At 63.6% G+C, this 190,802-nt stretch carries 160 protein-coding genes, 2 pseudogenes and 2 riboswitches; of the genes and pseudogenes, 70 read left to right on the forward strand and 92 right to left on the reverse strand.

What is annotated here, in order from left to right:
* Nucleotides 1–18 precede the first annotated feature (18 nt).
* The 10 genes from CAF92_RS05840 to CAF92_RS05885 all read right to left on the reverse strand — a co-directional run bounded on the left by CAF92_RS05840 (nt 19) and on the right by CAF92_RS05885 (nt 10,952).
* Nucleotides 19–1,206 (reverse strand): ATP phosphoribosyltransferase regulatory subunit, encoded by a 1,188-nt coding sequence (locus CAF92_RS05840; RefSeq protein ID WP_013974431.1) that lies wholly within the window; start codon nt 1,204–1,206, stop codon nt 19–21.
* A 301-nt stretch (nt 1,207–1,507) separates the two neighbouring features.
* A complete protein-coding gene (hflC, locus tag CAF92_RS05845) occupies nt 1,508–2,377 on the reverse strand; it encodes a protease modulator HflC (protein ID WP_063911924.1) in 870 nt (289 codons plus the stop codon).
* On the reverse strand, nt 2,377–3,558 hold the full coding sequence (gene hflK / locus CAF92_RS05850) for an FtsH protease activity modulator HflK (RefSeq protein WP_063911925.1): 1,182 nt from the start codon (nt 3,556–3,558) through the stop codon (nt 2,377–2,379). The genes hflC and hflK overlap by 1 nt, the downstream gene beginning before the upstream one ends.
* A 96-nt stretch (nt 3,559–3,654) precedes the next feature.
* A complete protein-coding gene (hflX, locus tag CAF92_RS05855; protein WP_015272005.1) occupies nt 3,655–4,956 on the reverse strand; it encodes a ribosome rescue GTPase HflX in 1,302 nt (433 codons plus the stop codon).
* A 12-nt stretch (nt 4,957–4,968) separates the two neighbouring features.
* Nucleotides 4,969–5,229 (reverse strand): RNA chaperone Hfq, encoded by a 261-nt coding sequence (hfq, locus tag CAF92_RS05860; RefSeq protein ID WP_003258160.1) that lies wholly within the window; start codon nt 5,227–5,229, stop codon nt 4,969–4,971.
* 94 nt (nt 5,230–5,323) lie between these two features.
* The gene (gene miaA, locus CAF92_RS05865) at nt 5,324–6,295 is read right to left on the reverse strand and encodes a tRNA (adenosine(37)-N6)-dimethylallyltransferase MiaA (protein ID WP_085599721.1); all 972 of its coding nucleotides are present in this window, start codon (nt 6,293–6,295) and stop codon (nt 5,324–5,326) included.
* Nucleotide 6,296: 1 nt separating this feature from the next.
* Nucleotides 6,297–8,192, reverse strand: coding sequence for a DNA mismatch repair endonuclease MutL (mutL, locus tag CAF92_RS05870; RefSeq protein WP_085599723.1), 1,896 nt, complete (start codon nt 8,190–8,192; stop codon nt 6,297–6,299).
* Nucleotides 8,189–9,619, reverse strand: coding sequence for an N-acetylmuramoyl-L-alanine amidase (locus CAF92_RS05875; protein WP_075046528.1), 1,431 nt, complete (start codon nt 9,617–9,619; stop codon nt 8,189–8,191). Before CAF92_RS05875 ends, mutL begins: the two co-directional genes overlap by 4 nt.
* Before the next feature lie 11 nt (nt 9,620–9,630).
* Entirely contained in the window at nt 9,631–10,089 is a 459-nt protein-coding gene (gene tsaE, locus CAF92_RS05880; RefSeq protein WP_153671421.1) for a tRNA (adenosine(37)-N6)-threonylcarbamoyltransferase complex ATPase subunit type 1 TsaE, read from the reverse strand.
* A 2-nt stretch (nt 10,090–10,091) separates the two neighbouring features.
* Entirely contained in the window at nt 10,092–10,952 is an 861-nt protein-coding gene (locus CAF92_RS05885; RefSeq protein WP_085599727.1) for an NAD(P)H-hydrate dehydratase, read from the reverse strand.
* 65 nt (nt 10,953–11,017) lie between these two features.
* On the opposite strand from CAF92_RS05885, the gene queG reads away from it, so the two are divergent.
* Nucleotides 11,018–12,082: a tRNA epoxyqueuosine(34) reductase QueG gene (gene queG / locus CAF92_RS05890; RefSeq protein ID WP_085599729.1), complete on the forward strand. Its 1,065-nt coding sequence runs from the start codon at nt 11,018–11,020 to the stop codon at nt 12,080–12,082.
* Between the two features lie 139 nt (nt 12,083–12,221).
* On the opposite strand, the gene CAF92_RS05895 is transcribed toward queG, so the two are convergent.
* Complete coding sequence (locus CAF92_RS05895; RefSeq protein ID WP_046613337.1) at nt 12,222–12,833, reverse strand: trimeric intracellular cation channel family protein; 612 nt, start codon at nt 12,831–12,833, stop codon at nt 12,222–12,224.
* 100 nt (nt 12,834–12,933) lie between these two features.
* Nucleotides 12,934–13,476 carry an oligoribonuclease gene (orn, locus tag CAF92_RS05900; RefSeq protein WP_085599731.1) on the reverse strand — a complete coding sequence of 181 codons (543 nt, stop codon included), beginning with the start codon at nt 13,474–13,476 and terminating at the stop codon, nt 12,934–12,936.
* 143 nt (nt 13,477–13,619) lie between these two features.
* Between orn and rsgA the strand changes: the two genes are divergently transcribed.
* On the forward strand, nt 13,620–14,651 hold the full coding sequence (rsgA, locus tag CAF92_RS05905) for a small ribosomal subunit biogenesis GTPase RsgA (protein ID WP_085599733.1): 1,032 nt from the start codon (nt 13,620–13,622) through the stop codon (nt 14,649–14,651).
* A 189-nt stretch (nt 14,652–14,840) separates the two neighbouring features.
* Here rsgA and motB read toward each other — a convergent pair whose 3' ends face one another.
* Together motB and motA are read right to left on the reverse strand one after the other, a co-directional pair.
* On the reverse strand, nt 14,841–15,854 hold the full coding sequence (gene motB, locus CAF92_RS05910) for a flagellar motor protein MotB (RefSeq protein WP_046613340.1): 1,014 nt from the start codon (nt 15,852–15,854) through the stop codon (nt 14,841–14,843).
* A gap of 3 nt (nt 15,855–15,857) precedes the next feature.
* A complete protein-coding gene (motA, locus tag CAF92_RS05915; protein WP_015272014.1) occupies nt 15,858–16,709 on the reverse strand; it encodes a flagellar motor stator protein MotA in 852 nt (283 codons plus the stop codon).
* Between the two features lie 130 nt (nt 16,710–16,839).
* On the opposite strand from motA, the gene CAF92_RS05920 reads away from it, so the two are divergent.
* Genes CAF92_RS05920 through asd form a run of 3 tightly spaced genes read left to right on the forward strand, consistent with a single transcriptional unit; the run spans nt 16,840 to nt 20,102 of the window.
* Nucleotides 16,840–18,375: an HDOD domain-containing protein gene (locus tag CAF92_RS05920; protein WP_085599736.1), complete on the forward strand. Its 1,536-nt coding sequence runs from the start codon at nt 16,840–16,842 to the stop codon at nt 18,373–18,375.
* A 44-nt stretch (nt 18,376–18,419) separates the two neighbouring features.
* Nucleotides 18,420–19,229 (forward strand): rhodanese-like domain-containing protein, encoded by an 810-nt coding sequence (locus CAF92_RS05925; RefSeq protein WP_046613344.1) that lies wholly within the window; start codon nt 18,420–18,422, stop codon nt 19,227–19,229.
* A gap of 9 nt (nt 19,230–19,238) precedes the next feature.
* A complete protein-coding gene (asd, locus tag CAF92_RS05930; protein ID WP_046613345.1) occupies nt 19,239–20,102 on the forward strand; it encodes an archaetidylserine decarboxylase in 864 nt (287 codons plus the stop codon).
* A gap of 46 nt (nt 20,103–20,148) precedes the next feature.
* Here asd and serB read toward each other — a convergent pair whose 3' ends face one another.
* Entirely contained in the window at nt 20,149–21,363 is a 1,215-nt protein-coding gene (gene serB / locus CAF92_RS05935; protein WP_085599738.1) for a phosphoserine phosphatase SerB, read from the reverse strand.
* Between the two features lie 135 nt (nt 21,364–21,498).
* Here serB and CAF92_RS05940 point away from each other — a divergent pair, with 135 nt between their 5' ends.
* A complete protein-coding gene (locus tag CAF92_RS05940; protein ID WP_085599740.1) occupies nt 21,499–22,956 on the forward strand; it encodes an AhpA/YtjB family protein in 1,458 nt (485 codons plus the stop codon).
* Between the two features lie 159 nt (nt 22,957–23,115).
* Here the strand turns inward: CAF92_RS05940 and CAF92_RS05945 are convergent, their stop codons facing one another.
* The 9 genes from CAF92_RS05945 to CAF92_RS05985 all read right to left on the reverse strand — a co-directional run bounded on the left by CAF92_RS05945 (nt 23,116) and on the right by CAF92_RS05985 (nt 32,423).
* Nucleotides 23,116–23,826 (reverse strand): membrane integrity-associated transporter subunit PqiC, encoded by a 711-nt coding sequence (locus CAF92_RS05945; protein ID WP_085599741.1) that lies wholly within the window; start codon nt 23,824–23,826, stop codon nt 23,116–23,118.
* A 172-nt stretch (nt 23,827–23,998) separates the two neighbouring features.
* Complete coding sequence (gene parC / locus CAF92_RS05950; RefSeq protein ID WP_085599743.1) at nt 23,999–26,257, reverse strand: DNA topoisomerase IV subunit A; 2,259 nt, start codon at nt 26,255–26,257, stop codon at nt 23,999–24,001.
* A 10-nt stretch (nt 26,258–26,267) separates the two neighbouring features.
* Nucleotides 26,268–26,786 carry a TIGR02281 family clan AA aspartic protease gene (locus CAF92_RS05955; protein ID WP_085599858.1) on the reverse strand — a complete coding sequence of 173 codons (519 nt, stop codon included), beginning with the start codon at nt 26,784–26,786 and terminating at the stop codon, nt 26,268–26,270.
* The gene (locus CAF92_RS05960) at nt 26,783–27,769 is read right to left on the reverse strand and encodes an esterase-like activity of phytase family protein (RefSeq protein ID WP_046613352.1); all 987 of its coding nucleotides are present in this window, start codon (nt 27,767–27,769) and stop codon (nt 26,783–26,785) included. The genes CAF92_RS05955 and CAF92_RS05960 overlap by 4 nt, the downstream gene beginning before the upstream one ends.
* The gene (gene parE, locus CAF92_RS05965) at nt 27,766–29,670 is read right to left on the reverse strand and encodes a DNA topoisomerase IV subunit B (RefSeq protein WP_085599745.1); all 1,905 of its coding nucleotides are present in this window, start codon (nt 29,668–29,670) and stop codon (nt 27,766–27,768) included. The genes CAF92_RS05960 and parE overlap by 4 nt, the downstream gene beginning before the upstream one ends.
* A gap of 35 nt (nt 29,671–29,705) precedes the next feature.
* Nucleotides 29,706–30,314 (reverse strand): YqiA/YcfP family alpha/beta fold hydrolase, encoded by a 609-nt coding sequence (locus CAF92_RS05970; protein WP_003258136.1) that lies wholly within the window; start codon nt 30,312–30,314, stop codon nt 29,706–29,708.
* A gap of 162 nt (nt 30,315–30,476) precedes the next feature.
* Nucleotides 30,477–31,277: a 3',5'-cyclic-AMP phosphodiesterase gene (gene cpdA / locus CAF92_RS05975; protein ID WP_080958393.1), complete on the reverse strand. Its 801-nt coding sequence runs from the start codon at nt 31,275–31,277 to the stop codon at nt 30,477–30,479.
* Nucleotides 31,278–31,362: 85 nt separating this feature from the next.
* Nucleotides 31,363–31,815 (reverse strand): DUF1249 domain-containing protein, encoded by a 453-nt coding sequence (locus CAF92_RS05980; RefSeq protein WP_085599747.1) that lies wholly within the window; start codon nt 31,813–31,815, stop codon nt 31,363–31,365.
* Nucleotides 31,806–32,423 (reverse strand): NUDIX domain-containing protein, encoded by a 618-nt coding sequence (locus tag CAF92_RS05985; RefSeq protein ID WP_015272022.1) that lies wholly within the window; start codon nt 32,421–32,423, stop codon nt 31,806–31,808. Before CAF92_RS05985 ends, CAF92_RS05980 begins: the two co-directional genes overlap by 10 nt.
* Before the next feature lie 185 nt (nt 32,424–32,608).
* Between CAF92_RS05985 and CAF92_RS05990 the strand changes: the two genes are divergently transcribed.
* Nucleotides 32,609–33,355 (forward strand): RsiV family protein, encoded by a 747-nt coding sequence (locus CAF92_RS05990; protein ID WP_046613356.1) that lies wholly within the window; start codon nt 32,609–32,611, stop codon nt 33,353–33,355.
* Here the strand turns inward: CAF92_RS05990 and cytX are convergent.
* Nucleotides 33,324–34,607, reverse strand: a complete 1,284-nt coding sequence (gene cytX / locus CAF92_RS05995) for a putative hydroxymethylpyrimidine transporter CytX (protein WP_085599749.1) — start codon at nt 34,605–34,607, stop codon at nt 33,324–33,326. The genes CAF92_RS05990 and cytX overlap by 32 nt on opposite strands.
* 165 nt (nt 34,608–34,772) lie before the next feature.
* Nucleotides 34,773–36,653 (reverse strand): phosphomethylpyrimidine synthase ThiC, encoded by a 1,881-nt coding sequence (gene thiC, locus CAF92_RS06000; protein ID WP_046613359.1) that lies wholly within the window; start codon nt 36,651–36,653, stop codon nt 34,773–34,775.
* A 154-nt stretch (nt 36,654–36,807) separates the two neighbouring features.
* A riboswitch (TPP riboswitch) is annotated at nt 36,808–36,914 on the reverse strand.
* A gap of 159 nt (nt 36,915–37,073) precedes the next feature.
* Between thiC and CAF92_RS06005 the strand changes: the two genes are divergently transcribed.
* Entirely contained in the window at nt 37,074–38,510 is a 1,437-nt protein-coding gene (locus CAF92_RS06005) for a TolC family outer membrane protein (protein ID WP_046613360.1), read from the forward strand.
* Nucleotides 38,511–38,661: 151 nt separating this feature from the next.
* Here CAF92_RS06005 and waaA read toward each other — a convergent pair whose 3' ends face one another.
* On the reverse strand, nt 38,662–39,933 hold the full coding sequence (gene waaA, locus CAF92_RS06010) for a lipid IV(A) 3-deoxy-D-manno-octulosonic acid transferase (protein ID WP_085599751.1): 1,272 nt from the start codon (nt 39,931–39,933) through the stop codon (nt 38,662–38,664).
* Between the two features lie 11 nt (nt 39,934–39,944).
* Complete coding sequence (locus CAF92_RS06015; protein ID WP_085599752.1) at nt 39,945–40,835, reverse strand: LysR family transcriptional regulator; 891 nt, start codon at nt 40,833–40,835, stop codon at nt 39,945–39,947.
* 87 nt (nt 40,836–40,922) lie between these two features.
* Here CAF92_RS06015 and CAF92_RS06020 point away from each other — a divergent pair, with 87 nt between their 5' ends.
* The 4 genes from CAF92_RS06020 to CAF92_RS06035 all read left to right on the forward strand — a co-directional run bounded on the left by CAF92_RS06020 (nt 40,923) and on the right by CAF92_RS06035 (nt 44,420).
* Nucleotides 40,923–41,255 carry a multidrug efflux SMR transporter gene (locus CAF92_RS06020; RefSeq protein ID WP_008095055.1) on the forward strand — a complete coding sequence of 111 codons (333 nt, stop codon included), beginning with the start codon at nt 40,923–40,925 and terminating at the stop codon, nt 41,253–41,255.
* A gap of 161 nt (nt 41,256–41,416) precedes the next feature.
* Entirely contained in the window at nt 41,417–42,592 is a 1,176-nt protein-coding gene (locus tag CAF92_RS06025) for an FAD-binding oxidoreductase (RefSeq protein ID WP_085599754.1), read from the forward strand.
* Nucleotides 42,589–43,401 carry an aldo/keto reductase gene (locus tag CAF92_RS06030; RefSeq protein ID WP_085599756.1) on the forward strand — a complete coding sequence of 271 codons (813 nt, stop codon included), beginning with the start codon at nt 42,589–42,591 and terminating at the stop codon, nt 43,399–43,401. The genes CAF92_RS06025 and CAF92_RS06030 overlap by 4 nt, the downstream gene beginning before the upstream one ends.
* A 50-nt stretch (nt 43,402–43,451) precedes the next feature.
* On the forward strand, nt 43,452–44,420 hold the full coding sequence (locus CAF92_RS06035; protein ID WP_085599758.1) for a metal ABC transporter ATPase: 969 nt from the start codon (nt 43,452–43,454) through the stop codon (nt 44,418–44,420).
* Between the two features lie 143 nt (nt 44,421–44,563).
* On the opposite strand, the gene hldE is transcribed toward CAF92_RS06035, so the two are convergent.
* The 3 genes from hldE to CAF92_RS06050 all read right to left on the reverse strand — a co-directional run bounded on the left by hldE (nt 44,564) and on the right by CAF92_RS06050 (nt 49,115).
* Nucleotides 44,564–45,985, reverse strand: coding sequence for a bifunctional D-glycero-beta-D-manno-heptose-7-phosphate kinase/D-glycero-beta-D-manno-heptose 1-phosphate adenylyltransferase HldE (gene hldE, locus CAF92_RS06040; protein WP_085599760.1), 1,422 nt, complete (start codon nt 45,983–45,985; stop codon nt 44,564–44,566).
* A gap of 130 nt (nt 45,986–46,115) precedes the next feature.
* Nucleotides 46,116–47,924: a lipid A export permease/ATP-binding protein MsbA gene (gene msbA, locus CAF92_RS06045; protein WP_085599762.1), complete on the reverse strand. Its 1,809-nt coding sequence runs from the start codon at nt 47,922–47,924 to the stop codon at nt 46,116–46,118.
* Nucleotides 47,925–47,939: 15 nt separating this feature from the next.
* Complete coding sequence (locus CAF92_RS06050) at nt 47,940–49,115, reverse strand: O-antigen ligase (protein ID WP_085599764.1); 1,176 nt, start codon at nt 49,113–49,115, stop codon at nt 47,940–47,942.
* Nucleotides 49,116–49,216: 101 nt separating this feature from the next.
* On the opposite strand from CAF92_RS06050, the gene CAF92_RS06055 reads away from it, so the two are divergent.
* Nucleotides 49,217–49,822 carry a toluene tolerance protein gene (locus tag CAF92_RS06055; protein WP_046613370.1) on the forward strand — a complete coding sequence of 202 codons (606 nt, stop codon included), beginning with the start codon at nt 49,217–49,219 and terminating at the stop codon, nt 49,820–49,822.
* 3 nt (nt 49,823–49,825) lie between these two features.
* Here the strand turns inward: CAF92_RS06055 and CAF92_RS06060 are convergent, their stop codons facing one another.
* The 9 genes from CAF92_RS06060 to putP form a co-directional block, all read right to left on the reverse strand.
* On the reverse strand, nt 49,826–50,917 hold the full coding sequence (locus CAF92_RS06060) for a glycosyltransferase (RefSeq protein ID WP_085599766.1): 1,092 nt from the start codon (nt 50,915–50,917) through the stop codon (nt 49,826–49,828).
* A 37-nt stretch (nt 50,918–50,954) separates the two neighbouring features.
* Nucleotides 50,955–51,728, reverse strand: coding sequence for a glycosyltransferase family 2 protein (locus tag CAF92_RS06065; protein WP_085599768.1), 774 nt, complete (start codon nt 51,726–51,728; stop codon nt 50,955–50,957).
* A 65-nt stretch (nt 51,729–51,793) separates the two neighbouring features.
* Nucleotides 51,794–52,750 (reverse strand): glycosyltransferase, encoded by a 957-nt coding sequence (locus CAF92_RS06070; RefSeq protein ID WP_046613374.1) that lies wholly within the window; start codon nt 52,748–52,750, stop codon nt 51,794–51,796.
* Between the two features lie 50 nt (nt 52,751–52,800).
* Nucleotides 52,801–54,204, reverse strand: coding sequence for a PIG-L deacetylase family protein (locus tag CAF92_RS06075; RefSeq protein WP_085599770.1), 1,404 nt, complete (start codon nt 54,202–54,204; stop codon nt 52,801–52,803).
* Complete coding sequence (locus CAF92_RS06080; protein WP_046613377.1) at nt 54,201–55,097, reverse strand: antimicrobial resistance protein Mig-14; 897 nt, start codon at nt 55,095–55,097, stop codon at nt 54,201–54,203. The genes CAF92_RS06075 and CAF92_RS06080 overlap by 4 nt, the downstream gene beginning before the upstream one ends.
* Nucleotides 55,097–56,227, reverse strand: coding sequence for a glycosyltransferase (locus CAF92_RS06085; protein WP_085599773.1), 1,131 nt, complete (start codon nt 56,225–56,227; stop codon nt 55,097–55,099). The genes CAF92_RS06080 and CAF92_RS06085 overlap by 1 nt, the downstream gene beginning before the upstream one ends.
* Complete coding sequence (locus tag CAF92_RS06090) at nt 56,211–57,968, reverse strand: carbamoyltransferase (protein ID WP_013974482.1); 1,758 nt, start codon at nt 57,966–57,968, stop codon at nt 56,211–56,213. Before CAF92_RS06090 ends, CAF92_RS06085 begins: the two co-directional genes overlap by 17 nt.
* A gap of 220 nt (nt 57,969–58,188) precedes the next feature.
* The gene (locus CAF92_RS06095; protein ID WP_085599775.1) at nt 58,189–59,025 is read right to left on the reverse strand and encodes a 23S rRNA (adenine(2030)-N(6))-methyltransferase RlmJ; all 837 of its coding nucleotides are present in this window, start codon (nt 59,023–59,025) and stop codon (nt 58,189–58,191) included.
* 185 nt (nt 59,026–59,210) lie between these two features.
* Entirely contained in the window at nt 59,211–60,689 is a 1,479-nt protein-coding gene (putP, locus tag CAF92_RS06100; RefSeq protein ID WP_085599777.1) for a sodium/proline symporter PutP, read from the reverse strand.
* 74 nt (nt 60,690–60,763) lie between these two features.
* Between putP and CAF92_RS26510 the strand changes: the two genes are divergently transcribed.
* Both CAF92_RS26510 and putA read left to right on the forward strand, forming a co-directional pair.
* Nucleotides 60,764–60,952, forward strand: a complete 189-nt coding sequence (locus tag CAF92_RS26510; protein WP_135001306.1) for a hypothetical protein — start codon at nt 60,764–60,766, stop codon at nt 60,950–60,952.
* Between the two features lie 94 nt (nt 60,953–61,046).
* Complete coding sequence (putA, locus tag CAF92_RS06105; RefSeq protein ID WP_046613384.1) at nt 61,047–65,000, forward strand: trifunctional transcriptional regulator/proline dehydrogenase/L-glutamate gamma-semialdehyde dehydrogenase; 3,954 nt, start codon at nt 61,047–61,049, stop codon at nt 64,998–65,000.
* 269 nt (nt 65,001–65,269) lie between these two features.
* Here putA and CAF92_RS06110 read toward each other — a convergent pair whose 3' ends face one another.
* The gene (locus CAF92_RS06110) at nt 65,270–65,770 is read right to left on the reverse strand and encodes a hypothetical protein (protein ID WP_230386306.1); all 501 of its coding nucleotides are present in this window, start codon (nt 65,768–65,770) and stop codon (nt 65,270–65,272) included.
* 105 nt (nt 65,771–65,875) lie between these two features.
* Nucleotides 65,876–66,439 (reverse strand): hypothetical protein, encoded by a 564-nt coding sequence (locus tag CAF92_RS06115; protein ID WP_085599779.1) that lies wholly within the window; start codon nt 66,437–66,439, stop codon nt 65,876–65,878.
* Nucleotides 66,440–66,809: 370 nt separating this feature from the next.
* Here CAF92_RS06115 and CAF92_RS06120 point away from each other — a divergent pair, with 370 nt between their 5' ends.
* From CAF92_RS06120 to yccS, 7 genes are all read left to right on the forward strand, one after another.
* Entirely contained in the window at nt 66,810–68,612 is a 1,803-nt protein-coding gene (locus CAF92_RS06120; RefSeq protein ID WP_085599781.1) for an acyl-CoA dehydrogenase, read from the forward strand.
* 32 nt (nt 68,613–68,644) lie between these two features.
* The gene (locus tag CAF92_RS06125; protein WP_085599783.1) at nt 68,645–70,087 is read left to right on the forward strand and encodes a TldD/PmbA family protein; all 1,443 of its coding nucleotides are present in this window, start codon (nt 68,645–68,647) and stop codon (nt 70,085–70,087) included.
* Nucleotides 70,087–71,406, forward strand: a complete 1,320-nt coding sequence (locus CAF92_RS06130; RefSeq protein ID WP_085599785.1) for a TldD/PmbA family protein — start codon at nt 70,087–70,089, stop codon at nt 71,404–71,406. The genes CAF92_RS06125 and CAF92_RS06130 overlap by 1 nt, the downstream gene beginning before the upstream one ends.
* Before the next feature lie 127 nt (nt 71,407–71,533).
* Nucleotides 71,534–72,961, forward strand: a complete 1,428-nt coding sequence (gene mdtD / locus CAF92_RS06135; protein WP_046613392.1) for a multidrug transporter subunit MdtD — start codon at nt 71,534–71,536, stop codon at nt 72,959–72,961.
* Between the two features lie 112 nt (nt 72,962–73,073).
* Entirely contained in the window at nt 73,074–74,411 is a 1,338-nt protein-coding gene (dbpA, locus tag CAF92_RS06140; RefSeq protein WP_230385130.1) for an ATP-dependent RNA helicase DbpA, read from the forward strand.
* A 146-nt stretch (nt 74,412–74,557) separates the two neighbouring features.
* Nucleotides 74,558–75,739: an NAD(P)/FAD-dependent oxidoreductase gene (locus CAF92_RS06145; RefSeq protein WP_085599787.1), complete on the forward strand. Its 1,182-nt coding sequence runs from the start codon at nt 74,558–74,560 to the stop codon at nt 75,737–75,739.
* Nucleotides 75,740–75,823: 84 nt separating this feature from the next.
* Nucleotides 75,824–78,007: a YccS family putative transporter gene (yccS, locus tag CAF92_RS06150; protein ID WP_046613397.1), complete on the forward strand. Its 2,184-nt coding sequence runs from the start codon at nt 75,824–75,826 to the stop codon at nt 78,005–78,007.
* 130 nt (nt 78,008–78,137) lie between these two features.
* On the opposite strand, the gene CAF92_RS06155 is transcribed toward yccS, so the two are convergent.
* Entirely contained in the window at nt 78,138–78,875 is a 738-nt protein-coding gene (locus CAF92_RS06155; RefSeq protein ID WP_046613399.1) for an ABC transporter substrate-binding protein, read from the reverse strand.
* Between the two features lie 155 nt (nt 78,876–79,030).
* Here CAF92_RS06155 and CAF92_RS06160 point away from each other — a divergent pair, with 155 nt between their 5' ends.
* Nucleotides 79,031–79,483 (forward strand): GNAT family N-acetyltransferase, encoded by a 453-nt coding sequence (locus tag CAF92_RS06160; RefSeq protein ID WP_085599789.1) that lies wholly within the window; start codon nt 79,031–79,033, stop codon nt 79,481–79,483.
* Nucleotides 79,484–79,506: 23 nt separating this feature from the next.
* Here CAF92_RS06160 and CAF92_RS06165 read toward each other — a convergent pair whose 3' ends face one another.
* From CAF92_RS06165 to tkt, 9 genes are all read right to left on the reverse strand, one after another.
* On the reverse strand, nt 79,507–79,803 hold the full coding sequence (locus CAF92_RS06165; protein ID WP_046613403.1) for a helix-turn-helix domain-containing protein: 297 nt from the start codon (nt 79,801–79,803) through the stop codon (nt 79,507–79,509).
* Between the two features lie 12 nt (nt 79,804–79,815).
* Nucleotides 79,816–80,316, reverse strand: a complete 501-nt coding sequence (locus CAF92_RS06170) for a M48 family metallopeptidase (protein ID WP_085599791.1) — start codon at nt 80,314–80,316, stop codon at nt 79,816–79,818.
* A gap of 39 nt (nt 80,317–80,355) precedes the next feature.
* Nucleotides 80,356–82,488: a bifunctional diguanylate cyclase/phosphodiesterase gene (locus CAF92_RS06175; protein WP_046613406.1), complete on the reverse strand. Its 2,133-nt coding sequence runs from the start codon at nt 82,486–82,488 to the stop codon at nt 80,356–80,358.
* A 216-nt stretch (nt 82,489–82,704) separates the two neighbouring features.
* A complete protein-coding gene (gene fba / locus CAF92_RS06180; RefSeq protein ID WP_016501943.1) occupies nt 82,705–83,769 on the reverse strand; it encodes a class II fructose-bisphosphate aldolase in 1,065 nt (354 codons plus the stop codon).
* A 100-nt stretch (nt 83,770–83,869) separates the two neighbouring features.
* Nucleotides 83,870–84,199: an MliC family protein gene (locus CAF92_RS06185; protein WP_013974499.1), complete on the reverse strand. Its 330-nt coding sequence runs from the start codon at nt 84,197–84,199 to the stop codon at nt 83,870–83,872.
* A gap of 63 nt (nt 84,200–84,262) precedes the next feature.
* A complete protein-coding gene (locus CAF92_RS06190) occupies nt 84,263–84,514 on the reverse strand; it encodes a hypothetical protein (RefSeq protein WP_046613408.1) in 252 nt (83 codons plus the stop codon).
* Nucleotides 84,514–85,677 carry a phosphoglycerate kinase gene (locus CAF92_RS06195; protein WP_085599793.1) on the reverse strand — a complete coding sequence of 388 codons (1,164 nt, stop codon included), beginning with the start codon at nt 85,675–85,677 and terminating at the stop codon, nt 84,514–84,516. Before CAF92_RS06195 ends, CAF92_RS06190 begins: the two co-directional genes overlap by 1 nt.
* 12 nt (nt 85,678–85,689) lie before the next feature.
* Entirely contained in the window at nt 85,690–86,751 is a 1,062-nt protein-coding gene (gene epd / locus CAF92_RS06200; protein WP_013974502.1) for an erythrose-4-phosphate dehydrogenase, read from the reverse strand.
* 150 nt (nt 86,752–86,901) lie between these two features.
* Entirely contained in the window at nt 86,902–88,899 is a 1,998-nt protein-coding gene (tkt, locus tag CAF92_RS06205; RefSeq protein WP_085599795.1) for a transketolase, read from the reverse strand.
* Between the two features lie 344 nt (nt 88,900–89,243).
* Between tkt and CAF92_RS06210 the strand changes: the two genes are divergently transcribed.
* The 4 genes from CAF92_RS06210 (at nt 89,244) to CAF92_RS06225 (ending at nt 93,817) form a co-directional block, all read left to right on the forward strand.
* Nucleotides 89,244–90,236, forward strand: a complete 993-nt coding sequence (locus tag CAF92_RS06210; protein WP_046613411.1) for a metalloregulator ArsR/SmtB family transcription factor — start codon at nt 89,244–89,246, stop codon at nt 90,234–90,236.
* Nucleotides 90,237–90,254: 18 nt separating this feature from the next.
* Nucleotides 90,255–91,445 carry a methionine adenosyltransferase gene (metK, locus tag CAF92_RS06215; protein ID WP_015272060.1) on the forward strand — a complete coding sequence of 397 codons (1,191 nt, stop codon included), beginning with the start codon at nt 90,255–90,257 and terminating at the stop codon, nt 91,443–91,445.
* A 146-nt stretch (nt 91,446–91,591) separates the two neighbouring features.
* Complete coding sequence (gene ligB, locus CAF92_RS06220) at nt 91,592–93,292, forward strand: NAD-dependent DNA ligase LigB (RefSeq protein WP_085599797.1); 1,701 nt, start codon at nt 91,592–91,594, stop codon at nt 93,290–93,292.
* A gap of 132 nt (nt 93,293–93,424) precedes the next feature.
* Nucleotides 93,425–93,817: a DUF1090 domain-containing protein gene (locus CAF92_RS06225; RefSeq protein ID WP_085599799.1), complete on the forward strand. Its 393-nt coding sequence runs from the start codon at nt 93,425–93,427 to the stop codon at nt 93,815–93,817.
* A gap of 73 nt (nt 93,818–93,890) precedes the next feature.
* Here CAF92_RS06225 and CAF92_RS06230 read toward each other — a convergent pair whose 3' ends face one another.
* Nucleotides 93,891–94,337, reverse strand: coding sequence for a cytochrome c (locus CAF92_RS06230; RefSeq protein WP_085599801.1), 447 nt, complete (start codon nt 94,335–94,337; stop codon nt 93,891–93,893).
* 118 nt (nt 94,338–94,455) lie between these two features.
* On the opposite strand from CAF92_RS06230, the gene CAF92_RS06235 reads away from it, so the two are divergent.
* Complete coding sequence (locus tag CAF92_RS06235) at nt 94,456–95,607, forward strand: murein transglycosylase A (RefSeq protein ID WP_046613416.1); 1,152 nt, start codon at nt 94,456–94,458, stop codon at nt 95,605–95,607.
* A gap of 50 nt (nt 95,608–95,657) precedes the next feature.
* Here CAF92_RS06235 and CAF92_RS06240 read toward each other — a convergent pair whose 3' ends face one another.
* Both CAF92_RS06240 and CAF92_RS06245 read right to left on the reverse strand, forming a co-directional pair.
* Nucleotides 95,658–96,044 carry an MAPEG family protein gene (locus tag CAF92_RS06240; protein WP_025340889.1) on the reverse strand — a complete coding sequence of 129 codons (387 nt, stop codon included), beginning with the start codon at nt 96,042–96,044 and terminating at the stop codon, nt 95,658–95,660.
* 28 nt (nt 96,045–96,072) lie between these two features.
* Nucleotides 96,073–96,906 (reverse strand): EamA family transporter, encoded by an 834-nt coding sequence (locus CAF92_RS06245; protein WP_046613419.1) that lies wholly within the window; start codon nt 96,904–96,906, stop codon nt 96,073–96,075.
* Between the two features lie 190 nt (nt 96,907–97,096).
* Between CAF92_RS06245 and CAF92_RS06250 the strand changes: the two genes are divergently transcribed.
* On the forward strand, nt 97,097–98,332 hold the full coding sequence (locus tag CAF92_RS06250) for a sodium:proton antiporter (protein WP_046613421.1): 1,236 nt from the start codon (nt 97,097–97,099) through the stop codon (nt 98,330–98,332).
* A 122-nt stretch (nt 98,333–98,454) separates the two neighbouring features.
* On the opposite strand, the gene CAF92_RS06255 is transcribed toward CAF92_RS06250, so the two are convergent.
* Entirely contained in the window at nt 98,455–98,856 is a 402-nt protein-coding gene (locus CAF92_RS06255; RefSeq protein WP_009399312.1) for an acyl-CoA thioesterase, read from the reverse strand.
* Between the two features lie 178 nt (nt 98,857–99,034).
* Nucleotides 99,035–99,131: riboswitch (S-adenosyl-L-homocysteine riboswitch) on the forward strand.
* A 20-nt stretch (nt 99,132–99,151) separates the two neighbouring features.
* Here CAF92_RS06255 and ahcY point away from each other — a divergent pair.
* The 5 genes from ahcY to CAF92_RS06280 all read left to right on the forward strand — a co-directional run bounded on the left by ahcY (nt 99,152) and on the right by CAF92_RS06280 (nt 105,797).
* Entirely contained in the window at nt 99,152–100,561 is a 1,410-nt protein-coding gene (gene ahcY / locus CAF92_RS06260) for an adenosylhomocysteinase (protein WP_046613422.1), read from the forward strand.
* A 166-nt stretch (nt 100,562–100,727) separates the two neighbouring features.
* On the forward strand, nt 100,728–101,573 hold the full coding sequence (metF, locus tag CAF92_RS06265; protein WP_025340893.1) for a methylenetetrahydrofolate reductase [NAD(P)H]: 846 nt from the start codon (nt 100,728–100,730) through the stop codon (nt 101,571–101,573).
* A gap of 92 nt (nt 101,574–101,665) precedes the next feature.
* A complete protein-coding gene (locus CAF92_RS06270; protein ID WP_046613423.1) occupies nt 101,666–102,742 on the forward strand; it encodes a hypothetical protein in 1,077 nt (358 codons plus the stop codon).
* A gap of 164 nt (nt 102,743–102,906) precedes the next feature.
* Nucleotides 102,907–103,695, forward strand: coding sequence for an ABC transporter substrate-binding protein (locus CAF92_RS06275; protein ID WP_046613424.1), 789 nt, complete (start codon nt 102,907–102,909; stop codon nt 103,693–103,695).
* A 218-nt stretch (nt 103,696–103,913) separates the two neighbouring features.
* The gene (locus CAF92_RS06280; RefSeq protein ID WP_178081765.1) at nt 103,914–105,797 is read left to right on the forward strand and encodes a DEAD/DEAH box helicase; all 1,884 of its coding nucleotides are present in this window, start codon (nt 103,914–103,916) and stop codon (nt 105,795–105,797) included.
* A 158-nt stretch (nt 105,798–105,955) separates the two neighbouring features.
* Here CAF92_RS06280 and CAF92_RS06285 read toward each other — a convergent pair whose 3' ends face one another.
* The 3 genes from CAF92_RS06285 to CAF92_RS06295 all read right to left on the reverse strand — a co-directional run bounded on the left by CAF92_RS06285 (nt 105,956) and on the right by CAF92_RS06295 (nt 109,232).
* Entirely contained in the window at nt 105,956–106,534 is a 579-nt protein-coding gene (locus CAF92_RS06285) for a YceI family protein (protein WP_046613427.1), read from the reverse strand.
* A gap of 34 nt (nt 106,535–106,568) precedes the next feature.
* Nucleotides 106,569–107,120, reverse strand: coding sequence for a cytochrome b (locus tag CAF92_RS06290; protein WP_046613428.1), 552 nt, complete (start codon nt 107,118–107,120; stop codon nt 106,569–106,571).
* A gap of 249 nt (nt 107,121–107,369) precedes the next feature.
* Nucleotides 107,370–109,232 carry a flavin monoamine oxidase family protein gene (locus CAF92_RS06295; protein WP_085599803.1) on the reverse strand — a complete coding sequence of 621 codons (1,863 nt, stop codon included), beginning with the start codon at nt 109,230–109,232 and terminating at the stop codon, nt 107,370–107,372.
* Nucleotides 109,233–109,497: 265 nt separating this feature from the next.
* Here CAF92_RS06295 and CAF92_RS06300 point away from each other — a divergent pair, with 265 nt between their 5' ends.
* Nucleotides 109,498–110,904 carry an adenosylmethionine--8-amino-7-oxononanoate transaminase gene (locus CAF92_RS06300; protein ID WP_085599805.1) on the forward strand — a complete coding sequence of 469 codons (1,407 nt, stop codon included), beginning with the start codon at nt 109,498–109,500 and terminating at the stop codon, nt 110,902–110,904.
* Nucleotides 110,905–111,034: 130 nt separating this feature from the next.
* Nucleotides 111,035–111,754, forward strand: coding sequence for a 16S rRNA (uracil(1498)-N(3))-methyltransferase (locus CAF92_RS06305; protein ID WP_085599807.1), 720 nt, complete (start codon nt 111,035–111,037; stop codon nt 111,752–111,754).
* On the opposite strand, the gene CAF92_RS06310 is transcribed toward CAF92_RS06305, so the two are convergent.
* From CAF92_RS06310 to CAF92_RS06340, 7 genes are all read right to left on the reverse strand, one after another.
* Nucleotides 111,755–112,372: a hemolysin III family protein gene (locus tag CAF92_RS06310; protein WP_013974522.1), complete on the reverse strand. Its 618-nt coding sequence runs from the start codon at nt 112,370–112,372 to the stop codon at nt 111,755–111,757.
* Between the two features lie 96 nt (nt 112,373–112,468).
* A complete protein-coding gene (locus CAF92_RS06315; protein ID WP_046613432.1) occupies nt 112,469–112,942 on the reverse strand; it encodes a chemotaxis protein CheW in 474 nt (157 codons plus the stop codon).
* Nucleotides 112,935–117,887, reverse strand: a complete 4,953-nt coding sequence (locus tag CAF92_RS06320) for an Hpt domain-containing protein (protein WP_085599809.1) — start codon at nt 117,885–117,887, stop codon at nt 112,935–112,937. Before CAF92_RS06320 ends, CAF92_RS06315 begins: the two co-directional genes overlap by 8 nt.
* Before the next feature lie 35 nt (nt 117,888–117,922).
* Nucleotides 117,923–119,977, reverse strand: coding sequence for a methyl-accepting chemotaxis protein (locus CAF92_RS06325; RefSeq protein ID WP_046613435.1), 2,055 nt, complete (start codon nt 119,975–119,977; stop codon nt 117,923–117,925).
* Between the two features lie 11 nt (nt 119,978–119,988).
* A complete protein-coding gene (locus tag CAF92_RS06330) occupies nt 119,989–120,543 on the reverse strand; it encodes a chemotaxis protein CheW (RefSeq protein ID WP_003257767.1) in 555 nt (184 codons plus the stop codon).
* Entirely contained in the window at nt 120,540–120,905 is a 366-nt protein-coding gene (pilH, locus tag CAF92_RS06335; RefSeq protein WP_085599811.1) for a twitching motility response regulator PilH, read from the reverse strand. The genes CAF92_RS06330 and pilH overlap by 4 nt, the downstream gene beginning before the upstream one ends.
* Before the next feature lie 47 nt (nt 120,906–120,952).
* Nucleotides 120,953–121,354 carry a PleD family two-component system response regulator gene (locus CAF92_RS06340; RefSeq protein WP_003257770.1) on the reverse strand — a complete coding sequence of 134 codons (402 nt, stop codon included), beginning with the start codon at nt 121,352–121,354 and terminating at the stop codon, nt 120,953–120,955.
* Nucleotides 121,355–121,651: 297 nt separating this feature from the next.
* Between CAF92_RS06340 and gshB the strand changes: the two genes are divergently transcribed.
* The 14 genes from gshB (at nt 121,652) to CAF92_RS06415 (ending at nt 135,718) form a co-directional block, all read left to right on the forward strand.
* Nucleotides 121,652–122,605, forward strand: coding sequence for a glutathione synthase (gene gshB, locus CAF92_RS06345; protein ID WP_046613437.1), 954 nt, complete (start codon nt 121,652–121,654; stop codon nt 122,603–122,605).
* 91 nt (nt 122,606–122,696) lie between these two features.
* Nucleotides 122,697–123,602, forward strand: a complete 906-nt coding sequence (locus CAF92_RS06350; RefSeq protein WP_085599813.1) for an energy transducer TonB — start codon at nt 122,697–122,699, stop codon at nt 123,600–123,602.
* A 178-nt stretch (nt 123,603–123,780) separates the two neighbouring features.
* Nucleotides 123,781–124,350, forward strand: coding sequence for a YqgE/AlgH family protein (locus CAF92_RS06355; protein ID WP_015272081.1), 570 nt, complete (start codon nt 123,781–123,783; stop codon nt 124,348–124,350).
* The gene (ruvX, locus tag CAF92_RS06360) at nt 124,350–124,787 is read left to right on the forward strand and encodes a Holliday junction resolvase RuvX (protein WP_013974530.1); all 438 of its coding nucleotides are present in this window, start codon (nt 124,350–124,352) and stop codon (nt 124,785–124,787) included. The genes CAF92_RS06355 and ruvX overlap by 1 nt, the downstream gene beginning before the upstream one ends.
* Before the next feature lie 49 nt (nt 124,788–124,836).
* Complete coding sequence (gene pyrR / locus CAF92_RS06365) at nt 124,837–125,355, forward strand: bifunctional pyr operon transcriptional regulator/uracil phosphoribosyltransferase PyrR (RefSeq protein WP_025340908.1); 519 nt, start codon at nt 124,837–124,839, stop codon at nt 125,353–125,355.
* 12 nt (nt 125,356–125,367) lie between these two features.
* Nucleotides 125,368–126,372, forward strand: coding sequence for an aspartate carbamoyltransferase catalytic subunit (locus CAF92_RS06370; protein ID WP_046613439.1), 1,005 nt, complete (start codon nt 125,368–125,370; stop codon nt 126,370–126,372).
* Nucleotides 126,369–127,640 (forward strand): dihydroorotase, encoded by a 1,272-nt coding sequence (locus CAF92_RS06375; protein ID WP_046613441.1) that lies wholly within the window; start codon nt 126,369–126,371, stop codon nt 127,638–127,640. Before CAF92_RS06370 ends, CAF92_RS06375 begins: the two co-directional genes overlap by 4 nt.
* Nucleotides 127,641–127,885: 245 nt before the next feature.
* Entirely contained in the window at nt 127,886–128,416 is a 531-nt protein-coding gene (gene hslV / locus CAF92_RS06380) for an ATP-dependent protease subunit HslV (RefSeq protein ID WP_003249309.1), read from the forward strand.
* 76 nt (nt 128,417–128,492) lie between these two features.
* Nucleotides 128,493–129,836, forward strand: coding sequence for an ATP-dependent protease ATPase subunit HslU (hslU, locus tag CAF92_RS06385; RefSeq protein ID WP_085599815.1), 1,344 nt, complete (start codon nt 128,493–128,495; stop codon nt 129,834–129,836).
* A 163-nt stretch (nt 129,837–129,999) separates the two neighbouring features.
* Entirely contained in the window at nt 130,000–130,377 is a 378-nt protein-coding gene (locus tag CAF92_RS06390) for a gamma-butyrobetaine hydroxylase-like domain-containing protein (RefSeq protein WP_003249306.1), read from the forward strand.
* Nucleotides 130,378–130,646: 269 nt separating this feature from the next.
* A complete protein-coding gene (phaC, locus tag CAF92_RS06395) occupies nt 130,647–132,326 on the forward strand; it encodes a class II poly(R)-hydroxyalkanoic acid synthase (RefSeq protein WP_046613445.1) in 1,680 nt (559 codons plus the stop codon).
* A gap of 61 nt (nt 132,327–132,387) precedes the next feature.
* Nucleotides 132,388–133,239: a poly(3-hydroxyalkanoate) depolymerase gene (gene phaZ / locus CAF92_RS06400; RefSeq protein WP_046613446.1), complete on the forward strand. Its 852-nt coding sequence runs from the start codon at nt 132,388–132,390 to the stop codon at nt 133,237–133,239.
* 168 nt (nt 133,240–133,407) lie between these two features.
* On the forward strand, nt 133,408–135,090 hold the full coding sequence (gene phaC / locus CAF92_RS06410) for a class II poly(R)-hydroxyalkanoic acid synthase (protein WP_085599817.1): 1,683 nt from the start codon (nt 133,408–133,410) through the stop codon (nt 135,088–135,090).
* Nucleotides 135,091–135,103: 13 nt separating this feature from the next.
* Nucleotides 135,104–135,718 carry a TetR/AcrR family transcriptional regulator gene (locus tag CAF92_RS06415; protein WP_025340913.1) on the forward strand — a complete coding sequence of 205 codons (615 nt, stop codon included), beginning with the start codon at nt 135,104–135,106 and terminating at the stop codon, nt 135,716–135,718.
* Between the two features lie 112 nt (nt 135,719–135,830).
* Here the strand turns inward: CAF92_RS06415 and CAF92_RS06420 are convergent, their stop codons facing one another.
* From CAF92_RS06420 to CAF92_RS06430, 3 genes are all read right to left on the reverse strand, one after another.
* Nucleotides 135,831–136,628 carry a phasin family protein gene (locus tag CAF92_RS06420; RefSeq protein ID WP_085599819.1) on the reverse strand — a complete coding sequence of 266 codons (798 nt, stop codon included), beginning with the start codon at nt 136,626–136,628 and terminating at the stop codon, nt 135,831–135,833.
* Nucleotides 136,629–136,638: 10 nt separating this feature from the next.
* Entirely contained in the window at nt 136,639–137,058 is a 420-nt protein-coding gene (locus tag CAF92_RS06425) for a phasin family protein (RefSeq protein WP_085599821.1), read from the reverse strand.
* 122 nt (nt 137,059–137,180) lie between these two features.
* Nucleotides 137,181–137,456 (reverse strand): polyhydroxyalkanoic acid system family protein, encoded by a 276-nt coding sequence (locus tag CAF92_RS06430; protein ID WP_015272091.1) that lies wholly within the window; start codon nt 137,454–137,456, stop codon nt 137,181–137,183.
* A 124-nt stretch (nt 137,457–137,580) separates the two neighbouring features.
* Between CAF92_RS06430 and ubiE the strand changes: the two genes are divergently transcribed.
* The 12 genes and pseudogenes from ubiE to CAF92_RS27795 all read left to right on the forward strand — a co-directional run bounded on the left by ubiE (nt 137,581) and on the right by CAF92_RS27795 (nt 147,913).
* Nucleotides 137,581–138,351 (forward strand): bifunctional demethylmenaquinone methyltransferase/2-methoxy-6-polyprenyl-1,4-benzoquinol methylase UbiE, encoded by a 771-nt coding sequence (gene ubiE, locus CAF92_RS06435; RefSeq protein WP_046613452.1) that lies wholly within the window; start codon nt 137,581–137,583, stop codon nt 138,349–138,351.
* Nucleotides 138,351–138,974, forward strand: a complete 624-nt coding sequence (locus CAF92_RS06440) for an SCP2 domain-containing protein (RefSeq protein WP_085599823.1) — start codon at nt 138,351–138,353, stop codon at nt 138,972–138,974. The genes ubiE and CAF92_RS06440 overlap by 1 nt, the downstream gene beginning before the upstream one ends.
* Complete coding sequence (ubiB, locus tag CAF92_RS06445) at nt 138,971–140,590, forward strand: ubiquinone biosynthesis regulatory protein kinase UbiB (RefSeq protein ID WP_046613454.1); 1,620 nt, start codon at nt 138,971–138,973, stop codon at nt 140,588–140,590. Before CAF92_RS06440 ends, ubiB begins: the two co-directional genes overlap by 4 nt.
* A gap of 72 nt (nt 140,591–140,662) precedes the next feature.
* Entirely contained in the window at nt 140,663–141,055 is a 393-nt protein-coding gene (hisI, locus tag CAF92_RS06450; RefSeq protein ID WP_013974544.1) for a phosphoribosyl-AMP cyclohydrolase, read from the forward strand.
* A gap of 1 nt (nt 141,056) precedes the next feature.
* On the forward strand, nt 141,057–141,392 hold the full coding sequence (locus tag CAF92_RS06455; protein WP_046613456.1) for a phosphoribosyl-ATP diphosphatase: 336 nt from the start codon (nt 141,057–141,059) through the stop codon (nt 141,390–141,392).
* 154 nt (nt 141,393–141,546) lie between these two features.
* A complete protein-coding gene (locus CAF92_RS06465; RefSeq protein WP_003259853.1) occupies nt 141,547–141,819 on the forward strand; it encodes a twin-arginine translocase TatA/TatE family subunit in 273 nt (90 codons plus the stop codon).
* Nucleotides 141,820–141,822: 3 nt separating this feature from the next.
* Nucleotides 141,823–142,200 (forward strand): Sec-independent protein translocase protein TatB, encoded by a 378-nt coding sequence (gene tatB, locus CAF92_RS06470; protein WP_025340918.1) that lies wholly within the window; start codon nt 141,823–141,825, stop codon nt 142,198–142,200.
* Nucleotides 142,197–142,985, forward strand: coding sequence for a twin-arginine translocase subunit TatC (gene tatC / locus CAF92_RS06475; RefSeq protein WP_013974546.1), 789 nt, complete (start codon nt 142,197–142,199; stop codon nt 142,983–142,985). Before tatB ends, tatC begins: the two co-directional genes overlap by 4 nt.
* Nucleotides 142,982–143,689: a 16S rRNA (uracil(1498)-N(3))-methyltransferase gene (locus tag CAF92_RS06480; RefSeq protein WP_085599825.1), complete on the forward strand. Its 708-nt coding sequence runs from the start codon at nt 142,982–142,984 to the stop codon at nt 143,687–143,689. Before tatC ends, CAF92_RS06480 begins: the two co-directional genes overlap by 4 nt.
* A gap of 100 nt (nt 143,690–143,789) precedes the next feature.
* A complete protein-coding gene (locus tag CAF92_RS06485; protein WP_085599827.1) occupies nt 143,790–145,706 on the forward strand; it encodes a methyl-accepting chemotaxis protein in 1,917 nt (638 codons plus the stop codon).
* Between the two features lie 263 nt (nt 145,707–145,969).
* Nucleotides 145,970–147,010: pseudogene (locus CAF92_RS27790) on the forward strand (methyl-accepting chemotaxis protein); the annotation flags it as partial.
* 198 nt (nt 147,011–147,208) lie between these two features.
* Nucleotides 147,209–147,913, forward strand: coding sequence for a methyl-accepting chemotaxis protein (locus CAF92_RS27795; protein ID WP_371916236.1), 705 nt, complete (start codon nt 147,209–147,211; stop codon nt 147,911–147,913).
* Nucleotides 147,914–148,046: 133 nt separating this feature from the next.
* On the opposite strand, the gene CAF92_RS06495 is transcribed toward CAF92_RS27795, so the two are convergent.
* The 7 genes from CAF92_RS06495 to pip form a co-directional block, all read right to left on the reverse strand.
* Nucleotides 148,047–148,781 carry an amino acid ABC transporter ATP-binding protein gene (locus tag CAF92_RS06495; protein WP_013974550.1) on the reverse strand — a complete coding sequence of 245 codons (735 nt, stop codon included), beginning with the start codon at nt 148,779–148,781 and terminating at the stop codon, nt 148,047–148,049.
* Nucleotides 148,774–149,736, reverse strand: coding sequence for an amino acid ABC transporter permease (locus CAF92_RS06500; RefSeq protein ID WP_025340922.1), 963 nt, complete (start codon nt 149,734–149,736; stop codon nt 148,774–148,776). Before CAF92_RS06500 ends, CAF92_RS06495 begins: the two co-directional genes overlap by 8 nt.
* A 78-nt stretch (nt 149,737–149,814) precedes the next feature.
* Nucleotides 149,815–150,612 carry a transporter substrate-binding domain-containing protein gene (locus tag CAF92_RS06505; protein ID WP_024087841.1) on the reverse strand — a complete coding sequence of 266 codons (798 nt, stop codon included), beginning with the start codon at nt 150,610–150,612 and terminating at the stop codon, nt 149,815–149,817.
* 253 nt (nt 150,613–150,865) lie between these two features.
* Complete coding sequence (gene mdoH / locus CAF92_RS06510; protein WP_025340923.1) at nt 150,866–153,439, reverse strand: glucans biosynthesis glucosyltransferase MdoH; 2,574 nt, start codon at nt 153,437–153,439, stop codon at nt 150,866–150,868.
* Nucleotides 153,432–155,153, reverse strand: coding sequence for a glucan biosynthesis protein G (locus CAF92_RS06515; protein WP_218191744.1), 1,722 nt, complete (start codon nt 155,151–155,153; stop codon nt 153,432–153,434). Before CAF92_RS06515 ends, mdoH begins: the two co-directional genes overlap by 8 nt.
* 263 nt (nt 155,154–155,416) lie before the next feature.
* Nucleotides 155,417–155,854, reverse strand: coding sequence for a D-aminoacyl-tRNA deacylase (gene dtd / locus CAF92_RS06520; RefSeq protein ID WP_085599831.1), 438 nt, complete (start codon nt 155,852–155,854; stop codon nt 155,417–155,419).
* Nucleotides 155,851–156,822 carry a prolyl aminopeptidase gene (pip, locus tag CAF92_RS06525; RefSeq protein WP_013974556.1) on the reverse strand — a complete coding sequence of 324 codons (972 nt, stop codon included), beginning with the start codon at nt 156,820–156,822 and terminating at the stop codon, nt 155,851–155,853. Before pip ends, dtd begins: the two co-directional genes overlap by 4 nt.
* A gap of 171 nt (nt 156,823–156,993) precedes the next feature.
* On the opposite strand from pip, the gene CAF92_RS06530 reads away from it, so the two are divergent.
* Entirely contained in the window at nt 156,994–162,519 is a 5,526-nt protein-coding gene (locus CAF92_RS06530; protein WP_256573688.1) for a dermonecrotic toxin domain-containing protein, read from the forward strand.
* Between the two features lie 59 nt (nt 162,520–162,578).
* Here the strand turns inward: CAF92_RS06530 and hutG are convergent, their stop codons facing one another.
* From hutG to hutC, 7 genes are all read right to left on the reverse strand, one after another.
* A complete protein-coding gene (gene hutG, locus CAF92_RS06535) occupies nt 162,579–163,382 on the reverse strand; it encodes an N-formylglutamate deformylase (protein WP_085599835.1) in 804 nt (267 codons plus the stop codon).
* A 10-nt stretch (nt 163,383–163,392) separates the two neighbouring features.
* Complete coding sequence (gene hutI / locus CAF92_RS06540; protein ID WP_085599837.1) at nt 163,393–164,598, reverse strand: imidazolonepropionase; 1,206 nt, start codon at nt 164,596–164,598, stop codon at nt 163,393–163,395.
* A 16-nt stretch (nt 164,599–164,614) separates the two neighbouring features.
* A complete protein-coding gene (locus CAF92_RS06545) occupies nt 164,615–166,018 on the reverse strand; it encodes an amino acid permease (RefSeq protein ID WP_085599840.1) in 1,404 nt (467 codons plus the stop codon).
* A 156-nt stretch (nt 166,019–166,174) separates the two neighbouring features.
* Entirely contained in the window at nt 166,175–167,707 is a 1,533-nt protein-coding gene (gene hutH / locus CAF92_RS06550; RefSeq protein ID WP_046613472.1) for a histidine ammonia-lyase, read from the reverse strand.
* Between the two features lie 106 nt (nt 167,708–167,813).
* Nucleotides 167,814–169,487, reverse strand: a complete 1,674-nt coding sequence (hutU, locus tag CAF92_RS06555; protein ID WP_085599842.1) for a urocanate hydratase — start codon at nt 169,485–169,487, stop codon at nt 167,814–167,816.
* A gap of 243 nt (nt 169,488–169,730) precedes the next feature.
* Nucleotides 169,731–170,303 carry a HutD family protein gene (locus CAF92_RS06560; protein ID WP_046613474.1) on the reverse strand — a complete coding sequence of 191 codons (573 nt, stop codon included), beginning with the start codon at nt 170,301–170,303 and terminating at the stop codon, nt 169,731–169,733.
* The gene (hutC, locus tag CAF92_RS06565; protein ID WP_153671434.1) at nt 170,300–171,010 is read right to left on the reverse strand and encodes a histidine utilization repressor; all 711 of its coding nucleotides are present in this window, start codon (nt 171,008–171,010) and stop codon (nt 170,300–170,302) included. The genes CAF92_RS06560 and hutC overlap by 4 nt, the downstream gene beginning before the upstream one ends.
* 145 nt (nt 171,011–171,155) lie before the next feature.
* On the opposite strand from hutC, the gene CAF92_RS06570 reads away from it, so the two are divergent.
* Nucleotides 171,156–172,520 (forward strand): formimidoylglutamate deiminase, encoded by a 1,365-nt coding sequence (locus CAF92_RS06570; protein WP_085599844.1) that lies wholly within the window; start codon nt 171,156–171,158, stop codon nt 172,518–172,520.
* 33 nt (nt 172,521–172,553) lie between these two features.
* Here the strand turns inward: CAF92_RS06570 and CAF92_RS06575 are convergent, their stop codons facing one another.
* The 5 genes from CAF92_RS06575 to CAF92_RS06595 form a co-directional block, all read right to left on the reverse strand.
* On the reverse strand, nt 172,554–173,126 hold the full coding sequence (locus tag CAF92_RS06575) for a lipocalin family protein (RefSeq protein ID WP_046613480.1): 573 nt from the start codon (nt 173,124–173,126) through the stop codon (nt 172,554–172,556).
* On the reverse strand, nt 173,123–173,377 hold the full coding sequence (gene bamE / locus CAF92_RS06580) for an outer membrane protein assembly factor BamE (protein ID WP_085599846.1): 255 nt from the start codon (nt 173,375–173,377) through the stop codon (nt 173,123–173,125). Before bamE ends, CAF92_RS06575 begins: the two co-directional genes overlap by 4 nt.
* A 296-nt stretch (nt 173,378–173,673) precedes the next feature.
* On the reverse strand, nt 173,674–174,270 hold the full coding sequence (locus CAF92_RS06585; protein WP_046613482.1) for a DUF924 family protein: 597 nt from the start codon (nt 174,268–174,270) through the stop codon (nt 173,674–173,676).
* Nucleotides 174,271–174,273: 3 nt separating this feature from the next.
* The gene (locus CAF92_RS06590; RefSeq protein WP_085599848.1) at nt 174,274–175,284 is read right to left on the reverse strand and encodes a class 1 fructose-bisphosphatase; all 1,011 of its coding nucleotides are present in this window, start codon (nt 175,282–175,284) and stop codon (nt 174,274–174,276) included.
* Nucleotides 175,285–175,533: 249 nt separating this feature from the next.
* Entirely contained in the window at nt 175,534–177,984 is a 2,451-nt protein-coding gene (locus CAF92_RS06595; protein ID WP_046613484.1) for a glycogen/starch/alpha-glucan phosphorylase, read from the reverse strand.
* A 185-nt stretch (nt 177,985–178,169) separates the two neighbouring features.
* Here CAF92_RS06595 and CAF92_RS06600 point away from each other — a divergent pair, with 185 nt between their 5' ends.
* Nucleotides 178,170–178,574: a YkgJ family cysteine cluster protein gene (locus CAF92_RS06600; protein ID WP_046613485.1), complete on the forward strand. Its 405-nt coding sequence runs from the start codon at nt 178,170–178,172 to the stop codon at nt 178,572–178,574.
* 12 nt (nt 178,575–178,586) lie between these two features.
* Here CAF92_RS06600 and CAF92_RS06605 read toward each other — a convergent pair.
* From CAF92_RS06605 to thiI, 3 genes and pseudogenes are all read right to left on the reverse strand, one after another.
* Nucleotides 178,587–180,014: pseudogene (locus CAF92_RS06605) on the reverse strand (PhoPQ-activated pathogenicity-related family protein).
* Between the two features lie 178 nt (nt 180,015–180,192).
* A complete protein-coding gene (typA, locus tag CAF92_RS06610; protein WP_013974573.1) occupies nt 180,193–182,013 on the reverse strand; it encodes a translational GTPase TypA in 1,821 nt (606 codons plus the stop codon).
* 127 nt (nt 182,014–182,140) lie between these two features.
* Entirely contained in the window at nt 182,141–183,595 is a 1,455-nt protein-coding gene (gene thiI, locus CAF92_RS06615) for a tRNA uracil 4-sulfurtransferase ThiI (protein ID WP_085599850.1), read from the reverse strand.
* A gap of 491 nt (nt 183,596–184,086) precedes the next feature.
* Between thiI and glnA the strand changes: the two genes are divergently transcribed.
* From glnA to ntrC, 4 genes are all read left to right on the forward strand, one after another.
* Nucleotides 184,087–185,493 (forward strand): type I glutamate--ammonia ligase, encoded by a 1,407-nt coding sequence (gene glnA, locus CAF92_RS06620; RefSeq protein ID WP_015272115.1) that lies wholly within the window; start codon nt 184,087–184,089, stop codon nt 185,491–185,493.
* A gap of 173 nt (nt 185,494–185,666) precedes the next feature.
* Nucleotides 185,667–186,587 carry a gamma subclass chorismate mutase AroQ gene (gene aroQ, locus CAF92_RS27600; RefSeq protein WP_143516072.1) on the forward strand — a complete coding sequence of 307 codons (921 nt, stop codon included), beginning with the start codon at nt 185,667–185,669 and terminating at the stop codon, nt 186,585–186,587.
* 265 nt (nt 186,588–186,852) lie between these two features.
* On the forward strand, nt 186,853–187,938 hold the full coding sequence (gene glnL, locus CAF92_RS06630; RefSeq protein ID WP_085599852.1) for a nitrogen regulation protein NR(II): 1,086 nt from the start codon (nt 186,853–186,855) through the stop codon (nt 187,936–187,938).
* Nucleotides 187,935–189,371 (forward strand): nitrogen regulation protein NR(I), encoded by a 1,437-nt coding sequence (gene ntrC / locus CAF92_RS06635; RefSeq protein WP_046613491.1) that lies wholly within the window; start codon nt 187,935–187,937, stop codon nt 189,369–189,371. Before glnL ends, ntrC begins: the two co-directional genes overlap by 4 nt.
* A 356-nt stretch (nt 189,372–189,727) precedes the next feature.
* Here the strand turns inward: ntrC and CAF92_RS06640 are convergent, their stop codons facing one another.
* Entirely contained in the window at nt 189,728–190,165 is a 438-nt protein-coding gene (locus CAF92_RS06640) for a hypothetical protein (RefSeq protein ID WP_046613493.1), read from the reverse strand.
* Between CAF92_RS06640 and trmL the strand changes: the two genes are divergently transcribed.
* The gene (trmL, locus tag CAF92_RS06645; protein ID WP_046613495.1) at nt 190,164–190,625 is read left to right on the forward strand and encodes a tRNA (uridine(34)/cytosine(34)/5-carboxymethylaminomethyluridine(34)-2'-O)-methyltransferase TrmL; all 462 of its coding nucleotides are present in this window, start codon (nt 190,164–190,166) and stop codon (nt 190,623–190,625) included. The genes CAF92_RS06640 and trmL overlap by 2 nt on opposite strands.
* The last annotated feature ends 177 nt before the right edge of the window (nt 190,626–190,802 follow it).

The following is a 190,802-nucleotide window of genomic DNA, read 5'->3' on the forward strand; positions in this document are numbered from 1 at the left end:
TACTGCCGGCGCAGAAACTCACTGGGCCAGCGGCAGAACCTGCCAGCGCCCGTCTTGCTGAATCAATTGCCGATCACAATCCGCCTCGAGAGCAGCACTCAACGGCTGGCCAGGCAGGGCCTGGACCACACGCTGGCCCTCGTTGCGCAACTGGCAGACTTGCTGCCAGAGGGCCGCGTCGCCACTGTCCGGCATCCAGATGCCGCCAGTTGGCAATACGACCTCCGCTCGCCCCAGTGTGACCAGGGTCTTCAAATCCGTGGAGAAACCAGTGGCCGGGCGTGCCCGGCCAAAGTCGGCGCCGATGTCGTCATAGCGCCCGCCCTGGGCGATCGATTGACCTTCGCCCGGCACGAACACGGCGAACACCACGCCAGTGTGATAGTGGTAACCGCGCAGCTCGCCGAGGTCGAAGTACAGCGGCAGGTCCGGGAAGCGCGACGCCAGGCGATCGGCGATCGCCAGCAGGTCGTCCAGCGCCGCCAGCACACTGGCCGGGGCACGGCCCAGGCGCACGCGGGCTTCGGCCAGCACTTCGCGGCCACCGCACAGCTCGACCAGCGCGCGCAGCATGTTGCCCAGGTCCTTCGGCAGGTCGGCGGTCAGCACCTGAACTTCATCCACGGCCTTGCGCTGCAGGGCGTCGAACAGCTGTTGCTCGACCGCGCCGGACAGGCCGGCAGCACGAGCCAGGCCGCGGTAGATACCGACGTGGCCCAGGTCCATGTGCACATCTGGCACATCGGTAAGTTGAAGCGTGGCGAGCATCAGGCTGATGACTTCGACATCGCTGGTGGGGCTGGCATCGCCATACAGCTCGGCACCCAGCTGGATCGGGCTGCGCGAGGTGGACAGGGCACGCGGCTGGGCGTGCAGCACGCTGCCGGCATAGCACAGGCGGCTCGGGCCTTCACGACGCAGGGTGTGGGCATCGATGCGCGCCACCTGCGGGGTGAAGTCGGCGCGGAAGCCCATCAGGCGGCCCGACTGCGGGTCCACTACCTTGAAGGTGCGCTGATCCAGGTCCTGGCCGGCGCCGGTGAGCAGCGACTCCAGGTACTCGATATGCGGGGTGACGACCAGTTCGTAGCCCCAACTCTGGAACAGGTCCAACACCTGGCGGCGCGCGATTTCGATGCGCGCAGCCTCAGGTGGCAGTACTTCCTCGATGCCATCTGGCAGCAGCCAGCGGTCTACCGTTGCCATTACGCCATTTCCCCTCTGGTCCGGGCGGCTTGCCAGCAGGCGAGCCGTCAGTAAAGCCGGTATCGCGCACAGCAGCGGGCAGCACTGATCCCAGCGCAGCCACCGTACCCGACACCCTCGAATTGCCTTGCGACCTGACCAAACCGTCAACTGGCGGTTTGCCAATCAACCATGCAGACGCAAAAAAGCCGGGAAATTTCCCGGCTGCCTCATCATACACCCCTTTTCATTCAGGATGCACCCCGCCTGGTGTTTTAGCTGCCAGGCGGGGCGCCGCTGCATGAGAATCAGGGCTTGAGCATCACGGCCTGCTCTTGTCCAGGAAGCGGAAGAACTCGTTCTTCGGGTCCAGGACCAGCACGTCGCTCTTGCTCGAGAAGCTCTCGCGGTACGCCTGCAGGCTACGGTAGAACGCGTAGAAATCAGGGTCCTGAGTGTAGGCCTTGGCGTAGATGGCGGCCGCCTGGGCGTCGCCGTCACCGCGGGTTTCCTCTGCTTCGCGATAGGCCTCAGCCAGCAATACGCGGCGCTGACGGTCAGCATCGGCACGGATACCTTCAGCCAGCTCGTTACCCTTGGCGCGGTGCTCGCGGGCTTCACGCTCACGCTCGGTGCTCATGCGGTCAAACACGCTGCGGTTGACTTCCTTCGGCAAGTCGATGGCCTTGACGCGCACATCGACCACCTCGATACCCAGCTCTTTGGCGGCCATGCGGTTCAGCGAAGCAGTGATGTCAGCCATCAGCGCGTCACGTTCACCGGAAACCACTTCGTGCAGGGTACGTTTACCGAACTGGTCACGCAGGCCACTTTCCAGACGACGCGACAGACGCTCGTCGGCGATCTGCTTCATGCCGGACGTGGCGGTGTAGAAGCGTTCGGCGTCCTTGACGCGCCACTTGGCGTAAGCGTCGACCATCACCGCTTTCTTCTCCAGGGTCAGGAACCGCTGGGTCGGGGCGTCGAGGGTCATCAGGCGGGCGTCGAACTTGCGCACCTGGTTCACGTACGGAATCTTCACGTGCATGCCCGGCTGTACATCCGCCTGGACTACCTTACCGAAGCGCAGCAATACCGCACGCTCGGTCTGGGACACGATGTAGAAGCTGTTCCAGGCCACGATGGCCAGGACAACGGCGGCGATCAGGGCGATCAGCGATCTGTTGCTCATCAGCGGCTCTCCCTAGTGCGCAGCGGCTGCTGTTGCTGTTGCAGGTCCTGCGCCGCACGGGCGGCCGCATCGTTGACCGATGGCGACACGCCAGTGGTCGGCGCGGACGGGTTGCGGCTGCCTTCGACCATCTTGTCCAGCGGCAGGTAGAGCAGGTTGTTCTGCCCGTCCTTGGTTGCCACCATGACCTTGCTCGAATTGCTGTAGACCTCTTGCATGGTTTCCAGGTACAGGCGCTGACGGGTCACGTCAGGTGCCTTGCGGTACTCGGCGACCAGCTTGGTGAAGCGGTCGGCTTCACCCTTGGCACGGGCGATGACTTCGTCGCGGTAACCGTTGGCGTCCTCGATGATGCGCTGGGCCTGACCACGGGCTTCCGGCACCACGCCATTGGCGTAGGACTCGGCCTGGTTGCGGGCACGCTGCTCATCTTCGCGGGCACGGATCACGTCGTCGAAGGCTTCCTGCACTTCACGCGGGGCTGCCGCGCTCTGGACGTTGACCTGGGTAACAGTGATACCGGTACGGTAGGTGTCGAGGAAGCGCTGCAGGCGTTCGCGGATATCCACGGCCATCTGCTCGCGGCCTTCGGTGAGCACCTGGTCCATCGAGGTGGAACCCACAACGTGGCGCAGGGCACTCTCGGTCGCGTGCTGCAGGCTGACCTCAGGCTGGTCGACGTTGAGCACGAAGTCCTGCAGGTTGCTGATCTTGTACTGGACGGTCAGCGGCACCTCGACGATGTTCTCGTCTTCGGTCAGCATCTGGCCCTGCTTGGTGTAGGCACGCTCGCGCGTGACGTTCTCCATGTACTTGCGATCAATTGGCGGGAAGTAGATGTTCAGGCCGGGACCGACCGTCTCATAGTACTTGCCGAAGCGCAGCACCACGGCCTGCTCCTGCTCGTCGACCACGTACACGGCGCTGTACAGCCAGATTGCAGCCAGCACCGCCAGGCCGATGCCCAGCAGGCCCAGGCCACCGCCCTTGCCGACATTGCGGTCACCGCCGCCACGTTTCTTGCCGCTGCCGAACATGCCGTTCAGGCTGTCCTGCAATTTGCGGAAGGCCTCGTCCAGGTCCGGTGGACCTTTCTTGTCACCACCGCCGCCACCGCCATTACGGCGACCGCCCCAGGGATCCTGATTGTTCGAGTTGCCACCCGGCTCGTTCCAAGCCATAGCGCTCTCCATCTGATAAAGCAAAGACGCGCCCACGGCGCGCCGTCCAATGCTACAGAATGCCTGTCACTGCTGCCCGGCGACCTCGACGAGCATTTATTGCAAAGTGTGTTGCTCGACAAACACTTGCGGCTCCATGCCTTCGCGGCTGACCAGGCGATTCAGTTCGACCATGGGCAGTCGCACGCTCAGCAGGCTGCGCCCTTCTTCATCATGCTCTTCACTCTGCACGGCACCCAGGGCAAAGAATTGCGCGCGCAAGCGGGCAAAACGCTGCTCCAGACACAGGGTACCGACAAACAGATCATCCCCCAGCAACTCGGCAATCGCCTGGCCGACCAGCTCCAGGCCACGCCCATCGCGTGCCGATACCCAGACCCGTTCCGGCTTGCCATCGGCATTGCGCTGGATCTGCGGCTCGACATCTTCGAGCAAGTCGAGTTTGTTATACACCTCGAGGATCGGCAACCCTTCGGCACCAATCTCGCCCAACACCGCCAGCACCTGCTCGATCTGCTCCATGCGCTCCGGCTCATGGGCGTCGATCACATGCAGCAACAAGTCGGAGTTGCTCGACTCTTCGAGCGTAGCCCGAAATGCCTCGACCAGCTTGTGTGGCAGGTGGCGAATGAAGCCCACGGTATCGGCAAGCACGATCGGCCCCAGGTCGTTCAGCTCGAGCCGGCGCAGGGTCGGGTCGAGAGTGGCGAACAGCTGGTCGGCGGCATACACTTCGGATTCGGTCAGGGCGTTGAACAGCGTGGACTTGCCGGCGTTTGTATAACCAACCAGCGATACCGACGGGATGTCCGCACGCTTGCGCCCGCGGCGTGCCTGCTCGCGCTGGCTGCGCACCTTCTCCAGGCGTGACTTGATCTGGCGAATGCGCACCCGCAACAGGCGGCGGTCGGTTTCCAGCTGGGTTTCACCCGGGCCACGAAGGCCGATACCACCCTTCTGTCGCTCAAGGTGGGTCCAGCCGCGTACCAGCCGCGTGCTCATGTGCTCGAGCTGGGCCAGTTCGACCTGCAGCTTGCCTTCATGGGTACGCGCCCGTTGGGCGAAGATATCGAGGATCAGCCCGGTACGGTCGAGCACACGACACTCGAACACACGCTCGAGGTTGCGCTCCTGACTGGGCGTGAGGGTGTGATTGAAAATCACCAGGTCTACCTGTTCGGCATGGACCAGGTCGTGCAACTCTTCGACCTTGCCACTGCCAATCAGGTATTTGGCGGAAGGCTGATGCCTTGCCACCGTGACCAGCGAGACGATGTCGGCACCGGCCGACAATGCCAGCTCCTGAAACTCCTGCGGGTCTTCGCGCGCCTCAGGGTTCTGACCTTCCAAGTGAACGAGCAACGCCCGCTCACCACCACCGTGGCGCTCAAAGAACAATGCAGGCTCCTATCAGGCGTTGCCTGGCTCGCTGTCGCCGTGTTCGGAATCGGACGGGCTTGGCAGACGAACCGGACGGGCAGGAACCACGGTCGAGATGGCGTGCTTGTAGACCATCTGGCTGACGGTGTTCTTCAGCAGTACCACGAACTGGTCGAAGGACTCGATCGAACCCTGCAGTTTGATGCCGTTGACCAGGTAGATGGATACCGGGACCTTTTCTTTTCTCAAGGTGTTCAAGTAAGGGTCTTGTAGCGAATGCCCTTTTGACATATGCCGCACTCCTGTAAGGATAAATAATAGAAAATCAAGAAAATCGATAAATTAGGCCGCCCCTTCGCAAGAATAGACGGCAATCAGCAGGGACTCAGCTCAATATGGAGATGGCCCCAAGGTATTTCAAGGTGCGGGACAGATTGTCGCAGGCCAGGCTGTCAAGCCAGTGTACTTCAGGCCAGCCACGCAACCAGGTGAACTGCCGCTTGGCCAGTTGCCTGGTGGCAATGATACCGCGTTCACGCATCTCATTCTCAGTCAGCTTGCCGTCCAGGTAATCCCAGACCTGCCGATACCCCACTGCCCGTATAGACGGCAGCCCGGCGTGCAAGTCACTTCTGGCTCGCAGCGATCGGACCTCATCGACGAAGCCCTGTTCCAGCATCTGTGAAAATCGTAACGCAATTCGCTGATGCAAAATGTGACGATCTGTAGGAGCAATCGCCAAACTCGCGACAGTATAGGGCAAATGTCCGCCAGCGCCTGCGTCTGCGCCGCGACTTTCCGCGAATTGACGTTGTCGATGTGCCGTCATGCTCTCGCCGCTCACCCGGTACACCTCCAACGCCCGGATCAACCGCTGTGGGTCGTTGGGATGGATACGCGCCGCCGACTCAGGGTCAACCTCGGCCAACTGGCGGTGCAACTCGGCCAGGCCCAGCGCTTCGGCCTGGGCTTCCAGCTCGGCACGCACCGCGGCATCGGCCGCCGGCATGTCGGCCAGGCCATCGATCAACGCCTTGTAATAGAGCATGGTGCCGCCCACCAGCAACGGGACCTTGCCGCGCGCGGTGATCTCGGCCATGGCCTCCAGGGCATCAGCACGGAACTGCGCAGCCGAATAGCTCTCGGCCGGGTCGCGAATGTCGATCAGCCGGTGCGGGTGAGCGGCGAGGATTTCTTTCGACGGCTTGGCCGAACCGATGTCCATGCCGCGATAGACCAGCGCCGAATCGACGCTGATCAGCTCGCACGGCAGTACTTTGGTCAGCTCGATGGCCAGGTCGGTCTTGCCGGCCGCCGTCGGGCCCATCAGGAATATTGCAGGGGGCTTGCCGCTCATTTCATCGACCGCGCAGGAAGAGTTTGTCCAGGTCGTCCAGGCCCATCTGGGTCCAGGTGGGGCGACCATGGTTGCACTGGCCGCTGCGCTCGGTGTTTTCCATGTCACGCAGCAGGGCGTTCATCTCGGGGACCGCCAGACGCCGGTTGGCGCGCACGGCGCCGTGGCAGGCCATGGTGCCGAGCAGCTCGTTGAGGTGCGCCTGGATACGGTCGCTGGTGCCGTATTCCATAAGGTCGGCGAGTACATCCTGCACCAGGCGGTTGGCCTCGGCCTGCTTGAGCAAAGCCGGGATCTGGCGGATGGCCAGGGTCTCGGGGCCCAGGCGCTGCAGTTCGAAGCCCAACCGCTGGAACCACTGCGCGTGCTCTTCGGCGCAGTCCGCTTCACGCTGGCTCAGGGCCAGGGTCTCGGGAACCAGCAGCGGCTGCCCGCTGAGGCCTTCGCTGGCCATGGCCACCTTCAGGCGCTCGTACATGATGCGCTCGTGTGCGGCATGCATGTCTACCAGCACCAGGCCGATGGCGTTCTCGGCCAGGATATAGATGCCCTTGAGCTGCGCCAGCGCGTAACCCAGCGGGGGAATGTCACCCTGGCTTTCGGGCAACGCCGTCGGCGCCGCGCCTTCATCCAGCGGTTTGTAAAACTCGCGATACACCGCCTGCGCCTCGGCGGCTGGCAACGGCTGCGAGGGGCGCGGGGTGTACTGGTACTGGTAACCCGCGCCACTGCCACCACTGGAAAACGACTGCTGCGGGGCTCGCGGCTGCTCGAGCACCGGTGAGGCCAGGCGCATTTCGCCCTGGGGGCCGAACTCACCGGCCTGCTGGCCCGTGGGGCGGACCACTTCGGGCACGGCAGCAGGCGCCGCCAACTGGTCTTCCGGGCGAACATCGGCCAGCGCGCGATGCAGGGTGCCATACAGGAAGTCGTGCACCGAGCGCCCCTCGCGGAAACGCACTTCGTGCTTGGTCGGGTGCACATTGACGTCGACGCCGTTGGGCTCCAGCTCCAGGAACAGCACGAAAGTCGGGTGCCGACCATTGAACAGCACGTCGCGGTAGGCCTGGCGCACGGCGTGGGCGACCAGCTTGTCGCGCACCGCACGGCCGTTGACGAAGAAATACTGCAGGTCTGCCTGGCTGCGCGAGAAGGTCGGCAAGCCGACCCAGCCCCACAGGCGCAGGCCATTGCGTTCCACGTCGATCGGCAGCGCCTGCTCCATGAAGCCCGGGCCGCATATGGCGCCCACCCGCCGCGCTCGGGCGGTCTCATCGTGGGCCTCGTGCAGGCTGAGGATGCTCTTGCCGTTGTGGCGCAGGTGGAAGCCGACATCGAAGCGCGCCAGCGCCAGGCGCCGTATCACTTCCTGCAGGTGATCGAATTCGGTTTTCTCGGCCTTGAGGAACTTGCGCCGGGCCGGGGTATTGAAGAACAGGTCGCGCACTTCCACCGAAGTACCCACCGGGTGCGCCGCCGGCTGCACCCGCGGGGTCATGTCGCGGCCTTCGGTTTCCACCTGCCAGGCCTCGGAAGCGCTGGCGGTCCGCGAGGTCAGGGTCAGGCGCGCCACCGAGCTGATCGAGGCCAGGGCCTCACCACGGAAGCCCAGGCTCAATACCCCTTCCAGGTCTTCCAGCTCGCGGATTTTGCTGGTGGCGTGACGGGCCAGGGCCAGCGGCAGGTCGTCGGCGGAAATGCCGCTGCCATCGTCACGCACCCGCAGCAGCTTTACGCCGCCCTGCTCCACTTCCACGTCGATACGCCGGGCGCCGGAGTCCAGGCTGTTCTCCAGCAACTCCTTGGCGACAGATGCCGGCCGCTCGACAACCTCGCCCGCGGCAATCTGGTTGGCCAGCCGCGGGCTGAGCAGCTGGATGCGCGAACCGCCACTCATTGCGAGGCCAACGTGGTAGCGGGGATATCGAGGCGCTGGCCGACCTTCAGCTCATCGGTCTTGAGGCTGTTGGTGCTGCGCAGGCTGGTCACGCTGACCTGGTAGCGCACGGCAAGCATCGCCAGGGTCTCGCCAGGGCGCACCGTGTGCTCACGCGGGCCAGCGGCGATCTTGCCGGTGTCGCGCAGCCAGGCGATGTAGGTGCCAGGCGGCGGATTCTGCTGGAAGTACTGGCGCACACCAGTGTGGATCGAACGGGCCAGGGCCTGCTGATGGCTTGCGGTGGCCAGCTTGGCGGCTTCGTTGTTGTTCGAGATGAACCCGGTTTCAACGAGGATCGACGGAATATCCGGCGACTTCAGCACCATGAAGCCGGCCTGTTCCACCCGCTGCTTGTGCAGCGAGGTGATGCGCCCCATGTTGCCCAGCACCTTCTGCCCGACATTGAGGCTGGAGCTGAGCGTGGCGGTCATCGACAGGTCCAGCAGCACGCCGGCCAGCATGCGGTCCTTGTCGTCGAGGCTGACGTTACCGGCACCACCGATCAGGTCGGAACGGTTTTCCGTGTCAGCCAGCCAGCGCGCTGTCTCGGAGGTAGCGCCGCGGTCGGACAGGGCGAACACCGAGGCACCAAAGGCAGCACGGGACGGCGCGGCGTCGGCGTGGATAGAGATGAACAGGTCGGCGCCCTTCTTGCGGGCGATTTCCGTACGTTTGCGCAGCGGGATGAAGTAGTCGCCGGTACGTGTCAGCTCGGCCCGGAAACCTTTTTCGCTGTTGATCTGGCGCTGCAGTTCCTTGGCGATCTGCAGCACGATGTCTTTTTCATGTTGGCCACGCGAGCCGGACGCACCCGGGTCTTCGCCGCCGTGACCGGCGTCGATGGCAACCACGATGTCACGCTTGCCGTTGGGAACCGGCGGCAGCTTGATGGCAGGCTGGGCCGGGGTCACCGGCACTGCTGGCGTGGTTGCGGGCGTTGGTGCCGGAGTCGGGGCCGGAGCCGGCGCGCTGGCAGCGATGGCGTCAGCTTCCTGGTCGTAGAGGTCGACCACCAGTCGGTTACCGTACTGGGCGTTGGGCGCCAGGGTGAAGCTTTTTGGGGTGACCGACTTTTTCAGGTCGACCACCACGCGCAGGTCGGTCGGGGTGCGCTGAGCCGAACGCACGCTGCTGATCGGCGTATTGGAGGTAGCCACGTTCAGTGGCGCGGCCAAGGTCGCACCATTGATGTCGATAACCAGACGATCAGGTGCGCTCAGGGTGAATACGCTGTGCTGCACGGGACCAGACAGGTCGAAGACCAGCCGCGTGTTGTCCGGCGCGCGCCACAGGCGCATGCTCTTGACTTGAGTGACGGCCAGAGCGTCAACGGTCACCGTTGTCAGCAGCAGCCCAACGATGGCGACCAGTGCGCGTATGCGCATACCTACCCCACTTACTGTTTATAGTGTTCGGCCAGTGCCACGCACCAAGCCTCGCCGCGAGCCCCCTGCGGCGAAAGGATCAGCGAGCGTCCGCCCGCTTGGGGGCTTATGGTAATGGTCAGGTCGGGCTTTGGCAAAACGCCCGCACCCTTTTGTGGCCACTCGAACAGGCACAGCGGGTCGCCCTCGAAATAGTCACGAATGCCCATGAACTCCAGCTCTTCCGGATCGACCAGGCGATACAGGTCGAAATGGAACGCCCGCACCTCACCGATCTCGTAAGGCTCGACCACGGTGAAGGTCGGGCTTTTCACTGCACCAGTATGGCCCAGACCACGAATCAGGCCACGCGACAGCGTGGTTTTGCCCGCGCCCAGGTCACCTTCCAGAAAAATCACGCCGTGACCGCCGGTCACCTCGGCCAGTTGTGCGCCAAATTTGACCGTGGCCGCTTCATCGGCCAGAAACAGGTTTAAGCCAGACACGCAGAATGCTCCTCCAACAACTCACGAATGACCGGCGCCAGATCACTGGCCGCCAGGCCTCTACCTTTTACGCCCAGACGCTCGCCGGCACAGGCGTGCAGCCATACCCCCAGCCCTGCGGCATGCCAGGCATCCAGGCCTTGGGCCAGCAGAGCCGCCAGCACGCCGGTCAGCACATCGCCAAGGCCAGCACCGGCCATGGCCGGGTGGCCGCGTTCGCACAGCAGCAGCTGCCCGGCCGGGTCGGCTACCAGAGTGCCGGCCCCCTTGAGCACGCAGACGCTGTTGTAACGGCGCGCCAGCTTGCGTGCGGCGCCCGCGCGGTCGGCCTGCACAGCCTCGGTGGAAATGCCCAGCAGCCGCGCCGCCTCCCCGGGGTGCGGGGTAAGGATGCTGCCACTGGGCAGGGCCAGCGGGGTGCGCGCCAGCAAATTCAGGGCATCGGCGTCCCACACCTGTGGGCGCACGGCATTGGCCACCGCCGACAGCAGGCTGCGGCCCCAGGCTGCCTGGCCCAGGCCAGGGCCGACCACCAGCACCGAAGCGCGCTCCAGAACACCCATCAGCTGGTTGGCCGAAGTGGCGCCCAGGCACATTACCTCGGGCAGGCGCGCCAGGCTGGCAGTCACGTGTTCAGGCCGGGTCGCCACGCTGACCAGCCCCGCGCCACAGCGCAGGGCGGCCTCGGCACTGAGCAGCACGGCGCCGCCGGTACCGAGGTCACCACCGACCACCAGTACATGGCCGAAGTCGCCTTTATGGGCATGTGCATGCCGTGCCGGCAGGTGCGCGACAGTCACGCTGCTGAGCGATTGAGGGGTATGGCTGGGGTGTTTGGTCTGCGGCATGGGGTCAAAGGCTCCAATGTCTGGCAGAATTATACGCACCTGAGCCCGTATTGCCTTGCCCATCCATGTCCGCCTGTACGCCTGACCTCGCCCAACTGGCCCAATCAATCAAGATTTGGGGCCAAGAACTCGGTTTTGCCCATGTCGGCATCGCCGGGGTCGACCTTGGCGAACACGAACACCACCTACAACGCTGGCTCGACGCCGGCTACCAAGGCGAGATGGATTATCTGGGTGCTCACGGCAGCAAGCGCGCGCACCCAGAGCAACTGATCCCCGGCACGGTACGTGTGGTATCGCTGCGCATGGATTACCTGCCCGGCGACACGCAGATGGCCCAGCGCCTGGCTCAGCCGGAAAAAGCCTACGTGTCGCGCTACGCCCTGGGCCGGGATTACCACAAGCTGGTGCGCAAGCGCGTGCAGTTTTTGGCCGATCGCATTCAGGAAGCCATCGGCCCGTTCGGCTACCGCGCCTTCGTCGACAGCGCTCCGGTGCTGGAAAAGGCCCTGGCCGAGCAGGCCGGGCTGGGCTGGATCGGCAAGAACACCCTGCTGCTCAACCGCAAGGCGGGCAGCTACTTCTTCCTCGCCGAGCTGTTCGTCGACCTGCCGCTGCCGGTTGATGAAGCCACCACCAGCGAACACTGCGGGCGCTGCCAGGCATGCCTGGACATCTGCCCGACCCAGGCCTTCGTCGGGCCGTATGTGCTGGATGCACGGCGCTGCATCTCCTACCTGACCATCGAACTGCGGGGGCCGATCCCAGTAGAGTTGCGCTCGAAGATGGGCAACCGGGTGTTCGGTTGCGATGACTGCCAGATCGTCTGCCCGTGGAACCGCTTTGCCAGGCACAGCCAGGAACAGGACTTCCAGCCACGGCACGGGCTGGAGAATGCCGAGCTGGCGGAGATGTTCCTGTGGGATGAAAGGACCTTCCTGCGCAAGACCGAAGGCGGGCCATTGCGCCGGGCCGGTTATGAGCGCTGGTTGCGCAACCTGGCGGTGGGGCTTGGCAATGCGCCTTCGACGATCCCGGTGATCGAGGCGCTGAAGGCGCGGCGCGAGGATGCCTCGGAGCTGGTGAGGGAGCATGTGGAGTGGGCGCTGGCGCAGCACGGCGCTCGATAGCGACCCAGCCCCAGAGCTTGCGCCACCCTTGTGGGAGCGGGCGTGCCCGCGAATCAGACAACGCGGTGGATGGCACCGGCTCTGCCGGTGTTCGCGGGCTCGCCCGCTCCCACAGGGGCCATGTTGTGCCGGAACTGCGTTACTGCTGGTCGTTGTAGTGGAACTTGGGCATTTCCCAATGGAACCGAATCGCCAGCAACCGCACAAGGAACCCGCCAAACAAGGTCAGCAGCATCGCCTGTTCCGCCGGCACCTTGAAATGCACGCAGCCCAGGTAGAACCAAGCCGCCGCGAATGAGACGCTGGCGTACAGCTCGCGGCGGAACACCAGGGGAATGTCGTTGCAGAAGATATCCCGCAAGATCCCGCCGAATACCCCGGTGATCACCCCACTGATCGACGCCACCAGCATGCCCTGCCCCATCTCCAGTGCGGTCATGCAACCAATCAGGGTAAAGGCCACCAGCCCCAGGGCGTCGAGCACCAGGAACAGCGAGCGCAGGCGGCGCATCATCGGCGCGATGAAAATGGTCAGCAGTGCTGCACAACTGGTCAGCACCAGGTACTCAGGGTGCTTCACCCAGGTCAGCGGGTAATGCCCGAGCAGCACGTCACGCACCGAGCCGCCACCCAGGGCGGTGACGCAGGCAATCAGCACCACGCCGAACCAGTCCATGCCGCGGCGGCCGGCAGACAACGCGCCGGTCATGGCTTCGGCGGTGATGGCAATGAGGTAGAGCATCAACAACATGGTGCGGGGTCCGTGCGGGCGTGCGAGGAAGGCGCGCAGTCTAACCAGTTGCCCATGGCACCAAAAGAGGGCGCAGATACAATATCTGCGCCTTTTCGGCTCACACCTTGATGAAGTGCTCGCGATAATGGCGCAGTTCGGCGATGGATTCGCGGATGTCGTCCAGCGCCAGGTGGGTGTTGCCCTTCTTGAAGCTGTCACGCACATCAGGCGCCCAGCGCGCAGCCAGCTCCTTCAGGGTCGAGACATCCAGGTTGCGGTAGTGGAAGTAGTTCTCCAGGTCGCGCATGTGCCGGTACAGGAAACGGCGGTCCTGGCAGATACTGTTGCCACAGATCGGCGACTTGCCTTTCGGCACCCACTGCTCGAGGAAAGCAATGGTCTGCGCCTCGGCTTCGGCCATGTCGACCTTGCTCTCGCGTACGCGCTGGGTCAGGCCCGAAGCGCCATGGGTGCGAGTGTTCCACTCGTCCATTCGCGCCAGCACTTCGTCACTGTGGTGGATGGCGATCACCGGCCCTTCGGCCAGGGTGTTCAGTTCGCTGTCGGTGACGATGGTGGCCATCTCGATGATGACGTCGCGGTCCGGATCCAGGCCGGTCATTTCCAGGTCGATCCAGATCAGGTTCTGTGGGTTTTGCATGCGGGGGCTCCTCGTATAGGCCGTCATATTAGCGTAGTGGTCAAGGCACGCCCATTCACGGCGCGAAGGTAAGCCAAATGGTCCGGCGCCTGGCGTGCTAAACTGCCTGCCGTTTTCAACCTGCCCCCACGCACGGAACCTTCATGGCCAAACGCCAGCTCAATCGCCGCCAGAACTGGCGCATCGAAAAAATCCAGAACGAGCGCGCCGCGCGTGCGGCCAAACGCGAACAACACGTGTTACAGGAACTGGAGGGTGGCGACCTGGGGCCGGAACAACTGGGCCTGGTGATTGCGCACTTCGGTGTGCAGGTAGAAGTGGAAGCCCAGGACGGTGAAGCCGCAGGCCAGGTGTTCCGCTGCCACTTGCGCGCCAACCTGCCGGCGCTGGTTACCGGCGACCGCGTGGTATGGCGTGCGGGCAATCAGGGCATTGGCGTGATTGTCGCGCAGATGCCGCGCAGCACCGAGCTGTGCCGGCCGAACAACCACGGTCAGCTGAAGCCGGTGGCGGCCAACGTCGACCTGATCGTGATCGTCTTCGCCCCCGCGCCCGAACCGCACCCCAACCTGATCGACCGTTACCTGGTGGCGGCGGAACACGCCGGCATTCGCCCGCTGCTGCTGCTGAACAAGGCCGACCTGATCAACGACGAGAACGGCCCGGGCCTGCATGCACTGCTGGAGGTTTACCGCGAGCTGGGCTATCCGCTGCTGGAAGTTTCGGCGCACCACGGTGACGGCATGCAGCGCCTGCAGCAGATGCTCGACGGCCACATCAGCGTGTTCGTCGGCCAGTCGGGGGTGGGCAAGTCGTCGCTGGTCAACAGCCTGCTGCCGGACGCTGGCACCCGTGTCGGCGACCTGTCGGAATGGTCTGGCCAGGGCACCCACACCACCACCACCGCGCGGTTGTACCACTTCCCCAATGGTGGCGACCTGATCGACTCGCCGGGCATCCGCGAGTTCGGCCTGGGTCACGTCAGCCGCAGTGATGTGGAGGATGGTTTCATCGAATTCCGCGACCTGTTCGGCACCTGCCGCTTCCGCGACTGCAAGCATGATCGCGAACCGGGCTGCGCGCTGCTCAAGGCGCTGGACGAAGGGCGTATCAAGCAGCAACGGATGAACAGCTACCGCTCGATCATTGCCAGTTTGCCGGAAGCCGCTTACTGACCGCTTGCGCCACAGGTTCTGCGCCGGCTTCAGCTACGGCGCGATCCTGTGGGAGCGGCCTTGCGTCGCGAAAGGGGCGCGCAGCGGCCCCAGATATCAGCATTAATGCAAACATTGCCGGGGCCGCGTTGCGGCCCTTTCGCGACGCAAGGCCGCTCCCACAAGGGACCGCGCAAGACGAAAAAGGGTTTACTGGTCCTTGGCCTCATCCATCTTCAGCGTCCCCTCTTCGAAGATGTTCAGCTTCTGGCGCAGTTCACGCGGCTGCATGGGGGCCTGCCCGGCTCCCCCTGGCGCCGCCGGTGCCGCAGCGGCCGGCGGCGCAGGCTCAGCAGCCGGTGCTTCCGGCGCGCCCTGCTCGCCTTCGATATTGCGCTGGGCCTTCTTGGTCAGCACGATGATGTCGATGCGGCGGTTGACCGGGTTGAACGGGTCCTTGCGATCGAACAGCGACGACGAGGCATAACCCACCACCCGCGCCACCTGGCCATCCGGGTAGCCGCCGGCCACCAGTGCACGGCGCGCGGCGTTGGCGCGGTTGGCCGACAGTTCCCAGTTGCCGAACTCGCCACTGCCGGCATAAGGCTTGGCGTCGGTGTGGCCACTGATGCTGATCTTGTTCGGCACCGCCTTGATGGTGTCGGCCATGGCCAGCAGGATGTCCTCGAAGTACGGCTGCAGGCGCGCACTGCCAATGTCGAACATCGGCCGGTTCTCGGCGTCCATGATCTGGATGCGCAGGCCGTCCTGGGTGATCTCGAACAGGATCTGGTCCTTGAACTTCTGCAGCTGCGGGTTCTCTTCCACCTTGTTCTGCAGTTCCTGCAGCAGCAACTCCAGGCGCTCACGCTCGACCTGCTCGGCCATGGTCTCTACCTGGTCCTTGTCCAGCTGGATGCTGGTATCAGGCGTCGGTTCCGACTTGGCTTCGGGGTTGATGGTCTTCTCCGGAGCCAGCTGAGGCGAGCCCCCCAGGTCGATGACGTAGGGCGTTCCGCTTTCCGAGAAACCGATCGGGTCCTTGAAGTAGCCGGCAATGGCAATCTTCTGTTCCGGGGTGGCTGTGGACAACAGCCACAGCACCAGGAAGAACGCCATCATCGCCGTGGCGAAGTCGGCGAAGGCGATTTTCCAGGCGCCGCCGTGGTGGCCGCCGCCAAAGCGCTTGACGCGCTTGACGATGATGGGCTGATTGTTCTCCATGACTCAGCGACCGCGAACCGCTTGTTCCAGTTCGGCGAAGCTTGGGCGGTGCTTGGGGTACAGCACCTTGCGCCCGAACTCGACCGCCAGCGAAGGCGGCATGCCCGAGGCCGAGGCCACCAGCGAAGCCTTGATCGATTCGTAGAGGTTCAGCTCTTCCTTGGCATCGTGCTCCAGGCACTTGGCCAATGGGCCGAAGAAGCCGTAGGCCGCCAGAATACCGAAGAAGGTACCCACCAGTGCCGCACCCACATGAAGGCCGATGGAGGCCTGGTCACCATCGCCGAGCGAGGCCATGGTCACCACGATCCCCAGTACGGCCGCAACGATACCGAAGCCGGGCATGCCGTCGGCGATGCCGGTCACCGCATGGGACGGGTGCTCCAGTTCTTCCTTCATGCTCAGCAGTTCCATGTCGAACAGGCCTTCGAGTTCGTGCGGGGCCATGTTGCCGGTGGACATGATGCGCAGGTAGTCGCAGACGAACGCGGTCATGCGCTCATCGGCCAGCACCGTCGGGTACTTGGCGAAGATCGGGCTGGCGGCGGCATCCTCGATGTCGGCCTCGATGGCCATCATGCCTTCGCGCCGGCTCTTGTTGAGGATTTCGTACACCAGGCCCAGCACTTCCAGGTAGAAGGCATGAGTGAAGCGCGAGCCGAACATCTTCATCGACTTCTTGATGACGTGCATGGTCATGTGGCCGGGGTTGGCCTGCAGGAATGCACCAAAGGCCGCACCGCCGATGATCAGTACTTCGAACGGCTGGATCAGCGCCGCGATCTTGCCGTGGGAAAGCACGTATCCGCCGAGCACGCTCGCGAATACGACGATGATGCCGATAATTTTAGCCATAGGTTCAAAGCACTTGCTGTCGTGGTCAGGGGAAGAGACGGGAGCTTTAAAACTCTTCTTCTACTTATCGGCAGAACTGCGCCAGACTATAGCCACTCAATGCGAAAAGCCAGTTCGGACTGATGTCAAAATGCCAATTGAAACCAAGGTGCCCGCTCAGGCTCCACGTACGCTAGAGGCCTGGGTAAAGCTGCTCGAGAGTGTTCGCATCCCCGTGCCGAAGCACAGCTACGACCGGGTCATGGCCGCCATCCACGATAACCGCCGCTCGCTGCGGGATATTGCCGAACTGATGCAGGATAGCCCGGCACTGGTGCTGTCGGTGATGCGCGAAGCCAATCATCCCACCAATGCCAGCCTGGCAGAGCCCGCCGAAAGCCTGGAAGTCGCCCTCAACCGCCTGGGCCTCGAGCGTAGCGAACAGCTGCTCAAACGCCTGCCAGCGGTGCCCGTAGAAGAAATCCCACCGGTACTGTGCCAGTTTCAGCTGATCAGCCAGCACGCCTCGCAGCAGGCCAGCGGCCTGTTCGCCAGCCGTCTGGCACGGCTGTGGCAGGAAATCCACTGGGGCAGCCTGTTGTTCCTGTCGCCACTCTGGCCGCTGGCGTTGGCCTACCCCAAGCTGCTCGATACCTGGGAGCTGCGGGTTATCCACAAGGGTGAAGACGCCGCCCATGTCGAGGAAGAACTGTTTGGCGTGCGCATCATGGAACTGTGCCAGACCATGGCGGAGTACTGGCGCCTGCCACAATGGGTGACCCAGGGTTACCGCCTGCTGCTGGAAGAGCGCGAACAACTGGCCCAGGTGCTCAGTATTGCCCGCGACCCGGACCTGCTAAGCCAGCAACACCGCCTGGACGCCGAGCCAGGCCTGCGCCGCTGGTTCAACCAGCCGGCCAACACCGTGCTGCTGGCCAACAACCTGGCCCTGGCGGCACAAGTGGGCTGGGATAACCCGCACCTGTTGCGCTGGCAGCTGTTGACCGCCCTGTACCTGCAGACCTCGCTGGACGACGTGCAACAGCAAGTGCACCAGCAGGCTGCGGCCAGCGCCCGCCGCCACGCCCAGCATGCCCTGTTCCACCCGGCCGAAGCGCTGATCTGGCCCTGGCACCAGCGCCGCCCGCACCCCGACATGCTGGCTCCGCCAGCGCCCACCAGCGACGAATTGGCGCGCTGGCGCAAGCTGTGCCAGGACCTTCTGGCCCAGCCCAGCCCGTTCACCAACAGCGTGCACCTGGCCACCCATGTTATCGAGGCCCTTCTGGTCTCTGGCATGCAGAGGATCCTGCTGCTGAGCCTGGACAAGGCAAACGACCAGCTGCGCGTGCAGCAGATGGCCGGCCTGCCCAAGGAAGCCGGGGCGCTGGTACTGCCGGTGGCGCAGAACAAACTGCTGCAAAAGCTGCTGGCAAAGGCCGGTCAATTACGTATTACCCCGGAAAACCACAGCCAGTTCTCGGCCCTGCTGCCGGCCCCGCTGCGCGCCTTGTTCCGCAGCGAGCACGTGCTGCTGCGCTCGCTGGCGGTGGCGGACCAGGTACTGATGCTGATGGTGGCTGACCAGGGCTGCCGGCCGCTGGCCGATGTCAGCGTTCAAGCCTTCGGCAAGACCGCACAGTGCACTGAACGGGCGCTGTCGGTGTTTGCCAACCGCAAGGCCTGAGCCTTGCGCTACAATCGCCCCTCTTTCCACACTGGAGACCGTGGATGACTGACTTTTCAGGCCTGCCCCTGGTGATCGAAGCCGCGGACCTGCTACCGCGCCTGGATTCGCCACAGCTGATCCTGGTCGACCTGAGCAGCGCCAACCGCTATGTCAGCGGGCATATTCCCGGCGCACGCTTTGTCGAAGGCAAGCGTACCCAGCTCGGCCAGCCCCCCGCACCCGGCCTGCTGCCGGCCCTGGGTGAGCTGGAAAAACTGTTCAGCGAACTCGGCCACCGCGACGATGCCGTGTATGTGGTGTATGACGATGAGGGCGGCGGCTGGGCCGGGCGCTTCATCTGGCTGCTCGACGTGATCGGCCACAAGCGTTACCACTACCTCAATGGCGGCATCCAGGCCTGGCCCGCCGACAAGCTCTCCACAGAAGTGCCCGCCAGCGGCAACACGCCGGTGCACCTGCGCATCGACAGTTCGCCAACCGCCACCCGCGAGTACCTGCAAAGCCGCCTGGGCGCCGACGATCTGGTCATCTGGGACGCCCGTGGACCGCAGGAATTCAGCGGTGAGAAAGTACTGGCAGCCAAGGGCGGCCACATCCCCGGCGCGATCAACTTCGAATGGACCGCCGGCATGGATCTCAACGACCACCTGCGCATCCGCAAGGACATCGCCGAAGTTCTGCAGAAGCTGGGTATCACCCCCGACAAGGAGGTGATCACCCACTGCCAGACCCACCGCCGCTCCGGTTTCACCTACCTGGTGGCCAAGGCCCTAGGCTACCCGCGCGTCAAGGCCTACGCCGGCTCGTGGAGCGAATGGGGCAACCACCCGGACACGCCTGTAGAAGTCTAAGGAACCTGAATGAAATCCCGTTTGTTCATCATCAGCCAATACCTGCTGCCGCACCACCTGCTGTCGCGGCTGGCCGGCTGCATCGCCGAGTGCCGCGTGCGCTGGTTCAAGAACGCCTTCACCGCCTGGTTCGCCAAGCGTTATCAGGTCAACATGAGCGAAGCGCTGGTCGAGGACCTGAGCGCCTACGAGCACTTCAATGCCTTCTTCACCCGCGCCCTGAAGCCGGGTGCCCGCCCACTGGACGAGACCCCGGGCGCCATCCTGTGCCCCGCCGACGGTGCCGTCAGCCAGCTTGGCCCGATCGAGCACGGCCGCATCTTCCAGGCCAAGGGCCACGGTTTCAGCGCGCAGGAGCTGCTGGGCGGTGACCCGGCCATGGCCGCGCCGTTCATGGGCGGCGAGTTCGCCACCATCTACCTGTCGCCCAAGGATTACCACCGCGTGCACATGCCGCTGGCCGGTACCCTGCGGGAAATGGTCTACGTGCCGGGCCGCCTGTTCTCGGTCAACCAGACCACCGCAGAGAACGTCCCCGAACTGTTTGCCCGCAACGAGCGCGTGGTTTGCCTGTTCGACACAGAGCGCGGGCCGATGGCCGTGGTGCTGGTTGGCGCGATGATCGTCGCTTCGATCGAAACCGTGTGGGCCGGGCTGGTAACGCCACCCAAGCGTGAACTGAAGACCTTCCGTTACGACGAAGCCAGCCGCACACCGATCCACCTGGAGAAAGGCGCCGAACTGGGCCGCTTCAAGCTGGGCTCGACCGCCATCGTGCTGTTCGGGCCGGAGCAGGTGAAGTGGGCGGAGAACCTGGGTGCCGGTTCTGCGGTGCGCATGGGGCAGCAGTTGGCGGTGCCTGTACAGGCTTGATTGCCTGATGGAACATGGGGCCGCTTTGCGGCCCCGGGTTCTCGAATCAGCCGCGCGCGTCGCGGTCCCGCAGGCCCAGCAGATACAACACACCATCCAGCCCCAGGGTAGAAATCGCCTGCTTGGCCGACTGGCGCACCAGCGGCTTGGCACGGAATGCCACGCCCAGGCCGGCCAGCGACAACATCGGCAGGTCGTTGGCACCGTCACCCACAGCAATGGTCTGCTCCAGCTGCAAGCCTTCTTCGCTGGCCAACTTCTGCAGCAGGTCGGCCTTGCGCTGGGCATCCACGATCGGCTCCACAGCCACGCCGGTAACCTTGCCATCAACCACTTCCAGCTCATTGGCGAAGACATAGTCGATGCCCAGGCGCGCCTGCACCTGGCGGGCAAAGTAAGTGAAGCCACCGGACAGGATCGCCGTCTTGTAGCCCAGGCGCTTGAGCTCGGCAAACAGGTTCTCGGCGCCCTCGGTCAGGCGCAGCGACGCACCGATCTCGTCCAGCACGCTTACATCCAGGCCCTTGAGCAGGGCCATGCGCTCCTTGAAGCTGGCGCGGAAGTCCAGCTCGCCGCGCATGGCACGTTCGGTGATCGCGGCCACCTGCTCACCTACGCCAGCGGCCTTGGCCAGTTCGTCGATGACTTCGGCTTCGATCAGCGTCGAGTCCATGTCGAACACCGCCAGGCGGCGGTTGCGGCGGAACAGGTCGTCCTTCTGGAAGGCGATGTCGATGCTCAGCTCTTCAGCCAAGGCGAAGAAGTCGGCACGCAGCGCCTGGGCATCGCTCGGCACGCCGCGCACGGAAATCTCGATGGCCGCCTTGCCCTTGTCGGTATCGGCATCCAGCGCCACACGGGCCGACAGGCGCTCGATGCGCTCGATGGTCAGGCCGTACTGACTGATCACCGCACTCACCCGCTGCAGTTGCTCGGGGGTGATCTTGCGGCTGAGCAAGGTGACGATGTGGCGCGCCTCGCCGTGGCCATCGGCCCAGTGCTGGTAGTCCGCCTCGGAAATCGGTGTGTAGCGGGCCTGCAGGTTCAGTTCATGGGCCTTGGCCTGCACGCTCTGCAGCAGGGAGGTGGCCACTTCGTTGTCCGGGATATCGACCAGGATGCCGAACGACAAGGTACCGTGCATGACCGCCAGGCCAATGTCGAGGATGCTCACACCGCCCTGCAGCAGGACGCCGGTGATAGCCGCTGTGAGACCGGGACGATCCTCACCGGTGATGTTGATCAGGACGATTTCGCGCACAACCTGGCTCCGACTTCGATGAAAAATGCGCATTCTACCGATTTTCCGTGACCATCGGGCGCCAACGATACTTTGCCGACAAAACCCGGCTCGCTATACTGCCCCACACTTTCATGCCATTAAGAGCCGAGCTCAGTGAACCGGCCCACGCCCGTCAAAGCAGACAACTTCTTCCTGATGATCTATCGCGCCCTGAGTCAACGTCGCGTGCCACTGGCACTGCGCATCGCCTGCACCAACATTTTCCTGGTGGCGCTGGCGTTGGTGATCTACGCCTGCGTGATGGGCCTGCAGTTCAAGCAGGCCATGCACGAGCAGGCCGATGCCCTGGGCCAGAGCCTGACCACCCAGACCGCCACCTCGGCGACCGAGCTGCTGGTGGCCAACGACATCCTCAGCCTCAACGTGCTGCTCGGCAACCTGGTGAAAAACCCGCTGGTGGCCCATGCGGCGATCTACAGCGTGGACAACCGTATCCTCGCCGAGGCCGGCCAGCGCCCGCGCAACAGCCTGCTGGGCGAGGCCGAAGGCCTGTACCAGACCAAGATCACCTTCCAGGACGTGACCGCCGGGCAACTGCGCATCAGCCTGGACATGAGCCAGTTCCAGCAGCCGATGCTGATCAGCCTGCAGAGCATGGGCATCCTTGCCGCCATCCTGCTGGTGCTGGCACTGACCCTGAGCCTGCGCCAGGGCCGCTTCATCACCCTGCCGCTGCTGCAACTGCGGGTGTGGCTGCGCGACCCGCAACCCTATACCCCGGCCACCGACCGCCAGGACGAGATCGGCGACATCGCCCGCCAGCTGCACGCGCGCCTGGCCCCGCCGCCGCCACCTGAGCCGGAGCCTGAAGAAGACGACGACGAGCAATTCGACGACCTGCACGACGCCATCCCGGCAGCCAAGGCTACACCGCGCGCCAAGCTTGCCGCTCAGGCAGACGAGGATGACGACGAAGCCTTCGCCGGGCTGCTGGACGACGAAAGCGCGCCCAAGGCCGCCGTGGTCGAATCCGACGAGCCGCAGTACAGCGCAGTGCTCGCCGTGCAGCTGGGTTCGCAGGAGCAGCTGCGTCGCCTGCCGCGCACGCGCCTGACCGAACTGACCGAGCGCTACCGCGATTGCCTGGAGCACGCCGCCTCGCTCTACGACGGCGAAACTCACACACTCAACGACGGCAGCACCTTGGTGCTGTTCCACAGCCGCGACTGCGGCGAGGACTACCTGACCAACGCCATCTGCTGCGGCGAGTTGTTGCGCGCGCTGGGCCATGCCCTGCAGATCGAGGTGGCGGACAGCGGCATTACCCTGCAGTTGCAACTGGGCCTGGCCCTGGGCAACGACCTGCAAGGGCTGGAGCTGGTAGACCTGCTGATGGCCGAAAAGGCCCAGGACGCGTTGGCGCTGTCGCAGCACAGCCGCAACCTGTTGCTGGTGGAGCGGCAGATCAGCGATGACACCCTGATTCGCCAGCGCGCCCGCATTCGCCCGATTGCCAGCCCCGAAGGCGCCTGCTGCGTGGAGCGCCTGATGGAACCCTACCCGTCGATGCTGGAGCGGCAGTTGGCGCGGATGCACGAACGCCGGGCCTGATACCGGGCTGGCCTCATCGCAGGTCAACCCGCTCCCACAGGGCCTGCACCAACCTGTGGGAGCGGGTTTACCCGCGAAGAGGCCAGCACAGACAGTACAAAAACAGCAGATACGAAAAAGCCCGCATCATTGCGGGCTTTTTCGTATCTGGCAGTTCGATCAGAACCGATAAACTTCCATATCGGTACGAATCGGTGCCGCCATCGGGATCTTGGATTTCTCCGGCGCCTTCTTCACCTGCACCGGCGCAGCCGGCTTTTTTGGCGACTCTTCGGCGATCGCTGGCTGGTTGGCCAACGGCTTGACCGCAGTGCTCAGCTGCTCGGCCAGCTTCTGCAGCAATTGGCCCTGGGCCTGCACCTGCGACGCCTCGCTGCCCGCATGTGGCTGCTCGAGATGAACGATGCGGTTGTCACGCACATGGCCACGGCGATCCAGCAGACGCCATTGAGCATCCAGAATGGCCGGCTGGTCCTTTCCCGAGTCCAGGCGAGTGATCGACAGCAGTACTTGTACATCCGGGTTGAAACCGGCCGCTGCCGGGGCCAGCACCACGCGCTGGCTGTCCAGGCGCCAGGCGAGCTGGCGTACCAGGAGCTGGTCGATATCCGACGAAAGGCTGCCGGCCCAACGACCGTCGGTCGCCGAACTCAGGCTGCCATCGGCCTGACGCTGCAGAAATGTCTCACGTTGCAGGTAATCGGCAACCGATACCGGGCCGAGCACCACGGCCATGCCCGCGCTCTGCGAAGGCTGGCCAGGATCACCACTGTCGAGCTGGTACAGGGCAACCGGCTTGTGCATGGTGCACCCGCCAAGGCCCAGCAGGCCAGTCATCAACAGCGCAAATGGAAGGCGCAGAAATTTCATCATCCCATCCAGGCGGTCGCCAAAAGGCCAACCGCAGTGATACACATAGATTCAAACGGGCACACGGCCACGCCGGCACCGCAAGGGCCATATCATCCGCGAAATAACCGTCCGACTCCAGCATTTCTGCCCGGAACGACGCTGAAATTGCCGTTCCAGACATTAAAACCGTTTATGTCGGCACTTCCACCTGCAATCCATCGACCCGCTGGAACCCCCGTGGCAGCTTGCTGCCGCGCCGTCCGCGCTCGCCCTTGTAATGCTCCAGGTCATCCGCTTTCAGAGATAGGGTACGCTTGCCGGCTTGCAATACAAGTGTCGCACCATCGGCAATCACGGCCAGATCGGTAACAAATTCTTCACGGCTGGCTACCCGGTCGCCCGGCACCCCGATGATCTTGTTGCCCTTGCCCTTGCCCAACTGAGGCAGGTCGCTGACCTTGAACACCAGCAGACGGCCTTCGGTGGTCACCGCCGCCAGCCAGTCCTGCTCGCGGTTGGCCACCGGGCGCGGGGTCATGACCTTGGCACCGTTGGGCAGGCTGAGCAGGCCCTTGCCGGCCTTGTTCTTGGCCTGCAGGTCTTCACCTTTGACCACGAAGCCATAACCGGCGTCCGAGGCCACCACGTACAGCGCATCGTCGTCCGGCAACAGCACGCACTCGAAGGTGGCCCCCGGTGGTGGCGTCAGGCGGCCGGTCAGCGGTTCGCCCTGGCCGCGCGCCGATGGCAGGCTGTGAGCGGCCAGCGAGTAGCTGCGGCCAGTGGAGTCGATGAGCACGGCAAACTGGTTGGAGCGCCCGGCGGCGGCGGCCTTGAAGCCATCGCCGGCCTTGTACGACAGGCCGGTGGCATCGATGTCGTGGCCCTTGGCGCAGCGCACCCAGCCCTTTTCCGACAGCACCACGGTAACCGGCTCAGTCGGCATCAGCTCGTTTTCCGACAGCGCCTTGGCCTCGGCACGCTCGACGATAGGCGAGCGGCGGTCGTCGCCATAGGTTTCGGCATCCTTGATCAGCTCGCTACGTACCAGTTTGCGCAGCTTGGCATCGCTGCCCAGCAGGGCGAGCAGCTTGGCCTGCTCTTTCAGCAATTCATCCTGCTCGCCGCGGATCTTCATCTCTTCCAGGCGCGCCAGCTGCCGCAGGCGGGTCTCGAGAATGTAGTCGGCCTGGATTTCGGTCAGGTCGAATCGGGCGATCAGGGCCTGCTTTGGCTGGTCCTCGGTACGGATGATATGGATCACTTCATCCAGGTTGAGGAACGCGGTGAGCAAACCTTCCAACAGGTGCAGGCGCTTCTCCACCTTGTCCAGGCGGTGCTGCAGGCGGCGGCGGACGGTAGCGGTACGGAACTCCAGCCACTCCAGCAGCAGCCCGCGCAAGTTCTTCAGTTGTGGCCGGCCGTCCAGGCCGATGATGTTGACGTTGACCCGATAGCTGCTTTCCAGGTCAGTGGTGGCGAACAAGTGCTGCATCAGTTCATCGGCATCCACGCGGTTGGAGCGCGGGATGATGACGATGCGGCACGGGTTCTCGTGGTCCGACTCGTCACGCAGGTCGGCAACCATCGGCAGCTTCTTGGCCTGCATCTGCGCAGCGATCTGCTCCAGCACCTTGGCCCCGGAGACCTGGTGCGGCAGCGCGGTGACGACGATGTCGCCATCCTCGACGCGGTATACGGCGCGCATGCGGATGGAGCCGCGCCCGCTTTCGTACATCTTGAGGATTTCTGCCCGCGGAGTGACGATCTCGGCCTCGGTCGGGTAGTCCGGTCCCTGGATGTGCTCGCACAGCTGCTCGATGGTGGCCTTGGGCTCGTCGAGCAGACGCACACAGGCCGTGGCCACTTCACGCAGGTTGTGCGGCGGCACGTCGGTGGCCATGCCCACGGCGATACCAGTAGTGCCGTTGAGCAGAATGTTGGGCAGGCGCGCCGGCAGCACGGCCGGCTCCTGAAGGGTGCCGTCGAAGTTTGGCACCCAGTCCACAGTACCCTGGCCGACTTCGCTGAGCAGCACTTCGGCGTAGCGCGAAAGGCGGGCTTCGGTATAACGCATGGCGGCGAAGGACTTCGGATCGTCCGGCGCACCCCAGTTGCCCTGGCCGTCGACCAGGGTATAGCGGTAGCTGAACGGCTGCGCCATCAGCACCATGGCCTCGTAGCAGGCCGAGTCGCCGTGGGGGTGGAACTTGCCGAGCACGTCACCGACGGTACGCGCGGACTTCTTGTGCTTGGCATCGGCATCGAGCCCCAACTCGCTCATGGCGTAGACGATGCGTCGCTGCACCGGCTTCAGGCCATCGCCGATGTGCGGCAAAGCGCGGTCCATGATCACGTACATGGAGTAGTTGAGGTAGGCCTGTTCGGTGAAGTCAGCCAGCGAGCGGCGTTCAACGCCGTCCAGGCTGAGTTCCAGTGAGTCGCTCATGCGGGCCTCGTCATTTCAGGTTCTGGCGCAGCAGCATGGTGCCGCCGCGCTGGGAAAATTCAAGTTGTTTCAGGGCACTCATGCCCAGCAATACGGTTTGCCCGTCCAGGCCCGGCACCACGATGGCGCGCACGTCGCGCAGGCGGATATCCCCCAGCTGCAGGCTGGCCAGGCGCGTGCGGTAGCCTTCTGTACGGCCGTTGGCGGTACTGAGCTGCACCGGGCTGCCGCGCTCCAGGCCAAGCTCGCGGCCCAACGCCTCGGGGATGGCCACGTCGGTGGCACCGGTGTCGAGCATGAAATGCGCCATCTGGCCGTTGATCGCGCCATCCACCACGAAGTGGCCCTGGCCGTTGCCCAACAGGCGTACCTCGATGAAGCCTTCGCCATGCGACGACTGCACCTGGGCATTGGGGTTGCGCTGGCTGTCTTCCCACTGGCCAAAGAAACGCGTGGTGAGGAACAGTGCCGCCGCCCAGGCGACGATCATCAATACCTTGCCCGCCCGCTTGCCCGGTGCCTGGCTCATGGCTTGGCGCTCCATCCGCCTTCCGGCGCATCGAAGCGCCAGACGATCGGGCGTGCCTCGCCATCGGCGCGGGTGCCGTTGTTGTTGTCGACACCGATCCAGGCGCCCTTGGCATCGATCACCAGTGCCTCGGCCAGGCCGAACGGCTGTTGATAGCGGCGCGACTCGACCAGGGCATCGGCAGCGAACGACCAGCAGCGCTCGACCTTGCCACTGTCGGTATCCCGACGGCAGACCCGGTAGGCGTTACGTTCGAGGGTGAACAGCTTGCCTTCGAACCAGGCCAGGTCGGCGAAATCGCGCGACAGTGCCTGGGCATTGGGCATCTGCGCCGGCTGCATTTCGACGCCAGCCTCGCTCAACAGCACGCAGCTGCGGCCGCAGGTCCACACCGATTGCTGGCGCTCGATGGCCACCAGGCCCCGCCGCTCGCGCTCGGCGGCCAGCCACAGGCGGTCGCCCGCCGGGTTGATCGCCAGGCCTTCGAACAAGGCGTTGAAGTTCAGCAGCATGCCGCTGGCACGGGCCTGGCGAACCATGGCCGGGTCGATCTTCAACCAGTTTGCCTCGCCTTCCAGCGGCAGTTGCAGCACTGCGGCATGCGCCTCGCTGACCAGGTACAGGTTACCCGCCTGGTCACAGCTGATGCCTTCGAAATCCAGCTCGCCACCACGGATATATGACGCCGCCCAGTTACGCGACTTCAGGCCCCACGGCAGGCCACTTTCCGGCACTGCTGGCGGGGTGAAGGTGAGCGGCTGCGCGCGCCAGGTCGGGCTTTGCTGGTCGAAGCGGTAGATACGGTCGTCGTCGCGGTCGGACACGCCCCACAGCCCGCCCCGGCATTCCACCAGGCCAGACAGGTTGCCACCGCGCATGCCTTCGATCGGGTGCTCGGCGCTCAGCTTCAGCTCTGGCCAGTTGCCCGCCAGGCTCGGCAGGGAAACCAGCGCCAGGCAGGCAGCCAGAAGCCGCCGAATCAAACCATGACCTCGGCCAGGTTGCCTTTGGTTTCCAGCCAGCTCTTGCGGTCGCCCGCGCGCTTCTTGGCCAGCAGCTTGTCCATCAGCTCGCAGGTGGCCTGCACGTCGTCCAGGGTCAGCTGCACCAGGCGCCGGGTGTTCGGGTCCATGGTAGTCTCGCGCAGCTGTGGCGGGTTCATTTCACCCAGGCCCTTGAAGCGGGTGACCTGAGGTTTGCCGCGCTTCTTCTCGGCCACCAGGCGATCGAGGATACCGTCACGCTCGGCCTCGTCGAGGGCGTAGTAGATTTCCTTGCCCAGGTCGATGCGGTACAGCGGCGGCATGGCCACATATACATGCCCGGCCTCGACCAGCGCACGGAAGTGCTGGACGAACAGTGCGCACAGCAGCGTGGCGATGTGCAGGCCGTCGGAGTCGGCGTCGGCGAGGATGCAGATCTTGCCGTAGCGCAGCTGCGCAAGGTCGGTGGCCCCCGGGTCGACGCCAATGGCCACGGCGATGTTGTGCACTTCCTGGCTGGCCAGAACTTCGCCACCGTCCACTTCCCAGGTGTTGAGGATCTTGCCACGCAGCGGCAGGATCGCCTGGAATTCCTTGTCGCGTGCCTGTTTGGCCGAGCCACCGGCGGAGTCACCCTCGACCAGGAACAGTTCGGCTCGCATCGGATCCTGCCCGGCGCAATCGGCCAGTTTGCCGGGGAGTGCCGGGCCTTGGGTGATGCGTTTGCGCTCGACCTTCTTGCTGGCCTTCAGGCGGCGCCCGGCGTTGCTGATGGCCAGCTCCGCCAGCTGCATGCCCAGCTCGGGGTGGGCGTTGAGCCACAGGCTGAAGGCGTCCTTGACCACGCCGGAAACGAAGGCAGCCGCCTCACGCGACGACAGGCGCTCCTTGGTCTGCCCGGAGAACTGCGGGTCCTGCATCTTCATCGACAGCACGAAGGTGATGCGCTCCCAGACGTCTTCCGGCGCCAGCTTCACGCCGCGCGGCAGCAGGTTGCGGAACTCGCAGAATTCGCGCATGGCATCCAGCAGCCCCTGGCGCAGGCCGTTGACGTGGGTGCCGCCCTGGGCGGTAGGGATCAGGTTGACGTAGCTTTCCTGGATGCTGTCGCCGCCTTCTGGCAGCCACAGCAAGGCCCAGTCCACCGCCTCCTTGTTACCGGCCAGGCTGCCGCAGAACGGCTCGCCGGGCAGGCGCTGGAACTCGTTGACCGAATCGACCAGGTAGGAGCGCAGGCCGTCCTCGTAATGCCATTCGACCTTCTCGCCGGTGGCCTTGTCCTCGAAGCTGACCAGCAGGCCCGGGCACAGCACGGCCTTGGCCTTGAGCACGTGCTTGAGGCGGTTGATGGAGAACTTCGGCGAATCGAAGTACTTGGGGTCGGGGCTGAAGTACACGCTGGTACCGGTGTTGCGCTTGCCGACCGAGCCGACCACTTCCAGTTCGCTGGCCTTGAAGCCATCGGCGAAGGTCATCTGGTATTCGTTGCCGTCACGTTTGACACGCACGCGCACCTGGGTCGACAGGGCGTTGACCACCGAGATGCCCACGCCGTGAAGGCCGCCGGAGAACTGGTAGTTCTTGTTGGAGAACTTGCCGCCTGCGTGCAGCTTGGTGAGGATCAGCTCTACCCCGGACACACCCTCTTCCGGGTGGATGTCCACCGGCATGCCGCGACCATCGTCGCTGACTTCCAGCGAGTGGTCGGCATGGAGGATGACCTGCACCGAACGGGCATGACCGGCCAGGGCTTCGTCGACACTGTTGTCGATGACTTCCTGGGCCAGATGGTTGGGGCGGCTGGTATCGGTGTACATGCCCGGCCGCTTGCGGACCGGGTCAAGGCCCGAGAGGACTTCGATGGCGTCTGCGTTATAGGCGCTAGCGCTGGGAGTGGCCATAGGGTCTCGTCGTCAGTCTGGTGAATGCAAAAAAGTCAAAATACAGAAAAATCGAGCGCTGCGTACTGCCCACGGGCAATGCCGGCGAAGGCCAGCAGAGCCGGCAGACGCTCGGCGAAGCCCTGGAAGCTGTGGTCGCCACCGGCCTGGATGCGCAGGGCGCAAGCACGGTAATAGCGCTCGGCGTGGCGATAGTCCAGGGTTTCATCGGCGGTCTGCAGCCACACTTGATAGCGGCTGGCGTCCACCGGGGCTGGTACTTCCAGCTCGGCCAGGGCCTGCACGTGATCGTGGGTCAGCTCCCAGGCCTCACCGGTGTAGTGATTGTGCTGGGTGCCCAGGTAGCCGTCGAAATGCTTGTGCGGTGTTACCGCCGGGTTCACCAGCAGGGCCTTGAGGCCGTGGCGCTCGGCCAGATAGGTGGCATAGTAGCCGCCGAGCGAACTGCCCACCAGCAATGGCGCGCCCAGTTCGGCGATGGCGGCTTCGAGCTGGGCGATGGCCTGCCGTGGGTGGTGGTGCAAAGCGGGCACCCGCAGTTGGGCCGACAGGCCCAGTTGCTGCATCACGGCCTCGAGCTGGCGCGCCTTGGTGGAAAGCGGCGAGCTGTTGAAGCCGTGGATATAGAGGATGGAACCCGACATGCTGCCCCCGGAATCTTTGGCTTCGCGCCCGGTGATATGGGCGCAGGGACGCGCAGTGTAGCGCGTTCGCCGGGTTTTGACGCAGTGTCACGGGTTTCGCAACAATTTCTTCACCGAAGTCGCAACCACAGTTCCCTGTAGGAGCGCGTCTGCAGCCGCAGCTCAATACCCCGGGCTATCGAAGTCGAGCTTCACTTCGAAATCCAGTGCCCGCTCCACCCCGGTCTCCAACCGCCCGTCGGCATGCAGGCGCAACCAGCGGTAGCCCGGCTGCTCCTCGCTCACCTGGAAATCCTCGCTGCGCGCAGCGAACTGGATACAGGTCGACGGCGTAGCCAGCAGGCGCAGGCCGTCGCGCACTTCATCCCATTCCTGATGCACATGCCCCCACAGCAGCGCCCGCACCTGTGGATAACCCTCGACGATATCGAACAGCGCCTGGGCATTGCGCAAGCCGATCGGCGCAATCCAGGCACAGCCGATATCCACCGGCTGATGGTGGAAGCACACCAGGCAATGCCGTTCACCCGCCTCTCGCAAGGCCGCTTCCAGCACTGCCAGCTGGTCATCCTCCAGCAGCCCGTGCGTTGCCCCGGGGACGGCCGTATTGAGCATGACGATGCGCCACGCACCGATATCGGTCACAGCCTGTACCAGCTCCGGCGCCACTTGCGCCATGACTCGGGCCTCGTCATGGTTGCCAGGCAACCAGCGGGTGGGCACGGCAAACGGCGCGGTCAGCTCACGGAACGCTTCATAGGATGCCACACTGGCGTCCTGGGACAGGTCGCCAGTGCACAGCAGCAGGTCGACAAGCGGCTGCTCCCGCCGCACCTGTGCCACTACATGGCGCAGGCTGTCACGGGTATTGAGGCCCAGCATGCTGCCGGCCGGGTCGGCGAACAGATGGGCATCGGTCAGTTGCACCACATGCACGAGGCGCGATTGGTCTGTCTGAGGCAACGGCCGTCTCCTGGAACGGATTCAGCGCGAATTATGGCTGCACAACGGGTGCGAGCAAACACCCACGAACGACCTGCGTCACACTTCAGCGAACGCTCGCCAGTTCGTGACCACAAGCCAGGCAGTGGCTCAGCCATTCACCGAGGAACAAGTTGAGCTGGGCCTTTTCGTCCGGCTGGTGCATGGCCTCGTTCGGATACGGGTAGATGCTGCGCAGGCGCCGGGTGTGTTCGGCACTGACCACTTCGGCCATGCGCGCATCGTGGTACACCTGCACTTCCAGGTGCGGCACCGGCAACCAAGGCAGGCTGTGCTCCTGGCGCACGTGCAGGGTGGTGGTGTACGGGCAGGCCAGCACCACGTCGAGTACCAGCACACCGAGCATCTGATCGCCCTGGGTCATGCCGATGCAGCGCGAGCTTTGGGTGGTGCGCATGTCTGGCAACAGGCGCATCAGCCGGGCGTAGTTGGCCTCGCAGGCTGCCTGCAGCCCGACCAGGTCGACCCGATAACGCTCGCGCAGCAGGTTCACTTCCACATACCTCGTACTTCATCACGGTTCAGCGCCAGCCATTGCAGGCCGATGATGGTCGCCGCGTTGCAGATGCGCCCGTCGCGCACCGCCTGCATGGCATCCTCGAACGACCACACGCGCACGCGAATGTCTTCGCCCTCTTCTTCCAGGCCATGCAGGCCGCCCGCCCCTTCGCTGCTGCAGCGTCCGAGAAACAGATGAACGTATTCGTCACTGCCGCCGGGCGACGGGAAGTAACGGGTCATCGGCCACAGGGCGCTGAAAGCCAGGCCGGCCTCTTCTTCGGCTTCGCGATGGGCGACTTCCTCGGGTTGCTCGTCCTTGTCGATAAGCCCGGCCACCATCTCGATCAGCCAAGGGTTGTCGACCTTGTCCAGCGCCCCCACACGGAACTGCTCGATCAGCACCACTTCATCGCGCAACGGGTCGTACGGCAGCACGCACACCGCATCATGGCGCACGAACAGTTCGCGGCTGATCTCGCGGCCCATGCCCCCGGCAAACAATTCGTGGCGCAGGCGTAGCTTGTCGAGCTTGTAAAAGCCCTGGAAGCAGTTGGCCCGCTCGATGATTTCGAAGCCCTTGGGCACTGAGTTCAACGCGTCTGACATGGAAATCCTCATTACCTCGAATACCGCATCGCGCCATCCTACTCTGCACGCCTGCCGGTTTCATCCCTTTCCGGCAACCGTTCGCGCACTCGGGACAGCGCGCCTTGTCTCTGTTAGCTTAGTGGCGAACTGAAGGCCGCGCAGACGGTCAAAGGCCGACTTTTCCCTGTTCTGCAAGGATCCTCATGACACTTGTCAAACTGACGTCCGTGGCTGTGCTGGCCCTGGCCCTGGGTGCCTGCCAAAGCCTGTTCACGCCCAACTACCGGGCGCCGCTCGAGGTCAAGCGTGATGCCTGGGAGCATGTCAAACCCGGCTGCAGTGAAAGCGACTGCCCGCTGGTGAACATCGACATGATCCACTTCCCGGCGTTGCCCAAGCTTGATGGCATCGTCGAGAAACGCCTGCTGCAACTGACCGAAGACAACCAGCGCGGCAACGCACCGGCCACACTGCAAGCCTACGAGCAGCAGTACCTGGCCAGTGCCGATAAGCGCAACAGCAGCTACCTGCAGGCCAAGGTACGCGAGCAGCATGACGGACTGGTGATCATCGAACTGTCCAGCTACCTGGACAGCGGCGGCGCCCACGGCATGCCCGGGCGTGGTTTCATCAACTATTCGCGCAAGCTGGACAAGGTGCTGACCCTGCAGGACATGCTGGTGCCTGGCCAGGAAGACACCTTCTGGAAAACCGTCGAGGAATCACACCGCGCCTGGCTGATCAGCGTAGGCATGGACAAGGACGCCGAGTTCATCAAGACCTGGCCGTTCAAGCAGTCGCCGCACATCGCCCTGACGTACGGCGCGGTGGTGGTCAAGTACGAGGTCTACTCCATCGCGCCCTATTCCATGGGCCACGTGGAGTTGAAGATCCCGTACCCACGCCTGAATGGCGTGCTCAAGCCCGAGCTGTTTCCCGGCCGCGGCTGAAGCTCAACAGCCCGTGCAGTAGCCCTGCCAGCAGCAATGCCGGCAGGGTCGCACCCAGGTCGGGCGCTTGCGCGGCGATCAGATGGTACGCGGCAACGCCCACCGCCCAGGCCAGCAGTGCCTGCCAATGCAAGCCATGCACCTGTACTGGCAAGCGGCGGCGACGGATCACGTAATGGTCCATCAATACCACACCGAACAGCGGTGCAAACACCGAGCCGATCAGCAGCAGGAAATTCTCGTACTGTGCCAGTGGCGCCAGCAGGGCGATCAGCGTGCACAGCACGCCAATGGCCAGCGCCAGGTGCTCGACCTTCAGGCGCACCAGCACACCGGTGGAAACGGCCGCCGAATGAATGTCGGCAAAAGCCTTTTCCGACTCGTCCAGCAGAATCAGCAGCAGTGGAATGCCCATGCCGGCGCCCGCCAAGGCCAGCAGCAGGGCGTTGGCTTCGCCACTGCCGGCGAAGGCCAAGGTGTAGCCCACACCCAGGCTCATCAGCCAGGTGTTGCCGATGAAGTAGCCCACCACCGTACCGCCGAATACATGTTTGCCGTTACGGGCAAAACGCGAATAGTCGGCGATCAGCGGCAACCAGGACAGCGGCATGGCGATGGCGATATCGAAGCCCACGGCCAGCGACATCGAACCGTCACCGGCACGGTTCCACAGTACGGCCAGGTCGGCCTTGGCGAACAGGTTCCAGGTCAGCCACAGGCAAGCGCCCAGCAGCAGCCAGATGCCCCAGGTGCGCAGCACCTTGCGCACGAACGCCAGCGGCCCACCGACCGCGAGCAAGGTGGCCAGGGCGCCGAAGCACAGGGTCCAGAGCACAGGGCTGTTCCAGGCGCTGGCTTCGCCGAACACCCGCGCGCCCAAAAGGCTGGCGGCATCGCGCATCACGATGATCTCGAACGAGCCCCAGCCCACCAGTTGCAGCAGGTTGAGCAGCGCCGGCAAGCGCGCGCCATGGCCCCCCAGGCTCAGCTTGAGCGTGCCCATGGCCGACAGGCCGGTATCGCTGCCAATGACACCGGCAGCCCCCAGCAACAGCACACCCACACCGGTGCCCAGAGCGATGGCCAGCACTGCGCCGGCAAGGCCCAGGCCAGGGGCGAGCATGGCGCCGACCTGCAGCACCATCAGGCCGATGCCGAGGGAGAACCATAGCGAGAACAGGTCGCGGGCGCCGAAGATACGCTGGGCGATTGGGACCGGGTGGTCGGGGGAGAATTGGCTGGGTGATGTCATGGTTGGCGCTCGCCGGCAATGTTGTTGGTGTTCCTGGCGAGGACTGCGTCCTCGTATCGCGACACAAGGCCGCTCCCACAAAAACCGCGCTGGCCTCAAGCCTTGCGCAGTCCCTGTGGGAGCGGCCTTGCGTCGCGAAAGGGCCGCAAAGCGGCCCCAGCGGTCTTAGACTTTGTGATACAGCTGGCTCCCTTCCTGGCGGAACCGCTCGGCCTGTTCGCGCATGCCTTGCTCGACCGTCACATCCACGGTTTCGATCTTGGCAGCGTATTCACGCACTTCCTGGGTAATCTTCATCGAGCAGAACTTCGGCCCGCACATCGAGCAGAAGTGCGCAACCTTGGCCGATTCCTTCGGCAGGGTCTCGTCGTGGTAGGCACGGGCAGTGTCCGGATCCAGGCCGAGGTTGAACTGGTCTTCCCAACGGAACTCGAAGCGTGCCTTGGACAAGGCGTTGTCACGAATCTGCGCACCAGGGTGGCCCTTGGCAAGGTCGGCGGCATGAGCGGCGATCTTGTAGGTGATGATGCCGGTCTTCACGTCATCCTTGTTCGGCAGGCCCAGGTGCTCCTTGGGCGTGACGTAGCAGAGCATGGCGCAACCGAACCAGCCGATCATCGCCGCACCAATGCCCGAGGTGATGTGGTCGTAGCCAGGAGCGATATCGGTGGTCAGCGGGCCGAGGGTGTAGAACGGCGCCTCGTCGCAGCACTCCAGCTGCTTGTCCATGTTTTCCTTGATCAGCTGCATCGGCACGTGGCCCGGGCCTTCGATCATGCACTGAACATCGTGCTTCCAGGCGATCTTGGTCAGCTCGCCGAGGGTTTCCAGCTCACCGAACTGCGCGGCATCGTTGGCGTCGGCAATCGAGCCGGGACGCAGGCCGTCGCCCAGCGAGAAGCTGACGTCGTAGGCCTTCATGATTTCGCAGATTTCGTCGAAGTGGGTGTACAGGAAGTTTTCCTTGTGGTGCGCCAGGCACCACTTGGCCATGATCGAGCCACCACGGCTGACGATACCGGTGACGCGCTTGGCAGTCAGCGGTACATAACGCAGCAGCACACCAGCGTGGATGGTGAAGTAGTCCACGCCCTGCTCGGCCTGCTCGATCAGGGTGTCGCGGAACAGCTCCCAGGTCAGGTCTTCGGCCACGCCGTTGACCTTTTCCAGGGCCTGGTAGATCGGCACAGTACCAATCGGCACCGGCGAGTTGCGGATGATCCACTCACGGGTTTCGTGAATGTGCTTGCCGGTGGACAGGTCCATGACCGTGTCCGAACCCCAGCGGATGCCCCAGGTCAGCTTGGCCACTTCTTCCTCGATAGAGGAACCCAGGGCGCTGTTGCCGATGTTGCCGTTGATCTTCACCAGGAAGTTGCGGCCGATGATCATCGGTTCCAATTCCGGGTGGTTGATGTTGGCCGGGATGATCGCGCGACCACGGGCGATTTCCTGGCGAACGAACTCGGGGGTGATTTCTTTCGGGATGTTGGCCCCAAAGCTGTGACCGGCGTGCTGCTCGTCGAGCAGGCCGGCGGCGCGCGCCTCTTGCAGCTTCATGTTTTCGCGAATGGCCACGTATTCCATCTCGGCGGTGATGATGCCCTGACGGGCATAGTGCATCTGCGAGACGTTGGCGCCGGCCTTGGCACGGCGCGGGTTGCGCACGTGGGCGAAACGCAGCTTGGCCAGTTCGGCATCGTTCAGGCGCTGCTGGCCGAAGTGCGAGCTCAGGCCGGCCAGGCGCTCGGTGTCACCGCGTGCTTCGATCCACGCCGAACGCACATCGGCCAGGCCCTTGCGCACATCGATGACAACGTTGGGGTCGGTGTACGGGCCGGAAGTGTCGTAGACCAGCACCGGGGCATTGGACTCGCCACCGAAATCGGTCGGGGTGTCGTCCAGGCTGATTTCACGCATGGGCACGCGGATGTCCGGGCGCGAGCCTTCGACATACACCTTGCGCGAACGCGGGAACGGTTGCACGGACTGCTGATCGACTTGTGCCGATTCGCTGAGGTTGATCGCTTTTTCTTGTTTGGTCATCACAGGCTCTCCAGACGGCTTCCTAGCAGTGGAATGTCGGGGTGAACCTGAAAGGCGCGGACGCACCCTTGATGGGTGCAGTGCCGGATATGAGGGTGCCTGAAGCTGCATGCAGCTGTGACATTCCCGGACCTGGCACAAGAGGCTCCCCGGGAAGGCGAGCAATCTTGTTCCCTACGCAGGCGCTAACCTGATCAGGTTCAACGGGATCCGCAACTTTGCGATCTCAGCCTTTGCTTCAAGGCACCCCGACAAGAACATGCGCAGTCTAGACTGGAGTGGTCGGCAAAGCCAAGCGGGTAAATACGCGGATGATGAAAGGCACTCGAGCGATTGTTGCCGGGGGCGCATGGCACTACACTGGCCCGTCGATCGATACTCAACAGTTCAGTAATTAAATTTCGTACAAGGATTGCCTCTATGCTGCGCAAACTCTCACTGGCGATAGCCGTGTCTTGTGCGTCCAACGGAGTGGTCTGGGCAGCGGACGTGCCCCAAACAGTCAAGACCGACCTGGTCAGCGTCTACCAGGAAGCGGTCGACAATAACGCTGACCTGGCTGCAGCCCGCGCCGATTACGGCGCCCGCCGTGAAGTGGTACCACAGGCTCGCGCCGGGTTGCTGCCTAACCTTTCGGCCGGTGCCGAAATGCTGAACACCCGCACCAAGCTGGACGAACCATCGGCCACCAGCAACCGCAGCGGCAATACCTGGAGTGCGACCCTGGCGCAACCTATCTTCCGCGCTGACCGCTGGTTCCAGTTGCAGGCGGCCGAGGCGGTCAACGAACAGGCGGCGCTGGAGCTGTCGGCGACCGAGCAGAACCTGATCCTGCAAACCGCGCAGAATTACTTCGCCGTGCTCCGTGCCCAGGACAACCTGGCCGCGACCAAGGCCGAGGAAGCTGCCTTCAAGCGCCAGCTGGACCAGTCCAACGAACGATTCGACGTCGGCCTCTCCGACAAGACCGACGTGCTGCAATCCCAGGCCAGCTACGACACGGCGCGGGCCAACCGGATCATTGCCGAGCGCCAGGTACAGGATGCCTTCGAGGCCCTGGTAACCCTGACCAACCGGGAATACACGTCGATTCAAGGCGTGGTCCATACCTTGCCGGTGCAGGTCCCTACACCCAACGACGCCAAGGCCTGGGTCGAAACCGCCGGGCGCCAGAACCTCAACCTGCTGGCCACCAACCACGCGGTCGTCGCTGCCGAGGAAACCCTGCGCCAGCGCAAGGCCGGCCATGCGCCGACCCTGGACGCGGTTGCCAAGTATCAGAAGGGTGACAACGACAACTTCGGTTTCACCAACCCCGCACCGGCCCCCGTTTCGCGCTATAGCGGCGACGTCGAGCAGACCAGCATCGGCCTGCAGTTGAACATCCCGATCTACAGCGGCGGCCTGACCAGTTCGCAGGTGCGCGAGGCCTACCAGCGCCTGAGCCAGAGCGAACAGCAGCGTGAAAGCCTGCGCCGCCAGGTGGTGGAAAACACCCGCAACCTGCACCGCGCGGTAAACACCGACGTGGAACAGGTGCAGGCGCGCAAGCAGTCGATCATCTCCAACCAGAGCGCGCTGGAAGCCACCGAGATCGGCTACCAGGTGGGTACCCGCAATATCGTCGACGTGCTTGACGCCCAACGTCAGCTGTACACCTCGGTGCGCGACTACAACAACAGCCGCTATGACTACATCCTCGACAACCTGAGCCTGAAGCAGGCGGCCGGCACCTTGAGCCCGCAGGACCTGCAGGACCTCAAGCGGTACCTGAAGCCGGACTACAACCCGGACAAGGACTTCCTGCCGCCGGACCTGGCGGCTGCAGCGGCAAAGAACTTCGAGCGTCGCCCCTGATATAGGGGTGGATTTTCCGCAGGGTGGGTTTCTTTTGATGGCCTCATCGCCGGCAAGCCAGCTCCCACAGGTTCTCCACTGGCCTTAAGCCTTGTGCAGTACTGTGGGAGCCGGCTTGCCGGCGATGAGGCCAGAAAACCCAACACAGAACTCAGCGGATAAGTGCACCCAGGCCATCGAGCAAGCGCTGCAAAGCTCCTTGGTTGGCCCGCATCACCGCCCTGCCCGCTTCGCCAATGCGCTGTGCATCCTGCGGCAATTCGACCAACCGCCGCACCGCTTCGGCCAGCCCGTCGGCATCGTCCACCTGCTGCAGCGCCCCTGCCTCGCGCAGCATCGCGCTGATTTCGAGGAAGTTGAACACATGCGGCCCCATCAGCACCGGCAAGGCCAGCGCCGCGGGTTCAAGCGGGTTGTGCCCGCCGGTCGCCACCAGGCTGCCGCCGACGAAGGCAATGTCGGCCAGGGCATAGAGGAACAGCAGTTCGCCCATGGTATCGCCGAGCAAGACGCGAGTCTGTGCATCGACCGGCGTGCCGGCAGAGCGGCGCACGGTGGTGAACTGTTCGCTGCACAGCGTATGCACCGCAGCGAATCGCTCGGGGTGGCGCGGCACCAGAATCAGCAGGGCATCACCATGCACCTGCAACAATTGCCGATGTGCCTGCAGGATCAACGCATCTTCACCTTCGTGGGTGCTGGCGGCGATCCACACCGGGCGCTGTGCAGCCCCCCACTGTTCACGCAATGTCCTGGCACGCGGCAACAGTTGATCATCGATCTTCAGGTCGAACTTGATCGAACCGGTGACCTGCACGCACTCCGGACGCGCGCCCAGGTCACGAAAACGCTGAGCCTCGGTTTCGGTCTGCACGGCAATCAGACTCATCTCGGCCAGCATCGGCCGGGTCAGCCTGGCAAAACGCCCATAGCCACGAGCCGAGCGCTCAGACAAGCGTGCGTTGGCCAGCGCTACCGGAATGCCACGCTTCGCACACTGGTGGATGTGGTTGGGCCACAGCTCGGTTTCCATGATGATGCCCAGCTTCGGCTGCACATGGTCGAGAAAGCGCCCTGCCGCCCAGGGCAGGTCGTAGGGCAGGTAGCAATGCTGCACGCGCGGTTCGTCGGCGAACATGGCGCGAATGCGCTCGGAGCCGGTCGGGGTCATGCAGGTAAGCGTAATCGGCAATTCCGGGTAGGCCTTGAGCAAGGCACGCACCATCGGCGCCGCCGCAATGCTCTCGCCCACCGATACCGCGTGCACCCAGATGCCGCCGCGGCGCATGGCCGGCAGGCTGAAGCCAAAGCGCTCGCCAATGCGTTGACCATAGGCCGGTGCCTTGCGCGCGCGTAGATACAGGCGCAGCGCAACCAGCGGCAGGCCCAGGTGAAACAACAAGGTATAGAGAGTTCTGTTCATGGCCGCGGAGTTTACCCGATCGCGCGCAGGTGCACCGCAAAGCGCTCGGCCAGCCACTGCGCGGCAGGCCCCAGTGGCTCGTCGCGGCGCCAGGCCAGCTCCACCACCAAGGCCGGTGGCTGCCACTCGCTGTCCAGTTCGACCATGTGCGCCTGATAGGTCGGGTACTGCACCACGTGTCGCGGCAGCCAGGCCCAGCCCAGGCCGCGCATCAGCAGTTCGGCCATGGCATAGAAGCTGTCGGCGCGCCATACCTGCGGGCTGATCGCTTCGCCGCCTGGGTAGCCGCTTTGCTGCGGGGCAATCAGCAATTGACGGTGGCGCGCCAGCTGCTGCCGGGTAACCCGGCCTTCGCCGGCGAGCGGGTGGCCGATCGCGCACACGGTGACCATTTCCACACTGCCCAGGGCGCGCCGCTCCAGCGAGGCCGGGATGCTCTCGTGGTGGAAGAACAGGCCAAGATCGGCGCGCCGTTCCACCAGTTTGCGCGCGACGTCGCCCTGGGCACCGCTGGCCAGCTGCACCTCCAGGAATGGGTAGCGGCTGGCCAGCTCGTCGAGGCTGTCGATGACCGGCTGGTAGGGCATGGCTTCGTCCTGGGCGACCCGCAACAAAGCCTCCTGACCGCGCATCAGCGCCAACGCACGGCCATCCAGGCGTTCGCACTGGCGCAACAGTTCGCGGGCATCTTCCAGCAGAGCGCTGCCGTTCTCGGTCAGCTTGGGTTGCCGGCCACTGCTGCGCTCGAACAAGGTGACCCCCAGGTCGGTTTCGAGCAGGGCGATCGCGCTGCTGATCGCCGACTGGGCCTTGCGCTGCTCGCGGGCCACGGCAGAGAACGAGCGCAGTTCTGCAACGCGCAGGAAGATACGCAACTGTTCAAGGTTCCACTGCTCGGCCATCGACCTATCTCCAATAGTGATAGGTAATGACTTTACCCCATCCAGGTTACGTCTAGAATGCCCGACCAGTTACCGGAGGATCCCGCCATGAATGCCTACACCTACCTCGCCATCGCCATCTGCGCAGAAGTCATTGCTACCGCCTCCATGAAAGCAGTGAAAGGCTTGAGCACCCCCTTGCCGTTGCTGCTGATGGTGGTTGGCTATGGCATTGCTTTCTGGATGCTGACCCTGGTGGTGCGCAGTATTCCGGTGGGGATCGCCTATGCCATCTGGTCGGGGCTGGGTATTGTGCTGATCAGTGTGGCGGCGCTGGTGATCTATGGGCAGAAGCTGGACGTTCCGGCGATGCTGGGCATGGCCATGATTGTGGGTGGAGTGGTGGTGATTCAGCTGTTTTCAAAAACGGCTGGGCATTGAGACAGCCTGTACGGGCCTCATCGACGGCAAGCCAGCTCCCACAGAGCTGATACAGGCCGCAGGGTCAATGCCATCCCTGTGGGAGCTGGCTTGCCGGCGATAGGGCCATCACAGGTATACCCTGTATACTTGCCAGCTGTCCCAGTCTTCGAGGTACCGCCATGCCATCCGCCATTTCCACTGACGTGCTGATCGTCGGCGCCGGGGTCGCAGGCCTCTGGCTCAATGCCCGCCTGCGCCGCCTGGGCTACTCGACAGTACTGGTGGAACGCGCCAGCCTTGGCGGCGAGCAGACCATCAAATCCCAGGGCATCATCCATGGCGGCACCAAGTACGCCCTGCACGGCGCCATCACCGGTGCCTCGGAAGCCATCGCCGACATGCCGCGACGCTGGCGCGAAGCGCTGAGCGGCAGCGGCGAACTGGACCTGACCAGCACCCGCCTGCTGTCCGACGCCCACTACCTGTGGTCGCCAGGCACCCTGGCCGGCAACCTCACCAGCTTCTTCGCCAGCAAGGCCGTGCGCGGCCGGGTCGACCAGGTCAAGGGCGAGCAACTGCCACCCGCGCTGCAGGACCGCGCCTTCAAGGGCAAGGTCTATCGCCTGGCCGAACTTGTCATCGACGTACCCAGCCTGCTGGCCAACCTGGCCGAACTGGCAGGCGACAGCCTGCTGGCCGGTGAGCGCATCGAGCCACTGCGCGAGGGCGACGACCTGGTCGGCCTGCGCGTCGACGAGCGCGACATTCGCGCCCAGCGCATCGTGCTCAGCGCCGGCGCAGGCACCGAGGAACTGCTGCACGCCCTGGGCCTGAACCAGCCAGCCATGCAGACACGCCCGCTGCATATGGTGATGGCCAAGGGTGCCAACCTGAAACCGCTTTACGCCCATTGCCTGGGTGGCGGCCCAAAGCCACGGGTGACGGTTACCACCCACCCGGCCGCCGATGGCCAGTGGGTCTGGTACCTGGGCGGCGACCTCGCCGAAGCCGATGGCGTTGCCCGTGAGCCGGCTGCGCAAATCGCCGCGGCACAGAAAGAGATCGCCAGCCTGCTGCCATGGGTCGACCAGAGCCAGGTGCGCTGGGCCACCCTGCGGGTCAACCGTGCGGAACCGGCGCAATCGGGCCTGGTCCGCCCGGATAACGCCTTCCTCGCCGACCAGCAACGCCTGCTGGTCGGCTGGCCGACCAAGCTGGCCCTGGCACCGGACTTCAGCGACCGGGTCATCAGCCACCTGGAGCGCGACGGTATCCGCCCACAGGCGCAAGCCGACCTGGCCGACCTGCCACGCCCACCGCTGGGCGTACCGGCCTGGGAGCAACTGCTGCCATGAGCCTACCAACCCTGCACGACTTCCATCGCCCCTTGGGCAGCACCGGCCTCAAGGTTTCGCCGCTGGGCCTGGGCACGGTCAAGCTGGGGCGCGACCAGGGCGTGAAGTACCCCACCGGCTTCACCATCCCCGGCGATGACGAAGCCCGCCTGCTGCTGGCCCAGGCCCGCGAGCTGGGTATCAACCTGATCGACACCGCCCCGGCCTACGGCCGCAGCGAAGAGCGCTTGGGCCCGCTGCTGCGCGGCCAGCGCGATGAATGGGTGATCGTCAGCAAGGTTGGCGAAGAATTCGACAATGGCCAATCGCACTTCGATTTCAGCGCCGCCCACACCCGCCGTTCGGTAGAGCGCAGCCTGCAGCGCCTGGAAACCGACCGCATCGAGCTGGTGCTGGTGCATTCCGACGGCAACGACCTGGCCATCCTCGAACAGCAGGAGGTCTACCAGACCCTTGACGAGCTCAAGCAGGAGGGCAAGATCCTCGGCTTCGGCCTTTCCGGCAAGACCGTCGCCGGCGGCCTGAAGGCGCTGGAGCAAGGCGATTGCGCCATGGTCACCTACAACCTCAACGAACAGGCAGAACGCCCAGTGCTGGACTACGCTGCCGAACACGGCAAGGCCATCCTGGTGAAGAAGGCCCTGGCCAGCGGGCATATCTGTCTGGCCCCGGGCGTTGACCCGGTGCAGGCCAGCTTCGAGCTGCTGTTCGCCCACCCGGGCGTCAGCAGTGCTATCGTCGGCACCATCAATCCGTTGCACCTGGCCCACAACGTGGCCACCGTCGCCCGTATTCTGGGCCAGCATTGAGTTGCCCCAGGCCCACGGGCCCGGACTGACCCGACGCAAGGAGGAGCCTCGTGGCGCGAACGCTGATCCGCAAGAACCCGAGTAACTTCAAGACATTGCCGCTGCATGTCGAGGCCACGCCCGAAGGGCTGATCTACCAGAGCATCGGCATGCCGCTGAACTTCGCCCAGATCCAACAACGGCGCAAGGCCATCCAGCTGCCCGACGTGCAGCGCTTCGTGGTCGAACTGGCCAACCTGGGCGTGTCGGTGCGGCTGACCCTGCATTGGCAGAACCGCGATTACTGGGTGCTGGTACGTCAGCGCCGGCAAGACCGTGGTGATGTAGTACTGAAACTGATTTCCGGCTATGTGCCGGCGCAGGAGCTGAACCTGCCGTTGCACACGGCCGTGCAGGAAGTGGCCGAGGAATGCCTGTTGGAAACTCCGGAAGGCTGGCTGGGCGGGCGCTTCAACGACACCTGGTTGCCGGTGCCCTACGCTGCCGCCCTGCACTACCGCGAAACGCCGCACTTCGTGCTGGCCCCGGAGTCCGGTGCCGCCCGCCCGGTTCACTGCGGCAAGCTGATGCTGCTGGAACGACCACGGGCGTATGTGCACTTGCCAACCGCCTCATTGCAACTGATCTATGACATGCGTTTGCAGGTACCTCGGGACGCCAAGAAGCTCAGCCTGTTCCACGTTGATGAGCGGCTGGAGGGCGACCAACTGGTGGCGCGACTCAACCGCAAACGGCCAGACCTTTACCTGATGCCGTTGGAGGAAGGCCAGCCGCTGGCTGAGCTGTATACCCTGAAGAAGGATGAACTGGTGCCGGCGAGCACGCGCGGGCTCTACCTGGCCGAAAGTTTTGCACGGCAAGAGGGCTGGGTGGTCACGGACGAGCGGGTGCGCTGGAAGGATTGGGTGAAGCAGCAGGGGTTGGTGGAGAGCAAGCCGGTGCGGGCGTCACATCTGCAGCGGTTTGGAGACAAGGCGCGGGAACTGCTGGAGCGGGCGCGTACTTCACTACACAAGTAAGATTCCGAGGCCTGCGCCGCCCCTGCAGGAGCAGCCTTGTGCTGCGAAGAGGCCGGTAGAGCCAAAGAAACACTTTTGCCCTACCGGCCTCTTCGCAGCACAAGGCTGCTCCTACAGGTAATGAGGCAGCCTCAGAGGGTCGATCAGTTCTTGCGAATCTTCTCGACGATCGCCGTGGTCGAGCTGTTCTCGACCAGCCCAAGCACCTTCACGGTCCCGCCATAGGCCTTGACGATATCGGCACCCACCACCTGGTCGATGCCATAGTCACCGCCCTTTACCAGCACGTCCGGCTTGACCTGGCTCAGCAGGTTCTCCGGCGTGCCCTCGGGGAAGCTGATGACCCAGTCCACCGCCCCCAGCCCGGCCAGCACGGCCATGCGCCGGTCGACGCTGTTGATCGGACGGCCCGGGCCTTTCAGGCGGCTGACCGAGGCATCATCGTTGACCGCGACGATCAGGCGATCACCCTGGGCCCGCGCCTGCTCCAGGTAGGTGACATGCCCGGCATGCAGGATGTCGAAGCAGCCGTTGGTGAAGACAATCTTCTCTTTGTGCGCCCGCGCGTCGTCGATGGCCAGCAGCAGTTGCTCCAACCCCAGCACGCCGCGCTCGGAACCTTCCTCACGCTGGATCGCCCGGCGCAGCTCAGGGGCGCTGATCGCGGCCGTACCCAGCTTGCCGACCACGATACCCGCCGCCAGGTTGGCCAAGGCCACCGCGTGGGGCAGGTCCTCGCCGGCAGCGATGGCCGCGGCAAGGGTGGAGATGACGGTATCACCGGCACCGGTCACATCGAACACTTCACGCGCCCGCGCCGGCAGGTGCAGCGCCGGCTGGCCGCCGCGCAGCAGGGTCATGCCGTGCTCGCCACGGGTCACCAGCAAGGCACCCAGGTCCAGGTCCTGCAGCAGCTGCAGGCCCTTGGTGACCAGCTCGGTCTCATCGGCGCAACGGCCGACAATGGTCTCGAATTCGCTGAGGTTGGGAGTGATCAGGCTCGCGCCACGGTAGATGGAAAAGTCCTTGCCCTTGGGGTCGGCCAGCACCGGAATACCCTTGGCCCGCGCCGCCTGGATCAGGCTCTGGTGGTTTTTCAGTGCGCCCTTGCCGTAGTCGGACAGGACCAGCACCTTGACGCCCTCGAGCAGGCTGTCGACTTCCGCACCCAGCGACAGCGGGTCGGTGGCGAACGGTTCCTCGAAATCGATGCGCAGCAACTGCTGGTGACGACTCATGACCCGCAGCTTGACGATGGTCGGCTGGTGCGCGATGCGCTGGAACACCGAGCGCACGCCTGCAGCCTGCAGGCTGTTGGCCAGGCTGTCGGCGGCCTCGTCCTGGCCGGTAACGCCAATCAGCGAAGCCGGTGCGCCCAGGGCGGCGATGTTCAAGGCAACGTTGGCCGCGCCGCCGGGGCGATCCTCGATCTGATCGACCTTGACCACCGGGACTGGCGCTTCAGGCGAGATACGCGAAGTACCGCCATGCCAGTAGCGGTCGAGCATGACATCGCCGACCACCAGTACCGGGGCTTGATCGAAACGCGGCATGGACAACTTCATGGGCAACCCATATGGAAATAATGAACAGGGGCAGGATATTAGCACAGGGTAGACGACGGCTTTATGGCCAGATCACCCCAGGAAAATTCCCGTGACAATCGGGGCCGCAATGGCCCCGATCAACGAGGGTTCAGGTGATATCGGCCTTGGCCGGCTCATCCAGCCCCATGGCATGCAGGCGGGCATAATGGCCATTGGCCGCAAGCAGCTCGGCATGGGTGCCGCGCTCGACAAGGCGCCCTTGGTCCATGACCAAGATCTGGTCGGCCTTTTCGATGGTCGACAGGCGGTGGGCGATCACCAGCGTTGTACGGCCCTGCATCACATGGTCCAGGGCAGCCTGGATATGCCGCTCGGACTCGGTATCCAGCGCCGAGGTGGCCTCGTCGAGGATCAGCAGAGGCGCGTTCTTCAGCAGTGCCCGGGCGATGGCCAGGCGCTGGCGCTGGCCGCCGGAGAGCAGCACGCCGTTTTCACCCACTTCGGTATCGAAGCCTTTTGGCAGCCGGTCGATGAACTCCTTGGCGTAGGCATCAGCCGCAGCGGCTTCTATGTCGGCGCGGGGGGCGCCGGCCAGGTCGCCATAGGCGATGTTGTTGGCCACGGTATCGTTGAACAGGGTGACATGCTGGGTCACCTGCGAAACATGGCGGCGCAGGTTGCGCAGGCGATAGTTCTCTATCTCCACGCCATCGAGCAGGATCTGCCCCTGGTCGTGGTGATAGAAGCGCGGGATAAGCGCTGCCAGAGTCGACTTGCCGCTGCCAGAGCGGCCGACCAGTGCAATCATCTGCCCTGGCTCGGCGACGAAGCTGATATCGCTCAGCACTTCACGCTCGGTACCTGGGTAGGTGAAGCTCAGGTTGCGCACTTCCAGGCGCCCTTCCACCCGCTCCTTCTCGACGGTACCGCTGTCCACTTCAGGTGCTTCGTCCAGTTGCTCGAAGATGCTCTCGGCACCGGCCAGGCCCTTCTGGATGGTCGAGCTGACTTCCGAAAGCTGACGAATCGGCTTTGGCAACAGGCCGGCGGCCGTAATGTAAGCCACCAGATCACCGGCAGTGGAATCACCGCGCAGGAACAGCACCAGGAACATCAGCGCGGCCATGGCGGTGTAGATCACCAGTTGCAGCATCGGCGTGTACAGCGAGCCGGTCTTGGTCATTTGCAGCTGCTTGTCGGTGTTGCTCTGGCTGGCCTTGCCGAAACGCTGCTCTTCGTAGGCCTCACCGCCAAAGCTGCGCACCACGCGGTAGCCCTGGATAGTTTCCGAGGCAACGTGGGTGACGTCGCCCATGGCCACCTGGATCTTCTTGCTCTGCTTGCGGAATTTCTTGCTGGCGACGCTGACCATCACTGCGATCACTGGCAGGATGGCGACCATCACCAGCGTCAGGTGCCAGTTCATCCACAGCAGGTAGCCGAACAGGAAAACCACGGTCAGGCCTTCTCGGATCACCACCTTGATCGCATCGGTGGCGGCACCGGTGACCATGGTCACGTTGAAGGTGATGCGCGAAATCAGGTGCCCGGAGTTGTGGTTGTCGAAGTAGCGGTTAGGCAGCACCAGCAGCTTGTTGAAGAGTTCCACACGCAGGTCGTGCACCAGGCACAGGGAAACCTTGGCCAGGAAATAGTTGCCGAGGAACGAACCCAGGCCCTGCCACGCGGCGATCAGGATGATCAGCAGCGGTACAGCCTGCAGCAGTTGCAGGTCGCGCAGGTAGGGGACGTTGGGGAACAACACTGCTTCAGGGTTGCTCAGCCCATCAACGAAATACTTCAGAATCCCGGCCAGCATCGGCTGGGTCGAAGCAAAGATCACGAAACCGATGATGCTCAGCAGGAAAATGCCGACATAGGGTTTCACATAGCTCAGCAGCCGGAAGTAGATCTTCAGGCTGGAGGTGTGTTCCGCCGGTCGCGGTGTTTCGGCCATTATCAAGCTCGCTGTTCAGGTTGAACCGGAAATTTTACCACAGGCATCATTTTCGGCACTCCCCCATGGCAGCAACATGGCCAGGCCCACTGGCAGCCAGCTGATGAACCATTCGGCACGTGGCGTACCGGTGAGGCTGGCGGCATCGAACTGCATGGCCAGGGTGGAGTACACCCAGAAACCGAGCAGGATCTTGCCGAACAACGTGCCACGTGCGCGGACGATTTCGCCGAAGGTGTACAGCCACACCATGACCCACAGCAGCATCCCGGGCAGGCCCATCTCCACTGCGATGTGAGTGAACATGTTGTGGGTGTGGTCGAAGTGCTTGCCCACTGCACTCACGTCGTAGGCAGCACCCAAACCAAGGCCGGTCCAGGGATGTGCGGCGATCATGTCGACTACGGCATGGAATATTTCCGGTCGGTAGGACGAGCCGCGCTTGGCGATCAGGTCGTAAACAAAATAGAAGGCCAGACAGGTGGCGATGGCCGCCAGCACGGCAAACACCCGGCTGTGGCGGTCACGGAACCACAACGGGGCCAGGATCACGGTGAGCACCAGGGCCAGGATTGCCCCACGGCTCTGGCTGAGCATGGCAAACAACCCCAAGCACACCAGCGCCACCAGCCACAACAACTGCAGGGCACGTTGCCGCGGCGGCTCGTAAAGCAGGAAAAGCACGGCTGCACCGATGACATAGGCACCCAGGATCGGGTGCGATATTTCGCCGATGCCCTCCAGGCGGGCCAGCAAAGGCATGCCCAGCACGCCGTAGAAATGGATGACCGAAACCATCGCGGCAACGGCCAGCAAGGCACTTCCGGCCAGCAGCAGCTGACGTATGCGGACCTGGCCAAGCTGGCCCAGCAGCGGGAACGCCAGCAGGAACACCAGGATGTAGAGCAGGCGCTTGGCCTCGCGCCCCGGGTTTTCCGCGGCCGACCAGACAAGACTGAGCCCGCTCCACGCCAGCAGCAACAACACACTCCCCCACAAGGCCGGCTGACGCCGCCAGGCCTGCACTATTACTTGCCTTGCGGACCACGCCATTACCAGCGTCGGCAACCACAGGAACAGTACCAGACCTTGTTGATAGACCTTGTTGCTCGGTGCCAGGGCGATAGCTGCCAGAAACCAGACCAGGCCAAACCCCAACCAGGCTCGCGCCCAGTTTTTTTGATACAACATCCTTTCCCCCGATGAATCAAAGACACCATCCAATGGTGCTACAACATTATTTTCGGCATTATTGCCGGTCATTCCGTTCGCCCGACGACAAGGCTCTATTCATGCAATGCTCCCGGCTCCCCCAGGTCGACTTCGATCAGCTGACAAAAGGCGCACAGGTGCTTGAGGCAGATAGCCATGGCGCCAAAGTCTACCTGCTCGCGGATGGTAATTTCCTCAAGGTTTTTCGTAGGAAGCGGCTGATTTCATCTGCACTGCTGCGCCCGTACTCACAGCGCTTCGTCGACAACGCCGCACGCCTTGCACAATTGGGCATCCCCACCCTGGAGGTTATCAGCCAGCACAAGCTCGACCTGCCAGGGCGTACCGCCGTGCTGTACCGCCCGCTGCCAGGGCGCACCTTGTTGCAGATGTCGCGCGATGAAGGTTTCAGCTGGGGGGCCTACCTGCCGCGCCTGATCGAACTGATCCGCCAACTGCATCGCAGCGGCGTGTACTTCCGCTCGTTGCACCTGGGTAATGTGGTGGTCACCCCCGACCAGCAGCTGGGCCTGATCGACGTGGCCGACATGCGCTTCCTGCGCCCGCCGCTGTCGGCGCGCATGATTCGGCGCAATGTGCAGCATATGGTGCGCTACATCGAGCGGGAGAACCTGGGCGACCGCTTCCCCCTTGCCGCCTTCGAGGCAGCCCTGCTGGCGCGCTGAGCGTCAACTGCGCAGCAGGCTCTGCGAGCCGCTGCAGAATGCCTGCCAGGCTTGCTCCGGGGCCAGCGCCTGGCGTTGCCGGGCGGCTACCGCCGGGGCACTGAGCGCCGCACATCGCTCGATAGCCTCGGCCCAGGCATTTTCATTGGCAATGGGTAGGTAGCCACCGGTGTCCTGCAACTGCTCGCGGAACACCTGCAGGTCGCTGCACACCACCGGCACGTCGGCCATGACCGCCTCCTGCACCACCAGCCCCAGGCCTTCGGAGCGCGAAGGCACCAATAGCCAGTCGAATGCCCGGTACAACTGCTGCAGGTCGTCGCGGTGACCGCTCAGGTGAACACGCCCGGCCAAGCCCAGCGCGTCGATACGAGCCTGCAGCACCGCACGCAGAGGCCCTTCGCCAATGATTGCCAATTGCAGGCCCGACTGGCGCGCACTGGCCTTGGCGAACGCCTCGATCAGCATCTCGAAACCTTTGCTCTCCACCAGTCGCCCGACCGCGCCCAGCATGACCCCGGCCACCTGTTGCAACTGCAGGGCCTGCCTGGCCGCATCCCGGCTCAACAACGGCTCGGCGAACGCCAGCGGGTCAAGGGCCATGCGCAAGGTCTGCACCGGCCTGCCAAGATCGTGTTCGAGTGATGTGGCAAGCGTCTGCGAAACGGCGGCGATGCTCAGCCGCTCGGCCGGGAACATACGCAGCAGGCGAACGTCACTGGCACTCAGGCGCGTCTTGCCGTGAAACAGCACCTTGGCACGCAACTGCGGAACCTGCTGCAACAACGGCAACACCAGCCGCGCCACACCGACACCATCGAGCAGCACGACTTCAGCCTGGGCCTCGTTCAACGCCTTGCGCAAGCGCATGCGCAACCATGGGCGCAACAGGCGCCAGAAGTGCCGCCCTTTCAGCGCCCGTGACGGCATATGCCACTCCCGGGTCGAGCCAAGCCCACAGCAGAGGCCGCTACCCAGCAGCAACCAGTTACTGATCCGGGCATCGGCACCCGCGTGCGACAGTACCTGCCGATGTACCTTGTGGATGGACATGTACGGCGTTCCACCCGCCCACATCATATTGACTATGTTCATGGGCCCTCTCCCGCTCATGTCAGGTGGGACAGCGACTTCATTGAACAAAAATGGTGATTCCCATGCCGATCACGGCACCCGCCACCAGCGTCAATGCCAACTTTATCCGATCACGTCTACGACGTTTGGCCTTGCGCTCCACTTCGATGGGCAAGGTCACGTGATTACCAAATCCAGTGTGCAATACTGCATCACCCTCCAAGGTGACCGCTGTCAGGTTTAACTCAGCATAGCGTCGGGAAAGTGCCTTTTCTCCAGCATAGGCGGCAAATGGTGCGCAACGCTGGTAATCGCTCAAACGACGCAGCCCCGGGTTGAGCGAGAACGCCTGCCACTCGGCCTTGTCGGACAGCAGCGGGTAGCAAGGCACCCCGGCGATCACCTGGCGATCACCCAGACGGATGTAAGGGCTGTGGATGGCCAGGTCATGGGCATGACTGCGCAGCCACACCTGCAACAGGTCGGGGCTGACCTCCAGTATGGCCCGGGAGTCTTCGACGAAGCCCTGGCGATAGAAGTGCCAGTCGTCCTCGCAGTGAAAGATGTAGGGCGTCTTGACGTGGCTGTAGGCCAGGTCGATAGACGGAAGCTGGCCCAGTTTTGGCCGGTTGACGAACACCTTGCAGTGGGGTTTCCAGTGCTCAGGCACAGCGGCATGCACGGCATCGTCACCGGAGTCTTCGGTGATGAACACTTCGCGAATGGGCGCGGTATTGTAGCGATCGAAACTCTCAAGGGTATCTTTGAGCAGATCAAACCGCCCACAACTGGTCACGACGAGCGTGACGTCACTCTCATTTGAAAAGCGCACCGGACTCCCTCCGCATTGCGACTATCGACTTCAACGCCCTTTCCTCAGGCGCGAAAGTTCTTATGTTAGATGCCCAGCCTCAGGCGCAGCCGCTGCCATGCAGACAACGGCGGATGGGGCCTGAGCGCCGGGCGCATGTGGTCGACGATGCTACGTCCAACTGCGCCGAAACTGAAACGGGAAACCGCCAGGTGGCGGCCATTTTCTGCAATCTGCCGCGCCAGTTCAGGGTCCGCACGCAAAAGGCGGAGCTTCTCCTGAAGGGTCGGGATGCAGTCATAGAACACCACGTTGTGCATGTCCTGCAGGCCCAGCGCGCGGTTCTCTTCCTCGCCCTGGTCATACGCCAACAGCACACAGCCACAGGCCATGGCTTCGAAATTCTTGATCATGTATTCGCCCATGCCAACGTCGGCACTGACGAAGAAGCGGATCCGGTTGAGCGTATTGCAGTAGTCTTCACCCGACTTGGTCCGGGTGACCACCAGGTTCTCGACGCGGCCCAGCTCGTCCAGCAATGCCTTGCGGCCGCTGTAGGCCACGCTGTTGGTACTGCCGACGAAGGCCAGTTCGATATCGCGCTCACGCCCCTGGTCGGCCAGCAACTGCTCGTCGTAACCCTTGGGCACGAACACGGCGTCGAAACCTTCCTGGCGCAGGCGCTCGCTGACCATATAGCCGGAGCTGATCACCCGCGCCCAGGGCAACTTGCGGTAATGGGCGCTGAACTTGCCGGTGTACTTGCACGGGATGTAGTTCTGGTAGGCATCATGCTCGAGGATGACCAGGTTCGGCACGGTACGGATGAACGCCGCCTGACGGATTTCCTGCTTGAAACGCAGGAAGAAGACAATGCGGTCATAGCGCTCGACCTGCACTTCACGCTTGAAATAGCGGCGCAGGTTGCGCTGGTCTTCGCTGGTCAGCCAGCGCAGGTCGCACTCGCAGTTGGCCGCGACGCCATCGTACAGGCGATCAAGAATCGCCCGCTGTTCCTTCTGCACCAGAAATAGGACTTTCATTGGGTTCCTTGGGCGCTCTGCGCCATCGCGGTCAACCATGGGGGGCGCGGCTACAACTCACGCCGCCAGAACAGTTCATGTCGGCGCACGGCCTTGCGGAAGAATTCGTTCTCGCCGTAAGGCGACGGCCGCCGCCCGGCCAGCCAGCGCTGCAACAAGCGACGCAGCCGGCGCTTGAACGGCGCCGGTGGCTGCAGGTCGTGCATCATGCCCAGGGCCATGGCCTTGTCGCGCTGGGTTGCCACGTCCAGTACCAGACTGCAAGGTGCCCACGCCTGAGCGGCGCTCAGCTGCGGTGGCAAGGCCACGCCATCACCACTGTCGCCCATCGGCCAGCGGTCGTTGTCGTGCAGGTGATTGGCGTAGCACAGCAGGGTTTGCGGCTGCCAGGCCAGGCCTTGCAAGGCTTCCAGCACCGCTGCCTGGGCACATATATGGTCGGGGTGCGGGTCGAGCTGCGGGTGCGGCATAACCAGCACCTCTGGCCTGGCCATTTCCAGCAAGGCCCGCAGATCGGCCAGCAGGTTGCGCCAGGTCGGCGCGCCATCGCCGTCGGCCGGCAGCGGGAATGGGTTGAACCGGCGGAAGACGCGAATGTCGGCGAGGTCGGCCTCGCGAGAAGCGGCCGGCTGGTCGGGCGCAGCCTGCATGGCAGGCAGTTGCAGGCAGAAGTAGCCCAGCTGCACGCAACGCGATTCCGCCACACCGGCCCAGCGTGGCACGGCGATACTGTCCCAGGCCCGCAGGCGGCCCTTAAGGCGTGCGGCTTCGGCCTTTGCCAGTCCCATCTTCTGATAGTGTTCGGCCTCGATCTCACCTGCGGTCAGCGTCACTACCCAGGTTTCGTCGGCCTGGCTGTAGAGCCCGTAAGCGGCCAGTTCGGCGTCATCGGCATGCGGCGCGATCACCATCACTCGACGCCGTTGCAGCTCGACCGCCGGGGTTATCCACAAGCGCGGCCGGCCCAACAGCCCACAATGCCGGCCACGCAGGCGCAACGCGCCTGCCTCCAGAGGTGCGGCGAGGCCGGTCAGATTGAGGAAGCGCACGCCATCGACGCCGCGCTCGAAGGTTTGCCGGTCGGCCTGCTCGCCAGCCACCAGCTCGACCTGCGGGTCGAGGAAGCGCCCCAGCCAGCTGCTTTTTACCCGCAGCTCGAGGATCAGGGTGTCGTTGCCCTGCAGCGTGCATTCAGCCTTGAGCAGGCCGCCGCTCAGGGTGGCAGGAACCTCCAGGGTCTGCTCACCGAATTCGTACGCGTAGTCCTCGCCTGGCGCATAGAACAAGTGGTCGGCAAACCAGGCTTCATGGGCCGCCCACAGCAGCGGCAACAGCAGAAGTGGCAACCACCACCAGCTGAACACCCCTACGGTCACCAGCGCGGCCAGGCCCACCAGCAGGCCCAGGCGCTTGTTGCGCCGGTGGCGCTTGAGCAACTGCTGCTTGCGACTCACGCCTGATACACCGGCACGGGGTTGCACCAGCGGTCCTTGTACTCGCGGTCGGCACGGCCGAACGAGAACCGCAGCGGCTTGTTGCGCGCACGGGCGTCCTCCCAGGCGGCCTGGGTATTGAGGAAGCTCAGCACGCTGCCGGGGCTGAAGGCCTTGGTTTCAGGGTCGACACCGCCATTGATGTACTCGACGCTGATCCATTCCGGCGCTTCGACACGGTATACCAGCTGGATGGCAATCGGCTTGCCGTCCAACAGCAGCACCGAGCCGATCAGCAGCTCGCGCAGGCGCTCCAACACCTCGGCCATGCGCTCGGCGCCGGTGGCAGGGAAGCCCCAGCGGCGACGGAACAGGTCGCAGTACATGCTGGCGATTTCCTGCGCGCTGAAGTCGCTGATCGGGCGTACCACACCGCCCGCCTCTTCCAGCAGGCGCAGTTCGCGGCGCTGGTTGTAGCGGAACTTCTTCGACAGGTCTTCGTGGGCGCGGGCCATGGCCAGCTGTTCCTTCTGTGCCTTGAGGCCACTGAAGCGGCCTTGGTTCAGTTCGGACAGGTAGCGCGCGGCATGGCGCAACGGCGCAGCGGCATCGGCGGCCGCCGGCAGGATGATTTCGGCGTTGCCCAGGTCGAACAGAGCCTTTTTCCCGGCACGCTTGAGCACATCCTTGGACAGCGCAAGGTGGCGCCCCCAGGTGGGGATGGCGGCCTTCAGCTCGCCGGCCTGGTGCCAGCCCAGATAACGCACCGGGATCTGTGCCAGGTCCGCCAACTGCTCGACCACCAAAGGATGAGTGGCGACACTGCCACCAAAGCGGGCCCATGCCTCGGCGTAGGCCTTGGCGTCGATAACTTGCCAACCGCGCTCACGGAAGGCCTGGATACAGTTGAGCATCAGGCCTGCCCCACCAGCACACGGACTTGCGGCAGCTGCCAGAAGGCCTCGCGCACCGCCTGGTCGGAAAAGCGTTCACGCAGGCGCTGCAGCATGTGCTCGGCACAGGCCTGGCGCTGCTGCCCATCGAGCATAGCCATGTGCTTCAGGCCCTGAGCCAGTTGCCCGGCATCACCCAGCGGAAACAGTACGCCAACACCCTCGACCACTTCACGGGCACCGCCACAGGCCGTGGCCAGTACCGGTACACCTGCCACCATGGCTTCGAGCAGGACCATGCCGAAGGGCTCATGGTCGGAGCTCAGCGCGAATACGTCGAACGCCTGGAAGTAACGGCGCGCATCCGGCACCTGGCCAAGGAAGTCCACTTGCCCGGCAATACCCAGCTCGGCAGCCTGGGCCTTGAGCCTGGTTTCCAGGCGCCCCTTGCCGAGAATCGCCAGGCGAGCGCCGGCTGGCAGCCCCGGTAGGGCTTCGGCAAAGCCACGCAGCAGGGTGGCCTGGTCTTTGTCCGGGTGCAGGCGCCCTACGTTACCGACAATCCACGCCTGCGCATCCAGACCCAAGGCCTGACGGGCCTCGGCGCGTGGCACCAGGGCCGCTTGCAGGGCGTCAATGTCGATGCGGTTGTACAGGGTCTGGATACGCTCTGCCGGCCACTGCGGCAAGCAGCGGCGCATGTCGTCACGCACTGCGTCCGACACGCCCAGCAAGCTCAGGCGCTTGCTGAACAGGTTGGCGAAGATGCGTCGCCCCTTGCGCTCGTAGTCACCGAAAGCGTGGTGCACGCCGATCACCGGCAAGCCGGTGCCCAGCAACGCCACATAGATCGGCTTGAAGCGATGGGCAATGCAGAAGGCGAAATTGCGCTCGGCCGCGATCCGCCGCAATGCGCGGATGGCGCCGAGTTTCAGGCCGCGCACGGCCTTGGAGCTGAACTCCAGGAACAGCACCTCGTCCGACGCACAGCCAGCCGCTACCTGCGGGTCGGCAGCGCCGGTGAGGAACACCGTGGTGACCTGGTAGCCACGCCCATGGAACAGGCTGGCGTATTGACGGGCGCAGTCCAGGAACGGCCCGTCATAGCCATGGCAGAACTGCAGAATACGCGGCTCAGAGCGGCTGGTCATACGGGGCCGCGCCGTCCTTCACAACCAGGATGTCTTCCATGATCAGGTACTGCAGGTCCGAGCCGAAGAACATGTTCAAGGCGTCGGTCGGCGAGCAGATCATCGGTTCACCACGGCGGTTCAACGAGGTGTTCAGCGACACGCCGTTGCCGGTCAGGTCTTCCAGCGCCTTCATCATGTCGTAGTAGCGCGGGTTGTACTCGCGCTTGAGCACCTGGGCACGCGAAGTGCCATCCTCGTGGACCACTTCCGGCACGCGGGTCTTCCACTCTTCAGCCACTTCGAAGGTAAAGGTCATGAATGGCGCCGGGTGGTCGACCTTGATCATTTGCGGGGCGACGGTGTCGAGCATCGACGGGCAGAAAGGTCTCCAGCGTTCGCGGAACTTGATCTGCTCGTTGATGCGGTCGGCTACGCCCGGCACGCTCGGGCAACCGATGATCGAACGGCCGCCCAGGGCACGAGGGCCGAACTCCATGCGGCCCTGGAACCAGGCCACCGGATTGCCGTCGACCATGATTTTGGCGATGCGCTGCGGCATGTCGTCGAGTTTTCGCCACTTCGGCGCGTTCGGGTGACGGGCACAGGCGGCAATCACATCTTCGTTGGAGTACGAAGGGCCGAGGTAGACGTGTTCCATCTTCTCGACCGGCACGCCACGGGCGTGGGAAACGTAGGCGGCAGCACCCACGGCGGTACCGGCGTCACCGGAGGCCGGCTGCACGAACAGCTCTTTCAGGTCTGGGCGGGCGATGATCTTCTGGTTGAGCTTGACGTTCAGCGCGCAACCGCCGGCAAAAGCCAGCTTGCCGGTTTCACGCAGGACGTCACCCAGGTAGTGATCGATCATCTGCAGAGCGATCTTCTCGAACAGCGCCTGCATGCTGGCCGCGTAATGGATGTACGGCTCGTCGGCGATGTCGCCTTCACGCTTGGGGCCCAGCCATTCGATCAGCTTCGGCGAGAAGTAGAAGCCCTTGCCCTTCTCTTTATAGCGGCGCAGGCCGATGACGTTGGCGTATTCGGTGTTGATCACCAGCTCGCCGTTTTCGAAGCTGGCCAGGCGCGAGAAGTCGTACTTGCTCGCGTCGCCATACGGCGCCATGCCCATGACCTTGAACTCGCCATCGAGCATCTCGAAGCCGAGGAATTCGGTGATTGCGCCGTACAGACCGCCCAGCGAGTCCGGGTCGAAGAATTCCTTGATCTTGTGGATCTTGCCGTTTTCGCCGTAGCCAAAGAAGGTGGTGGCGTATTCGCCCTTGCCGTCAATGCCGAGGATTGCGGTTTTTTCCTTGAAGCCCGAGCAGTGGTAGGCACTGGAGGCGTGGGCCAGGTGGTGCTCGACCGGTTCGATCTTGACCTTTTTCGGGTCGAAGCCCAATTGCTCCAGGCACCAGACGATCTTCTTGCGGTAGCGCTTGTAGCGACGATTGCCCATCAGGATCGCGTCGAGGGCGCGGTCCGGGGCGTACCAGTAGCGCTTGGCATAGTGCCAGCGCGCCTTGCCGAACAGGCTGATCGGGGCGAACGGGATGGCTACCACGTCGACGTCGGATGGCTTGATGCCTGCCTGTTCCAGGCAGAACTTCGCCGACTCGTAGGGCATGCGGTTCTTCGCATGCTTGTCACGCACGAAGCGCTCTTCTTCGGCGGCGGCAATCAGTTTGCCGTCAATGTACAAGGCCGCGGAAGGGTCATGGCTAAGGGCGCCGGACAGGCCAAGAATCGTCAATGCCAAGGGATTAGCCTCTTCATTCGGTAGAAATGCGCCAGCGGCCTCTTGGGCGGGTGGCGGCTAAAGGGCGGGATTATAACGCAAACATGTGCGCAACGCGGCAACCTGTACTGGCCTCATCGCCGGCAAGCCAGCTCCCACAGGTACACCGCCGACCTTGAGGCCCGCGCTGTACCTGTGGGAGCTGGCTTGCCGGCGATGGGGCCGGTACAGGCAAGCAATATTATTCAGCGATCAGCCAGTCCATGCGGAAGCTGCCGGCGGTTTGCGCCAGCTCCTTGGCCAGCCATGGCAGCAGCTCATTGAGCTCTTCTTCCAGCCCCCAGGGCGGATTGGCGATGGCCAGACCTGAGCCGTTGAGCCCCTGCGGGCTGTCCTGGTGGTGCACATACAACTCGACCCGCAGCAGTTTCGGTGCGCCGGTGCTGGTCAGGTCCTGGTAGAAGCGGGCCAGCGAGCGCTGGTCCTTGATCGGGTACCAGATGGCCGCGACGGTCTGGCGCATGCGGCCGATCGCCTCTTTCATGGCGGTAGTGCAGCGCTTGAGTTCGTCAGCCTGTTCGAACGGTGGGTCGATCAGCATGATCGCGCGCTTCTCCTGCACCGGCAGCAAGGCCCGCGGCACGTGCCAGCCTTCGCCCAGGTGCACGACCACGCGCGGGTCTTTCTTCATGTTTTCCTTGAGAAGCGGCCCGTCTTCGGGATGCTTCTCGTTGAGCAGGGCACGGTCCTGCTGGCGCATCAGACGGCGGGCCAGCTCGGGCGAACCGGGGTAGTAGCGCAGCTCGCCATCGGCATTCAGGCGCTTGATGATGCGCAGATAGTCGCCAGCCATGGCCGGCAGGTCATCGCGATTCCACAGGCGGGCGACACCTTCCAGGTACTCGCCGGTGCGGGTTGCCTGGTCGCCCTGCAGGTCGTAAAGGCCGAGCCCTGCATGGGTATCGATGTAGGCGAACGGCTGCTCCTTGCGCGACATCAGGGCGATGAGGCGGGTCAGCACGATATGTTTGAGGACGTCGGCGTGGTTGCCGGCGTGGAAGGCGTGACGATAGTTCATGGCAACTCCTGCGGGGGTGGCAAGTTTACCTTGCCTTGCAGGCGGAGTCAGGCCTGGCTGCTGATCGGCGGTGACCTCTTCGCGGGTAAACCCGCTCCCACAGGTACCTCACAGAATTTGAGTTCTGTGCAATCCCTGTGGGAGCGGGTTCACCCGCGAAGCAGGCGCCGCCGACTCAACGGGTATTACTTGTCAGCGTGATACGCCGCATCAGCAGTCTCGAAGCGCTTGACCATTGCCTGCGACGGGCTGCCCAGCTTGCTCACCACGATGATGGCGATGCTGGCGAACAGGAAGCCCGGGATGATTTCGTACAACCCAAGGGTGTCGAAGTTCTTCCACAGGATCACGGTCAGTGCGCCAACCACGATACCGGCCAGTGCGCCGTTACGGGTCATGCCTTTCCACAGTACCGAAATCAGCACCACCGGACCGAAAGCAGCACCGAAGCCGGCCCAGGCGTAAGCTACCAGGCCCAGCACGCGGTTTTCCGGGTTGGAGGCCATGGCGATGGCGATCAGGGCGACGGCCAGCACCATCAGGCGGCCGACCCACACCAGCTCGACCTGCGAAGCGCTCTTGCGCAGGAACGCCTTGTAGAAGTCTTCGGTCAGGGCGCTGGAGCACACCAGCAGCTGGCAGCTCAGGGTACTCATTACCGCCGCCAGGATGGCCGAAAGCAGCACACCGGCAACCCATGGGTTGAACAGGATCTTGGCCAGCTCGATGAACACCCGCTCGTGGTTCTCGCTGACCGGGCCTGCCAGGTCAGGATGCGCCGAGAAGTAGGCGATACCGAAGAAGCCCACGGCGCAGGTACCGACCAGGCAAAGGATCATCCAGGTCATGGAGATACGACGAGCGTTGGCGATCGACTTCACCGAGTCGGCAGCCATGAAACGCGCCAGGATGTGCGGCTGACCGAAGTAGCCCAGCCCCCAGCCCATCAGCGAGATGATGCCGATGAAGGTGGCGCCCTTGAACATGTCGAAGTGGGCCGGGTTGACCGCATCGATGGCAGCGAAGGTGGTATCGAAGCCGCCAGTGGAGATCAGCACGATCACCGGAGTGAGGATCAGCGCAAAGATCATCAGCGAAGCCTGCACGGTATCGGTCCAGCTCACCGCCAGGAAACCACCGATGAAGGTGTAGGCGATGGTCGCAGCAGCACCGGCCCACAGGGCCGTTTCGTACGACATGCCGAAGGTGCTCTCGAACAGACGGGCACCGGCAACGATGCCGGAGGCGCAGTAGATGGTGAAGAACACCAGGATCACGATGGCCGAGATGATCCGCAGCAGGCCGCTGTTGTCTTCGAAGCGGCTGGAGAAGTAGTCCGGCAGGGTCAGCGCATCGCCGTTGTGCTCGGTCTGCACGCGCAGACGACCAGCAACGAACAACCAGTTCAGGTAGGCGCCGACGGTCAGGCCGATGGCAATCCAGGCTTCGGACAAGCCGGAGAAGTAGATGGCGCCTGGCAGGCCCATCAGCAGCCAGCCACTCATGTCGGAAGCACCAGCGGAAAGCGCGGTGACCACGCTACCCAGGCTGCGGCCGCCGAGGATGTAGTCGGAAAGGTTATTGGTGGAGCGATAGGCGGCGAAGCCGATCAGCACCATTGCGGCGATATAGACCACGAAAGTGATCGTTAGAGGATTGCCCATGCGTGTGCCCTGGCGTTTGTTTTTATGTCATGCACAACCGCAGCCATGGCGGTTGCACCCAGGCCGCGAATCGTATGCAACAACGCAAAGTGGGTGCAACCATTTTTCATTTGCAAGTTGCACCTCTTCGTGCAATTTCCGACAAATCTGATTTTTTGCTCCTTTTTGGAGCAAAAAGCCCGCTTTCAAGAATAAAACGCACCGAAGCGGCCCCTTTCAAGGCTGTGGAAATGGTTGCCGGACGAGTTGCACCTTTTCCGTGAAAAATTCGGGTTGCACCTGGTTGCACCCGAATTGTCCTACAGCTACTCTTGGCGTCAGCTTAGGCCACAACCGTGGCAATAACGAGGATAAGAAATGGCGACGACCACCCTTGGGGTCAAACTCGATGACCCGACCCGTGAGCGACTCAAGGCAGCTGCGCAGTCGATTGACCGCACCCCGCACTGGTTGATCAAACAAGCGATCTTCAACTACCTGGAGAAGCTCGAGGGTGGTGCCACCCTGACCGAACTCAACGGCCATGCCAGCAACGTGGCCGACGACGCCGGCGAGATCCAACCCGACCACGGCCACCAGTGCTTCCTCGAGTTCGCCGAGAGCATCCTGCCGCAGTCGGTACTGCGCTCGGCGATCACCGCCGCCTACCGCCGCCCCGAACAGGAAGTGGTACCGATGCTGCTGGAGCAGGCGCGCCTGAGCGCCCCGCTGGCCGAAGCGACCAACAAGATGGCCGCCGGCATCGCCGAGAAACTGCGTAACCAGAAGAGCGCTGGCGGTCGTGCCGGCATCGTCCAGGGCCTGCTGCAGGAATTTTCGCTGTCGTCCCAGGAAGGCGTGGCGTTGATGTGCCTGGCCGAAGCCTTGCTGCGCATCCCCGACAAGGGCACCCGTGACGCACTGATCCGCGACAAGATCAGCACCGGCAACTGGCAACCACACCTGGGCAACAGCCCGTCGCTGTTCGTCAACGCCGCCACCTGGGGCCTGCTGCTGACCGGCAAGCTGGTGTCCACCCACAACGAATCCGGCCTCACCTCCTCCCTCACCCGCATCATCGGCAAGAGCGGCGAGCCGATGATCCGCAAAGGCGTCGACATGGCCATGCGCCTGATGGGCGAGCAGTTCGTCACCGGCGAAACCATCGCTGAAGCCTTGGCCAACGCCAGCCGCTTCGAGTCCAAGGGTTTCCGCTATTCCTACGACATGCTCGGCGAAGCCGCACTGACCGAGCACGACGCACAGAAGTACCTGGCGTCCTACGAGCAGGCCATCCACTCGATCGGCAAGGCCTCCCATGGCCGCGGCATCTATGAAGGCCCGGGCATCTCGATCAAGCTGTCTGCGTTGCACCCGCGCTACAGCCGCGCCCAGTACGAGCGCGTGATGGAAGAGCTGTACCCGCGCCTGCTGTCGCTGACCCTGCTGGCCAAGCAGTACGACATCGGCCTGAACATCGACGCCGAAGAAGCCGACCGCCTGGAGCTGTCGCTCGACCTGCTCGAGCGCCTGTGCTTCGAGCCTTCGCTGGCCGGCTGGAATGGCATCGGCTTCGTTATCCAGGCCTACCAGAAGCGCTGCCCGTATGTGATCGACTATGTCATCGACCTGGCCAAGCGCAGCCGCCACCGTCTGATGATCCGCCTGGTGAAAGGCGCCTACTGGGACAGCGAAATCAAGCGCGCCCAGGTTGAAGGCCTGGAAGGTTACCCGGTCTACACCCGCAAGGTTTACACCGACGTGTCCTATGTCGCCTGCGCCCGCAAGCTGCTGGCCGTGCCAGAGGCCATCTATCCGCAGTTCGCCACTCACAACGCCCACACCCTGTCGGCCATCTACCACATTGCCGGCCAGAACTATTACCCGGGCCAGTACGAGTTCCAGTGCTTGCACGGCATGGGCGAGCCGCTGTACGAGCAGGTGGTCGGCAAGATTTCCGAAGGCAAGCTGAACCGTCCGTGCCGCGTCTACGCACCGGTCGGTACCCACGAAACGCTGCTGGCCTATCTGGTGCGTCGCCTGCTGGAAAACGGCGCCAACACTTCCTTCGTCAACCGCATCGCCGACCACTCGATCTCCATCCAGGAACTGGTCGCCGACCCGGTCGCCAGTATCGAGCGCATGGGCACCCAGGAAGGCAGCATCGGCCTGCCGCACCCGCGCATCCCGCTGCCTCGTGAACTGTATGGCAGCGAGCGGGCCAACTCGGCCGGCATCGACATGGCCAACGAACACCGCCTGGCGTCGCTGTCCTGCGCCATGCTGGCGACCGCCCACAACGACTGGAAAGCCACGCCGCTGCTGGCTTGCGCTGCCAGCGAAGGCACAGCCGCACCGGTGCTGAACCCGGCGGACCACCGCGACGTGGTCGGCCATGTTCAGGAAGCCACTGTCGCCGACGTCGACAACGCCATCCAGTGCGCACTGAATGCCGCACCGATCTGGCAGGCCACCCCGCCAGCCGAGCGTGCTGCCATTCTGGAGCGCACTGCTGACCTGATGGAGGCCGAAATCCAGCCGCTGATGGGCCTGCTCATCCGCGAAGCCGGCAAGACCTTCGCCAACGCCATCGCCGAAGTGCGTGAAGCCGTGGATTTCCTGCGCTACTACGCGGTGCAGGCACGCAATGACTTCAGCAACGACGCCCACCGCCCGCTGGGCCCTGTGGTCTGCATCAGCCCGTGGAACTTCCCGCTGGCGATCTTCACCGGCCAGGTAGCCGCAGCGCTCGCCGCCGGCAACCCGGTACTGGCCAAGCCGGCCGAGCAAACCCCGCTGATCGCCGCCCAGGCCGTGCGCCTGCTGCTGGAAGCCGGCATCCCTGAAGGCGTGCTGCAACTGCTGCCAGGCCGCGGTGAAACCGTCGGTGCCGGCCTGGTAGGTGACGAGCGCGTCAAGGGCGTGATGTTCACCGGCTCCACCGAAGTGGCCCGCCTGCTGCAGCGCAACGTAGCCGGCCGCCTGGACAACCAGGGTCGCCCGATCCCGCTGATCGCCGAAACCGGTGGCCAGAACGCGATGATCGTCGACTCCTCGGCACTGACCGAGCAGGTGGTGATCGATGTGGTGTCCTCGGCCTTCGACAGCGCCGGCCAGCGTTGCTCGGCATTGCGCGTGCTGTGCCTGCAGGAAGACTCCGCCGACCGCGTGATCGAAATGCTCAAGGGCGCCATGGCCGAAAGCCGCCTGGGCTGCCCGGACCGCCTGGCCGTGGACATTGGCCCTGTGATCGACGCCGAAGCCAAGGCCGGCATCGAGAAGCACATCCAGGGCATGCGCGAGAAAGGTCGCTCGGTCTACCAGGTGGCCATTGCCGATGCTGCCGAGCTCAAGCGCGGCACCTTCGTCATGCCGACCCTGATCGAACTGGAAAGCTTCGACGAGCTCAAGCGTGAAATCTTCGGCCCGGTGCTGCACGTGGTGCGCTACAACCGTCGCAACCTGGATCAGCTGATCGAGCAGATCAACAACTCCGGCTACGGCCTGACCCTCGGCGTGCACACCCGCATCGACGAGACCATCGCCAAGGTGGTGGAAACCGCCAACGCCGGCAACATGTACGTCAACCGCAACATCGTCGGTGCAGTGGTGGGCGTGCAGCCGTTCGGTGGTGAAGGCCTGTCCGGCACCGGCCCGAAAGCCGGTGGCCCGCTGTACCTGTACCGCCTGCTGTCGACCCGCCCGGCTGACGCGATTGGTCGCCACTTCCAGCAGCAGGACGGCGAAGGCAAGCCTGACCGCGCCCTGCACGAACAGCTGATCAAGCCGCTGCACGGGCTGAAGGCCTGGGCCGAGAGCAATCAACTGGCCGACCTGGCCGCGCTTTGCAGCCAGTTCGCAAGCCAGTCGCAGAGCGGCATAGCCCGCTTGCTGCCAGGCCCGACCGGCGAGCGTAACAGCTACACCATCCTGCCACGCGAGCACGTGCTGTGCCTGGCCGACAACGAAGCCGACCTGTTGGCGCAATTTGCCGCAGTGCTGGCCGTTGGCAGCTCGGCGCTATGGGCCGACAGCGAGCCGGGCAAGGCACTGCGCGCCCGCCTGCCGCGAGAGCTGCAGGCCAAGGTCAAGCTGGTGGCGGACTGGAACAAGGATGAAGTGGCATTCGACGCCGTGATCCACCATGGCGACTCGGATCAGCTGCGCGGCGTGTGCCAGCAGGTGGCCAAGCGTGCCGGGGCGATCGTGGGCGTGCACGGGCTGTCCAGCGGCGACCACCAGATTGCGCTGGAGCGCCTGGTGATCGAGCGGGCGGTAAGTGTGAACACTGCTGCTGCCGGTGGTAATGCCAGCTTGATGACCATTGGCTGAGGCTGAGGGTTGTTGAAGAAAAGGGAGAGCTTCGGCTCTCCTTTTTTATGGGCGTGTTCGCCACAAAATAATCTGCGCCTGTGCGATCGAGCGCCGCCCGCGCGGCGCTTCGCGGGGCAAGCCCGCGCCCTCATTTACTGTGCAAATCTTGAAGAATGTAACGGTCCTGTGGGAGCGGGTTCACCCGCGAAAGGGCCCGTTCAGGCGATATATCAATGAAGCCTTGTAGAGGGCATCTGCCCCAGCATTGGGTTGTCTGCAGGCAGGGTTCATTTTTTGCGGTGTTGCGGCAATCGTTCGAAATCAGGAAAGAGAGCCAAGGCCCTGCACCGATGCCCGCGCTTTCGCCAGAGCCACAATAGGCACCAGCCTTTCGCAGCCTCCGAAGTCAGCATCAGCCCAGTCCACACCCAGTTACTGATACTGGAAGCCAGCATCGGCAACAACAGGATTGTGGATATCGAAGGAACGATAAAAAAGATTCGAAAGGGGATCTGCACCATCGCCAAGTAGACAGCCAACCGGCAACGCATAAAAAACAACGCGCAGGTCGCTATCAACGAAAGCTGCAGAACCAGGCCTAGCCAGACGACTAGCTCCAGCCCTCCTCCCCAGATCTGCATGTTGCTCAATGCGTCCTCGAAATCCGTCCAGAAAGGTATGGCACCTCGCTCCATACTGCGGAGGACATGAAAGCAGATATAGAACGCGTCCATGCCTCCCCAAAACAGAAAAGCGATCGCATGCCAGCTCAAATTCGAGTTCTTCAATATGCTCCCTCTCCGAACCGCGCCGGCATACCGCGCTTTTTAGAAGCGGCCTTGCGCCGCGAAAGGGCCGCAAAGCGGCCACGGTAAATTCTGCGGCGACGCTGCTCAAACCATGGGAGATAGTATGATCAAAGCAAACAGCTGCGCTGTTGTAATTGCGGCAACCAGCAGCATCCACAACCAATTGGACAGCGTGAACCGGCTGTTGGCCACCCCCGCCTCATCCCACGAGCTGAAATTGACGCCTTTCTGCATGGGCATCAGGATGAACAACCAAGCTGCTTGAATGACTACGCCCGCAAAATAAGCCGCCCACGACTGATCATCCAGAATCACACTGGCAGCCACCGAGGCAGCACACATACCGTAATAGCCCAGCGTGAGCCCCATAATGGACCAAGGGTAGGTTCTGCCTGACTCGCGAATATGATCATTCACCCTTCTCAATAATGGGTAGATGAAGAACACTGCAAAAGCGCTTCGCCAGAATGGGCTGACCTTTTCTCCTGTTCTCGCTCCATGCAGCTTCCAGCTCTGATAAAAGCAATACAGCCAGTAAAAACCCAGGGTGAAGAAGGTCATTACGCCAAACTTCACGGGCGAAACTACGAAGAAGGGAAGTTGCTTGTCTTCGGAACCAGTCAAGTCGTTTTTGTGGACATCACTCATCAGAAAAGCCTCATTACGAATACCAAAGCGCACATTCAAGGCCAAATGGCATTCGATCCGCAGTAGTCCAGTTCCGCTCTGACTTGTGGGAAACGTCTCTACATTTTCCTGCGCCTGTTCCGGCCTTTTTCACGGGTAAAACCGCCCCTACAGGTGCAGCGTTGATGGCTGGAGCTGCGCAGTACTTGTGGGAGCGGGTTTACCCGCGAAAGGGCCCGAACAGGCAAAACAACAACTGCCCCTACGCGTGAGCTGTGCGACCAACCACCAGCATCCCGGCGTTCTCAACCCATATCACCCAAACCTATTAACCTCCCCCACCTAACTCTATCCGCCTAGACTCGCAGCATCCCGCCTCAGGACCGCGACCATGCCCGAGACCCTGCTCAGCCCCCGCAACCTCGCCTTCGAGCTCTACGAAGTCCTCGACGCCGAGGCCCTCGCCCAACGCCCACGCTTCGCCGACCACAGCCGCGAAACCTTCGATGCGGCGCTATCAACTGCCCGTACCATTGCCGAGAAGTTCTTCGCCCCGCACAACCGCAAGGCCGACGAAAACGAGCCGCGCTACGTGGACGGCCGCGCCGAACTGATCCCCGAAGTGAAACCCGCCGTCGACGCTTTTCTCGAAGCCGGCTTCCTCAACGCCAACCGCGACTTCGAATTCGGCGGCATGCAGCTGCCAAGCCTGGTTTCGCAGGCCTGCTTCGCCCATTTTCAGGCGGCCAACGCCGGCACCACGGCCTACCCGTTCCTGACCATGGGCGCGGCCAACCTGATCGAGAGCTTCGGCAGCGATGAACAGAAACGCCTGTATCTGCAGCCGATGATCGAAGGCCGCTACTTCGGCACCATGGCCCTGACCGAACCCCACGCTGGCTCGTCACTGGCCGATATCCGCACCCGCGCCGAACCTGCCGGTGACGGCAGCTACCGGCTCAAGGGCAACAAGATTTTCATTTCCGGCGGCGATCACGAGTTGTCGGAAAACATCGTGCACATGGTGCTGGCCAAGCTGCCGGATGCGCCGCCCGGCGTGAAGGGCATCTCGCTGTTCATCGTGCCCAAGTACCTGGTCAGCGAAAATGGCAGCCGTGGCCCGCGCAACGATGTGCTGCTGGCCGGGCTCTTTCACAAGATGGGCTGGCGCGGTACCACCTCCACCGCGCTGAACTTCGGCGACAACGGCCGGTGCGTCGGCTACCTGGTCGGCCAGCCGCACCAGGGCCTGGCCTGCATGTTCCAGATGATGAACGAGGCACGCATCGGTGTCGGCATGGGCGCAGTGATGCTCGGTTACGCCGGCTACCTGTATTCGCTGGAGTACGCCCGCCAACGCCCGCAGGGTCGGTTGCCGGACAACAAAGACCCGCACAGCCCGGCGGTGCCGATCATCGAGCACAGCGATGTGAAACGCATGCTGCTGGCACAGAAGGCCTACGTGGAGGGCGCTTTCGACCTGGGCCTGTATGCCGCACGCCTGTTCGACGACACCCAGACTGCCAGCGACGACAGCGCCCGTAAGCAGGCGCAGGAGCTGCTCGACCTGCTGACCCCGATCGTCAAATCCTGGCCCTCGACGTTCTGCCTCAAGGCCAATGAACTGGCGATCCAGATCCTCGGCGGCCACGGCTACACCCGCGAATACCCGGTCGAACAGTATTACCGCGACAACCGCCTGAACCCGATCCATGAAGGCACCGAGGGCATCCAGTCGCTCGACCTGCTGGGCCGCAAGCTGGCGCAGAACAATGGCGCCGGCCTCAAGCAGTTGATCCGGTCGATCGTCGCGACCGGCGAGCGCGCCAGCCACCACCCGAACCTCGACCCGCTGCGCCAGCCGCTGGAGCAACTGGTCAACCGCCTGCAAAGTGTGACCCTGGCCTTGCTGGGTGACCTGGCACAGGGCAAAGTCGCCGGCGCCCTCGCCAACTCGGCCCTGTACCTCAAGGCCTTCGGCCACTGCGTGATCGGGTGGCGCTGGCTGGAACAGGCGATTCATGCCGAACTCGGCCTGCTCAAGGGCAACCCCGCCGACCGTGACTTCTACCTCGGCAAGCTACAGGCCGCGCGTTATTTCCTGACTTGGGAAGTACCTGGCTGCCATAATGAGCTGGCATTGCTCGAGGCGCGCGACGACACTTGCCTCACCATGCAGGACGAGTGGTTCTAAGGGGGAGCCACCGTGTACACGGAGGCTTCCACATGTTCGATGCCAGCGCCCTGCTGCGCCAGCGCTTTGCCGCGCTGCGCAGTACGGCCGAGTTGTTTTCCCTGCGCCATGTGAAACAGTCGCACCAGGCGCTGTCGGTTCGCCGCAACGTCGCGGTACCACCCTTCTTCAGCCAGGACGAGGGCGCCATGCTCACCGTGCGGGTGAATGGCGTGGAAGCCTATGCGGCCACCGCCGACCTGTCCCAGGCAGGCCTGCAGCGTGCGCTGGAGCAGGCCGAGGCGCTGGCCCGGCAAATCCTTCGGTACAACCTGCTGGACCTGCGCGAGCAACCGGTGACCAGCGCACGCCACGACCACATTTCGCCCAACTTCGACCAGCCCGTGCCCAACCTCGCCGACTGCCTCGGCCTGCTCGCTGCCGAATCGGCCAGCGTGCCCAAGGACAGCCGCCTGGTGGACTGGCAGGCCAGCCTGGGCCTCAGCCTGGTCGAGCAGACCTACCTGAACTCGGCCGGCGCCGAGTTGCGCCACGCCCAGCGCTTCCTGTTCCCAGGCCTGGGCGTGACCGCCAGCGACGGCCAGGATAGCCAGAGCCGCAGCCTGGGCCGCGACAACTTCGGCCAGCAGGGCGGCTTCGAGATCATCGAGCGCTGCGGCCTGGTCGGCGCGGCCCGCCGGGTGGCCGACGAAGCGCTACAGCTGCTGCTGGCACCGAACACCCCCAGCGGCCCGCGCGACCTGCTGTTGATGCCGGACCAGATGATGCTGCAGATCCACGAATCCATCGGCCACCCGTTGGAGATGGATCGCATCCTCGGCGACGAGCGCAACTACGCCGGCACCAGCTTCGTCAAAGCCAGCGACTTCGGCCACCTCCAATACGGCTCCAGCCTGCTGAACGTGACCTTCGACCCGACCATCGGCGAAGAGCTGGCCAGCTACAGCCATGACGACGACGGCACCCCGGCCAGCAAGCAGTTCCTGATCCGAAACGGCCTGCTGCTACGCCCGCTGGGTAGCGCGCTGTCGCAGTTCCGCTCCGGCCTGGATGGCGTGGCCAACAGCCGCGCCTGCGGCTGGAACCGTGCGCCGATCGACCGCATGGCCAACCTCAACATCGAGCCGGGCGACCAGAGCCTGGATCAGCTGGTGAAGGGCATCGAACATGGCATCCTGATGCGTACCAACCGCTCCTGGTCCATCGACGATGCACGCAACAAGTTCCAGTTCGGCTGTGAATGGGGGCAGTTGATCGAAAACGGCGAGCTCAAGGGCATCGTCAAGAACCCCAACTACCGCGGCATCTCCGCGCAGTTCTGGCGCAACCTGGCGGCGGTCGGCGACAGCAGTACCTTCCAGGTGCTGGGCACGCCCAACTGCGGCAAGGGCGAACCCAACCAGGTGGTGCGGGTCGGCCACGCCTCGCCGGCCTGCGTGTTCCGCCAGATCGACGTATTCGGAGGAGACGCCTGATGAAGCACGCTTTCGAAACCCTGGTCGGGGATGTGCGCAAAGCCCTGCAGACGGGCGAACAATTCACCCTCGGCTACAGCGCCGAACAGTCGCAATTCGTGCGCTTCAACCATGCCAAGGTACGTCAGGCCGGCGAGGTGACCCAGGCCAGCGCGCAACTGAAGCTGATCCACGATGGCCGACAGGCAGAGCAACAGGTGACCTTGAGCGGTGACACGCAACTGGATAGCCAGCGCCTGATCGCTGCCCTGGCGCAACTGCGCCAGACCTTGCCGCTGCTGGCTGTCGACCCCTATCTGCGCCTGGACGAAAATACCTGGAACAGCCACAGCCAGCAGGAGCAGGCGCTGCCCGAACTGAGCGACGTGCTGACCCTGCTCGAGCGTGAAGCCGGCGACCTGGACCTTGTCGGCATCTACGCCGCCGGCCCCATCTGCCGAGGCTTCGCCAGCTCGTTCGGGGCCTTCGGCTGGCATCAGGCCAACAGCTTCAACTTTGACTGGAGCCTGTTCCACCAGAACGGCGAGGCGGTGAAGGCCAACTATGCCGGGCAGGCCTGGAACGCTGACGACTTCACCGCACGCCTGCGCCAGGCGCGGGAGCAGCTGGGTTTCCTTGGCCGCCCGGCCGTCACGTTGAAACCTGGCAGCTACCGCGCCTACCTGGCCCCGGCGGCCATGGACGAAATAGCCGGCATGCTGTGCTGGGGTGGTTTTTCCGCACAGGCCCTGGCCACTGGCAACAGCGCCCTGCAGCGCCTGTACAACGGCGATGCGCGGCTGAGCCCGCTGGTAAGTTTCACCGAGCAGGTCAGCGGCTCGCTGAGCCCGGCGTTTTCCGATGAAGGCTCACCGCGCCTGGATGTGCCGTTGATCCAGCAAGGTGAGGCCGTGCAACGATTGATCAGCGCGCGCAGCGCGGCCGAGTTCGAGCTGCTGGCCAATGGCGCCGATAGTTACGAGTCGCCGTGTGCGCTGAGCCTGGCAGCAGGTAGCCTGCCGAGCGAGCAGATTCTGGAGCGGCTCGGTACCGGGCTGTACATCAGCAACCTGTGGTACCTGAACTATTCCGACTTGCCGGCGGCACGCATGACCGGGCTGACCCGCTTCGCCACCTTCTGGGTGGAGAACGGGCAGATCCAGGGCCCGGTGAGCACCATGCGCTTCGATGACAGCCTGTACAGCTTGCTCGGCAGCCAGCTGGAAGACCTGACAAGCGAGCGCGAGATGATCCTGTCGACCAGTACCTATGGACAGCGCAGTACCGGATCGAGTCATTTGCCAGGTGCACTGGTCAAAAGCCTGACTCTGACATTGTGACTGGACTTGCCGGCGCTTTCGCGGCTAAAGCCGCTCCCACAGGAACTCCACTGCCCTTGAATGTGTTGATATTCCTGTGGGAGCGGGTTCACCCGCGAAAAGCCCGGCACTGACAAACGAGGAAGTCATGCCCGAACGCACCCCGCTGGACCCTGTCACCGCCCGCTGGATCCCTTGGGTGGTGGCCATCGCCTTCTTCATGCAGTCCCTGGACGGCACCATCCTCAACACCGCGCTACCGGCCATGGCCCGCTCACTGGCCGAAGACCCGCTGCGCATGCAGGGCGTGATCATCGCCTACATGCTCACCGTGGCCCTGCTGATCCCCGCCTCAGGCTGGATCGCTGACCGCTTCGGCACCAAGCGCATCTTCTTCAGCGCCATTCTGCTGTTCAGCTTCGGCTCGCTGCTGTGCGCCGCCGCCAACAGCCTCGGTTTCCTGATCTTTGCCCGTGTCGTGCAAGGGCTGGGCGGTGCGCTGATGCTGCCGGTCGGGCGGCTGGTGGTCCTGCGTGCCTACCCGCGCACCGAGCTGGTGCGCATAATGAGTTTCATCACCATCCCCGGCTTGCTCGGGCCGCTACTGGGCCCTACGGTTGGCGGCTGGTTGGTGGAAATACTGAGCTGGCACTGGATCTTCCTGCTCAACCTGCCGGTCGGCCTGATCGGCTGCTACGCCGTGTGGAAGTTCATCCCCGACCTGCGCGGCGCCGAGCGCACCACGTTCGACGGCCCCGGGTTCCTGCTTTTTGGCGCAGCGATGGTATTGATCACCATCGCCATGGAAGGCCTGGGCGAACTGCACCTGCCGCACCTGCGGGTGATGTTGCTGCTGTTCGCCGGCATGGCCTGCCTGGCGGCCTACTGGCTGCGCGCCGGGCGCGACCCGGAGCCGCTGTTCTCGCCCAGCCTGTTCCGCGTGCGCACCTTCGCCATCGGCATCCTCGGCAACCTGTTCGCCCGTCTGGGCAGCGGCGCCCTGCCGTTCCTGGTGCCGTTGCTGCTGCAGGTGGCGCTGGGCTACTCGCCGGCCCAGGCCGGCATGAGCATGATCCCGCTGGCGGCGGCGGCGATGCTGGCCAAGTCCATTGCCCGGCCACTGATCGAACGTTTCGGCTACCGCATCATCCTCACCGGCAACACCCTGCTGCTGGGCCTGCTGCTGGCCAGCCTGGGGCTGGTGGACGAACAGACACCCTATTGGCTGTTGCTGGTGCAACTCGGTCTTCTGGGTGCAGTGAACTCCATGCAATTCACCGCGATGAACACCGTTACGCTCATCGACCTCGACGACGCCAGTGCCAGCAGCGGCAACAGCCTGCTGTCGGTGGTCGCGCAGTTGGCCCTGAGCCTCGGCGTGGCATGTGCGGGTGCCTTGCTCGGCGGCTTCACCGCGGCGGGCAGCGCCGAGGGTGTGGAAACCACCTTGGGCGCGTTCCAGCTGACATTCGTCACCATCGGCGTGATGGCCATGCTGGCGGCAGCGATCTTCCTGCAGCTGTCGCCGACGGACGGAAGGCGTGCCCGTCGTCCGGAACAACACATGGAGTCGTAGGGCGAATGGCCACGAGGCTGGTAGACTGTGCGGCATTTTTCGCTTCGCACCGCAGGCCCGCCTCGTGACCACCGAACCCACCGCCTTTGCCACCTTGCCGCTGTCCACTGCCATGCTGGCCAACCTGGACGCCCTCGGCTATGCCTCGATGACACCAATCCAGGCCCAGAGCCTGCCGGTCATTCTCAAGGGCCAGGACCTGATCGCCCAGGCCAAGACCGGCAGCGGCAAGACCGCCGCCTTCGGCATCGGCCTGCTCAACCCGATCAACCCGCGCTACTTCGGCTGCCAGGCGCTGGTGTTGTGCCCCACCCGCGAACTCGCCGACCAGGTGGCCAAGGAGCTGCGCCGCCTGGCCCGCGCCGAGGACAACATCAAGATCCTGACCCTGTGCGGCGGCGTTTCGCTGGGCCCGCAGATCGCTTCGCTGGAGCACGGCGCGCACATCATCGTCGGTACCCCAGGGCGCATCCAGCAGCACCTGGACAAGGGCACCCTGGTGCTCGACGGGCTGAACACCCTGGTGCTGGACGAAGCCGACCGCATGCTCGACATGGGCTTCTTCGATGCCATCGCCAGCATCATCGGCAAGACCCCGTCACGCCGCCAGACCCTGCTGTTCTCGGCCACCTACCCGGCGGGCATCAAGCAACTGGCCGCTGATTTCATGCGCAACCCGCAGCAGGTCAAGGTCGAGAGCCTTCACGCCGACAACCAGATCGAGCAGCGCTTCATCGAGATCGACCCGCAACAACGCCTCGAGGCCGTCACCCGCGTGCTCGGCCACTACCGCCCGCAGTCCTGCGTGGCATTCTGCTTCACCAAGCAGCAGTGCGAGGATGTGGTCGCCCACCTGGCCGCCAAGGGCATCGTGGCCCAGGCCCTGCATGGCGACCTGGAGCAGCGCGACCGCGACCAGGTGCTGACCATGTTCGCCAACCGCAGCACCTCGGTGCTGGTGGCTACCGACGTGGCCGCACGCGGCCTGGACATCGATGGCCTGGACATGGTCATCAACGTCGAACTGGCGCGTGACGCGGAAATCCATGTGCACCGTGTGGGCCGCACCGGTCGTGCCGGCGAAAAAGGCATCGCGGTCAGCCTGGTGGCACCGGCCGAAGGCCACCGCGCCCAGGCCATCGAAGACCTGCAGAAGAGCCCGCTGCGCTGGGACCAGCTGGACAGCCTGAAGCACAAAGGCGGCGAGCCGCTGCTGCCGCTGATGAGCACCTTGTGCATCGCCGCCGGGCGCAAGGACAAGCTGCGCCCGGGTGACATCCTCGGGGCGCTGACCGGTGATGCAGGCATCCCCGGCAAGCAGGTGGGCAAGATTGCGATCTTCGATTTCCAGGCGTTCGTCGCCGTGGAGCGACCGCTGGCCAAGCAGGCCATGCAGCGCTTGAACAGCGGCAAGATCAAGGGGCGCTCCCTGAAAGTCCGCATCGTCTGATGATTTTTGGGGCTGCTCTGCAGCCCATCGCCGGCAAGCCAGCTCCCACAGGCTTACCACAGGCCCCAGGCTTGTGTTGTACCTGTGGGAGCTGGCTTGCCGGCGATGGGCCGCTCAGCGGTTCAAGCTAACAATGAGGTAACACCGTGCACTCTACCGACGTGATCATCCTCGGCGCCGGCGCCGCCGGCCTGATGTGCGCACAGCTCAGCGCCCGCCGTGGCCGCCGGGTACTGGTGCTCGACCACGCCAACAAACCGGGCAAGAAAATCCTCATGTCCGGCGGCGGCCGCTGCAACTTCACCAACATGTATACCGAGCCAGGCAACTTCCTCTCGCAGAATGCACACTTCTGCAAATCGGCGCTGGCCCGCTATACCCAGTGGGACTTCATAGAGCTGGTGTGCAAGCACGGCGTGGCCTACCACGAGAAGAAGCTCGGCCAGCTGTTCTGCGACAACAAGGCCAACGACATCCTCGACATGCTGCTGGCCGAATGCGACGAGGCCGGCGCCGAGATCCGCATGCACACCAGCATCGAGCAGATCGAGAAGACCGAAAGCGGCTACCTGCTGCAGACCAGCGGCGGCCAGTTCGCCTGCCAGTCGCTGGTGATCGCCACCGGCGGCCTTTCGATCCCGACCCTGGGTGCCTCCGGCTTCGGCTACCAGGTGGCCCGCCAGTTCGGCCACACGCTGCTGCCGACCCGCGCAGGGCTGGTGCCGTTCACCATCACCGAGCCCCAGCTTAAGGCACTGTGCACCGAGCTTTCGGGCACTTCGCTGGATTGCACCGCCAGCTGCAACGGCACCAGCTTCCGCGAGAACCTGCTGTTTACCCATCGCGGCCTCAGCGGCCCGGCGATTTTGCAGATATCGTCGTTCTGGGAAGCCGGTGACACGGTCGAGATCAACCTGCTGCCCGACCGTGATGCACTGACCTGGCTGCAACAGATGCAAGCCGAACGCGCCAACGCCGAGCTGAAGACCGTACTGGGCGAGGTGTTTACCCGCAAGCTGGCCAACCTGCTGGCCGAGCAGTGGTTCGAGTCCCGGCCCATGAAGCAGTACACCCCGGCGGAACTGGCACAGATCGCCGAGAAGCTGGCGAGCTGGCAGGTGGTGCCGGCCGGCACCGAGGGTTATCGCACAGCCGAAGTGACCCTGGGCGGCGTGGATACCCGCGAGGTGTCGTCCAAGACCATGGAATCGCTGAAGAGCCCCGGGCTGTATTTCATTGGTGAGGTGTTGGATGTGACTGGCCACCTGGGCGGTTTCAACTTCCAGTGGGCCTGGGCCTCCGCCAACGCCGCGGCGCAGTTCGTGTAGAGTAGAATCCATTCAGCAGCACGGAACGCTTCTTGCTGGCCGTGCTGCAATGCATTCCATTTGCTCACTGCCTAGCAGGCCATCATGTCATCGAGCTCGTTCCGTCAGTCACTGCGTCGCCTGTGGGGTCAAGACAAGTTCAGCTACAGCATCCGGGTCACCATCGCCCTCACCGGCAGCCTGGCCCTGTGCTGGTACCAGAACGAAATGGCCCTGCTGATTCCGCTGTTCCTCGGCATCATCGCCAGTGCCCTGGCCGAAACCGATGACAGCTGGCAGGGCCGCCTCAGCGCGCTGGCCGTCACCCTGGTGTGTTTTGCCATCGCCGCACTGGCGGTCGAACTGCTGTTCCCCTACCCGTGGGTATTCGCCATTGCCCTGGCCTTGGCGGCCTTCGGCCTTACCATGCTCGGTGCCTTGGGCGAACGCTATGGCGCCATCGCTTCAGCGACCCTGATCACTGCGGTGTACACCATGATCGGCGTGGACCAGCGCGGCGGCCAGGTCACCGACTTCTGGCACGAACCACTGCTGCTGGTGGCGGGTGCAGCCTGGTACGGGCTGCTGTCGGTGCTGTGGCAGGCGCTGTTTTCCAACCAGCCGGTGCAGCAGAGCCTGGCCAAGCTGTTCTTCGAGCTGGGCAGCTACCTCAAGCTCAAGGCCAGCCTGTTCGAACCCATCCGCACCCTCGACGTCGAAGCCCGGCGCCTGGAGCTGGCCCAGCAGAACGGCAAGGTAGTGGCGGCGCTCAACGCGGCCAAGGAAATCATCCTGCACCGGGTGGGCAACAGCCAGCCGAACTCCAAGGTCAGCCGCTACCTCAAGCTGTACTTCCTGGCCCAGGACATCCATGAACGGGTCAGTGCTTCGCACTATCCCTACAACGCCCTGACCGAGGCCTTTTTCCACAGCGACGTGATGTTCCGTTGCCAACGCCTGCTGCGCAAGCAAGGCTCGTCCTGCCAGGAACTGGCCCGCTCGATCCGCCTGCGCCAGCCATTCGTGCTGGCCAGCGGTTATCCCGAAGCCCTCGAAGACCTCAACGCCTCGCTGGAACACCTGCGCACGCAGAACAACCCGGCCTGGCGTGGCCTGTTGCGCTCGCTGCGCGCGCTGGCGGCCAACCTGGCGACGCTCGACCGCCTGCTCAGCGCCGCCAGCAACCCGGACAGCCTGGCCGACACCAGCGACAGCAGCCTCCTCGACCGCTCGCCACGCTCACTGAAGGACGTGTGGACCCGCCTGCGCACCCAACTGACTCCGACCTCGCTGCTGTTCCGCCATGCCCTGCGCCTACCCCTGGCGTTGTCGATCGGCTATGGCATGGTGCACCTGATCCACCCCACCCAGGGCTACTGGATCATCCTCACCACGCTGTTCGTGTGCCAGCCCAACTACGGCGCGACCCGGCGCAAGCTGGTGCAGCGGATAGCCGGCACCGCCGTCGGCCTGACAGTGGGCTGGGCATTGTTCGACCTGTTCCCCAACCCGATCATCCAGTCGTTGTTCGCAGTAGTCGCCGGGGTGGTGTTCTTCGTCAACCGCACCACCCGTTACACCTTGGCCACGGCCGCGATCACCCTGATGGTGCTGTTCTGCTTCAACCAGATCGGCGATGGCTATGGCCTGTTCCTGCCGCGCCTGTTCGATACCTTGGTCGGCAGCCTGATCGCCATTCTCGCGGTGTTCCTGTTCCTCCCCGACTGGCAGGGGCGGCGGCTGAACAAGGCGCTGGCCAATACGCTGGCCTGCGCCAGCGTGTACCTGCGGCAGATCATGCAGCAATATGCCCACGGCAAGCGCGATGACCTGGCCTACCGCCTGGCCCGGCGCAACGCCCACAACGCCGACGCGGCGCTGTCCACCACCCTGGCCAACATGCTGATGGAACCGGGGCATTTCCGGAAGGAGGCCGACGTCGGCTTCCGCTTCCTGGTGCTGTCGCATACCTTGCTCAGCTACCTCTCGGGGCTGGGCGCGCACCGCGACACGGCCTTGCCGGCGGAGGTGCAGGAGCAGTTGATCGAAGGTGCCGGGCAAAGCCTGGCCAGCAGCCTGGACGAGATTGCCAACGGCCTGGCCGCGCGGCTGCCGGTGGCGATTCACAGTGATGCCGAAGAAGCGCTGGCCAATGCCCTGGAGCAGATGCCGGAAGAGCTGGACGAGCACCAACGGCTGGTGCAGACGCAGTTGGCGTTGATCTGCCGGCAGTTGGGGCCGCTGCGGACCCTGGCCGCGCATTTGATCAAGGAAGGTGCACCGGCCTGAGTTGTATATCGCCTGTGCGGGCCACTTCGCGGGTAAACCCGCTCCCACAGGTATTACACAGGTCTTGAAACTGGTGGGGCTCCTGTGGGAGCGGGTTTACCCGCGAAGAGACCGGCACAGGCGATATAGATCAGAAACCATGCTGGCGCATGAGCCGCGCATAGCTGCCATCCGCCTTCATCGCCGCAATCGCCTGCTCGAAGCGCTCGACGATCCGCTCGTGCTCCGGGTTTTTCAGGCTGACCAGGATATGCAGGGTATTCTCCCCCAACGGTGGCTCCACCAGCATCACCCCATCGCGTACCTCCGGCAGTTCGCGCTGCAAGTTGTAACGGGCCACGTACTCGTCTTCCACCGCCAGGTCCACCCGCCCCGCCGCCAGCATGCGTACCGCAGAAGGAAAGTTGCGCACCGCCACCTTGTGCAGGCGGGTGTCGCGGTCGAACTCGGGGGAATAGGCGTAATCACGCACCACAGCGATACTGTACGGGTACAAGTCTGACTGGCGCTTGTAGCGAAACGCCTCGCCCTTGCGCTGCAGCAGGCGAATACGGTTGACCAGGTAGGCTTTGGAAAACTGCCCGATGCTGGCGCGCGAGTCGTTGTACCAGGCGTTGATCAACACGTCGTAACGCCCCTCGCTCACCCCCAGCAGAGCCCGCGCCCACGGTGCCTCTTCGACCCCGCTGGGGTAGCCGGCGCGGGCCAGTGCCGTGGTGACGAGGCTGGTCGCCAGGCCACCGCCCGGCATGTTGGCATCGGTGAACGGCGGCCAGCTGTCGGCCACCAGGCGCAGCTTTTCGCGACCCAGGGCGGGTGTTGCAAGCATTATCGCCAGCAATCCCAGAACACAAAACAGTGGCCGCATGCTCACGTCCTTTTGCAGTGGAGGGCACACACTGGCGATGAGATTACACAAAGCCGTTGCCGAGGGCAGCGGCCAATAGTGTCATTTAGCCTCTATTTTGGCCGTGACACATACATCATGCGATGATCGACGGCCCACCCAAGGAGTTCGCGCCAATGTCCATCGACTGGCTCTGCAAGCACCACACCGATCTTAGCAAGGACCAGCTCTACGCCATTCTGCAATTACGCACTGAAGTGTTCGTGGTCGAGCAACGCTGCGCCTATCAGGAAGTCGATGGCCAGGACCTGACCGGCGATACCCTGCACCTGATGGGCTGGCTGGATGACAAGCTGGTGGCCTACCTGCGCCTGCTCGACCCGCAATCCCAGGGCGGGGACGTGGTGATCGGGCGGGTGGTGACTGCACCTGCGGCACGTGAGCTGAAGCTGGGGCATACCTTGCTGCTCAAGGGGTTGGAGGCAGCGGAGCATTGCTGGCCGGGTGTGCCGGTCTATCTGTCGGCGCAGGCGCATTTGCAGGCGTTCTATGCCCGGCATGGGTTCGAGGCAGTGGGCGAAGAATATCTTGAGGACGACATTCCGCATATCGGGATGCGCAAGGGTTGAAATCGCCGGGGGGCTTCGCCCCCTCAGGGATACCCCAGCACTTCGCGAAGCTGCCGCAGGTGCTGGATGATCCACTGCTTGTCGATCGCCCCCCAGTCATGAATGCGGTAATGCCCGGCGTGGTTGCGCGCGCCTTCCTGCTGTTCGAACTCGCAGACGATATCCAGGTCGGCCAGCGCCGCAATGGTGTCCTGGGCGGTGCGCCGGGGCATGCCGGTGGCCTCCATCAGGGCCGGCACGCTGGTCGCGGTCTGGCTGTCGATCAGCCAGGCCACGTACAGGCGGCGGTAGAAGCTGCTCTTGGTCTTGCTCACTTCCATGCTGCGTGGTCCTTAACAGTTGCCCGGCAGCTCCCGATAGGTCAGGTAGACGCGCAGGTCGAATTCCAGTTGGTGATAGTCCGGCTCCATGTGCTGGCAGAGCTGGTAGAACGCCTTGTTGTGGTCGCGCTCGCGCAGGTGTGCCAGTTCATGCACCACGATCATGCGCAAGAATTGCGGCGCGGCCTCCTTGAACAGCGAGGCAATGCGGATTTCCTTCTTCGCCTTGAGCTTGCCGCCCTGCACCCTCGATATCGCCGTATTCAGGCCCAGGGCCCGATGGGTCAGGTCGAGACGATTGTCGAACAGAACCTTGTCCAGGCTCGGCGCGCTGCGCAGGTATTGCTGGCGCAAATCCTGGGCATAGCCGTACAACGCCTTGTCGCTCTGCACGTCATGGCGGTCGGGGTAGCGGCGCTGCAGGTACTCGCCGAGACGGTCGCTGTCGATCATCTGCCGCACCTGCTGCTGCAGGTGCGGTGGGTAGGCTTGCAGGTATCGTAATACGGTCATGGGGCTGCATTCGGTGTAACGAAAGCCGATTCTAGCCAATCATGGCCCCGGCCAGGAGAAAATTGCCGGGAAGCTGCTGGCATCCGTGGCGGTCATCGGGTATGCCACCAGGAACCCCTGCACGTACTCACAGCCATTGGCCTTGAGCCAGGCCGCCTGGGCCGGGGTTTCCACCCCCTCGGCGATCACCGTGATGCTGTAGTCGGCGCACAGGCCGATGACGCTGCGCACCAGCGCGGCATCCTCCGCCGAGTCGGGCAGGCGCGCCACCAGGTGGCGGTCGAGCTTGAGGGTATCGATCGGCAGGTCGCGCAACATGCGCAACGAACAGTCGCCGGCACCAAAGTCATCCAGCGCCACCCGCACCCCCAGCTCGCGCAAACGATGTATCTGCTTCACCGCCGCATCGATGTTGTACATCAGCGAGGTTTCCGCCACCTCTACTTCCAGCTGCGCCGGGTCCAGCTGGTAAAGCTGGATGACCCGGTGCAGTTCGTCGACCAGGCTGGGCATGGCGAACTGCGCGCGGCTCAGGCTGATACCGAGCACCAGGTCCGCCGGGAAACGCTGGCACCAGGCCTGGCGCTGAGCCGCGCCCTGGCGGTAGATCCAGCTGGCCAGGCGGTTGATCAGGCGCGCCTCTTCCAGCAACGGGATGAACAGCCCCGGCGGAACGTCGCCGACACTGGGATGCTGCCAACGCAGCAAGGCCTCGAAGCCACGCAGGCGGCCATCGTTGAAGCCAACCTGCGGCTGGTAAACCAGAGTGAAGTCTTGTTGCTCCACGGCCGCGCGTACACTGTCCTCGAGCATCAGCCGCGAACGCGCCCGGCCATTGAGCTCCTGATCGTAGAAGCGATACTGCTGGCGCCCGGCTTGCTTGGCCGCGTACATAGCCGCATCGGCCGCACGCAAGAGGCCTTCGACATTGGCGCCGCAATCCGGATAGGTGGCGATGCCGATGCTCACACCAAGGCTCACATCCAGCCCTTCCACCTGGTGGCTGATGGAAATGCGCTCCAGCAACCGCTCGGCATAGCGCCCGGCCTGCTCCGGGTAAGGCAGGCTGTCGAACAGCGCGGTGAACTCGTCGCCGCCCATGCGCGCCAACAACGCTTCACTGCCCAGGCAATCCTTGAGCTGTTCGGCCACCCAGTGCAGCACCCGGTCGCCAGCGTCGTGGCCGAGCGAGTCGTTGATGCGCTTGAAGCCATCCAGGTCCATGTACATCAGTGCCTGCGCCTTGTCCGAGCGCTCGTTGCGCAGCAGTGCACCTTCGGCGGCCTGATAGAACCCGCGGCGGTTGAGCAAGCCGGTAAGCGGGTCGGTGACGGCCTGGTATTCCAGCTGCTGGTGCAGGTTGCGCACCACCGACATGTCCAGCACGGTAACCACCATGGCTTGCTGTTCTGTCGGCAGCGGTGCACAAGACAACGCGACCGGCACCAGCTCGCCGCCAAGGGTGCGCAACTGGGCATCGTGCACGCGGAAGATGCGCCGCCCAAGGTAGGCCTGGTAGAACTCCGATTCGCTCCACAGGCTGGCACTGGCCAGTTGCACCAGGTCGAGCAGTTGGGCGCCCTGCAACTGCTGCACCGGAGCTGACAACAAACGGGAAATGGCCGGGTTGGCAAAGCTGATGATGCCCTGGGCATCCACTACCAGAATCCCCTCGGCAGCGTTCTCCAGGATCGACGCGTTGAACGCCCTGGCCGCTTCCAGCTCACGGGTCAGGCGCTGCAGCATGCGTCGGTTGCGCTGCTGGTCAAGCAGAGCCTGGACCTTGGGCTTGAGAATCTGCGGGTCGAACGGTTTGAACATGTAGTCCACGGCGCCGCTGGCGTAGCCCTTGAGCACGGCCGCTTCGGACTGTTCATTGGCGGTGAGGAAGATGATCGGGGTCAGCCGGGTACGCTGGCTGCCGCGCATCAGCCGGGCGACTTCGAAGCCGTCCATCTCCGGCATCTGTACATCCAGCAGGACCAGGTCGACATCATGCTCGAGCAACGCGCTCAGGGCTTCCATCCCCGAGCTTGCCGTCAGCACCTGCCAATCCTGGCGGGCCAGCAATGCCCGCATGCTGATGAGGTTTTCGGGGTAATCGTCTACCACCAGAAGAACCGAGCAGCCATCCAGTGGCTGAGGTTGGGGGTGAGGGTGAGCGCCATCCATGCTGCTTCTCTATTATGTGACCGACTTCAAGATACGGTTGGATCCACTAGTACTCTAGACCTGAGCGGATAACACGCAATGCAATCAGAACGCTATCAGTGCCTCAACTATACGGTAGCCGACTAACGGTCGCTTTGCCGGCACAGGCATGAGGTTCTAACACCCAAAAATGAAAAAACCCGCATCGCTGCGGGCTTTTTCATTAATACCAGAAGATTAGTTGACCTTGGCGGCCAGCTCACCTTTCAGGTAGCGCTGGTACATGCCTTCCAGGGAGATCGGCTTGATCTTCGAGGCATTGCCAGCGGTGCCGAAGGCTTCGTAACGGGCGATGCACACGTCACGCATGGCCTTGACGGTTTCACCGAAGAACTTGCGAGGGTCGAACTCGCTCGGATTCTGCGCCATCAGGCGGCGCATGGCACCGGTGGAAGCCAGACGCAGGTCGGTATCGATGTTGACCTTGCGCACGCCATGCTTGATACCTTCGACGATTTCCTCGACCGGTACACCGTAGGTTTCCTTGATGTCGCCGCCGTACTGGTTGATGATTGCCAGCCACTCTTGCGGTACCGAGGACGAACCGTGCATCACCAGGTGGGTGTTCGGGATGCGCTTGTGGATTTCCTTGATGCGGTCGATGGCCAGCACGTCACCGGTTGGTGGCTTGGTGAACTTGTAGGCACCGTGGCTGGTACCGATGGCGATCGCCAGGGCGTCGACCTGGGTCTTCTTGACGAAGTCGGCAGCCTCTTCCGGGTCGGTCAGCATCTGGCTGTGGTCCAGCACGCCTTCGGCGCCAATGCCGTCTTCTTCACCGGCCATGCCGGTTTCCAGCGAACCCAGGCAGCCCAGCTCGCCTTCTACCGAAACGCCGCAGGCGTGTGCCATGGCAACGGTCTGCTGGGTAACGCGGACGTTGTACTCGTAATCGGTCGGGGTCTTGCCGTCTTCACCCAGCGAGCCGTCCATCATCACCGAGCTGAAGCCCAGCTGGATAGAGCGTTGGCAGACGTCAGGGCTGGTGCCGTGGTCCTGGTGCATGCACACCGGGATATGCGGGAATTCTTCGATGGCCGCCAGGATCAGGTGACGCAGGAACGGGGCACCGGCGTATTTGCGAGCACCGGCCGAGGCCTGCACGATCACCGGGGAGTCGGTCTTGTCGGCCGCTTCCATGATGGCGCGCATCTGCTCGAGGTTGTTGACGTTGAAAGCTGGTACGCCGTAACCGAACTCGGCGGCGTGGTCCAGCATCTGGCGCATGCTAATGAGTGCCATTGTGTATCTCTCTCCCGACAAGCGTCGTTTGTTTCGTGCAAGCCTGCCGCAGGGGCGGTTGCTGTTCAAGTAGTGTGGGCCACCCTCGCGGCCCGGCCAGTCACGGTGCCTTGCAGCCCCGCCCAATCAGATCGTTGGTTGCCACCCAGTACACCAGGCCTTCTTCGCCCTTGGTGTGGAAGGCCAGCATGCCATCGCTGTACAGCGCACCCGAAGCACCCGGCTCGGCCTTGAGCCGGTAGACCTGGTCGCCGCCACCAAGGCGCACATCGACCTGGTCGCGCTGCGCATCGGCGAAGCGCCACAGCACCTCCGCCTGGGTGTCGCAGACCCAACGGGTCCAGTCGTCTGCCGGGGCGGGTTGCGCCGGCTTCAGCAGCGAGCATCCTGCCAGTGTCGCCAGGGCCGTCACGGCCAAAAGCGCTTTCATTACATATCCTCTAGATGACCACGCAGCGGTCGCTTGGTTGCCCGCCCCGACGAAATGCCGGACTCAAGGACAACCCGGTGCCTTGCGCTGGTGGTCTTCGTCGTACTTTTCCAGGCCTTCCGGGCCCACGCGCTTGCTGATGACCGGCACGGTCTCGGCCTGCCACTCGGACTGGTAGCAACCGCCCTTGGGCGGCTGCGCCGTGTCGGCATCCGAGGCCGGGCCGCCAGCGCATGCGCTCAGCAGGCCAGCCAGCATCATCACAGGCAATTGCTTGACCATCAGGCCGCTCCCTTTGCCAAGCGCCGCCGTCATCAGGCCTTGGCCCGCTCTTCCAGGATTGCCACGGCCGGCAGGACCTTGCCCTCGACGAACTCGAGGAAGGCGCCACCACCGGTAGAAATGTAGGAGATATCGGCGCCAACGCCATATTTGTCGATGGCTGCCAGGGTGTCACCGCCACCGGCGATGGAGAACGCGGCGCTGTCAGCGATGGCCTTGGCCAGCACTTTGGTGCCGTTGCCGAACTGGTCGAACTCGAATACGCCGACCGGGCCGTTCCACAGGATGGTCTTCGACGACTTCAGCAACTCGGCGAATTGGGCTGCGGTTTTCGGGCCGATGTCCAGGATCATGTCGTCAGCGGCAACGTCGGCAATGGCCTTTACGGTGGCTTCGGCGCTCTCGGCGAACTCCTTGGCAACCACCACGTCGACCGGCAGAGGCACACTGACCTTGGCGGCGATGGCCTTGGCTGTTTCGATCAGGTCAGGCTCGTACAGCGACTTGCCCACCGGGTGGCCGGCTGCGGCCAGGAAGGTATTGGCGATACCGCCACCAACGATCAGCTGGTCGCAGACCGAGCTCAGGCTGTTCAGCACGTCCAGCTTGGTGGAGACCTTGGAGCCGGCAACGATGGCTGCCATCGGCTTGGCCGGGGCCTTCAGGGCCTTGCCCAGGGCGTCCAGCTCGGCTGCCAGCAGCGGGCCGGCAGCAGCGACCTTGGCGAACTTGGCAACGCCATGGGTCGAACCTTCTGCACGGTGGGCAGTACCGAAAGCGTCCATGACGAACACGTCGCACAGGGCTGCGTACTTCTGCGCCAGCTCGTCGGCGTTTTTCTTTTCGCCCTTGTTGAAGCGCACGTTCTCGAACAGCATCAGGTCACCAGCCTTGACCTCGACACCATCCAGGTAGTCGGCGACCAGCGGAACATCGCGGCCCAGGGCCTTGCTCAGGTAGTCGGCGACCGGCTTGAGGCTGTTCTCGGCAGAGAACTCACCCTCTGTCGGGCGGCCCAGGTGCGAGCAGACCATTACCGCCGCGCCCTTCTCCAGGGCCAGCTTGATGGTCGGCAGCGCTGCCAGGATACGCGCGTCGCTAGCTACCACACCGTCCTTCACAGGCACGTTGAGGTCTTCGCGGATCAGTACGCGCTTACCTTGCAGGTCGAGGTCGGTCATCTTCAACACGGTCATGAATGCAGTCCTTCAGGGCTGTTTGTTGCGGGTTGGGTGGACGACGTGCAGATAGTGTTCGGCAACGTCGAGCATACGGTTGGCGAACCCCCATTCGTTGTCGAACCAGGCCAGCAGGTTCACCAGGCGGGGGCCGGAAACACGGGTCTGACTGGCATCGACGATCGCCGAGTGCGGGTCATGGTTGAAATCACAGCTGGCGTGGGGCAACTCGGTGTAGGCCAGCAAGCCTTTCAGCGGGCCTTCCAGCGCCGCCTCGCGCAGCACCCGGTTGACTTCGGCCGCGCTGGTATCGCGGGCGGTCTGCAGGGTGATGTCCAGGCACGAGACGTTGACGGTCGGTACGCGTACCGCTTTGGCCTGGATTCGCCCGGCAAGTTCCGGAAGCAGGCGCTCGATGCCACGCGCCAGACCAGTGGACACCGGGATCACCGACTGGAAGGCCGAACGCGTGCGTCGCAGGTCTTCGTGGTGGTAGGCGTCGATCACCGGCTGGTCGTTCATCGCCGAGTGGATAGTGGTGATCTGCACATACTCGATGCCGAATGCCTGGTCCAGTACACGCAACAGCGGCACGCCGCAGTTGGTGGTACACGAGGCGTTGGACACCAGGCGCTCGTTACCGGTCAGGCAGGCCTGGTTCACGCCATAGACCACCGTGGCATCGACGTCGGCCTCGCTGGCCATCGGCTGTGAGAACAGCACCCGCGGCGCGCCGGCATCGAGGAAGCGCTGGCCATCGGCGCGGGTGTGGTAGGCGCCGGAGCATTCCAGCACCAGGTCGATGTCCAGGGCGGCCCAGTCGATGCCTTCCGGGGTGGCACTGCGCATCACCTTCACGCAGTCACCATTGATATGCAGACAGTCACCATCGACCTTCACCTCACCGGGGAAACGCCCATGGGTGGAGTCGAAGCGTGTCAGGTATTCCAGGCTGGCCTGGTCGGCCAGGTCGTTCAGCGCGACGATCTCGAAACCGGCCTTTGCCCCCCGCTCGAACAGCGCGCGCAGGACACAGCGGCCGATACGGCCATAACCGTTGAGTGCAACTTTGTAGGGACGCAGGTGGGGCATAGGTAGCTCTTGAACTCCGGCAGTTGAACGGGGCCGCTGCGCAGCCCATTCGCGGCACAAGGCCGCTCCTACAGGGGACGGCGTACGCAATACCCTGTAGGAGCGGCCTTGTGCCGCGAACGAGGGCCAAGGGCCCTCGCCTTCCTTGTATCAGTCTTCCAGCAGCTCTTCAGCAGTACCGAGGATGTTCTCCAGGGTGAAGCCGAACTCTTCGAACAGTGCCGAAGCCGGCGCCGACTCACCGTAGGTGGTCATGCCGATGATACGACCTTCCAGGCCGACGTACTTGTACCAGAAGTCGGCGTGAGCGGCTTCGATGGCAATGCGCGCCCCCACTTCCAGTGGCAGCACGGACTGCTTGTAGGCAGCGTCCTGGGCATCGAACACGCTGGTGCACGGCATGGAAACCACACGCACCTTGCGGCCTTGTTCGGTCAGCTTGGCGTGCGCCTGAACAGCAAGGCCCACTTCGGAACCGGTGGCGATCAGGATCAGCTCAGGCTCGCCGGCGCAATCCTTGAGCACGTAGCCGCCACGGCTGATGTCGGCGATCTGCTGGGCGTTGCGGTCCTGGTGCTGCAGGTTCTGGCGCGAGAAGATCAGAGCCGAAGGGCCGTCCTTGCGCTCCAGGGCGTTTTTCCAGGACACGGCGGATTCCACCGCATCGGCTGGGCGCCAGGTGTCCAGGTTCGGCGTGCTGCGCAGGCTGGTCAGCTGCTCGATCGGCTGGTGAGTCGGGCCGTCTTCGCCCAGGCCGATGGAATCGTGGGTGTAGACGTGGATCACGCGCTGCTTCATAAGCGCCGACATGCGCACGGCGTTGCGGGCGTATTCCATGAACATCAGGAAGGTCGCGCCGTAAGGCACCAGGCCACCGTGCAGGGCAACGCCGTTCATGATGGCGGTCATGCCGAACTCGCGCACGCCGTAGAACACGTAGTTGCCGCTGGCGTCGTTGGCTTCGACACCCTTGCAGCCCTTCCACAGGGTCAGGTTGGAACCGGCCAGGTCAGCCGAACCGCCGAGGAACTCCGGCAGCAGTGGGCCGAATGCGTTCAGGGCGTTCTGGCTGGCCTTGCGGCTGGCGATGGTTTCACCCTTGGCGGCCACTTCGTTGATGTAGGCCTGGGCTTTCTCGCTGAAATCGGCAGGCAGGTCACCGGCGGCGCGGCGCTTGAACTCGGCAGCCAGCTCCGGGTAGGCCTTGGCGTAGGCGTCGAAGCGCTGGTTCCAGTCGGCTTCGGCCTTGGCACCGGCAGCCTTGGCGTCCCACTCGGCGTAGATCTCGGCCGGGATTTCGAACGGGCCGTGGTTCCAGTTCAGTTCCTTGCGGGCCAGGGCGATTTCGTCGTTGCCCAGCGGTGCGCCGTGGCAGTCTTCCTTGCCCTGCTTGTTAGGCGAGCCGAAACCGATGATGGTCTTGCAGCAGATCAGGGTCGGGCGATCGCTCTTGCGAGCGGTCTCGATGGCGGTCTTGATCTCGTCGGCGTCATGGCCGTCGACGTTGCGGATCACCTGCCAGTTGTACGCTTCGAAACGCGCCGGGGTGTTGTCGGTGAACCAGCCGTGCACTTCGCCGTCGATGGAAATGCCGTTGTCGTCGTAGAAGGCGATCAGCTTGTTCAGGCCCAGGGTGCCGGCCAGCGAGGCGACTTCGTGGGAGATACCTTCCATCATGCAGCCGTCGCCGAGGAACACGTAGGTGTTGTGGTCGACGACGGTGTGGCCGTCACGGTTGAACTGGGCGGCGAGCACTTTTTCGGCCAGGGCGAAGCCCACGGCGTTGGCGATACCCTGGCCGAGCGGGCCGGTGGTGGTCTCGACGCCCGGGGTGTAGCCGTATTCCGGGTGGCCCGGGGTGCGGCTGTGCAGCTGGCGGAAGCCTTTGATGTCATCGATGGTGACGTCGTAGCCGGTCAGGTGCAGCAGCGAGTAGATCAGCATCGAACCGTGGCCGTTGGACAGCACGAAGCGGTCACGGTCGGCAAAGTTCGGGTTGCTCGGGTTGTGCTTCAGATAGTCGCGCCAAAGCACTTCGGCGATATCCGCCATGCCCATGGGGGCACCTGGGTGGCCGCTGTTGGCCTTTTGCACGGCATCCATGCTGAGGGCACGAATGGCGTTGGCACGTTCACGACGGCTGGGCATCGCTGATCTCCTGGGGGGCTTGAATAGGTGGTGTCACGAAAAAGGCGGCCATTTTCGCCCACTGGGGGGGCTTGGGGCAATGACGTATGGTCGCAGTCGGGGGATTTTCCTCTGATTGGCACTGATTTCGGGTAAAAATCCGGGGAACGGTGCTGGCTTCTTCGCGGGCTCGCCCGCTCCCACAGGTTCGGCACAGTTCCCAAGCCCCGTGATGAATCTGTGGGAGCGGGCGAGCCCGCGAAGAGGCCAGCAATGGCAGCCTCGCCCTCCGCCCATCAGCCAATATCAAAACTTTTTGATATTGCCCTTGCTAGGGCAACGATGCCTGTCTAGACTGCCGCACCATGAACCTCCGTGCGCAATCGATCCCCGAGCAACGCGAAGCATTGGCTGCCTTGTGCAAAGCCAGTGGCGACGAGTTGCGCCTGAACGTATTGCGCGCCCTGGCCAACGACTCGTTCGGCGTGCTGGAGCTGGCGCAGATCTTCGACGTGGGCCAGTCGGGCATGAGCCACCACCTGAAGGTGCTGGCCCAGGCCGAGCTGGTGGCGACCCGCCGCGAGGGCAATGCCATCTTCTACCGCCGCGCCCTGCCCGACAGCCTGCGCCTGGGCGGTCGGCTGCACGCGGCGCTGCTCGAAGAGGTGGATGACCTGGCCCTGCCGCCCGACGTGCAGGCGCGCATCGCCCAGGTGCAGCAACGCCGCGCAGCCACAAGCCAGGACTTCTTCCTGCGCGTGGAAGAAAAATTCCGCGCACAGCAGGACCTGATCGCTGGCCTGCCGCAGTACCGCGAAAGCCTGCTGGCACTGCTCGACAAACTGAATTTCGACCCGGCCGCCAGCGCCCTGGAGGTCGGCCCCGGTGACGGTGGCTTCCTGCCCGACCTGGCCCGGCGCTTCGCCCAGGTCACCGCCCTGGACAACAGCCCGACCATGCTCGAGCTGGCGCGCCAGGTGTGCCAGCGCGAAGGGCTCGACAACGTGAACCTGCAGTTGGCCGATGCACTGGGTGCAACGGATGTGGCCGCCGACTGCGTTGTGCTGAACATGGTGCTGCACCATTTCAGCGACCCGGCCCTGGCCTTGCGCCAGCTGGCCAAACGGGTGAAGGCAGGCGGCAGCCTGCTGGTAACCGAACTGTGCAGCCATGACCAGGGGTGGGCGCGCGAAGCATGCGGCGACCTGTGGCTTGGCTTCGAACAGGACGACCTGGCCCGTTGGGCCAATGACGCCGGGCTGGCCCCCGGGGACAGCCTGTACGTGGGCTTGCGTAACGGTTTCCAGATCCAGGTCCGCCATTTCCAGCGGACGGCTGGCGACATACACCATCGGTAAATTTCAGGAACCTTCGAGATGAGCGAATACTCCCTTTTCACCTCCGAGTCCGTGTCCGAAGGGCATCCGGACAAGATCGCCGACCAGATTTCGGACGCCGTCCTTGATGCCATCATCGCCCAGGACAAATACGCCCGCGTAGCCTGCGAAACCCTGGTCAAGACCGGTGTCGCCATCATCGCCGGCGAAGTCACCACTTCCGCCTGGGTCGACCTGGAAGAGCTGGTACGCAAGGTCATCATCGACATCGGCTACAACAGCTCCGACGTCGGTTTCGACGGCGCCACCTGCGCCGTGATGAACATCATCGGCAAGCAGTCGGTGGACATCGCCCAAGGCGTAGACCGCTCCCGTCCGGAAGACCAGGGCGCCGGTGACCAGGGCCTGATGTTCGGCTACGCCAGCAACGAAACCGACGTGCTGATGCCAGCACCGATCTGCTTCTCGCACCGTCTGGTCGAGCGCCAGGCCGAAGCGCGCAAATCGAAACTGCTGCCATGGCTGCGCCCGGACGCCAAGTCGCAGGTAACCTGCCGTTACGAAAATGGCAAGGTGGTCGGCATCGACGCCGTGGTGCTGTCGACCCAGCACAACCCTGAGGTTTCGCAGAAAGACCTGCAGGAAGCCGTGATGGAGCTGATCGTCAAGCACACCCTGCCTGCCGAACTGCTGCACAAGGGCACCCAGTATCACATCAACCCGACCGGCAACTTCATCATCGGCGGCCCGGTGGGTGACTGCGGCCTGACCGGGCGCAAGATCATCGTCGACTCCTACGGCGGCATGGCCCGCCATGGTGGTGGCGCGTTCTCTGGCAAGGACCCGTCCAAGGTCGACCGTTCCGCCGCCTACGCCGGCCGCTACGTGGCCAAGAACATCGTCGCCGCCGGCCTGGCCGAGCGTTGCGAGATCCAGGTGTCGTACGCCATCGGCGTGGCCCAGCCGACCTCCATCTCGATCAACACCTTCGGTACCGGCAAGGTCTCCGACGACAAGATCATCCAGCTGGTGCGCGAGTGCTTCGACCTGCGCCCTTACGCCATCACCACCATGCTCGACCTGCTGCACCCGATGTACCAGGAAACCGCTGCCTACGGCCACTTCGGCCGTACCCCGCAGCAGAAGACGGTCGGCGACGACACCTTCACCACCTTCACCTGGGAACGCACCGACCGCGCCCAGTCGCTGCGTGACGCTGCCGGTCTGTAAGTTTTCCTGCAGCGGAAACTGAAAGCCCCTGCCGAGCGATCGGCAGGGGCTTTTTTGTGACATATGGGCTGACAAACGCTGCATGGCGACCCGCACGCTACCTGCCTAGGCTGAGGGCTCCCACCCGCCATGCAAGGATGCTGGCCATGCCGCTCATGCTGCTTTTCGCCCTGCTGTTGACGTTGAATGCTCCCCTGGCCCGTGCTGCCACATGCCCCTCCTGGAAACCGCAACAAGTCGAGACTGAAGTGAGCCGACTGCGCGCCACGCTTGCTCGCTGGGACGACCACTACCATCGCCAGGGCGTTGCGCTCGTACCCGATGAGCTCTATGACCAGAGCCGCCAGCGCCTGGCGCACCTGCAGCAGTGCTTTGGCATTGCCGCTACTCCGTCCCCGCTTGCCAGTGCTCGCGGTCCAATCCCGCATCCGGTCCCGCATACCGGTGTCGACAAGCTGGCCGACCGCCTGGCTGTAGAACGTTGGCTGGCCGGCAAGGCCGATGTCTGGGTGCAGCCAAAGGTCGATGGCGTAGCGGTTTCCCTCATCTACCGACAAGGCCGGCTGGTGCAGTTGATCAGCAGGGGGGACGGCGTGCAGGGGCACGACTGGAGCCGCCACATCCCTCTGCTCGACGCAATCAACCGGAAGTTGCCCCAGGACATCGACCTGCAACTTCAGGGCGAACTGTACCTGCGCCGGGACGCACATGTGCAAGCCCAGGCAGGCAGCGCCAACGCCCGAGGGACGGTAGCGGGGCTGCTGGCTCGCAAGCAGCTGAGTCGTGAACAGGGCGAGCGCATCGGCCTGTTCGTGTGGGACTGGCCGCAGGGCCCTGAGCAGCAGGCCGAACGCCTCGCGCAGTTGACGGAACTGGGTTTCGCGCACAGCCAGGATTACAGCGTCGCCATAGAAACAGCGGACGATGCCGCGCACTGGCGTGACTACTGGTACCGCTCACCCCTGCCCTTCGCCACCGATGGCGTGGTGTTGCGCCAAGGCGTACGGCCCTCGGCCGAGCGCTGGCAGGCCAAGGCACCCTACTGGATCGCGGCGTGGAAGCACCCTTACACGCAGGCCCTGGCCGAAGTGCGCGAAGTACGCTTCCGCGTTGGCCGCACTGGTAGGGTCACGCCAGTCTTGCACGTGCTGCCGGTCACCCTGGATGACCGGAGAATCACCCAGGTCAGCCTGGGCTCACTGGCACGCTGGCTCAAGCTCGACATCCGCCCCGGTGACCAGGTGGCCGTCAGCCTTGCCGGGCTGACCATTCCACGTCTGGAGCAAGTGGTGCACCGCACCGCCGAGCGCCAACCGGTGACCGCACCAGCGCCTGGTCAACACCATGCACACAGTTGCTGGCAGGCCAGCGAAGGCTGCGAGGAACAGTTCATTGCCCGCCTCACTTGGCTCAGCGGCAAGCAGGGGCTGGCACTGCCGCGCACCGGGCCTGGCACCTGGCGCCGACTGGTGGCTGCCGGGCTGGTGACTTCGATGACCGACTGGCTGCACCTGGATGCCAACCGCCTGGGCCAGGTTGCAGGTATCAGTGACGCAACGGCTTCGCAGTTGCTGAGCAGTTTCGACCAAGCCCGCTCACGGCCCTTCGCTCAATGGCTGCGCGGACTGGGCGCCCCCACACCCACCGGCATGCAGGTGACAGGCGGCTGGCGGGAGCTTGCTGCCCGCACGAATCTCGAATGGCAAACCATGCCCGGCATCGGCGAAAAGCGCGGGCAACAGCTTGCAGTTTTTTTTGCGACCACCGAGGTTCAAGCCATTGCTACGCAGCTGGCCAAGGCAGGGATCGACGGTTTCCCCATCGACCGGCAAAGCGTTGAGCAATGATTATTTACCAATTTACCTGTAGGAAAATCCCGAGATTAAGCCGGAAAACCCCAGCAAGGGTTTCTAAATGGGCAAAACCAAGGCAGGATTTCCCCCAACTTTTGCTGCCCCGCCCCGTCAAGGAGGCTTTTCATGAAACGTATTTCGTCCCTTTTCCTGTTTGCGACACTGGGCCTGGCCGCTGGCGCCGCACAAGCCGCCCAGCCGGATGCCGGCCTGACCGGTTGCGCCGCCAAACGCAGCGCCATCGAGAACCAGTTGAAGATTGCCCGCGAACACGGCAACACCGCCCAGGCCGCAGGGCTTGAAGAGGCCCTGCGAGGGGTCGACAACTGCACCGATGCCGGCCTGCGCAAAGAACGTGAGCAGAAGGTGCTCGACGCCCGTCACGAAGTGGCGCAGCGGGAAAGGGACCTGAAGAAAGCCGAAAAGAAGGGCGATTCGGAGAAGATCAACAAGCGCAAGGACAAGCTGGCCGAGTCGCGCAAGGAACTGCAGGAAGCGGTGGATGATCTGGATCGCTGACAGAGATCCGAATACTGCGTCGCCTTTACTGGCCTCATCGCCGGCAAGCCGGCGATGAGGCCGCAACAGGCCATCAATGATTACGAAACTCGGTATGACAGGCCTTGCAAGCCGCTTCGACCTTGCCCATCGGCGCCTTCAACTGCGCAGCGTCCAACGGCTGGCCATGGGTGACATCGACCAGTTCGCCAGTGACGCCTTCCAGCTGCCGGGCCAGGTCATGAAAGCGTGCCTGACGCTCCCAAACCTCGGCACGCGCACTACTGTCGCCACCATCGCGCACCTGTGGGAAGTGCTGCCAAGGCTGGTGCGAAAGGTTGTCCAGCTTCAGCGCACCGTCGGCGAACTTCACCCCGTCGAACGGCAAACGCCCGCGCAACATGCCGCCAAGGTCTTCGCTGGTCTTGAGCATGTCCTTGAAGATCACCTTGCGCTTGCCCAGCGGGGAGTTCGGATCAACCCGGTCACAACCACCCAAGGCCAGCACTGCCAGCAGAACAACGGTCAATCGCTTCAACATCTCGGTCTCTTCGGCCAATGCAAATGGGCGGCCAGTATCGCTGCCAAGTGGCCAAAGACCAATAGCCACAAAAAACCAGGGGTGAATATCCGTGTTCACTCATGACAGGAACGTACTCATGAAATCTGCCCTGCGCCACCTGGCCTGGACACTCCCGGCGCTGGCCCTGCTGGCCGGCTGCAACGGCGGCGAAAGCGCCAAACCCGAACCCCATGCCATCGCCACCTACGCCAATGCCACCTGGCAGGACCTGCCCACCGTCAGCGACAGCGACCTGGTGGCGGGCTTCCAGGCCTGGCGCAACGGCTGTGAAAAGCTCAAGCGCGACACCGTCTGGGCCGGTACCTGCGAAGCAGCCGCCAGCGTGCCCGACGATGCCTTGCAGGTGCGCGCCTTCCTGCAACAGAACCTGCAGGTATACGGCCTGCGTTCGGCCGAAAACAATGCCAACGGCCTGATCACCGGTTACTACGAACCGGTCTACCCTGGCAGCCTGAGCCAGTCGGCAACCAACCATGTGCCGGTCTATGGCATCCCCGACGACATGATCGTGGTCGACCTGGCCAGCGTGTACCCAGAACTCAAGGGCAAGCGCCTGCGCGGCCGCCTCGATGGCCGGGTGCTCAAGCCTTACGACACCGCCGAGGTGATCAACCGCGACGGCGCCAAGGCGCCGGTACTGGCCTGGCTGACCGACCCGATGGACCTGCAGTTCCTGCAGATCCAGGGTTCCGGCCGGGTACAACTGGAAGATGGCCGCCAGCTGCGCCTGGGTTACGCCGACCAGAACGGCCACCCCTATCGGCCGATCGGGCGCTGGCTGGTGGAACAGGGTCAGTTGAAGAAGGAAGAAGTGAGCATGGGGGCCATTCACGCCTGGGCCCAGGCCAACCCGCAGCGGGTACCGGAACTGCTCGCCAGCAACCCCAGCTACGTGTTCTTCAGCACCCGCCCGGACAGCAACGAAGGGCCGCGGGGTTCGCTGAACGTGCCGCTGACGGCTGGCTACAGCGTGGCCATCGACCGCAAGGTGATTCCGCTGGGCAGCTTGCTATGGCTGTCCACCACTCGCCCGGACGGTACGCCGGTGGTACGCCCGGTGGGTGCTCAGGATACTGGCGGGGCAATTACGGGCGAGGTGCGCGCGGACCTGTTCTGGGGCACTGGGCCGGAAGCAGGGGAACTGGCCGGAAACATGAAGCAGCAAGGGCAGATCTGGATGCTGTGGCCCAAGGGCAAGCCGCTGCCTGAGGTGCCAAAAGTGCCTTGATCGGTGCTTGGATTCTTCGCGGGTGACCCCGCGAAGAAGGCGACGCGGTCTCAGATGGAAACCACGAAGAACGCCACGATCATGGCCATCCCGGCAAACCACACCAGCGATCGCAGCATGGCCCAGTCGGCCAGGTAACAGATGATGTAGAGCAGCCGGCTGGTGATGTACATCACCCCCAGTACATCCTGGGTCACCTGCTCGGCATTGCCGACGATATCCGCCACCAGCACCGCCGCGGCAAATGCCGGGAAGGCTTCGAAACTGTTCTGCTGGGCAGCATGTGCGCGCCGCGGGAGCCCGGACAGGGTATCCAGGAACGCGCGCGGGTCGTGGTTGTCGCGCAGGCGGAAGCGGCCACTACCAACTTTGGCTATCAACGCACACAGAGGCGGCAAGAACAGCGCGATCAGGATGCACCACAGGGCAACAGTCATGGACAGGACTCCTTGTTCAGTCTTCGGGTCAAAGCTTCATTACCAGCATGCCGGCCAATACCAGCCCGCAAGCTAGGAGTCTCGGCCCGCCAAAAGGTTCTTTCAGGTAGCGCATACCCAGCAGCACCACCAGGATCACGCTCAACTCCCGCAACGCCGCCGCTTCGGCCACCGACCCAAGGTGCATGGCCCACAGCACCAGCGCGTAACTGAGCAATACACACAGCCCCACCGCAAGCCCCAGGCGCCACTGCAGGCGCCAGAACAACACGAACGGCGCACGCCGCGCCACGCTGGCCAGCAACGGGAAGGGCCAGGCACTGAGCAAGGTCAGCCACACCAGGTAATCCCAGGGCTTGCCCCACAAGCGCACCGCCTGGCCGTCGAACCAGGTGTAGCAACCAATGCACAGGCCGATCAGGGCAACCACCGGCAGCATCGACCAAGGTAGCCGGTCACCCCCACCGCCCTGCCACAACAGGCAGGCCATGCCACAGGGGATCAACAGGATGCCGATTATCTGCTGCTGGCTCAGCGATTCACCGGCAAAGGTCAGGGTCAGCCCCAGCACAACCAGCGGCGACAGCCCGCGCATCAGAGGATAGACCAGCCCCAGATCGCCCACGCGGTAGGCCTGGATCAGCAGAAAGCGGTACAGCTGCTCGGCCAGCGCCGAAGCCAGCAGCCAAGGCCAGACGTTGGCCGGCGGCACCTCGACAAAGGCCACCGCAAGGACCGCGAAGGCCAACGCCACCGTATCCATGCTGGCGATTACCAGCAGGCGCTCGCCGCTGAATTTGATCAGGGTGTTCCAGGTCGCGTGCAGCAGGGCGGCGATCAGTACCAGGGAAGTTGCCAACACGCCTTCTTATCCTTGTGGCTATTTATGGCTGGGACTATATAGCGTTCGCGGGCCGCTGTGCGGCCCCTTACATGGGAACGATTCAAACGACTCTGGTCAAACCTTGTGTCCCGAACCCCGCGCCAGGTCATCAAAGAACTGCCCGAGTAATTCGGGTTACGACTTGGAAGCCACTGTTACAGGATTCGGGATGCTTGAACTAGTTGCCGCGTTTATCTGCCTTACCACCCTTCTCACCTATGTAAATTACCGTTTTATCGGCCTGCCCCCTGCCATCGGCGTGATGGTCACGGCGCTGCTGTTTTCACTGATACTGCAGGGCTTGAGCCTTATCGGCTTTCCTGGTCTGGAAGCGCGCGTCGAAGGGTTGATGAACCAGATCGACTTCAACGACCTGCTGATGCACTGGATGCTGGCGTTCCTGCTGTTCGCCGGCGCCTTGCACGTCAACCTCTCCGACCTGCGCAACTACCGCTGGCCCATCGGCCTGCTGGCCACCGTCGGCGTGCTGATTGCCACCGTGGTCATCGGTTACCTGTCGCACTGGGTGTTCGCCCTTTTCGGCTGGCAGGTGCCGCTGATCTACTGCCTGTTGTTCGGTGCGCTGATCTCGCCCACCGACCCGATTGCCGTGCTTGGTGCGCTACGTACCGCCAATGCCTCCAAACCGCTTAAAACCACCATCGTCGGCGAGTCGCTATTCAACGACGGCACTGCGGTGGTGGTGTTCACCGTGCTGCTGGGCATCATCCAGCTGGGGGAAACACCGAGCATGACCGACACGGCGATCCTGTTCGCCCGCGAGGCCATCGGCGGTGTGGTGTTCGGCGGCCTGATCGGCTACGCCACCTACCGCATGATCAAGAGCGTCGAGCAGTACCAGGTGGAAGTGATGCTGACCCTGGCATTGGTCATCGGCGGTTCGGCGATGTGCTACGAACTGCACGTTTCGGCGCCGATCGCCATGGTGGTGGCCGGGCTGATCATCGGTAACCTGGGGCGCAACCTGGCGATGAACGACATGACCCGTCGCTACATGGACGGTTTCTGGGAACTGATCGACGACATGCTCAACGCCCTGCTGTTCGCGCTGATCGGCCTGGAACTGTTGCTGCTGCCATTCAACTGGATGCACCTGGCGGCCGGTAGCGTGCTGGCGCTGGCGGTGCTGCTGTCGCGGCTGCTGACCGTGGCCCCGGCGATAGTGCTGCTGCGGCGCTGGCGCCCGGTGCCCAAGGGCACGGTACGTGTGCTGACCTGGGGTGGCCTGCGCGGTGGGGTGTCGGTTGCCCTGGCACTGTCGCTGCCACTGGGCGAGGAGCGTGACCTGCTGCTGTCGATCACCTACATCGTGGTGCTGTCGTCGATCCTGGTGCAGGGGTTGAGCATCGGGCGAGTGGTACGCAAGGTCAGCGCTCAGCCGTGAGCAATTGTGCCGGCCTGTTTGCGGGTAAACCCGCTCCCACAGAATCTCCGCTACCTTTCGGGCAGTGAAAACCTTGTGGGAGCGGGTTTACCCGCGAAGAGGCCAGCACCTACAACCGGGATCTATTCGACTGCACTGTCCGGGAACTGGTCCTGGATGTACTTGATCTCGGTCCGCCCATGTGGTGCCGGCAACCCGTCCTCGCCAAGGTTGACGAAGACCATCTTGTCGACCGTGAGAATGGCCTTGCGAGTGATCTTGTTGCGCACTTCGCACTTGAGGGTGATCGAGGTACGGCCGAACTCGGTGGCGGTGATGCCCAGTTCGATGATGTCGCCCTGACGCGAGGCACTGACGAAGTTGATTTCCGATATGTACTTGGTCACCACGCGCTGGTTGCCCAGCTGGACGATGGCGTAGATCGCCGCCTCCTCGTCGATCCAGCGCAGCAGGCTGCCACCGAACAAAGTGCCGTTTGGGTTGAGGTCTTCGGGTTTAACCCACTTGCGGGTATGAAAGTTCATCTGTACTCCTGACCTGCTTGGCTAACGTGCAGCAATGATGGCAGAGCTGCCGCTGCCGCTCCATTGAACATCGACTATCGTCGCGATTAATCGACAGAAAACCTTGGGCAAGCCGACGGGCACGGCTATAATCTCCGCCGCTTCACATGGCCGCCCACAGCGGCGCCATGCCCGCCACCCGTCCGAGGGGCGCTGCAGCAGGCTAGGCCTGTCAGGCTCGGATGGGGCGTTGCTCGCTCTCGCGAGCGCTTAACGCACAACGGCGCCCATTCGCACACTACGAATGGAGGCTCTCATGAGCGCTGCAAACATGCCTGCTGGTTTTACCGATTACAAAGTCGCCGACATCTCCCTGGCCGCCTGGGGTCGTCGCGAAACCATCATCGCCGAATCGGAAATGCCTGCACTGATGGGCCTGCGTCGCAAGTACCTGGCCGAGCAACCGCTCAAGGGTGCGAAGATCCTGGGCTGCATTCACATGACCATCCAGACCGCCGTGCTGATCGAAACCCTGGTTGCCCTGGGTGCCGAAGTGCGCTGGTCGTCCTGCAACATCTTCTCCACCCAGGACCAGGCCGCCGCGTCCATCGCCGCCGCCGGTATCCCGGTGTTCGCCTGGAAAGGTGAAACCGAGCAAGAGTACGAGTGGTGCCTGGAGCAGACCATCCTCAAGGATGGCAAGCCATGGGACGCCAACATGGTCCTCGACGACGGTGGCGACCTGACCGAGCTGCTGCACAAGAAGTACCCGCAAGTACTGGAGCGCGTGCACGGCGTGACCGAAGAGACCACCACCGGCGTGCACCGCCTGCTGGACATGCTGGCCAAGGGCGAGCTGAAAGTCCCGGCGATCAACGTCAACGACTCGGTTACCAAGAGCAAGAACGACAACAAGTACGGCTGCCGTCACAGCCTGAACGACGCCATCAAGCGTGGTACCGACCACCTGCTGTCGGGCAAGCAGGCCCTGGTGATCGGCTACGGTGACGTGGGCAAGGGCTCGGCCCAGTCCCTGCGCCAGGAAGGCATGATCGTCAAGGTCACCGAAGTCGACCCGATCTGCGCCATGCAGGCCTGCATGGACGGCTTCGAAGTGGTTTCGCCATTCATCGACGGTATCAACAACGGCACCGAAGCCAGCATCGACAAGGCCCTGCTGGGCAAGATCGACCTGATCGTGACCACCACCGGCAACGTCAATGTCTGCGACGCCAACATGCTCAAGGCGCTGAAGAAGCGCGCCGTGGTATGCAACATCGGCCACTTCGACAACGAAATCGATACCGCCTTCATGCGCAAGAACTGGGCCTGGGAAGAGGTCAAGCCGCAGGTGCACAAGATCCACCGCACCGGCGCCGGCAGCTTCGACCCGCAGAACGATGACTACCTGATCCTGCTGGCCGAAGGCCGCCTGGTCAACCTGGGCAACGCCACTGGCCACCCAAGCCGCATCATGGACGGTTCGTTCGCCAACCAGGTACTGGCGCAGATCTTCCTGTTCGAGCAGAAGTTCGCTGACCTGCCGGCCGAGAAGAAAGCCGAGCGCCTGACCGTTGAAGTACTGCCGAAGAAGCTCGATGAAGAAGTGGCCCTGGAAATGGTCCGCGGCTTCGGCGGCGTGGTCACCCAGCTGACCAAGCAGCAGGCTGACTACATCGGTGTCACCGTCGAAGGCCCGTTCAAGCCGCACGCCTACCGCTACTAAGCGGCCAGCTTGAAGCTTCAAGCGGCAATCAAAGGCAGACCATGCCATTGCCGCTTGCAGCTCGAGCATCAAGGATCTTGAACGATGCCCAAGCCAGGCCGGCCATGACCGATCTGGCTTTTACTTGCAGCCTGCCGCTTGAAGCTTGCTGCCAGAGGAACGCCCGATGTCCCAGGAACGCCGTTACAGTTTCGAGTTCTTCCCGACCAAGACCGATGCCGGCCACGAAAAGCTGATGGGCGTCGCCCGCCAGCTGGCCGCCTACAACCCGGACTTCTTCTCCTGCACCTACGGTGCCGGTGGCTCTACCCGCGACCGCACGCTGAACACCGTGCTGCAGCTGGAAAGCGAAGTGAAGGTACCTGCCGCGCCGCACCTGTCGTGCGTAGGCGATACCAAGGCCGAACTGCGCGCCCTGCTGGCCGAATACAAGGCTGCAGGCATCAAGCGCATCGTCGCCTTGCGTGGAGACCTGCCATCGGGCATGGGCATGGCCAGTGGCGAACTGCGCTACGCCAGTGACCTGGTCGAATTCATCCGCCAGGAAACCGCGGATCACTTCCACCTGGAAGTGGCCGCCTATCCGGAGATGCACCCCCAGGCCCGCAATTTCGAGGCTGACCTGGCCAACTTCGTGCACAAGGTCAAGGCCGGTGCCGACAGTGCCATCACCCAGTATTTCTTCAACGCCGACAGCTACTTCTACTTCGTCGAGCGCGCACAGAAGCTGGGTGTGGACATCCCGGTGGTACCCGGCATCATGCCGATAACCAACTACAGCAAGCTGGCGCGCTTCTCCGACGCCTGCGGCGCCGAGATCCCGCGCTGGATCCGCAAGCAGCTGGAAGCCTATGCCGACGATACTGCCAGCATCCAGGCATTCGGCGAAGAAGTGATCACCCGCATGTGCGAACAGCTGCTGCAAGGCGGCGCTCCAGGGCTGCACTTCTATACCTTGAACCAGGCCGAGCCGAGCCTTGCGATCTGGAACAATCTGAAGCTGCCACGCTGAAATTTTTTGCAAAACCTGTTTAAGATTTGATTAAGGCTTTGGTCATAGACTAAAGCCTTATTCATTTTCCGGTTACACAGGTCTTGCCTGCCATGCAGCCCCACCAGCCATCGCGTCCCCAGCTCGTCTACCTGGCTTTTGGCCCGGCAACCTACCATCAGGAAGCCTGTTTCAGCATCATCAGCGCCCTCGCCCACCTGGGCACGGCAGCAGACGAAGCCATGGACATCCAGGTCTACACCGACAACCCGCAGCCCTATACCGGCCTGCCTGTCACCGTACACCTGCTGGACGAAGCCACGCGCCAGGCATGGAACGCCCCTCACGGTTATCACTTTCGCAGCAAGCATGTGCTGTTGCGCCAGGTGCTGCAGCAACACCCGCTGGCAGTGCTGATCGACACCGACACCTTCTTCCGCAAGTCGCCGCTGGAGCTGTTCGCCCGGGTGGCCCCAGGCCGCCTGCTGTGCAATGCCATCGGTGCGCGCTATGGCAGCAACCAGAAGTGCCTGCTGTACAAGAACCTGCTGGCCATCCTTGAATCCCGCGGTCTGGCCGATTGCCAGATGCCACTGGTCAATTCCGGGGTGATCGGCCTCACCGCCGAAGACGCCGGCGCCCTGGACCGCTCCATCGCCATGATGGACGAGTTCCACCCCTTGGCTCGCGAAGCCTATACCCTCGAGGAGTTCTGCCTGGCGGTGGCGGCCTACCGCACGCTGGAGTTGGCCGAGTGCACAGATGTCATCCACCACTACTGGAGCCGCAAGGCGCAGTTCCGCGCCAAGATCCAGGCCTGGCTGCGCAAGCACGGCCATGACCCACTGAGCCACGCGGCGCTGGCCGACGTGTCCCTGGTCAATGACCAGCTGCCACGGCCACCAGCCCTGCAACGCCTGGGTTACAAGGCGCTGAGCATGACCCTGCCCAGCCACGAGCGCCAGTTCGCCCGCGAGCTGCTGTATGGCTGCTACCCCTACCCTAATGAATTCGACCGCGCCTGCGCGCCGGCCTGGTGGGACAAGGCCCTGGAAAACCTCAACGCCCGCCATGGCCATATGGGGCCCGAGCAACTGCGCCAGTGCCTGCGCCACCCGGGGTTGCGCCTGTCATTGGGCGAACGGCGCAAGGATATCGAAGCGCATCTGCTGAGGTCATCCCACACTTGAGTGACCCTGTGTCGGCCTCTTCGCGGGTAAACCCGCTCCCACAGGATCTGCTGGCTTGCAGGCTGGTGCTGTACTTGTGGGAGCGGGTTCACCCGCGAAGAGGCCAGCACAGGAGAACATCATCCTCACTGGCCTTGAACAGGCCGAGCGCGTAATCTCCGGCCATGCCACACGTCGCCCGCCTGTTCTGGATCCTGTTGCTTGCCTGCCTGAGCCCGCTGGCCCTGGGCGAGCGCCTGCGCCTGGTGACCGACGACTGGGCACCCTATGCATACCAGCACGACGGCGAGCCGCACGGCATCGACTACGAAGTCACCACACGGGTGTTCGAACGCCTTGGCGTCGAGGTGGAGTGGGAATTTCTGCCGTGGAAGCGCTGCCTGGCAATGATCGAGCAGGGCCAGGCCGACGGCATCATGGACATCTTCCAGACCGAGTCGCGCCAGCCATACCTGGTGTACGCCCCCGAGCCCATGTCGGAGGTAGAGTTCGTCCTGTTCGAGGCCAGTGCACGCCCCCATGCCGTCAAGGCGCTGGAAGACCTTGCCGGCCTCACAGTCGGTACCTCACCCGGCTACGTCTATGGTGCCGCGTTCAATGAGGCCGTACATTTCACGCGCGAAGCCGCGCCTACCCATGAAGCCAACTTCGGCAAGCTGGTGCTAGGCCGCATCGACCTGGCAATCACCGACCGCAGGGTCGGCCATTACCTGCTGCGGCATCTGGGCCTGCAACAGCAGGTCAAGGAGCTGCCACTGGTGATCAGCCGCCAGGCGCAGTACCTGGGGCTCGCGCGCAAGCCGGGGCGGGAGGCACTGGCCCAAGCCTTCGCCGCGGAACTGCGTCGCTTCAAGCAGGAACCGGCCTATGCAGCAATCAGCAACCGCTACACAGGCGACATCGGAAACATTCTCAACGCCGTTGAGCAGCAGGAAAGCAGCACAGCGCGATAGCTCTGTTATACTCGGGCCTTCCCGCCCGGCTCACGCCCGGACGCTCGGCCTCGCAACAGGCATCCCGATCGGCATCGACGCGCCTTCGCGTTACCCTCCGCTACCCGGATGTGCAGTGAAAGCCCAGCTGGACCGGACGCGATCGCATCCCACCGATGCCCGTCGCGCCAGGCAGAACATCCCAAACGGGCCCAGCCCACACGAGAACAGGATTGCCCATGTCCTTTGCTTCCCTCGGTCTCTCCGAGGCTCTTGTCCGCGCTATCGAGGCTGCGGGCTACACCCAGCCGACCCCCGTGCAACAGCGGGCGATTCCCGCCGTGTTGCAAGGCCGCGACCTGATGGTCGCCGCACAGACAGGTACTGGTAAAACCGGCGGTTTCGCCCTGCCGATCCTCGAGCGCCTGTTCCCGGCCGGCCACCCCGACAAGTCGCAGCGCCATGGCCCGCGCCAACCTCGCGTGCTGGTCCTGACCCCGACCCGCGAACTGGCAGCCCAGGTGCATGACAGCTTCAAGGTCTATGCCCGTGACCTGCCACTGGTCAGCGCCTGCATTTTCGGCGGCGTCGGCATGAACCCGCAGATCCAGGCCATTGCCAAGGGTGTGGACGTGCTGGTCGCCTGCCCGGGTCGCCTGCTCGACCTGGCAGGCCAAGGCAAGGTTGACCTGGCCCACGTGGAAATCCTGGTGCTGGACGAAGCCGACCGCATGCTCGACATGGGCTTCATCCATGACGTCAAGAAGGTCCTAGCCCGCCTGCCGGCCAAGCGCCAGAACCTGTTGTTCTCGGCCACCTTCTCCAAAGACATTACCGACCTCGCCGACAAGCTCCTGCACAACCCGGAGCGTATCGAGGTCACCCCGCCGAACACTACCGTCGAGCGTATCGAGCAGCGCGTATACCGCCTGCCCGCCAGCCACAAGCGCGCGCTGCTGGCACACCTGATCACCCAGGGTGCCTGGGAACAGGTACTGGTGTTCACTCGCACCAAGCACGGCGCCAACCGCCTGGCCGAGTACCTGGAAAAGCACGGCCTGACCGCCGCCGCGATCCACGGCAACAAGAGCCAGAACGCCCGCACCAAGGCCCTGGCCGACTTCAAGGCCAACAGCGTGCGCGTACTGGTCGCCACCGACATCGCCGCCCGAGGCCTGGACATCGACCAATTGCCGCACGTGGTCAACTTCGAGCTGCCGAACGTCGAGGAAGACTACGTCCACCGTATCGGCCGTACCGGCCGTGCCGGGCGTTCGGGCGAGGCCATTTCCATGGTCGCGCCGGATGAAGAGAAGCTGCTCAAGAGCATCGAACGGGTGACCAAGCAGAAGATCCCGGACGGCGACCTGATGGGCTTCGACGCCAGCCAGATAGAAGCCGAAAAGCCTGAAGTACGCGAACGCCAGCAGAACAACGGCCGTGGTGGCCGCAACCAGCAGGCCCGCGGCGAAGGCGGCAAAGACGCCAACGGCGGCCGCAAGGACAAGGGCAAGGATAAAGGCAAGGCCAAGCAACAGGCTGCTGACAAGCCGGCCGACAAGGAAAAGAGCGGCGACAAGCAGCAGCAACGCAAGCCGCGTGACAAGAAGCCACGCCAGCAGCAACAGCAGGCCAGCAACAGCAGCGTGCCGAAAGTGCCTGTCGACCGTGATCCGGAAGAGTTCCTGGACGACGAAATCGACAACTTCGGCAACCGTGCCGACTACGTCAGCCCGTATCAGGGCAAGAACCAGGGCCGCAATCGCCGCCCGGGTGGCAGTGCCGGCCAAGGTCAGGGCCAGGGTAATGGCCAGCGCAGCAATGCCGGTGGCCAGGGTCGCACCAGCGGCCAGCCGCGCAGCGGCGGGGGCGGCGAGAAACGTCCGGCCCGCGGCAACAACGGTGGCGGTGCCCGTCGTGATGGCGGTGGCCGTGGCCGCCCGGCCCGTGACGATGCCGCCCGGCAAGAACCGGCCGTGCGCAACCCGCGTCAGCCGGAAAAACAGCCGGTGATCATCCGCAAGGAATCGAAGCTCGACCGATACCCGACGCCGGAGCAACTGGATGACCTGCCAAGCCGTCCGCGCGGTGAGCGCCCGGCGCTGCTGACCCGCAAGGGCTGACAAAAAGCATGAGGGGGCCGCTTCGCGGCCCTTTCGCGACACAAGGCCGCTCCTAAAGGCTTTGCGCAGTTTTCACTTGCAGCGCAATACCTGTAGGAGCGGCCTTGTGTCGCGAAAGGGCTGCGAAGCAGCCCCCTCGGTCTTTCAGCTAAGCCGAATTACTTCTGCTTCACGCCTTCAACACTGATATCCAGGTCCAGGGTCTGCGAAGTAGCGCCCGGGCCCTTGATGCCGAAGTCGTTCAGGTTCAGCGTGGTGGTAGCGTTGAAACCAGCGCGCTCGCCGCCCCATGGGTCCTTGCCTTCACCGTTGAAGGTGGCCTTGAAGGTGACCGGCTTGGTCACACCGTGCATGGTCAGGTCGCCAGTCACATCAGCAGTCTTCTCGCCAGTCGGCTTGACGCTGGTGGAAACGAACTTGGCTTCGGGGTACTTCTTCACGTCGAGGAAGTCGGCGCTGGCAATGTGCTTGTCACGCTCGGCGTGGTTCGACCACAGGCTGGCGGTTTTCAGGTCGACGTTGATCTTGCTGGCTTCAGGCTTGGCGCTGTCCCAGGTGAAGTTGCCGTCGAAGTCCTTGAAGGTACCGTGAATGAAGCTGTAGCCCAGGTGGCTGATCTTCCAGTCAACGAACGCGTGCTGGCCTTCCTTGTCGATCTTGTACTCGGCAGCCATGGCCTGGCCGGCGGAGAACAGAGCGGTACCGAGCGCCAGGGCGGCAAAAGTCTTTTTCAACATCCTTACTTCCTTCCTATGCAATTGAGGTTGAGAGTCAAGCTTTGCGGCCCAGCATGCGGGTCAGGGTCGCGTCACGGTCGATGAAATGGTGCTTTAGCGCTGCCAGGCCATGCAGCACGGCAAAAATCACCAAGCCCCAGGCCAGCCAGAGATGAATCACGCCAGCCAGGTCTGCCTGGTCGGGCAGGTCGCTGACCAGTGCCGGCACTTCGAACAGGCCGAAGACCGGAATGCCGACACCGTCGGCGGTAGAAATCAGGTAACCGGCGATCATTACCGCGAACAACCCCAAGTACAGGGCCAGGTGGCCCAACTTGGCTGCCAGGCGGGTGAGTGCGCCATGGTTGGCCAGTGCAGGTGGTGGCGGGCTGATGAAGCGCCAGACCACCCGCAGCAGCATCACCGCCAGCAGCAGCAGGCCGATGCTCTTGTGCAGGTCCGGGCCGGCCTTGCGCCAAGGGCTGTAATAGTCGAGGCCGACCATCCACAGGCCCAGGCCGAACAGGCCGAAGACAGCCAGAGCCACGCCCCAGTGCAGGACAATGCTGACCACGCCGTAGCGAGAAGGTGAATTGCGCAGTTGCATGTTGACGTGTTTCCCCGTGAAAGCTGTGCACAGACTAACGCGTAACGTATCGAAGAAAAGCGGAAAAAATTGCTTTGGATTATCGAGAAATCCGATATTTATTGTGTGGGTTTCCCATTAAGGAAACATTAACGATAGTTGGGTAATCGGCGGTTGCCAGTGCCGACCCTTCGCAGCACAAGGCTGCTCCTACAGGACAGCGCAGTACTTGTAGGAGCAGCCTGGTGCTGCGAAGAGGCTGGCAATAAATCAACCCGCTTTGGCCTGGGTATTGGCTACAGCTTTCCTGGCAGGCTCGGACTTGGCAGTTGCCTTCTTGGTCTCGGCAGGCTTGTGGGCCGGTTTGTGCGCCGGTGCATGCTTGCCAGGTGCAGCCTTGGTAGCAGCAGGCTTGGCCGCCGCTTCCTTGACCACAGGTGCTGGTGCAACCGGGGCCGGTGCTTGCGGCGCAGGCACAGGTGCCGGCGCCACTTCCTCGGCCTTGGCAATCGGCTCGGCCTTTATCTCAGGCTTGTCGGCCCCGCCGAACAGGCGCTTGAAGAAGCCCGGCTTGTCCTGCTTGGCCTCATCGACCGCCTTCGGCTCAGCTTTGGCCGGGGCCTTTTCAACCTTGTCGCCCTTGCTGGAAGAGCCGCCAAACAGGTTGGAGAAGAACCCACCCTTGCTCTCCTTGGCCGCCACGGCGCCTGCAGCTGCTGCCGCCGCCACCGGCGCCGCCTTGGCCGGGTCGAACGACCTGCCGGCCAGCAGGTCCTGCACCTGGTTGGCCGCGCGCTGGCCGCTGCGCAGCGCGCCCTCCAGAGTGCCTGGGTAGAGGGCGTCAGTATGCTCACCAGCAAAGGTGATGCGCTGCACCGGGCGCTCCCACAGGCGCCAGTACTTGCTGATCTGGCCCGGGCCATAGGCCAGGTAGGCGCCGCCGGTACCGGCGTCGGTGCTGTAGCGCTTGACCTCGTAGCCTGTGAACGAGCCACGGGCCTGTGGGTAGAACGCATGCAGGCGGATCAGCACCTGGTCGACCATCTGCTTGTCGCCGAACGCCTGAAGCAGGCGAGCGTTGTCACCCGACAGGTTGATCACCACGTTGGCGCCACCCTTGAGCGCAGGTTCGATCCACAGCATGCCCAAGCCAGCGTTACTGAAGATTTCGCCCGACATCCGCGCGCGGCTTTCCCACACCGGCTTCTTGAACTTGAGCATCAGCTGGTCACGCCAGCCATAGTTGGTGCCCTTCAATGCCGCCAGGTGCTGGCTGTCCAGGCCCGGGGTCATCTGGATCTTGGCCAGGGCACGCAGGGGCACGGCCATGACCAGGTAATCGGCCTGGTAGCCGACACTGCCGACCTTGACCGTGACGCCGTCCTTGTCCTGGACGATGGAGGTCACCGGCGAACTGGTCTTGATGGTCTTCAGTTGCTTGACGAAAGCCTGGGCCAGCACCGGGCTGCCGCCGGGCAGGCGAGCGGCACGCAGGTCACGGTCGCTGACGCCGCGATACACGCGGTTCTGCTGAGCGAAGTACAACAGCGACAGGCGCGATGGCTCATCGTAGCGGGTACGGATCTGCTGGTTCACCAACTGACGGGCGGTGGCCGGCAGTTGCAGCTTGTCCAGCCAGGTGGAAACGTTGATCTGGTCGAGGGCGAACAGCGTGCTGTTGGCTTGCGGGTTCAGCGGGTCATCAATCGAACGGGCCAGGTCATCGAGGGTTTTCTCGTAACGTTTGAGCGCATCGGCAGTAGCCGGCTGCTTGGTTGCCAGGTCGGTGGCGCTGAAGTACTCGCCGTCGATCAGGTAACCGGGGGTACGTACGAACTCCGGTGCCGGCAGTGTTTCAAGTTTGAAACGGTCAAGGTACTGGTTGAGCACCGGCTGCGCCTTGGCGTTGCCGATCCACTCGCTGGTGGCCAGGCCCGAGCGCCCGCCCATGCCCGGTTTGGCTTCCAGCAGCGTAACCTGCCAGCCTTTGTTCTGCAGCTCATAAGCGGCGGTCAGGCCCGCCAGGCCGCCACCCACGACGATCGCCGAAGGTGTCTTGTCCTTTGCCAGCGCGGCGCCGCTGGACACACCAATCAATACCAACGCGCACAGGCGCACCCAAGCAGCAGCCATGTCGGCGAACTCCGAGTCAGGGGGTTACAGAAACGGGGAGAGGCAGGAATGCCCCGGGAGAGATGCGTTAAGAATACGTCAGGTCTGCGGACCCTGCCAGCGCAGTGACATCAAGTCCTTTTGGCCACTGACAATTTTGCCTGCGACGATTCGGCACGGTAGCAAGCGAAGCTGGCAACCCGGTGAACAGCAGCGGTTGTCCTGCCCTGCGGCATTGCTTAGGCTTACGCGGTCGAACCAAGCCGCAAAGCCAGGAGAAGTGCCCATGGGCCTCAATGATCAGTGGATGCAACGCGACCTCAAGGTCCTGTGGCACCCCTGCACCCAGATGAAAGACCACGAGCAGCTGCCGCTGATCCCGATCAGGCGCGGCGAAGGCGTGTGGCTGGAAGACTTCGAAGGCAAGCGCTACCTGGATGCGGTGAGCAGTTGGTGGGTCAACGTGTTTGGCCATGCCAACCCGCGAATCAACCAGCGCATCAAGGACCAGGTCGACCAGCTGGAGCACGTGATCCTGGCCGGCTTCAGCCACCAACCGGTGATCGAGCTGTCCGAGCGCCTTGTAGCCATGACTCCGGCTGGCCTCGACCGGGTGTTCTATGCCGACAACGGTTCGTCATGTATCGAAGTGGCGCTGAAGATGAGCTTCCACTACTGGCAGAACGTCGGCAAACCGGGCAAGAAGCGCTTCGTCACCCTGACCAACAGCTACCACGGCGAAACCATCGCCGCCATGTCGGTCGGTGATGTGCCGCTGTTCACCGAAACCTACAAGGCGTTGCTGCTCGACACCCTCAAGGTGCCCAGCCCCGACTGCTACCTGCGCCCCGAGGGCACGAGCTGGGAAGAGCACTCGCGCACCATGTTCCAGGCCATGGAACAGACCCTGGCCGAGCACCACGCCTCGATCAGCGCGGTGATCGTCGAACCGCTGATCCAGGGTGCCGGCGGCATGCGCATGTACCACCCGGTGTACCTCAAGCTGCTGCGCGAGGCCTGCGACCGCTACGACGTGCACCTGATCCACGACGAAATCGCCGTGGGCTTCGGCCGCACAGGCACCATGTTCGCCTGTGAACAGGCCAGCATCCGCCCGGACTTCCTGTGCCTGTCCAAGGCCCTGACCGGTGGTTACCTGCCACTGGCTGCCTGCCTGACCACCGACAAGGTGTATCAGGCGTTCTACGACGACTACCCGACCCTGCGCGCATTCCTCCACTCGCACAGCTACACCGGCAACCCGCTGGCCTGCGCCGCAGCGCTGGCGACCCTGGACATCTTCGAGCAGGACAACGTGATCGAGGCCAACAAGGCCCTGGCCACCCGCATGGCCAGCGCCACCGCGCACCTGGCCGACCACGAGCATGTGGCCGAGATTCGTCAGACCGGCATGGCTCTGGCCATCGAAATGGTCCAGGACAAGGCCGGCAAGGTCGCCTACCCGTGGCAGGAGCGCCGTGGCCTTAAAGTGTTCGAGCATGCCCTGACGCGTGGCGCCCTGCTGCGCCCGCTGGGCAGCGTGGTGTACTTCCTGCCGCCCTATGTGATTACGCCGGAGCAAATCGACTTCCTGGCAGAAGTGGCCAGCGAAGGCATCGACATTGCCACCCGCGACAGCGTCAGCGTGGCCGTACCAGCCAACTTCCACCCCGACTTCCGCGACCCGGGCTAGGTCCTACAGCCTGCCGCCTAACCCTGTGGGAGCGGGTTCACCCGCGAATGCGATAGTGGACTCACCGCCGCATTCGCGGGTAAACCCGCTCCCACAGGGTCACATGTCCCCTTTTCGTCCGAGCTGAACCATGAGACTGTCCCGCTTTTTCATCGACGCCCCCCTGAGCCTTGGCGAGCACGACCTGCCCGAAGCCCAGGCCCACTACATCGGCCGCGTATTGCGCATGGCACCCGGCGACCCCGTGCAGTTGTTCGACGGCAGTGGCCAGGAATACCGCGGCCAGTTGCTCGAAGTGGGCAAGAAAGCCGTGCGCGTCAGCCTCGACCAGGCCCTCGCTGGCCAAGCCGATTCACCACTGCACGTGCACCTCGGCCAAGGCCTGTCCCGTGGCGAGCGCATGGACTGGGCAGTCCAGAAAGCCACCGAACTGGGCGCCAACGAAATCACCCCGATCGTGAGCGAACGCTGCGAAGTGCGGCTGAAGGACGAGCGCGCCGACAAGCGCCTGGCCCACTGGCGCCAGGTGGCGATCAGCGCCTGTGAACAATGCGGCCGCTCGACCTTGCCGGTCATCCACCCGCCAGTGACCCTGGCTGAATGGCTGAACACCGCCAAGGCCGACCTGAAACTGGTCCTGCACCCGGTGGCCGAACCGCTCACCAGCCACGCCAAGCCTGCTACCCTGGCCTTCCTCATCGGCCCCGAGGGCGGCCTGAGCGAGGCGGAGGTCGACCAGGCCAAGGCTGCCGGCTTCCATGCAGCACGCCTGGGCCCACGCGTGCTGCGCACCGAAACCGCACCGGTGGTGGCATTGTCGGTGGCGCAGCAACTGTGGGGCGACTTTTAACTAACGCACGTAGAACGACACCGCCACGAAGTGCATGAGGCTGCCGGCGATCACGAACAGATGCCAGATGCCATGCCAGTGGCGGAAGCGGCTGTCGAAGGCGAAGAAGATGATGCCGACGGTATAGAACACCCCGCCGGCGGCCAACCAGGCAAAGCCTGCGCTGCCGAGCGAGTGCAGCAATGGCTTGACCGCCACCAGCACGATCCAGCCCATCACCGCATAGATGATGATCGACAGGATGCGCGCCTCGGATCGCGGCTTGATCTCCTGCAGCATGCCGATCACCGCCAGCCCCCAGACCACCCCGAACAGGCTCCAGCCCCAGGGGCCGCGCAGGCTGACCAGGCAGAATGGCGTGTAGCTGCCGGCGATCAGCAGGTAGATCGACAGGTGATCGAGCTTGCGCATGATCACCTTCGCCCGCCCGCGAGTGCTGTGGTACAGGGTAGAAATGCTGTACAGCAACAACAATGTGCTGCCGTAGATGGAGAAACTGACGATCTTCCACGGGTCGCCCTGCAGGCCCGCGACCACGATCAGCCAGATGGCACCGATACAGGCCAGGACGGCACCGACCAGGTGGGTCCAGGCGTTGAAGCGTTCACCGTAGTACATGCAAACACAGACCTCCTGAGGTGGGCTGGGTTCCTGCGTCGCTCTGTTCCGGCCTCTTCGCGGGTGAACCCGCGAAGAGGCCCTATGGCTTACATCCTACCCAAAGTCAGGTTGCAGTTCCGCGTCACGCACCAGCCGTTCCAGCCCGACCAGGTCCGGCACCCGCGCCACTTGCTCGCCCACCTGCACTGCCGCCAGCTCCAGCCGGCCCAGCGCCACGTCCACGTAGTTCAGTTGGCTGTCGAGCTTGCACGAGCGCGGTATGTCTTGCAGCAACAACGCCAGGTAGCGCAGGCCGGTATCACCCAGGGCATTGAGCACCACCACGCGGGCCCGCTCGCCGCAGGGTGTCTCGCCACCGCACGCGGCTTCGAAGCCGATCAGCGGCAGGCGCTGCTGGCGCCAGTCGATCCAGCCCAGGTGCCAGGCCGGCTCGCCGCGTTGACACACTAGGTTGCGCTGGCCACTCAGTTCGGCCACCGCCACGTTGGGCAACACCAAGGTACGGTCGCCCAACGGCAGCAATAGCCCGGTCAGGCTGCTGCGCTGGCCGGCGATCAGTTCAAGCATGGGTCTGGCTCCAGTGGGCAATGCTCTGCAACAGGACCGACTCCTGATAAGGCTTGCCCAGGTATTCGTTGACGCCGATGGCCATCGCTCGGTCGCGGTGCTTCTGCCCGGTGCGCGAGGTGATCATGATGATCGGCAAGTCTTTCAGCCGCTCGTCACGGCGGATGCGTGTGGCCACCTCGAAGCCGTCCATGCGCGGCATCTCGATGTCCAGCAGCAGCACATCGGGGCGGTGCTCTTCCAACAGGGCCATGGCATCAACCCCGTCCTTGGCCGTCAGCACGCTCATGCCGTGCCGTTCCAGCAGGCGGCTGGTGACCTTGCGCACGGTCACCGAATCGTCCACCACCATTACCAGCAACGCCCGCCGTGGCGCCGGGCCGAACACTTGGCGCCGGGCCGCACCATCGCCCGGCAGGCGCGCCAGGCGCCGCTGCTGGCCACGCAACTGGCCCAGCAGGTCGAGAATCAATACCACCCGGCCATCGCCCAGCAGCGTCGCCCCCGACAACCCGGCAACCGCGGCAAACTGCGGCCCCAGGCTCTTCACCACGATCTCGCGGCTGGGCGACAGGCTGTCGGCCTGGATGGCGAACGATTGCTCCTGGGAATGCACCAGCAACACCGGCAGCGGCACGCTCTGCCCGAGCAATGCCGGGCGTGGCATGCCCTGCAGCAGTTCACCCAGGTAGCGCAGCTCGTATTCGTGGCCGGCGTACACATAACGCGGGGCATCCAGCTGGTAGCACGCCGCCAGTTCGGCCGGCGGCACGCGGACGATGCCCTCGATGGTGTTCAGCGGAATGGCGTACTGCTCTTCGCCCAGATGCACCATCAGCGCACGGTTGACCGACACGGTGAACGGCAGGCGGATCAGGAAGCGCGCGCCCTTGCCCTGGGCCGACTCGATACTCATCGAGCCGCCCAGTTGCTTGACCTCCTCATGTACCACGTCCATGCCCAGGCCACGCCCGGAGATCTGGGTGATCTTCTCGGCAGTGGAAAAGCCCGGGCGCAAGATGAACTGGAGGATTTCGTGATCGCTCAGTTGCGCCTGCGGGTCCAGCAGGCCGCGTTTGATGGCCTTGCGGCGCACCGCTTCCAGTGGCACGCCGGCACCGTCGTCGGTCATTTCGATTACGATGTCCGCGCCTTCGTGCAGCAGATTCAGGTGAATGGTGCCCTGCTCCGGCTTGCCGGCGGCCAGGCGCATTTCGCGGCTTTCCAGGCCATGGTCGACGGCGTTGCGCAGCATGTGCTCCAGCGGCGCCACCATACGTTCGAGCACGCTGCGGTCCAGTTCGCCCTCGGCATTGCCGACCACCAGCTCCACCTGCTTGCCCAGCTCGCTGGCCACCTGCCGTACCACACGCTGCAAGCGCGGCACCAGGCGCTCGAAGGGCACCATCAGGGTGGCGGTCAGGCCTTCCTGCAACTGGCTGTTCACCCGCGCCTGCTGCTGCAGCAGGCTGTAGGCCTCCTGGGCGCGCTGTGCCAGGGTTTCCTTGAGGTCCAGCAAATCCGAGGCGGACTCGAACAGGGCCCGCGACAGCTGCTGCAGTTGCGAGTGGCGGTCCATTTCCAGCGGGTCGAAGTCGTCATACGCATCACCTTCGAACTGCTGCCGGCTGGATATCCGCCCTTGGGTCTCGATGTCCAGGCGCAGCAACTGGTCGCGCATGCGCTCGAGGGTGGTTTCCATCTCGTTGAGGGTGAACTGCGCATCGTTGACCTGCTGCTCGATGCGCCCACGGATGATCGAGTGCTCACCGGCCAGGTTGCCCAGGTCGTCGAGCAGCTCGGCATCGACCTTGACCATGTCGCCCGGCGCCCGCTCCGGTGCCACCGCCGGCGCCTCACTGGTCGCGGCCTCGACCGCCCCCTGGCCGGCGGCGCTATCGGCCAGGGCCGAGAAGCTGAAGTTGCGGATGTAGTCGATCAGCGCGGTGGCGGCATGCAACGGCTGCCCCAGGCGCACGGCATCGAGCATGTGCGCCAGGCGGTCATGGCAGTTCTGCAGCAAGGCGAACAATGGTGCGCTAGGCGGCATACGGCCAGCGGCCAGCAGCTCGTAGAGAAACTCCAGCTCGTGGGCCAGGTCGCCGATCGGCGCAATTTCGACCATGCGCGCCACACCCTTGAGGGTGTGCAGGTCGCGCATCAGGTTGTCCACCTCCACACTGTTGCGCGGGTCGGCCTGCCAACGCGCCAGTGCTGCGGCGGCACTCTCGACGATGTCCGAGCTTTCTTCGAGGAAGACTTCCAGCAGCTCTTCGCCTGGGCTTTCCGGCTCTTCGATCAGCGGCTCGGCCACAGCAGGCAGCAAAGGGTGGTGCGCCGGCCCCAGGCCAAGGGTATCGGCCAGGTCCATGTCCGGGTGCAGCGGCGTGACCGTGTCGATGCCCACCAGGCCGGTAGCCTCCGGAGCCAGGGCCTGGCCCAGCAGGTGGCGCAGGCTGTCGACCAGCTCCGGCCTTGGTGGGATGTCCTGCCCGGCCGCCACTTCGTCGAGCATGTCCAGCAGGGCCTCATGGGCCCGTTGCACGTGGGCGAAGAAACGCGCATCGGCGGGCAGGCTGCCCTCCTCCACGGCGCCGTACAGGTCGAGCAAGGCCTCGCACACGTCATCCATCTGCCACAGGTCGGCCGAGTGTGCTGCGTGGCCCAAGGTGGTCAGTTCGTCGAGCAGCGTGTCCAGCGCATCGCGCTGGCCGGGCTGTTCCTGCCAGCGCGACAGCAACGATTCGGCATCCAGCAGGATATCCATGGCCTGGGCCAGGAAACTGGCAATCAACTGCGGATCGCGCTTGCTGCGCCGCTGATGCTGCGAGTCGTCATGCAAGCTGGCCAAGTGCGCGTCCACCGCCTGGCCAACCTGCTCGATCAGCTCCGCGGCACCAGGGATGGCCGCCAGCGGCGTACTATCGAGTTGCGCCAGGCCCAGGTGGAACAGCGAGCGAGCAGCTTCCAGCCATTCGATCTCGGCCATTTGCAGAGGCAGTTGGTGGCCTTTGTATTCACGTGCCAGGCGATCGAAGGCGGTGGCCAGTTCAGCGACCGGCATCACCCCGGCCATGGCGGCACTGCCCTTGAGCGTATGCAGGGCGCGCTGCAGGCCATCGCTGACCTGCGTATCGTGGCCGTCGGCGCCCTGCAGGAAAGCATCCAGGCTGGCCAGGTGGCCCTGCGCCTCGCTACGGAAAATGTCGAGCAATTGCGGGTCGAGACCATCGATGTCGGCTGCCACCGGGGCATCGTTTTCGGCCAGAGCATGCAGGTGCCCGGCCAGCTCCTCGATTTCCGTCAGTTGCGGTAACTGGCCTGCGGCAAAGTCGGCGAGCAGGTCCGGCAGGTAGACGAATACCTGCTGCAGGGCCACAACGCCTTCAGGGCCGAGCACGCTGCGGCCCTCGAGTACCCGGTTCAGCAGGTGTTCGGCGCCCCAGGCCAGTTCGGCCACCGCCTCGGCATGCACCATGCGGCCGCTGCCCTTGAGCGTATGCAAGGCACGGCGCACTTCTCCCAATGCCTCGCGCTGCTGGTTGTCGGCACGCCAGCGCAGCCAGTGGCGCTCGATTTCCGGCAGCAGCTCACCGGCCTCGTCGAGGAACACTTCACGCAACTCGTCATCGATGCCATCAGCGCTGCCATCGCGGCCCGCGGTGGCCTCGACCAGCGCGCAGTGCACCCCCAGCGCCGCAAGGCTGGCGCGCGCCATGTCGATGAAGGGCTGGCCATCCGCCAATGGGTCCGCCACCCGCCATTGCAGGTAGCATTCGGCGGCGCTCAGGGCCTCGGCCAGGTGCGTCAGCTCATCGGCTGGCGGCTCCATCTCCAGGTGCTGCAGCCAGCGCTGCACATAGCTGGCGCAACCGGCGAACAGCTCGGCCACGGCTGGTAGCATCAACATCGCCAGCGCACCGCGAATCTGCTGCAACAGCCCTGGCAAGGGTTGCAGGCGTTGCCGCGGCCAGCCGGACTCCAGGCAATCGCCGATCAGATCCTTGGCCTGCTGCAGTACGTTCAGCGACTCGTTCAACACCAGTTGGCGGATCTCGGCCAGGTCCGAGCCCGGCAGGCCGCCCTGGCCGTTTTCCTCCAGCGGGCCGACCATGCCGTTGAGCGTAGCCTCCACGTACAGCAAGGCCCCTGCTACATCCATCAACACCGCGTCGTCCACGGCCCGCTCGCCCTGGGCCAGGGCCTGCAGCGCCAGCACCTGGTCGATGATCACCCGGCGTGGCTGCTGGAAGCCCAGCACTGCCAGGGTGTCGGCCACGTGGCGCAGGGGCGCCAGCAGTGCATCGAGCTGCTCGCTGTTCTGGCGGTCGCCACGCACGAACTGGTCCAGCCGCTCCTTGATGCGCATCAGGTCGTCGCACAGCGCGGTCACCACCGAGCGCAGGGCATCGCGGCCAGGCCCTGCCTGCAGCTGCTCGCGCCAGTTGCCCAGCGACAGGTCGAGGTTGGCCAGGTCGTCGGCACCGGCAAAGCGTTGGGCGGCGCCGCTGATCAGGCTGGCCTGGGCCAATGGCTCCTCGCCACGGCAGGCACGCAGTTGGTTGAGCAGCGGCAGCATCACCAGAGGCAGGTCGTGGCGGGCGCCGCGCAGGCGCTCCAGGTACGACGGCAATTGCTCCAGGCCGCGGAACAACGCGCCCAGGCAATCACCGCGGGGGCTGACCTGGCCATCGGCCAGGGCCTTGGCGAACAGTTCCAGTTCTTCGGCCAGGCGCGTGGCGCCGCGCAGTTCGAGCATGCGCAGGCAGCCGTGCACCTGGTGCAGGTTGTCGACCACGAATGCCAGCATCGACAGGTCGCCAGGCTCGCCGGCAAAGCGCTCCAGCGCCTGGCGCGCCTGGCCCAGGCAGTCGAGGATGGCGGCCTTGGTCCAGGCCAGCGCCACCGTGTCGTGGCGCTCGGGGCTTACTGGTGCTACAGCCATGGGCACTCCTCGGCGCGGCTCTTCAGCAGGACCATTCACTTGGGCTCTGCTGGTGGCGGCAGGGTGAATCCGGACACCGAACGGCGCATCTCGCTGGCCATGCGTGCCAGGTGGCGGATGCTGTCGGCGGTGGCGCCGGAACCGGCGGAGGTCTGCGCGGTAATCTGCTGGATGACCGCCATGGTGTGGGATATCTGCCCGGCAGACGAAGTCTGCAGCTGGGCGGCATCGGAGATGCTGTGGATAAGATCGGCGAGGTTCTGCGATACGCCTTCGATCTCGGCCAGCGCCACCCCGGCATCCTGGGCCAGGCGGGCACCGCGCACCACTTCGGCGGTGGTCTGCTCCATGGAAATGACCGCCTCGTTGGTGTCGGCCTGGATGGTGCGCACCAGCGCCTCGATCTGCCGGGTGGCCGACGACGAGCGCTCGGCCAGGCGCTGCACTTCGTCGGCAACCACGGCGAACCCACGGCCAGCCTCGCCGGCCAACGAGGCCTGAATCGCCGCGTTGAGCGCGAGAATGTTGGTTTGGTCGGCAATGTCGTCAATCAGGCTGACGATATCGCCGATTTCCTGGGAAGACTCACCGAGGCGCTTGATGCGTTTGGCGGTGTCCTGGATCTGCTCGCGAATGTTGTCCATGCCGTTGATGGTGTTGTGCACCACCTCGTTGCCCTTGTTGGCGATCGCCACCGAGCGTTCGGCCACCTTGGCCGACTCGTAGGCGTGTGCCGAAACCCGGTCTATCGACTCGACCATGTCGCCTACCGCCTCGGATGCCTCGCTGATCTGCTCGGCCTGGTGTTCGGAGGCCTTGGCCAGCTGGCGTGCAGTGTTCTGTGTGTCCTGCACGGCGGCAGCGACCTGCACGGCGCTGTGGTTGATGGTGGCGACCAGGTCGCGCAGTTGGTCCACGGAATAGTTGATCGAATCGGCAATGGCGCCGGTGAAGTCTTCGGTCACCGATACGGTCACGGTCAGGTCGCCGTCAGCCAGCTCTTCGATTTCGTCGAGCAGGCGCATGATCGCCTGCTGGTTGCGTTCGTTCTTTTCCGCTGTCTCACGCAGCTGGCGGTTGGTGGTGCGCACCATCACCAGGCCGATGAGGATGATCGAAGCCAGCGCCAGCAGGCCCAGCACATAGCCGCCGACAGTGTCGAGGGTGCGCCCGCCGGCCAAGTTTTCGAAACCGTTGGCCAGGTGCGAGGCCTCGTCGAGCAGGGTTTGCGACAGGCTGAAGATGTTGCCGGCAGCCTCGCGCACCCGGAACAGTTCCGGCGAGGTTTCGAGGATTTCATCCACCGAGCCGGCAACGAACTGGAACAGCTCGGCAATTTCGGCCAGGCGCGCACGAGCGTCGGCGTCTTCGACACGGGTCACCTGGATCGCCGCGTTGCCACTGAGCATGCCCTCGAGCACCTGGCCGAAGCGCCCGGCATCGCGGCCGAAGGCGTCGGCCGCCTGGGCCGCGGCGTCGTCACCGGCCAGCACGGTGTTGACCGAGCCGAGAATGCGTTCGGCCAGCAGCAGCTGACGCTGGGCTACCGCCACCTGGCTGGCCGGGGCGCCGCTCTGCAGCAGGATTTCGACCACTTTCTCGTATTCCACCTGCAACTGCGGCACGGTCTCGGCCAGGGTCGCCGCCACCTGGTGCAGCGACAGCACCGTCTGCTCGCTGGCCAGGATGGTGTCGGTGTTCTTGCGCAGGTTTTCCCAGTCGCGGCGTACCGCCTCCATCTCGTCACGCACCGTGGGCGGCGCGGGTGGCAGGCCGGTGGACTTGTCACCTTCACGCAGGTAGCCCCAGCGCCGCTCGAAATCGTTGCGCGCGTCCGACAGCAGTTTGAAGGCCAGGGCCTTGCCGGTGGCGGCTTCCGTGGCGTTCTTGGCGATGCGCTGCGACAGCACCCGCAGTTCGCCGGCGTGGCCGATGTACTGCTTGTCGTAGTTGGACTGGGTATTCAGGTAGGCAAAGTTGGCGAACAGCAGGATGATCGACAGGATCAGGATCAGGAACAACAAGGTGATCTGCGCGATGCTGCGGGTACGCGGGGTCACGGTGGTGACGGGGGTGACAGGCTTGTTCACGTTCGCAGGTCCTATAACGCCACATCGAGAAAGCCCGGCGCCTGGGCCAGGGCGAAGGGGCTGAAGATCGCCCAGTTGCGTTCACGCGGGAAGTGCCCCTGCACGAAAGGTGCAGCGGCGCGGATCAGCGGCTGTGGTGGCGACAGCTGCAGGCTGTCGAGGGCAAAGTGCTGCAGGCCCAGCACCTCGTCCACCAGCAGGCCGACGAACAGGTCCTCGTGGTCCAGCACCAGCACCCGCCGCTGCTTGCCCGGGGCGGCGTGGCCCAGGCCGAAGAAGCTGCTCAGGTCCATCACCGGCAACAGCCGGCCGCGCAGGTTGGCTACCCCGCACACCCACGGCTGCACGCCGGGCACGCGGCTGCTGCGCGGTTCGCGCAGCACCTCGGCAACCTCGCCCATGGGCGCGACGAACCATTGCCCGGCAATACGAAAGCCGATGCCGCTCCACTGTTGCAGGCGGTTGTCCTGCGGCGGCTGGTCGGCGACCAGCAGGCGGCAGCGCCGGTCAATGTCCAGCAACAACTCGAAGGCGGTCAGCGACGCGCCCTGCGGGCGGGTGGTCAAGCCCCGAGCACTTCTTTGAGCTTGGCGATCAACGCGTCCTCTTCCACCGGTTTGGTCAGGAAGTCACGAGCGCCCTGGCGCGTGGCCCAGATACGGTCGGTTTCCTGGTCCTTGGTGGTGACCACGATCACCGGGATGGCGCTGGTTTCCGGGTCCTTGCTGAGCTGGCGGGTGGCCTGGAAGCCGTTCATGCCGGGCATGACGATGTCCATCAGCACTGCGTCGGGCCTTTCCTGCCTGGCCAGGGCCACGCCATCGGCACCGTTGTTGGCCTTGAGCACCTGGTAGCCGTGCTTTTCCAGCCATTCGGTCAATCGGTACATCTCTGTCGGCGAGTCGTCGACAATCAGAACTCGGGCCATACTGGTTCCCCATCAGGAAAGAAAGACCGTGCCATGGCGGGGCTCGGTCAGGGTGCGTGTTGTTGGGCTGCGGCAAAACCGGGCACGTGGGCGCGGATCGCGTCGAGCAGTTCTTCCTTGCTGAACGGTTTGGTCAGGAACTGGTCGGAGCCGACCACCCGGCCGCGGGCCTTGTCGAACAGGCCGTCACGTGACGACAGCAGAATGACCGGGGTGTCCTTGAAGGCACTGTTGTGCTTGATTACCGCGCAGGTCTGGTAGCCGTCCAGGCGCGGCATCAACACATCGACGAAGATGATGCTGGGCTGGTGGTCGACGATCTTGGCCAGGGCATCGAAGCCATCACTGGCGGTGATCACCTCGCAGCCCGCTTCACCGAGCAACATCTGCGCGGTGCGGCGGATCGTGCGCGAATCGTCGATCACCATCACCTTCAGGGGTTGTTCCATCACTTGGGCTACCGTCGCTGCTTATGCCGAATTCCTGGGGCCGCTTCGCGCCCCTATCGCGACACAAGGCCGCTCCTACAAGGGACCGCAATCTCCTGTAGGAGCGGCCTTGCGTCGCGATAGGGCTGCGCAGCAGCCGCAAAGGCCTGTTGTATAGCGCTATGACTGGCATTTTTAGCACACTCCGGGTGGCCGTTCCATCTGCGGAGCCCCTTGACCGGCGGCGCTCACGGCGCCACCCTGAGCCACTTTTCTTTCGATCCATCGCGGCCACGCGCCGCCAAGAGGAACCACCCCATGAGCGTTCGCCTCGGCATTGTCATGGACCCCATCGCGTCCATCTCCTACAAGAAGGACAGCTCGCTGGCCATGTTGCTGGCCGCACAGGCGCGCGGCTGGAGCCTGTTCTACATGGAACAGCGCGACATGTACCTGGGCGCCGGCCAGGCGCGTGCGCAGATGCGCCCGCTGAAAGTGTTCGCCGACCCGGCCCGCTGGTTCGAGCTGGGCGATGAGCAGGACAGCGCGCTGGCCGAGCTGGACGTGATCCTGATGCGCAAGGACCCGCCCTTCGACATGGAATTCGTCTACAGCACCTACCTGCTGGAGCAGGCCGAGCGCGAAGGCGTGCTGGTGGTCAACCGCCCGCAGAGCCTGCGCGACTGCAACGAAAAACTGTTCGCCACCCAGTTCCCGCAGTGCATGGCGCCGACTCTGGTCAGCCGCCGTGTCGACATCCTGCGCGAGTTCGCCAACAGCCGCGGTGACGTGATCCTCAAGCCGCTGGACGGCATGGGCGGCGCCTCGGTGTTCCGCCACCGCAAGGACGACCCGAACCTGTCGGTGATTCTGGAAACCCTGACCCAGCACGGCAACCAGCAGATCATGGCGCAGGAATACCTGCCGCAGATCGTCGACGGCGACAAGCGCATCCTGATGATCGACGGCGAGCCGGTGGACTACTGCCTGGCGCGTATCCCGGCCAGCGGCGAGACCCGTGGCAACCTGGCCGCCGGCGGCCGTGGCGAGGCACGCCCGCTGACCGACCGCGACCGCTGGATCGCCGCCCAGGTCGGCCCGACCCTGCGCGAGAAGGGCCTGATGTTCGTGGGCCTGGACGTGATCGGCGACTACCTCACCGAAATCAATGTCACCAGCCCCACCTGCATCCGCGAGATCGATGCCGCCTACAACACCGATATCGGCGGGAAATTGATGGATGCCATTGATCGCCAGCTGAAGGCGCGCTGACCGCCGACGCACGGCAACAACCCAGAGTGGGGTATGATGCGGGTCCTTTTGGCCTGGCCTGCTACCCCGCCCTGCGGTTGCTGGAAACCTGATGACGCTGCCCGCTGACATCCCCGCCGACCTGCTTCCCCCCCGTGTTCGCCCGGTGGACCGGCTCGGCTTTACCCTGTTCCTGGCCGCCCTGGTGCACCTGGCGCTGATCCTTGGCGTCGGCTTCAGCGTGGTCAAGCCTGCCGAAATCCGCCACACCATGGACATCACCCTGGCCACCTTCAAGAGCGAGAAACCGCCGGAGAAGGCCGATTTCCAGGCCCAGGCCAACCAGCAGGGCAGCGGCACCCTAGACAAGAAAGCGGTGCCCAAGACCACCGAACTGGCACCGTTCCAGGACAGCAAGATCAACAAGATCACCCCGCCACCCGCCGCGAAGCCCGAGGTGGTACCGCCCCCTGTCCCGCAGAAGTCGGCGGTAGTGACCACGGCGCCCAAGCCACAGAAGGTCGAGCCCAAGCCCAGGGAAAGCAAGCCGCAGCCCAAGCCGGCAGCACCGGCACCGGACTTCGACAGCTCGCAGTTGTCCAGCCAGATCGCCAGCCTGGAGGCGGAGCTGTCCAACGAACAACAGATGTACGCCAAGCGCCCACGCATCCACCGGCTCAATGCTGCATCGACCATGCGCGACAAGGGTGCCTGGTACAAGGAAGAGTGGCGCAAGAAGGTCGAGCGGGTGGGCAACCTGAACTACCCCGACGAAGCGCGCCGGCAACAAATCTACGGCAACCTGCGCATGATGGTGTCGATCAACCGCGATGGCTCGCTGTACGAGGTGCTGGTGCTGGAGTCGTCCGGGCAACCGGTACTGGACCAGGCGGCGCAGCGCATCGTGCGGCTGGCGGCGCCGTTTGCGCCGTTTACCGGGGACCTGGCCGAGTTTGACCGGCTGGAGATCATCCGCACGTGGCGCTTTGCCCGTGGGGACCGTCTGTCCAGTAACTGAATCAGGGCCGCTTTGCGCCCCATCGCCGGCAAGCCAGCTCCCACAGGGATAGCACATGGCTTGAGATCGATGCGATCGGTGTGGGAGCTGGCTTGGCGGCGATGGGCTGCACAGCAGCCTCAAAACAGCCATGCCGAGCACCTTGTCAGCCTCGCCACCTGGCGCCACACTATCCCCCATGAAAACCCTCACGCCGAGCTACCTCAAGCATCAGTTCCTGATCGCCATGCCGCACATGGCCGATCCGAACTTCGCCCAGACCCTCACGTACATTGTCGAGCACAATGCCCATGGCGCCATGGGTCTGGTGGTCAACCGGCCGCAGGAGCTGAACCTGGCCGACATCCTCGAGCAGCTGCGCCCGGACGAAATGCCACCGGCCAGCACCTTGCAGGTGCCGATCTACCAAGGTGGCCCGGTACAGACCGACCGCGGCTTCGTGCTGCACAGCAGCGAATGCAGTTTCCAGGCCACCGTGGCGCTGGAGGGGCTGTCGCTGACCACTTCGCAGGATATATTGCTTGCCATCGCCGCCGGCGTAGGTCCGAAACAGAGCCTGATCACCCTGGGCTATGCCGGCTGGGAAGCGGGCCAACTGGAAGCGGAGCTTGCCGACAACGCCTGGCTCAACTGCCCGTTCGACCCGGAAATCATCTTCGGCCTGACCAGTGACCTGCGCCTGGAAGCCGCCGCCGCCAGCCTGGGGATCAACCTGAACCTGCTGACCAGCCAGGCGGGCCATGCCTGATGGCCGAACTGCACCCTGAACTGCGTCTGCTGCTGGGCTTCGACTACGGCAGCAAACAGATCGGCGTAGCCGTCGGCCAGGTGGTCACCGGCCAGGCCCGCGAGCTTTGCACCCTGAAGGCACAGAACGGCGTGCCGGACTGGGCCCAGGTGGAAAAGCTGATTGCCGAATGGAAGCCCGACGCAATCGTCGTTGGCCTGCCGCTGAACATGGACGGCACCCCCAGCGAAATGAGCGCCCGCGCAGAAAAGTTCGCCCGCCGCCTGAACGGCCGCTTCAACCTGCCCGTGCACACCCACGACGAACGCCTGACCACCTTCGAGGCCAAGGGCGAGCGCATGGCCCGTGGCGGCCAGCGCGGCAGCTACCGCGACAACCCGGTCGATGCCATCGCGGCCGCCCTGTTGCTGCAAGGCTGGCTGGAGGCCAATACCTGATCATCTTTGCCGCCGGGCCCGCCCGGCGCACCCTTCCGAGGAGCCTGCAATGAGCCTACCCGATCCAGCCGAACTGATTCGGCAGATGGCCGTCGACCTTCGCGCCCACCTGGCCCGCCGGGCAATTACCGAACCGCGCTACATCGGCATCCGCACCGGCGGCGTCTGGGTTGCCCAGGCCCTGCAGGAAGCCATGGGCGACACCAGCCCCATGGGCACTCTGGATGTGTCGTTCTATCGCGACGACTTCAGCCAGAACGGCCTGCACCCGCAAGTGCGCCCGTCCGAGCTGCCGTTCGAGGTCGAGGGCCAGCACCTGGTGCTGGTGGATGACGTGCTGATGAGCGGCCGCACGGTGCGCGCCGCGCTCAACGAACTGTTCGATTATGGCCGCCCGGCCAGCGTCACCCTGGTCTGCCTGCTGGACCTGGATGCCGGCGAACTGCCAATCCGCCCGAATGTACTCGGCGCCACCCTGTCGCTGGCCGCCCATGAACGGGTAAAATTGACCGGACCCGCACCGCTCGCCCTCGAGCGCCAGGACCTCGCCTCCGCTTCCGCCCTTTAAGAGTCCCCCGCGATGACGCCAATCGACGCCAAGCGCCCGCTGCAGCTCAATGATCAGGGCCAGCTGCGCCACTTCCTCTCGCTCGACGGTTTGCCCCGCGAACTGCTCACCGAGATCCTCGACACTGCCGACTCCTTCCTGGAAGTCGGTGCCCGGGCCGTGAAGAAAGTCCCGTTGCTGCGCGGCAAGACCGTGTGCAACGTGTTCTTCGAGAACTCCACACGTACCCGTACCACCTTCGAACTGGCGGCCCAGCGCCTGTCGGCCGACGTGATCAGCCTGAACGTGTCGACCTCCTCGACCAGCAAGGGCGAAACCTTGTTCGACACCCTGCGCAACCTCGAAGCCATGGCCGCCGACATGTTCGTGGTGCGCCACTCCGATTCCGGGGCCGCGCACTTCATCGCCGAGCACGTGTGCCCGGAAGTTGCCGTGATCAATGGCGGCGACGGCCGGCATGCGCACCCGACCCAGGGCATGCTCGACATGCTCACCATCCGCCGCCACAAGGGCAGTTTCGAGAACCTGTCGGTGGCCATCGTCGGCGACATCCTGCACTCGCGCGTGGCTCGCTCCGACATGCTGGCGCTCAAAGCCCTGGGCTGCCCGGACATTCGCGTGGTCGGCCCGAAAACCCTGATCCCGATCGGTATCGAGCAGTATGGTGTGAAGGTATACACCGACCTTGCCGAAGGCCTGAAGGACGTCGATGTGGTGATCATGCTGCGCCTGCAGCGTGAGCGCATGGCCGGTGGCCTGCTGCCCAGCGAAGGCGAGTTCTACCGCCTGTTCGGCCTGACCACCGCGCGCCTGGCCGGCGCCAAGCCCGACGCCATCGTCATGCACCCGGGCCCGATCAACCGTGGCGTGGAAATCGAGTCGGCGGTGGCCGACGGCAAGCACTCGGTGATCCTCAACCAGGTCACCTACGGTATCGCCGTGCGCATGGCCGTGCTGTCCATGGCCATGAGCGGGCAGAACGCGCAACGTCAATTCGACCAGGAGAACGCCCAGTGACCATCAGTATTCTCGGCGCCCGGGTCATCGACCCCAACAGCGGCCTGGACCAGGTCACCGACCTGCACCTGGACGGCGGCCGCGTTGCCGCCATCGGCGCCGCACCGGCCGGGTTCAGCGCCAGCCGCACGATCCAGGCTGACGGCCTGGTCGCCGCGCCCGGCCTGGTCGACCTTGGCGTGTCCCTGCGCGAGCCGGGCTACAGCCGCAAAGGCAACATCGCCAGTGAAACCCGCGCCGCCGTCGCCGGCGGTGTCACCAGCCTGTGCTGCCCACCGCAGACCAAGCCGGTGCTGGACACCTCGGCCGTGGCCGAACTGATCCTCGACCGCGCCCGCGAGGCCGCCAACAGCAAGGTCTACCCGATCGGCGCCTTGACCAAGGGCCTGGAAGGCGAGCAACTGGCCGAGCTGGTGGCCCTGCGCGACACCGGCTGCGTGGCCTTCGGCAATGGCCTGAAGGAAATCCCCAACAACCGTACCCTGGCCCGCGCCCTGGAATACGCCGCCACCTTCGACCTGACCGTGGTGTTCCACTCCCAGGACCGCGACCTGGCCCACGGTGGCCTGGCCCACGAAGGTGCCATGGCCAGCTTCCTCGGCCTGCCGGGCATCCCGGAAACCGCCGAGACCGTGGCTCTGGCGCGCAACCTGCTGCTGGTGGAACAGACCGGCGTGCGGGCGCACTTCACCCAGATCACCAGCGCCCGCGGCGCGCGGCTGATCGCCCAGGCACAGGCCCTGGGCCTGCCGGTGACCGCCGATGTGGCGCTGTATCAGCTGATTCTCACCGACGAATCGCTGCGCGAGTTCTCCAGCCTCTACCACGTGCAGCCGCCGCTGCGCACCGCCGCCGACCGCGACGGCCTGCGCGAGGCGGTGAAGTCGGGGGTGATCCAGGCGATTTCCAGCCACCACCAGCCGCACGAGCGCGACGCCAAGCTGGCCCCGTTTGGCGCCACCGAGCCGGGCATCAGCAGCGTCGAGCTGCTGTTGCCATTGGCCATGACCCTGGTGCAGGACGGCCTGCTCGACCTGCCAACCTTGCTGGCCCGCCTGAGCAGCGGCCCGGCGGCGGCCCTGCGCCTGCCGGCCGGCGAGCTGAAAGTGGGTGGCGCGGCCGACCTGGTGCTGTTCGACCCGCAAGCCTCGACCGTGGCCGGCGAGCAGTGGTTCTCGCGCGGCGAGAACTGCCCGTTCATCGGCCACTGCCTGCCGGGTGCGGTGCGTTATACCTTGGTCGATGGGCATGTCTGCCACGAGGCCTGAGTAACCCCTGTGGGAGCGGCCTTGTATCGCGATAGGGCCGCAAAGCGGCCCCAGCAATCTATGCATGATGCCGAGAACCTGGGGCCGCTGCGCGGCCCTTTCGCGACGCAAGGCCGCTCCCACATTGACCGCGTACAACCTTGAGCCTGCACCGACCATTCATCCCCCACGGTTGAAATCCTTCCCCCCACCCCCATATGAGTCTGCATCAGGCACTTTCGCCCCGCTGCGTGGAGACTCTCCCCTTGACCACCATCGTTTCTGTCCGCCGTAACGGCAAAGTCGTCATGGGCGGCGACGGCCAGGTATCCCTCGGCAACACCGTGATGAAAGGCAACGCCAAGAAGGTGCGCCGCCTGTACCACGGCCAGGTCATCGCGGGCTTCGCCGGCGCCACCGCCGATGCGTTCACCCTGTTCGAGCGCTTCGAAGGCCAGCTCGAGAAACATCAGGGCCATCTGGTCCGCGCCGCCGTGGAACTGGCCAAGGAATGGCGTACCGACCGTTCCCTGAGCCGCCTGGAAGCCATGCTGGCCGTGGCCAACAAGGACGCCTCTCTGATCATCACCGGCAACGGCGATGTGGTCGAGCCCGAAGACGGCCTGATCGCCATGGGTTCCGGCGGCGCCTACGCCCAGGCCGCAGCCCGCGCCCTGCTGAACAAGACCGACCTCTCGGCCCGTGAAATCGCCGAGACCGCCCTGAACATCGCTGGCGATATCTGCGTGTTCACCAACCACAACCTGACCATCGAGGAGCAGGACCTGGCCGACTGATCAGCTGTTCTGGCGCCTCATCCCGGTGATGGGGTTTTTCCACGCTGATTCATTCCGCCCGAGGACCATTTTCATCATGTCCATGACCCCCCGCGAGATCGTCCACGAACTCAACCGCCACATCATCGGCCAGGACGACGCCAAGCGCGCCGTGGCCATCGCCCTGCGCAACCGTTGGCGGCGCATGCAGCTCCCCGCCGAGCTGCGCACAGAAGTGACCCCGAAAAACATCCTGATGATCGGCCCCACCGGCGTCGGCAAGACCGAGATCGCCCGCCGCCTGGCCAAGCTGGCCAACGCGCCGTTCCTCAAGGTCGAAGCCACCAAGTTCACCGAAGTGGGCTACGTGGGCCGCGACGTCGAGTCGATCATCCGCGACCTGGCCGATGCCGCGCTGAAGATGCTGCGTGAGCAAGAGATCATCCGCGTGCGCCACCGCGCCGAGGACGCCGCCGAAGACCGCATCCTCGACGCCCTGCTGCCGCAGGCGCGGGTCAGCAGCTTCGCCGAGGAAGCCGCGCAGACCAGCACCGACTCCAACACCCGCCAGCTGTTCCGCAAGCGCTTGCGCGAAGGCCAGCTGGACGACAAGGAAATCGAGATCGAAGTGGCCGATGCCGTGGGCGTCGAAATTGCCGCGCCGCCCGGCATGGAAGAAATGACCAACCAGCTGCAGAGCCTGTTCGCCAACATGGGCAAAGGCAAGCGCAAGGCGCGCAAGCTGAAGGTTAAAGAAGCGCTGAAGATGGTTCGCGATGAAGAAGCGAGCCGCCTGGTCAACGAGGAAGAGCTCAAGGCCAAGGCCCTGGAAGCGGTCGAACAGCACGGCATCGTGTTCATCGACGAAATCGACAAGGTTGCCAAACGCGGTAACGTTGGCGGCGCCGACGTGTCCCGTGAAGGCGTGCAGCGCGATTTGCTGCCGCTGATCGAAGGCTGCACCGTCAACACCAAGCTGGGCATGGTCAAGACCGACCACATCCTGTTCATTGCCTCGGGTGCGTTCCATCTGAGCAAGCCGAGCGACCTGGTGCCCGAATTGCAAGGCCGCCTGCCGATCCGTGTGGAGCTCAAGGCACTGACTCCGGAAGACTTCGAGCGCATCCTGCAGGAGCCGCACGCGTCGCTGACCGAACAGTACCAGGCCCTGCTCAAGACCGAAGGCCTGAACATCGAGTTCCTCGCCGACGGCATCAAGCGCCTGGCCGAAATTGCCTACCAGGTCAACGAGAAGACCGAGAACATCGGTGCCCGCCGCCTGCACACCCTGCTCGAGCGTTTGCTCGAAGAGGTGTCGTTCAGCGCTGGCGACCTGGCCAGCACTCATGACGAAGCGCCGATCCAGATCGACGCAGCGTATGTGAACAGCCACCTGGGTGAGCTGGCGCAGAACGAAGACCTGTCGCGTTACATCCTGTAAAAACGGCGTCGACTGCTTCGCGGGCACGCCCGCTCCCACAGGATCACCACAGACCCAAAGCATGTGGTGATCCTGTGGGAGCGGGCGTGCCCGCGAAGAGGCCCTTGAATCCCTCCATCATAAGCTGGAAGCTTGCTCCATCAGCTCCCGAGAGATTCCGCCCATGGCCCGCCTGCCCACCGCCATCAACCTGCACAAAGCCTCGAAAACCCTCAGCCTCACCTACGCCCCCGGCGAGGTCTACCACTTGCCCGCCGAATTCCTGCGCGTGCACTCTCCCTCCGCCGAGGTCCAGGGCCACGGCAACCCCATCCTGCAGTTCGGCAAGATCAACGTTGGCCTCAGCGGCCTGGAGCCTGCCGGCCAATATGCACTGAAACTGACCTTCGACGATGGCCATGACAGCGGCCTGTTCACCTGGGAATACCTCGAGCAGCTGTGTCTGCGCCAGGAACAGCTGTGGGCCGAGTACCTCGACGAACTGCACAAGGCTGGGAAGTCCCGCGACCCCGCCGAGTCGGTGGTCAAACTCATGCTCTAGCGCAAGGCCTGCGGGATTTAGAGCGCATTTTCTAAAATCATCTGTTTGAATGCCTTACAGACAGCCCAGTGACGGGCTGTCTTGCGCATTACATGAAAGTCGGGTAACCAATGGGGGGTGGCAAGTTCCCTGCATCGAATTGCAGGTAGTCAGCACCCTCGCAGCACCGCTGTTCCTTATCACTGGTCACCCGAGTAGCAGTACCGGGCTCAGAACTGTGCACCCGTCACAGCAACCGGTACTCGTCTCAGGACAACGGAGCGTCGTAGATGAGTAACAAGAACAATGATGAGCTGCAGCGGCAGGCCTCGGAAAACACCCTGGGGCTGAACCCGGTCATCGGTATCCGTCGCAAGGACCTGTTGAGCTCGGCACGCACCGTGCTGCGCCAGGCCGTGCGCCAACCGCTGCACAGCGCCAAGCATGTGGCCCACTTTGGCCTGGAGCTGAAGAACGTGCTGCTGGGCAAGTCCAGCCTTGCCCCGGAAAGCGACGACCGTCGCTTCAATGACCCGGCCTGGAGCAACAACCCGCTTTACCGCCGCTACCTGCAAACCTACCTGGCCTGGCGCAAGGAGCTGCAGGACTGGATCGGCAGCAGCGACCTGTCGCCCCAGGACATCAGCCGCGGCCAGTTCGTCATCAACCTGATGACCGAAGCCATGGCCCCGACCAACACCCTGTCCAACCCGGCAGCGGTCAAACGTTTCTTCGAAACCGGCGGCAAGAGCCTGCTCGATGGCCTGTCCAACCTGGCCAAGGACCTGGTCAACAACGGTGGCATGCCCAGCCAGGTGAACATGGACGCGTTCGAAGTGGGCAAGAACCTGGGCACCAGCGAAGGTGCCGTGGTGTACCGCAACGACGTGCTGGAGCTGATCCAGTACAGCCCCATCACCGAGCAGGTGCATGCCCGACCTCTACTGGTGGTGCCACCGCAGATCAACAAGTTCTACGTATTCGACCTGAGCCCGGAAAAGAGCCTGGCGCGCTACTGCCTGCGCTCGCAGCAGCAGACCTTCATCATCAGCTGGCGCAACCCGACCAAGGCCCAGCGCGAATGGGGCCTGTCCACCTACATCGATGCCCTCAAGGAAGCGGTCGATGCGGTGCTGGCTATTACCGGCAGCAAGGACCTGAACATGCTCGGTGCCTGCTCCGGCGGCATCACCTGCACGGCATTGGTCGGCCACTATGCCGCCCTTGGCGAGAACAAGGTCAATGCCCTGACCCTGCTGGTCAGCGTGCTGGACACCACCCTGGACAACCAGGTCGCCCTGTTCGTCGACGAGCAGACCCTGGAGGCCGCCAAGCGCCACTCCTACCAGGCCGGGGTGCTCGAAGGCAGCGAGATGGCCAAGGTGTTCGCCTGGATGCGCCCCAACGACCTGATCTGGAACTACTGGGTCAACAACTACCTGCTCGGCAACGAACCGCCGGTGTTCGACATCCTGTTCTGGAACAACGACACCACGCGCCTGCCGGCCGCCTTCCACGGCGACCTGATCGAGATGTTCAAGAGCAACCCGCTGACCCGCCCGGACGCCCTGGAAGTGTGCGGCACCCCGATCGACCTGAAGAAAGTGCCGTGCGACATCTTCAGCGTGGCCGGCACCGCAGACCACATCACCCCTTGGCAGTCCTGCTATCGCTCGGCGCACCTGTTCGGCGGCAAGATCGAATTCGTACTGTCCAACAGTGGCCATATCCAGAGCATCCTCAACCCGCCGGGCAACCCCAAGGCGCGCTTCATGACCGGCGCCGATCGCCCGGGTGACCCAGTGGCCTGGCAGGAGAACGCCACCAAGCATGCCGACTCCTGGTGGCTGCACTGGCAGAGCTGGCTGGCCGAGCGCGCCGGCGAGCTGAAGAAGGCGCCGACCCGCCTGGGCAACCGTGCCTATGCCGCAGGCGAAGCCGCCCCAGGCACCTACGTTCACGAACGTTGAGCTGCAGCGCCGTTGCCCCCTGCGGGGCTACGGTGTTCATTTCACCCCATGAGTCACGCGCATGCCGCAACCCTACATCTTCAGGACCGTCGAGCTGGACAATCAGTCCATCCGCACCGCCGTCCGCCCGGGCAAACCGCATCTGACGCCGTTGCTGATCTTCAACGGCATCGGCGCCAACCTGGAGCTGGTGTTCCCGTTCATCGAAGCACTGGACCCGGACCTGGAAGTCATTGCCTTCGATGTGCCCGGGGTCGGCGGCTCGTCCACGCCCCGCCACCCGTATCGCTTCCCCGGTTTGGCCAAACTGACGGCGCGCATGCTCGACTACCTCGACTACGGCCAGGTCAATGTCATCGGCGTGTCATGGGGCGGCGCCCTGGCCCAGCAGTTTGCCCACGATTACCCCGAGCGCTGCAAGAAGCTGGTACTGGCCGCCACTGCGGCCGGTGCGGTGATGGTGCCGGGCAAGCCCAAGGTGTTGTGGATGATGGCCAGCCCGCGGCGTTACGTGCAGCCGTCGCATGTTATCCGCATTGCGCCGATGATCTATGGCGGCGGCTTCCGGCGCGACCCGGAGCTGGCCATGCACCATGCTGCCAAGGTGCGCTCCGGCGGCAAAATGGGCTACTACTGGCAACTGTTCGCCGGGCTTGGCTGGACCAGCATCCACTGGCTGCACAAGATCCAGCAGCCTACCCTGGTGCTGGCTGGCGACGACGACCCGCTGATCCCGCTGATCAACATGCGCCTGCTGGCCTGGCGAATTCCCAATGCCCAGCTACACATTATCGACGACGGCCATCTGTTCCTGATCACCCGGGCCGAGGCCGTCGCGCCGATCATCATGAAGTTCCTTCAGCAAGAACGACAGCGCGCCGTCATGCATCCTCGCCCGGCTTCGGGTGTGTGAGGGCGATTTGGGGGCCTGTGGGAGCGGGTTCACCCGCGAAGAATCCAACTCGGTGTATGGCACCGGCTTCGCCGGTGTGCGCGGGTGAACCCGCTCCCACAGATACCCTGCTAAATCAGTAAGTATGTTTAGTCATGAGGCACCAGGTCAGGACGAGGGAGTGTTGCCATGAAAGACAAACCGGCCAAAGGAACGACAACGCTTCCCGCCACCAGCATGAACGTGCAGAACGCCATCCTCGGCCTGCGCGGTCGTGACCTGATTTCCACGCTGCGCAATGTCAGCCGCCAGAGCCTGCGCCACCCGCTGCACACCGCACATCACCTGTTGGCACTGGGGGGCCAACTGGGCCGGGTGATACTGGGGGACACACCGTTTCAGCCGAACCCGCGCGATCCGCGCTTCAACGACCCGACATGGAGCCAGAACCCGCTCTACCGGCGCGGCCTGCAGGCCTACCTGGCGTGGCAGAAACAAACTCGCCTGTGGATCGAGGAAAGTCACCTGGACGATGATGACCGGGCCCGTGCGCACTTTCTGTTCAACCTGATCAACGATGCCTTGGCTCCGAGCAACTCGCTGCTCAACCCGTTGGCAGTCAAGGAACTGTTCAACAGCGGTGGCCAAAGCCTGGTACGCGGCATGGCCCATCTGCTCGATGACCTGCGCCACAACAACGGCCTGCCACGCCAGGTCGACGAGCGCGCCTTCGAAGTGGGCGTCAACCTGGCCGCGACCGCCGGCGCCGTGGTGTTTCGCAACGAGCTGCTGGAGCTGATCCAGTACAAGCCGATGAGCGAAAAGCAGTACGCCCGGCCACTGCTGGTGGTGCCGCCACAGATCAACAAGTTCTACATCTTCGACCTCAGCGCGACCAACAGCTTTGTCCAGTACATGCTCAAGAGTGGCCTGCAGGTTTTCATGGTCAGCTGGCGCAACCCCGACCCGCGCCACCGCGAATGGGGCCTGTCCAGCTACGTGCAGGCCTTGGAAGAAGCGCTCAACGCCTGCCGGAGCATCAGTGGCAACCGCGACCCCAACCTGATGGGGGCCTGCGCCGGCGGCCTGACCATGGCCGCGCTGCAGGGCCACCTGCAAGCCAAGCACCAGCTGCGCCGGGTGCGCAGCGCCACCTACCTGGTCAGCCTGCTGGACAGCAAGTTCGAAAGCCCCGCCAGCCTGTTCGCCGACGAGCAGACCATCGAAGCCGCCAAGCGCCGCTCCTACCAGCGCGGCGTGCTGGATGGCGCCGAGGTGGCACGGATCTTCGCCTGGATGCGGCCCAACGACCTGATATGGAACTACTGGGTAAACAACTACCTGCTCGGCAAGACACCACCAGCCTTCGACATCCTGTACTGGAACGCCGACAGCACGCGCCTGCCCGCCGCGCTGCATGGCGACCTGCTGGACTTCTTCAAGCTCAACCCGCTGACCCACCCCGCCGGCCTGGAAGTGTGCGGCACCCCCATCGACCTGCAGAAGGTCGAACTGGACAGCTTCACCGTGGCCGGCAGCAACGACCACATCACCCCATGGGACGCCGTGTACCGCTCGGCCTTGCTGCTGGGCGGTGACCGGCGCTTCGTGCTGGCCAACAGCGGGCACATCCAGAGCATCATCAACCCGCCCGGCAACCCCAAGGCCTACTACCTGGCCAACCCCAAGCTGTCCAGCGACCCGCGTGCCTGGTTCCACGACGCCAAGCGCAGCGAAGGTAGCTGGTGGCCGTTGTGGCTGGAGTGGATCACACCGCGCTCCGGTCCCCTCAAGGCACCGCGCAGTGAACTGGGCAATGCCACCTACCCACCACTGGGCCCTGCGCCGGGCACCTACGTGCTGACCCGATGAGCATGCCGACTGGATGAAGACTCGCGACCGAATCCTCGAATGTGCCCTGCAGTTGTTCAACCAGCAGGGCGAACCGAACGTATCCACCCTGGAAATTGCCAACGAACTGGGTATCAGCCCCGGCAACCTCTACTACCACTTCCACGGCAAGGAGCCGTTGGTGCTGGGGCTGTTCGAGCGCTTCGAAGAAGCGCTGATGCCCTTGCTCGACCCGCCGCTGGAGGTACGCCTGGACGCCGAGGATTACTGGCTGTTCCTGCACCTGATCGTCGAACGCATGGCGCAGTACCGCTTCCTGTTCCAGGACCTGTCGAACCTGACTGGGCGCCTGCCCAAGCTGGCCCGCGGCATGCGTAGCCTGATCAACGCGCTCAAGCGCACGCTGGCGGCATTGCTGGCCAGCCTCAAGGGCCAGGGGCTGGTGGAGAGCGAGACCCAGGCGCTGGGGCAACTGGTGGAGCAGATCACTTTGACACTGATGTTCTCGCTGGATTATCAGCGGGTACTGGGGCGCGAGGGGGATGTGGGGATTGTGGTGTACCAGGTGATGATGCTGGTGGCGCCGCATTTGCAGGCTCAGGCGCGGGGGGCAGCGGAGCAGTTGGCGGTGCGCTACCTGGAGGGTTAAGCCTGACAGGAATGTATTGCAGCAGCCGACGCATTCGCGGGTGAACCCGCTCCCACAGGTACGGTGCAGTACCTGTGGGAGCGGGTTTACCCGCGAAGAAGGCGACGCGGTATCAGATCAGGGTACCGGTGCCTGTCTGTGCCGAAGGTGGGTTGCTGGCCGGAGCCGCGGTTGGTGCAGGAGCTGCGCTAGCGACCGGAGCGGCGCTGGCCGCTGGGGCTGCCGGCTTGGCGGCTGCCGGTTTCGCCGGTGCTTTCTTCACCGCAGGTTTCTTGGCTGCCGCAGGCTTGGCTGCCGCAGGCTTGGCCGCTGCCGGTTTCGCCGCTGGTTTGGCTGCTACAGGTTTGGCAGCCGCCTTGGTGGCAGGTTTTGCCGCAGCAGTTTTGGCTGCCGGCTTGGCTGCCGCGGTTTTTGCCGCAGGCTTGGCCGCTGCCGTCTTGGCCAGTGGCTTGGCCGCCTTGCTCGCAGCCGGTTTGGCCGCAGCGCGCGACGAAATCGGCGTAACCGAGGCACCGGTGAGTTTCTCGATCTGCTTGGTCAGGCTATCCACCTGCTGGTGCAGGGCCTTGATCTCGTTGCGGCTCGGCACGCCAAGGCGCGAGATGGCGCTGTTCAGGCGCTTGTCGAAGGCCTCTTCGAGTTCGCTCCACTTGCCCAGCGCACGGTCCTTCACGCCCGACACACGCGAAGTGGTCGACGACTTGGCAGTTTCAGCGACATCTTCGGCGGTCTTCTTCGCCTGCTTCTCGGCCTTCTCGCCATCCTTCACCAGCGAGTCGAACAGCTTCGGGCCGTCCTGGTCGATCTTCGAATAGATACCAAGCCCAGCCAGCCAGATCTTGCGGGAGTACTTCTCGATCCCGCCGACCCAGGAGCTGCCTTCTTTCTCTGAATTCTTCTTGCCAGCCATCCTGCTCTCCTTATGGTTTGTGCGCGACGCGCTCGAGCAGCTCGTGCAGCTGTTCAAGCTTGATGGACAACGCCTCAACGTCATGTTTAGACGGAATGCCAAGGCGATTCAAGGCGCGACCTACCCGCGCGTCGAAAGCTTTTTCGATCTTGTCCAGTTGAACTTCGACCTTGCCGCGTACGCGACTGACTTCCTGGGTGGCTTCGTCGATCTGGTTGTTGGCAGCATCGAGCTCCTTGTCGATGCGCTTCTTGCCACGCTTCTCGACGCCTTCGCCGGCCTTGACCAGCTCATTGAAGTAGTCGGAGCCTTCATGGCCCACACGCGCATAGGCGCCGATGCCCGCCAGCCAGATCTTGCGCGCGTAGCCGCGCACCTCGCCCAGCGTGCCCGGGGCGTCGTCCTTTTTCTTCACAGTCACTTTGGCCATGCTCTGTACCTCATGCTCATGAGTGGAGGAGGAACCGCCCATGGAGGTTGGGCTTGAGCACAAGGTAGAGAGGGAAATTAGAATCTTCACCCTAAGGTGAAGGAGCATGGCCCGGGAAGGGCTCAGGCCAGGGCTTTGTCCAGCGCCCGCTCGATCTCGCCCTTGATGGTGCCGCTCATCATCGAAAGCATCATGCCCAGCTTCAATTCGACACGGATGCGGTCATCGAAGATGTGCACGCTGCCGTTGGCACCGCTGCGCGCCACGTCGACCCGGTCACCGTTCCAGGTGGCCTTGAGGTCGTACTCGCGGGTCAGTTTGTCGACCAGCGCTTCAGCCTTGGCACGGGCGGCATCGCGGCCGAGGGAATGTTTGCGTTCGACGCTGATCTGGGTCATGCGGGTGTTCCTGAAGATGAAGACATAATGAGCATTATGCCCGCCCCCGCCCACTGGCACACCCCGCCAAGACAAATCCGCCCGTTCGCCCTAGAATGGCGGTAATTTTTTCCGGTGAAGCGATATGAACGACCAGCGCAAAGGCGACCACGCCGAACCCACCACCCATTTCGGTTACCAGGACGTCCCTGAAAGCCAGAAGGCGAAGAAAGTCGCCGAGGTGTTCCACTCGGTAGCGGCCAAGTATGACCTGATGAACGACGTGCTTTCCGGCGGCATGCACCGCCTGTGGAAGCGCTTCACCATCGAGCTGTCGGGTGTACGCGCCGGCAATCGTGTACTGGACATCGCCGGCGGTACCGGCGACCTGGCCGCCAAGTTTTCGCGGCTGGTCGGCCCGACCGGCCAGGTAGTGCTGGCCGACATCAACGAATCAATGCTCAAGGTGGGCCGTGACCGCCTGCTCGACCGTGGCGTGGCCGGCAACATCGAGTTCGTCCAGGCCGACGCCGAGAAGCTGCCATTCCCGGACAACCACTTCGACTGCGTGACCATTGCCTTCGGCCTGCGCAACGTCACCCACAAGGACGAAGCCATCCGCTCGATGCTGCGCGTGCTCAAGCCGGGCGGTCGCCTGCTGGTGCTGGAGTTCTCCAAGCCTACCAACAAGCTGATGTCCAAGGCCTACGACGCTTACTCGTTCGCCTTCATGCCGCTGGCCGGCAAGCTGATCACGAACGACTCGGAGAGCTACCGTTACCTCGCCGAGTCGATCCGCATGCACCCCGATCAGGAAACCCTGAAGGCCATGATGGTCGATGCCGGTTTCGACCGCGTCACCTATCACAACATGACTAGTGGCATCGTTGCCGTGCACCGGGGAATCAAACCCTGATGCTGCTGGCCGGGCTGTTCGCCAGCGTCGAACATGGCCTGAACCGCGTCCTGCGCATGGACAGCACGGCACTGCCGCGGCTGGCCGCGCTCGAGGGCAAGGTCATCGAGATCGACTGCCGCCAACCGGCCCTGCAGGTGTTCATCCTGCCCGATGAAGAGGGCCTGATGCTCGCCGCCCACTGGCAAGGCGAGGTCGACTGCAGCCTGCGCGCCCCGGCCGGCAGCCTGGCGCAACTGGCCCTGGCCAGGGACAAGACTGCCGTGCTGCACAGCCCGCAAGTGGAACTGCATGGCGACAGCGCCGTGCTGCTCGACCTGTTCGGTGTGCTGCAGGACCTGGAGCTGGACTGGGAGCACGAGCTGCAACGCTGGCTCGGCCCGGTCGCCACGGCGCTGCTGGCCGGCCACATCCGCCTGCGCGCACGCTGGACCCGTCAGGGCCTGGCGCGCTTCAGCCAGAACCTTTCCGAGTACCTGGCCGAAGAGTCCCGCACTCTGGTCGGCAAGCGCGAAGCCGAAGCCGCCTTCAGCGAGCTCGATGCCCTGAAGCTCGATACAGAACGACTCGAGGCGCGTCTCAAGCGCCTTTCCCGAACCCTTGATACCAGCGATAACGCATGAAGCTGCTCGCCGTCCGCCGTCTATTTCGCATCCAGCGTGTGGTGATCCGCTACCGTCTCGATGACCTGCTGTTCGACCTGCCGCTGCCCTGGTGGCTGATGAGCCTGCGCCTGCTGATGCCGTGGCGCTGGTTGCCGCGCAAGCCGTCCGAGCTCAGCCGTGGCGCGCGCCTGCGCCTGGCCCTGCAGGACCTGGGGCCGATCTTCATCAAGTTCGGCCAATTGTTGTCCACCCGCCGAGACCTGCTGCCCAACGACATTGCCGATGAGCTGATGCTGCTGCAGGACCGCGTGCCGCCGTTCGACCCCAAGCAGGCCGTGGCGCTGATCGAGGCACAGCTAGGCGCCCCGGTAACGCAACTGTTCAGCCGCTTCGACGTCGAGCCGCTGGCATCGGCCTCGGTGGCCCAGGTGCACGCTGCGCGCCTGAAAAGTGGCGAGGAAGTGGTGGTCAAGGTGGTACGCCCGGGCCTGAAGCCGGTGATCGCCCAGGACCTGGCATGGTTGTTCCTGATCGCCAAGGCTGCCGAGCGCGCTTCGGCTGATGCCCGCCGCCTGCACCCTGTGGAAATCGTCGGCGACTACGAAAAAACAATCTACGACGAGCTCGACCTGCTGCGCGAAGCGGCCAACGCCAGCCAGCTGCGGCGCAACTTCGAAGGCTCCGAGCTGATGTACGTGCCCCAGGTGTACTGGGACCTGTGCCGTCCCAAGGTGCTGGTGATGGAGCGCATCTATGGCGTGCCGGTGACCGACATGGCCACCTTGGCCGACCAGCGCACCGACATGAAGCTGCTGGCCGAACGAGGCGTGGAGGTGTTCTTCACCCAGGTGTTCCGCGACAGCTTCTTCCATGCCGACATGCACCCCGGCAACATCTTCGTCAGCACGGTCAAACCATGGAGCCCGCAGTACATCGCCATCGACTGCGGCATCGTCGGCAGCCTGACCGACGAGGACCAGGACTACCTGGCGCGCAACCTGATCGCCTTCTTCAAGCGTGACTACCGCCGCGTCGCCCAGTTGCACATCGACTCGGGCTGGGTGCCGGCGCACACCAAGGTCAACGAGTTCGAAGCGGCGATCCGCACCGTATGCGAGCCGATCTTCGAAAAACCGTTAAAGGATATTTCCTTTGGCCAGGTGCTGATGCGCCTGTTCCAGACCGCCCGGCGCTTCAACATGGAAGTGCAGCCGCAGCTGGTCCTGCTGCAGAAGACCCTGCTCAACATCGAAGGCCTGGGCCGTCAGCTGTACCCGGAGCTGGACCTGTGGAGCACCGCCAAGCCATTCCTCGAGCGCTGGATGCGCGACCGCATGAGCCCCAAGGCCGTGCTCGGCAACATCCACAGCCAGGTCGAGCAACTGCCGCACCTGGCAGACATGGCCCGCGACCTGCTCGAGCGCCTGTCGCAACCGCACCTGCACGATCCGCAACTGCCGGAGCGGCGCCGCCAGGGCGACCGTTGGGCGCTGCGCCTGCTCGGCGCCGGCCTGCTCGGCGGTGGTGCGGTACTGGCCGCTGGTGCCGCCGCAGATGCCAGCCTGGCCGCCCCTGCCGCCTGGCCGGCCTGGCTGATGCTGGCCGCCGGCCTTTACCTGATCGTGCGCCAATAGCCAGCCGCGCCCATGGCTGGCACACTAGCGCAAAGGGCCCGGCACAGGAGCGGGCCCGCTTTGGAGTCGACGATGAAAGACTGGCTGGACGAGATCAAGTGGAACAGCGAGGGCCTGGTACCGGCGATCGCCCAGGACCACAAGACCGGACGCGTGCTGATGATGGCCTGGATGAACCGCGAATCGCTGGCCCTGACCGCCGCCGAGCAACGCGCCATCTACTGGTCGCGTTCGCGTGGCAAGCTGTGGCGCAAGGGTGAGGAGTCCGGGCATGTGCAGAAGCTGCATGAAATGCGCCTGGACTGCGATGCCGATGTGATCATTCTGATGGTCGAGCAACTGGGCCATATCGCCTGCCATACCGGCCGGGAAAGCTGCTTCTACCGCGTCTTCGAAGACGGCCAGTGGAAAACCGTCGACCCGGTCCTGAAAGACCCGGATGCCATCTACAGCGCAGGACACTGACATGAGCGACACCCTCAACCGCCTTGCCGAAGTGCTTGAAGAACGCAAGCAAGCGGCGCCCGACAGCTCCTACGTGGCCAGCCTGTACCACAAGGGCCTGAACAAGATCCTCGAAAAGCTCGGCGAAGAGTCGGTCGAGACGATCATTGCCGCCAAGGACGCGGCGGTCAGCAAGGATTACAGCGATGTCATCTACGAAACCGCCGACCTGTGGTTTCATAGCCTGGTAATGCTCAGCGCGCTGGGCCAGCATCCACAGGCCGTGCTAGATGAGCTGGAACGCCGTTTCGGGCTTTCCGGGCATGATGAGAAGGCGGCACGAACGCCTTCTGCCTGACGTATTTTGGGGCGCCTGTGGGAGCGGGCGTGCCCGCGAAGAATGCGACGCGGTGCATGGCACCGGCTACGCCGGTGTTCGCGGGCATGCCCGCTCCCACAGGGGCCGTGTTGCCGGATCGATTTGCTGTACACACATTTTTCAGGAGTACGAAATGGGTATCTTTGACTGGAAACACTGGATCGTCCTGCTGGTGGTCGTGGTCCTGGTGTTCGGCACCAAGAAGCTGAAGAATTTCGGCAGTGACCTGGGCGAGTCGATCAAAGGCTTCCGCAAGGCCATGAGCGATGAAGAGAACAAGCCGGCCGAGCAGACCCCGCCGCCTGCCCAACCCGTTCCACCAGTGCAGAATACTGCCCAGCAGAACCAGGGCCACACCATCGAAGGCCAGGCCCAGCCGGTCCAAGAGCCGCAGCGGAAAGACTGACCTATGTTCGGCATCAGTTTCAGCGAGCTGCTGCTCGTCGGCCTGGTCGCCCTGCTGGTGCTCGGCCCCGAGCGCCTGCCCGGTGCCGCGCGCACGGCAGGCCTGTGGATCGGCCGGCTCAAACGCAGCTTCAACAGCATCAAGATGGAAGTGGAACGCGAAATCGGCGCCGACGAAATCCGCCGCCAGCTGCATAACGAACACATCCTGCAGATGGAAGAGGAGGCCAAGCGCATCCTCAACCCGATGACGCCACCGGCGCAGCCACCTGTTACCACCGCAACCGTTCAGCCGCCCGCCGGGCTCGAAGCCAGGCCGGTCGAGACCGCTGCCACCCCGGCCACGCCTTCTGAACCGCCTCAACCGCCGCGAGCCCCATGAGCGAAAATCCGGAACACGACCAGCCAATGCCGCTGGTTTCGCACCTGACCGAACTGCGCACCCGCCTGCTGCGTTGCGTTGCCGTCATTTTCCTGATCTTTGCCGGGCTGTTCTCCTTTGCCCAGCAGATCTACACCCTGGTCTCCGCGCCGCTGCGCGAGCACTTGCCGGCCAATGCCACGATGATTGCCACCGATGTGGCCTCTCCGTTCCTCACGCCGTTCAAGCTAACCATGATCGTCTCGCTGTTCCTGGCGATCCCGTTCATCCTGCAGCAGATCTGGGGCTTCATCGCACCCGGGCTGTACCGGCATGAAAAGCGCATTGCCATTCCGCTGCTGGTTTCCAGCATCTTCCTGTTCTACGCCGGCATGGCCTTCGCCTATTTCCTGGTGTTCCCGCTGATCTTCGGCTTCTTCGCCAGCGCCACACCGGAAGGCGTGTCGATGATGACCGACATCGCCAGCTACCTCGACTTCGTGATGACACTGTTCTTCGCCTTTGGCGTGGCCTTCGAAATCCCGGTAGCGGTGGTGCTGCTGGTATGGATCGGCGTGGTCGACGTCAAGTACCTGAAGAAGATTCGCCCCTACGTGATCATCGGCTGCTTCGTGGTCGGCATGGTCCTTACCCCACCGGACATCTTCTCTCAGACCCTGCTGGCCGTACCCATGTGGCTGCTGTTCGAGATCGGCGTGCTGTGCGGCAGTCTGATCCGCAAGCGCAGCGCCCACGACGAAACCGCCAACGACCACAACGACCAGCCACCAGCGACCCAACCGTGAACCTGTTGCTCCTTGAAGAGGCCGACTTCGTGTCGGCCGAACGCGTCGTTCTCGCAGACCGGCGTTTCACCCACATGCAGGACATCCACCGTGTAGCGGTGGGCGACAACCTGCGCGTGGGCCGTATCAACGGCCTGATGGGAAAGGCCACGGTGCTACGCCTGGAAAGGCACGAAGCCGAACTTGAAGTCGTCTTTGACCAGCAGCCACCGGCCAAGCTGCCGCTGACACTGGTGCTGGCCGTACCTCGGCCGAAAATGCTGCGCCGGCTGTTCCAGACCGTATCTACCCTTGGCGTGCCGCGGCTGATTTTGCTGAACAGCTACAAGGTCGAGAAAAGCTTCTGGCAAACACCCTTCCTGCACCCGGACAGCATTCGCGAGAACCTCATCCTGGGCCTGGAACAAGCCCGCGACACTGTGCTGCCCGAAGTGATCATCGAGAAGCGCTTCAAGCCGTTCGTCGAAGACCGTCTGCCGGCCATCGCCGCAGGCACCCTGGGCCTGGTCGGGCACCCCGGCCCCTACGCCGCCTGCCCGCGTGCAGTGGAGCAGCCAGTGACCTTGGCCATTGGCCCGGAGGGCGGCTGGATCCCCTACGAGGTGGACCTGCTGGGCAAGGCCGGCCTGGCTCCGGTCCAGCTGGGCGACCGCATCCTGCGGGTAGAAACCGCGGTGACAGCGTTGCTTTCACGGATTTTCTGACACACAAGTCAACTTTCACCCATAAAGTTTCCCTTCCCCAGGCCGATTGTCTTGGCAACACAACAATTAATCGTGCTGCCAAGGCGCCGGGGAGTCGTACATGTATCAATGGTTCGCCCAATCATTGGGCAATGTGAGCGTCAATCGCAAACTGGGGCTGGGCTTCGGCCTGGTGCTGCTGTTGACACTGGCCATCACCCTGGCCGGCTGGCACGGCATGGACAGCATCATCAACCGTGGCGACAAGCTGGGGAACATCTCGGTCATCCAGCAGTACACCCAGGAGCTGCGCATCGCCCGTCAGCATTACCAGCGCCAGCCTGACGAAGCCTCGGTGGCAGAGCTGGAAAAGGCCCTGGGCAACCTCGACCGCCAGGTACAGTTCATGCTCGGGCAGATCGAGCAGCCCGCTGACAGTCAACGCCTTGAGCAGCAGCGCGAGGCCGTGCGCGGCTATCAGCAGGCATTCAACGAGCTGAAACAGGCCGGCCAACGCCGCGAGGCCAGCCGCGCCGTGCTTGGCGACACTGCCGACAAGGCCGCGGAGCTGATTGCCCGGGTGCAACGCGGCCTGCTGCAGGGTGGCGATATCAGCCAGTACCAGCACGCAGTGGAAGTCAGCGCCCTGTTGCAGCAGGCGCGCTTCCAGGTACGCGGCTATACCTACAGCGGCAACGCCGACTACCAGCAAACGGCGCTGAAGGCCATCGACCAGGCCTTGGCCGAGCTGCGCGCGCTGCCGGCCAAAGTACCAGCGGAGCACGCTGCCAGCCTGGACGATGCCACCACCGCCCTGGCAGGCTACCGCGACGCGGTCACCCAGTTCGGCAATGCCCAGGTCGCCAGTGAGCAGGCCCTGCAGAGCATGGTCGAACACGGCACGGTACTGCTGCAGACCAGCCAGGCGATGACCACCTCGCAAACCGCTGTGCGTGACGCCGGGGCTACCCAGGCCAAGACCCTGCTCGCCGTGGCGACCGTCCTGGCGCTGGCCCTAGGCCTGCTGGCGGCCTGGGTCATCACCCGGCAGATCATCATTCCGCTGCGCCAGACCTTGCACGCCGCCGAACGCGTGGCCAGTGGCGACCTGACCCTGAACCTGCAGGTACAACGCCGCGACGAACTGGGCCAATTGCAAGCCAGCATGCATCGCATGACCCAGGGCCTGCGCGAGCTGATCAGCGGCATCGGTGATGGTGTCACGCAGATCGCCAGCGCTGCCGAGGAGCTGTCGGCGGTGACCGAGCAGACCAGTGCCGGGGTCAACAACCAGAAGGTCGAGACTGATCAGGTGGCGACCGCCATGAACCAGATGACTGCCACGGTGCATGAGGTGGCGCGCAATGCCGAACAGGCCTCGGAAGCTGCGTTGATGGCCGACCAGCAAGCCCGTGAAGGCGATCGTGTGGTCGGCGAGGCGGTAGCGCAGATCGAGCGCCTTGCCGGCGAAGTGGTCAACTCCAGCGAAGCGATGAACCAGCTCAAGGCCGAAAGCGACAAGATTGGCAGCGTGCTTGATGTGATCAAGTCGGTGGCCCAGCAGACCAACCTGCTGGCCCTCAACGCCGCGATCGAAGCGGCCCGTGCCGGCGAAGCCGGGCGTGGCTTTGCCGTGGTGGCCGATGAAGTGCGCAGCCTGGCGCAGCGCACCCAGCAATCGACCGAAGAGATCGAAGAACTGATTGCCGGGCTTCAGAGCGGCACCCAGCGCGTGGCCAGCGTGATGGACAGCAGCCGCCAGTTGACCGACAGCAGTGTCGAACTGACCCGCCGTGCCGGCAGCTCGCTGGAGACCATCACCCGGACCGTATCGTCGATCCAGGCCATGAACCAGCAGATTGCCACGGCAGCTGAAGAACAGACGGCCGTGGCAGAAGAGATCAACCGCAGCGTGATGAACGTGCGGGATATTTCTGACCAGACCTCGGCGGCCAGTGAAGAGACGGCCAGCTCCAGCATGGAGCTGGCGCGGTTGGGTACCCACCTGCAAGGGTTGGTGGGGCGGTTCAGGCTGTGATCTGAAGCATGAGCCATCTGTGCCGGCCTCTTCGCGGGCTTGCCCGCTCCCACAGGCACTGCATGGCCCTTGAAGCCTGTGCGATCCCTGTGGGAGCGGGCGAGCCCGCGAAGAGGCCGGTACAAGCAATAAATCCCACCTAATGAAGTGAAATTTCCTACCTGATTATCAGGTCAAGTCCTACAGCTCCGCTGCCGATTGGCAAAGGTGTGATGCCAGCAATGCGCCTGCATCCCCCGCCCCCAATCGCACGGAGATCCCTCATGCTCGGCTACCTCAACCGAAAGCTCGGCAACATCAGTGTCGCAGCCAAGCTCACTCTCGGCTTCGCCGTAGTCCTGCTGCTTACCCTGGCCACCACTGTCAGTGGCTGGCGTGCACTGGACGACGCCATTGTGCGCTCGCAGCAACTCAGCGAAATCGGCCTGATCAACGATCTGACCAAAGACCTGCGCGCAGAGCGCATCACTTACCGTGTGCTCAACGACGACGCCAGCAGAACGCGCATAGCCAACATTCTCGACCAGCTCGACAGCATGCTGACCACCTTGCAGCAACGCAGCAGCGTGGATGAATCTCGGCAGATGCTGACGGAAAAGCTGGTATTGCTGCAGCGCCTGCGCGACGACTTCAGCGAGCTGGAAAACACTGTCAACAAGCGCATCGCCCTGCGCCAGGCCATGCTGGCACAGGAGCAGAAGCTCAGTGAAGTAATCGATGATCTCCAGACCCAGGCCCTGCTGAAAATGCCTGCTGACAGCCAGCAAGGCGGTGTGCTGGGGCTGATGGACACGCTCAGCCGTCATATCGATGGTGCCAACCAGCAGAGCCTCGTTCCGGCCTATACCTTCTCCCCCGTGGAAAGCTTTGCCAAGGTCGGCGAGGCTTCGCTGGATGCCGCTGACAACAGCCTTGCGCAATTGCTCAAAGGCCTTGCTCCACTCGGCTTGCCCCGTACGCTCACCCAGCAGCCCGGGGAGCAGTTGGCCAGGTATCGCGCCAGCCTGGATGAATATCGCCGGACCGCAGTGCGTGTTGAACAGCTGCAAAACAACATGGAGAACATGGGCAACGAGCTGCGCGCGGTCAGCCTGGAACTTGGCAAACGCAAGATCGAGCAGCGCGACAGGGAAGCCCTCGAAGCACGCTCGCTACTGGCCACAGTAGCCCTGCTGGCGTTAGTCGTAGGTGTGGTGGCCGGCTGGTTGATCACTTTGCAGATCACCCAGCCTTTGCGCCAAACCTTGGCCGTGGCCGGGCGCATCGCCATGGGCGACCTGAGCCAGATCGAACCGGTACAACGCCGCGACGAGATGGGCCAGTTGCAAACCAGCATGCGCGAAATGACCTTGAGCCTGCGCGAGCTGATCGGTGGCATCGACCAGGGCGTCGGTCAGCTGTCACAGGCCGCCACACAGTTGGCGGCCAGCAGCGAAGACACCAAGTTGCGCATCAACCAGCAGCGCGAGGAAACCGACCAGGTGGCCACGGCCATGAACCAGATGAGCGCCACCGTGCAGGAAGTGGCACAGAACGCTGAACAGGCCTCGCTGGCAGCGACCAACGCCGACCAGCAAGCGCAGGTCGGCGACCAGGTAGTGGCCGAAGCTATCGGCCGTATCGAACAACTGGCCGGCCAGATGGACCATTGCCTGGCAGCCATGCAGCACCTGGCAGGCGAAAGCCAGCGTATCAGCGGCATCCTCGATGTGATCAAGTCGGTGTCCGAGCAAACCAACCTGCTGGCCCTGAACGCGGCGATCGAAGCGGCACGGGCGGGTGAAGCAGGACGTGGTTTTGCCGTGGTGGCCGACGAAGTACGCGGCTTGGCCCAGCGCACATCGACGGCGACCGAAGAGATTGGCCAGCTTATCGACAGCCTGCACAGCGGCACCGACGAAGTGACCCGCTTGCTGGACAACAGCAAGAACCTGACCGAACAGAGCGTGGAGCTGAGCCGCAAGGCGGGGCAGGCCCTGAGCCAGATAACTGATACCGTGTCGAACATCCAGGGCATGAACCAGCAGATTGCAACGGCCAGCGAAGAGCAGAGCGTGGTCGCCGAGCAGATCAACCGTAGTGTGCTGAATGTGCGGGATGTGTCGGATCAGACCAGTGCGGCCAGTGAGCAGACGGCGGCTTCGAGTGGGGAACTGGAGCAGCTGGGGCAGCAGTTGCGAGGGATGGTGGGGCGATTCAGCATTTGAGTTTGCGGGGGGCTGCTTTGCAGCCCATTCGCCGGCAAGCCAACGCCCACAGGGACCGCACAGTTCTCAGTACCTGTGGTAATCCTGTGGGAGCCGGCTTGCCGGCGATTGGGGCGCAAAGCGCCCCCTGCGGTTAAAGCACCTGGCGTAGGAACGCCTGCGCGCGCGGGTCTTTCGGCGAGGCGAAGAACGCAGCCGGCGCCGAATCTTCCAGCAGCTTGCCATGATCGAAGAACAGCACCCGGTCCGCCACTTCACGGGCAAAGCCCATTTCGTGTGTGACGCAGACCATGGTCATGCCTTCCTGGGCCAGGGTCTTCATCACATCCAGCACCTCGCCGACCATTTCCGGGTCGAGCGCCGAGGTCGGTTCGTCGAACAGCATCACTTTCGGGTCCATGGCCAGGGCTCGGGCGATCGCCACCCGCTGCTGCTGGCCACCGGACAGGCGCGACGGGTATTCGTTGGCTTTCTGCGCAATGCCCACCTTCTCCAGCAGCGCCCGGGCCTTGGCTTCGCGGTCGGCCTTGTTGCGCTTGCGCACCACCTTCTGTGCCAGGCACAGGTTCTCCAGCACGGTCATGTGCGGGAACAGGTTGAAGTGCTGGAACACCATGCCGACTTCGCGGCGATAGGCGTTGATGTCGGTTTTCGGATCGGCCAGTTGCAGGCCGTCGATGGCCACATGGCCTTCGTCGAAATGCTCCAGGCCGTTGAGGCAGCGCAGGAAGGTCGACTTGCCCGAGCCCGACGGGCCGAGTACCACCACCACTTCGCCCTTGGCGACCTGGGTGGTGACGTTATCCACGGCCCGTACCACGTGGCCACGGGTGTCGAAGACTTTCAGCAGGTCACGGACTTCAATCACTTTGCGCAAGCCTCCGCTCGAGCCGGCTGGCCAGGTGCGACAGCGGCAGGTTGATCAGCAGGTACAGGCCTGCCACGCAGAACCAGATCTCGAAGGTCGAGAACGAGGTGGTGATGGCCTCGCGGCCGCTCTTGGTCAGTTCGGTAATGGCGATCACCGAGACCAGCGAGGTGTCCTTGACCAGGCTGATGAACTGGCCGGCCAAAGGCGGCAGCACACGCTTGAAGGCCTGCGGCAGGATCACGTGGCGCATCGACTGGCCCGCGTTCAGGCCCAGCGAGCGGGCCGCTTCGTTCTGGCCCTTGGCGATGGACTGCACGCCGGCACGAACGATTTCGGCCACGTAGGCACCGGTGAACAGCGCCAGTGCAGCCACCCCGGCAAACTCGCGGGACAGGTTGAGCACGGTACCGATGAAGAAGTAGAAGATGAAGATCTGTACCAGCAGCGGTGTACCGCGCACCAGTTCGACATACACGGTCGACAGGTCACGCAGCGTAGGGTTGCTGGACAGGCGGCAGAGGCCGGCGAACAGGCCGATCAACAGGCCCAGGGCACCGGATACCACCGAAATCCAAAGCGTGGTCCACAGGCCCCAGGCCAGCGGGCCGGCCGCCCAGTGACGGGTGACGCCAATCTGGTCGCCTTCGGAAACATCGTCGCCGCGGGCCAGCTGCAGGCTGTCCTTGGCAACATCGAGCACCTGCTCGGCGCCGCTCTCGTCTTTGAGCGTGACACGGGCATTGTCGCCAGAGATGACGATGTCCTGCACGGTGCCGTAACCGGCGGCGCGCTGTGCTTCCTCGGCCTTGTAGGCGAAGTACTGCGGTACGCGGTTCCAGCGCCACTCGTAGGAAATCATCGAGGTGGCCATGTACAGGCTGAACGCCAGGCCCACCAGGACCAGGGCAGTCAAACCGTGCCAGGGCCACTGGGCTTTCTTGTGTTTGATCACGTGGGGTACTTCCGTAAATGCGAACGCGCAGGGTTTGCCTGCGCGTCGGGGTCATAAAGCCGGCTTGTGGCCTGGGCCTTATTCCATTTCCTTCAGCCAGTCCTTGTTCTTGAACCACTTGTCGTGAATACGATCGTAGGTCCCGTCATGCTTGATCTGGTGCAGGAAGTTGTTGATGAAGTTGATGCTGTCGTAGTCGCCTTTCTTCAGGCCGAAGGCCAGCGGCTCGTAGGTGAAGGGTTCTTCGAGGAACAGCAGCTTGCCGGCACCGGCCTTGTCCACTGCCACCACGTTGTACGGCGCGTCGTAGACGAAGGCGTCAGCCTTGCCGTTGACCACGTCCATCACCGCTTCCTGCTCGTTGTCGTAGCCGTGGTATTTGGCCTTGGCGATCAGCTTCTTGGAAACCATTTCGCCGGTGGTGCCGAGCTTGGAGGTGATGCGGTACTTCTCGTTGTTCAGGTCCTTGTACGACTTGATCTCGCCCGCCAGTTCCTTGCGGATCAGCAGGGTCTGGCCAACCACGATGAAGGGTTCGCTGAAGTTCAGGCGCAGGTTGCGTTCCTGGGTCAGGGTCATGCCGCTGCCGATCATGTCGAACTTGTCGGTCAGCAGGGCCGGGATGATGCCGTCATAGGCCGTGGATACCGGCTCGAACTTGACGCCCATGGACTTGGCCATGGCTTTGAGGATATCGACTTCGAAGCCGATGATCTCGCCACGCTTGTTGGTCATCTGGAAAGGCATGTAGGTCGGATCCATGCCCACCCGCAGGGTGCCGCGCTTGACCGCGTCATCGATCGCGCCCGCCTGGGCCGCCGTCACGGCGACCAGGGCGGTGACACCGACCAGCAGTCGCGAAAGGTATTTCTTGATCATCACCAAGTCCCCTAGCAAGAAAAGTAGCGAATCTTATTGTTGGCATGGCCGTGGCGGCCGATGCGTCATATCGGAGAGGGATGCTAACGCATGGCGGCTCGGGGACCTAGAGCCGGGGGGGACTTTGTTGGCCAAAATCGGTGGGAGCCCTGAAAAGCTTCGCGGGCACGCCCGCTCCCGAAGGTACAGCGCAAGCCTCAAAGGCTGTGAAGTACCCTGTGGGAGCGGGCGTGCCCGCGAATAGGCCCGATCAGGCGCCGACGAGTGCCGGTTGGCCTTCATTCTCCGGATGCAGCGGCAACAGCGGCGAATGCGGGTCGTTCTTGATCGATGCACGCCACACGTTGATCCACGCCGCATTGTGCTCGGCCCAGACCTGCTCGTGCAGGCGGGTCAGCGCCACCGGGTCGCTGAGCAGGGCCAGGCGGGTATTGAGGTCCAGCCCTTGCGGCCCGACCTCCATCGCCTTGGCCACGCGCTCGACGCGCAATGCCTCGATAGGCGCCGCCTGACCATGACGGGCAGTGGCCATGGCGCATGCCAGGGCGTTCTGCCGCGGGTCGACCACAGCCCGCACGAAGCCGTCATGCAGGGCATGCCAGCGGTTTTCGTGGGTGTACTGGTCGGTGGCCAGCAGCTCCTGCGGAGTGGCGTATTCCTCGGGGATGAGGAACAGCTTCTCGTCCTTGGCCGCCAGGCCCAGGCGGGTGCGGCTGGAGATCACCGAAACCGGAATCGACAGCACCAGCGAACCAACGATTGGCGCCAGCCACCACAGGAAGCTTGGGTTAAGCCAGGCCACCAGCGCCGCCCAGGCAATGCCCAACAGGGTCTGCGGGCCGTGGCGGCGCACCGCTTCGCTCCACGGAGTGGAGTCGTCGTCACGCTGCGGCGAGTTCCAGGTCGCGGCCCAGCCGAGGAACGCGGCCAGCACGAAGCGGGTGTGGAAGATCATGCGCACCGGTGCCAGCAGCATGGAGAAAAGCATCTCCATCAGCATCGACAGGGTGACCTTGATGCGCCCGCCAAACTCGGTCGCGCCCTTGGCCCAGATCAGGATGACGCTGAGCAGCTTGGGCAGGAACAGCAGCACGATGGTGGTGGAGAACAGCGCCACGGCCTTCTCCGGATGCCACTGCGGCCACAGCGGGTAGAGCTGGTACGGCTCGATGAAGTACTGCGGCTCCATCAGCGTGTTGGTCGCCAGCAGCGCGGTCGACAGCACCAGGAACAGGAACCACAGCGGTGCCGACAGGTACGACATCACCCCGGTGAGGAACACCGCACGGTGCACCGGGTGCATGCCCTTGACCAGGAACAGGCGGAAGTTCATCAGGTTGCCGTGGCACCAGCGGCGGTCGCGCTTGAGCTCGTCGAGCAGGTTCGGCGGCAGTTCTTCGTAGCTGCCCGGCAGGTCATAGGCAATCCACACGCCCCAGCCGGCACGGCGCATCAGCGCGGCTTCGACGAAGTCGTGGGAGAGGATTGCACCAGCGAACGCACCCTTGCCCGGCAACGGCGCCAGGGCGCAGTGCTCGATGAACGGCTTCATGCGGATGATCGCGTTGTGGCCCCAGTAGTGCGACTCGCCCAGCTGCCAGAAGTGCAGGCCGGCGGTGAACAGCGGGCCATACACGCGGGTGGCGAACTGCTGCAGGCGCGCATACAGGGTATCCATGCCCGAAGCCTTCGGCCCGGTCTGGATGATGCCGGCGTCCGGGTTGGCCTCCATCAGGCGCACCAGGCTGCTCAGGCACTCGCCGCTCATGACGCTGTCGGCGTCGAGTACGACCATGTATTTGTATTCGCCGCCCCAACGACGGCAGAAGTCGTCGAGGTTGCCGCTCTTGCGCTTCACCCGGCGCCGACGGCGGCGGTAGAAGATGCGGCCGAAGCCTTTGGTTTCGCGGCACACGTCCAGCCAGGCCTGTTGCTCGGCCACGGCGATGTCGGTGTCGTTGGTGTCGCTGAGCACGAAGAAGTCGAAACGGTCGAGGTTGCCGCTGGCGGCCACCGATTCGAACGTTGCGCGCAGGCCGGCGAACACACGTGGCACGTCTTCGTTGCAGATCGGCATCACCAACGCGGTACGCGCCTCGGGCGCGATCGGCTCGTTGCCTGCACTGCTACCCGAAATCTTGTACTTGTCACGCCCGGTGAGCAGCTCGAGGAAGCCCATCAGCGCGGTCCAGAAGCCCGCCGATACCCAGCAGAACAGGATGCCGAAGAGAACCAGGATGGACGTCTGCAAGGCATACGGCCAAACCTGTACCACGGTGTCCCACAGCGGCTGGTTGACGACTTCGTCAAAGTCTACGAACGACCAGCCTTGGTACGGCAGGATGCCCTTCATGTACCAGCCGGCAACGATGGTCTGGCCGATCATCAGCGCCAGCAGGATGTAACGGCGGATCGAGCCGACCGTGCGCCAGCGGGCTGGCGGCAGCTCGCGCTTGGGCGGCTGCGGGGCGTTGGTGCGACCGGTCATGCGCCGCCACATGCGAATCAGCACGTTGGTGCGCCATGGCTCGGGCACGACCTTGGTGCGCTTGATCGGCGGTGCGATCTTCAGGCACAGGCGGCCACTGCCGTCGACGCCAAGCATTTCGGCGTCTTCCAGCTCGGCGGCGCTGCCTACGGTCAGGCGCGGGCCCACCGAGGCCTGCACGGCCTCGGCAGAGCTGGCGGCCGGGTTGGCCGCCAGGCGTTGGTGCAGCTCACTGAAGGACGTGCAGCTGGCGAGTTCCGCACGCTGCTCGTCGCTCAGTGGTAGGTGGGCCAGGTACTCGCGAAGCGATTCCGGCCTTGCGCTTGAGTTACTCATCGGCAGGCAACTGATAGCTCCAGGTCTCGGTCAGCACCTTCTCGGTGGTGGCCGGGGTCCCGTTGGTGGGCGCCGCATCGGCGGCAGGTTGTTCGGCCTTGGCGGCTTTCTCGGCCTTGGCTTGCTTGGCTGCAGCCTTGTCCTGCTTGGCGTCCTTGGCAGGCTTGGCGGCTTCGACCGGCACGTCACGCACCAGCGCGGCACGCATTTCGGTCGATTTGTTGGCTTCCTTGACCTTCAAACGAAGGGTCAGGCGCCAGCCCTTGGTCTCAGGGTTATAGCGCAGGTTGTTCTCGACCACCTCGGCATTGTCGCCCACGCTGATCTGGCTGCGCACGGCGGTATCTTCCGGCAGGGCGGCCAGCGTCGGGCCGGCGAAGTCGACCAGGAAGGCCACGCTGCCGTCTGGCTGGCGGATCAGGTTGGACTGCTTGACGTCGCCGGTGGAACGCAGGGTCTGCTTGACCCAGCCCAGCTCTGGAGCCTGGAACTTCGGCTCGTCGATGGTCCAGTGCAGGCGGTAGGCGTACTCGAATGGCTTGCCTGGCTCAGGCAGCTTTTCCGGGCTCCAGAAGGCCACGATGTTGTCGTTGGTCTCGTCGGCAGTCGGGATTTCGACCAGGTCGACGGTACCCTTGCCCCAGTCACCCTTCGGCTCGATCCAGGCGCTCGGGCGCTTCTGGTAGTTGTCGTCGAGGTCTTCATAGTCGCTGAAGGCACGCTGGCGCTGCATCAGGCCGAAACCACGCGGGTTCTCGACACTGAAGTTGCTCACGGCCAGATGTTTCGGGTTGTTCAGCGGGCGCCACAGCCACTCGCCATTGCCGGCATGGATCGACAGGCCTTCGGAGTCGTGCAGGGCCGGGCGGTAGTTGAGGACCTTGGACGGCTGGTTGGGGCCGAACAGGTACATGCTGGTCAGCGGGGCAATGCCCAGGCGGCTGACATGGTCACGCAGGAACACGCGGGACTGCACGTCGACCACCGTGTCGTTACCTGGGCGCAGGATCAGCTTGTAGGCACCGGTGGAGCGTGGCGAGTCCAGCAGGGCGTAGATGACCAGGTGCTTGTCGGCCGGCTTGGGCTTCTCGACCCAGAACTCGGTGAAGCGCGGGAATTCCTCGCCCGACGGCAGTGCGGTGTCGATGGCCAGGCCACGGGCCGACAGGCCGTACACGTGGCCCTTGCCGACCACGCGGAAATAGCTGGCGCCAAGCAAGGTCATGATCTCGTCCTGCTTGTCGGCCTTGTTGATCGGGTACAACACACGGAAGCCGGCGTAACCGAGGTTCTTGGTGGTTTCCGGGTCGTGTGGCACGTCACCGAACTCGAAACGGCTCGGGTCGTACTTGATTTCCTCGACCTTGGTGGCGGTGACCTGGTTGATCTTCACCGGGGTGTCGAAGTGCATGCCCTGGTGATAGAACGACAGCTTGAATGGGGTCTTGTCCTTGGCCCACTCGGCCTTTTCCTGCAGGAAATGAATCTTCTGGTAGTCCGCGAACTTCATGTCGCGGAATACGGCCGGCAGGTTGCTTTTCGGTGCTTCGTACTTCTGGCCGGCCAGATCCTTTGCCTTGGCTGCAACATCGTCAAGATTGAATGCCCACAGCTGGCCCGCGCTCATCAGGCCGACCACTGCCACACTGGCCATCAGGGCCTTGCGCAGCCCGGTACCGGGGATTCTTGATGCTTTTTGGGGACTAACAATCACGAGCAACCCTCGCCGAAAACAGATCATGAAACCAACGGCCAGCGACAAATGCCGGGTTGGCGAGCACTGTTCGGACCCCGTGAGGGCGTAATGATTCCCCAAACGGATCCAGACAGTACTCGAGTCAGAGTGAAACGAACCTGCGAACGCAGGTCCATGCAGCGCGCGATTATCCAGCAGGTCGCGTGACAACGCATCAGGCTGGAACAACTATTTATCGTACAAAACCCCTTGTTTTCCTGTGAACAAGGGGTTTTTTACACTCACATTTGTAACATAAATGTTACGGGGCCATCATTGACCAGGTGCACCTGCATGTCTGCCCCGAAACGGCCGCTTGCCACATTGGCGTGCCGGGCCTTCGCCTGCTGCAAAAGATAGTCGAACAACTCGGCGCCGAGGGCTGGTGGCGCTGCTGTCGAAAAGCTCGGGCGCATGCCGTTGCGGGTGTCCGCCGCCAGGGTGAACTGCGACACCAGCAACAAACCTCCCCCGACATCCTTGAGCGACAGGTTCATCTTGCCCTGCTCGTCGCTGAACACCCGGTAGTTCAACAGCTTGTGCAACAGTTTGTCGGCCTGCTCACGGGTATCTTCAGGCTCGACGGCCACCAGTACCAGCAACCCCTGGTCGATTGCACCCACTACCTCCCCCGCCACCTCCACCCGTGCGCCACGCACACGCTGCAACAGGCCCCTCATGCTTCTTCCAGGGGCAGGTCGAGCAGGCGCCGGGCCATCTGGTCGGCGGCACGCACCAGGGCATCGGTGATGCCCGGCTCGGAAGCGGCGTGGCCAGCGTCACGGATCACCTTCAGCTCGCTGTTCGGCCAGGCCTGGTGCAACGCCCAAGCGTTGTCTAGCGGGCAGATCACATCATAGCGGCCATGCACGATCACCGCCGGCAGGTGGGCGATCTTTGGCAGATCGCGGATCAGCTGGTCCGGCTCGAGGAAGGCATTGTTCATGAAATAGTGGCATTCGATACGGGCGATCGACAGCGCGCGCTGCGGCTCGGAGAAACGGTCGACCACCAGCGGGTTGGGGCGAAGGGTGGCGGTACGGCCTTCCCAGGTGGACCAGGCCTTGGCCGCGTGCATCTGGGCGATCTGGTCGTTGCCGGTAAGGCGCTTGTGGAATGCCGTGACCAGGTCACCACGCTCCTCTGGCGGGATTGGCGCAATGTAGTCCTGCCAGTAATCGGGGAACAGCCGGCTGGCGCCTTCCTGGTAGAACCACTGGATCTCCTGAGGCCTGCACAGGAAGATGCCGCGCAGGATCAGGCCATGCACCCGCTCGGGGTGGGTCTGGGCGTAGGCCAGGGCCAGGGTGGAGCCCCACGAACCGCCGAACAGCACCCACTTGTCGATGCCAAGGTGCTCGCGGATGCGCTCGAGGTCCTCGACCAGGTGCCAGGTGGTGTTGTTCTCCAGGCTTGCGTGCGGCGTGGAGCGGCCACAGCCGCGCTGGTCGAAAGTGATTATGCGGTACAGGGTCGGGTCGAAGTAGCAGCGGCTCTGGGCGTCGCAACCGGCGCCCGGGCCGCCGTGGATGAACACCACCGGCAGACCTTCTGGCGAGCCGCTTTCGTCGACATACAGCACATGCGGCGCTTCCACGGCCAGATCGTGCCGGGCGTAGGGTTTGATCTGCGGGTACAGGGTCTGCATTGCGCACTCCGTGTGAGGATTATTCGGCCGTGGGCCATCATAAACCTGAATTGCGCTTTGAGCACTGCCCGCGCTGATGCCACCGCACGGCAAGGGGCACATATATCTACCTCCAGCAACTCAGGCAGGCCCGCGATAGTCCCTCGCCCCAAATCAAGCAAGGGCCTCGCCATGCCAACTGCAGTCACTGCCGTGCCTAGTGCTCATTACGCCACCATCGAGCGCAGAATCCCCACCTGGCTCAAGCACGCTCCACCAGAAACCCACCGTGCGATGCGCAACTGGCATCAGCCCCCTGCCTGGCTGGCGATGGCCCTCCAGCAACAACCGGAAGTCGCCAAGGCATGGCAGGTAGAACACGCACGCCACCGCGAGCACCAGGTACAGGTGCACAAGCTTTTCGAACAGCTTCCCACCCTGGAAACTTACGCCACCAAGGCACTCACCGAAGCCATAAAGCAGCGATTCAGGCTTGACCTGGATGTGCGCAACACCTACCTCGTCGATGCCCGCCTGATCGAAACGACCAACACCGTCGACAGCCGCCAGGCCGTCGACCGGGCTACACGCTCGCTGCTGCAGTGCGCCTTGCACAACTTCGACCGTGACGCCACCGCCGAACATGGCATGGACGCGCCCGCCTCCCTGCTCAAGCGGTCGGTCATCGTCGATCACCGCCGCTTCATGGGCACCGTGCCGATCATCAATACACTGGATATCGCCGCCGAAGACTTCGCCGACTTGTGTCGCACGCTGGATATCGGCGGCAAGTACCATGAACAGGTACATGCCATCTATTACCCGGCGGCCACGCTTTCACTCGGCGCCGAGAAAGCTGCACTGGCCGTTTATGAAACCCTGGGGCGTGCCGAGGTCTCGGCATTCCGGCAATCCCTGCATTTCGCCCGCCTCAAGGGTGATATCAGCGAAGCACTCTATTGTGCCGCTCTTGCAACACCACTTGACCAGGTGCCATCGCCCTCTTCGCCGGTGACGTTCAGCTTGCTCGACCTGTGGGAAGCCGAGCTGACCGGCGTTGTGCTCATTACCCTGCAAACTGAAGGGCATCAGGCCGTGGCGCTGTACATTCCTGAAGACAGCACGACGCCCCTCAAGGAGTTCGCCAGCCAGCAAGCCGTGCACGACGAATTGCGCGACAGGCTACAGACCGATATCGGCTATCTGGACAGGCACCTCGCCGACCGCGACAAGGCGTCTATAACCACCCGCCTGAAAGACCGGCTCATGCCCCTCGCCTGGAGTGCCCGCGGCTTGCATGAACGTGTAATTGACCCGCATGCCACCCTGTACCCGGTCATGAGGCCTTTCAGCCACGCCTTCCAAGGCGTGATGGCTTTCCAGAAGGCCCAGCGTCATGAGAAGGATGTGCTGTTCCACGCCACTCCGACCGAAATCGTCGACCGGCGCACCACGCAAGCCCACCGGGAATTGGTTGCCGGCCGCGTGCTTACGGCCTTGAACATCGCCGGCTTCTTCGTGCCAGGGCTTGGCGAGGCAATGCTTGCCGTTTGCCTGGCCCAGCTGGCCCATGAGGTGTATGAAGGGATCGACGCCTGGAAAAACGACGAGCGTGACACTGCCTATGGCTATCTGGTCGATGTGATCGAAAACGTGGCCGCCATGGCCGCCCTCGCCGCAGCAGCCAGGGCATTGGGGGGCTCACGGGGCAGCGAAAGCGGCACGGCGCCGGAAGGGCCGGACACAGAAGAGAGAGCGGGCGCGGAGCCAGAGATAGCCCGTATTCCTGTAGAAACGCCTTCATTCATCGAAGAACTGGAAAGCGTGGAAACAGCCGATGGTCAGATACGGTTGTGGAAACCCGACCTGACGCCCTACCAGAGCTCCGAAATGCTGCCCCATGACCTGGTACCGGACGAACTGGGCCTACGGCATCACCAAGGGAAACGCTGGCTGGTACTGCAGGGCAATCAGTACATCGTCAGCCAAGCGCCAACGACAGGTGAATATCGTGTGCAACACCCTGCAAGTCCTCGCCGTTACCAGCCGCCAATGCGGCACAACGGTGCCGGAGCATGGTTGCACGTTACGGATAAGCCACTGAGCTGGTCGGGCATGACACTCCTGCGCCGCATCGGCCACTTGAGTGCGCACTTCGATGAGCCGACGCTGCAGCAGATTGTCACCATCAGTGGCGTACACGAAGACGAGCTGCGCCGAACCTTGGCCGAAAGCCGGCGGCTGCCCGCCTTGCTGGAAGACACCCTGCAACGCTTCAAGCTGGACGAAACAATCCGCCAGCTAGCAGACGAGAGCACTCGGCCAGCTGAGTTTTACAGGGCCTACGCCGGCCTTTCGCGCAACCTGGCACCGGGCGCCGAGGCGATCCAGAGAGCGTATCCGAAATTGCCGCCAGCAGTCGCCGATGAGCTGGCGCGCGAGGCCAGTGCCAACGAACTGAAGATGCTCGACAACGGCAAGGTACCAATACGCCTTGCCGAAGAAGTGCGCATCTACCAGCAACAAATTCGCCTTGCCCGCGCCCGCGAAGGGCTGTACCTGTCCAGCGTGCCGAACTGGGATAGCGACCTGTTGATCATGCATACGCTAGAACGCTTGCCAGGCTGGCCTGCGCAGACCAGGCTCCGGCTGCTCCAGCGCATGTTCTGGCCGACCCAGGATCATGCCATAGGCACGCCTGACACCTACCCAGTCAAGACCATCACCCATGCCCAAGCAGGGTACATCGTCCACGACCAGAGTCTGCCCAGTGCGGTGGTCAAGGTGCATCCAAGCCTTTTCGCTGCATTGTACGAGGCACTACCAGCGGCCATGGCAAGCATGGACGTCACCGATCAGCAAGCGCTGCAGCGCCTTGTACAGGAGAGCCCGTTGCCGCCCCGCCCGGCCTTGAGGATGCTACTGGGCATGCAGCCCGTACGCCCTGGCTACCGTTCTCCCATGCGCCTGGCCGATGGCCGCCTGGGCTACCCGCTCAGTGGCGGCGGCGCGGCCACCCATGGCATCACCCGCCAGCGCCTGCTGGAAGCTATCGAAGCCACAGGGCTCGCCGCACGTACCGGCCGCTCAGCGGATCAGATTCTGCTGGCACTTGCCAGCCGCGGCCGTACGCAACTGCAGATACTCGAACATTTGCAGACACTGCTGGAGCAGCGCCAGGAGCTGCAAAGCAGCCTTGACGATTGGAGCGAAGCCATTTCGCCGGCAACCGACCAGGCAGCACACGACTACGACAGCCTGCGTGACTCGATCATGCAACATTGGTACGACACTGCTCTGGACGAGAGCAGCGGGCCCACCACCGAACTGCGTATTGCCCGCGTCCCCCTTGCCGACGTGCCGCTCACCTTGCCCGCCTTTTTCAATTCACGCGTGCGCAGCCTGAGCCTGATCGACCTGCCGTCTGGGTCCTTGGCGGGTTGGGCGCAGAACGAGCGCCTGCTGCAACGCCTGCTCAGGCAGATGCCACAGATCGAGTCGCTGGAAATCAGCCGTTCGTTTGACCCCAGGGCAACGCCCTCGCCCTTCCTGTTCAGCGTGCCCACCATCACCGAGTGCCTGCCAGGGTTGCAACGACTGGTGCTCACCAACCAGAACATGACGCTCTCCGAAAGCGACCTGAACCTGCTGTCTGGGCTTCGCCAATTGAGACACCTCGACCTGAGTGGTAACCGGCTGGCGCAGAGCAACAGGCCAAGCTTCCATGAATTGACCCTGGATTACCTGGGCCTGGACCAGATGCAACTGGCCCAATGGCCGATCGGGATTGGCAGCGACGCCCTGGCGCGCATTGCCCATCTGTCATTGCGCCACAACAATCTCAGGTCGTTGCCCTCGTTCCTGCTTCATGAAGCAGACATGCTGACCACCCCACCGGTGATCTCGCTGGAAGGCAACAGCATCAATGAAACCCACCTGCAGCGCTTGTTGCTTAATGACCGCGTCGACACCTCGGGTATCACCACTGACCAGCCAGCAGCACTTTCCGAACAGCTCACACGCATTCGCGATGAGCGACGGCAGATGCGCGATGCGATCGATGGCTGGGCCCAGGCATCCAGCTCGAGCAACCCATTGACCCAGGCCGCGCTGGCGGACAGGCAACGCATCGCGTCGGCGATCGGTCAATTCTGGGAACAACAGGAGCAGGGCCAGTCATACCTGCGCCTGCAACTCGAGGATGTGGCCATCGAGCATTTCCCCAGGCGGCTTCCAGCGTTCTTTGGCGCCCGGGTGCGTGCACTAAGCCTGACGCGGTTGCGGGGCAGCGCCTCGCAGCTCGATGAACTACTCAGCCGGTTCCCCAACATCAGCCGGTTGACCATCGATGAACACCAGGCCGCCATGCCCTCGCTGGCATCTGCCCTGGTTCGCCTTCCCCGACTTACCTACCTGGAGTTTCGCAACATGGGGCTGGAGGTCGACCAGGCCATGATGGACATTTTCGCAGGGCTGCGAAACCTGACCTCGCTGGACCTGTCGGGCAACCGTGTAGGCAACATCGACCGGGTACCCGCATCATTGGCCAACAACCTGCAGTCACTCGCATTGACCAACATGAACCTGCAAGCCTGGCCCATCTGGTGTGACAGCTTGCTGCCACTGGAACTTCTGGACCTGAGCTCGAACAACATCACCCAGTTGCCCGAGCACATCCTGTCGAACCTGAACAATCCCATGCCGATCTCGTCGATCGCCTTGTTCGACAACCCGCTGCCTCTTGAAACCATCCTGCGGGTACGCACCTTCTCGGACAGTCAGCACAGCTATTCCTTTGCCCTGGATATCCCCGACGACCTGATGTTCGCCGATTCTTCAAGCGAAGGATCTCTCGACCATCCTCACTTCCCACTGCTGGGAGATGATACGCCCAGGCTGGAGGACTGGATGCTGGGTAGCGAAGCACAGAATGCCGCATTGCAGGACTGCTGGGAGCGGCTCGAAGGCAGTGATCTGTTGCGTCTGGCGGGCCGTTTGCACAATGCCGCCCCATACGTTGACCCGAATACGCGAGCCACCTTCTGCGAACGGGTGCGCATCATGCTGGTGGTGGCTGCAAGCAACGAAACCGAACGCCCGATCATGGAGAGCATCGCCGCTGCGGCATTGCCAGACCCGGTAACCGGCGCGCGGACCTGCCACGATGGAGCGCTGCAGGAGTTCAATAATATTGAACTGTATCTGATGAGCCAACGCCTGTTGATCGACGCCGGTGACTCCCTGCAAGCACTGCGTCGTCGCCTGTTGCAACTTTTCCGGATCGAACAGCTGGAGCTGCTGGCCAACCAACGGACTGGCACGGGTGACCGGGTCTCGGTACGCCTGGCCTACCGCCGGGAACTGGCCAGGGAACTGGACCTGCCGATTGCCGACAGCATGCGTTTTCGAGGTGCTGCGAACCTGGCGCGCGATGAGCTATCCAGCGTGCTGGAGAAGGTCCGGAAAAGTGAACTGAGCGATGCACTGGTCGAATACATGCTGGCGAATATGGATTGGACCACGCGCCTGCGAGCCGAATTTGCCGACCGCTTCGCCGAAATAGAAGCACGTTTTCGCCTGCGGGTGCTTGAGCTGGCAAACAAGGACCACTCGCTTCAGGACGAGTTGAACTTGCAGCAAGGCCTGCAAGATGACAAGGATCAGGAAGAGAGGGAGCTACTGCGCGAACTCACCATCAAGCAGATCAACAACAACTGACCCAAAGTAACTGGCGACGCGCATGACCTGCATCGCGTCGCCTTTCTTACTGGCGAACTTCACCGCCCGTAATGCGCCTTGCCCCAGTCCAGCACTGCCTGCAGAAGCTGCTTCAACACCTCCTGTGTCGGCCGTGCCAGGTCCTCGCGGTAACCGAACGGCTCGGCTTCCTCCATATAGGTGCTTTGCGCCAGTTCCAGCTGCACCGCATGAATGTGGTTGGCCGGATCGCCGTAATGCCGGGTGATGTGCCCGCCCTTGAAGCGGCCATTGAGCACATGGCTGTAGCCCTGGGCCTGGGCGCACACCTCTTTCAGCCGCTCGGCCAGAGCCGGGTCGCAGCTGGCGCCGTTGAAGGTACCCAGGTTGAAGTCCGGCAGCTTGCCGTCGAACAGGTGCGGGATCAGCGAACGGATCGAATGGGCGTCCCACAGCAGGGCGTAGCCGTATTGCTCGCGCAGCCGCGCCAGCTCGCGACGAATCGTGTCGTGGTAGGGGCGCCAGATCTGCTCCAGATACTGCTTGCGCTCCTCGCCTGTCGGCACCAGCCCGTCCTTGAACAATGGCTCGCCATCGAACAGCGTGGCTGGGTACAGGCCAGTGGTGGCACCGGCGTACAGCGGCTTGTCGTCATCCGGGCGGTTCAGGTCGATGACGAAGCGCGAATACTCCGCGGCCACGACACTGGCGCCCATCTCACGGGCAAAGTCATACAGCCGTGGAATATGCCAGTCGGTGTCCGGCAGGCTGCGCGCCTGGTCCACCAGACCGTCTCGTACAGCCGGCGAAACTTTCAGGCCGGCATGGGGCATGCTGATCAGCAGCGGCAGGCGCCCCTGGTGAAAACTCAGTACCTTGTCCATCGTGCCTCACTCAGTTGGAAATCTCGTGGCCCTTGCGCACCACGCGCTTGGGCAGGTCGCCGCCCAGCCAATAGGCCAGGTCGGCGGGGCGTTCGATCTGCCAGGCGACGAAGTCGGCGACCTTGCCCACTTCCAGCGAGCCGTGGCTGTCACCCAGGCCCAGCGCCGTGGCGGCGTGCACGGTGACACCGGCCAGGGCTTCCTCTGGGGTCATGCGGAAGCAGGTGCAGCCCATGTTCAGCATCAACCGCAGCGACAACCCTGGCGAGGTACCGGGGTTAAGGTCGCTGGCCAGGGCAATCTTCACGCCGTGGTGGCGCAAGGCGTCCATCGGTGGCAGCTGGGTTTCGCGCAGGAAGTAGAACGCGCCCGGCAGCAGCACGGCGACCGTGCCGGCTTTTGCCATGGCCATGGCGTCTTCCTCGGTCATGAATTCCAGATGGTCGGCCGACAGCGCGTGGTAGCGCGCCGCCAGGCTGGAACCGTGCAGCGACGACAACTGTTCGGCGTGCAGCTTGACCGGCAAGCCCAGCTCGCGCGCCTTGATGAACAGCCGCTCGACCTGGGTCGGGGAGAACGCCAGGTGTTCACAGAAGGCATCCACTGCGTCCACCAGGCCTTCGGCGGCCAGGGCCGGCAGCATTTCGTCGCAGATGTGCGCGATGTAGTCGTCAGCCCGGCCCACATATTCCGGCGGCAAGGCATGGGCTGCCAGGCAGGTGGCGCGCACCGCCAGCGGCAACTCGTCGGCCAGGCGCCGGGCCACGCGCAGCATCTTGCGCTCGTTGGCAAGGTCCAGGCCATAGCCGGACTTGATCTCCATGGTGGTCACGCCATCGCGCATCAGCGCCTGGACCCGCTGGCGGGCACTGGCGAACAGCTCGTCCTCGCTGGCAGCGCGGGTGGCCCGCACGGTGCTGGCGATGCCGCCGCCCTGTGCGGCGATTTCGGCATAGCTAACGCCCTGCAGGCGCTGCTCGAACTCGCCGCTGCGGTTGCCACCGAACACCGCGTGGGTGTGGCAGTCGATCAGCCCCGGGGTGACCCAGGCGCCGCCAAGGTCAACCGTACGCTCGGCCTCGACCGCCGCCAGCTCGACACGTGGGCCGATCCACTCGATCAGCCCGGCGTTGGTGACGATGGCCGCGTCCTCGATGGCCGAATAACGACCCCCGACCATGGTTGCTACATGGCAGTGCTGCCAGACGGTTCTCATACATTGACTCCTGTACTTAGCGGTGCAGCTCGGCCGGTTCCGCTACCGGTTCGCCTTGCCCTGCGCGCGGCTTGCACCACAGCAGGTAGGACGCCACCAGGAACACCACCCAGACCACGCCGACGAGCAATGCCGCCTGGGTATCCGGGAAGTAACCGAGCACGCCAAAGATGAACACCATGAACGCAATGGCCATGGCCGGGCCGTAAGGCCAGAACGGTACCGGGAACTGCAGCTGGGCCACTTGTTCACTGCTCATGCTGCGGCGCATGGCCACTTGAGTGAGCAGGATCATCAGCCACACCCACACGGTGGCGAAGGTGGCGATCGAAGCGATCAGCAGGAACACATTTTCCGGGATCAGGTAGTTGAGCAGCACGCCGATCAGCAATGCAGCCCCCATCACCACCACGGTCATCCACGGCACGCCGTGCTTCGACAGCTTGCTGAAACCGCGCGGTGCATGGCCTTGCTGGGCCAGGCCGTACATCATGCGGCCGGCGCCGAAGATGTCGCTGTTGATGGCCGAGATCGCTGCGGAAATCACCACGATGTTCAGCACGGCGGCGGCAGAGCCGATGCCCAGGTTACTGAAGATCTGCACGAACGGGCTGCCCTGGCTGCCGATCTGCGGCCATGGGAACAGGCACATCAGCACGAACAGGGTGAGCACGTAGAACAGCAGGATGCGCAGGGGCACGGCGTTGATCGCCTTGGGGATGACCCGTTGCGGGTCCTTGGCCTCACCAGCGGTGACGCCGATGATCTCGATGCCACCGAACGCGAACATCACCACTGCAAAGGAGGCAATCAGGCCACCCACGCCATTGGGCATGAAGCCGCCGTGCTCGAACAGGTTGCTGACACCCACGGCCTGCCCGGTGCCTACCTGACTGAAGCCGAAGGCCATGATGCCGAGGCCGGCCAGGATCATCGCCACGATGGCGCCGACCTTGAGCAGCGACAGCCAGAATTCCATTTCGCCAAAGACCTTGACGTTGCACAGGTTGAGGCCGCCGATCAGGAAGACGATGCCCAGCACCCAGATCCAGCGGGCCACTTCCGGGAACCAGAAGCCCATGTAGATACCGAAGGCGGTGACATCGGCGATGGCGACGATGACCATCTCGAAGGCGTAGGTCCAGCCGAGGATGAAGCCGGCCATGGGGCCGAGGTAGGTGCTTGCATAGTGGCCGAACGAGCCGGCGACCGGGTTGTGCACGGCCATTTCGCCGAGGGCGCGCATGACCATGAATACGGCGGCGCCGCCGATCAGGTAGGCCAGCAACACGGCCGGGCCGGCCATCTGGATGGCCGAGGCGGAACCGTAGAACAGCCCGGTGCCGATGGCGGAGCCGAGGGCCATGAAACGGATGTGGCGGGCACTTAGCCCGCGTTTTAGACCTTGAGCTTGTTGCATGTCACGTCCTTGAATTGTTTTTGTGGTCGTGAGATCGAGGGGACTGCCTTGCAGCCCAATCGCCGGCAAGCCAGCCCCCACAGAGATGGTGTGTCGCATCTCCATCTGTGGGAGCCGGCTTGCCGGCGATGGGCCGCACAGCGGCCCCTGGGGGCATTACAGGCTTGGCAGCACACCAGCCGGCAGCAGGCCGGTCAGGCGACCCTTGGCCAACAGTTCCACGGCCTTTTCGATGTCGGGCGCGAAGAAACGGTCACGGTCGTAGTGCGGCACTTCGCTGCGCAGCGCCTGGCGCGCCTGCTCCAGCTTGGCCGAGGTCTTCAGGCCCTTGCGCAGGTCCAGACCCTGGCAGGCGCCCAGCCATTCGATGGCCAGCACGCCACGGGTGTTTTCGGCCATTTCCCACAGACGCTTGCCGGCAGCCGGGGCCATCGACACGTGGTCTTCCTGGTTGGCCGAGGTCGGCAGGCTGTCGACACTATGCGGGTGCGACAGGGCCTTGTTCTCGCTGGCCAGGGCAGCAGCGGTGACCTGGGCGATCATGAAGCCGGAGTTGACCCCGCCGTTTTCCACCAGGAACGGCGGCAGCTGGGACATGTGCTTGTCCATCATCAGCGAGATACGGCGCTCGCTGAGCGAACCGATTTCGGCAATCGCCAGCGCGATGTTGTCGGCGGCCATGGCCACCGGCTCGGCGTGGAAGTTACCGCCGGAAATCACATCACCTTCGGCAGCGAACACCAGTGGGTTGTCCGACACCGCGTTGGCTTCGATGCCCAGTACCTCGGCGGCCTGGCGCAACTGGGTCAGGCAGGCGCCCATGACCTGCGGCTGGCAGCGCAGCGAGTACGGGTCCTGGACCTTGTCGCAGTTCTTGTGCGACAGCGACACTTCGCTGGAGTCACCCAGCAGGTCACGGAAGCAGGCAGCAGTGTCGATCTGGCCACGCTGGCCGCGCACTTCGTGGATACGCGCATCAAACGGCGAGCGCGAGCCCAGTGCGGCTTCGACGCTCAGGCCGCCGCAGGCGATGGCGGCGGCGTACAGGTCTTCGCCCTGGAACAGGCCACGCAGCGCATAGGCGGTGGACGCCTGGGTGCCGTTGAGCAGGGCCAGGCCCTCCTTGGCGGCCAAGGTCAGCGGCTCGAGGCCGGCCACGGCCAGGGCTTCGGTGGCTGACAGCCACTGGCCTTTGTAGCGGGCCTTGCCTTCACCCAGCAGCACCAGCGACATGTGCGCCAGCGGGGCGAGGTCACCGGAAGCGCCCACCGAACCCTTCAGCGGGATGTGCGGGTAGACTTCGGCGTTGACCAGGGCGATCAGCGCGTCGATGACTTTGCGACGGATACCGGAGAAGCCACGGCTGAGGCTGTTGATCTTCAGCACCATGATCAGCCGCACCAGGTCGTCATCCAGCGGCGCGCCGACACCGGCGGCGTGGGACAGCACCAGCGAGCGCTGCAGGTTTTCCAGGTCATGGCTGGCGATGCGGGTCGAGGCCAGCAGGCCGAAACCGGTGTTGATGCCGTACGCGGTACGGTCTTCGGCAATGATCTGCTCGACGCAGGCAACGCTGGCGTCAATGGCCGGCGCGGCGCTGGCGTCCAGCTGCAGGCGCACGGGCGCGGCGTGAATGGCGCGCAGCTGGGCCAGGGTCAGGGTGCCGGGCTTGAGGGTCAATTCGGTCACTTCACTACTCCAATCGCGTGGAGCCGCAGGCCCATGTTTTGGTGCCTGCGTGCCCCTTCTTGTTGTTCAGTATCACCCTTGTGGGGTGCGATCCAAAGCGTGGCGATCAGCCAGTGATCATCGGCAGGTCCAGGCCCTGTTCCTTGGCGCAGTCGATGGCGATGTCGTAACCGGCATCGGCATGACGCATTACACCGGTCCCTGGGTCGTTGGTCAGCACGCGCGCGATACGCGCGGCGGCTTCATCGGTACCGTCGCAAACGATGACCATGCCCGAGTGCTGGGAGAAGCCCATGCCCACGCCACCACCGTGGTGCAGCGAAACCCAGGTAGCACCGCCGGCGGTGTTCAGCAGGGCGTTGAGCAGCGGCCAGTCGGAGACAGCGTCGGAACCGTCGCGCATGGCTTCGGTTTCACGGTTGGGGCTGGACACCGAACCGGAGTCCAGGTGGTCACGACCGATCACGATCGGTGCCGACAGCTCGCCGCTGCGTACCATTTCGTTGAACGCCAGGCCCAGCTTGGCGCGCAGGCCCAGACCAACCCAGCAGATACGTGCCGGCAGGCCCTGGAAGCTGATGCGCTCGCGGGCCATGTCCAGCCAGCGGTGCAGGTGGGCATCGTCGGGGATCAGTTCCTTGACCTTGGCGTCGGTCTTGTAGATGTCTTCGGCATCCCCTGACAGCGCCGCCCAGCGGAACGGGCCGATGCCACGGCAGAACAGCGGGCGGATGTAGGCCGGCACGAAGCCCGGGAAGTCGAAGGCATTGGCCACGCCTTCTTCCTTGGCCATCTGGCGAATGTTGTTGCCGTAGTCGAAGGTCGGGATACCCTGCTTCTGGAAGTCGAGCATGGCTTGAACATGTACGGCCATCGACTGCTTGGCGGCCTTGACCACGGCAGCCGGTTCGGTCTGCGCACGGTCGCGGTATTGTTCCCAGGTCCATCCGGCCGGCAGGTAGCCGTTCAGTGGGTCGTGGGCGCTGGTCTGGTCGGTGACCATGTCCGGGCGCACGCCACGCTTGACCAGCTCCGGCAGGATTTCGGCAGCGTTGCCGTGCAGGGCGATGGAGATGGCCTTGCCTTCGGCGGTGTACTTGGCGATGCGTGCCAAGGCGTCGTCGAGGTCAGTGGCCTGCTCGTCGACGTAACGGGTTTCCAGGCGGAAGTCGATGCGGCTCTGCTGGCATTCGATGTTCAGCGAGCAGGCGCCGGCCAGGGTGGCGGCCAGTGGCTGCGCGCCACCCATGCCGCCCAGGCCGGCGGTCAGTACCCACTTGCCTTTCAGGCTGCCACCGTAATGCTGGCGACCGGCTTCGACGAATGTTTCGTAGGTGCCCTGGACGATGCCCTGGCTGCCGATGTAGATCCAGCTGCCGGCAGTCATCTGGCCGTACATGGCCAGGCCCTTGGCGTCCAGTTCGTTGAAGTGTTCCCAGTTGGCCCAGTGCGGCACCAGGTTGGAGTTGGCGATCAGTACGCGCGGGGCGTTGCTGTGGGTCTTGAACACGCCGACCGGCTTGCCCGACTGCACCAGCAGGGTTTCGTCGTCTTCCAGGCGGGTCAGGGTCTCGACGATCTTGTCGTAGCAGGCCCAGTTGCGCGCGGCGCGGCCGATACCGCCATACACCACCAGTTCTTTCGGGTTTTCCGCGACCTGTGGATCGAGGTTGTTCATCAGCATGCGCAGTGGTGCTTCGGTCAGCCAGCTTTTGGCGGTCAGCTTGTTGCCACGTGGGGCACGGATTTCAACGTCACGGTATTTGTTGTTGTCGGTCACGGGAAAGGTCCTCTGCGGTCGTCCGCGGGCAGGTATGTCGTGGTAGATATACAAACACACCTTTACTTGTATGTACAAGCATGGACAACCAAAATAGTTGGACCTTTCCGCTGAGCGGTGCGGAAAACCAAGGGGCCGCTGCGCGACCCATTCGCAGCACAAGGCTGCTCCTGCAAGGGTTTGCGTTCCCCTGCAGGAGCAGCCTTGTGCTACGAATGGGCTGCGCAGCAGCCCCCGGCTATCTCAACGTGAAACGAGTTCGATCAGGCAGAACCGCCCCTGCACATCCAACCCCAACAACTGGTCATTGCCTTCCAAGCGCAGGCAGTCATACAACCCCAAGCGCTGCGTCTCACCCCCGGCGATGCCAACCTCGACCTGGCTGCTGGCAGCGAACAGCAACAGCGTCGACGCCGAGCTGTACAAGCGGCTGGTGCCATCGAACCACTGCAACCGCGCCCGGTAGCGCTGCGGTGCATAGATCAGGTTGAAATCGCGGATCGCCCCGCCCAGCAGCTTGCAGCTAACCTGGCTCTCTCCACTGAAGGCGAAGGCATCGAACGGCAGCAATGGCCTGCTGGCCTGGCCGTCGACCAGCAGGCGCATGCCGTCACCCTGCAGCACGGTGATGATCCGCTGGTAGCCGGCGAAGGTCGAAAACCCGCCCGACTCCTCGATATCGGCAATCGACAGGCGCCAGCCAAAGCCTTCCAGGCCTTCGCCACTGTCGCGGGTGATCTCTTCGGTGAAACCGCCACCGTTCTTCCACGGCATGCGCGGGTAGCCCTGCGCACGCAACAACTGCAGCTGGCTCATTTACTGAAACGTCCTTCCAGGCGATGACGGGAACCGGGGTGGATCAGCCGCGCGGCGGTCACCGGCTGGCGGCCGGACCAGGTGCGACGGCGGATCAGCAGGCAGGGCTCGCCCCGCTCGATCTGCAACAGGCGGCATTCTTCCGGCTCGGCCAGGATTGCCTCGACCACGTGCTCACCCTCGGTCAGCGGCGCCACCTGCGACAGGTAGGCGTAAGGCGTCTGCCGGGTGAAGTCCTGCTTGAGGTAGTCGGGGGCAATCGCCGCATTGACGTAGCGGTCCTCGATCTGCACCGGCACGCCGTTCTCGAAATGCACGATCAGCGAGTGGAACACCCGCTGGCCTTCGCGCATGTCCAGGGCCAGGGCCCGCTCGGAACCGGCCGCTTCCTCGGTGAGGGTGATTACCTGGCAGCTATGCTGGTGGCCACGCGCGGCAATTTCGTCGGCGATGTTGTTGACCTCGAACAGCGCCGAACGCCCCTTGGGCTCGGCAACGAAGGTACCGACCCCTTGCATGCGCACCAGCAGGCCTTCGGCGGTAAGTTCGCGCAGGGCGCGGTTGATGGTCATGCGGCTGAAGCCCAGCTGGCTGACCAATTCGCTCTCCGAGGGTACCCGGTGATGCGGTGGCCAGCTGCCGTTGTCGATCTGCTGGATGATCATCTGTTTGACCCGGGCGTACAGCGGAGCCGGGCCCTCGCCCATCTGGGCAACCAGCGCGGAGACAGGAGGTGTCGGCACGGCGTTGGATCCTTGTGCAAATGGAATGAGCGGTAGCTTGCCGCAGTTTACCCGGCAGGCAAACGCCTGTATATGTATATACAAGTTAACAATAACAGGATTTTCACCAATGTCCGCCTACTTCGCCGAACGCGCCCTGCTGCCTACGGGTTGGGCCAGCCATGTCCGCATCGAGGTTACCAGTGATGGCCAGCTGGCCCGCATCGAACCAGGTGCCTCGGGCGAGGGCGCCGAGCGGCTGGCCGGCCCGCTGCTGCCCGGCATGCCCAACCTGCACTCGCATGCCTTCCAGCGCGCAATGGCAGGGCTGGCGGAAGTCGCCGGCAACCCCAACGACAGTTTCTGGACCTGGCGCGACCTGATGTATCGCCTGGTCGGCCAGATCAGCCCGGAGCAGCTACAGGTCATCGCCCGCCAGCTGTACATCGAGATGCTCAAGGCCGGCTACACCTCGGTCGCCGAGTTCCACTACGTGCACCATGACCAGGCCGGCAAGGCCTACGCCGACCCGACCGAACTGTCCCGCCGCATCAGCGCAGCTGCTGCCGACAGCGGCATTGGCCTGACCTTGCTACCGGTACTGTACAGCCACGCAGGCTTCGGTGGCCAAGCCCCGAACGACGGGCAACGGCGCTTTATCAACTCCACCGAACAATACCTGCAACTGCAAGCGCAGCTGGCCCCACTGCTGGCCGCACAACCTGCGCAGCAACTGGGTTTGTGCTTCCATTCGCTGCGCGCCGTGACGCCCGGGCAGATCGCAGAAGTGCTGGCAGCCAGCGACAAGCAGTGCCCGGTGCATATCCATATCGCCGAGCAGCAGAAGGAAGTCGACGACTGCCTGGCCTGGAGCGGCCTGCGCCCGCTGCAGTGGCTGTACGAGCACGTGGACGTGGACCCACGCTGGTGCCTGGTGCATGCAACCCATGCCGAGCCGGATGAAGTCACCGCCATGGCCCGCAGCGGCGCGGTTGCGGGGCTGTGCCTGACCACCGAGGCCAACCTTGGCGACGGGATTTTCCCGGCAGTGGACTACCTGGCGCAGGGTGGGCGCATGGGCATTGGTTCAGACAGCCATGTGTCGCTGAGCGTGGTGGAGGAGCTGCGCTGGCTGGAATATGGCCAGCGGCTGCGCGACCAGCGGCGTAACCGCCTGTATCGCGGCGACCAGCCGATGGTCGGGCGCACGCTGTATGACGCTGCACTGGCGGGCGGCGCGCAGGCGCTGGGGCAGTCGGTCGGGGAACTGACCGTGGGCAAACGTGCCGACTGGCTGGTGCTCGATGGACAGGACCCTTACATCGCCATTGCCGATGGGGATGCGATTCTCAACCGCTGGCTGTTTGCCGGGGGCGATCGCCAGGTGCGGGATGTGATGGTGAATGGGCAGTGGGTGGTGCGCCAGGGGCGCCATGCACAGGAAGAGCAAAGCCGATTGGCGTTTGCCAAAGTACTGCGGCAGCTTTTGGGCTGAGTGTATTGGGGCTGCTTTGCAGCCCCCAGAAACTCAGTGCCTCTTGACGATCTGCTGGTCCGACGCACGCCAGATCAGCCGACTGGTGTCGTACCCCTGCTGCCGGGCCTTGGACATCAAGTTCTCGCGCTCCCAGGCCGGTAGCGTCGGCGTGCGCGACAGGATCCACAAGTGCTTGCGGTCCGGGCTGCCGACCACCGCTGTGCGGTAGCGCTCATCCACATAAAGAATCCAGTACTCGCCCCTCGCCACCCCTGGCACCAGCTTGGTGAACCAATTGTCGAACTCGACCCACAACTTGTCGGTGTGCCCCGGCTCCTGGATGTTCGCATGTCCTTCGGCGCGCAGCCATTCGTCACCCATGGTGCGGCAGCGGTTGAGGACGCCGAGGCTACCATCGAGCCTGAGATTGTAGTGCGCTTCGGACTGCTCGCAGCCGGTCTGGTAGCGCATCGGTAGGCGTGCCAGCTCGTACCACTTGCCCTGATAGCGCTTGAGGTCGATGTTGCCCGCAGTTTTCGGTGCCAGCGGGTCGTGCACAGAGCCGGCACAGCCACCCAGCAGCAACGCCAGGCATACCCCCATCAGCAGATACAGGTGCCTCATTTGAGACCCTGCCCTGAATACATGAGCACCTTGTCAGCCGCGTACTGCACACTGATGAAGCTCTTCTCGTCCCCCCAGGTGCAACTGCTCATCCCCAGCGCGCCAGAGCACTCGGTCGGCGTGCCAAGCAGCTGCTCGACCTCGACCTTGTTCATACCGGCCTTGATCTTGGAATAATTTTCCTGATTGATCTTGCTGCAGGCAGTCAGGACGACGCACAGCGACAACAGGGCGAGGGAACGCAACGACATGAAGGACACTCCTGGAGAGGGGATACAGGCGAGTGGCCTGCAGTGACCTTCGACGGTAAAAACCCTCCCAGGTTCCCTGGTCACCCTCCTCTCCCCCTACGCCATTGGTCGGATGGCCACTACTGTGCGATTAATCACAAAGAATTATCCTGCTCAAACAAAAAAGGCCGCCCCTACACACTGTAGGAGCAGCCTTGTGCTGCGGAAGGGCCGGTAAGGCCAACAGGGATGCAAGGGCAGCAGGGGCCTCTTCGCAGCACAAGGCTGCGCCTACAAAGATCCCGCCAGCCCTGGAATCAGAACCTGGACCCAGGCTCCAGCAAAAAGTCCATCTCTTCGCTGGTACTCGGCCGCTCCAGCACCAGGTTGCGGTGCGGGAAGCGCCCGAAACGGGCTATTACCCGCTGGTGCTGCTCGGCGTAGTCGAGGAAGCCTTCGAACAACCTGCGGTTGGCTTCGGGCTGCTCGTCCAGCAGCACCTGGTAGCGCTCGACGCACAGGTTCTGCCAGTCCAGCACCTCGGCATGCTCCAGCACCAGCAGCACGAACACTCGCTGGATCGGCAGCAACTGGTAATCCCAGTTTTTCTGCAAACCCTGCATCGCCACCACCTGGGCACGCCGGTCGCCCTCGAAGGCGCGCGGCGTGTCGCGGTAGATCATGCGTGGCAGCTGGTCCAGCAGGATCAGCAGGCCCAACCAGCCCTGCGGGCTTTGCTGCCACTCGTCGAGCCCACCCGCCAGGGCGTGCTCGACCAGCTCGCCAAACAGCGCATGGGCCTCGGCATCATGATGCTTGCCGAACCACAGCGTGCTCTTCTCGTCAGCCACGGCCTGGGGACTGGTGCCCCAACCGAACCACCACTCCAGCAACGGCTGCCAAGGTGCGAGCATGACTTACTCCTTGTGGTAGGCGGTGACGCGCTCGACCTCTTCCTTCGAGCCGAGGATTACCGACACACGCTGGTGCAGGCTTTCTGGCTGAATGTCGAGGATGCGATCGTAACCGTTGGTGGAGGCGCCACCGGCCTGTTCGATGATGAAGGACATCGGGTTGGCTTCGTACATCAGGCGCAACTTGCCCGGTTTGCTCGGCTCGCGGGCGTCACGTGGGTACATGAACAGGCCGCCACGGGTCAGGATGCGATGTACGTCGGCCACCATCGAGGCGATCCAGCGCATGTTGTAGTTCTTCTTCAACGGGCCGGTCTCGCCTGCCAGCAGTTCGCCCACGTAGCGCTGAACCGGGGCTTCCCAGTGGCGCTGGTTGGACATGTTGATGGCGAACTCTGCGGTGCTTTCCGGCACACGGATGTTTTCGTGAGTAAGGACGAAGCTGCCCAGTTCGCGGTCGAGGGTGAAGCCCTTGACGCCGTTGCCCAGGGTCAGGATCAGCATGGTCTGCGGGCCGTAGATGGCGTAACCGGCGGCGACCTGCTGGGTGCCTGGCTGCAGGAAGGCATTTTCGTTCAGGGTTTCGTTCTGGCTCAGGTATTCGTTAGGGCAACGCAGTACCGAGAAGATGGTGCCGACCGAAACGTTCACGTCGATGTTGGACGAGCCGTCCAACGGGTCGAAGACCAGCAGGTAGGCGCCTTTCGGGTACCGGCCCGGGATCTGGTAGGCGTTGTCCATTTCTTCGGAGGCCATGCCGGCCAGGTGGCCGCCCCACTCGTTGGCTTCCAGCAGGATATCGTTGGAAATCACGTCCAGTTTCTTCTGGACTTCGCCCTGCACGTTTTCAGTGCCCATGCTGCCCAGCACGCCACCAAGGGCACCTTTGGACACGTGATGGCTGATTTCCTTGCACGCACGCGCCACCACTTCGATCAGGAAGCGCAGATCGGCAGGGGTATTGTTGCTGCGGGTCTGCTCAATCAGATAGCGACTCAGGGTAACGCGGGACATGTATGGCTCCGAAAGGATTGGGGGATGAAAACCCCCGCAGTTTACAGGGAGAGTTGCGGGCTAGCGAGCAAAGAGACTCGACTTCAGCCCCTGAAGTTCAGCAAGCACCAAGCCGATGGTCGGTTGGGGCTGCTGTGCAGCCCATCGCCGGCAAGCCAGCTCCCACAGGGACTGCACATGGCTCGAGGTCGACGCGGTCGAGGTAGGAGCTGGCTTGCCGGCGATGGGCCGCACAGCGGCCCCTTTTCCTCAATCCAGCGCCTTCCAGATCTCGCTGGCATACTCCCGAATGGTCCGGTCCGACGAGAACCAGCCCATCCGCGCGGTATTCAGCACCGCCATGCGCCACCATTCCTGCGGCGTGTGCCACAGCTCCTCTACCCTTCGCTGCGCATCCCAGTAGGCATCGAAATCGGCACACACCAGGAAGCGGTCATGAGCCACCAGCCCGTCGATCAGCGCGCTGTAGCGCGACGGGTCGTCCGACGAAAACACCCCGCTGCGAATGGCCTGCAGCACGTCGTTCAGGCGACTGGACGCAGCAATCGCCGCACTGGCGCCAAAGTCCCCGTCACGCCGCCTGGCCTCCACCTGCTGCGCGGTGAGGCCGAAGATGAACATGTTTTCGGTACCCACCTGCTCGCTCATCTCGACATTGGCACCATCCAGGGTGCCGATGGTCAGCGCGCCATTCAGGCCGAACTTCATGTTGCTGGTGCCGGAAGCTTCGTAACCGGCGGTGGAAATCTGCTCGGAAAGGTCCGCCGCCGGGATGATGCTCTCGGCCAGGCTGACATTGTAGTTGGGCAGGAACACCACTTTCAGCAGGCCGCGCACGGTCGGGTCGTTGTTCACCACCCGGGCGATGTCGTTGGCCAGCTTGATGATCAGCTTGGCCTGGTGATAGCTGGCCGCAGCCTTGCCGGCGAAGATTTTCACCCGCGGCACCCAGTCGGTACCGGGGTCGTTGCGCATGGCCTGGTACAGCGCCACGGTGTGCAGCAGGTTGAGCAACTGGCGCTTGTATTCGTGAATGCGCTTGACCTGCACATCGAACAGCGCTTCGGGGTTCACCGTAACGCCAAGGCGGTCCTGGATGATGCTGGCGAGGGCACGCTTGCTGTGCAGGCGCTGCGCGGCGAACTGCTTGCGGAAGCCGCTCTTGTCGGCAAACGGCACCAGATTGGCCAGGCGCCCTTCCGGGTCGTCCAGCAGTTCAGGGCCCAGCGCCTCGACCAGCATGGCGGTCAGCTGCGGGTTGGACTGGTACAGCCAGCGGCGGAAGGTAATGCCATTGGTCTTGTTGTTGATCCGTTGCGGGTAGAGCTTGTGCAGCTCGGCGAACACCGTGCTCTTCATCAGCTTGCTGTGCAGCGCCGACACACCGTTGACGCTGTGCGAACCAAGGAACGCCAGGTTGCCCATGCGCACCCGACGACCGTTGTCTTCTTCGATCAGCGACACGGCCCGCAACACGTCGAAGTCGTGCAGGCCTTTCGCCCTCAGCGCGTCGATGTGGTAGGCGTTGATCAGGTAGATGATCTGCATGTGCCGCGGCAGCATGCGTTCCATCAGCGCCACCGGCCAGGTTTCCAGGGCTTCGGGCAGCAAGGTGTGGTTAGTGTAGGCCAAGGTGCCGACGGTCAGCTCCCAGGCGGTATCCCAGGGGATTTCATGCTGGTCGACCAGCAGGCGCATCAGCTCGGCCACGGCGATCGACGGGTGGGTGTCGTTGAGCTGGATGGCCGCCGCGTCCGGCAGGTTGAGCAAGTTCTCGTGCATGTTCAGGTGGCGGCGCAGCAGGTCCTGCAACGAAGCCGAGACGAAGAAGTACTCCTGGCGCAGGCGCAGTTCCTGGCCCGCCTCGGTGCTGTCAGCCGGGTACAGCACCCGCGAGATGCTTTCAGCCCGTGCCACCTCGGCCACCGCCCCCAGGTGGTCACCGGCATTGAAACGTTCCAGGTGCAGCTCTTCCAGCGCCCGCGCACGCCACAGGCGCAGGGTATTGACGCTGGCCCCGCGCCAACCGACCACCGGAGTGTCGTAGGCCACCGCCCGCACGGTCTCGCCCGGCCACCACACCTGGCGCTGCTGGCCGTGGGTGTCGTGCACCGTTTCGACGCTGCCGCCAAAGCTGATGGGGTAGATCACCTCGGCGCGCTCGAACTCCCAGGGGTTGCCGAAGTCCAGCCAGTTCTCGGTCTGCTCCTGCTGCCAGCCATCGACCATGGCCTGGCGGAAAAGCCCGTGCTCGTAGCGGATGCCATAGCCGTGAGCGGCAATGCCCAAGGTCGACATGCTCTCCATGAAGCACGCCGCCAGGCGGCCAAGGCCGCCGTTGCCCAGCGCGGCATCGGGCTCGAGCAGGCGGATGCGCTCCAGGTCCACGTCCAGCCCTTCCAGTGCGTCACGGGCAATGTCGAGCAGCCCCAGGTTGCTCAGGCTGTCGTACAGCAAGCGGCCGATGAGGAATTCGAGGGAAAGGTAATAGACCCGCTTCTGGCTGCGGCGATAAGCCTGGCGGGTGTGGTCCATCCAGTGATCGACCATGTGATCGCGCGCGGCCAGGGCGATGGCTTCGAACCAGTCGTGGTCGAAGGCGTGCTCCGGGTCCTTGCCGACCGCGTAGGTCAGCTTGTCCAGTACAGCGGCGCGAAATTCGGCCACCTCGGCGTCACGAGCTTTGGGTTCCTGGGACATGCGGCATCCTCGGGCAAGTTGACGAAAACGGAGGGAGACTGTTGAGCCTAGACCCTTCGACAGGGAGTGACAGTTACCGTTCGCAGTTTTCATGCCCACTCTGCGATTCCGGCAAAAGGTTGTTCATAAATTGAACAATTCCGGTATGATCGCGCGCCCCAAGACCGTGATACACCACCATAACGATGAAAACGACCCTGATCGCCGCAGCCGAAGTCGACCGCCTGGAGACCTGGCAGCGCTACACCAGCAACATGTGCCATGGCTGCCATTCGACCTGCTGCACCCTGCCGGTGGAGGTGAAGATCAAGGATCTGATCCGTATCGGCGTGGTCGACGAGTTCGAGAAAGACGAACCGCCGAAGAACATCGCCAAACGCCTGCAGAAGGACGGCATCATCGAACGCTTCAACCAGAAGTCGGGAATCTTCACCCTGACCCGGATGAGCAATGATGACTGCCTGTACCTGGATCGTAAAAGCCGGCTGTGCACCATTTATGACAAGCGGCCGGATACCTGCCGCAACCACCCCAAGGTCGGGCCGCGGCCAGGTTACTGTGCTTACAAGCCAAAGGTGGCCTCGCGCTAGACCAGCCTTCCACTACCCACCAGCGGGGAAGCTCTTGCACGCACCGCCATGATCCATCGGCGGATGCTCAGGATAAGTCTGCGGCAGCACGCTGACCGGGCTGGTGGCGATGAAGCCGTCAGCAAATTTCGCTTCGATGAACTGCGCCTGCCAGCCTACAGCCGGCGCGGTGTGCCGCAGTGTGAAGCTCTGCATGGGAGCGAGCGTCTCGGACTGGTAGCGCACACCGCAGGCATAGCGGAAGTCGCGGTCATGGCTGTTGCTCGCCGTCCACAGCTTCACCGCCACGGGCGGCTCAGAGAAGCCGACGCTCATCTGCCCGGCATGCCCGCTCGCCGATACCTGCACGCTTGGCAAAGGTGTGCCATCGCGCAAGCGCGTCAGCGCAGGCACCAAGGTGCTGACAACCGCCTGACGCACTCCACCATGGTCCGAATTGGGTAGCACCCTGAGGCTGGTCTGGCCTGGCAAGCGCTGCTGATAGTCAGTGACCGGGTCAGGGGCGAAGAAATCGTCACCGCTGGCGGACACCAGGTACTTGGGAATGGCCAGACGCTGCCCTTTTTCGTTCAGGTACTGCATCGGGTCCATCATCGCCATCAGCCGCTCGAATGCCGGCTGTCCCAGCTGTTGCAGGACACCGGCCTGCTGGTAGGAACCCAGTGCCAAGGGCCAGTGACCACCATAACGCTTGCGCAATCCGGCCAGCATGTACGAAGTATCCGCGACGTCGATCACACTGGGCACGATGGCCATTACCCGCTCATCGGCCAATGCCGTGAGCCATGCGCTCCAGCCGCGTTTGGAGGCGCCAGTGATAATGAAGCGATCAACAGTGAGCCCTTGCTTTTCCAGCTATTGCTCGGCCAGATCCATCGCCCGGCTTGCCGCCGCGGCCATCGGCACGTGCAGTGGCAATTCCGGCGCGGCGCCGCGTAGCGCATGCGCCCAGGTATGGGCCACGGCGTCATCCTCACGCAAGGGCTTCTCGTTATCGTTGAAGGTCACGTACTGATTGGGCACATCGCTGATCATGACCACGGCCATCCGTGCCTTGAGGGCGACTTCGCGTAATGCCTCGCGGGTATAGTCAGGAGTTTGCGCCGGCCCGAACCGCACACCGTTGTTCACAACCAGCAAGGCTTTGCCGGGCACGGCGTTGTGTGGGATATGCAGCTCGACATCATGCTCCCAGCGGTGCGGCTCAACCACCGGGGCTGGCTCCCACACCTGGGAGACCATCTGCAATCGACGGAACCCATAGCCAGGCTCGGAGGCTTGCTCTAGCAATACGGCTTCCAAGGGTGCCTGACGCACCTTGCCAATATGACACTGGACGGCATCTTGCGGACGCGGGTTGGCACAGTCCTGCACGGCACAAGCCTGCACGCCAGCCATCAGGCAAGGGATGGCCAACGCTAAACGATAATTCATGTGCATGCTTCCTGCTTCAAGAAAGCACTTCACGCTAGGCCTCACAACAAGCGCGCACAAGTCGCAAAAGGCCGTGAAAGATGCAACCTACATCCGCTTGAGATATCCCCTACAAAACCCGACAAACAAAAACGCCCCCGACCTTTCGACCGGGGGCGTTCTCGTTTCAGCTCAAGCTAGACGATCAAGCCTTGGCTTTCTTGGCAGCGCGGGTACGCTCGCCTTCGTCCAGGATCTTCTTGCGCAGGCGGATCGACTTCGGAGTCACTTCGCACAGCTCGTCGTCCTGGATGAATTCCAGGGCCTGTTCCAGGGTGTGGCGAACCGGCGGTACCAGGGCGATGACTTCGTCTTTGCCCGAAGCACGCATGTTGTCGAGCTTCTTGCCCTTGGTCGGGTTCACGCCCAGGTCGTTGTCACGGCTGTTCAGACCGATGATCTGACCGTTGTAGATGTCCTGGCCGTGCTCGATGAACAGCTTGCCGCGAGCCTGCAGGGTTTCCAGCGAGTAGGTCAGCGCCTTGCCGGTCTCGATCGAAACCAGTACACCGTTCAGGCGGCCGGACATCTGGCCGGCTTTCATGGTGTCGTAGCGATCGAAGATCGAGGTCAGGATGCCGGCACCGTTGGTCAGGGTCAGGAACTGGTTACGGAAACCGATCAGGCCACGAGCAGGCACGTTGTACTCCAGACGTACACGGCCCTTGCCATCCGGCGCCATGTTGGTCAGGTCGCCCTTACGCAGGCCCATTTCTTCCATGACCTTGCCCTGAGATTCTTCAGGGATGTCGATGGTGACGTTCTCGAACGGCTCCTGCTTCACGCCGTTGACTTCACGAATGATCACTTCAGGGCGGCCTACAGCCATCTCGAAGCCTTCACGACGCATGGTTTCGATCAGAACCGACAGGTGCAGCTCACCACGGCCGGAAACCTTGAACTTGTCAGCCGAGTCGCCTTCTTCAACGCGCAGTGCAACGTTGTACAGCAGCTCTTTGTCCAGACGTTCCTTGATGTTGCGGCTGGTGACGAACTTGCCTTCCTTGCCGCAGAACGGCGAGTCGTTGACCTGGAAGGTCATCGAAACGGTCGGCTCGTCAACGGTCAGTGGCTTCATCGCCTCGACGTGGTTCATGTCGCACAGGGTGTCGGAGATGAACAGCTCGTCGAAACCGCTGATGCAGACGATGTCGCCAGCCTGGGCTTCTTCAACGTCGACGCGGTGCAGGCCGTGGTGGCCCATCAGCTTGAGGATACGGCCGTTACGCTTCTTGCCTTCGGTGTCGATGGCAACAACCGGGGTATTCGGCTTGATACGGCCACGGGCGATACGGCCAACGCCGATAACACCGAGGAAGCTGTTGTAGTCCAGAGCGGAGATCTGCATCTGGAACGGGCCATCGACGTCAACGTTCGGCGCCGGTACGTTGTCGACGATCGACTGGTACAGCGGGGTCATGTCTTCGGCCATGTCGGTGTGGTCCAGACCGGCGATGCCGTTCAGGGCCGAAGCGTAGACAACCTGGAAGTCCAACTGATCATCGGTGGCACCGAGGTTGTCGAACAGGTCGAAGATCTGGTCCAGAACCCAGTCAGGACGCGCGCCAGGGCGGTCAACCTTGTTGATCACGACGATTGGCTTCAGGCCAGCTTCGAAAGCCTTCTTGGTCACGAAGCGGGTTTGCGGCATCGGGCCGTCCTGGGCATCGACCAGCAGCAGCACGGAGTCGACCATCGACATTACACGCTCAACCTCGCCACCGAAGTCGGCGTGACCGGGGGTGTCGACGATGTTGATGTGGTAGCCGTTCCAGTTGATGGCGGTGTTTTTCGCCAGGATGGTAATGCCGCGCTCTTTTTCCTGGTCGTTGGAGTCCATCACGCGCTCGTCGTTGAGCTCGTTACGCTCCAGGGTGCCGGACTGGCGCAGGAGTTTGTCTACCAGGGTGGTTTTACCATGGTCAACGTGGGCGATGATGGCGATGTTACGCAGATTTTCGATCACAACTGTATCTCGATCAGAGGATTCGGTTGCCGCCAGTGTAGGCGGCGAATATGTACGGTTTGAGGCTCAGCGGGCCCGATGGTCGGGAGGGCGATGGCGGATGCTGCCGCCATACAGCCCTGGCGTCTTATGCCGGACGATAAACACGCACATTGGCATGTCCCTCACTGAGCAGGTGGTGTGCGTGCAGACGGCTCATCACACCTTTGTCGCAATACAGCAAGTACTGGCGGTTGGCATCCAAATGCTTGAACTTGCTGTTGATGGCATAGAACGGCATGGCCTGGACTTCGATACCGTCGAGCACCAGAGGTTCGTCTTCCTGGGCATCGGGGTGACGAATGTCGATGACGATCTGGCCGGGCAGCGCCTCGGTCACTTCCTCGATTTCGATGTCTTTGCCCAGTTCATCGATCACATGGTCGATGGATATCAGCCGGGCGCGTTCCAGTGCGCGCTCCAGCACGGCCATGTCGAACTGCTTCTCTTCATGCTCCATGCGGTGGCGCTTGGCGTGGGTGGTCGGGTTTACCGAGATCACGCCGCAGTATTCTGGCATGTGCTTGGCGAAGTCGGCAGTGCCGATCGCGTAGGCCTGATCGATGATGTCCTGCTTGTGGCTGGCCAGCAGCGGGCGCAGCACCAGCTTGTCGGTGGCCGAGTCGATGATCGACAGGTTCGGCAGGGTCTGGCTGGACACTTGGGAAATCGCCTCGCCGGTGACCAGAGCGTCGATCTCCAGGCGGTCGGCCATGTGCGCGGCACCGCGCAGCATCATGCGCTTCAGGGTCACACCCATGTAGCTGTTGTCGACCTTGTTGAGGATCTCGCCGACCACTTCCTCGAACGGCACGCTGATGAACAGCACGCGCTGGCTGCTGCCGAACTTCTTCCACAAGTAGTGGGCTACTTCCATAACGCCCAGCTCGTGGGCACGGCCGCCGAGGTTGAAGAAACAGAAGTGGGTCATCAGGCCACGGCGCATCATCTGGTAGGCCGCCACGGTCGAGTCGAAACCGCCGGACATCAGCACCAGGGTCTGCTCCAGGGCGCCCAGCGGGTAGCCGCCGATGCCTTGGTGCTGGTTGTGGATCACGTACAGACGCTGGTCGCGGATTTCGATGCGCACCAGCACTTCCGGGTTCTTCAGCTCGATGCCGGCGGCGCCGCACTGCTGGCGCAGCTGGCTGCCGACGTAACGGTCGACGTCCATCGAGGTGAAGTCGTGGTGGCCGCCGCGCTTGCAGCGCACGGCGAAATGCTTGCCGGCCAGCAGGTGGCCGAAGTGCTGCTTGCACTTGGCGACGATGTCATCGAAGTCGCCGAGCGGGTATTCCTCTACCTGCAGGAAGTGGGTGATACCGGGGGTGCAGGTCAGGCGCTCGATCATTTCGCGCTGGACTTTCTCGTCTTCGACGCGGGTGACCACTTCGAGATTGTCCCAGACACCATCGACCACGAGCTCAGGGTCGAGGTCCTTGAGCACGTTGCGGATGTTCTTGCCGAGCTGGCGGATGAAGCGCTTGCGCACCGGCCGGCTCTTGATGGTGATTTCTGGGAAGACTTTGACGATAAGTTTCATTGGTTAACAGCGCGCGCAGGGCCTGCCGAAAATGAGGGGCGCGAATTATAGCGGAAATTGCTCAGGATTTGACCAACTTTTGATCAGAAGCTTTCAGATAAATGCAGGGAGCGGGTTTTGCCCTGCCTGCTCCGGCCCTTTCGCGGGCTCGCCCGCTCCCACAGGGACCGCACACATTTCCAAGGTTGTGCTATCCCCTGTGGAAGCGGGCGAGCCCGCGATGAGGCCCTCAAAGAAAGCACACAACTCAAGCAGTGCACACTATTGGTGCGCCTCTACCAAAATTCGCATCTTAAGAGTGCATTCTTACCCGCCAATCCTACGCCAAATGCCCGCAAACGCCCCCTTTTATCCCGCCCTCGCCATTTTCGGGCACTGGCATGCAATTTGCTCCCTTGTGAGGCAGGTAAGCTTGGCCGACTATCCGCGCCCGGCAACACCCTTTTTCCAGGGCAGCGGCCCACCGCGCTCTAGACCATCCGGAGGACAACATGTCGAAGTCGGTTCAACTCATCAAAGATCATGACGTCAAGTGGATTGATCTGCGTTTCACGGACACCAAAGGCACTCAGCACCACGTGACCATGCCGGCGCGTGATGCACTGGAAGACGACTTCTTCGAAGTCGGCAAGATGTTCGACGGTTCCTCCATCGCTGGCTGGAAAGGCATCGAAGCTTCCGACATGATCCTGATGCCGGTCGACGAGACTGCCGTACTGGACCCGTTCACCGAAGAGCCGACCCTGATCATCACCTGCGACATCGTCGACCCTTCGAGCATGCAGGGCTACGATCGCGACCCTCGCGCCATCGCCAAGCGCGCCGAAGAGTACCTGAAGAGCACCGGCATCGGTGACACCGTATTCGCAGGCCCGGAGCCAGAGTTCTTCATCTTCGACGAAGTGAAGTTCCAGTCGGATATTTCCGGTTCGATGTTCAAGATCTTCTCCGAGCAAGGCTCGTGGATGACCGGCGCTGACGTGGAAGGCGGCAACAAAGGCCACCGTCCAGGCGTGAAAGGCGGCTACTTCCCGGTTCCGCCGTTCGACCACGACCACGAAATCCGTACCGCCATGTGCAACGCCCTGGAAGAAATGGGCCAGACCGTCGAAGTTCACCACCACGAAGTGGCGACTGCCGGCCAGAACGAAATCGGCGTCAAGTTCAACACGCTGGTGAAGAAGGCTGACGAAGTACAGGCGCTGAAGTACGTCGTGCACAACGTTGCCGACGCCTACGGCCGCACCGCCACCTTCATGCCGAAGCCACTGTACGGCGACAACGGCTCGGGCATGCACGTGCACATGTCGATCTGGAAAGACGGCAAGAACACCTTCTCGGGTGAAGGCTATGCCGGCCTGTCCGACACCGCCCTGTACTTCATCGGCGGTATCATCAAGCACGGTAAGGCCCTGAACGGCTTCACCAACCCATCGACCAACTCCTACAAGCGTCTGGTTCCAGGCTTCGAAGCCCCGGTAATGCTGGCCTACTCGGCTCGCAACCGTTCCGCCTCGATCCGTATTCCTTACGTCGGCAGCCCGAAAGCCCGCCGTATCGAAGCTCGCTTCCCGGACCCATCGGCCAACCCGTACCTGGCCTTCGCCGCCCTGCTGATGGCCGGCCTGGACGGTATCCAGAACAAGATCCACCCAGGCGATGCTGCCGACAAGAACCTGTACGACCTGCCGCCTGAAGAGGCCAAGGACATCCCGCAGGTTTGCGGCAGCCTGAAAGAAGCTCTTGAAGAGCTGGACAAGGGCCGTGCGTTCCTGACCAAGGGCGGCGTGTTCTCCGACGACTTCATCGATGCCTTCATCGAGCTGAAGAGCGAAGAAGAAATCAAGGTCCGCACCTTCGTTCACCCGCTGGAATACGAGCTGTACTACAGCTGCTGATCTGATCGGTGCCTCGCGCCGATGACATGATCACGAACGGCCTCCTTCGGGAGGCCGTTTTCGTTTCCGTGGCTGCGTCCTCGATTTCATACAGAACCGGCAGATGCCGCTGACATTTCGCCGCCCCCTCAGCACGCAGGGTAGGCGTCCCTTCAGTCAACGGACATCACGCCATGCGCAAACTTCTACCCATGATGATTACCGTATCCGTCCTCCTCATCGGCTGTGGTAGCAATGCCACCGCGCCAGGCCAGGCAACGTCGCAGGTGCTTCACCGCGCCACCGGCAGTTGGGACGGTACCGCCTATGGCAATTACCCCGAAGGGCGACCAGTGCTGTCGCTGGTGAAAGTCAGCATTCCCGCCCACACCACACTTGGCTGGCACTGTCACCAGGCGCTTAATCTAGGTTATCTGACCGAGGGCAGACTTGAGGTGGAAACCCGCGACGGCAAGCGCACAAGCCTGGTTGCAGGCCAGACGCTGGCCGAACTTCAAGGGGAAGTGCACCGCGGGCACACCACTGGGCAGCCCGCCACTGTCATGGTGTTCCACGCTAGCAATGAAGATCTGCCGTTTTCAACGCCAGAAGCCGAATGCCTACCGCTTGACGCGACAAGCGAAAACGCCTTTGACACCCTGATCGATGCTATCGAGAAGCGCCTGGCCACTGCCGAGTCTATTGCCTTGTACAAGTGGGACAATGGCAAGGCTGTGCAGGACACCGAGAGGGAGCAGCAAGTCCAGGCCAGGGTTCGCAACAGCGCATGGCGCCATCAGCTACCAGCCGAGCGAGCTACGCGCTTTTTCGCAGACCAGATCGAAGCACACAAAATGATGCAATACGCCCTGCTTGAGCGCTGGCAGCGTCGAGGCGCCGCACCGGATGCACATCGTCGCGATCTGACAAGCGAGCTACGACCCGAACTGGACAGATTGCAAGCCGAACTGCTGCACTCCCTCGCTGCCTTCGACAAAGAACGAAGGGCGGACTGTGCTCGGCAGCTGGCAACCAAGCTCCGCAAACGGCCTCAACCCGTTGCCCTCAAGCAGGCGATGATTCGTGCCTCGAGCAAACTGTGCGATAAAACCTGAAACCACCTATGCTCCATATTGGTGCATTTCAGGAGCTGACGCCCCCGAATGCACCCCAAAAGCGATCACATGAACCGTTTAATCAGTTCATTCTGGTGCGGTTTTTCCCGTTTCCAGGGCTTTATCGGCAAATTCCGCTTCTTTTCGGAGCCTTGGTTTGTTTTTTGCATTTTTTGCCAAAAGACTGGAATCAGCGGATCCACCGCGCGCCCGACCATGGCCGCGCCCATGCCCGACACGCGCCAAAAGAGGTCGACGACGCCCTATGACCATCAGCGATGCCCAGCACCGTCTGCTTCTGGACAACCTGACCACCGCCACGCTGCTGCTCAACGCCGAGCTGCGCCTGGAGTACATGAACCCGGCCGCGGAAATGCTTCTGGCAGTGAGTGGCCAGCGCAGCCATGGGCAGTTCATCAGCGAACTGTTCACCGAGTCGACCGAGGCGCTCAGCTCGCTGCGCCAGGCGGTCGAGCAGGCGCACCCGTTCACCAAGCGCGAAGCGCAACTCACCTCGCTGACAGGGCAGACCATCACCGTAGACTACGCGGTAACGCCGATTCTGCACCAGGGCCAGACCCTGCTGCTGCTAGAGGTACACCCGCGTGACCGGCTGCTGCGCATCACCAAGGAAGAGGCCCAGCTGAGCAAGCAGGAAACAACAAAGATGCTGGTGCGCGGCCTGGCCCACGAAATCAAGAACCCCCTCGGCGGCATCCGCGGCGCAGCCCAGCTGCTGGCCCGCGAGCTGCCTGAAGCAGGCCTGCGCGACTACACCAACGTGATCATCGAGGAAGCCGACCGCCTGCGTAACCTGGTCGACCGCATGCTCGGCTCGAACAAGTTGCCGTCGCTGGCCATGACCAACATCCACGAAGTGCTTGAGCGGGTCTGCAGCCTGGTAGAGGCCGAAAGCCAGGGTTGCATCACTTTGGTGCGCGATTATGACCCCAGCCTGCCTGATGTACTGGTCGACCGCGAGCAGATGATCCAGGCCGTACTCAACATCGTGCGCAATGCCATGCAGGCGATCAGCTCCCAGAACGAACTGCGCCTGGGCCGCATCACCCTGCGCAGCCGTGCCCTGCGCCAGTTCACCATCGGCCATGTGCGCCATCGCCTGGTGGCGCGGGTGGAGATCATCGACAACGGCCCGGGCATCCCGCCGGAACTGCAGGACACGCTCTTCTATCCCATGGTCAGCGGTCGCCCGGACGGTACCGGGCTGGGCCTGGCCATTACCCAGAACATCATCAGCCAGCACCAGGGCCTGATCGAGTGTGAAAGCCATGCAGGCCACACCGCATTCTCGATCTACCTGCCCCTGGAACAAGGAGCCACCGCCTCATGAGCCGAAGTGAAACCGTATGGATCGTCGACGATGATCGCTCCATCCGCTGGGTCCTGGAAAAAGCCCTGCAACAGGAAGGCATGACCACCCAGAGCTTCGATAGCGCCGATGGTGTGATGGGCCGCCTGGCACGTCAGCAACCGGACGTGATCATTTCCGACATCCGCATGCCGGGCACCAGCGGCCTCGACCTGCTGGCACAGATCCGTGAGCAGCACCCACGCCTGCCGGTCATCATCATGACCGCCCACTCCGACCTGGACAGCGCCGTTGCGTCGTACCAGGGCGGTGCCTTCGAGTACCTGCCCAAACCATTCGATGTGGACGAGGCGGTCTCGCTGGTCAAGCGCGCCAACCAACACGCCCAGGAGCAACAAGGGCTGGATGTGCCGCAGAGCCTGGCGCGCACGCCGGAAATCATCGGTGAAGCACCGGCAATGCAGGAGGTGTTCCGCGCCATCGGCCGCCTCAGCCACTCCAACATCACCGTGCTGATCAACGGTGAGTCCGGTACCGGCAAGGAGCTGGTGGCCCACGCCCTGCACCGCCACAGCCCGCGCGCGGCCTCACCATTCATTGCCCTGAACATGGCAGCCATCCCCAAGGACCTGATGGAGTCCGAGCTGTTCGGTCATGAAAAGGGCGCTTTCACCGGCGCCGCCAACCTGCGCCGGGGCCGCTTCGAGCAGGCCGACGGCGGCACCCTGTTCCTCGACGAAATCGGCGACATGCCTGCCGACACCCAGACCCGCCTGCTGCGGGTATTGGCCGATGGCGAGTTCTATCGCGTGGGCGGCCACGTACCGGTCAAGGTCGACGTGCGCATCATCGCCGCCACCCACCAGAACCTGGAGTCGCTGGTACAGGCCGGCAAGTTCCGCGAGGACCTGTTCCACCGCCTGAACGTGATTCGCATCCACATTCCACGGCTGGCCGACCGCCGCGAGGATATCCCCGCCCTCGCCCGCCACTTCCTCGCCCGCGCCGCCCAGGAACTGGCGGTCGAACCGAAGATCCTCAAGCCGGAAACCGAGGAGTTCATCCGCAACCTGCCATGGCCCGGCAACGTGCGACAGATGGAGAACACTTGCCGCTGGATAACCGTGATGGCTTCCAGCCGCGAAGTGCTGATCGGCGACCTGCCGCCAGAGCTGCTGAACCTGCCACAGGACGCCGCACCCGTAACCAACTGGGAGCAGGCCCTGCGCCAGTGGGCCGACCAGGCGCTGGCACGTGGGCAAACCAGCCTGCTGGACAGCGCAGTGCCGAGCTTCGAGCGGATCATGATCGAGACGGCGCTCAAGCACACCGCTGGCCGTCGGCGCGATGCGGCACTGTTGCTGGGTTGGGGGCGCAATACCCTGACCCGCAAGATCAAGGAGCTGGGGATGAATGTGGCGGGTGGCGATGATGAGGAAGGTGATGACCACTGAGTTCCGGTAAACCCATTGATCCTCGGGGCCGCTTTGCGGCCCCGAACATTTCAGCCCTTCGATGCACCGATCCTGTGCCCGATGCACCTCACTAAGGCACAAACCCCCTCAAAAAACGGCCAATTCACCCTGAAACCCAATATTCATGGGCGTTTAAAAATTGGCACGCCACCTGCAATGGACAGTACATACCCAGTTTCGGGGGCCCTGGTACAGGCAGGCCGGGTGAACCCCTCTTTTATTCGCAACATCGCCAGTTTTGGGGACCTCGGTACAGGCAGGCCGGGCCATCCCCCCTTTATACGCAGTACCCCTTTCGGGGACCCTGGTACAGGCAGGCCGGGAAATCCCCTCTTTTATTCGTGCAGTTTCACCTGCAAACGCCAGCGCCCAGCGTCCTCTGCACCGGCCCACTCGCCGTGCAGAGGGCGCGCGGCCACCACCGTCAACAACAGACCTTCCTTGCTATTCTGCACCCGCCAGCTCACAGGCTTGCCCTGCAGGCTCAGTTGCCCTTGCCGGGCCGTGCCCTGGGCCTGGAACAACAGTGCTACCGTACCGTCCACATTCTCACCATGCAGCTGGGGCTCTTCGTTGAACCACAGCTCCAGGCCATCCTGCACTACCTCCACCTGCTGCAGCTCGCGCTCTTCGGGCGTGGTCAGGCGGCCGATCATCAGCCCCACCATCAAGCCGACGATCGCCAGCGACAGCATCACCCGCGGGAACGCCTTCGAACGCACGTCCGGTTCAGGGGTAGAATGCTCGTCATCTTCACGCTTGGAGCCGTGCATGTTTCACGTCATCCTTTTTCAACCAGAAATTCCGCCGAATACCGGCAATATCATTCGCCTGTGCGCCAACAGCGGCTGCGACCTGCACCTGATCGAGCCCATCAGCTTCGAACTGGATGACAAGCGCCTGCGGCGCGCGGGGTTGGACTACCACGAGTATGCCACGCTCAAGCGCCACGAGAGCCTGGCCGGATGCCTGGAAAGCCTGGGCAATCCACGGCTGTTTGCCTTCACCACCAAGGGCTCGCATCCCTTCCACGAAGTGGCCTACCAGCCGGGTGATGCCTTCCTGTTCGGGCCAGAAAGCCGTGGCTTGCCGACCGAAGTACTGGACAGCCTGCCGGCCGAACAACGTCTGCGCCTGCCAATGCGGCCGGGGTGCCGTAGCCTGAACCTGTCCAATACCGTGGCTGTAACGGTGTATGAGGCGTGGCGGCAGAATGGGTTTTCCGGCAGTTGATACGCTGCCTGTTCCCGCCCTATCGCCGGCAAGCCAGCTTGTGTCTTGAGAGGGGATTAGAATCTGAAGTGAGAGCGGTGAATGGCAAGCTGAATGCCAGAGGTGCCTTGAGCACGTGTGGGAGCACAAGCTGCCATTCACCGTTCCACTTTGGCGAGAGCCCGAACAGTTGGATGA

This window comes from Pseudomonas sp. B10(2017) (genome assembly GCF_002113295.1).
GTDB lineage: Bacteria > Pseudomonadota > Gammaproteobacteria > Pseudomonadales > Pseudomonadaceae > Aquipseudomonas > Aquipseudomonas pudica.

What these genes read in the sequence shown, in the direction of transcription:
- dbpA (WP_230385130.1), top strand. Translation starts at nt 73,074, where the DNA reads ATGCTGGCCAACCTGGACGCCCTCGGCTATGCCTCGATGACACCAATC.
- CAF92_RS06315 (WP_046613432.1), bottom strand. Translation starts at nt 112,942, where the DNA reads ATGCTTGAACTGATCGCCGGCCAGCGCAGCAGCCTGACCGGGCTATTG.
- CAF92_RS06430 (WP_015272091.1), bottom strand. Translation starts at nt 137,456, where the DNA reads ATGACCCAGATCAGCGTCGAACGCAAACATTCCCTCGGCCGCGATGCC.
- CAF92_RS06485 (WP_085599827.1), top strand. Translation starts at nt 143,790, where the DNA reads ATGTATCAATGGTTCGCCCAATCATTGGGCAATGTGAGCGTCAATCGC.
- tatB (WP_025340918.1), top strand. Translation starts at nt 141,823, where the DNA reads ATGTTCGGCATCAGTTTCAGCGAGCTGCTGCTCGTCGGCCTGGTCGCC.
- epd (WP_013974502.1), bottom strand. Translation starts at nt 86,751, where the DNA reads ATGCCCCACCTGCGTCCCTACAAAGTTGCACTCAACGGTTATGGCCGT.
- CAF92_RS06545 (WP_085599840.1), bottom strand. Translation starts at nt 166,018, where the DNA reads ATGCAACAAGCTCAAGGTCTAAAACGCGGGCTAAGTGCCCGCCACATC.
- pyrR (WP_025340908.1), top strand. Translation starts at nt 124,837, where the DNA reads ATGAGCCTACCCGATCCAGCCGAACTGATTCGGCAGATGGCCGTCGAC.
- CAF92_RS05945 (WP_085599741.1), bottom strand. Translation starts at nt 23,826, where the DNA reads ATGAAATTTCTGCGCCTTCCATTTGCGCTGTTGATGACTGGCCTGCTG.
- mdtD (WP_046613392.1), top strand. Translation starts at nt 71,534, where the DNA reads ATGCCCGAACGCACCCCGCTGGACCCTGTCACCGCCCGCTGGATCCCT.
- CAF92_RS06095 (WP_085599775.1), bottom strand. Translation starts at nt 59,025, where the DNA reads ATGAACTATCGTCACGCCTTCCACGCCGGCAACCACGCCGACGTCCTC.
- CAF92_RS06590 (WP_085599848.1), bottom strand. Translation starts at nt 175,284, where the DNA reads ATGTCCCGCGTTACCCTGAGTCGCTATCTGATTGAGCAGACCCGCAGC.
- CAF92_RS06195 (WP_085599793.1), bottom strand. Translation starts at nt 85,677, where the DNA reads ATGACCGTGTTGAAGATGACCGACCTCGACCTGCAAGGTAAGCGCGTA.
- fba (WP_016501943.1), bottom strand. Translation starts at nt 83,769, where the DNA reads ATGGCACTCATTAGCATGCGCCAGATGCTGGACCACGCCGCCGAGTTC.
- CAF92_RS05970 (WP_003258136.1), bottom strand. Translation starts at nt 30,314, where the DNA reads ATGTCGGGTTCCATCCTCTATATCCACGGCTTCAACAGCTCGCCGCTT.
- CAF92_RS06270 (WP_046613423.1), top strand. Translation starts at nt 101,666, where the DNA reads ATGCAGCCCCACCAGCCATCGCGTCCCCAGCTCGTCTACCTGGCTTTT.
- CAF92_RS06020 (WP_008095055.1), top strand. Translation starts at nt 40,923, where the DNA reads ATGAATGCCTACACCTACCTCGCCATCGCCATCTGCGCAGAAGTCATT.
- dtd (WP_085599831.1), bottom strand. Translation starts at nt 155,854, where the DNA reads ATGAGGGGCCTGTTGCAGCGTGTGCGTGGCGCACGGGTGGAGGTGGCG.
- hflK (WP_063911925.1), bottom strand. Translation starts at nt 3,558, where the DNA reads ATGGCTTGGAACGAGCCGGGTGGCAACTCGAACAATCAGGATCCCTGG.
- thiI (WP_085599850.1), bottom strand. Translation starts at nt 183,595, where the DNA reads ATGAAACTTATCGTCAAAGTCTTCCCAGAAATCACCATCAAGAGCCGG.
- waaA (WP_085599751.1), bottom strand. Translation starts at nt 39,933, where the DNA reads ATGAACAGAACTCTCTATACCTTGTTGTTTCACCTGGGCCTGCCGCTG.
- CAF92_RS06240 (WP_025340889.1), bottom strand. Translation starts at nt 96,044, where the DNA reads ATGACTGTTGCCCTGTGGTGCATCCTGATCGCGCTGTTCTTGCCGCCT.
- CAF92_RS05990 (WP_046613356.1), top strand. Translation starts at nt 32,609, where the DNA reads ATGACACTTGTCAAACTGACGTCCGTGGCTGTGCTGGCCCTGGCCCTG.
- parE (WP_085599745.1), bottom strand. Translation starts at nt 29,670, where the DNA reads ATGGCCACTCCCAGCGCTAGCGCCTATAACGCAGACGCCATCGAAGTC.
- CAF92_RS06290 (WP_046613428.1), bottom strand. Translation starts at nt 107,120, where the DNA reads ATGCAACTGCGCAATTCACCTTCTCGCTACGGCGTGGTCAGCATTGTC.
- thiC (WP_046613359.1), bottom strand. Translation starts at nt 36,653, where the DNA reads ATGACCAAACAAGAAAAAGCGATCAACCTCAGCGAATCGGCACAAGTC.
- bamE (WP_085599846.1), bottom strand. Translation starts at nt 173,377, where the DNA reads ATGTCGTTGCGTTCCCTCGCCCTGTTGTCGCTGTGCGTCGTCCTGACT.
- CAF92_RS06235 (WP_046613416.1), top strand. Translation starts at nt 94,456, where the DNA reads ATGAAATCTGCCCTGCGCCACCTGGCCTGGACACTCCCGGCGCTGGCC.
- CAF92_RS06030 (WP_085599756.1), top strand. Translation starts at nt 42,589, where the DNA reads ATGAGCCTACCAACCCTGCACGACTTCCATCGCCCCTTGGGCAGCACC.
- CAF92_RS06600 (WP_046613485.1), top strand. Translation starts at nt 178,170, where the DNA reads ATGAAAACGACCCTGATCGCCGCAGCCGAAGTCGACCGCCTGGAGACC.
- CAF92_RS06285 (WP_046613427.1), bottom strand. Translation starts at nt 106,534, where the DNA reads ATGTTGAAAAAGACTTTTGCCGCCCTGGCGCTCGGTACCGCTCTGTTC.
- CAF92_RS06185 (WP_013974499.1), bottom strand. Translation starts at nt 84,199, where the DNA reads ATGAAAGCGCTTTTGGCCGTGACGGCCCTGGCGACACTGGCAGGATGC.
- glnA (WP_015272115.1), top strand. Translation starts at nt 184,087, where the DNA reads ATGTCGAAGTCGGTTCAACTCATCAAAGATCATGACGTCAAGTGGATT.
- CAF92_RS05920 (WP_085599736.1), top strand. Translation starts at nt 16,840, where the DNA reads ATGCCAATTGAAACCAAGGTGCCCGCTCAGGCTCCACGTACGCTAGAG.
- metF (WP_025340893.1), top strand. Translation starts at nt 100,728, where the DNA reads ATGTCCCAGGAACGCCGTTACAGTTTCGAGTTCTTCCCGACCAAGACC.
- CAF92_RS06085 (WP_085599773.1), bottom strand. Translation starts at nt 56,227, where the DNA reads ATGACCAGCCGCTCTGAGCCGCGTATTCTGCAGTTCTGCCATGGCTAT.
- CAF92_RS06160 (WP_085599789.1), top strand. Translation starts at nt 79,031, where the DNA reads ATGTCCATCGACTGGCTCTGCAAGCACCACACCGATCTTAGCAAGGAC.
- CAF92_RS06440 (WP_085599823.1), top strand. Translation starts at nt 138,351, where the DNA reads ATGCTGCTGGCCGGGCTGTTCGCCAGCGTCGAACATGGCCTGAACCGC.
- putP (WP_085599777.1), bottom strand. Translation starts at nt 60,689, where the DNA reads ATGGGCAATCCTCTAACGATCACTTTCGTGGTCTATATCGCCGCAATG.
- CAF92_RS06060 (WP_085599766.1), bottom strand. Translation starts at nt 50,917, where the DNA reads ATGAACATAGTCAATATGATGTGGGCGGGTGGAACGCCGTACATGTCC.
- CAF92_RS06025 (WP_085599754.1), top strand. Translation starts at nt 41,417, where the DNA reads ATGCCATCCGCCATTTCCACTGACGTGCTGATCGTCGGCGCCGGGGTC.
- CAF92_RS06070 (WP_046613374.1), bottom strand. Translation starts at nt 52,750, where the DNA reads ATGAAAGTCCTATTTCTGGTGCAGAAGGAACAGCGGGCGATTCTTGAT.
- CAF92_RS26510 (WP_135001306.1), top strand. Translation starts at nt 60,764, where the DNA reads ATGCAACAACGCAAAGTGGGTGCAACCATTTTTCATTTGCAAGTTGCA.
- miaA (WP_085599721.1), bottom strand. Translation starts at nt 6,295, where the DNA reads ATGAGCGGCAAGCCCCCTGCAATATTCCTGATGGGCCCGACGGCGGCC.
- CAF92_RS06585 (WP_046613482.1), bottom strand. Translation starts at nt 174,270, where the DNA reads ATGCTCGCACCTTGGCAGCCGTTGCTGGAGTGGTGGTTCGGTTGGGGC.
- CAF92_RS06320 (WP_085599809.1), bottom strand. Translation starts at nt 117,887, where the DNA reads ATGGCTGTAGCACCAGTAAGCCCCGAGCGCCACGACACGGTGGCGCTG.
- CAF92_RS05840 (WP_013974431.1), bottom strand. Translation starts at nt 1,206, where the DNA reads ATGGCAACGGTAGACCGCTGGCTGCTGCCAGATGGCATCGAGGAAGTA.
- ubiB (WP_046613454.1), top strand. Translation starts at nt 138,971, where the DNA reads ATGAAGCTGCTCGCCGTCCGCCGTCTATTTCGCATCCAGCGTGTGGTG.
- CAF92_RS06050 (WP_085599764.1), bottom strand. Translation starts at nt 49,115, where the DNA reads ATGTTGTATCAAAAAAACTGGGCGCGAGCCTGGTTGGGGTTTGGCCTG.
- CAF92_RS06425 (WP_085599821.1), bottom strand. Translation starts at nt 137,058, where the DNA reads ATGGCCAAAGTGACTGTGAAGAAAAAGGACGACGCCCCGGGCACGCTG.
- queG (WP_085599729.1), top strand. Translation starts at nt 11,018, where the DNA reads ATGTCCGCCTGTACGCCTGACCTCGCCCAACTGGCCCAATCAATCAAG.
- ubiE (WP_046613452.1), top strand. Translation starts at nt 137,581, where the DNA reads ATGAACGACCAGCGCAAAGGCGACCACGCCGAACCCACCACCCATTTC.
- CAF92_RS06640 (WP_046613493.1), bottom strand. Translation starts at nt 190,165, where the DNA reads ATGCACGGCTCCAAGCGTGAAGATGACGAGCATTCTACCCCTGAACCG.
- CAF92_RS06175 (WP_046613406.1), bottom strand. Translation starts at nt 82,488, where the DNA reads ATGGATGGCGCTCACCCTCACCCCCAACCTCAGCCACTGGATGGCTGC.
- CAF92_RS06390 (WP_003249306.1), top strand. Translation starts at nt 130,000, where the DNA reads ATGGCCCGCCTGCCCACCGCCATCAACCTGCACAAAGCCTCGAAAACC.
- CAF92_RS06415 (WP_025340913.1), top strand. Translation starts at nt 135,104, where the DNA reads ATGAAGACTCGCGACCGAATCCTCGAATGTGCCCTGCAGTTGTTCAAC.
- CAF92_RS05985 (WP_015272022.1), bottom strand. Translation starts at nt 32,423, where the DNA reads ATGTCAGACGCGTTGAACTCAGTGCCCAAGGGCTTCGAAATCATCGAG.
- orn (WP_085599731.1), bottom strand. Translation starts at nt 13,476, where the DNA reads ATGCAAAACCCACAGAACCTGATCTGGATCGACCTGGAAATGACCGGC.
- CAF92_RS06280 (WP_178081765.1), top strand. Translation starts at nt 103,914, where the DNA reads ATGTCCTTTGCTTCCCTCGGTCTCTCCGAGGCTCTTGTCCGCGCTATC.
- trmL (WP_046613495.1), top strand. Translation starts at nt 190,164, where the DNA reads ATGTTTCACGTCATCCTTTTTCAACCAGAAATTCCGCCGAATACCGGC.
- CAF92_RS05895 (WP_046613337.1), bottom strand. Translation starts at nt 12,833, where the DNA reads ATGTTGTTGATGCTCTACCTCATTGCCATCACCGCCGAAGCCATGACC.
- CAF92_RS05925 (WP_046613344.1), top strand. Translation starts at nt 18,420, where the DNA reads ATGACTGACTTTTCAGGCCTGCCCCTGGTGATCGAAGCCGCGGACCTG.
- mutL (WP_085599723.1), bottom strand. Translation starts at nt 8,192, where the DNA reads ATGAGTGGCGGTTCGCGCATCCAGCTGCTCAGCCCGCGGCTGGCCAAC.
- CAF92_RS06370 (WP_046613439.1), top strand. Translation starts at nt 125,368, where the DNA reads ATGACGCCAATCGACGCCAAGCGCCCGCTGCAGCTCAATGATCAGGGC.
- CAF92_RS05885 (WP_085599727.1), bottom strand. Translation starts at nt 10,952, where the DNA reads ATGCCGCAGACCAAACACCCCAGCCATACCCCTCAATCGCTCAGCAGC.
- CAF92_RS06305 (WP_085599807.1), top strand. Translation starts at nt 111,035, where the DNA reads ATGAGACTGTCCCGCTTTTTCATCGACGCCCCCCTGAGCCTTGGCGAG.
- CAF92_RS06115 (WP_085599779.1), bottom strand. Translation starts at nt 66,439, where the DNA reads ATGAGTGATGTCCACAAAAACGACTTGACTGGTTCCGAAGACAAGCAA.
- motB (WP_046613340.1), bottom strand. Translation starts at nt 15,854, where the DNA reads ATGGAGAACAATCAGCCCATCATCGTCAAGCGCGTCAAGCGCTTTGGC.
- CAF92_RS06165 (WP_046613403.1), bottom strand. Translation starts at nt 79,803, where the DNA reads ATGGAAGTGAGCAAGACCAAGAGCAGCTTCTACCGCCGCCTGTACGTG.
- CAF92_RS06350 (WP_085599813.1), top strand. Translation starts at nt 122,697, where the DNA reads ATGACGCTGCCCGCTGACATCCCCGCCGACCTGCTTCCCCCCCGTGTT.
- ntrC (WP_046613491.1), top strand. Translation starts at nt 187,935, where the DNA reads ATGAGCCGAAGTGAAACCGTATGGATCGTCGACGATGATCGCTCCATC.
- CAF92_RS06340 (WP_003257770.1), bottom strand. Translation starts at nt 121,354, where the DNA reads ATGGAACAACCCCTGAAGGTGATGGTGATCGACGATTCGCGCACGATC.
- CAF92_RS06465 (WP_003259853.1), top strand. Translation starts at nt 141,547, where the DNA reads ATGGGTATCTTTGACTGGAAACACTGGATCGTCCTGCTGGTGGTCGTG.
- CAF92_RS06530 (WP_256573688.1), top strand. Translation starts at nt 156,994, where the DNA reads ATGCCAACTGCAGTCACTGCCGTGCCTAGTGCTCATTACGCCACCATC.
- CAF92_RS05955 (WP_085599858.1), bottom strand. Translation starts at nt 26,786, where the DNA reads ATGAGCCAGGCACCGGGCAAGCGGGCGGGCAAGGTATTGATGATCGTC.
- CAF92_RS06170 (WP_085599791.1), bottom strand. Translation starts at nt 80,316, where the DNA reads ATGACCGTATTACGATACCTGCAAGCCTACCCACCGCACCTGCAGCAG.
- gshB (WP_046613437.1), top strand. Translation starts at nt 121,652, where the DNA reads ATGAGCGTTCGCCTCGGCATTGTCATGGACCCCATCGCGTCCATCTCC.
- CAF92_RS06420 (WP_085599819.1), bottom strand. Translation starts at nt 136,628, where the DNA reads ATGGCTGGCAAGAAGAATTCAGAGAAAGAAGGCAGCTCCTGGGTCGGC.
- CAF92_RS06055 (WP_046613370.1), top strand. Translation starts at nt 49,217, where the DNA reads ATGCAATGCTCCCGGCTCCCCCAGGTCGACTTCGATCAGCTGACAAAA.
- rsgA (WP_085599733.1), top strand. Translation starts at nt 13,620, where the DNA reads ATGGCCAAACGCCAGCTCAATCGCCGCCAGAACTGGCGCATCGAAAAA.
- CAF92_RS27795 (WP_371916236.1), top strand. Translation starts at nt 147,209, where the DNA reads ATGAGCGCCACCGTGCAGGAAGTGGCACAGAACGCTGAACAGGCCTCG.
- hutG (WP_085599835.1), bottom strand. Translation starts at nt 163,382, where the DNA reads ATGGACAAGGTACTGAGTTTTCACCAGGGGCGCCTGCCGCTGCTGATC.
- glnL (WP_085599852.1), top strand. Translation starts at nt 186,853, where the DNA reads ATGACCATCAGCGATGCCCAGCACCGTCTGCTTCTGGACAACCTGACC.
- putA (WP_046613384.1), top strand. Translation starts at nt 61,047, where the DNA reads ATGGCGACGACCACCCTTGGGGTCAAACTCGATGACCCGACCCGTGAG.
- parC (WP_085599743.1), bottom strand. Translation starts at nt 26,257, where the DNA reads ATGAGCGACTCACTGGAACTCAGCCTGGACGGCGTTGAACGCCGCTCG.
- CAF92_RS06300 (WP_085599805.1), top strand. Translation starts at nt 109,498, where the DNA reads ATGGGCCTCAATGATCAGTGGATGCAACGCGACCTCAAGGTCCTGTGG.
- metK (WP_015272060.1), top strand. Translation starts at nt 90,255, where the DNA reads ATGAGCGAATACTCCCTTTTCACCTCCGAGTCCGTGTCCGAAGGGCAT.
- ruvX (WP_013974530.1), top strand. Translation starts at nt 124,350, where the DNA reads ATGGCCGAACTGCACCCTGAACTGCGTCTGCTGCTGGGCTTCGACTAC.
- CAF92_RS06575 (WP_046613480.1), bottom strand. Translation starts at nt 173,126, where the DNA reads ATGAGGCACCTGTATCTGCTGATGGGGGTATGCCTGGCGTTGCTGCTG.
- motA (WP_015272014.1), bottom strand. Translation starts at nt 16,709, where the DNA reads ATGGCTAAAATTATCGGCATCATCGTCGTATTCGCGAGCGTGCTCGGC.
- aroQ (WP_143516072.1), top strand. Translation starts at nt 185,667, where the DNA reads ATGCGCAAACTTCTACCCATGATGATTACCGTATCCGTCCTCCTCATC.
- CAF92_RS06595 (WP_046613484.1), bottom strand. Translation starts at nt 177,984, where the DNA reads ATGTCCCAGGAACCCAAAGCTCGTGACGCCGAGGTGGCCGAATTTCGC.
- CAF92_RS06015 (WP_085599752.1), bottom strand. Translation starts at nt 40,835, where the DNA reads ATGGCCGAGCAGTGGAACCTTGAACAGTTGCGTATCTTCCTGCGCGTT.
- CAF92_RS06355 (WP_015272081.1), top strand. Translation starts at nt 123,781, where the DNA reads ATGAAAACCCTCACGCCGAGCTACCTCAAGCATCAGTTCCTGATCGCC.
- yccS (WP_046613397.1), top strand. Translation starts at nt 75,824, where the DNA reads ATGTCATCGAGCTCGTTCCGTCAGTCACTGCGTCGCCTGTGGGGTCAA.
- phaC (WP_085599817.1), top strand. Translation starts at nt 133,408, where the DNA reads ATGAAAGACAAACCGGCCAAAGGAACGACAACGCTTCCCGCCACCAGC.
- CAF92_RS06560 (WP_046613474.1), bottom strand. Translation starts at nt 170,303, where the DNA reads ATGAGCCAGCTGCAGTTGTTGCGTGCGCAGGGCTACCCGCGCATGCCG.
- CAF92_RS06295 (WP_085599803.1), bottom strand. Translation starts at nt 109,232, where the DNA reads ATGGCTGCTGCTTGGGTGCGCCTGTGCGCGTTGGTATTGATTGGTGTG.
- CAF92_RS06570 (WP_085599844.1), top strand. Translation starts at nt 171,156, where the DNA reads ATGTCCGCCTACTTCGCCGAACGCGCCCTGCTGCCTACGGGTTGGGCC.
- CAF92_RS06125 (WP_085599783.1), top strand. Translation starts at nt 68,645, where the DNA reads ATGTTCGATGCCAGCGCCCTGCTGCGCCAGCGCTTTGCCGCGCTGCGC.
- asd (WP_046613345.1), top strand. Translation starts at nt 19,239, where the DNA reads ATGAAATCCCGTTTGTTCATCATCAGCCAATACCTGCTGCCGCACCAC.
- pilH (WP_085599811.1), bottom strand. Translation starts at nt 120,905, where the DNA reads ATGGCCCGAGTTCTGATTGTCGACGACTCGCCGACAGAGATGTACCGA.
- CAF92_RS06230 (WP_085599801.1), bottom strand. Translation starts at nt 94,337, where the DNA reads ATGTTGAAGCGATTGACCGTTGTTCTGCTGGCAGTGCTGGCCTTGGGT.
- hisI (WP_013974544.1), top strand. Translation starts at nt 140,663, where the DNA reads ATGAAAGACTGGCTGGACGAGATCAAGTGGAACAGCGAGGGCCTGGTA.
- hflC (WP_063911924.1), bottom strand. Translation starts at nt 2,377, where the DNA reads ATGAGCAACAGATCGCTGATCGCCCTGATCGCCGCCGTTGTCCTGGCC.
- hfq (WP_003258160.1), bottom strand. Translation starts at nt 5,229, where the DNA reads ATGTCAAAAGGGCATTCGCTACAAGACCCTTACTTGAACACCTTGAGA.
- msbA (WP_085599762.1), bottom strand. Translation starts at nt 47,924, where the DNA reads ATGGCCGAAACACCGCGACCGGCGGAACACACCTCCAGCCTGAAGATC.
- CAF92_RS06080 (WP_046613377.1), bottom strand. Translation starts at nt 55,097, where the DNA reads ATGCTCAACTGTATCCAGGCCTTCCGTGAGCGCGGTTGGCAAGTTATC.
- CAF92_RS06275 (WP_046613424.1), top strand. Translation starts at nt 102,907, where the DNA reads ATGCCACACGTCGCCCGCCTGTTCTGGATCCTGTTGCTTGCCTGCCTG.
- phaZ (WP_046613446.1), top strand. Translation starts at nt 132,388, where the DNA reads ATGCCGCAACCCTACATCTTCAGGACCGTCGAGCTGGACAATCAGTCC.
- CAF92_RS05875 (WP_075046528.1), bottom strand. Translation starts at nt 9,619, where the DNA reads ATGCGCATACGCGCACTGGTCGCCATCGTTGGGCTGCTGCTGACAACG.
- CAF92_RS06210 (WP_046613411.1), top strand. Translation starts at nt 89,244, where the DNA reads ATGAACCTCCGTGCGCAATCGATCCCCGAGCAACGCGAAGCATTGGCT.
- CAF92_RS06455 (WP_046613456.1), top strand. Translation starts at nt 141,057, where the DNA reads ATGAGCGACACCCTCAACCGCCTTGCCGAAGTGCTTGAAGAACGCAAG.
- CAF92_RS06005 (WP_046613360.1), top strand. Translation starts at nt 37,074, where the DNA reads ATGCTGCGCAAACTCTCACTGGCGATAGCCGTGTCTTGTGCGTCCAAC.
- pip (WP_013974556.1), bottom strand. Translation starts at nt 156,822, where the DNA reads ATGCAGACCCTGTACCCGCAGATCAAACCCTACGCCCGGCACGATCTG.
- ahcY (WP_046613422.1), top strand. Translation starts at nt 99,152, where the DNA reads ATGAGCGCTGCAAACATGCCTGCTGGTTTTACCGATTACAAAGTCGCC.
- phaC (WP_046613445.1), top strand. Translation starts at nt 130,647, where the DNA reads ATGAGTAACAAGAACAATGATGAGCTGCAGCGGCAGGCCTCGGAAAAC.
- mdoH (WP_025340923.1), bottom strand. Translation starts at nt 153,439, where the DNA reads ATGAGTAACTCAAGCGCAAGGCCGGAATCGCTTCGCGAGTACCTGGCC.
- CAF92_RS06250 (WP_046613421.1), top strand. Translation starts at nt 97,097, where the DNA reads ATGCTTGAACTAGTTGCCGCGTTTATCTGCCTTACCACCCTTCTCACC.
- hslU (WP_085599815.1), top strand. Translation starts at nt 128,493, where the DNA reads ATGTCCATGACCCCCCGCGAGATCGTCCACGAACTCAACCGCCACATC.
- hldE (WP_085599760.1), bottom strand. Translation starts at nt 45,985, where the DNA reads ATGAAGTTGTCCATGCCGCGTTTCGATCAAGCCCCGGTACTGGTGGTC.
- CAF92_RS06310 (WP_013974522.1), bottom strand. Translation starts at nt 112,372, where the DNA reads ATGTACTACGGTGAACGCTTCAACGCCTGGACCCACCTGGTCGGTGCC.
- CAF92_RS06120 (WP_085599781.1), top strand. Translation starts at nt 66,810, where the DNA reads ATGCCCGAGACCCTGCTCAGCCCCCGCAACCTCGCCTTCGAGCTCTAC.
- tkt (WP_085599795.1), bottom strand. Translation starts at nt 88,899, where the DNA reads ATGCCCAGCCGTCGTGAACGTGCCAACGCCATTCGTGCCCTCAGCATG.
- CAF92_RS06225 (WP_085599799.1), top strand. Translation starts at nt 93,425, where the DNA reads ATGAAACGTATTTCGTCCCTTTTCCTGTTTGCGACACTGGGCCTGGCC.
- hutC (WP_153671434.1), bottom strand. Translation starts at nt 171,010, where the DNA reads ATGGGCGAGGGCCCGGCTCCGCTGTACGCCCGGGTCAAACAGATGATC.
- CAF92_RS06190 (WP_046613408.1), bottom strand. Translation starts at nt 84,514, where the DNA reads ATGACGGCGGCGCTTGGCAAAGGGAGCGGCCTGATGGTCAAGCAATTG.
- tatC (WP_013974546.1), top strand. Translation starts at nt 142,197, where the DNA reads ATGAGCGAAAATCCGGAACACGACCAGCCAATGCCGCTGGTTTCGCAC.
- CAF92_RS06155 (WP_046613399.1), bottom strand. Translation starts at nt 78,875, where the DNA reads ATGCGGCCACTGTTTTGTGTTCTGGGATTGCTGGCGATAATGCTTGCA.
- cytX (WP_085599749.1), bottom strand. Translation starts at nt 34,607, where the DNA reads ATGACATCACCCAGCCAATTCTCCCCCGACCACCCGGTCCCAATCGCC.
- ligB (WP_085599797.1), top strand. Translation starts at nt 91,592, where the DNA reads ATGCCGCTCATGCTGCTTTTCGCCCTGCTGTTGACGTTGAATGCTCCC.
- CAF92_RS06130 (WP_085599785.1), top strand. Translation starts at nt 70,087, where the DNA reads ATGAAGCACGCTTTCGAAACCCTGGTCGGGGATGTGCGCAAAGCCCTG.
- hutI (WP_085599837.1), bottom strand. Translation starts at nt 164,598, where the DNA reads ATGAGAACCGTCTGGCAGCACTGCCATGTAGCAACCATGGTCGGGGGT.
- CAF92_RS06255 (WP_009399312.1), bottom strand. Translation starts at nt 98,856, where the DNA reads ATGAACTTTCATACCCGCAAGTGGGTTAAACCCGAAGACCTCAACCCA.